This window comes from Streptomyces sp. NPDC047049 (assembly GCF_040643995.1).
Taxonomy (GTDB): Bacteria; Actinomycetota; Actinomycetes; order Streptomycetales; family Streptomycetaceae; genus Streptomyces; species Streptomyces mooreae.
This window is the reverse complement of record NZ_JBEYVM010000004.1, coordinates 339,152-568,170: the sequence shown is the minus strand read 5'-3', so window position 1 is coordinate 568,170 and position 229,019 is coordinate 339,152. Positions and strand designations below refer to the sequence as shown.

Below are 229,019 nucleotides of genomic sequence, written 5' to 3'. Positions count from 1 at the left end.
GCCCGCGGTGACGCCGGATACCGGGGAGATGCTGGACTTGAACGGTGCGCCTACGTAGAAGAACGACAGCGGGTTGCTGGTTCCGCCGGGGGTGGTCACGGTCACGGGAACCGTACCGCTGCCCGACGGGCTGATGACGGTGACCGAGGTCGGGGTGTTGGCGGTGATGGTGGCTGTCTTGGAGCCGAAGTGCACGGCGGTGGCGCCGCCGAGGTTGGTGCCGGTGATGGTGACGATCGTCCCGCCTCCGGTCGAACCCTGATTGGGAGAAATGGGCATGACGATGCTCCTTCGGTGGAGTGTGTGAGTGGGAGTGAGCAGCCGAAACCGGGCGGGTGCCTGTGCCGCCGGTGTCGGGTGGGCCGCTCGGTGTGGGTGGCCGGTACGCCGGCCGGCCGTCAGGTGCAGCCGATGACGCTGCCTGACGGAGCACAGTTGTCCGGGGTGTTGCCGCTGACGCTGGTGCCCAGCAGGGTCACGCCCCCGGAGTTGACATAGATGCCGCCGCCGGTGGAGGTGGCGGTGTTGCCGGTGACGGAGCTGGCGGTCAGCAACACGGCACCGTTGTCGTTGTAGATTCCACCCCCGGCGACGGCGGTGTTGCCGATGACGGCACTGGTGAGCAGGGAGACCGTGCCCCCCAGGTTCGAGATACCGCCCCCCGGCCAAGGGGACACGGCACTGCCTCCGTGCACGGTGACGCCCACGAGGCTCAACTGGCCTTTGGTGCCGGGCACGTTGGCGGCTCCCTGGACCTGGAGGACCCGGAAGGCCGGTGCGCTCGGGTCACGGACGATGCTGGCGCCCACTCCCAGCAGGGTGATCGACGTGGTGATGGGCGGCAGCCCCACCGGACCGGTGGGTCCGGTGGCGTGCGCGCTGGTGAGTTGGTAGGTGCAGAACGGGACCAGCGCCAGAGTGCCCCCGTCGGCCGCGTTGGCCGCCGTGATCGCGTTGACCAGCGAGGTTTCACTGCACAGCACCGGCGTCTGGGCGTGTGCCTCGTTCGGGACCGCGACCAGCCCGGCGGTCAGCGCCACGGTCAGGGCGCAGACACCGAGGATGGAGCGCAATGTACGGACAGTTCGCATGACGTCCCCAGAAAGAGGTGATGTGAGCCGCCGCACCAGCCGGTGCCGACGAACGGCACCCGCCCGGTGTCTTCACGCCTCTGCGGGGGAGGGCATCCGTCACGGTGCCGGTGCTGCACCGCCGCCTGCCCTCACATGGGTGTGCAGTCGAGGTAGGCCAGCTGCCACTCGCCCGAGAGGGTAGGCGGCCCACCGGATTGGATGGCCTCCAGTAATCCACCCGAGTGAGCACGCCTGCAACGCTCTTGACGCTCCGTCACCCGGATGGCAGAGCGCGTATCGACTGTGCCGCACAACGCCGGAGGCGGCACCTCACGTGTGACCCCGCGGCCCCTTGTCAGCGGGGCTCCGGACAGCGGAACGATGGCGCGACGACGCGGCCGGGGCAGTCGCTCATCCGGGTCCGGTTCGGCCCGGTCCGGCTCGGCCCGGCCTGATCTGCCTCGCTCGGGTCCGGCTCGCCCGGGTCGGCTCACGTCTTCTCCCCCAGCAGCCCCGCATCACGTATGGCAATCACCTCGACACCCTCCGTGCGCGGTTCGGTCCTGGCCCGGCACGTACCGGTTCGCTTGGCCGGCCGGCCCACCAGGGACGGGCCGCCGGGCCGGTACGAAGCAGCGGATTCCCGCCCGGTACCGAGCGCGTCACGCGAGGGCCACGCCGGTTCAACACCGCGGTCATGGCCGACCTCCCAGGCTGGCTATCGACGGCCCGTCCACTCAAGAGGAGGCATCATGGCGACGAACATCCGGAAGCGCATTCCCCACGTGATCGGTGCGTCTTTCCTGGCCCTGACACTCACCGGAACGGTGGGCGCTATCACCGCGATGAGCAGTGAAGCGCCGCAGACAGCGAAGGCCTGGACCCCGACCAGCACCGAACAAACCACAGGAGCCACCACCACCGGCGCCACCATCGGCGGAGCCGTGGGCGGCACCACAGGAGCCACCACCACCGGCGCCACCATCGGCGGCGGCGTGGGCGGCACGACCGGCGCCACGACCACCGGCGCGACCATCGGCGGCGGCGTGGGCGGCACGACCGGCGCCACCACCACCGGCGCCACCATCGGCGGCGGCCTGGGTGGCACGACCGGCGCCACCACCACGGGCGCCACCATCGGCGGCGTTGTGGGCGGCACCACAGGAGCCACCACCACCGGCGCCACCATCGGCGGCGTTGTGGGCGGCACCACAGGAGCCACCACCACCGGCGCCACCATCGGCGGCGGCGGAGGCGTGCTCTGCAAGGTCCGTATCGTCCAGGGCAGGGTCGTCCTGCTCCCGGTGGGCTGCAGGCTCGGCGGCGGCACGACCGGTGCCACGACGACCGGCGCGACCATCGGCGGCGGCGTGGGCGGCACGACCGGTGCCACGACCACCGGCGCGACCATCGGCGGCGGCGTGGGCGGCACGACCGGTGCCACGACCACCGGCGCGACCATCGGCGGCGGCGTGGGCGGCACCACCGGTGCCACGACCACCGGCGCCACCATCGGCGGCGGCGTGGGCGGCACCACCGGTGCCACGACCACCGGCGCCACCATCGGCGGCGGCGTGGGCGGCACCACCGGCGCCACGACCACCGGCGCCACCATCGGCGGCGGCGTGGGCGGCACCACCGGTGCCACCAGCACCGGCGCCACCATCGGCTGAGACGAGCCACGCGCTGCGCGGAGCTCTCGGCGGCGGGGACGGCCTGATGCCCGCAGCGGGCACCTCGGACGAGGTCCCGCTCAGGGCCCCTCCAGAGGGGGCGCGGGCGACGGTCTCCTCCGCCGGCGAGGCGGGTTGGTAGCCATTCCTCCCCAGACCGTCCGAGTCCCCCGTCGGGACGGTGGTACCGACGGGGGCGCGGTCCGGCCCGCTGCTTTACCGTGCACCACGGCACGAGCTCATCCCGCATCGCCGCGTCTGGGGGCGGCGAGGCGACCCCCCTTGTCTCCGGCTCCCCCGGCGAACGGGTCCACCCGCACCGGGGGACCGTGGGAACCGGACGCCTCCCCAGCAACCGAAAGCAACCGCGGACCGCATCCCCCACCGCCACGAATTCACCCTGGACCCCGCTCGTTCGCGCGGGTGACAGGATGCGGGCATGACATCGCAACTTCCCTTCGGAGACGGATTACGGGCCGAGCTGGGGACACCCGTGCGGCACCGCAGGCTGGACAGCAGCCCGCGCTCGCGCGTCTGGCGGGTCGAGCTGAACGGGATACCGGCAGTCGTCAAACAGATCGTCGGCGCCCCCGACGCCGCTCAGCGGTATGCACGCGAGATGACGGCCCTGCGGCTCGCCTCCCGGGCCGAACCGGCCCTCGTACCGGACCTGCTGGGCACCGACGACGAGGAACGCGTGCTGGTTCTGGAACACCTCGAGCCCCGCCGGCCGTCCCGTGCATGGATCGTCGACTACACCACCGCACTCGCCCGGCTGCACGCCACCGGCACCCCCGAGGACACCGGACTCCTGCCGGCCTGGTCCGGCCCGGCGCAGGACGACATCAGCGCCTTCCTCCACCTCGCCGAGGCACTTCATGTGTCCGTGCCGTCCGGCGCGCCCGCCGAACTCGACGCACTCGTGGACCGGCTCGGCCGGGCACCGGGGCACGCCCTGCTCCACGGCGACCCGTGCCCCGGAAATGACCTGCACACCGCACAGGGCGTCCGGTTCATCGACTTCGAACAGGCCACCTTCGGCAACGGAATCGTGGAACTCGCCTACCTGCACATCGGCTTTCCCACCTGCTGGTGCTCCACCGCGGCAGCCGCGCCGCTCCTGGACCGCGCCGAGCGTGCCTACCGCACCGCATGGACCACCGCGACCGGCACCGCGCCCCACGGAGATCTGACCGACGCCTGTGCCGGCTGGCTGCTGCGCGGCGACGCCCTGGTGCAGCGGGCCCACCGCGGCGCGGTCGACCACCTGGCCCGCATCCCGCACCGCGACTGGAAATGGGGCACCGCCACAGCCCGGCAGCGACTGGCCCACCGCCTCGGCGTCGTCGCGGGGATGACGGCCGAGCGGGCCGACCTGCGCGGTCTGCACCGGCTCTGCTCGGACCTGCGCCGGCGCATGCTGGAGCGGTGGCCGACGCTCAAGCCGCTGCCGGCGCTGCGCCCGTAGAGCGGCCCACCCGGACCGGCCCACCCGGACCGGCCCGTCCGCTCAGGCCCGGCCGGCAGATCAGCCGAGGTGAGATCCCGTCTTCTCCAGGGCCTCGCGTACGGGCTGGTAGAAGGACTCGCCGCCCAGCAGGCAGTTGCCCCGGCCGCCCGAGGTCAGACCCAGCGCGGTGTCCCCGTCGAAGAGCGCGCCGCCGCTGTCGCCGGACTCCGCACAGATGCCGGCCTGGACCAGATCGTCGACCGGCCCTTCCTGGTAGTTGGCCGTCACCTCGACGGCGGTGACGTCCCCGGTCCGGACGTGCGTGCTGCTGCCGCTGCGCCGCACCCGCTCGCCCACAATGGCGTCGCCCACCTTGCCGATCGGCTGCAGGGTGCCGTTGTAGAGGTCCACCCCGCTGGGGTGGGCGATACCGGCGTCGGTGTACTTCGCGATCCCGAAGTCGTCACCGGGGAAGGAGCCGCTCTCCGTCACCGCGGTCTCCGGACCTCCTTGCGAGGCGGACCAGTTGCGCACCGCATTGGCGCAGTGGCCGGCGGTCAGGAAGTACGGCCGGCCGTCCCGGATGACGTTGAAGCCGAGCGAGCAGCGCGCGCCGTTGCCCCAGACGGCGTTGCCGCCGGCGATCAGCGGGCGGAGCGTGCCCGCCGACTGTCTGAGGACGACCCGGTCGCCGAGCGAAGCGGTGACCTTTTTGAGCCGCACCAGGCGGTCGCCCTTGACCGTACGGTCGGCGACGACGACCACCTGGTTGGTCCTGGGATCCATCGCCCATGACGTCCCGGGGATGGTGGCCTTCTGCTTGAGGGTCGCACGAGCCGCATTCAGCGAGGTGAGGGAGTGCTTGACGATCTTGGCTTCGGCGCCGGCGCCACGGACCTTGGCCACGGCGGCCGTGGTGGTCACATTCACGATGAGCTTGTTGCGCGGCGCGTCGTAGTAGAAGCCCGCCGCGCTGGTTCCGAGGGCGGAGCTGATGGTCCTGGCACGCTGAGCGGCAGCGGTCGCTGACGGGGGCTCAGGGGTCGTGGCAGGGGCGGCCTGGGCGCACTGCAGGGTGAGTGCGGCGGCGATCAGGACCACGGCCCCCGCACTGCCGAGGACGGTACGGGACTCAGGTGCGCTGGTGTGCTTCAACTCAAGACCTCTGGTGTGGGAGTGGGGACTGCGGTGGATATCCGGGCCCGCCGGAGGCAGGCGTTTCCCTCCCCCTCGACCCAGCCGTGTCCGCGCCGCCCGGCCCTTCGCGCAAACCTTTCCCGCACCCGGGCGGCGACGCATCAGTTCGCTCCTCTGTCGCGGTACCGCTGTTACCGAGCACCCTGCGCACCGGAATGCGTTGCCTCGTCATATGGCCCTGCCTTGAGGATGACCGGCGCCCAGGCAGCCGGTGTGCATGGCACGGCGGAATGCCGTCATTCTTTCCCGCGGGCGCTTCGTGCTCCACCCGCCCGGCCACGGGTCCGCAGGAATCACCTGTACGGCCGGGGCGCAGCCAAGGGACGGCACGTGGGCCACCGCCGGATACGGGCATCGCCGCGAGCGGGACTTACGGCGTACCAGGGGTATGCCCCTGGGCCGTATGAGTGAAATCGGGTCACCTCCCTAGGCACGGGCGTGGAGCGGATGGGTCAATCGAGGTATCCGCGCGACGGGCCGCCCATTCCTCCGCACGGGCCGGATCAGTCCTTTCCGTCGATCCCCCGGCGACCCCCTCCGCGCGCCCCTGTGCGTCCGCGTGGTGGTCATGGGCCCGGTCGTTCCCGCAGGAGGCCACTCGTGCACGATCTCCCCGGACCGTCGTCCCCCTCCACCGGGACGGTCGGCCGCGTCGTCGGCCGCATCGGCACACCGGAGCCGTCGGCGCAGGGCGGTACACGAGCGGGCCGGCCCCGGCAGTTGCCGTCTCTGACCGGTCTGCGGTTCGCCGCTGCGGGCGGCGTCGTGTTCACGCACGGTTCGCTGATGATCAACCCTCACCTCGCCCGGACCCTGGGGCCCGAGGTATGGGTCGGGGCGAGTTCGGTTTCGCTTTTCTTCATTCTGAGCGGCTATGTGCTGACGCATTCCGCCCGCCCGACCGACACCGCACGCGCCTTCTGGCGGCGCCGGGCCGCCAAGATCCTGCCCAATCACGTACTGACCTGGTGTGTGATCATGGCCGCGCTCGTCTGCGCCGGAGGGACGGCAACGCACGGTTCCGGATGGCCGGCGAACCTGTCCAGCCTCTTCCTGGTGCACACCTGGGTTCCCAGCCAGCGCTTCGTCTCCGCGGGTAACCCGGTTTCCTGGTCACTGGCCGCCGAAGGGTTCTTCTACCTTCTCTTCCCCCTGCTGTTGCCCTGTGTCGAACGGCTGTCACGCCGGGGACTGCTGATCGGTGCGGGAGGGGCCGTCGCGGTCGTCTGGACCTGCCCGGTGCTCTACGAGTTCGTCCTCCACCCGGGCGGACCGTCATTTCCCGGATACTGGTCCTTGTACATGCTGCCGATCACACGGCTGCCCGAATTCGTCCTCGGCATGATGCTGGCCCGTATTTCCATTACGGGAATGCGGATTCCGCGCATTGGTGTTGTCCCGGCCGCCCTGGGCGTCATCAGCACGATCGTGGTGAACGCCGCGTATCTCCCGCACAGCTTCCTGTACGCGGCCTCGACGGTGATCCCGCTCGCCACGCTCGTTCACGCGACCGCCGAGCTGGACCTGCGCGGCAGAAAGTCGCTGCTGCGCACGCCTGTTCTGGTGTTCCTCGGTGAGATCTCCTACGCCATGTATCTCGTCCACTTCATGGTGCTGGGGCTGCTGTACCTGTCGTTGACGGGTCATGGGTGGAGCAACCTCGCCGTGGTCCTGGCCGGCCTGCCCGTCGTGCTGCTGACCTCGTGGCTGCTGTATGCGGGGGTGGAGCGGCCGTGTGTGCGCCGCTTCTCCGTGTCCCGCCGTGCCCGCCCCCGTGCCGCCACTGCGTAGTGCACCCGGGCGTTCCGGCGTCCGTGCGGTGCGTGCCCGGTCCCGGAGCGGCCCGGCGTGCCCCGCCCGCCCTCCGTACCGGTGGCAGCGCTCCCCCTCAGGACCACCTCGGAAAGAAGCCCCCCATGAGTATGCGAAGCGAGCAGATCGCCGCCCACCGGCCCCGTTACCAGGACGAGCTGGCACACGGGCTGGAGCGGTTCTTCGAACCACGGCGCACCACCTGCCCGTGGTGCACCTCCTCCCGGCTGCACGGGCGCCTGCGCACCACCGACCATCCTCAGCACAAGCCCGGGACGTTCGTACTCGACCAGTGCCGCAGTTGCGGGCACGTGTTCCAGAATCCCCGGCTGAGCGCGGACGGCCTGGATTTCTACTACCGGGACTGCTACGACGGCCTGGGCGAGGCGACGATGGCCCGGCTGGCCCGCTCGCCCCTCGCGGTGCGGCTCTACCGGGCCCGCGCCCGGGCGCTGCTCCCGTTCGGCCGCCCGTCACGGTGGCTGGACGTGGGTACCGGTCACGGCCACTTCTGCGCCGAGGCCCGGAAGATCCATCCGGGCACCCGGTTCCACGGGCTCGACTGGGGCGAGGGCGTCGAGATCGCCGCACGCAAGGGCCGCATCTCCCGGGCCTACCGGGGTTCCTTCGTCGGGCTGGCCGGTCAACTCGCCTGCCGGTACGACGTGGTGAGCATGCATCACTATCTGGAACACACCCTGGCACCACGGCAGGAACTGGCCGCCGCCCACACCGCGCTCCGGCCCGGCGGTCACCTGCTGGTGGAAGTGCCCGACCCGGAATCGGCCTCCGCCCGGTTGCTCGGCCAGTGGTGGGGACCGTGGCTCCAGCCGCAGCATCTGCACTTCGTCCCCCTGGACAACCTGTGCAGTGCACTGGCCGAGCAGGGATTCACCGTCGTGGCCACCGACCGGCACGAGCCCCATGTCCCCACCGATCTGACGTCCGCGGCGGTGAACCTGCTCAAATCCGTCCTGCCGAGCGAGGATCTGCCCTGGCTGCCCCGCAGGCCGGGGCGGGCCAGCCGCTGGATCCGCGGGCTCTCCCTGCTGGCCGTCGCACCCGTGCTGCTCGTCCTCATCGGGCTCGACCTGCTGCTGGCGCCCTTCACCCGGCGCACCCGGCTGTCCAACGCCTACCGGGTGATCGCACGCCGCGACTGACCACCGCGCCGGGGTGCCGCGAAAACGCCCGCGGGGCGGCCACCCGGCTCTCGTCCACCACACCACTGCGCGGGGTTCCCACGCGTTCGGCTCCACACGGAAATGCGGCGGTTACACCGCCGGAGTGAAGCCGGTCGCAGTCGGAATCATCGCAGCCGACGAAACGGGACACTGCCGACCATGCACATCCTGATCGCTACCGCGGGTTCGCACGGGGACGTCGCTCCTTACACCGGCCTGGGCGCCCGGCTGCATCGCGCCGGACACCGGGTGGTGATGGCCACCCATACGCGCTCGGCCGAGCTCGTACGCCGCAGCGGCCTGGGCTTCCACCCCCTTCCGCTCGACCGGTACGCCACGTCCGGCGCGGAGGAATCGCGGGGGCACGGGCCGAGGAAGGGCGCCGGCCTCACCAAGGCCGAACAGCTGCGGCTGGCACGGGAATTGGCGCCGGAGATGGCCGACGCGGTGACCGAGGCCTGTGCCTCGGGTGCCGAGGTCCTGTTGTTCTCCAGCAGTCTGGCCCCCCTGGGACTCGTGGCGGCGGAAGGGCTGCAACTGCCCTGCGCCGGGGTGTTCCTGCAACCCCTGGAGCCCACCCGGGAGTTCCCGCCGGTCATCTTCGACGTGCCGTCGTGGGGACCACTCGCCAACCGGGCACTGGGACAGTGCGCGCAGTCATTGCTGGCCCGGGCCTTTGCTCCCGGGGTGCGCCATCTGCAGCGCCGGCTGGGCGTGACACGGGAGGCACTGGAGCGGCGCCGGGCCACCTGGCCCGTCCACCACGGATTCAGCCCGGCGGTGGTTCCCCGGCCCGCCGACTGGCGGCCGGGAATGGAGGTAGCGGGGTACTGGTGGCCGTCGGAAGTCCCCGGCTGGGCACCGGAATCCAGGCTGGCGGATTTCCTCCAGGCCGGTCCGCCACCGGTCTTCGTGGGCTTCGGCAGCATGACGCCCAGCGACCCGGAGCGACTGGGACGCCTCCTGGCACGTGCCTTGCGGCTCGCCGGGGTACGCGGTGTCGTCCAGTCGACCCGGGCGGGCCTGTCGGTCGAGGGGGACGACGTCCTGACGGTGGGCGAGGCCCCGCACGCCCAGCTGTTTCCGCAGATGGCCGCCGTCGTCCACCACGCGGGTGCCGGGACCACGGCGGCCGGCCTGCGCGCGGGCGTGCCGGCCGTGCCCGTCCCCATGATGCTGGACCAGCCCTTCTGGGCGTCACGTCTGACATCGCTCGGTGTCAGCCCCGGGAAGATTCCCTTCCAGCGACTGACCGCGGAGAACCTCGCGGCAGCCGTGGGGAAGGCCGTGCGCGACCCCCGGTACCGTCATCGCGCCCGCCAGGTGGCGGCGTTGCTCCGTACGGAGGACGGCGCCGGCCGGGTGCTGGCGGCGGTCGAGCGCGGGGCGGGAGGAGACCGCAGGGGCGATCAGGAGCCGGGCCGCTGAGGCCGCCCCGGTGAGTCCACCGAGTCCAGGAAGCTCACCATCCGGCCGTTGACCGACTCCGCGTGGTCGATCTGCGGCCCATGGCCGGTATCGGCGACGATCTCGACTCGGGCGCCGGGCACCAGGCGCGGGACACGCTCCCGCTGCCGTTGCGGGTGCACCAGCAGGCTGCGCTTCCCGAGCAGCAGGTAGAGCGGGGTGCGGATACTGCGCAGTTCGGCCTCGGTGAGGGGGAGCGGTGCGGGGCGGCGGATGCGGTGGGCGCGCACGCCGAGCCGCACCATCGCGCGCAGTTCCGGCACCACCAGGACCGGCTGGTCGAGCCAGGCGGCGAGACGGGGACGCAGTGCCTTCGGGGCGCAGGTCGCGAAGAGGCTGACGAAGATCCAGGCGAAGAACCGCAGGCCCACCTTCTCCAGGCCGCCCGGGTCCAGCAGGGTGACCGAGGCCAGTCGGCCGGGCCGGTGCAGCGCCTGGTTCAACGTGAGCCATCCGCCGTAGGAGGACCCGATGAGGTGAACCCGGTCGAGTCCGAGTGCTTCCAGCGCCTCGTCGAGCCACTGTGCGGCACGTTCGGGCTGATGTATCGGTTCGCGCTGCACGCTGCGGCCGGGGTCGCCGGGGGTGTCGATCGCATAGACCGTGCGCTGCGCGCTGAGAGCGGCGACGTTCGGGTACCACTGCGACGAGTTGCCGCCGGCCCCGTGCACCAGGACCACCGGAGTGCGGGAGGCGGCCCCGGGCTCCGTCGGTCCGTACCGGTAGACGTGGGTGGTCCCGAAGCGGGTCTCCACGTCGCACTCCCCGTCGGGGGCCGGACCCAGCGCGTAGACGGCGTCGCACGCGGCGAAGTACCGGTCGCGCACCGCCTCGTTCACATAGCGGCCGACGGCGGGGTTGTGGTCGTGCGTCTTGGTGCCGGGCACGGCAGGCCACCTCCTGACAGCGGTTTTTGGTGATACCACCGTATCATCAAAGTGGTACAGCGGTACCATGTAGCCGATCCCGCAGGCCGGAACGGAACGAACGAGGCGGAGGGCACGGGCTGATGCCGAAGCGCGTGGACCACGAAGAGCGGCGCACCCAGATCGCCGAGGCACTGGTCCGGGTCGCCGGACGGCGCGGTTTGCACGCCATCGGGATGCGCGACGTGGCGGCCGAAGCAGGCGTGTCCCTGCGGCTGGTGCAGTACTACTTCGAGACCAAGGAAAAGCTGCTGCTCCACGGACTGCAGCAGCTGACGGCCGGGCTCGGTGCCCGTATCGCCGACCGGGTCCGGGCCGCCGGGGACGCCCCGGGACCACGCGGGACGATCGAGGCCATCCTGCTCGAAGCGCTCCCCCGCGACGAGGAGAGCCGGACTTTCCACCTCGTCTACACCGCCTACGCCGTGCTCTCCGTGACGGACGAGGCACTGGCCGCCCAGCCGTTCATCGACGGCCCCCATGCCGCCGAGGACGTGGTGGCCGACCAGTTGGAGCAGGCGCGCGAGGCCGGCCTGACCCCGCCCGGCACGGACGTACGCACGGAGGCAATCAGCCTCCTCGCCCTGTCGGCGGGCCTCGGCACCAGCGTCCTGGTGGGCCAGCGCACCCCGGAGGCCGCAGCAGCGATTCTCCGCCACCACCTGGACCGGCTCTTCCCGGGCGGTGAATGAACCGGCCCGGCAACCGGAGCCGGAGCCGCCGCTGCCGCTGCCGCTGCCGCTGCCGGGATAATTACCTCGACTCCCCTGGCATCCGCCGTTAGCCTCGGCCTCCGCGACCACCACCCTGCAGACCCTCGGTGACCTTCCGTTCCGGCTCGTCGGCCTCGGTGCCGTCTCCCGCCGCACGACGGCCGGTTCGGCGCCGCGGAACGTCCTCCCCGAGTGCAGCCGCGGGCGGCAGACGTGGTGCCTCGCCGTTGCCGGAGAACTGCGGAAACGGTGACCGAAGGGCCGGGGCCGGCCCCGATGGCGCCCCCGAGGAAGGAAGCCGCATGACCAAGTCGTTGACCCGACGACTCATCACCGCCCTCGAGAGGGGGCAGGTGCACCGGGTGGACGCGCTCTTGCGGCAGGGCGCTTCTCCGTCCGCCGCGAGTGCCGACGGAGAGACGCCGCTGTACCTTGCCTCCGTGAACGGTCACACGGACCTGGTGCGACTGCTCCTGGAAGCGGGCGCCCCACCCGATGCGGAGAGCCGCGGAGAGCCGGGCAGTTCAGGTCTGCCGCTGTGTGCGGCGGCGTGCTGGGACCACTTCGAAGCGGCGCGCGAACTGCTCGCTCACGGCGCCGACCCCGACCGGCGGGAGGATGACGGCACCGGCTACTCCCCCCTGATGTGGGCGGCCGCCGGCGGGCACCATCGGACCGCCCGGCTCCTGCTCGGGGCGGAGGCCGATCCGGACGCGCGCCATCGCGGTCGGACCCCGTTGATGGCGGCGGCCGAACGGGGATCGATCGCGGTGGTGCGGGCTCTGCTGTGCCACGGCGCCGACCCCCGTCTCACCGATACGTGGGGCCGGACGGCACGGGATCTGGCGCGCGAACGGTGCGGCAAGGACATCGAGAGCGAACTGCGGGAGAGGGCGCGCGCCGCCCGGGACAGCAGGTGCGAGGTCCGGCGCAGCCCCCGCTCCGAGGGCACGGAGCTGGTCGAGGTGACCGTCAGCGCACCGGGCGGAAGGGGCGCGGCCCAGTGGCAGGGGGAAACGGGGCATGCCCTGATCGCCACGCTGCTGCGGGACGCGCTGCGGGGCTGAGACGCGTCGGCCGGCAGGGCGTGCGGAAGGAACGGACCCTCCGCGGCCCCTCCGCGGGTCCTCCGCGGCCGGCCCCTGGGTCTCAAGGCCAACCTGCCAGCTCTGTAGAGTCATTGGCCTGGTGAGTACGACCAATCCTGGGAGAGTGGCATGGCCGACCGGCATCGGTTCCCGCATTCGGACCGGGCGGACCGCGCCGGCCGGACCCTGGGGAGCCGACAGCTCGCCGCGATGCTGCCCGACCCCGCGGAGGCACGGCCGGCCTACCGCCATCTGGCCAGGACGATCGGTGCGCTGATCCGGGACGGACGCATCGCGCTGCACGTCAGGCTCCCCGCCGAACGGGAGCTGGCCACGGCCCTGCACACCAGCAGGGCCACCGTCACCGCCGTGTACGACCTGCTGCGCGAGAGCGGCTACGCGCACAGCCGTCAGGGTTCCGGCACCTGGACGGCCCTTCCGGAGGGCCGGACCCCCAGCGGCATCGCACGGCTCCTCGACCCCGAGGACACCGCGATCGACCTGGCCAGCGCCGCCCCCGGACTCCCGGAGCAGGCGCTCCTCGATGCCCTCACCCAGGTCACCCCGCGGCTGGCCGAACACGCGCACACCCCTGGCTACCATCCCTACGGCCTTCCGGAGTTGCGCGCCGCCGTCGCCGAACGCTTCACCCGGCGCGGAGTGGCCACCATGCCCGAACAGATCCTGGTGACCGCCGGCGCCCAGCACGCGCTCACGCTCGTCCTGGGGCTGCTGTGCCGGCCCGGCGACCGGGTCATGGTCGAGAACCCGTCCTACCCGAACGCCCTGGAGGCCATGCGCCGCGCCCGGCTGCGCACCCTGTCGGTCCCGGTGACCGACACCGGCTGGGACATCGAGATCACCGAATCGACCTTCCGCCAGGCGATTCCCCAACTCGCCTACCTGCTGCCCGACTTCCACAATCCGACCGGCTGCCTCATGCCCGATGAGGAACGCGTCCGCATGCTGCGCGCCGCCGAGCGCTCCGGCGCCTGGCTGGTCGTCGACGAGACCCTGGCCGACCTCGCCCTCGATGTCCCCGCCCCGCCGCCGTTCGCCTCCCGCGCCACCCCCGGCGGGGCCGGCCAGGTCATCACCATCGGCTCGATGAGCAAGACTCACTGGGGCGGCCTGCGCATGGGCTGGGTGCGCGCCCCCGCCCGGCTCGTCACCGAACTCGCCGGCCAGCGGGTCGCCACCGACATGGGCGGCTCGGTGCTGGACCAGTTGCTGGCCGTCCCGCTCCTGTCCCGTGCCGGGGAACTGCTGCCGGCCCGTCTGGAACAGCTGCGCCGGCAGCGCGCCGCTCTGGCCGCGGCCCTGGCCGAGCACCTGCCGCAGTGGACCTGGCAACTGCCGCCCGGTGGACTGTCGCTGTGGGTCGACCTCGGCGCGCCCCTCGCCTCGGCGCTGGCCGAACGGGCCCTGGATTACGGGGTGCGGATCGAGGGCGGTGCGTACTTCGGTGCCGATCCGGGCCTGTTCGAACAGCGCCTGCGCATCCCTTACACCACCTCGCCGGAGACCCTGCGCGAGGCCGTGCACCGCATGGCCGCCGCCCTCGCGGGAGGGCTTTCACCGTCGTCCGCCACCCGCCGAGCGCACTGGGTTGCCTGACTCGGGCACCGCCTTCCCTCCATGGGCAGCGGCCTTCGACCGGGCACGGCTATCGGTCGGGCACAGCTTTCGGTCGAGTCCCTGGGGTGTCGGCTCTTCCAATCGGCGTGCGCCGCACCGGAGTTGGCGCGGCCCCGAGCGACCGTACGTCCGCCCGCCGCCGCCAGGGCCACCACGCCACAACTACTCCCCCGCACCACCCATTAGCCTGATAATTACTTTATTTCACACTCCGTCTGCATTGCGTAAAGCCTTTGGTGTTAGCCGCACGGGGAGGGCGTCAGGGGTGCATGGTCAGTGATGCCCGGCCATCGGCAGGGCATCTCGCACCATGGCTTCGCACCATGGCAATGCAGAAAGGCACGATCGATGACTGACGGATTCAAGCGCGCCCTGGCTCTCGGCGCCGCCACCGTTGCTCTCGCCGGAGGCACCCTCCTCTCCTTGGTGGGCGTCGCCTCGGCCACGCCGTCACACCACGGAGACCACACGACCGTCCGGCACGTCGACAGGGGGCGGTGCCACATGGTCCACGGACACTGGACCCGCACCTGGCACCCGGCCTGGCGTGACCGGCACGGCGTCCGCCACCCCGGCTACTGGACCCGGACCTGGCACCGGGAGCACCTGGCCTGCCACCACCACTGACCACTCCGGCAGTAGTTGCCCGCAGCAGTTGAAGGGCCCCCGAGCCGACGCGTACTCGGGGGCCCACCCGCGTCCGGCTTCAGCGCACGCCGTGGGGCCGGAACTGGATGCTGATCCGCGGCCCCGCCGCACGGCTGGTCTTGGGGATCGCATGCTCCCAGGTCCGCTGGCAGGAGCCGCCCATCACGATCAGGTCGCCGTGTCCCAGCGGCCGCCGTACGGTGCCGCCGCCGCGCCGCGGCCGGAGCAGCAGATCGCGCGGCGCGCCCACGGACAGGATGGCGACCATCGTGTCCGCGCGCCGGCCGCGGCCGATCCGGTCGCCGTGCCAGGCCACACTGTCGCGGCCGTCGCGGTAGTAGCAGAGCCCGGCCGTGGTGAACGGTTCGCCGAGCTCGGCGGCGTAGTGGGCGGACAGCGCATCCCTCGCCTCGGCCAGCACGGGGTGCGGCAGGGCATCGCCGGCCTCATAGAAGGCGAGCAGCCGCGGCACGTCCACCACCCGCTCGTACATCCGCCGGCGCTCGGCCTGCCAGGGCACCTCGGCGGCGAGCTGCGTGAACAGGGCGTCGGCCCCGCTCAGCCACCCGGGCAGCAGATCGAGCCAGGCCCCGTCACCGAGCTCGGTCCTGCGCACGCCGCGCAGCGGGCCGAGGCGGACCTCGTCGGCCTGGTCGAAGAGCGAGCCTTGAAGGTGCGTGGCCATGCTTCCAGAGTACCCATTATTCGAATGCGTGTTCTGTAGCGCGATCGTCACGGGCAGGCACTCCCTTCGCCAGGGATTGCGCTCCGGTAACGCTCCGCACACCCCGGCACCCCGGCCCCCGCCACACCCCGGCACCCCCGCCACACTCCGGCACGCTCCGTCCGCGAGGCACGGCAGCCACCACGATCCGGCCTTGCCTCCCCGGGGCCACCGGGAGCAGGCTGAAGACATGGGCAACGGAGAAGGCCCTACGCTCATCACTTCGGTCCAGCGCGCCTTCCGCTTGATGGAGGCCGTGGGTGCCCACGAGGGCGGCGCACCGGCGAAACAGCTGGCACGGGAGACAGAGCTGCCACTGGCCACCGCGTACCACCTCCTGCGCACGCTGGCGCACGACGGGTACATCCGGAAGCTGGAGGACGGCGGCTTCGTCCTGGGCGACAAGCTGGACACCCTGCACGCCGGAGGACGGGGGCAGGCGCTGCTCAACCGGGTCCGGCCCGCCCTCACAGCGCTACGGGACGATCTCTCGGCCGCCGCCTACCTGACCTTCTTCGAGGAAGGCGAGATCCGGGTGGCCGAGATCGTCGACGGGCCCCGGGCACCCCGGGTCGACCTCTGGGTGGGCTTCGAGGACGCCGGGCACGCCACGGCCCTGGGCAAGTGCGTACTGCGCGAGCTGGACGACGAGACCCGCGACGACTACCTCTCCCGGCACCCCCTGGCCGACCTCACGCCCCGCACCATCACCGGACGGGCCGAACTGCTGCGCAAGCTCGACACCCTGCCCATGGCGCCGCTCATGACGGACATGGAGGAGTACGCGCTCGGCACGTTCTGCGTCGCGGTGCCGGTCTACAGCGGCGAAACCCTCGGCTCCCTCGGCGTATCACTGCGGGCGGACCGCATCTCGCGCATCGAGGAGATCCGCAGCCGGCTGCTTCCGACAGCGAGCCGCGTGACCCGGGGACTGTCACTCACTATGTGAAATCCCGGCCCTTGCCGCCCCCTCGCAGATGCCGCTTTCCTTGATGAAACGGACATTTTCAGGCGCCGGCGCCCTCAGTGCAGGCCCTGAGCAGGGAAGCGAGCCGCGGAACCGTACATGCGCCAAGCCCGGACCCATCACCACGACCGCCTGCCGCGGTGGCAGGCCCCCAAGCCGCTCTCCACGCTGCGGACAGCGGTCCGCCGGGCCGCCCCGCCCGGGGGTGACACACCGGCCCGGGCGGCAGACACCCGCCGCCACTACACCTCCTGCCTGCCGGTTCTGATCATCGCGGCCGTGACGATCCTCGCCTTTTCCGGCGGAACCGGTATGAGCTGGCTGCCGCTGCTCGCCGTGGGGCCGGCGCTGGCCGCCGCCACCAACGGGCCGTGGGGAGTGCTCCGCGTCGGTGTCCTGGCCGTGGCGCTGGGTGCGGCCCTCGGCCTGCATGACGGTGCGCCGGGCAGCGACCAGGCGATCGTGCTGTCCACGCTGTCCGCCGTGACGCTGGCCAGCAGTCTGGCCGGTGCCCTGCGCAGGCGTCGCGAGCAGGTACTGGCCGCGGTCCGCTCGGTCGCCGAGGCCGCTCAGCACGCCTTCCTCAAGCCCGTGCCGGCAACGGTCGGGCCCTTCCAGACGGCGGTCCACTACAGCGCCGCCGCTGCGGAGGCCCGGATCGGCGGGGACCTCTACGCCCTGGTGCCGACGCCGTACGGGGTCCGGCTGATCGTGGGCGACGTACGCGGTAAGGGGCTGCCTGCGGTGGGTATCGCCGCGCTGGTCCTGGGCGTGTTCCGGGAAGCCGCCTACGACGAGCCGGATCTGCTCGGCGTCGTCCACAGGATCGAACGCAGCCTGGCGCGCAACCTCGGTCCGGACGACTTCGTCACCGCGGTGCTGGCCGGATACCCCGAGGCCGGCCGTATGGAGCTGGTCAACTGCGGGCATGCCGCTCCGCTCCTGGTCCACGACTCGGGTGTGCTGCCCGTCGAGCCCGCCCGTCCGGCCCCGCCGCTCGGTTTGCGTGCCCTGGCCGACGAAACCCCCGGCCTCCAGGAAATCGCCCTGCACGAAGGGAATCAGCTGCTCTTCTACACCGATGGCGTGACCGAGGCCCGGGATCACAAGCGGCGGTTCTACCCGCTCGTGGAGCGGCTGTCGCAGCACATGTCGCCGGAGCCTTCGCGCACTCTCGCCGCGCTCCACGAGGACCTGCTCGCGCATGTGGGCGGCGAGCTGCACGACGACGCCGCCATGCTCCTCCTCCGGAAGACGGCCGACGCCCCCTCCGCGGTCCCAAACGCACCGGACCCGTCGGCCGGACGGCAGCCCTGCCCGCCGGTGGCAGCCGAATAGGAGCACCCCGGGGCGTGCGGTGTGGCGGCGCCCCGGGAGGCGGGAACCGGTGCGAGCTGAGTACGGTCGATCGTGTTGGTGTGTCTGATCACCCCGGACGGCGAAGGGCACCGTCGTCACCTCCCGACCCGAACGGAACCGTCTTCACCTGCCCCGACCCGAACGGCCCGCAGCACCGTACGCACGTACTGAGGAGCGCTTCGTATGTCGAAACCACCGCTTCCCGATGAGGCGGCCACCCTGTTGAGCAAGCCGAATCCGGCCGTCATCACGACGCTGCGGCCGGATGGGCAGCCGGTGTCCACGGCCACCTGGTACCTCTGGGACGACGGCCGGGTCCTGGTCAACATGGATGAGGGCCGCAAGCGGCTGGAGCACGTCCGCAACGACCCCCGCGTCACGCTGACCGTGCTGGACGAGGGCAACTGGTACACGCACCTCAGCATCATCGGCCGTGTCGCCGCGCTCCGTGACGACGAAGGACTCGTCGATATCGACCGGCTGGCGCAGCAGTACCTCGGCAAGCCGTACCCGCAGCGGGACCGCCGCCGGGTCAGCGCGTGGATCGAGATCGACCGCTGGCACGGCTGGGGCAGCATGAAGGACAGCGGCCAACCGGGCTGACGACGCCGCCGGGCCGCGCACCGCAGGCGAGGTACGCCCCGGCCGACGTCCCGGCAGCGACAGGTGCCTTCACGTCCCGGCCAGGAGTCGCTTGCGCAGGGTGGTGCACACGCGGGTCAGCAGGCGCGAGACATGCATCTGGGAGAGGCCGAGCTCCGCACCGATCTCGGACTGGGTCATTTCCTCCCCGAAGCGCAGCTGGAGAAGGGTGCGTTCGCGGTCGTCGAGCTCGGCCAGATGCGGCTTGAGGGCCTGGATGTCTTCCGCCAGGGCGAGGGCGGGATCGTCGGTGCCCATGAGGTCGGCGACGAGGCCGGTGGTCTGCTGCTTGCCGCCGCCTGCTTGGACGGGGCGGTCTATGGAGTCGCTGTCGTAGCCGTTGCTGGCCACGAGCCCTTCCGCCACCTCGTCCTCCGCCAGACCGAGGCGGGCGGCGAGTTCGGCGACGGACGGCTCGTGGCTGCCCTCGCTCTCCAGCTCTTCCCTGGCACGGGCGATGTCGATACGGAGTTCCTGCAGGCGCCGCGGCACGCGCACGGACCAGGTGGTGTCGCGGAAGAACCGCTTGATCTCGCCCTGGATGTAGGGGACGGCCAGCGTGGTGAACTCCACGTCACGGGAAGGGTCATAGCGGTCGATCGCCTTGATCAGACCGATCGTGCCCACCTGCAGGACGTCCTCCATGGACTCCTTGCGGCTGGAGAAGCGCCGGGCGACATAGCGCACCAGGGAGAGATTCATCTCGATGAGGGTGTTGCGCACGTACTGGTACTCGGCGGTCCCCTCGTCCAGTTCCCGCAGCCGCAGCAGGAACTGCTTGGACAACTCCCGTGCGTCGGACGGCGCGACGCGCAGCGGAGCCTGGATCTGCGGCAGCACCGACGGGGCCGGTGCGGCACACTCCTGCGGGGTGGTCTCCAACTCCGTTCCCACGTTCATGGTGCTGTTGCTGCTCATGCTGCCGGCTCCCGCCTGTTGCTGAGCCCCCGTCACCCGCTCCCCTACCCGCCGCGACCACAGGCATGTCAGGTCGTCCTGTCTTGTCCGGCCCGGCCGTCGGCGCCGGCCTGCCCCGGCCCCGCGCAGCCGGCCACCACGCGCGGCAGACCGCCCCGGAATCCCGTTGCGTGAGCGGCGACGCCATGCCATCCTCTTCTTAACGCAACACTCGTAGCAATAAGTGCCACTGGGGGAAGAGCCGCCGATGTCCCGCCGCGCCGTTTCGTTCGAGGAGATTCCGGTCTCCGACGCCAGCTCAGGTCCCTACGCCCTCACTCTGGGCCCCGACGACGCACTGTGGTGCACCCTGGTCCACGCCGGGCAGATCGCCCGGCTGGCACCGGACGGCCGGCTCGATCGGCATCCGCTCGACTCCGCCGCCTGCGGCCCTTCCCTCATCACCTCGGGGCCCGACGGGGCGCTGTGGTTCACGCGTAGCCAGGACCATCGGATCGGACGGATCACCGTGGACGGGAAGGCCACCTCGTTCCCCCTCCCGAGTCCCGGCAGCGGCCCCTTCGGGATCGTGGCCGCCGGCGACGGCGCTCTGTGGTTCACCCAGCTGCACACCGACCGCATCGGGCGTATCGACACGGACGGCCGGGTGACGGAGTTCCCGCTGCACCTGCCCGGCGCCTTCCCCTCAGCCATCACGACCGGCCCCGATGACGCCCTGTGGTTCACCCTCAACCAGGCAGACGCGATCGGTCGCCTCAGTTTCGAGGGCGACCTCACGCTCCACTCGCTACCGACCGCGAACGCCGCACCGGTCGGCATCACCCGCGGAGCGGACGGCGCGCTCTGGTTCGTCGAGATAGGCGCCGGACGGATCGGCCGTATCACCACGCAGGGCCGGATCGACGAGTTCCCGCTGCCGGACCCGGCGTCCCGGCCCCATGCCATCGTCGCCGGCCCGGCCGGTGACTGCTGGTTCACCGAGTGGGGCGCGGGCCGCATCGGATCCATCACTCCCGACGGCCATATCGAGGAGTACGACCTCCCGAGCCCCGCTTCGGAACCGCACGGCCTGGCCTTCGGAGCCGATGGCGCCCTCTACGTGGCGCTGGAAACCGGAGCGATTGCCCGCATGGTCCTGTAGGCACACCGCGGTGTCGTGCTCGGCATGCCCCCTCTCGGTGTCACCATCGAGAGACAAGCATCGCCGCCGGCAGCAGGGGCAACCGACGGCGCCACGACATGGACAGCCCACGGGGCGAAGGCTCGGTGAGCCGCAACCCGAGGAGAGGTGCCTGAATGAGCAGTGCAGCCGCCCGGGCCCGGATGCTGGGTGACCTGATCACCGCCAGTCACGTGATCACGCTGGAGCAGGTGCCGGACCTGGTCGTCAAGCACGCGGCCCGGGTCGGGTGGCCGGGGGTGCTGATCTACCTGGCCGATCTGCAGCAGGAAGTGCTGTGCCTGCTTGCCGGTGAGGGGCCCGGTGCCGGCGGCGGCCCGGAGGCGCCGCCGGACGTGGTGCGCATGGAAGGCACCCTCGCCGGGCGGGCGTTTCAGACCGGGGGCATCGTCGCGAGCCCCACCCCCGGGGCCGAGCAGTGGTGGGTTCCGTTGCTCGACGGCACCGAGCGACTGGGCGTGCTGCGCGCCTCCGGCCCCCCGGGCACGGAGATGGACTCCCAGGCGGCCCTGGACCTGCGCAACCTTGCCGGGCTGATCGCGCTGATGATCGTCAGCAAACGGGGGGCGAGCGACACCTATGCCCGGCTGGTGCGGCGCCGGAGGATGAATGTGGCCGCGGAGATGGAGTGGCGCATCATGCCGCCGAGGACCTTCGCCACCGACCGGGTGCTGGTCAGTGCGGTGATGGAGCCCGCCTATGAGGTCAGTGGCGATGTCTTCGACTACGCCATCGCCGGGGAGACCGTGCATCTGGCACTCTTCGACGCCATGGGCCACGACACGGCCGCCGGGCTGACAGCGAGCCTCGCGGTCGCCGCCAGCCGCAACCGGCGCCGGCAGAGCCCAGGAATCCTGCAGATCGCCGAAGCCGTGGAAAACGCACTGGTGGAACAGTTCGGCTGCAGCCGCTACGCCACGGGCATTCTGGCCGAGCTGAACACCGGGACCGGGCTGCTCACCTGGACCAGCGTCGGACACCCCCCACCGGTCATCATCCGCAAGGGCCGCACCGCACTGATCCTGACCTGCCCGCCCGCCCCTCCCATGGGCACCGATCTGGGCCTGCCGCCCACCGTGGTCCGCGAACAGCTGGAGCCCGGCGACCGCCTGCTGCTTTACACCGACGGCATCACCGAAGCTCGTAACCACGAAGGCCGGGAATTCGGCCTGGCGGGCTTCACGGACTTCCTCATCCAGCACCACGCCGACGGGCTGCCCGTCCCGGAGACCCTGCGGCGCCTGATCAGGCGTCATCTGGCGTACCACGGCGGCCGGCTCAACGACGATGCCACGGTCCTGCTGCTGGAGTGGAACGGCCCCACCCCCTACCGCCCCGCCCGGGTCGAAGCCCTCGCCGGGCTCCCGGAGCACACCACCGAGGACCCGCCCCTGGCCACCCCCTGGAGCACGCCCACCAGAGACGCGTTGTGAAACGCCGGAGCCGCCACGCGCCAGGGGTCTCCTCGCTCGCGGCAGCCGGAGTGTGTCGCCGATGGCGGGGCAGAAGTATCCCGCTCTCGTCGGTCCTGGAGACCGGCCGGATGCGCCCCGACGGCGGGGCAGAAGTCCTCTGGAGGTCACACATGCCATCGACTCTTGCGGTACCGCACATCGGACGACGCACCGCCCGTCGTGCCGCGCGCAGCTCGGCGGTCCGGGCCGCGGCACGCGGTGGGTTCGCGGCCCGCGGCGTGATCTATTTCCTCGTAGGGGTACTGGCGCTGCGGATCGCGTTCGGCGACCCCGGTGAGCAGGCCGACCGGGGCGGAGCGCTGGCGGAGATCGCCGCCCGGCCGTTCGGCGGCGTGCTGATATGGGCGCTCGGCCTGGGCCTGGCCGGGATGGCGCTGTGGCGCCTGTCCGAGGCGGCGTTCGGTGCGGCAGGGCCCGACGGGCACAAGGCCGGAACGCGACTGCTGTCGCTCTTCCGTTGCGTCTTCTACGCCGTGGTGGCCTTCTCCGTGCTGTCCTTCGCGACGGGGACGAAGGGCAGCGGAAGCGGGTCGAGCGATCAGCAGTCCCGGGACGCCACGGCCATGGCACTGGAGCTGCCCGGCGGCCCCTGGCTGGTGGCCGCCGCGGGGGTGGGCATTGCCGTGGGCGGAGTCTGGATAGCGGTGCGGGCCGTCCTGCGCACGTTCCACAAGCACCTCAACAGGAGCGGCATGTCACGGTCCGCCCGGCGCGGTGTCGATGTGCTCGGCGTCTCGGGCGGCATCGCCCGCGGTGGGGTGTTCACGCTCGCCGGCGTCTACGTCGTCAGGGCCGCGGTCACCTACGACCCCGGCCGCGCCAAAGGCATGGACGATACGCTCCGTTCCTTCGCCCACACCCCGGCCGGTCCCTGGCTGCTGGCCGCGATCGCCGCGGGTCTGGCGCTGTTCGGCGCCTTCTCCTGCGCGATGGCCCGCTGGCGGGACGTCTGAACCTGCAAGGCTGCCCCCACGTCCCCGGAATCCTCGCCGCAAGTCCCGCACCCCTACCCCACGACCACCACCGCTCCACGAGCCCCCCCCACCCACGACACACTCCGCCCCGCGGCATATCCCACTGCACGTCAGGAGCTCTCTTCGGATGACCGAGACCCATCAGAATGCCCCGGCCGCACGGGCCGTCTACCGTGCGGAGGCCTTTGTGCGCAACGGCCGCTGGCACCTCGAGGTCGCCAGCCTCGACAGCGAACCCGATACCGGCGACACCGAAGCCCTGCTCGTCACGCTGTGGCCTGTCGAAGAGGCGCCGAACGGCAGCGGCTTCCCCGCCACCTCCCTCAGCGCACAACTGCGCGACAGCGGCTTCGATCTCGCCGACCCCGGCCGGGACACCGGCGGCTGGACGCCCACCGGCGACCGGGACCGATACACCGCCTCCTGCTACGCGACGGACGAGACGAGCGCTTGACGTGCCGGGCGCCCCGCGGCGGAGCCAAGGGCGTCGCCCCGTTGCGCCGGAGGTCTGTTCGCCGGCCGGAGGGAAACGGCGCCGTATGTGAGTGGCGCCGGACTGACGTGGCGCCGGAGTAAGTGGCACCGGAGGGGCGAGCCGGATTCCGCCCCGCCCCTCCGGGCCGTCGGTCAGCCGGTCTGCAGGGTCGCGTCGTCGACGACGAAGCTGCTCTGCAGGCTGGAGTCCTCGGTGGCGGTGAAGGTCAGGGTGATCCGCTGTCCGAGGTAGGGGGTCAGGTCCAGGGTCCGCTGGGTGTAGCCGCTCGATGCCGCGGTGTTGGAGAGGGTCGCCAAGGTGGTGCTGCCCACCTTGACCTTGAAGGTGTCGTAGGCGACCCGGTCGGTCTCATCGGTGTCGATGTGCAGCCAGTAGGTCAAGGTCGCCTTGCCGCATCCGGCGGGCACGGTCACCGACTGGTTGAGAGTGTCGGTGGCGGCGGAGCCGTAGCCGCCGAGCCAGGCGAACCTGCTGCCGCTGTGGGCGGACTGGCCCGAGTGGGCGCCGATCGCCCCGGTGTCGCCCGTCCAGGGAGAGGTGCCGTTCTCGAATCCGCCGTTGGCGAGGAGTTGTTGGGCGGTGCAGCCTCCGGCGCCCTTGATCGTCAGGGTGTACGGCGTGCTGTGGGTGACGGACCCGGTGCCGGTGACGGTGAGGGTGTAGGTGCCGGGCGGCGCGCTCGATGTCGTGGCGAGGGTCATGGTGGAGCTGCCGCCGGAGGTCACCGAGGCGGGGCTGAAGGAGACGGTCACACCGGCCGGAGCGCCCGCGGCCGACAGGGCCACGGTCTGCGGAGACCCGCTGGTGGTGGCCGTGGAGAGGGTGCTGGTGGCCGAGCCGCCGGGGTCCACGCTGCCGGTGGCGGGGGCGGCGGTCAGGGAGAAGTCGTTCGCCGGGGTGGTGTCGGCGACGGCGAGCTTCCACAGGGTGGCGGCAATGCCGTCGACGCTGTGGTTCAGTCCGGTGGTGTTGATGTTGCTGGTGGTGTCGCAGGACTGGTGGTAGCAGGAGTCGTAGGCGCGGTTTGCGGTGCCGCCCCACTTGGCCGCCTGCGCGGAGGTCTTCCGGGCACCGGCCCCCATCGCATATCCGGAGGTGGGGATGCCCGCCTGCTCGAAGGAGTAGTCGTCGGAGCGGCCCGCGCCCTCGGTGTTCTCCTCGGGCTGGAGGCCCAGGGAGTCCCAGTACGCCTTCATCGGCTGGGCGGCCGCCGAGGTCAGGTGGTTGATGAAGTAGCCGCCGTTGAGCGAGGCGATCATGTCGAAGTTGTAGTACGCCTTGATCTTCGACCGCTCGGTGGAGGAGAGGGAGTTGACGTAGAAGTCGGAGCCGTTGAGGCCCTGTTCCTCGTCGGTCCACCAGGCGAACCGGGCACGGGCCGCCATGGCGGGGTGCAGCTGGGCCAGGGTGAGTGCCGTCTCCAGCAGCGCGGCCGAGCCGGAGCCGTTGTCGTTGATGCCCGGCCCCGCCCCGACGCTGTCGAGGTGGGAGCCGAACATGTACACCTTGGTGGCGTCGCCCTGCGGCCATTCGGCGATCAGGTTGGGCCCGGCCCCGGTGGCGCAGCCGGAGGTGCAGGGCTGCTCGGTGACGGTGTAACCGGCCGCCTGGAGCTTGGCCTTGGCGTAGGCGACCGAGTCGCGGTAACCCTGGCCGCTGGATTTTCGGGTGCCGCCGTTGCGGGTGGCGATGGCGTTCAGTTCGGTCAGGTGCGCCTGGACCTTGGCCACATCGATGTCGGGGGCGTCGGCGGCCCCGGTGCGGGCGGAGGCCGGGCCGTGGTGCGCGGCCCGGTCGCCGGCCGATATCGCCGTGACGGGCGGATGGAGCGGCTTGCCGGCCTGCGAGGCGGCCGCGGCGGTGGGGGCGAGGGGCAGCACGGCGGCTTGGAGGGTGGCGGCGAGGGAGACGCCGGCCACCGCGAGTCTTCGTAACACCATGGCTCCTTGAGGGGGTAGGGAGTGCTACCGACGGAGGTTCTGGTGGAGCGCCGGGCCGTGGCGGCGTCTCGTCCGGCCGGCCTCGGCCCCGTGGGGCGGCGTCAGCACGGGGCGAGAACGGCATGTCCATGACCCAGGCCGCCGTACCATCACACCGCGGCACCCACCGCGTCAACGGATGTTCCGGCGCAGCGCCGTGTTTGTCGAAAAACGGCAGGTGACGCCCGATAACCGGGCACTTGGCCGGGTCCGCGGCCGGTTTCGGACGCTCCGGGCACGCCCCTGGCACGTCCCGGGCACGACGAACCCCCGCCCTGCGCGGGGCAGAACGGGGGCGGTCGACGGCGTGCGGCACGGGCACGGGGCCGTCCGGTGCCTACAGGAAGCTGACGTTCTGGGCGAGGGCGAGCCGGCTGGAGTAGTTGATGGTGTTGGTGGCGGAGCGCATGTAGGCGCGCCAGGCGTCGGAACCGGACTCCCGGCCGCCGCCGGTCTCCTTCTCCCCGCCGAAGGCCCCGCCGATCTCGGCGCCGGAGGTGCCGATGTTGACATTGGCGATGCCGCAGTCGGAGCCCTCCGCGGACAGGAAGAGCTCGGCCTCCTGCTGATCGCGGGTGAAGATGCTGGACGACAGGCCCTGCGGGACGTCGTTGTGCAGCGCGATGGCCTCCTCCAGGGTGTCGTAGGTCTGCACGTACAGGATGGGGGCGAAGGTCTCCTCGCGGACGACGTCGGTCTGAGCGTCGACGCGGACGAGGACCGGCTCGGCGTAACCGGCCCGGGGCGCGGCGTCGGCGAGGCGCCGGTTGCCGCCCGCGAGGATCTTGCCGCCCTCGGCCTGGGCCCGGGTGAGGGCGTCCTGCATGGTCTCCAGGGCGGTGGTGGAGATCAGCGGTCCGACGAGGGTGGTCTCGTCGAACGGGTCGCCGATGGGGAGCTTCCGGTAGGCGGCGGTCAGCCGGGCGATGAGGGTGTCGGCGATGTCCCGGTGGACGATCAGACGGCGCAGGGTGGTGCAGCGCTGGCCCGCGGTGCCGGCGGCGGCGAAGACGATGCCCTGCACGGCGAGGTCGAGGTCGGCGGAGGGCGCGACCACGGCCGCGTTGTTGCCGCCGAGTTCGAGCAGGCTGCGCCCGAAGCGGGCGGCGACGCGCGGGCCGACCTCGCGGCCCATACGGGTCGAGCCGGTGGCGCTGATCAGCGCGATACGGGGGTCGTCGACGAGCTTTTCGCCGGTGGTGCGGTCGCCCAGCAGCAGGCGGTGCACGTCGCGCGGGGCGCCGACCTCCTCGGCGGCCTGTGTCAGCAGCCGGTCGCAGGCCAGGGAGATCAGCGGGGTGAGCTCCGAGGGCTTCCAGATCACGGTGTCACCGCAGGCCAGCGCGACGGCGGTGTTCCATGACCACACCGCGGCGGGGAAGTTGAACGCGGAGATGACGCCGACCACGCCCAGGGGGTGCCAGGTCTCGGCGAGCCGGTGGCCGGGGCGCTCGGAGGCGATGGTGCGTCCGTAGAGCTGGCGGGACAGGCCGACGGCGAAGTCGCAGATGTCGATCATTTCCTGGACCTCGCCGAGCGCCTCGGAGCGGATCTTGCCCGCCTCGATGGTGATCAGGTCGGCCAGCTCGCCCTTGTGGTCGCGCAGCAACTCGCCCAGGCGGCGGACGAGTTCACCGCGGCGGGGCGCGGGGGTGGTGCGCCAGGTGAGGAACGCCTCGCGGGTGGCGGCGATGGCCTCCTCGGTGTCGGCGGCGGTGGCCGCGCGCAGGCCGAAGAGGTCGTCACCGGTGATGGGGCTGCGGGCCGAGAAGTCGTCGCCCTCCGGGACGGTGACGCCGAGGGCGGCGAGGCTGTCGCGGGCACGGGTGCGCAGGTCCTCGGTGGTGGGGAGGATGGTGCTGGTCATGATGCTCCTCTGGGGTGTTGAGGGGTGTCGAAGGGGGCTGAGCGCCGCGGGCGGCGGGCCGGGGGTCAGACGGGCGTGCCGTCGAGTCCGAGTTCCCGGGCGGCCCGCGCGAGGGAGCGGTTCTGCTGCTCCTCGTAGAGGTCGAACGGGTCCAGGACGTCGCGGCCGAGGACGCCGGAGAGCCAGGCGCTGTCGTAGGCGGCACCCTGCTGGTCGCTGTTCCTGGAGCCCTCGTCGCTGAGGTTGGACTGGAAGATGCCGGCCGCCGAGCGCGGCAGGAAGTCCTCGTAGACCAGCGGTTCGGCCCGGAGCCAGCCCTGTTCCAGCAGGTCACCGAGCCCGGCGGGCGGGCGGCTGCCGTCACGCGGCCGGTCCGGCGCGAGGTGGTAGGTGAAGTGCGCCAGGCCCCCCGCGGCCAGCCCCTGCTCGGTGCCGGGCAGTTCCTCCGCCCACAGGCGGCGGGCGAGTTCGGCCCGGTCGGCAGGGGGCAGACCGGCGGCCCGGTCGTCGACGCGGGCGAGCAGCCGGTCGTAGCGGGCCCGGCCCTCGCGGCTGAGGGCGATACCGCGGGCTTCGACCTCACCGAAGCGCACCCGCAGGGATCCGCTGATCACGCTGCCGTCCGGGGTGCGCATCGCGCGGGGCTCGGCGAGGGCCCGGAAGGAGGTCTGGCGCAGCAGGACGTCGGGGCCCTGCCAGCGGGGTGGCCCCTGGATGGTGTCGATCATCTCGATGCCGCGCTCGGTCATCCGCCGGTAGAGCTCGTCGATGTCCAGGACGCGGGGGGTGAGGTGGTTGATGTGGGTGCTGCCCACGCCGCCGATGTCCGCGGCGACGGCGGAGATCCGTTCCAGGGTGGCGTACCACGCCTGGTCGACGGGCTCGGGGGACAGTTCGAAGGCCTGGACGGCGAGGTGCAGGAACCGTTCGGCGTCCGCTTCGGGCAACTCCCCGGCGCTTTCGGCGCGGTCGGCGAGGGCGAGCAGTTCCGGGGGGAAGAGCCGGCGGGCGGCGAGGAAGTTCTCCAGGCGGGCGCGCAGGTCGGGGTCGAAGAACCGGGGGTCGGCGGGGGTGAGCAGGGAGGTGAAGACGCGGAAGGGATTACGGGCCAGTTCCCCGGCGTCGACGGGGCGGAACGCGGTCGACACGACGGGGATCGCGCTGGCGGCGGCCTCCCGCAGATCGTAGAAACCGACCGGGTACATCCCCAGGGCGCCGAAAATGCGGGCGACCTGGCGCATTTCCTCCGGCGAGCCGACGCGGATGGCGCCGTGCCGCTCCGCGGTCACCCGGCCGATGGACCCCAGGCGCTCGGCGTCGGCGCCCCGTGCCCGCAGCACGTCCTCGTTGACCTCGCGGGAGACGTCCACGAGCGTGGTGTAGGCGGGCACCTCCCGCCCGTACATGTCCGAGAGCCGCTGGGCGAACGCGGCGCGCAGTTGCCACTGGCTGATCATCGGCAGGTCGTCCTTCCGTCGGGGCGATTCACACCACGTGGATTTCGGGGCGGATCTCGGCACCGGCCGTGAAGCGGTCGGCGCTGAAGGGGGTGACGTCGACGAACGGTGTGCGCTCCAGGCAGAGGTCGCGCACGATCTCGCCGACGGCGGGGGCCTGCAGGAAGCCGTGGCCGGAGAACCCGGTGGCGTACAGGAAGTTGTGCGGCGCGCCGGCCCGTCCGATCAGGGCGTTGTGGTCCGGGGTGACCTCGTACAGTCCGGCCCAGCCGCCGGTGGTCTCCATCCCGGCGAGGGCGGGGGCCCTGCGCCGTGCGGCGGCACGGAAGAGGTCGAGCCAGTCCGGGGTCCAGGTGGTGTCGAAGCCCTGGTCCTGTCCGGGGTCGGCGAGGCCGAACAGCAGGCCGTCGTCGCTGTTGTGGAAGTAGGCGGTCGAGGCGAAGTCGATGGTGAAGGGGATACGCGGGGCGGGCGGCGCGAGCGGCGCGGTGAAGGCGAGCTGGCGGCGCACCGGGCGTACCGGGAGGTGGACGCCCGCCATCTCACCGAGCCGTGCGGACCAGGCGCCCGCGGTGCAGATGACCGTGGAGCAGGAGATCCGGCCGTGATCGGTGTGGACGGCCGTGACCCGGTCACCGGCGGTGTCGAGGCCGGTGACGGTGGTGTGCGTGGCGAACGTGACGCCCGCGCCCGCGGCGGCGCGCGCATAGCCCCGGACGGCGAGTCGGGGACGGGCGTGGCCGTCGGTCGGGGAGTAGGCGGCGGCCACCAGCCCGTCGGTGCTGACGTAGGGACACAGCCGCTGTGCCTCGTGGGGGCCGATCATGCGGCTGGGGACGCCGAGGCCGTTCTGGAGGCGGACGGCGGTCTCGAAGTCCGCGGCCTGCTGGTCGCTGGTGAGCAGGAAGAGATAGCCGACGCTGTCCAGCCGGATGTCCGCGCCGGGACGCTGTCCGAAGTCCTGCCAGGCGCGCAGACTCCTGCTGCCCAGGGCGATGTTGAGCGGGTCGGAGAACTGCGCCCGCACTCCGCCGATCGGCTTGCCCGAGCTGCCGCCGGCCAGCTCGCCGCGCTCGATGACGACGATGTCGGACACCCCGGCCTCGGCCAGGTGGAACGCGATGCTGGTGCCTATCACACCGCCGCCGACGATCACGACGTCGGCGGTCGGCGGCACGGTGCGGGAGGTGGATGACATGGACAAGAGGCCGATCCCTTCCGGAGGCCGGCGCCTGCGCCGGGGGCGTCCGTCCGGCGCAGGCGGGGCTGTCAGTGCATGGCGAGAAGAGCTGATCAGCTAGCTGCCCGTCATCGTGCAGCACTCCAACCTTTGACGTCTACGAACAGTTAGTACGTCCGATCTATTAGGATCTCTATATGGACTGGACGAGTGCCCAGCTGCGGTCCCTGGTGGAGTTGACCAGGCGTGGAACGATCACCGCGGCGGCCCAGGCCCTTGGATACACGCCCGGCGGCGTCTCCCAGCAGATCGCCGCGCTGGAGAAGGCCGCGGGCACGGAGCTGCTGCGGCGGGTCGGGCGGCGGGTGGAGCTGACCGATGCCGGCCGCACGCTGGCGTGTCACGCCGAGCGGATCCTGTCGACGGAGGCGGAAGCCGTCGAGGCTCTGGAGCGCACCCGGCACGAGGTCTCCGGGGTGCTGCACGTCGGGCTGTTCGCCACGGCAGCCGCCGAGATCCTGCCGCCGGCACTGCAGGAGGTGCGCCAGGTCCATCCCCGGCTCGCGGTGCACAGCCGCGACATGGAGGTGGACGAGGTGCACGACGCGGTCGCCTCCGGAGCGGTGGACCTGGCGCTCGGTCTCGATTACCCGGATGTGCCCCTTCCGCGGGAGCCCGCCCTGCAGGTGCGGCAGCTGTACCGCGAGCGGTTCTCGCTGGCGGTACCTGCCGGGTCGATGGACGGCCGGGAGGTGATCGGCCTGGCCGATACGCAGGACCTGGGGTGGATCCTGCCGTCGGCCGACAGCTACTACGGCCGCGCGGTGCGCACGGCTTGCCGGCGCGCAGGCGTCGAACCCCGGGTCCAGCACGAGGTCACCGACACCGCGGCCACGCTGGCGCTGGTCGAGGCGGGGATCGGGGTGAGCACGGTGACGGATCTGATGCTCGGCCTGCGCGCCTCCCGCCTCGATGTCGTACGGCTGCGGGAGAAGGTCGAGCGGCACATCGTGGTGCTGTTCCGCTCCTCCGTCGAGCACCGGCCCACGGTGGCGGCGCTGGTCGACGTCCTGCGGTCGGTGTCCGGTGCCCGGCACGGCACCCCGGCCCGCCGCGCCTCGTAACAGCGCCCCGTAGGACAGCGCCTCGTAGGACAGCGCCCCGGCCGCCGTCGCACCGCGACGCCGCACCGTCAACAGGCGTGCTCCGGGGTCGGGTTGGCGCGTACCGCAACAAGGTGCCCGGGGCACGAGAATCCGGGCCGCTCGCCCTGCGGAGCGCCTTCCCCAGTTCCGCTTGCCCTCAGCCACGCAAGTTGTCGCGCTGGGGTCCCTGTTGCCGGGGCGGATCCTGGGTGAAGGTTTCAGGCCAGTGGTGACCCCCGCCATGACGGCGGCCCGTCGTGCCGCCGTTGCCTGACAGGGAGCGAGCGATGTCCCCCCATCACACCCCGAAATCTCCCCTTCGCGCCTTGCTGGGCCAAGGCCCCCAGGGAATCTTCCGGCGAACTCTTCCCCATGAACAGCCCAGCGGTGAGCGCATGGTGCGCACGCTCGGCCTCACCCAGCTGACGATGATCGGCATCGGCGCCATCATCGGGGCCGGGATCTTCAGCCTGGCCGCGGCCGTCGCCCGGGACGTCGCCGGCCCCGCCGTCCTGATCTCGTTCCTGGTGGCCGGGGCCGCCTCGCTCTGTGCGGCCTTCGCCTATGCCGAGTTCGCCGGGATGGTGCCAAAGGCAGGCTCGTCCTACACCTACTGCGCCGCGGTCCTGGGGGAGATCGTCGGCTGGATCGTGGGCTGGGACCTGCTCCTGGAGTACACCGCCATCGTCGCCGTCGTGGCGATCGGGATGTCGGGCTACCTGGGATTTCTGCTGCAGGCGGTCGGTATCCATCTGCCGGTCTGGGCCCTGGGCGCCCCCGGCACCGGCGCCGGCCACCGGGTGGACCTGCTCGCGATGGCGATCTGCCTCGGCGTGGCCTGGCTGCTGACCCGCGGCACCCGCACCTCGGCCCGGGTGGAGACGGTGCTGACCCTCATCAAGATCGGCATCGTGCTGCTGGTGATCGTGGTGGGCTTCACCAAGGTCAAGACCGGCAACCTGCATCCCTTCGCGCCGTTCGGCTTCGGCGGGGCCTTCACCGGGGCCGCCACGGTCTTCTTCGCCGTGTTCGGCTATGACGCGCTGAGTACGGCCGCGGAGGAGTCGGTGGAGGCGCGGCGCAAGCTGCCGAAGGCGATGATGCTGTCGTTGGCGGTATCCATGGTGCTGTACGTGCTGGTCTGCATCGTGCTCACCGGGATGCAGCGCTACAGCGACCTCAATCCGAACAGCGGGATTTCCAGTGCGTTCCAGAGCGTGGGGCTGAGCGGGCTGGCCAATGTGATCGCCGTCGGCGCGGTCATCGGCATCGTCACCGTGACCTTCTCCTTCATGATGGGTGCCTCCCGCCTGTGGTACGCGCTCAGCCGTGACGGGCTGATGCCCGCCTGGTTCGGTGCCATCCACCCCCGGCGCAAGGTGCCGCACCGCGCCACCTGGCTGATCGGTGGGGTGTCCGCGGTGCTGGCGGGGCTGCTGCCCATCAACGCGGTCGCGGAACTCACCAATATCGGGGTGCTGCTGGCCTTCGTGGTGGTCTCCGCTTCCGTGCTGGTCCTGCGCTACCGCAAGCCGCACCTCAAGCGCGGTTTCCGCTGTCCGGGCATGCCGGTGGTGCCCGTCCTGGGGATGGTCTTCTCCATCTGGCTGATGTCGTTCCTGCAGTGGGAGACCTGGGTGCGGCTCGGCGGCTGGCTGGTCGTCGGCCTGGTCATCTACGCCACGTACGGCTACCGCCGCACCCGCAGGGTCATGCCGGGAGGCTCGGTGGATCTCGACGCCCTCGACCGGATGTCCGACTCCGACGCATCCGAGCCCGCACCCCTCCGGTGACGGCCGGCCGTGCACGCGGGTGCTCCACCGCTCCCCCGCCCCCGGAGCGGCGGAGCCGGCCCGCGTGCCGGCCGGTCACTCCTCGCACGCGGGGTGCACATACGGCTCGCCCTCGGGCACCGCACGGCGCAGACAGCTGATCACCGCGGGGAGCAGCGGGTTGCTGTTCTCGCCGCGGTGCAGCGCCATCACCGTGCGGTGTGCGGAGCGCTGGGTGACCCGGGTCGCTTCGATCCCGTCGCCGGGAAGGTGGCCGAGCGCCGGGACCACGGCCACGCCGAGTCCCGCGGACACCAGCTCCCGCACCACGGCGTAGTTGTTGCTGCGGAAGGCGACGGCGGCCTCGAACCCCGCGGCCGCACAGAGACGGACGAAGGACCGGGCCCCGGCGGTGTCCTCCCGGCTGGTGATCCAGCGGGCCCCGGCCAGCTGGGACAGCTGGCCGCCCAGGCCGCTGTCACGGGCCCTGAGCAGCACCAGGTCCTCGCGCAGCAGTTGATGGCGGGTCAGGCCGTCGGGCCACTGGCGGGGGCTGAGCCCGTACTCGTAGACGAGCGCGACATCGAGATCGCCGTGGCTCAGCGCGGTGACGAGCTCTTCGGGCTCGCCCTCCTCCAGCTGGATCCGGGCCCGCGGATGGCTTTCGACGAGCGCGGACAGGGCGGCGGGCACCAGCCGCACATCGGCCGTGGGAAAGCTGCCCAGCCGCAGCCGGCCGGTGGCGCCGGTGGCGAGCTCCTGGACGTGGTGGTCCAGGTCCTCCATGGCCGCCAGCACATGGGTACTGAGATCGACCAGGCGGTGGGCCGCGGCCGTGGGACGGATCCCGTGCGCCTCCCGCTCGAAGAGCACCAGGCCGGTCTCCTTCTCCAGCGCGGAGATCTGCTGCGAGATGGCGGAGGCGGTGTAACCGAGGTCGCGGGCCGCGAGGGCGAACGAGGCGCTGCGGACGACGGCCTTGAGGGTGAGCAGATGCAGTGGCTTCAGCAACGCGGGCTCCCAACGACGCGGGAGGCGAGCATAAGCATCCACCGCCCTCGAACGCGAGCCTCAGCATTCCTTACCCTCAAGCATGGATTCTTTCGTCCTCCTGGCCCTTGTTCCCGGGCCCGGGCGCCCCACATCGTGGACGGGACCAGGCGGAGCACGACCGGTGAGCACGAAGGAGCGAGCAGGGTGACCTCGACAGCCCAGGGCGTCGGCAGCCTCGACGCGGCAGCGGTGGCCGAAGCCCTCGACCACGGGGACTGCGGCAAGGTCGCCGGCGATGCCGGTCACCGGGCACAGTACGCGTCCGACGCCTCGAACTACCGCCAGATCCCGCTCGCCGTGGTCTTCCCCCGCGAGCGGCAGCACGTCCTCAACGCCCTGCGGGTGTGCCGTCGCCTGGGGGTGCCGGTCACCGCACGCGGCGCGGGCACCAGCACCTCCGGGCAGGCCGTCGGGCCCGGGGTGGTGCTCGACTTCTCCCGCTACTTCAACCGGCTGACGGCGCTGGATCCGCACGCCCTGACCGCGACCGTGCAGCCCGGCATCGTCCTGGACGACCTGCAGAGCGCCGCCGCCGAGCACGGCCTGGTGTTCGGCGCCGATCCCTCCACCCACAGCCGCTGCACCCTGGGCGGCATGATCGGCAACAACGCGTGCGGCTCGCACTCGCTCGCCTGGGGACGCACCGCGGACAACATCATCGAACTCGAAGTGGTCACCTACCGCGGCACGGTGGTCCGGCTCGGCGAGATGACCCGGGAGGAGATCGACGCGGCGGTGGCCGCGGGAGACGACCGCGGAGAGCTGATCGCCGCCCTGCACCGGCTCGCCCAGGGCAACCTGGCGACGCTCCGCACCGAACTGGGGCAGTTCCCCCGGCAGGTGTCGGGCTATGCGCTGGAACAGTTGCTGCCCGAGCGGCGCTGCCACCTCGCCAGGGCCCTGGTCGGCAGCGAGGGCACCCTCGCCGTCGTCCTCTCGGCGACCGTCCGCCTCATCTCGCCTCCCCCCGCACGGGCCCTGGTCGTCCTCGGTTTCTCGGACGCCGGCGCCGCGGCCGATGCGGTCCCCGCACTGCTCCGGCACCAGCCGCTGGCCCTGGAAGGACTCGACCGCGGGCTGACCGACATCGTCACCCGGCCCGCGACCAGAACCACCATCGACACCCTGCCCACCGCCCGGGCCTGGCTGTTCGCGGAACTCGGCGGCACCGCGGACACCCTGTCCCGGCAGGCCCAAGCGCTGGCCGGGACCGCGCACGGGGCCGCCGGCTTCACCGGCAGTGAGATCGTCACCGATCCCGCCCGCGCCCGCAGCCTGTGGCGCATCCGCGAGGACGGTGCGGGCCTGGCCACCCGGCTGCCCCCGGCGGCCGGGACCGAAGGCGGGGCCGAGGCCTGGCCCGGATGGGAGGACGCGGCCGTCCCGCCCGAGCAACTGGGCTCCTACCTGCGCGAGTTCACCGCCCTGCTGCAGCGCCACGAGCTCCAGGGCGCCGTCTACGGCCACTTCGGCGAGGGCTGTCTGCACGTCCGCATCAACTTCGACTTCACCACCGAGCAGGGCACCGCCGTCTTCCGCGCCTTCCTCGCCGACGCCGCCCACCTGGTCGCCGCACACGGTGGCTCGCTGTCCGGGGAACACGGCGACGGCCAGGCTCGCTCGGCGCTCCTGCCCCTGATGTACGGCCCCGAGGTCATCGCCCTGTTCGAGGAGTTCAAGAACATCTGGGACCCGGACAACGGCCTCAACCCCGGCATGATCGTGCGGCCGCTGCCCGTCGACGGCAACCTGCGCGTCAGCCCGCACCGCACTCCCCTGCCCCTGGCCACGGTCTTCCCCTTCCACTCCGACGACGGCGACTTCACCAAGGCCACCCGCCGCTGCGTCGGCGTCGGCAAGTGCCGCTCCACCGCCCACCGCGGCGACGTGATGTGTCCCAGTTACCGGGTCACGCGGGACGAGAAGGACTCCACCCGCGGCCGCGCCAGGCTCCTGTACGAGATGACCCAGGGTGAAGTGATCACCGACGGCTGGCGTTCCACCGAGGTCCGCGACGCCCTGGATCTGTGCCTGTCGTGCAAGGGGTGCAGCGCCGACTGCCCCGTCGGCGTCGACATGGCCACCTACAAGTCGGAATTCCTCCACCACCACTACAAGGGCCGCCTGCGACCCGCCTCGCACTACACCATGGGCTGGCTGCCCCTGCTCGCCCGGGCCGCCGCCCGGATCCCCGGCCCGGTCAACGCGCTCACCTCCTCCCGACTGGCCCCGGCCCTCAAACGGCTGGGCGGCATCGCCCCGCAGCGGGACCTCCCCCGCTTCGCCGCGCAGACCTTCCTGACGTGGTTTTGCCACCGCACCCCCGGAGGCGACGGCCGGCGCGGCCCCGTGCTGCTGTGGGTCGACTCCTTCAACAACCACTTCAGCCCCGAAGTCCTCCGAGCCGGCGTGGCCGTGCTCGAAGACGCGGGCTACCGGGTGCAGGTCCCTGAGGGCACCCAGTGCTGCGGGCTCACCTGGATCACCACCGGGCAGCTCGGCACCGCCCGCCGAATCGCCCGGCGGACGGTCGCCGCGCTGGCTCCCGCGGTCCGCGCCGGCATACCCGTCGTCGGACTGGAGCCGAGCTGCACCGCGGCCCTCAAGAGCGACCTTCCCGAACTCCTCGACGGCGACGAAGGAGCCCGCGCACTCTCCCGGGCCACCCGCACCCTCGCCGAACTCCTCGTCCACCACACGCCCGGCTGGCAGCCCCCGCGGATCGAGGCCCGCTCACTCAGCCAGACCCACTGCCACCAGCACGCCACCTCCGGCTTCGGCGCCGACAGCACGCTGCTGGCCCGTATGGGCATCGACAACACCACACTCGATTCCGGCTGTTGCGGTCTCGCCGGCAACTTCGGTTTCGAGCGCGGCCACTACGACGTCTCGGTCGCCGCGGGCGAACAGGTGCTGCTCCCCGCGGTGCGCTCGGCCGCTGCCGGCACCCGGATCCTGGCCGACGGCTTCAGCTGCCGCACCCAGATCGCCCAGCAGACCCCCCGCAGCGGCACCCATCTCGCCGAACTGATCGCCCAGGCCCTGTCCCCGTCCGACACCTCCTCCTGACGCACACTCCCCCGCATCCCCCTTCCGTCCTTCCGTCCTTCCGTCCTGCCTACCGACAAGGAACACACCGTGACTGACGCACTCTCCCTCGTCGACGAGTGGGGCCCCGAGAAGATCGTCGTCGTCTCGCACCGGCGCACCGGTATGAAGGGCGTCCTGGTGATCGACAACACGGCTCGCGGCATCGGCAAGGGCGGCACCCGGATGAGCCCCGGCGTGACCGTCGACGAGGTGTCCCGGCTGGCCCGCGTCATGACATGGAAGTGGGCCGCTGTCGACCTCTTCTACGGCGGAGCCAAGGCCGGCATCGTCGCCGATCCGGCCTCCCGCGACAAGGAGGCGGTGCTGCGTGCCTTCGCCCGCGCGCTGTCCAACGAGGTGCCCCGCGAGTATGTAATGGGACTCGACATGGGCCTGACCGAGGACGACGCCGCCATCATCCAGGACGAACTGGGCGACCGCGGCGCCGCCGTCGGCACCCCCGCGCACCTCGGTGGCGTGGCCTACGACAAGCTCGGCGTCACCGGCTACGGCGTTGCCGAGGCGGCCGACGCCGCGGCAGGGCACCAGGGACTGGAGATGGCCGGTTCCCGGGTGGCCCTGCAGGGCTTCGGTGCGGTCGGCAGCGCGGCCGCCCGCCGCTTCGCCGCCCTCGGTGCCACCGTCGTGGCGGTGTCCACCGCCCACGGGGCGCTGCACGACCCCAGCGGTCTCGACGTGGACGCGCTGCTGGCAGCGCGCGAGGAGCACGGCGACCACTTCGTCACCCGCCACTCCGCCGGTAGCGTGCTCGCTCCGGGCCGTGAACTCACCGTGGACTGCGACATCCTGGTGCCCGCCGCCCTGCAGGACGTCATCGACCGCACCACCGCGCGCGACATCAAGGCGGAGCTCGTGGTGGAGGGCGCCAACCTGCCCACGTCGGCCGAGGCCCGGAGCGTCCTCGCGGAGCGCGGCATCACCGTGCTCCCCGACTTCGTGGCGAACGCCGGCGGTGTCGTCGCGGCCGCCTTCGCGATGGACGCCCGCTACTCCGGGTTCCGGCCCGACACCTCCACCATCGTCGAGACGGTCTCCTCGCGGCTGCGCGCCAACACCATGACCGTCCTCGACGAGGCCCGGCTGCAGCACATCACCCCGCACACGGCCGGCCGCCGCCTGGCCGAGGACCGGGTCCGCACCGCCATGCACAGCAAGGGGCGCATCCCCCGCGCCTGATCCGGCCGATGGAGCCCGCGCCGCCCGCCTACCGGCACGACTCCGTGCGCCTGACCACGGTGAGCGTGACCCGCCGGCCCCGCAGGTCCGTGCCCGCCGCCGGATCCTGAGCACAGACCTTCCAGCCCGCCGGCCACAGCACATGACGGCCGGCGCCACGCCCGTCCTTCAGCCGAACGGAGGTGTCGTAACGGAGCGCCGCGTAGGCGGAGACCAGCCCGCGCCCCGCCACCTGCGGCATCGTTCGGGGCCCGTCGGCATGCGCCGGAACGGCCGGAACCAGGCAACAGACGGCAAGGACCGAGGCAGTAACGATTCTCTTCACCACCGGTGAACGATCCCCACGCACAACGGTCACCGCGCACAGCGGTCACCCTGGGCAACGGTCACCGCCGGAGCTCACTCTCCCGGACCGAGAATCATCAGATGCTGCGGATGCGGGAAAGGAACGAACCCTGGCGCCCCAGCGCCCAGAACGCATCGGTCGACAGCCAGTGGTGAATCCGGTCGATGTCAAGACGTTCCGGGTCCATGGAGATCTCGTACCCGTCTTCTTTGCGCGCGATCATGGTCGCGATCCTAGTTCTGCGCGGCCGGGTGCCTTTTAGTGCCCACCGGTGTGGAGCTGAGCCTTGAGGAAGGAGGCGACGGTCTGCCAGGACGGGTGGGATGCACGAACGGTTTCAGGACTTCGTGAAAAAATATGGCGGCAATTATGACTACCTACGTGACGAAAGGCCGAAGAGGCCCCTCGAGATTGCTCCCGAGGGGCCTCTGGGGGCTTGGCGGCAATGGCTGACGATTACGCCGGAGGAAAAGGGCGCGCCTTCTCAGCGGAACCGCGGAGGGTGCAAGTTCCTGGATGCCGCCGTGTGTTCCGGCGAGTGGCCGGCGCAGGCTGAGGGGTTTGCGCGTGCCGGGAGGTGCGTGAGTCCGCTCCGCCCAGTCCTCATGACCCGACGGGTTGTTCCGCGGCGCTGTCGTCCTGGGCGGCGGCAGCGATCCGGCGCGGCAGTTTCGCGGCAATGATGATCGTCACCACGCTGAGAGCGGCGGCGACACCGAAGGCCAGCTTCATCCCGCTCAGCTCGGCGGGCGCGGCGGCGACGCCGTCGGCGAGCAGGTCGCCGGTGCGCGCGGACATCACGGTCACCACGAGTGCGGTCCCGAACGCGGCGGCGACTTGCTGCAACGTCCCGAGCATCGAGCTGCCGTGGGAGTACAGATGCGGGGGAAGCGCGCCCATGCCGAGCGTGAAGACGGGGGTGAACGTCGCCGCCAGGCTCACCATCAGCAGCGCGTGCAGTCCGAGCACCTGCCAGTACGGCATCGTCATCGAGACCTGGGTGAAACCGCAGAGGGCGAGCACCAATCCGATCGAGCCGGGGAGCACCAGCGGCCGGCTGCCGAACCGGTCGAACAGCTTTCCCACGGTCGGTCCGAGCAGTCCCATGGCCAGACCGCCCGGCATCACCAGCAAGCCGGTCTCCAGCGGACTGAGCCCGCGCACGTTCTGCAGGTACAGCGGCAGAAGGATCATCGACCCGAGCATCGCCAGGAAACCGACGGAGATGAGGGCCAGGGAAAGGCCATAGGTGCGGTGTCCGAGGGTTCGCAGGTCCATCAGGGGCGTGCCGGTGCGTTGCAGCTTGAGCTGGCGGATCACGAAAACCGCGATGGCCGCGACCCCGGCGATGACGATGCCGATGCCGAGCCCGAACCTGCTGTCCGACTCGCCGAGGAGGCTCAGGCCGTACACCAGGCCGCCGAAGCCGAGCGCCGCCACGGAGACACTGAGCCAGTCGATGGCGCTCACCTGCGGCTCGCTGATGTTGTCCACCTTGCGCAGTCCGAGCAGGGTCACCAGAGCCGCGATCGGCAGGACGACCACGAACAGCATCCGCCAGGAACCGGCCTGCAGGATCAGCCCGGACACGGCAGGTCCGAGCGCGGGCGCCACCGAGATCGCCAGGGTGACGTTGCCCATCACCCGGCCGCGGTCCTGCTCGGGCACCACGATCATCAACGTGGTCATCAGCAGGGGCATCATCACGGCCGTGCCCGCGGCCTGCACGACCCGCCCCAGCAGCAGCACCTCGAAGGAGGGCGCGACGGCCGACAGAGCGGTACCCGCGAGGAACACGCCCATCGCGATGGCGTAGGCCTGGCGGGTGGTGACCCGCTGCAGGAACCAGCCGGTGACCGGAATCACGGCGGCCATGGTCAGCATGAACGCCGTGGAGACCCACTGCGCCGACTGCTGGGTGATGTGCAACGACTCCATCAACCGCGGGATGGCATTGATCAAGATCGTCTCGTTGAGGATCACCACGAAGGTGGCCAGCACCAGCAGCCGCACCACGGTCGGTATGCGGCCCGCCTGCACGGCCGGTCGTTCTTGGATCGCAGCTGTCATGGCAGCACCTCGCTGGGGTTCCTGGGCTCAGTCGCCTCGCAGCCAGGGGCTGTCGGCACGAACGTGGGTGTGATTGTAAGAAGAGACCGGCAGGCCCGGTAAGACTCATCGGCCGGCGCGAGTGTTTCGCATCTTCGCGCCGATCTCACCCGAATTTCCGCCCACCCCGCCGGCCCCGGCCCCGCCGTGACGAGGCCACCGAGCACAAACACAGCCCCGCTCTTCGGGCTCACGGCCCGAGGCGGACGGGCGGGTGCCGCGGTTGGCCGAGGACGTGGGCGGCCTCGGTCACCCGCGGTCCCGTCGGGCCTGGTGCCGCTGTGTGGTGCCCCTGTGCGCTCGGTCCGGCCGGACCTGTCCGGAACCGGAACCTGTTCCCGAGCGCATTGCACGTGGCCCGCAACACCGTCACCTACCGCGTCAAACGCGCCGAAGAACTCCTGCCCACGGCCGCCACCGCAGACAACTCACGGGAACTGCGGGTCGCCCTGGAAATCGCCCGCACCCTGCTCGGCTGACGTCACCGCCACGACGTCGGCCGGCGGCGGCCGGGATCGGCGTGGGCGACCGCGTGGGGGGGGCGGTTGCCGTCCGGCATCAATGACCTCTACGAGGCAGGTTCCGGAAACCCGTTGGCGCCGCAGTCACCGGGACGGCCCCCTGCGGTGACCCGTTCGGAGCGCGTGACCGCGCCCGCCGGTGCGGAGAGGTGAACACTCAGGTGCCGTAAGCCTCACGGAAGGCGTGAACACCATGGCAGCACTGCCGGTTCCCGGCTCACGGCGCCGCATACGCCGTATACGTCGCATACGTCGCCCACATGCCCTCGCGGCCGGGTGCGCCCTGGCCCTGTGCGCGACCGTGGCGGCCCCCGCCACCGCGGACGGGGGCACGGCCACGGCCAGGCCCACCATCGTGCTGGTGCACGGGGCGTTCGCGGACGCTTCCAGCTGGAACGGGGTCGCCGAACGGCTCCAAGGGCGTGGGTACGCCGTCATTGCCCCCGCCAATCCGCTCCGGGGGCTGTACAACGACTCCGCCTACATCGCCTCCGTACTGGACAGCATCAAGGGTCCGCTCGTCCTCGTGGGCCACTCCTACGGCGGCGCCCTGATCAGCTCGGCCGCCGCGGGCAATCCCCGGGTGAAGTCCCTGGTGTACGTGGCGGCGCTGATGCCCGACGTGGGTGAGAGCGGGATGTCCCTGGCCGCAGGGTTCCCCAGCGAACGCGGCACCGCCACGAGGTCCGTGCCCTACCGGACCGACGGCGTCAGCGGCACCGACCTCTACCTCAAGCCCGACAGGCTCCATCAAGTATTCGCCGCCGACCTGCCGGAGCGCACAACCAGGCTCATGGCGGTGACCCAACGGCCCGTGGCCACCACCGCGTTCTCCCAGAAGGCCAAGGCGGCGGCCTGGAGACACCTGCCGTCGTGGGCCCTCGTCGCGAAGCAGGACAAGACCATCAACCCCGACCAGGAACGCTTCGAGGCGAAGCGTGCGGGTTCCCACACGGTGGAGATCGACTCCTCCCACGTGGCCATGGTCTCCCACCCCGAAGCGGTCACCGACCTCGTCCTCCAAGCCGCCACCGCGGCCGATGGCGCCCGTCCCGCGCTGCCCGCCACGGGGGCTGCCCATGACGCCCGCGCCACGACCGCACGCATCGCCGGCATCGCCGCCGCGCTGATCACGGGCACGGGAGCCCTCCTCCTGGGGCGCCGGCTGAGACGCCCCGCGCCTGACGCCGCCGCGCCGCCGCGCGGCGGGAGCGTCCCGGCAGCTCTGGAGCGTCCCCGGCTTCACCACCAAACCGGTGAGTGAGGGTACCGGTGTCGGACTGGACATTTCCTGGCGGATCGTCGTCGACAAGCACAACGGAGACCTGCGGTTCCACTCCGCCCCCGGCGACACCCGCTTCCAGTACGCCTCCCGCCGGCCCCCGGCGACCCCGCTCCCCCACAGGAACCGACCTGAATTCCCCGGACCGCCTCGCCCCCTCGGTTCCGTCCGACTCCGACTCCGCCTCCGCCCCCTGCCGGCCCGGTCCTGAAACACGCGTACGGTCCGGATACCGTCCTGCCATGACCGACGAAGACCCTGATGACATCGCCTTTCACGTCGCCGCATGCCCCTTCACCCCGCGTCTGGTGGAACAGATCGCCGGCCTGGCGGAACTGCCGTGGGGCGACTGGGCGGTCGCCGACGCTGCACTGCGGCATCTGGGCTGGTGCGAAGCAGGCGACGACTTGCCGTGGGAAGACTCGTTCGTCACCACCGAGGGGCACCTCGCCCATCTCGGGGACGGCCTTGCCGTGTCATTCGCCCACTTCTACTGGGTCGACGACGATGACTGGAGCGAAGATCTGTGGGGCTCGTTGCCCGGCTGGTCCAGCCAGGCACACGCCGAACGTGCGGTGTTCGACGCGCACATCGACGCGGCTGTCGCCGCGTTCACCCAACGGCTCGGTCCACCGGAGCAAGACCTCACGATCGAAGGCGGCACGCTGGCGATGGGAGAAGGCAACTGGCGCCACGCCGCCTGGCGCTGCGGGGACAACCTGCTCGTCATTGGCCCCCGCCATGAAGGACTCTCCTCCTTCCAGTTCGAGGAAGCCATCGTCTGTATAGGCTCGATCGAGGCTGCCGCTCCACTGCCCGCCCTCGGCGACTTCGTCTCCTGACCGCCGCCGCCGGCGGCCCGGCCCGGAGAGCCGACACCCCGCCACGATCGCCGAGGCGGGGTGTCCCCGCGGTGTCAGGAGAGCGGCCGGCAGAGCAGGGCGTCGGGGCTGCCCCGGTGTCCGAGGCGGTGGGTGTAGGCGATGCCTGCCGCGTAGGTGTCGGAGGGGCACTGGCCCTTGTAGTGGCCGTAGGCGAAGTCGCCGCCGGGGGCGCCGGGCGGTCGGTGGTCGCCGCGGTCGAACCACAGGGTTTGGTCCGTGGTGCCCAGGGAGGTGCGGGCGGTGGTGCACAGTGCGGCGGAGACGGACTCCCCGCGCAGGCTGTATCCGGTGAGGAAGTGACCCGCGGGGCACTGCAGTTTGCTGTAGCCGGGTGCCCAGTCGCCACCGGCCGGGACGTAGCGCTCGTCGCGTACGACCTCGGGGGTGCTTCTTCCGGGCGTGCGCAGGTCCTGGGCCGCGGGGGCGTCGGTGCACAGACCGCGGCCCTGGGTGTGGCTGAGGCCGATCAGCCGCTCTCCGTCGGGGCACGCCGCTTTGCGGGCGCCGCCGTCCCAGTCGCCCAGGGCTCGGGCGCTCAGTGACTGCACGAAGTCCCGGTGGTCGAGGGTGAGTTGGTGCCAGGACCGGGTCGGTGGCACAGGGCCGGTCCGCTGTGGTGCCGTCTGCAGCCGGTGCCACGCCGTGGTACGCCAGTCGTTGCCGTCCAGGATCCCGCTGCGGTGCCCGGCGCGGTCGTAACGCAGCAGGGCCCAGCTGTCCCCGGCAGGGCGGCCCTGGGCGTCGGTGCTCCAGCCGACGAGCGGCCAGTAGGCGAAATCCGTGTCGTTGTCGGCGAGGACATCCGTCAGGTTGGCGAACCAGGCACGGGCCGCGGCACCCGGCTCATCGGCGCCGATGCCGAATTCGCTGATCCACAGGGGCGCGGTGAAGTGCTGTCCGGACTCGGCGGAGACGAAGAACGCCTGATCGTGCAGTACGGCGCGCAGCTGGTCGCGGGTCAGGTCCTGATAGCGGGGGTCGCTGGTCTCCCCCACCCCGGTGGCGCCGCTGTGGTGCGGGCCGGTGTAGCCGTAGAAGTGGGCCGAGTAGACGAGCTTCCCGGAGCGGACGAGGGTGTGTGAGAGCGTACGGACCGGGGTGAGGGTGGGGCGGCCGTGCGGCAGGCCGTCCACCGGCAGTCCGGTCCAGTTGATGCCTTCGATGATGAGGAGCAGCCGGGGGTTGGCCTCGGTCTGGATCCGGTCCGCCGCTTCCTGGGCGGCGGCCTGCCAGTCGTGGTTGTCCCCCAGGCCCCAGTTGGGGTCGTCCCAGACGTCACGGCGCACTTCGTTGTAGAGGTCCGCCCCCACGACACGGCTGTTGTCCTGGTATCGGCGGGCCAGGAAGACCCAGTCGTCGGCCCATTGACGCGTGCTCTGGCGGCTGTTCCACCGCTCGTTGCCGTCGAGGCCGCAGCACCACCGGGTGGTGTTCGTGTGGTTGTTGAGGATGACGGCGAAACCGTCCGCGGTCAGGGCTGCGACCACGGCGTCGAAGACCTGCAACGGTGTTCTGCCGCGTAGCTGCGGGTTGGCGGCGACCGCGGCATCCGGCACCGGGGCGTCGGAGTGGATCATCTCGTTGGAGAACGGCAGCCGGATGCTGTTGAGGCCCAGGGCGCGGAAGTCGTGCAGCAGCGAGGCGATGCCCACGCGGTCGAGACCGAGCGGTACGCCGTGGGAGTTCTGACCGCTGTGGTGTGCGGCGGCGTCGTTGATGTCGCCCGAACCGTTCCACGAGCCCTGCGCGCCATCCCAGTTGCCCGACTTCAACCGGAACCGCTTGCCGTCGGCGTCGACGATATAGCGGCCTCTGGTGGACAGCGGTGCCGTCCATGCGGCGGCGGGGGCGCGGGCGGCCGACGCCGCGACGGATGTGCGTAGGGCCGACGTACCGGCAGCGGGGGCGTCCGGCCTGGCAACGGCAGCGGCCGCGCCCGGGGCCGGGCCGCCCGTGAGGACGAGGGCGAGGCACAGCGCCGCGGCACCGCACGCCGAGCGTAAGAGAGGCTTCACGTCATCCGCCTGCTTCGTCGGGTGTGCCCGTCGGGTCCGCCCGGCGGGCAGCCCCGCGACGGGCGCACCGCCGGCGGGGCACCGACAAGTTACCGATGAGTGGCAGGCGGGGCCATACCGCTGCGGGCGATTCCGGCCCGTACGGCTGCCCGGTCGTACGGCTAACCGGCCGCTGTCGACGGCCGGGGCACACCCGCCCGCCAGACCCCGGCACCACGACTCTGGGCTCACGGGCTCAGATGCGCCTGCGCCGACGCAGGCGCAGGTGTATGCGCAGCCGCAGGCGTCGTCCAGGACCGGAGCGCGGCGGCCACCTCCTCGATGCCGGGGGCGGTCCAGGCGCGGGCGATATAGCCGTCCGGGCGGACCAGCGCGGCGGACAGCCCCGACCACGGCAGGGCCCGGGCCACCTCGACGCGGGCCGAGCGAAGCGGCGCGAAGACGGCATCCGGAGTGAAGTCGGCGAGCAGGAGCCGGTTGACCGCCAGCCGGCGGTGCAGGGTGCCGTCCGACAGCTCGAGGTCGGGGGCGCGGCAGCCGTCCAGGGGGTGCCCCGGGACAGGAGGGGGGTAGGACAGGCCGAGGCCGGACAGCCAGGCGGTCAGGTCGTCCGCGGTGTCGCCGCCCTTGGCGATCAGCGTGCTCATCAGGTCGCGCAGCGCGGCACCCGCCGGGGTGAACGTGGTCATCAGGGCTGCCTGGGCCAGCGTGTTGTCGGCCAGTCCGGCGGCGACGGGGGCGCGCTCGCTTTCGTAGCCGGCCGCTCCACCGGTGACCATGGGTGGAGCCCAGCCGTGGATCTCGGCGGCCAGTTTCCACGCCAGATTCGCGGCGTCCTGCAGGCCGACGTTCAGCCCCTGGCCGCCTGCGGGCAGATGCACATGTGCCGCGTCACCGGCCAGAAAGACGCGGTTCGCGCGGTACTTCACGGCGTGCCGTGTCGTGTCGTTGGCCGTGGACACCCACAGCGCGTCACGCAGTCCGTGGTCGCTGCCGGTCATCCGGCGCAGGATGGCGCGCAGTTCGTCGAGGGTCAGGGAGCGCGCCTGGCGTGCGCGTACCTGGTCGGAGGTGAGTCGGGTGTCCGCGGCTTCGGTGCCGAACACGCGGTACGTACCGTCGGGGAGGCCGTACGCCCCCTCGGGGAGGGGGAGGAAGCTGAGCTGACCGTGCCGGTGGTCCCAGTAGTGCGCCGCCCCGTCCGGAGGGTCGGTCAGGGTGACGTCGGCGACGAAGCCCACCATGGAGGGCAAGGTCCCCGGGAAGCCGATGCCTGCGTGCCGTCGTACGAGGCTGTGCGCGCCGTCGGCGCCCACCAGATAACCGGCCCTGCGCACACCGCCGTTGACGGTCACCTCGACCCCGTCGGCATCCTGGGTGAACCCGGTGACGTCGTGGCCGTAGTGCACAGCTATGCCGCGCCGGCGAAGGTGAGCCGCCAGCACGCGCTCGGTGGTCGTCTGCGGGACCATCAGCACGAAGGGATAGGGCGTGTCGAGCTGCGCGTAGTCGAGCAGGTCGGGAAGTACGGCGAAGTGGGCCCTGGGTTCGGGGCGCCCCAGCGAGACCAGGACGTCGGAGAGCCGCCGGTCGTCTCCGGTGCGCAGCAGGGTGAGGATTTCCAGGGTCCGGGGGTGCATCGTGGTGGCCCTGGCTTGCTCACTCCGGCCGGTCCTGCGCTCCAGCACCTCCACGGTGACCCCGGCGGCGTCCAGCAGGGCGGCGGTCAGCAGCCCGACCGGCCCGCCGCCCGCCACGATCACCTCGACGCTCATCGGCTCCCCCGCTCGGGGCGCAGCAGCCAGATCCCCGTGGCGAGACCGGTGGTGGAGGCGATGTGCACCGCGAGTGCCTTCTCGTTGGGCGCCCAGACACCTGCCGTGGGCCCTCCGGACCACATCGCCGCCGCGAATCCGGCACCGGCGGCCGCCATCGCGCCCCACAGCGGCCGGCCACGCCGTGGCCCGGCGAGCACGCCGATCCCGATGGCCGCCAGGCCGCCCGCAGTAACCAGGGCCTCGCGGGCCATGTGGTACTGCACATGGCCCGCGCCGTCCCGCACCTCGGGCGCCCGGTAGGTGTCATCCGTGATGTGGGTGACGGTCTGCCAGACCGACGGCAGCGCGGCCGCCATACCCGCGGCGGTGACGACTTGGCCGAGCCTTTCACGCCTGGTGGGTGCCATGACTTCTCCCTTTCGCTGCGCGGTACGCCCTACGCGATACGCCGTAGGCGGCACTCGATACGCGGCAGGCGTCAGACGACACGATTAACTTAACATGAAGATAATTAACGCTCGCCTTTTCACGACGCGCTGATAGGATCCAGCGCGTGACCGAAAGCTCCCCCCGCGACCGCGTCGACGGCATGATCGACGTCATCTCCAGCGCGCACGACCTGCCGGACCTGGAATCCAAGGCGCTGGTGTACCGCCTGCGGAGGGTGGCTCACCACATGGAGATCGAGCTCAAGCGCGAACTGGCGCAACACGGGATCGAGTTGTGGGAGCTGGAGCTGCTGGCCTGTCTGCGCCGGGCACCACACCATCGCCTCAGCGCCAAAGACCTGCTGGAACAGATGCAGCTCACCACCGGAGCCGTCACCAACCGCGTCTCACGACTCGAAGCCAAAGGGTGGGTCAGCAGAGAGCTCGACCCCACCGACCGCCGAAGCGTTCTCGTCACGCTCACCGAGAGCGGCCTCGACCGCGCGCTGCAGGTTTTCGCCACCAAGACCAAGGCCGAACGCACCCTGCTCTCCGCGTTCACACCCGAGCAACAGCGCGAGCTCAACGGCACGCTGCGCACGTTGCTGATCAGCCTGGAGGGCCGTCACCCCTGAGACCGGCGCACCCCGCTGCTTCACCGGTGGCACATCGCCGCCGCACACCCGTATCGACGCCGCACTCGACCCGTCCGTCAACCTCGGCACCGCCCTCAACCTGGGGCCGACGCGCCGAGATCGGCCGGCCTTGGAGCGGTGCGCGGGCGGCCGGCCTGCCGGCGTCGCACCAAGAGGCACGCGAGGGCGCCGGCCGCGATCACGATGATGGGCAGTGCCAGGGTCGGCCGCATCGCGTGCACGACCCCCTGTTGGAACGTGTCGGTCGCCACCTGCTCAAGGTGGTGGACCAGGCCCGTCGGCGTTCCGCGCGGCGGGTGGACCACCGCGCCGCTCCGCCCGACGCCGACTTCCCGACCGCTCGCGGCAGCGTTACGGAAACCCTCCAGGAACTGGCCGCGGACACCGGCCGGGAGGCCCGCGGCCCGCTTTGCCGCTTCGTCCTGCAGCGAGGCAGCCAGGCGGTTCTGCAGTACGGCGCCGACTGCGGCACTGCCGATCACGGTGCCGATCTGCCGGATCGTGTTCAGCACCCCGGACGCCGCCCCGGCCATCGTGGGCTCCACGTGGTACATGGCGACCGTGACCATCGGGCCGAATACGCAGCCGATGCCCACCCCGGCCGTGATCAAGGCGGGCTGGAACTCCCACCACGCGCGGCCGACATCGGTGACCCGGGTGAGCCAGCCCAGGCCCGCCGCGAACAGGGTCAGGCCGGTCATCAGGACGTACTTGCCGCCGATCCGGTCCGCCGTCCGGCCCGCGACGGGTGACAGCACCGCAGACACCACCATGGCCGGCGCCATCACGAGTCCGGCCGCGAGGGCGCTGAAGCGCAGCACCGACTGCAGATAGATCATCACCGGCAGGAACAGGCCGAGCATCCCTACCTGGACGGTCGCGGACACGAAGCTCATGACCGTGTAGTTGCGGTCGCGGAAGAGCACGAAGGGCAGCAGTGGTGCGCGGTGCTGCCGGGCGCCCTGGTGCAGCAGGAACAGCACGAGCAGCAGGGCGGAAACGCCCAGCAGAGCCCAGATCCCGGCGTTCCAGTCGTACCGCTGGCCCTCGGTGAGGGCGAAGGTCAGGCAGACCAGCGTTGCCGCGGCGAGCAGGACCCCCACCACGTCCAGCTTCCGGCGGCTGCCGTGCCGGATGCCGGGCACGAGCATGACGGCCATCGCGAGGACGAGCGCGCCGATCGGAACGTTGACGAAGAAGATCCACCGCCAGCCCGACGTGCTGACCAGGAGCCCGCCGAGAGTGGGCCCGGCGATCGTGGCCACGCCCGCGACACCGCCCCAGACGCCGAGCGCGGCTCCCCGGCGCTCGGCCGGAAAGGTGCCGATGATGATCGTCATCGTCTGCGGCATCAGCGCTGCCGCACCCAGCCCCTGCACCGCCCGGGTGGCGATCAGCTGGGCCGGATCCTGCGACAGGCCGCACAGCACGGAGGCCACGGTGAACAGCGCGACACCCCCGATGAACATGGTGCGCGGCCCGCGCACATCGCCCAGCCGCCCGAATGTGATCAGCAGCGCGGCGAGAACGAGGATGTAGATATTGATCACCCATAACACCTCGTCCAGCGACGCGTGCAGGTCGCCGATCATGCTGGGGATGGCCACGTTGACGGCCGTCAGGTCCAGCAGTGTCATAAAGAATCCCAGGCTGAGCGTCAGCAGCACCGCCCAGGGATTGCCGCGCCATCTACTGCTCATGCGTATCTCGTCCTTTACTCCTGGCGTCCCCGGAAGGTTGCGCGGCGGGTCGGCGGCCGGTCGACCGGTCGGCCGTCGGCTTCGATATCCGCCGTGGGATGACCGGTGCACCGCCGGTGCCTTTCCCCGGAGTTCGCCTCGGCCGGTTCGGTCAATCCGCGCTCACGGGCAGGAGAGACAGCGGCGTGCTGCTGCCTCTCCTGCCCTGCGCCATGCCACTGCTGAGCGGCGCGAAAATCGTCACTGCCGCAGGGCCGGCCGGAGAGGGCGCGGCACCGCCGGCCGAGGCGAATCAGCCCGCCCGGGCGGGAGGCGGAGGTCAGCTCTTGGCAGGGGCCTGCAGGCTCCACAGCCGCCCGTCGGGATCCCGGACGGTCATCTCCCGGGTCCCGTAGTGCGTGTCCTCGAACGCGGTGGCGACCTCCACGGCGGGGCCGGGGCGGAACAGATCCGCATCGGGCACCTTCAGCGCCACCTGCACACCGGGCTCCCGTTCCGCGGGGATCTCGACCACGACGAAATAGGGGCCCTCCCCGTTGCGGAACACGCCGGAACCGTCGCCTGCGGAGGTCTCCAACTCGTAACCGAGTTCCTGGAAGAACCCTGCGGTCTTTCCCCAGTTGCGGGTCTCCACGAAGACCGCCTCGATACCTTCCGTTGCCATGTCATGACTCCTTTCCGGAAGAGTGCTCCCGCTGTCCATGGGTGTCGTCGAGGTAGGCGCGCAACGCGTCGGCGACCAGCGCCGACAGCGACATGCCCCGCTCGATCGCGTGATGCTTGACCTGCCTGATCAGCCCCAGCGGCAGATACACATTGAACTGTTTGACTTCCTGGTCACCCATACACAGATACTAGCTCGCTAGATTGCTAGCATGCTAGCCCACGAGCCTCCTCCTGTCTGCTCTTGCGGTTCACCCGCACGTCCCGGGTACCGTCCGCACCTCACCGAGGCCGAGCAACTACGGGCAGAACCGGGGCGGATCGGTCCACGCGTGGCCTCTTCCGCCATGGGTGCTTGCCGCAGCCCCCAGCGCGTCACCGGGGAGCCACCGGGACGCTACGGGGGCGCCACTGAGGGGGCGGACCCTACCGACGGGCAATGGGTGTGCCCAGTTCCGGGCCCGTTCAAGTTCTGGTCACGCTCGCCGCCCAGGATCCGGAATGAGACATTCCGCTTGGTGACACCGCTGTGGTCAGGCCCAACGGCCACGGCACGGAGGGCCTTATGGCCGGCAGAGAAACCCACATCCCCACCAACCGTCGTCGATTCCTCCTCAGCTCCGGTGCCGCCGTCGCCGGAGCCGGTGCCGCATGGGCACTGCCCAGCCGGCGCAGCAGCAGCGGGGCCCCGGGCACCGCACACGCACAGCCCCTCACCCGTACGTCGCCGGACCGCCCCGGTGGGCGGCGCGCGGCCCCGTTCGGGACCACCACCCTCGACACCACGGCCCGCCTCGTCGGCAGCGGCGGTTACCGCCGGATCACCTCCGGTCCCGGATGGCCCCTGGTCGTCCGGGGTGAGCTCGCCTCCGCCTCGTCCGGACGCCAGGACCGGCGGACCGCCCTGGCGTGCTTCGTCCAGTTCACCGACCTTCATGTGGCCGACGTCCAGAGCCCCTTGCGCACCGAGTACCTGCGCGTCGGATCGCCGGGATCGTGGCGGGCGCAGGAGGCGCTGTCGGTGGCCGGTGCGGTGTCGCTGGTGGAACAGGCCAACGCGGTCCGCAAGGGACCGCACACCGGCCGGCCGCCGGCCTTCGTCATGTCCACGGGCGACAACATCGACAACCACTCCATGGTGGAACTGGAGTGGTTCCTGACCCTCATGAGCGGTGGCCGCATCACGCCCAACACCGGTGACCCCACCTCGTACGAGGGGGTACAGAACTCCGGCCTCGGGCTGTACTGGCATCCGGACAGCGGCCTGCGCGACCAGGACAAGAGACGCGGCGTGCCGGCGATCCCCGGCTACCTCGAGGCCGCGATGCGCCCGGTCGTCAGCCCCGGCCTGCGCCTTCCCTGGTACTCGACGCCCGGCAACCACGACGATCTGCCGGGGGGTTGTCTGGCCCCGCAGGACCCCGTGCTGACGGAGTACATCACCGGGGCGCGCAAGCTGTTCTCCGTACCGGATGCCGATGTGGCCGCCTTCCGCAAGGTGCTGGACAGCGGCGACGACCCCAAGAGCACCGTGCTCAAGGACATCCTCCGCCGTAACGCCTCCCGTGCCCGCACCGTGACCGCCGACGAGCGCCGCCGGATGTTCACACCCCACGAGTACCTGCGGGCGCATCTGAACCCGGACTTCGCCGGAGCGGGGCCGGTCGGCCACGGCTACACCGACAACCACCTCGACGGTGACCGGATGTACTACTCCTTCACCATCGCCGAGGGTGTCATCGGCATCAGCATCGACACCACCTACCGCAGCGGCCACTACGAAGGGTCTCTGGGATCCGAGCAACTGCGATGGCTGGAACGGACGTTGACCGCGCACAGTGCCCGTCATTACGACGAGGACGGACGGCTGGTGCGCAACACGGGTGCCGATGACGCGCACATCCTGGTGTTCAGCCATCACCACAGTCCGAGCATGACCCGGCGCCCCGACGCGGCCCGCTCGGAGGAGAAGCGGCACGACGGCGAAGAGGTCATCGCCTTGCTGAGCCGGTTCCCGAACGTGGTGGCGTGGATCAACGGCCACAGCCACATCAACCACATCACGCCGCACGCCCACCCGACGGCCGCCCGCTCCTTCTGGGAGGTCAACACCGCCTCGCACGTGGACTATCCCCAGCACGCGCGGATCATCGAACTCGTGGACAACCACGACGGGACGCTGTCCCTGTTCACCACCCTCATCGAATCCGCCGCCCCGCACCACACCGGCTTCGACGACCTCTCATCGGTCGGCCTCGCCTCGCTCTACCGCGAGCTGTCCTACAACGCTCCCGGCCTCGCCGCGGGCCTGACCGACGGCGTCCACGAAAAAATGGCGGGCACCGCGGCGGACCGCAACACCGAACTCCTCGTCCGCCGGGCGTGAGAGGGAGCCACCCTTCCGCCGGGCACGGGCAGCGGGTCCGCCGCGCAGGTCACGTCATGGTCCGGAGCGGTTTTGCCGAGGAGATAGGCGTTCACGATGCCGTCCACGCACGCATTGCCGTTCTGGTACTGGCCGTGGTCGCCGCCGCCCGTCACCGTGACCAGCCGCGAACCGCGCAGCGCACGGTGTGCCGCACGTGCGCCCTCGTAGTAAGTGGCAGGGTCATGAACCGAGTTGAGCATCAGCGTGGTGGGCAGGCCCCGGCCGGTGACGCGGACGTGCGGCGCGTCGGAGACCGGCCAGGCCGCGCAGGTCGCCGCGTAGGCCAGCTCGCGCGCCCCGACGAGCGGATAGGCCGCGGCGTCCTTCGCGCTGCGGTCGAGCCAGTAGTCGAGGTCGCCGTGCCACGGGGTGTCGTTGCAGGTCACCGAGGCGTACACGGCGGCGAATCCCGGTGACAGGTAGCTCGCGAAGAGCTGGGCGACCCGGGTGCGTCCGGCCGGTGGGGTGGACGGCCAGTGGTCGAGGGCCCTGAGTGCGGCCGCCAGCTGCGGGAACTGCCGCGCGTTGTACATGCTCAAGATCGTGGCGTTGTCGAGCTGATTGGGTCCTATCGTCAGCGTGCCGACGGTGAGCGGGTGCTCGTGCAGGGCGTGCCGGCGTGCCTCCCACCTCGCCTTGGCCGCGGCCGCCGTGCGTCCGTAGTGGTAGGTCGTGTCGTAGCGTGCGATCCAGGGCAGGAAGTCCTGCTCGAAGCGCCGCTGGAAGCTTTTCGGCAGACCGCCTTGGGCGTGCTGCCATGTGCCGCTGAAGTCCTCGTTGCTGTCCAGTACCGCGCGCTCGATACGCTCCGGGAATTTTGTCGCGTAGTAGGCACCGAGCCAGGTGGCGTACGAGGGGCCGTAATAGGAGATCTTGCGCACGCCCAGCAGTGCGCGGAACAAGTCCATGTCGCGCACGGCCTGGTCGGTGGTCAGCCGGCGGACCAGATCGCCGCTGTGCCGCAGGCAGCCGGCGACGAGCTGCCGCGAGCGGGCCAGGACACCGCGGAGGGCCGCGGGTGAGCGATCGCGGAAGTCATGGGCGTAGAAGGTCCGGAACTCGGCGTCGGTCTGGCATTGCGCGGGCGTGCTGCTGCCGACGCCGCGCTGGTCAAAGCCGACCACGTCGTACGCGGCCCCGACGGAGGGCGAGCGCGCGACGAAGTCAGCGGGCCGGGTGAGTCCCGAAGCCCCTGGCCCGCCCGCCGCCATCATCAGCACCCCGCGCCGGCGGGCGGGGCCGGCCGCACGGTGCCGGGACACCTCGATGGTGAGGTCGGCCCCGGTTCCCGGATGGTGCCAGTCGCGCGGCACGGTCATGCGCGCGCACTCCAGTGAGGGTTTCGCCGCGCATGGCTGCCAGTGCAGCCGCTGGTGGGCGTAGCGCGCCGGTACCGGCGCGGTGGTCCGGTCCGCCGCCCGGTCGGGCGGCGCGGTGGGCGGTACCGCCGAGACCAGCACGGCGGCCACCGCTCCGGACAGGGCGGCCACCGGCCACCACGGTTTTCTCCACGCGGACATCGAATCCTCCCGTCGGCGCGCACGGTGCGCTGCCATGAAAGGGATCCTCGGGGGTCAGTGGCCCGGCTTCGATCACACTGGTGCCCGTTTCCGGGGTGGCACCAGGACCACCCCCGAGGGGCCGGTGTGCTGGAGCGTCCGGGGGACCGCGGGGTCCCCGGGCCGACGCCTGCGGCCCCGTGAGGGCGGCGAGCAGTACCTTCAGGGGGACATAGCGGTAGATATACGACAGATCAACACCATCGGTGGAGTCTGCATGTCCCCCTCCGTCACCCCTCGGATCTCCCGCGGGCGCCGCGCCAGACTCCTGGGCGTTCTGCTGGCCGTCGGTGTCGTCCTCACCGGACTCGTCCAGGTCGCGCCCTCCCCCACGCCCCAGACGCTCGATCCGCGGATCACTTCGCTCATGCGGAAGCCGGATTACCGGTATGCCCGGTGGGGGCTGCTCCAGCGGAACCCGGAGACCGGCAGAGTGACGCAGTCCCGCAACGCCGACCAGTTCTTCATCCCCGGGTCAACGGCCAAACTGTTCAGCGTCAGCGGCACCTGGCACACCCTTGGCGGCGACCACCGCTTCATCACGCCGATCCACGCCGTCGGGCAGCGCCGCCACACCACGCTCAAGGGCAACCTGGACCTGGTCGCGCAGGGCGACCTCACCCTCGGTGGCCGGACGCGCAAGAACGGCACCGTCGCCTTCACCACCGTCGACCACACCTACGCCAACGCTGTCCCGGGGGCCACCCTCACCCCGCAGAATCCGCTGGCCGGCATCGACCAGCTGGCCCGGCAGGTACGCCACTCGGGGATCCGGCGGGTCGACGGCGACGTGGTCATCGACGCGCGCCTGTTCCGGCCGGATCCGGTCCTCGCCCCGACCCCCACACCACTGATCATCAACGACAACGTCATCGATCTGCTGACCTCCCCCGGCGCCAAGGCGGGCGCCCCGGCCGGCCTGGACTGGCGCCCGAAGGTCGCGCCGTACCACGTCACGTCCTCCGTCCGCACCGTCGCGGCAGGCAAACCGGCCGACATCAGCGTGAGCAGTTCCGCCGACGGCACCCGGATCCGCCTGTCCGGCACCATCGCCGCGGGTTCGGCTCCCGTCCTGCGGGTGTCCGCCGTCAAGGACCCGAACGCCTTCGGCCGGACCGCGCTGATCGAGGCACTGAAACGGGCCGGGGTCGAGGTCCGCGCAAAGGCGATCGGCCCCAACCCGGTCCGGCAGTTGCCGAAGTCCTACCGGGGCGTGCCCACGGTGGCCCGGTACACCTCCCCTCTCTACGCCGAGTACGCCAAGCTCATTCTCAAGGTGAGCCACAACCTCGGGGCGAACCTGGGGATCTGCCTGATGGCCACCAGTACGGGAAGCACCAACTGCGAGGACGGCTTCCCCGTGCTGGCCGGCTTCCTGGACCACGCACGGGTGGAACGCAAGGCCGTGCAGCTCGCCGACGGCCGCGGCGGCAACCCGGCCGACCGGGCCACACCACGCGCCCTGGCCCAGATCCTGACGTACTGGCAGCACACCTCCGAGGCGCAGCGCTTCCGCATCTCGCTGCCGGTCCTGGGCGTCGACGGGACCCTGGCGGATTCCTGCCGCAACTGCCCGTCACGCGGCAAGATCTTCGCCAAGACCGGCACCGCGGCCGGCGGCGACGCCCTCAATGACCGGCTGGCCGTGGGCGCGGAGACCACGGCCGGCTATCTGGAGACGCGCCGGGGCCACTTCGATGTGTTCTTCGCCGGAGTGAACGGCGCCTCGACCCCCGGCGCCGCCATCAACGGCGTCCTGGCCATCGGCAACGATGTGGCCGATGTCGCCGCCTACCTCCAGCGACAGGCCGCCGGCCACCACTGAACGACGGGACCGCACACCGACGGAGCGCGGTGCTGTACGCCTCCCGGGGGGGGCGGACCAGGATCCGCTCGCGCGGGGAACATGAATGGCGCCAGCCTGCCAGCCGACCGATCGACCAACCGACCCGCCGACCGGCCGACCGGCCGACCGGCCGACCGGGATCAGAAGACCAGCCTGGCCCTGGTGTCGATCAGCTGCGGTTCCCGGCCCTCCGCCACACAGCACAGCGCTTCTCGCACCGCGAGGGCTCCGAGGCGGAGGAACACCAGCTCGCAGGTGTCGACATAGTGCCAGGACATGGCGCGCACGACGACCCGGGCGTGCACCGGGGCTCCTCGGCGGGCTTCGGGATCCTCGGTGTCCGTGCCGGACAGTTCCCGCAGCACGCCCCGGCCGAGGAAGTCTTCGAACTCCGGCGCCGGTTCGGGCACGACGGCGCAGGCGAACTCGAGCGACGAGGCGCCCCCTGCGGGCACGGGTTCGAAGTCGAGCTCGATCCGCCCGTACGTCGGCGCACAGCCGCCGAGCGTCTGCCGGGAGTGCACCTTCACTCCCCGTACGGGACGGGCAAGTCCGAGGGCCCCGACGGCCGGTGTGGAGGTCATGGCAGGCACAGTAGGGGCGGGGAGGTCCACGGGAGAAGGGCATCCGCTGGGGTGGACGCCCTCTCCCGGCAGCAGCCTGCCCTGTCCGAAGGGTTTGTCGCTACGGTGCTGGTCCTCGGCAACGAGTCATGGAGCTTGTCCGGGCCGTCGCCGTTGGCTGGCACGACGCCGATGGTGGTGCCTGCAGCCGCCGGCTCAACTGCCGCTGCCGGCCCCGCGCGGCGCCGATCTCACGGCTTGACCTCAACTTCGGTTGAGGTCGGATGATCGGTCCCGACCCTGGGAGGCGCGACACATGGTTTCTCGATCATTGCCCGACATCCCCCGGCCCGATGCCGGCACAATCCTGGTCAGTGAATGGATCGTGGACACACCGGAGCGGCAACATGCCGCGGCGGAAGCGCTGCTCGGTGAGTGGCGCGAGTTGTGCACGAGGTTTCAGCCCGAGGCATTTCACCAGCTCAGCTGTTACGGGAGCTTGGACGGACGACTGCTTCTGAGTCTTGCGCGCTGGGCGAGCGACGAGGCCCATCTCCACTTCATGCGTGAGCACCGAGCAGCCATGGTGGGCCGCATTGACCAAGAGGTGCCGGGAATTCAACGACCGGGACTGATGCGCTACCGGTTGCTGCACAGCATTCCTCCCGATGCTGCTCTGAAGTCTGCGGATGTCCTCGTCGTGCTGCGTGCCGAGGCCCGCGCGGCGGAACTGGTCAGGAGTTGGGCGGACCGGACAGGGGTCAAGCTACGTGAAGCGACCGCGGCCGCGTCGGGGCCCGCGCACGTCCTGGTGAGCGCGGATGGCCTGCATGCTCTTCTCACTGTGCGGAAGGCACCCGATGACAGCTGGGACCACGGCGGGCCGGCTACCGGAGGGGGCGTTCATGTGCACGATCCGCAGCGCTATCGCCTGCTCGGAAGCGTCCATGGGCCGCGTCACCGTGTCGTCGACCGGGCCTGACCCGGCCCCGGCCCCTGTGAGGTCGGGTGAGGTTCGGGGCGTAGCAGCTCGTCGCCGATGGGCCACCGCCGCCCGCGAGGCCGGGCCGCAGTGAAGCGTCCGGCTCTGCGGGCGGCCCCCTACGCGTCGTCTGCGAAGCGCAGGACGAAGCGTCGTTGCCATGGGGTTTCCACGGCGCGCGGGTGGTAGTGCTCACGGACGTAGGCAACGGCCCGGTCCGGCGGCACCCCGTCGAGAACGGCCATACACGCCAGTGCTGTTCCCGTTCGGCCGCGGCCGCCGCCGCAGGCCACCTCGACGCGTTCATCCGCTGCCCGGGTCAGCGCCTCCTTGAACAGCAGACGAGCCTGGCGGGGATCCTTGGGAAGCCGGAAATCGGGCCAGCGCACCCACCGGGCGTCCCACTCGGTCCGTGGGGGCTGTTTGCCGAGGAGGTAGAGGGCGAAGGTGGGCACGGGTGCGGATGTGGGGCCTGAGGGGAGGGGGTGGCGCAGGCCCCGGCCGCGGACCAGGGCGCCCGAGGGGAAGCGTAGGACTCCTGGGTCTGATGCGCTCCAGTGCTCGGTCATACGCGCACTTTATCGATCGATCGGCCACCGTGCGGGTCGTTGGGACGCCAAATCATCCTGTGGGAGGCCGGGTTGGCATGGTCCGTGCCATGGGCCGTGCGGGGCCGGCGTTGCCTGCGGCCTGGTGTCGGCAGCATGATGCGGAGAATGACCACGAACCCGTCTTCAGTGTCGCCTGCCGTGATCCGGCTCGCGCGGTATGCGGCTGCGGAGCTGAGGGAGATCGTCGGGGACGACGATGACCCTTTCGGCGTTGCCGAGACCGGTCTGACCTGGCTGCCCAAGCAGGAGCACTTCGCCGTCCGACGGGACGGCCGCCTCGTGGCGCACACGGGTCTGGTGACGCTTCCCCTTTCGGCCGGCCCGGTCGAGACACAGGTGGTGGGGTTCGGCGGGGTGGTCGTCGCTCCTGGTCTGCGGGGGCACGGGCTGGCACGGCTCGTGGTCACCTCCGCTCTGCAACACGCCCGCACGATGGGGCCGCAGTACGGACTCCTCTTCTGCCGGCCGCACCTTGTCCCCCTCTATCAACGCCTCGGCTGGCGGACACTGCGGGAGGACGTCGAGGTCGAGCAGCCGGACGGGCCCGTGGTCATGCCGCTGCGGTCCATGTGGGTGCCACTGCGCGACGGGGCACAGTGGCCCGCGGGGCCGGTACGTCTGCGGTCCCTCCCGATGTGAGCGGTTCCTCCCGATGGGACCGGCGCACCGATGTGAGCGGCCCCCGATGCGGGCGGTTCCTTCCCGCCTCGGGGGGCCCGCCGTGATGCTTCGTGGCCGCCGGTCGTGAGCCCGGCGGCCACCTGTCACCTCCGGCACGCCCGCGGGCTCACCGGCCCGGAGCGGGCAACGGGACGGCCTGCCCCGTGACCCGCACCTGCGGGTTTCCGGGGTCGAGGTCGACGTAGAGATCGCTGGGCCGGCCCATGTCCTCGCCCTGCCGGATGTGCACCCGCAGCGGCTCCGTGACCAGCCCAAGGGCGCGCAGATAACCGCCGAAGGCCGCGGCGGCGGCGCCGGTTGCCGGATCTTCCACGACGCCGCCGACCGGGAAGGGGTCGCGGGCGTGGAAGTCGAGGCGCCCGGGGGCCGCGCGGTGGACGAGGTGCACGGTCGTCCAGCCATGCTGCCGCATGAGGTCGTGCAGCGCGTCGAAGTCGTAGTCGAGGGCGGCCAGTTGTGCCCGGCTCCGTACTCCGAGGACGAGGTGGTCGTTGCCCGCGAAGGCGATGTGCGGCGGGAGGTCGTCGTCCAGATCGTCCCTGGTCCAGCGCAGGGCCCGCAGCACCGGCGCCACCTGAGTGGCGTCCTCGGCCGGGTGGGAGTGCGCCGGCACGCTGGTGAGCGTGGCCTGTGTCAGCCCGTCGACGAGGCCGGTCCCCACCCGGATCTCCCCCGCGGGCGTGTCGAACAGCAGCTCGCCGGTTCCGTAGCGGGAGGCGAGGGCCACGGCCGTGGCGATCGTGGCATGTCCGCAGAAGGCGACTTCGGCGCGAGGGCTGAAGTACCGCAGGCGGTAGCGGCGGGCGGCAGTGTCATGGGCCGTGACGAATGCGGTCTCCGAGTACCCGACGTCCGCGGCGATGGCGAGCATTCGCGCATCGTCGAGGGATGCGGCGTCGAGCACCACACCGGCCGGGTTGCCACCCGCCGGGTCGGTGGTGAAGGCGGAGTAGCGCAGGACTTCGATGCTGTCGGAACTCTGGAGGGTGTCCGGGTGCGAGTCCCGGCCGACGGGGGACGCATGAGGCGACGTACGGGGCGACGTGTGGGGCGGCATGGGAGAAGTCATGGCTTCACGATGGCAGCGAGGCCCGATCGCGTCCAACGATGGTTTTCGCTCGGCCCCATCGGATATCGCGATAACGTACCTCCGGTGGACACCAGACTTCTGCGTACCTTCGTGACGCTCGCCAGGGCGGGAAGCTTCACCGCCACGGCTCGCGCACTCCATCTCGCCCAGTCCACGGTCACCGTCCAGATCCGCACGCTGGAAAAGGAGTTGGGGACCCCGCTGTTCGACCGGATGCCGTCGGGGACGGTCCCGACCCGGACCGGACTGCGGCTGCTGGAAGAGGCCGAAGAAGTGCTCGACGCGGTGGCCCGGCTCCGTGCGACGGCCGCGGCCGGGCAGCGTGATGCGACGGGCGGGGCAGTCGAGGGCCAGGTTGCCGTCGGCGCGGGTGATTCGCTGTGCTCCTCCCGGCTGCCCGGGGTGATCGCTTCCTTGCGGCACGCGCACCCTCGCCTGGACATCCAGCTGCACGCCGCCGGCACGGCCACGGCCGTGGACGGACTGCGCACCGGCCGGCTGGACATCGCACTGCTGCTGGAACCGGAGGTCGGCGAGAGCGATCTGCTGGCCCGCAGGATCGCGGACGAATCGCTGGCGTACGTGGCGGCGCCGGGTCATCCGCTGGCCGGACGGGCAGCCGGCTGGGAGGAGTTGGCGGGCGAAAGCTTCTTCGTGCACGAGGAGGGGTGCTCGTACAGCGACCGGCTCGTCCGCACACTGCTGGGCCTGCCCGGGGCGCCTCCCCGGATCACCCGGTTCGGCAGCATCGATGCCGCCCGGTCGTGTGTCGCGGCGGGTCTCGGTCTGACGCTGCTCCCCCGTGTGACCGTCGAACGCCACCTTCAGGACGGCCAGTTGGCGGTGGTGGACGGCCCGAGGGCGCAGCCGGTGCCCGTCCAGCTCGTCCGGCACCGCAGACGGTGGTTCGCGCCGGGCGCGCAGATCGTGGCCGAGGAGTTGACGCGCGCCTTCGCGGAGGCGTGAAGCCGTGGCAGAGGTGACCGGCAGCGCCGCTCCTCGCCGCCACCGCTTCACGGTCAGCTCAGGAGCCCTACGAGAGTTCGGTTTTGTCCTTCGTCCGCGTGGACGCCCGGCGCGTCGTTTGGACAGGCCCCGGCCCTCCGACACCGTGAAGACGTGCGCCCTCTACTCCTTCGCCTCGCCGCAGCGGCAGCCGTACTCCTGGCCACCAGCAGCTGCGTATCCCTTCCGGCCGACGGCCCGTTGCACGGTCCCGGTCGCGCGCCGGGCGGACGCACGGTCGCTCCGGCCCGGCCGTCCCCGTTGCTGCTGCCCACACGGGGGGCGTCGCACGAGCGGGTGGTGGATGTGGCGTCCGTGCGGCGGAAGGCGAAACGGCACCCGAAGATACACAAGCGAGATGAGGCCGCACCCCGGCATGCGGCGCCGGGAAACCAACGGCCGCGGGGCAGGGGACGGGCACTGCCGCGCCCCGTTCACGCAGCGCCGCCGAGGTCACGTCCGGAGCCGGGACGGGCGGCGCCCCGGCATCGGCGCCACACGGCCCGGGGCCGGGCCCAGTCCCCGGCCCCGGCTTCGCGAGAGCTCCCGCGGGCCTCGCGGCCCCGGCCCGGCATGGACTCCGGCGTGGTGTGCCGGATGGCGTCCGGCCACGTCCGTTCGGACCTTCTGCGGTTGTGCCGCCGGACGTACGGACGCTGAGGCGGTCCGTTCGCCTCTGCGCCGTACGCCCGGTGAGGCCGATGAGTGTGGATCAGTCCAGCCGGATGTCCGTCCCCGCCGACTGCTGACGGGCCGCGGCGACGACGAGGGCTGCGGCCGCCGCGTCCTGCACTGCCACTCCGACGGATTTGTAGAGGGTGATCTGGTCCGGCGAGGAGCGGCCCGGTTTGCTGCCCGCGAGGAGTTCGCCCAGCTCGGCGTGCACTTGCGCCTCGGTGATGACGCCGTCGCGCAGAGGGATCAGCAGGTCGTTGCTGCCCGCGGGGAAGGGCGCCAGCGCCGCCTGCCGTGACTCGACGCATACCAGTGCTTCGGCCACCGTGGCATCGTCGATCTCCCGGCCCTCCGGGTTGAACCCCACCGAGGTCACATGCACGCCCGGGGTCAGCCAGGAGCGGCGGATCACGGGGGCGACGGAGTGGGTGGTCGCGGCGGCGATCTCCGCACCGTCAAGGGCCTCGGCATAGGTGGTGCTCGCCTCAGCGGGGATGTCGAGTGCGGAGGAGAGGTGGCCGGCCAGGGCGGCCGCCTTCGCCTGGTCGCGGCCCGCCACACGGATGTGCCGGATCGGGCGGACCCGGCACATCGCCTCGGCATGCGACCGGGCCTGCGCTCCGGTGCCCAGGACCGCCAGCACCGAGGCGTCCTCGCGGGCCAGCAGGCGTGCCGAGAGCGCCGAACCGGCGGCGGTCCGCGCCGCGGTGATGGCCGTGCCGTCCAGCAGCGCTGCCGGTTCTCCGGTATGCGGATCGAAGACGACGATCAGTGCCTGGTGGGTCGGCACGGGGGTGTCCGCGTTGTGCGGGAAGACGGAGACCAGCTTGCTCATGAGCACCCCGGCCGACGGTACGTAGCCCGGCATGGCTGCCAGGAACCCGTCCCGTTCCGGCACCAGGGCGGCGACGCGGTCCGGCGAGGAGGCGCGGCCGGCGCTCAGGTCCGTCATCGCCGACGCCAGGGCGTCGATCAGCGAATCCATGTCGAGCAGCGCCTCGACCTGCGCACGCCCCAGTACCAGCATCCGTCTCAACCTCCTGATCACAGCGGTACGGCCGACGTTACGCCCAGCCGTGGCAGCGACCGTAGTCCCCTGCGTGTTTCGTTCGGCGGACGATCGGCGGGTGGACCTGACGAGCGCCATCGGGCGACGCGGTGCACGGCGATCACGCCACCCGGCGCGGTGGAGGTGTGCCACGGCGAGGCGCGGGTAGGCGCCGCGACAGCCCTGGGCAATGGGGCCCCGCCGTGCCGGACCGCAATACCGGCTGAGGATGCCATGGCGAGGGGCGACGACGCGGACGGCAATGACAGCGATGACGGCGCATTGTGGTCTCAGGAGCGGGCACACGAGGACAGCGAGCACAGCGAGTAAGACGAGTCAACACGGCGTCTGGACAAGGCAGTTGAGGACGTGCACGAACACAGAGCCCCCGGCGCCTCGAAGTGAGGGAACCGACCGCGCTCGGTCGCGGAGAACGGAGGTAACCATGGACTGGCGTCACGACGCGGTGTGCCGCGAAGTGGACCCGGAGATTTTCTTTCCCGTCGGTAACACCGGCCCCGCGCTCCTGCAGATCGAGGAGGCCAAGGCCGTCTGCCGCCGCTGCCCGGTGATGGGGCAGTGCCTGCAGTGGGCGCTCGAATCGCGCCAGGATTCCGGCGTCTGGGGCGGGATGAGCGAGGACGAGCGGCGCGCCATGCGGCGCCGGGCCGCCCGGAACCGGGCGCGCAGCGCTTCCGTGTAGCCGCAGCGCAGGTCAGGACATGGCGTGGTGGGTACCGGGTGTGCCGCCGGTGCGCCTGTACGCTTTCGTCGCCCCCAGGCGGTGGCCGTGTGTGCGGCAACGACACACGCTCTCCTGTGCCCGAAGGACGTCACCATGCCCACCGACGCACACCCCGGACCCCTGCGCGTCCTTGTTATCGGCGCCGCGCTGCGGGCAGGGTCGACCAATGCCCGGCTGGCTTCCCTCGTCGGACGCATGATGACCGAGGCCGGCGCCGTGGTGGACCTGGCCGCGATGCGGGAATTCGACATGCCGCTGTACGACGGTGATGTCGAGGCCGAGGGAGGCGTTCCGGACGGTGCTCTGGCGCTGCGTGACCGGCTGGAGCGCTGCGATGCCTTTGTGATCGCCTCCCCGGAGTACAACGCTTCCGTGCCGGGGGTCGTGAAGAACGCGATCGACTGGGTCTCGCGGATCCGGCCGCAGCCGTTCAAGACCAAGCATGCGCTGCTGGTGTCCGCGTCCCCCTCCCTGGTCGGCGGCAACCGGGGGCTGTGGGCGCTGAGGGTTCCGCTGGAGCATCTGGGCACCCGGGTCTACCCCGATATGTTCAGTCTTGCCGCGGCGCATCAGGGGTTCACCGAGGACGGGCAGCTGACCGATCCCGCACTGCAGGAACGCCTGCGGGAGACCGTGACGGCCTTCCTCCATCTGGTCGAGGCCGATGCACGCTATGTCTGTCTGCAACGCCGTTGGTACGAGTTCCCGGGCGACCGCACCGAGGCTCCCGTCACCCAGCGGGCGGAGGACTGAGCCGTTCCCTCCGCGGACGCGCGGCCCGGCGCAGCGCTCGGTCCGGGCCGTTGCGCGCCGGGGACGCGGCGGGTGAGGCCGTATCGGGAGGGAGCGCTGTGCCGTCCCGGGGGCGGGGCCTCAGCCGAGGGCGTCGACCAGGTCGGGGACGCGGTGCGCCAGGAGACAGTGCGCCGGATGACAGCGCGCCGGGAGCGGTGCGTGCCTACAGCAGGTGTTCGATCCTGATCGGCAGTTCGCGAGCGCGGTAGCCGGTCGCGTGGAAGACGGCGTTGGCGATGGCTGCCGCGGCGCCGACCATGCCGACTTCTCCGAGGCCCTTGACGCCCAGCGGGTTCACGACCGTGTCCGGTACCTCCACGAACTCGATGTCGACATCGGGGGCGTCGGCGTTGACCGGTACCAGGTACTCCCCCAGGCTCGCGTTCGCCCAGCGGCCGTCGCGGGGGTCGACCACCGTGCCCTCCAGCAGCGCTTGGCCGATGCCCCAGAGCATGCCGCCCATGACCTGGCTGCGCGCGGTGGCGGCGTTGAGGATGCGGCCCGGGGCGAAGGCGCCGACCATCCGGCGTACGCGGACCACACCGAGGTCCGGGTCGACGGCGACCTCGGCGAACTGCGCGCCGAAGGTGGCGAGCCCGTACGGCACGTCCGGGGGCGGCGGGCTCCAGCTGCCGAGGGCGTCCATGTCGGTCATGAAGTGGCGCTGCATCAGGTCGCGGTAGGACTCGACACCACCGGGCCGGTCCGGCAGCTCCATCCGTCCGTCGCGGACGACGACGGCGGCCGGGTCCGCCTGGTGCAGGGGGGAGGCGGGGTCGGCGATCGCCTGCTCGATCATCTGGTCGCGGAGCGTGGTGGCCGCGGTGTGCACCGCGGCGCTGATCATGCCGGCGCCTGCCGAGCCGACCGTCGCCGCGACGTTCGGCAGGTCGGTGTCGCCGTACTCGAAGCGGACGTTCTCGACGGGGATCCCCAGGCCGTCGGCGGCGACCTGGGTCATCGCGGTGGCCGATCCGGTCCCGAACTCCTGCGTGCCAGCCTGCACCACGGCGAAGCCGTCGGCATAGAGACGGGCCCTGGCACGTTGCGGCTGCATGGGGAAGAACACCGGGTATCCGGCGGTGGCCATGCCTTTGCCGATCAGCCAGTTGCCGTCCCGCTGGGAGCGGGGTTCGGGGTTGCGGGAGTGCCAGTCGAAGCGGGCCGCGCCGCGGCGGTAGCACTCCTCCGCGCCGTCGCTCGACCACGGATGACCGGTCCGGGGATCGGACTGTGCGTGGTTGCGCAGCCGGAGTTGTACCGGGTCGACGCCGATGCGGTGGGCGAGCTCGTCCATCAGGCATTCCATGGCGTACATGCCGGTGGTCTCGCCGGGCCCGCGGGTGAAGGTGGGTGTCATGGTGTTGCCGCGGATCAGCCGGTAGACGCCCTCGTAGTTGGGGCAGGCGTACGCTTGCGAGGCGATGCTGAGCGAGGGTTCGGCCCAGTCGTCGAAGGGCGAGGTCAGCGAGAGCTTGTGGTGGCGCAGGGCGGTGAGCCGGCCCTCGTCCGTGGCGCCGAGCTCGATGCGCTGCTCCTGCTCCTCGCGGTGCCCGCAGGAGGTGAACATCTGCTCGCGGGTGAGCGCCAGTTTGACGGGGCGCCGCACATGGCGTGCGGCCATGGCGGCCAGGGTGACATGCGGCCAGATCATGGCCTTGCAGCCGAATCCCCCGCCGACGTACGGAGCACGGACCCGCACCTTCGACGGAGGGATGCCCAGCAGTGCCGCCACGGTGCTCTGGCTCGCCACGATTCCCTGGGTGGCGTCGTAGAGGGTGAGCCGGTCGCCGTCCCAGACCGCTGTGGTGGCCGACGGCTCGATGGGATTGTGGTGGTTCGCCGCGAAGTGGTAGGTCACGTCGAGGCGTTGGGTCGCCGCCCGGAAACCGGCCTCGACATCTCCGCGCACGCTGCGTGCGGGAAGGAATCCCGCGAAGATCGCCTCGGGTTCGTAGGCCTGGTCCCGGCCCTCTTCGAGCGTGGTGACGGAGGGGCTGCGCTCGTAGTCGACACGGACCTGCCGGGCCGCGAACTGGGCGCGTTCGCAGGAGTCGGCGATCACCATGGCCACCGGCTGTCCGAAGTAGTGCACGGCTTCGTCCTGCATCGGGAAGAAGCTCTCCCCGGGGGCGGCGTGACCGGCCAGCGACGGCAGCAGATGGGGCGGGGCGGCGACTCTCGGCAGGTTCCGGTGGGTCAGTACGGCCAGCACACCCCCGGCGTTCTCCGCGGCGCGGGTGTCGATGCCGGTGACCCGGCCGCAGGCGGTGCGGGCGCCGACGAGAGCGGCGTACACGGTGCCGGGCAGGGTGTACTCCGCTGCGTAGCGGCCGCTTCCGGTGACTTTGGCCCGGCCGTCGACGCGCGGGAGAGGCCGGCCGACGGCCGTGAGGGTGGCGCCCGTGGTCATACCGGCCCGCCTCCTTGCGCGGCAGCGGTCTGCAGGGCACGGACGATGGTCCGCCGGGCGAGTTCCGCCTTGAACGCGTTCATCGGGCGGGTGACGGCGGGGGCCAGCTCCGCGCCCGCGGCCCGTGCGAACGCGTCCGCCTCGGCGCGCCGCCCCACGAGCAGGTCCTCGGCCCGGTGTGCGCGCCACGGCTTGGTCGCCACGCCGCCGAGGGCGAGCCGGACCTCACGGATCACTCCGTCCTCCAGCGCCAGCGCCGCGGCTGCCGACGCGAGGGCGAACTCGTAGGACTCGCGGTCGCGCACCTTGAGGTAGAGCGAGCTGCGCGCCACGGGGGCCGGGGGCACCTCGATCGCGGTGATCAGTTCACCGGGTGTGAGGGGGTGCTCCCGCTCGGGCGTGTCCTCGGGGAGCAGGAAGAAGTCGTCAACCGGGATGCCGCGGGAGCCATGGGCGCCCTCCACGTGCACGACGGCATCCAGGGCGACGAGCGCGACCGCCATGTCCGAGGGGTGGGTGGCGATGCAGTGGTCGCTGGTGCCGAGGATCGCGTGGCCGCGGTGGGCTCCCTCCAGTGCGGAACAGCCGCTGCCCGGAACGCGCTTGTTGCATGCGGATTCGGGATCCCGGTAGTAGGCGCACCGCACACGCTGCATCAGGTTTCCGCCCATGGAGGCCATGTTCCGCAGCTGGGCGGAGGCCCCGAGCAGCAGTGCCTGGGAAAGCATCGGAAAGCGCTGCACCACGGCCGGCGCCTCGGCCACCTCGCTCATCCGGGCCAGCGCGCCGATGAGCAGTCCCCCGTCGGGATAGTCCTCGATTCCGGCCAGGGGCAGTCGGTTGATGTCCACGAGGCGGTGGGGCCGCAGCACATCGAGGCGGAGCAGGTCAACTTCCGTCGTGCCGCCCGCCAGGTAGGAGCTTCCGGGGTCGCTGGTCACCGCCCGGACGGCAGTGGTCACATCCGTCGGACGGGTGTAGCTGATGGCACGCACGTCACTGTCCTGTCCTGTGGCCGTACACCTCGCGGATGGCGGAGCGGATGTGCGGATAGGCCGCGCAGCGGCAGATGTTGCCGCTCATCCACTCGGCGATCTCGCTGTCGGATCCGGCATGTCCTTCGTTCAGCACGGCGACGGCCGACATGATCTGCCCGGGGGTGCAGTACCCGCACTGGAAGGCGTCGTGCTCGAGGAAGGCACGCTGCATCGGGTGCAGTTCCCCGCCCTCGGCGAGGCCTTCGATGGTGGTCACTTCCCGGCCTTCGCAGGTGACGGCCAGCGTCAGACAGGCCAGCACTCTGCGCCCGTCGACCCAGACCGTGCACGCCCCACAGGTTCCCTGGTCACAGCCCTTTTTGGAACCGGTGAGAGCCATGTGCTCACGCAACGCGTCCAGCAGGCTGACCCGGGGTTCCAGGTCCAGGACGCAGGAGACGCCGTTGACGACCAGGTCCATTTCCACGCTGTCGGGCCCTCGCGTGCGCATGGCCGCGGACTCGGCCACGGACATTGACGCGCCTTTGTCTGCCACGACACTCACCTCGGAGTCGGTGCCTACGTCGAGCCTCCGTCCGGTCGTACGGGCTCGCAACCGGACGAAGGGCGTGGCGGCGGGCGTGGCAGAGGCGACAGAAGGCGTGACGCAGGTGTTCCGGGCGGGCGGGCGCGGCTGCACCCGGAGAGCCCGGACCGGGATACCCGGAGGCCCCGGACAGGTCCCCCTACGGGATAATGCGCAGCATGCGGATCTCAGCCAGAGCGGACTATGCCGTGCGGGCGGCGCTGCAACTCGCCGCTACCCGGGATGCGGGGCCGCTCAAGGCGGAGGCCATTGCCCAAGCGCAGGACATTCCGCATAAATTCCTCGAAGGCATCTTGAACGACATGCGCCGGGGCGGGCTCGTGCACAGCCAGCGCGGCGGCAACGGCGGCTACCGGCTGGCCAAGCCCGCGGAGGCGATCAGCATCGCGGATGTCATCCGCGTCGTGGACGGCCCGCTGGTGTCGGTACGCGGAGTCCGCCCGCCGGAGTTGTCCTACACGGGGCCCGCCGAGTCACTGCTGCCGCTGTGGATCGCGCTGCGGGCCAATGTCCGCCAGATCCTCGACGGCGTCTCCCTGGCCGATGTCGCCTCGGCCGAGTTGCCGGACCCGGTGTCCGCGCTGACCGAGGACCCGGCGTCCTGGTCCAACCCGTAGGGCTTCGTCCAGGCCCCTCATCGGGCCCCTCAGGGCTCCTTCAGGGCTCCCTCGGGATTCCGGGGTGCCCCTCCGTGTGTGGTCCGGATGCCAAGACCGGGCTGTCCATCCCTTGAACGCCCCTTGATCCGCCCGCAGTCCGGAAGCATTCTCTTTCCTATCAATCCAGTGGGAAAACTAGGGAATCAGGGGTGGGAGAAATGGGCGTGCGGACACCGGTACGTACCGATTCACCGGCAGGCCGGCCGGTCTCCCCGGCAGGCGGTCCGGCCTTCCCGGCCGCGCCGGAGACGCCCGACGGGACGGGGAACGGCGCCGTGCCGAAGGAATCCGCCGCTCGCCCCGCCTTCACGGAGCCCCGCCCCCCTGCCGAGGAAGGGATCCGGCTCCGCATCACCCGGGAGATCGCGGATGATCTCGCCGTCGACGCGCTCAGCCGCGACCGTGCGGGCAAGCCTCCGTTCGACGAGGCCGCACGGCTGCGCGAAGCGGGTCTGCCCGGCCTGCTGACACCGCCCGGACCTGCCAGGCGCGGCACCGACTGGCGTACCGCCTGCGCGGTCATCCGGGAGATCGCGGCTGCCGACAGCTCCATCGGTGAACTGCTGGCCCGGCACTATGTGTTGTCGTGGAGTGCCCGTTTCTTCAGCACCCCGGAAAAGGCCGACGGGCTCGAACTCCGGTCGGTGGCGGAGCAGTGGCTCTGGGGCGGCAGCACCGATCTCCCGGACCTGGAACCGACGGCGGGCCCCGATCTGACGCTCACCCCGGCCGGCGGCGGGTACGTCCTGCACGGGTGCAAGGCGCTCGCCGCGGGCGTCCAGGTCGCCGACCGGCTGATGCTCGGCGCGGTGTGCGCCGAGAGCGGTGAATCAGTGATCGTCTGCGTCGATCCGACCCACCCGGGGGTGGTGGCCGATGCCGAGCACGACCGTCTCGGCCAGCGGCTCACGGGCGCCGGGCGCCTGAGCTTCGATGGTGTCCCCGTCCCCGCCGACCAGGTCCTCGGTGCCGTCCCCCACGATGAGCACGCCGTCTCCCCCTTCGCCACGCTCGCCCCGCTGGCGCTCCGGCTCGCCCTTGTCCACGTCAGCCTGGGGACCGCCGAAGGAGCGCTTGCCGAGGCCCGGGACATCGACCGGGCCGCCTCGCGCGGCCGACCGGCCACGAGGTCGGACGACGGTGCGCACCCGCATGCGTACTCGGAGGCGTACTCGGATGTGTACTCGGACCGGACGGGTGGGGACCCCTACCAGCTGCTCGCCTACGGGGAGTTGGTGACGGCCGCCCACACCGCCGCGGCGGTGGTCGAATCGGCGACCGAGGCCTTGGCGCGCGGCTTGCTCGCGGGGCAGGAACTCGGTGTGGACGAGCGCGCGGACATCGCGGTCCTGGTCGCCGCGGCCGAGGCGGTCACCGGCAGGTCGGCGATGGACATCACGACCCGTGTCCTGGAACTCACCCAGGGCGCGGACTCCCCGGCCGGGGCCCTGGGGTTCGACAGGTTCTGGCGCAACGCACGTCTGCTGACGGCGCAGGCCTCCCCCGCCCACGCGCTCCGCGACATCGGCGACCACTATCTGAACGGTACGCACCCCGCCCTGACCCTGCGCGCCTGACGAGCTGCCGCCGACCGGGCGGAGTCCTCGGTTCCGCGGACACCGGGCGGAGTCCTCGGCCCCGCGCGCCACCGCGGGGTCACCCCGCCGCGCCACGGGGGTCATTCGCCCGGCACGGTCGGCGTAGCTTCGGAAGGATCCGTGCCGGGGGCTGCTACATCTCATGAGGGCGCCCCGAGCGGGGGCAGCCCCCGTAGGTCCTGGGAGGTGGCGCCGTGTCCGTATTGCGCAACGATTCCCTGCCGCCTCCCAGACGGGGGGAGCCCCTGCAGCGGCTGCTGTTCGGCGGGGTGTACGGCTCGGTGCTCGCCAGTGCGCTGGCGGCCGCGCTGGGCCATGAGGGGAACCCGGCGGACCCCGGGTACGACGCATTGTGGGTGGCGCTGTCGGCGGTGGCGTCGGCCGCCGCGCACGGCTACGCCCATTCCATCGCGCACCGCACGGACGAGGACTCCCAGGTCACCGCCAGCGCGGTGCGTTCCATGCTGACCGAATGGCCGCTGGTGGCCGCGATGGTGCCGACGATCGCGGTGCTGCTCGGCGCCCAGGCGAAGTGGTGGGGTGAGGCGAGCGCCATCGACGTCGCCCTGGGCTTCAACATGGTGGCGCTGTTCGGCTGGGGGGTGTGGGCGGCCCGGGTGGCGGGCCGGCGCTGGGCGGCGTCCTTCCGGGTCGGTGGGGTGGATGTGCTGATCGGGCTGTTCATCGTGGTGGCGAACGTCTTGAGCAAATAGGGGGCGGCGGCCGCCCGGCGCGCGCCGCACCCGGACGTCGGTGCGCCGGGCCACGAGGGTGACGAGCACGGCACCACAACACTTGCCCTCGCGGGGCCGCGGCGCCGCACCACCGCGGCACCGCGGCCGTCCGCCGCCGAGGAATCAGGTGAGGGGTTCCACGGCCAGCCAGGCGGCGATGGCCTGGGCAATGGGCTGGTCGGTCTCCAACTGGACGAAGCCGAACTGGCCGCCCTGGTTGCACTCGAGGAACCACCATGTCCCGTCCGGGTCTTCGGCGAAGTCAAAAGCGCCATAGGCGAGCCGGGCGGTGGACATATAGGTGGTCACCGCCCGGTGGACGGAGTCCGGCACCTCGGCAGGCTCCCAGGTTCCGTGCTGGCTGAAACGGCTGTCCACCTCGTCGGGATCGGCTTTCTTGCGGGCGGCGAACAGCTGCTCGCCGACGCAGGTCAGCCGGATATCGGCCTCCTTGTGGATGTGCTGCTGGAGCAGGGTGGGGCCGGCCGCGACGCCGCTGAAGTCCGCGTCCGGGCTGATGCGCGTGGTAGGCAGCACGAGCGGCGGGTCGCCGGGGTGCTTTCCGCTGACCGACTTCACCACGAGGTCCTGGTGGGCGGCGGCGAACTGCCGGGCGACCGCCGGGAACGTGGTGATCAACGTGGGGGGCACGAGGAAACCGCTGCGATGGGCGAGACGGAGCTGCCAGGGCTTGTTGCGTGCCTGCACGGACGCGACAGGGTGGTTCATCCAGCGCGCCGGGGTGCAGGAGAGCATGCCGTACAGCGCCTGCTCGGATTCCGCCGTGATCCAGGCGGACTGCTCCGGGGCGCGCGCCCCGGGAGCGCCGGGGCGGCGGACCCATACCGAACGCAGACTGCTGAGGCTCACCATGCGGGTGCCCGCTTTGAGGTATCCGTGGAAGTCGTCCCCGGCGTACTCCGCCGACAGGGCAACCCTTCCGGGCAGGTCGGCGGGGTCGAGGCGGACGAGCGGGACACCGAGGTCCTGCAGCGTGGACACCACGATGTCCGCCGTCAAGTCTTCCTCGCAGGTGAGGACCAGGACGGTCATGGGGGCGCTCAGTCGTCGAAGTGGGTCTTGGAACCGGCGGTGGAGGCGGTGGTGCCGGTCGCCAGCAGCACCGCCCGGCTACAGGTGGCCGGGCGCCCGTCCGGAAGGACGTTGAGTTGCCGCGTGGCGTCATAGCTGTAGGGGGTGGTCGTCGGCGATTTCACCGCCGGACGGGCGTAGCTCAACGCAAACGGTCGCATACCTTCTCCTTCGAAGCCCGGTTTCCGAGCCCTTGCCGCGGGGCACACTTGAAGGCCCCGTTTGATGACTCTGCACGGAAGACGCGACAATCTGGTCAGTAAGTTGCCTCATTTGCTCGTTTTCGGCGATCCTCTTGACTCAAATGCGGCGATCACGTACTCACCGGTCGTGCCAAGTACCGTCGTCGAGGCACGCCCTGACGGCCCGTTCAGGAAAGAGCGCACACCGATTGCCCACCCTGAAGGAGACTTCCCCGCACGCGACTTGAGCACGCGGAAGGGCCCCGGCACGGCGATCCGGGGCGGGGCGGAACCGCACGCCGGATCGTGCACACCGCTCGCTCCGCGCCCGCCGCGTGCACGACGGACGGGACGTGGGCATCAAGGTGTGCCATGTGGGGCTGGTGTGCGGGATTCGGTCCGCTATCCGGGCGACGGCCTCTCTTCGGCCGGCACCGGCAACGGCTCATCGGCCAGGATGGCAGTGACGAGCTTCACAGTCAGCCGGTGCCATGCGCGGGCGCCGCGGAGCATGGTGTGGCCGCCGCGCGGCATGGCGACCGTGTGGGCCCGGGCCCCCGACTGCCGGGCGCGGTCGGCGAAGAGCCGGGATCCTTCGGCCTCGGTGATCCGGTCACGGTTGTCGTGCAGCAGTACGACGGTCCGGTCGCGCAGCTGGGAGACGGGCTCCCCGGGCGGGCACCACGGGGCGAGCGCGACGATGCCGCGGACCGCCGGATGCCCGCCGGCGTGCAGGGCGGCCCTGCCGCCCATGGAGTGGCCGACGAGCACGACCGGCACGTCGGCGGCGAGCGCGGCCAGCTCGTCGAGCGCCCGGCGGGCGTCCTGGGCGGCGTCCGCCTGCGGGCCGTTCCAGCCGCGGCAGCGGTAGCGCACGGACGCGAGCAGCAGTTGCCGCCCGCCCGGTGCCCGGGTCATCGCGGAACCGAAGGGACGCATCCGCAGCGCGGGGAGGTTGAGCCGCGGAGGCGGAGTGCGGCCGTCCGCCCGGCCGCCGTGCAGGAGCAGCACCGCAGCCCGTGGCGGGTCCGGGTGGCGGTGGACGAGCAGCGGCCGGTGCGGGTTCCGGCGTCCGCCGCCGAAGCCGGGGTCCGTGGGCCGTTCCGGGCCGGTGGTCATGGGCGGGGGTCCTCCGGGTGGGGGTGTCGGCGCGGTGGCAGGGGAAAGAAACCGCTGGTGCGGGCCGTGTAGGCAGCGTAGCCGGGGCGGTCGGCCAGGTGGTTCTCCAGCAGTCGCTTACCGCTGCCGTGGAGGAGCAGGTACGACATCACCAGTGGCGAGACCACGGCGACCGCGGCGCTCTGCGGGGTGCCGCGGGCCGACAGGAACAGCCCCCACCAGACGAGGAAGTCGCCGGAGTAGTTGGGGTGGCGGGTCCAGGCCCACAAGCCGCGGTCCATGATGCGGCCCCGGTCGGCGGGGTTGGCCGTGAACCGGACAAGCTGGAAATCGCCGACGCTCTCGAAGACGAAGCCGGTCGCCCACACCACCCCGCCGGCGACGGCACCCGTCCCCAGCGGCACCGCAACGTACTGCGTCACCCGCACCGGGAGCGAGATCAGCCGCACCAACCCGCCCTGCAACAGGTACACCGTGCGCAGGGCGTAAGCGTCGCGGCTGCCGGGGGCCTTGTGCCTCCTCAGGCCGGGGCGGGGCCGCGTCCGGGGTGCGGCGGCCCGCTCACCGAGGATTCGGTGCCGGGGGCGGGGCGGATTGGTCTCGACGTTCCGGCCACCGCGACGCCTCGACGGACACCGGCGGCCGGCCCTGGAACGGCCGGCCGCCGGTGACCCGTCGTGAAACGTCAGCTCATACCCGCAGGATGCCCAGCGGCGGGCTGGTGGGACTGCTGGAGCCGCCCGCGGGTTCGGCCGTGATGCCGACTCCGTCCGCGCCCTGCGGTCCGCCGGTCAGCAGCATCGTGCCCGAGGATCGGCCGGGCTCGACGAGTCCGGCGGGCACCATCGTGCCGTTGCGGCTGTACCAGAGTTCGTACACCCGCTGATCCGGCAGTGCCGGCAGGCCGTGGTAGAGGAAGGCGGTCCGTCCCATCCGCCGGGAGGCCACCACGGTCCCGCTGCCCCCGCCCTTGAAGGCCGTGGTGTGGAAGGTGGCGTCCGGCGCGGTCATCAGGGCACTGACCTCGGCCGCCTGTGCCTCGGCGCGGGCGGTACGGTCGCGCTGCTGGTCGGCGTCGTAGCGGGCGTTGACGGCCAGTCCGCCGGCGACCGCGGCGACGGCCAGGCAGGCGGCGGCCGCGAAGTAGGGCAGGCGGCGGCGTGCGCGACGGCGCAGCGGGACCACCGTGGCCTCGCGCGGTACGGGCGGAAGCTGCCGGACTTCGGGAAGGGCCGCCATCACCCGCATCCGGAGATCCGCCGGGGGCACCTCGGCGACCGCCAGGGCGAGCCGGGCGGCGGTCTCCTGCAGCTCCCGCACTTCCCTGGCGCAGGCCTCGCACTGGGCGAGGTGGCGGTCGAACTCCGCCGCCTCGCGCCCGGACAGCGCCCCCAGGGCGTAGGCACCGGTGAGCGTGTGCAGATCGACGGTGTTCATGCCGACACCCCCAGGCAGTCGCGGAGCCGGATCAGCCCGTCGCGCAGCCGTGTCTTGACCGTGCCCAGCGCCGTGCCCAGCAGGTCGGCGGTCTCCCGGTAGGTGTACCCGCGGTAGTAGGCGAGCGTCACCGACTCCCGCTGCAGTTCGGTCAGCTGCCCCAGGCAGCGGCGCACCTGCTCACGCTCCAGCCGCCGTTCGACCTGTTCGCTGACCTCGTCGAAGGCCGCGGTGTAGGCGTGCACTCCGGCCCGGTGGTCACGGTCGGCCGCCGCCTGGGCCGAGCGCACCCGGTCCACCGCGCGCCGGTGGGTCAAGGTCATGATCCAGGCCATGGCGCTGCCCTGCCGCGCGTCATAGCGGGCCGCGGACCGCCACACCTCGATCAGCACCTCCTGTGCCACCTCCTCGGACTGGGCGGGGTCCCGTACCACCCGGCGCACCAGACCCAGCACGGAACCGGCAACTGCTGTGTAAAGACTCTCGAATGCTTGCTGGTCACCGCGGGAGACGCGGTCGAGCAGTGCTTCCAGCGCGCCGGAATGCGGCGCTGAGGATCGGTCGCCGCGGGCTGCGACGGGCATGGACACCTCCGGACGGTGACAGGGTCACCGGTGATTCGGCGCCGGGCGGCACCCGGATTGGTCGGAAGGGATTCTGGCCTACGCCGCGGCGGGCACCGCGGGCGGGCCCTCCGGTTTTCCCGCGCGTCGGACCCCGCCTCCCGGCCCCTTGCTGCGGAAGGATCACCGTCGGGCTCATCGAGGCACAGGGAGGTCCGGGCGTGCGGGACGCGGAGGTCGTCATCGTCGGCGCGGGTGCGGCCGGGCTGTCGCTCGCCTACCGGTTGTGCGCACCGGCGGCGGGCCACCGGGAGCCGAGGGTGCTGCTCGTCGACGCCCCGCACGGGCCGCTCACCCCGCAGGAACGGACCTGGTGTTACTGGGAAGCGCCGGGCGGCGCCTTCGACTCCGTGCTGACCGCTTCGTGGGAGCGGCTTCGGGTGCACGGCCCCGACGGGGCGGCGACGGAAGGACGGCCCGCGCCCTTGCGGTACAAGATGCTGCGCTCGCGTGACTTCGAGGCCTTCGTCGGCGCCCGTCTCGCCGGCCGGAGCCATGTCGTCCGGGCCACCGCGACGGTGGAGTCCGTACGGGACGCCGCCGGCGGCGCGGAGGTACGGGGGCGCGACGAGGCCGGACGTCCGGTGGTCTTCCGGGCGCGCTGGGCCTTCGACTCCCGGCCCGGCGGCCGGCTCCCGCCGGCCCGCACCACCCTCCAGCAGCACTTCCGGGGCTGGTTCGTCCGCACCGGGCGGCCGGCGTTCGATCCCGCGACCGCGGATCTGATGGATTTCCGCACCCCGCAGCCCGCTCACGGCCTGTCCTTCGGGTACGTCCTGCCGCTGAGCGAGCGCACGGCGCTGGTGGAGTACACCGAGTTCTCCCGCCGCGTCCTGCACACCGCCGCCTACGAGCGGGCGTTGCGCCGGTACACCGCGCAGGTGCTGCGGCTGGACGGGTTCCGGGTGACCGCTGTCGAGCAGGGCGTGATCCCGATGACCGACGGCCGGTTTCCGCGGCGGGCGGGCCGCTCGGTGTTCCGCATCGGGACCGCGGGCGGCGCCACCCGTGCGTCGACCGGGTACACCTTCTCCGCCGTACAACAGCAGTCCGCGCACCTCGCGGCCGCCCTCCTGGCGGGCCGGCCGCCGCTCCCGCCGCCCGCGCACACGGCCTGGCACCGGGCGATGGACGCCGTGCTGCTGCGTGCACTTGACCGCGGCCGGGTGGACGGCGCCGAGTTCTTCACCGGGCTGTTCCGCACGGTGCCGACGGAGCGGCTGCTGCGGTTTCTCGACGGCCGCTCCCGCCTGTGGGAGGACTTCACCATCGGCCTGCACACCCCGGTGCTGCCCATGCTCCGTACCGCCGCCGAACTTCCGCTGCTGCGCCGTACGGGCCACGGTGCGGTGCGCCGGCCCGTCGCACGTCCCCGACGACCGGAGGAGAGCCGGCCATGACACCGCCGCACGAGGGCAAGCCCGGCCACGGGATGCGCCCTTCGGAAGAGAGCGTGATCCGCGGACGTGCGCGGGGCGGGGCCGCGCGGCACGGACGCGACCGCCGGGCGCAACGGGTGCCGGGGCCGCCGGGGCGGGAGCGGGCCGCGGCCGACGGCCCCGGTGTGGCGGTGGTCGGCGGCGGGATCGCGGGCCTCGCCGCCGCGACCGCGCTGGCCGAGCGGGACGTGCGGGTGACGCTGTACGAACGCGAACCGGACCTGGGCGGCCGGCTGGCGGGCCGGCCCGTGCGGCTCGCCGACGGCTCCACGGCGACCATGAGCCGGGGGTTCCACGCCTTCTTCCCGCAGTACTACAACCTGCGGGGGCTGCTGCGCCGGGCCGACCCGGGACTGGACATGCTCCGACGGCTGCCCGACTACCCGCTGCGCCACCGCGCGGGCCTGCGGGACAGCTTCGCGCGCGTGCCCCGGACACCGCCGTGGAGCGCCCTGGGATTTGTGGCGCTCAGTCCCACCTTCACCTGGCGGGACCTGGCGCGGATGCGCCCGGGTGCGGCCCTGCCGCTGCTCGACGTGAGGGTGCCGCAGGTCTACGAGCGGCTGGACGGCATCAGCGCCCAGGACTTCCTTTCCCGCATCCGCTTCCCCGAGGCCGCGCGGCATCTCGCGTTCGAGGTGTTCTCCCGGAGTTTCTTCGCCGACCCACGGGAACTGTCCGCCGCGGAACTGGTGTTGATGTTCCACATCTACTTCCTCGGCTCCAGCGAAGGGCTGCTCTTCGACGTCCCCGCCGAGCCCTTCCCGCAGGCGTTGTGGCACCCCCTCGGCCGGTATCTGACGGGGCACGGGGTGCGGCTGCGCACGGACACGGCGGTGACCCGGGTCGAGCCGGCCGCGGGCGGCGGGCTGCGGGTCGTCGCGCGGGGCGAGGCGCGCCGGTTCGACGCGGTGGTGCTGGCGCTGGACCCCGGCGGGCTGCGGCAACTCGTCGCCGCCTCGGACGGTTTGGGGGACGCCGCGTGGCGGGCGCGGATCGGCCGGCTGCGGACCGCGCCGCCGTTCCTGGTGTCGCGGCTGTGGCTGGAGCGGCGGGTGCGCGCCGACCGGCCCGGTTTCCTGGGCACCAGCGGCTACGGGTCCCTGGACAACGTCAGCGTGCTGGAGCGCTGGGAAGGGGAGGCGGCCCGCTGGTCGGCCCGTACCGGCGGCTCGGTGCTCGAACTGCATGCCTACGCCGTGGCCCCGGGAGCAGACCGGGCGGACGAACAGCGTCGCCTGGTGGAACAGTTGCACGCCGTCTACCCGGAGACGCGCGGTGTCCGGATCGTCGACCGGCGGCACGAGTGGCGCGCGGACTGCCCGCTGTTCCCGGTGGGCGGCTTCGGCGACCGGCCGACCGTGCACACGCCCGACCCCCGGGTGGTGGTCGCGGGCGATGCGGTGCGCACCCCGTTCCCGGTGGCGCTGATGGAGCGCGCGGCGACGACCGGGTTCCTCGCGGCCAATGCGCTGCTGAGGCGCTGGGGTGTACGCGGCCAGACCCTGTGGACCGTGCCGGACAGGGGGCGCTCCGCGGTATTGCGGTGGGCGGCACGGTGGGGGGAGCGGTGAACGGGGGCGCTCCCGGCCCGTCGAGGTGGCGGGCCGGGTCCTGTCTTCGAAGTCCCTTGCAGCAGGCGGAACTTCGAAGACAGGCAGGGCCCAAGGACGCCGGCCGGTGTCAGCCCGGGAAACGTCCGCTGCTGCGCAGTTCCCAGCGGCGCTCGGCATAGGCCAGGTCGTCCCGCCACAGCCGTCGCGAGCCGGCGCGCAGCAGCGGGCGCAGGGCGGGCGCGGCCGCGCGCGCGAGGGCGAAGCCGGGACGCCGGGAGGTGGCGACGACCGCCTCGGTGACCGCGGTGCGCGGCCGCCCCCGGTCGTCCGGGCCCAGCGGGGTGGCGTGGGTCTCCACCACGGAGCCCCGGCCCTCCCCGGCCACGATCCGCATCACCACCGTGCGCGGCTCGGGGGCGGTGAAGTGGGCCGTGACCGGCACCACGGCGCGCCCGGCGACCTTGAAGGAGACCTCGACCGCGATGCCGTCCGCCGCCTCCCCGCCACTGTCCGAGGGGGTGCCGGCCACGGTGAGGTCGACGAAGGAGTACGGGTGGAGCCAGGCGCCGTGCCACGGGTCGAGACGGTTGGCCATCACGTCCTCGGGATCGCAGCGGCCGGTGACGGTGTGCACCGCGGTGACGGCACCCGCCGTCCGCGGCCGGGCGGGCAGGACCGGCTCGGGCAGCGGCTGCTCCCCGCCGGCCCCGTCGAGGCGTACCCAGGCCAGCAGCCCGTCGTCGTAGGCGGGGAACGGCTCCCAGCCCGCGAACGGGGCACCGTCCAGGGCGAGTCCGTGCCAGCGGCAGCGGAGGATGCCACAGTGCACGGGGCTTCGGTCCAGCGGCGCGCCTAGATGCGGACAGGCCCCTGGCCCCGCCATCAGCCGGCCGGCCGGGTCGCGCCAGGCGACGACCTCGATACCGGCGACGGTGCGGCCGAATGCCCGGTGGACGCCGATGCCGCCGCTCGCGCCGAGGACGAACCAGTTGCCGGACGGGCGGGCGAGGGCGGCCTTGACGGCGTCGGCGATGCGCGCGGGTTGCGCGTCGCGCCAGGTGGGACGCTGCGCTTCCCACGGCACGGGCCTCGGCCGCAGCCGGAGCGGGAGCCGCGGAGGCCGGCGGGCCTGTCGGGTCATGAGGTCTCCTCCTGCGGGCGGTGTGGCACCCCGGCATGTCGCACGGCGGGGCGGCGGGCGGCGATCCGGGCGGCGGCGACCCGGGCCAGGCCGCCGGACGCGGTGGCCGCACGGCGTCTGCGGGAGACCACCGCGCGGCGGTGCAGCACGGCGTACCCGTCGTCGCGTACGGCATCGAGGATGGCGCGGTAGAGGACGAACGCGGTGCGGATACACGGGCGCGACACCGGATCGAGCAGGGCGAGGCCGGGCTCCGCCTCGCGGTAGACGCCGCGGGTGAGCTCGGCGGCCGCCGTCATGGCCGCGGTGATCCGCGGGTCGCGGTGGCCGGTGTCCCGGCTCCACCGCAGCAGTGCGCGGTCGACGCCGTGCGCCGCCAGCAGGTCGGCGGGCAGGTAGATCCGGCCCCGGTCGAGGTCTTCGCCGACATCGCGCAGGAAGTTGGTGAGCTGGAAGGCGATGCCCAGGGCGGCGGCGTGCGGTGCGGCTTCCTCCTGCGGCACGACCGTGCCGAGCACCGGCAGCATCTCCAGCCCCATCACCGCGGCCGAGCCGTGCACATAGCGCCGCAGGTCCTCGTACGTCGGGTAGTCCGTCACGGTCAGATCGCTGCGCATCGACGCCATGAAGTCCGTGAAGTGCCGGTGGTCGATGCCGTACACGGCCGTGGTGTGCGCCACCGCACGCACCACCGGTTCCGCGGTCTCTCCCCCGCGCAGGGCCTCCTCCAGGCAGCGCTGGAGGGAATCGAGCGCCCGTGCACAGTCAGCGGTGGAGCGGCCCGCTCCGGGTTCGTCGACGAGGTCGTCGGCCCAACGGGCGAAGCCGTACAGGGCGTGGACGGCCGGCCGTCGTTCCACGGGCAGCAGCCGGGTGGCGAGGAAGTAGGTCTTGCCGTGCCGGGCGTTGAGCCGGCGACAGTGGGCGTAGGCGTCGCGCAGAAGGGGGTCGGTGATACCTGCGGCGTCCAGTTCGCGAGCGGTCATGCCGGGATGCCTCTCGGGGTGGTGCGGGGCTGGCCTGCGGGGGAACGGGCGGGCCGCGGGCCGGTGATGCGGGCCGCGGCGAGCTTGCCGGAGATCAGGACGGTGGGGACGCCGACGCCAGGGGTCGTGCCGCAGCCCGCCAGCACGGCGTTCTCGGCGCCGCGCACGAGGTTGCGGGGGCGGAAGGGGCCGGTCTGCGCCAGGGTGTGGGCGGCGGAGAACGGTGTTCCGGCGGCGAGCCCCTGCGCGGCCCAGTCGGCGGGGGTGACCAGGTGGTGCACCTCGGTGGCGGCACCGATGCCGGTGAGTCCCCGGCGCTCCAGTACGGAGAGCAGGCTGTCGCGGTACCGGGGGGCCAGGTCGTGCCAGTCCCCGGCGCCCGGGCCGGTCTCGGTGTTGGGACAGGGCGCCAGGATGTAGTGCAAGTGGCGCCCTGGCGGGGCGAGTTGGGGGTCGGTGGCGGTGGGACGGGTGAGGAGCAGCGAGGGATCGCTCATCAGCCGGCCGGTGCGGGTGAGTTCGTCGAAGGTCCGCTCCCACGCGGTGCCGAAGGAGAGCGTGTGGTGCGCCAGCCGCGGCCAGGTCCGGTCGGTACCGGCATGCAGGACCACCGCGGAAGGCGCGTGACGGAGGCGGAGCGGGCGGCGGGGGCGCCGGCCGAGCAGCCGGTGGACGACCGGGAGGTCGGGGGTGAGGACCACCGCGTCGCAGGGGATGCGCTCGTGCGCGGTCACCACGGCGGTGATCCGGTCACCGCTGCGTTCCAGCCGGGTGACCGGGTGGCCGTAGCGGAAGACGGCACCGGCGTCGGCGGCCGCGTCCGCCATCGCCCGGGGCAGGGCGTGCATCCCGCCGCGGGGGAAGTACACGCCGTTGACCGTGTCCATATAGGCGATGACGGCATAGGCGGCCAGGGCACGCGCGGGCGGCACACCGGCGTACAGCGCCTGGAAGGAGAAGACCCGGCGCAGCCGCGGGTCCGGCAGGAAGCGGCCGATGCGGTCGTCGAGCCGGCCGAAGCCGCCGAGCGCGGCGAGGCGGACCAGGTCCGGGTGGAGCAGCTGCAGCGGTGAGTCGAAGTTGGCGTCGATGAAGCGGTGCCGCTGGACCGCGTACAGCTGCTGGAGCCAGTGCCGCAGCCGCCGGTAGCCGTGGGCCGCCGCGGGGCCGGCGAACCGTTCGACCTCGGCCTCCATCGCCTGGGCGTCGGTGTGCACGTCCAGCTCGCTGCCGTCGGCGAACCGGGCGCGGTACGCCGGGTGCAGGGCCCGCAGTTCCATCCGGTCGGTGAGGCGTTCGCCGACCGCGGCGAACGCCTCGTCGATGAGGTCCGGCATGGTCAGTACGGTCGGCCCGGTGTCGATGCGGTAGCCGTGGCTCTCGATCCGGCCGGCCCGGCCGCCGGGCAGCGCCTCGCGCTCGACGACCGTCACCCGCCGGCCGGCGCCGAGCAGATGCAGCGTGGCGGCCAGTCCGGAGAGGCCGGCGCCGACCACCACGATGTGGTCGGTGGGGCCCTTGACGGTTCTCATGCGCTGTCCCCTTCGGCTGAACTGCCCCCCTCGGCAAAACCGCTGTCTTCAGGCGGACCGGAAGACCAGCGCGGCGTTCTGCCCGCCGAAGCCCATGGAGAGGCTGGCGGCGGCGGACTGGGCCGTGGTGCGGGGCACTTTGGCCACGATGTCCAGGTCGATGGCGAGGTCGGTGTCCTCGTGGTTGGCGGTGGGAGGGATGGTGTCCCGTTGCAGGCTCAGGACGGTGACGGCCGCTTCGATGGCGCCGGCCGCTCCGATGGCGTGTCCGAGCGCGCCCTTGAGGGAGGTGACGGCGGGGGGCTCGGGGAAGACGCTGCGCAGCGCCTTGGCTTCGGCCAGGTCGTTGCGCCGGGTGCCGGTGCCGTGCGCGTTGATGTGGTCGATGTCCCCGGGCGCCGCACCGGCGTCCGCCAGCGCTGCGGTGAGGGCCGCCGCGGCTCCCCGGCCGTCCGGGTCGGGGGCGGCGTAGTGGTAGGCGTCGCAGCTCGCCCCGTAGCCGGCCAGCTGTGCGCGCGGGCGGGCGCCGCGGGCCTGCGCGTGGGCCGGGCGCTCCAGTACCAGGACGGCTGCGCCTTCGGAGAGGACGAAGCCGTCGCGTCGGGCGTCGAAGGGGCGGCAGGCGCCCGCGGGGTCCTCGCTCCGCCGGGAGAGGGCTCCCATGCGGTGGAAACAGGCCGCGGGGATGGCGTGGCACGCGGATTCCGCCCCGCCGGCCAGGACGATGTCGCAGGTCCCGGCGCGCAGCAGATCACGGGCGATGCCCAGGGCGCTGCTCCCGGAGGCGCAGGCGGTGGAGACCGCGAAGTTGGGTCCCGTGACCGCCAGGTCGAGCGCGATTTCGGCGGCTGCCATGTTGGGCACGCTGCGGGTGATGGCGAGCGGCGAGATGTCGAGCGGGCGGCCGGCCGCGAGCTTGGCGAACTCGCCAGCATAGCGCTCCATGCTGCCCGTACCCGTCCCCATGACCACCCCGATGCGTGCGGGGTCCCGGTCGGCCGGGCTGCCGAGCCCGGCGTCGGCGACGGCGTGCCGGGCGGCGAGGACCGCCATGGCAACGAAGCGGTCCAGCCGCCAGGCGGTTTTACGGCCGACCAGGGCGGCGGTGTCGAAGTCCGGCACCCGGCAGGAGATGTCCACCGGCAGACCCGCGAGTTCCGGGTCCCGGGCGGCGGTGGACCGGCCGGTGAGCAGGCCGTCCCAGGTGGCCCGGGCGCCGATGCCGGCCGGGGTGATGACGCCGAGGCCGGTGACGGCGGCCTCCCGGCACTGACCGGGCATCAGACCCCGCTGTTCGGCGCCGCGGTCAGAGCCGTGTCGGGGTCCCGGGCGTCCATGAGGGCCGCCAGTTCCTCGATGGTCGTCTGCAGGGGAACGTCGTCGAGCGAGATCCCGGTGCGTTCCTGCAGCATCAGCCCCATCTCGACCAGCGCGAGCGAGTCCAGCCCCAGGTCCTCGAAGGTGCGCTCGGGGGTGACCTGGGCCGGGTCGAGGTCGAAGGTTTCGGTGAGGGTGCTGGTGATCAGCTCGGTACGGGTGAGCACGGGTGACTCCTTCGGTGGGTGAGGCGGTGCCGGCGACGGCCACGGGCGCGGTGCGGTCCGGCGCGTACGCCGGTGCGGACCGGCACCGCGCGTCCGTTCAGCGGCAGCCCTGAACGCCCCCGAAGGTGCCGGTGCGGGCAGGGCTGTTCATCGCGGCTCCAGGCGGGCGGGCGGCGGCAGGCACACCGGAGGCCGGTGTACGGGGGCGGTCTCGCGCTCCCTACCTTCTCCGACCCGGTGCTCGGGCAACGGGCTTGAAGGCACCTCCGAACGAGTGACTTGTCGCTCTATCGGGCCGGGTGCGCCTCGTCCCCGGGCCCGGCCCCGGCCGCGGCCGGTACTGCGACACGGCCGTCCCCGGGGGCGCGGGTGTCGTGCGCACCGGCCGGCCGGCCGAGCCAGCGCGCGGCCGCGGCGGCGGTGACCAGCGTGACGGCTCCGGCGACCACGGCGGTGAGCGTCATCGCGTCCGTGAAGGCCCGGCGCGCGGCGGCCAGCACACCGGCGCGCAGCGGGCCGGGCAGGCGCATCGCCTGTACGGGGACGGAGAGCATGCTGTGTCCGGCCGCCTCCGTCACGAGTGCGGGAGCGTGCAGATCGGTGAGGGAGGTGGTGAGCCGGGAGGTGAAGACGGCCGCGAGCAGGGAGCCCTGGACGGCCACCCCGAGGGCGGAGCCGACCTGGCGGGTGGCGTCGTTGATGGCCGAGCCGAGTCCGGCTCGTTCGGTGGCGACCGAGCCCATCACCGATTCGGTGGCCGCGGCCGCCACCAGCCCGGCGCCGGCGCCCGCGACCAGTTGGAACGCCGCACAGTGCGGGTAGCCGGAGCCGGGCGTGGTGGTCGCCAGGACGGCGAAGCCGGCCGTCACCAGCATCAGGCCACCGACGACGGGGACCCTGCCGCCCAGCCGTGCCCGTACCGGCACGGCGCACACCGCCCCGAGCGCGAGTCCGGCCGGCAGCGGCAGCGTCCGCACCCCGGCCTGCCAGGGGCTGAAGCCGAGCACTCCCTGGAGGTAGAGGGTCAGGACGAACAGCGCCCCGAACATGGCGAAGGACATCAGGGCGAGGGCCGCGGCGGCCACTCCGATGTCCGGCACCCGCAGCAGGTGCAACGGGAGCATGGGGGCGGGGGCGCGCAGTTGGCGGCCGACGAAGGCGGCCAGCAGCAGTGCGGCGACGGTGAATCCGGTGAGTGCGGCCGGGCTGGTCCAGCCGCGGTGCGGACTCTCGGTGATGGACCACACCAGGACCAGCAGCCCCGCGGCCGACAGTGCGGCACCGGGCACGTCGAAGCCGGCGGGCCGCCGTGCACGGGACTCGGGCACCAGCGCAAGCGCCAGGACGATGATGACGACGGCCGGCGGCAGATTGATCCAGAACGCGGCGCGCCAGGAGGAGTGTTCCACCAGCCAGCCGCCGATGACCGGACCGCACAGGCCGCCCATACCGCCGACCGCGGCCCATGCGGCGATCGCCCGGCTGCGCAGCCGGGCTTCGGGGAACAGCTGGTGGAGGACCGCCAGCGTCGCGGGCATCAGCAGGGCCGCCCCGGCACCCATGCAGCAGCGCGCGGCGATCACCTGCCACGGGTGGCCGGCCAGCGCGCCGCCGAGCGAGGCGCCCCCGCAGACCGCCACTCCGCACACGAAAGAACGCCGCCGGCCCCAGGCATCGGTGAAGGCCCCCACGGCCAGCACCGTTCCGCCCAGCACCAGGGCGTAGCCGTCCACGATCCACTGCACCTGCGCGGTGGAGGTGTCCAGGTCGCCCTGCAGGTCGGGGACGGCGACATTGAGGACCGTCAGGTCCAGGCCGAGCATGAACAGGCCGAGGCACACCACGGCGGCCGCTGCCAGGCGCCGCGCGGATCCGGCCGCTCTGCCGGCCGGTGCTGCGGCCGTCATGCCGTCGCCACGGGGTGGTTGACGACGGTGCCGAGCGCACCGGTGAGGTGGTCCACCAACGCCTTCGTCCCGGTCTGCGGGTAGGTGTGCCCGCCGGGGAAGAGCCGGGGGCGTGCGGGTGTGGTGACCAGGTCGTTCCAGGCCCGGAGGTCCTGCACGGGGGTGACCGGGTCCTGCTCGCCGCCGTAGAGGGCCAGCGGTACGTCGAGCGGCGGCCCGGGGCGGTGCCGGTAGTGCAGGAGCAGCAGGCAGTCGGCCAGCAGCGGGGTGCAGGCCGCGGCCATCAGCCGGGCGTCGGCGAGCAGTTGCTCGGGGATCGGGCCGACGAGTTCGCAAAGGCCCGCCAGGCCGGCCGTCAGGCGCGGCGGCAGCCCGGCGCTGTAGGCGTCGAGATGCGGCGCCGCCAGCGAGGACACCGCCAGCAGCGAGGGCAGGCGGCCGTGGGTGCGCCGCAGATGCCGGATCGCCTCGTAGGCCAGCAGTGCGCCCGCGCTGTGTCCGAAGACCGCGAACGGGCGGGGGTCGGCCCAGTCGTCCAGCACCGCGGCCAGGCGGGCGCTGAGGTACGCGGGGTCGGTGAGCGACGGTTCGGCGGAGCGGGCCCCCCGGCCGGGCAGCGCCACGGAACACGGCTCGATCCAGGACGGCAGCAACGGCACCCACCGCAGATAGCAGTCCGGGCCGGCCCCGGCGGGCGGCACACCGTACAGACGCAGCGCCGCCTGCGGCCGGGCGTCGAGCACCACGCGCTGCGGCACCGCCGATGCCGCGACCGGGACCGAGGCCGACTCCTCCGTGAAACCGACGCCCATGACATCCGCCCTTCGCCTCGCGCTCCGCTGGTCCGGGTTCCCGCCCGTGCCGCGCAAAGCGCCCCGAACGGGGCGGCGTTCCACCGTGGCGCCGGGGCCGGCCCGGCACCACGGCCGACCGGCCGGCGGACCCGGGAGCCGTCCGGCCGGGCACACGGCCGATGCCCACGCCGACCCTGCACTCCCCCGCCCCCGCACTCCACACACCACGCACGAGGCCGCTCCCCTCTGACACCAACGGCGGCAGCCACCGGTGCCGCCACGCGAGTCCGCCGCGCGCCGTGGCCCCGCACTGATCCGTGCCGCTCGGCGGCCGGCCGGGGTGCGCGCCCGCGCCATCGCAGAGACTGACCCCCCCTCCATTGCGATGCTACATCACGAGAGTTATAGTCTCTAACGGAAGCGAGAGAGCGGAACGAAACAGCGGGACGCGACTCCTCTCGCCTCCCAGCTCCTGGCTCCACGGTCATCAGCCCCTCATCCACCGGCCACCGGCCACCGGCCCGTAAAGAAGGAATCGCCATGTCTGCCGCAGAACACTCCCTCCATGCAGTGCTGGGCGCCGGGCCCGCCGGTACCGCGCTCGCCGGCAAACTCGTCCGCCGCGGTCACGCCGTACGCCTGGTCAGCCGCTCGGCGCCGGACAACGCTGCCGAGGGCATCGAGCGGTACGCCGCCGATGTGAGCACGCCCGAGGGGGCGCTGGCCGCGATCGAGGGCGCCGCCGTCGTGTACCACTGCGTGAACGTCGACTATCACCGCCAGACCGAGGTGATGCCGCAGGTCCAGCGCGCGGTGCTGGCCGCCGTCGAGGCCACCGGCGCCCGCCTGGTCGTCCTGGACACGCTGTACCCCTACGGCCCGACGCACGGCGAGGTGATGACGGAGGACACTCCGTGGCGCGCGACCAGCCGCAAGGGGCGGATGCGGGCCGAGCTGGACGAGCGCTATCTCGCCGCCCACCGGGCGGGCCGCGCCCGGGTCGTCCTCGGGCGGTCGGCGGACTTCGTCGGCCCCGGCGTACTCAACTCCACGCTCGGCGGAGCGGTCTTCCCCGGCGCGCTGACCGGAGGGGAAGTCCTCGGCATGGGCGATATCGACCTGCCGCACAGCTACACGGACATCCGCGATGTGGCGGCCGGCCTCGCCACCCTCGGCGAGCACCCGGAAGGCGACGGCAGGGTCTGGCACCTGCCCACCGCGCCTGCCGCCACCACCCGCGAGATCCACGCGATGATCGAGGAGCAGGTGGGCCGCCCGCTGCGGCGCGTGGTCCTTCCCGAGCCGCGCCCCTTCGGGCCGTTCGATGCGGCCTTCATGGACGAGTACGCGGAGATGTTCTACCAGCACACCGAGCCGCAGGTCATGGACTCCGCGGCCTTCACGCGGACCTTCGGCGTCCACCCGACACCCCTGGGTGCCACCCTCGACGCCACCGTCGACTGGTACCGCGCGCTGCTGGCCGGCGCCCGGAGCTGACCCGGCCGCGGCGTGCCGGAGGCCCGACGCGCGGTGCGTCGGGCCTCCGGGCTGCCACCAGCGGTCAGGAAGCGCTGGGCGGCGTCGCCGACCAGGCCGTCACGGACAGCTTCCCGCCGTCGACGGCCTTGTCGAACGCCACCACGCCGTGCGAGTTGCTGCCGGTCGGGGACACCTGCAGGTACTTGGCCTGCACGGACGGGCCGGCGTGCGTCCAGACCAGGTCGGCGAAGGCGCTCTTGCCCGGCTTCAGGGTGACCCCGTGCGCGCCCGGGTCCTTGGCGAAGTAGGTGTCACCGTGGTGCGCGGTGGTCTTCAGGGCCGTGTGACCGGCCCCTTCCAGCGCCAGCCCCGGGTAGCCGCCTATCGCGCACGCGCTCGTGCCGGTGTTGGTCACCTTGAGGTAGGTGCCCTCGTGATTCATTCCGGCCTGGCTGGAACCCGCGCTGGTGGTCGTGACCTTCAGCGTCCCCGGCCGGCACGCGCCGGCCGCGCCGGATCCTGCCGCACCGGCCGCGGAAGCCATACCGGCGCCCGCTCCCACAGCAAGGGCGACAGCGGCGGTGACGGTGGCGGCGGTACGCAGACCACGGATGATCATCAGTCATCAACTCCCTTTTCTCCGGCACCCGGAGAAACCTCGGTGTGTCACACCCGCCGTCCGGCCCGCACGGCCCTCACCGGCCCCCACGACGACTCGCACGGGAGATCCGGCCACCGGACCGGCCGGCGGGTGCTGGTTCGTTCGTGACCCACCCTCGGTGCCGCCACTGGTGAACGGCTAACGCCTGGCTAACACCCGGAAAACCGAAGGACAGCCCCGGAAGAGCGGAGGAATGCCCTGAGCGGGGGAGGAAGTTCATGAGGGGGAAGCGCGCGAAGCACGGCAGGACAGTCCGCAGACCCGCACATGCCACACAGCGGCGCCCGAAAACGATCCGGATGAAGGCCTTCCGATCAGACGTGCGATGCTGGAGCACCCCTGATCATGGCAAGAAGTGGGAGTGTACGGCACCGTGAGGGCAGCGATACGGCGGGCTGGGACGAGCACCTGGGACCGCTTCGCGGCGTCCGACCCAGGGCTGCTGCGGCTGAAGGCGGGACTGCGGACGGTCGGGGCGATCGTGCTCACCCTCGTCGTCCTCGCCCTGCTCGGCACCGGAGTCACCCTGATGGTCGCGGGTGCCATGGCGGCCATGGTCGCCACCTTCGCGATCAGGGAGAAGGAGGTGCGCGGCCAGGCGATCACGCTGGCGCTGGGCCTGCCCGTCGCGCTGGCCGCCATGTCGCTGGCGGCGCTGCTGCACACCCAGGTCATCGCCGGTGATGTGTTCTTCGTCCTCCTGATCTTCGGCGCCGTCTACTCCCGGCGTTTCGGCGACCGTGGCACCGCGCTGGGCCTGATCGGCTTTCAGGTCTACTTCGTCTCGCTGTTCGTGCACGCCACCGTCCCCGCCCTCCCCGAGCTGTATCTGACCCTGGCCATTGCCCTCGCGTGCAGCGCGGTCGTGCGGTTCGCCGTGGTCCCGGAGACACCGCAGCGCACCCTGGGCCGGCTGCGCGAGGCCTTCCGGGCGCGTTTCGCCCAGCTGCTGGCCACCCAGCTGGAGCTGCTGGACGCCGGCCCCGAGGAACTGGACAAGGTCCTCGACGACCTGCGGCGGCACACCGCCCGGCTGCACGAAGCGGCCTTGATGATCCAGGGCCTCCTGGAGGAGGGCACACAGAGCGCCGCCGCGGCGGGACTGGTGCAACGCCGCGTCGCGGACGCCGAGATCGCCGCCGAACGGCTGGGCATGCTGATACTCAACGCCCGCAGCGCCGAGCGGGCGGACACCCTCACCATGCATCTGCCGCACGCCCCCGTGCCGGCCACGGCGACCCCTGCCCCGGCCGAGGACGCGGCGACCGTCACCCTGCGCCGGGACCTGAACTCCCTGCTCCTGCTGGTCGCCCGGCGCGCGTCCGACGACCGCGGCACCGCGCTCGCCCATGTACGCAACCGGCTGCTCGGCTACCGCGACGAGGACAACCTGCCGCGCGCCTCGCCCGTCGTCCAGGACGTCTTCCGCGGGGTCGGTGAGAGCGCGCGGGCCGTGCTGGGTCTGCGGCTGGCGCTGGACGGGCCGCAGGACGAGTCGGACGACACCCCGGCCACCACGCGCTCACGTGAAGAGTTCGACGCCGAGGACCTGGCGATCGTCGCGGCCGAGGAAGCCGAAGAGGCGGAGGAGGACCGCACCGGGCTCCAGCGTCCGACCACGCGTGCCGCGTGCCAGGTCGCGGTGGGCTCCACGCTGGCCATCATCGGCGGTGAGTTCCTGTCCAGCCAGCGCTGGTACTGGGCGGTGCTGACCTGCTGGGTCGTCTTCCTCAATACCGCGTCCACGGGCGAGATCCTGGTCAAGGGCTACCGCCGGCTGGTGGGCACGGTCCTCGGCGTGGTCGCCGGTGTCGCGCTTGCCGGGCTGGTCGGCGACCACACCTGGCCCGCGTTCGCCCTCGTGCTGCTCTGCATCTTCGGGATGTACTTCACCGCACCGCTGTCGTACGCGCTGATGTCCTTCTTCGTCACCGCGATGCTCGGGCTGCTCTACACCCTGCTCAACACCTACAGCCTGAGCGTGCTGGTGCTGCGCATCGAGGAGACGGCGCTGGGCGCGGCGTGCGGGATCATCGCCGCCGTACTGGTGCTGCCGGTCCACACCGACCGCCGCACGGACGAACAGCTGGGCACGGTGCTGGTCCGGCTGCGGGATGTCGTCTCCGCCGCGGTGGAACAGCTCAGCGGCGGGCCGGCCGTCGACCTGCTGGGCAAGGCCCGCGATCTGGACACGGCGCTGGACGACCTCCGTGCCTCCACCCAGCCGCTGACCCATCCGATCACCCCGCTGCGCGTGCGGCGGCGGACCGCCCGGTATCTGGTCGCGCTGCTGGAGACCGCCGCCTACCACGCCCGTTCCCTGGCGGCGACGGCGGAACTCGTGCCGTACAGCAAGACCATCGCGGCCGACCCGCGCCTGGAGCGGGCCGGCCGCCGCATCGGGCAGAACATCGACCTCATCGTCGCCCGCGTAGTGGAGGAGAGCACCGAGGGCGAGGTGGAGTCCGGCGTCAGCATCGCGGCGATGCTGGATGCCGCCGGTTCCGAGGCACTGCGTTCGGGCACGGTCACCTTCCGCGTGCTGCGCCACCTCCAGCGCCTCGACGAGGGCGTGGTGGGCATCGCCCGCCCGCTCGGCGTACCGGTGGCGAGCCCCAAAGGCGGCGGCAAGGCCGGCTCAGGGCCCCAGGCCAGTGGCGCAGCCGATGCCGCAGCGGCTCGTGGGTGACGCGGATCGCCGGGCCCTCGCGTGCTCGCACCGGTGGGCCCGAGCTGCAGCGCAGCCCCAGCCGCTCAGCTCGGTCCCCCGCTGATCACCGCGTCGACCTCCACTTCGACGAGCCAATCGGGATCGATGAACCGGGAGACCTCCACGAAGGTGCAGGCCGGCCGGACGGAGGAAAAGCGCTCGCCGTGGGCCCGTGCCGCATCCTTCCACCGCGACACGTCGGTCAGCATGATGCGGGTCCGCACCACGTCCTCGCTCGACGCCCCGGCCTCTTGCAAGGCCCGCTCGGCGATGTCCAGCGTCTCTTCCCCTCTTCCCGGGAAGCCCATGCCGCGGGTTCCGGCGGATGCCGGTGTTGCGCGGCCGAGGACTTTCAGTCGCCGCTGCCGGCGTCCGAGCGGCACGCGGGGTGGCCCCAGCCGTCCGGGTTCTTGGAGATGGGCTCGCCTGCCGCGTAGGAGCGGCCGCAGCGGCAGCGGCCGGGGAACTTGGCGTTGAGGGTCCGCGTCGTGTTGCCCGTTCGCCGCTTGGACGAGGACGTCGTCTTCGCCGCCGCGGCGGAGGCGCCCCGGCGCGCGCCGGCGGGCCGGGCGGGCGGGGAGGACGGCGGTGGCTGCGGGGAGCCGAGCTCGCTGCCGGCGGTCTCCTGGACGACCGCGGCCTGGCTGGCGGCCCGGTCGGCGAAGTCGTTGAGCGGATCGCCGTCCACTTGGTGCGCCGGTACGTACCGGAACTCCACGGAGCGGTCGGCGAGCAGCCCGTCGATGCGCATCACGAGTTCCTGGTTGGCGACGGGCTTGCCCGCGGCGGTCTTCCAGCCCTTGCGCTTCCAGCCGGGCAGCCAGGTGGTGACGGCCTTCATGGCGTACTGGGAGTCCATCCGGACCTCCAGGGGAACGCCCGGTTCGATGGCCGCCAGCAGGCGTTCCAGGGCCGTGAGTTCGGCGACGTTGTTCGTCGCGGTGCCCAGCGGCCCGGCCTCCCACCGCACGACGGCTCCCGCACCGTCGGCGATGACCCAGGCCCAGCCCGCGGGCCCGGGGTTTCCTTTCGACGCGCCGTCACAGGCGGCGATCACGCGTTCAGCCATGGGCGCGATCATGCCAGCCGGTGCCCCGCCGGGCGAAGTCGCCTCTGCCGCCGCCCGGTGCCGGTCAGTTGCCGGCCGTCTTCTCCGGGCGCAGTTCACTGGGCCGTACGATCACGAAACCCTCCCCGTCGAGACGGAGTTGGACGGCCTCGCCGGAGCCGCCGCGGAGCATCGAGCCGAGGCTCTGCGAGCGGTGGAGCGTGGTCTGCAGGCTGCTGCTCCAGCCGACCACGGCGTCGGTGTCGACGAAGACCGGGGACTGCGGGGACACGGGTATGACCAGGGGATTGCCCTCGCACATCACCGCCAGTTTGCCCTGCCCGCTGAAGACGGAGTTGAAGAGCCCGCCACCGACCAGGCCGGCGCCCTTGACGACCTTGATCTCGTAGGAGAGGGACGGGTCGAAGCACAGCACGTTGCGGCCGTTGACGGTGAGGCCGTCGCCGGGGGCGAGGTCGATGACGAAGCAGTTGGCGGCCTCGTGCGCGAACCACACCTCGCCGCGGCCCCGTACGGCCATCAGCGCCAGCCCCTCGCCGGTGACCGCCCGCTTGAGGAACTTGCCGACACCCTGCCCCTGCTTCTCGAATTGCAGATCACCGCGGTAGGCGACCATCGAGCCCTGCCGCGCATAACACTCGCCGTCCAGGGCGTACTTGATGGACTTGGCGTTCTGCTGGATCATGCCGGGCGCGGTGGCGGGCGTGGCCATGTTCTCGGCGGAGAAGAGATCGCTGTTCATGGCCTGCATGCTAAGCCGGGTACGGACGGCGCACCCCGGAAGGTCCGGCGGCCGCGCACGAGCGGTGCGGCCCGCCCGGTGCGGGCGCCGGAACAACGGCTGAAATCGGATCACGCGACCGTTGGCTTGTAAACAATCGGACACAAGAACACTCAAAATAGGTAAACCACAGCAGTCGGGCGCACCGTGCTCTAGCGTCACGTCCGACACGGAGGCGGTTGTATGGCCGGGGGGCTCCAGCCGCGCCGGAATGAGGGGACGACCAAGTGGGGGGCCATGGGGTTGTTCGAAGCTGCCGGGTCTCGGGTGATGGAATCACCTGCCGGAACAGCCAAGATGGATCGCGCGCCGCAGCGTAGCGAGTCGGGCAGGCACAAACCGATGGAACGCTGGCTGGTGCGGCTGGCGTGGGCCGTGGACGCCTTGGGCGCCCTGGTGCCGGTCGGCATGCTCTGTGCCGTGACACGGCAGCCGCAGCCGTGGCTCACGGCGGTGCTGGCCGGCCTGTCGTGGCTGGCCGTCGGCACAGCGAAGAATCGTTACACCAGACAGGAGCTGAGCAGCGGCAACACGGTACTGCCGGTCGTGCGGGACTGGCTGACCATGCTGGGCGTGCTCGCGGTCATCTGTGTCGCGGTGCGGATCGAGGTCGACCTCGGGGTCTGTGTGCTCGCCCTGCTGCCCTGCCTGGGACTGGGCATGCTCCGGCGCCGGCTCGTCCACCGGTATCTGCTGGCCATGCGCCGTCGTGCGCAGGCGCTGCGCCGCGTCCTGGTGGTCGGGGAGGCGGGCGCCGTCGATGTGGTGCTCGCGGAGCTGGCACACCGTACCGACCACGAGTATGTCGTCGTCGGCAGCTGTCTCGTGGGAGAGGAAGCCACCGACTCGGCGCTGCCCGTCCCCGCCCGGCTCGCCTGCGACGGGGAGGCACCCGAGGGGGCGCCGGACGGGGAGACCGTCCTCAGGTGCGCCGCGCAGCTCGACGCCGATCTCGTCTTCGTGGCGCCGGGGCGTCAGCTCTCCGCGGCGCGGGTGCGCCGACTGGCCTGGGCGCTGCACGACGGGGGTCGGAATCTGGCCATACTTCCGGGCCTCATCGATGTGTCACAGCACCGGGTCCGGCTCGCCAAGGCGGCGGGCCTGACGGTGATGCACATCGACCCGGCGGGCCAACGGGGTCTTCCGGTGATACTGAAGCAGGTCACCGACCGTTTGGGTGCCCTGCTGCTGCTCGTGCTGCTCTCCCCCGTCTTCGCCGCCGTGGCCGCGGCCATAAGGCTCACCACGGCAGGACCGGTGTTCTACTGGCAGATCCGGATCGGCCGGGATCTGATGCCGTTCCGGATGTGGAAGTTCCGCACGATGGTGGTCGCCGCCGACCGGATGCGGGGCGCGCTGGAGCGGGCGAACGAGCACGACGGGGCGATGTTCAAGATCCGGCGGGACCCCCGGGTGACCCGGGTGGGCCGTCTGCTGCGGCGCTTCTCGCTGGACGAACTGCCCCAGCTGTTCAACGTCCTGGCCGGCCATATGTCCCTGGTCGGGCCGCGGCCGCCGCTTCCCGAGGAGGTCGAGCGGTACGACGGGACCGAGATCCGCCGGTTATCCGTCAAGCCGGGGCTCACCGGTCTGTGGCAGGTCAGCGGGCGGTCCGACCTCTCCTGGGACGAGACCGTCGCGCTCGATCTGAGCTATGTGGACAACTGGTCCTACGGCAGGGACATCGGTGTGCTGGTCCGGACCGTGCGCGCCGTGGTGGACGGGCGCGGTGCCTACTAGCCACACACAGCTCCGGTGTGCGGCCGGCGCCTCGCCGTGGGGCGGGCGCCGGACGTACACCGGGGGACGGGCCCGCTCACACCCGGGCCGTCTCCTCCTGCCACGCCCGGTAGGTCCGTGCGATGCCCTCGGCCAGCGGGATGGTGGGCGACCAGCCCAGCGCACGCATCCTGCTGATGTCGAGCAGCTTGCGCGGGGTGCCGTCGGGGCGGGACGGGTCGAAGGCGATCCGTCCCTCGTACCCGACCGCGGAGGCGACGCAGGAGGCGAGGTCGGCGATGGTCAGGTCCTCGCCGCAGCCGACGTTGACGGTGTCGTCGCCGTCATAGCGGCGCAGCAGCACCTCGCAGGCCGCGGCCAGGTCGTCGACGTGCAGGAACTCGCGCAGGGGGGTGCCGGTGCCCCAGAGCGTGAGCTCCGCCAGCCCCTTCTCCTTCGCCTCGTGGAAGCGGCGGATGAGCGCGGGCAGGACGTGCGAGGTCTCCAGGTCGAAGTTGTCGCCGGGGCCGTAGAGGTTCGTCGGCATGGCGGAGATGAAGGAGGCTCCGTACTGCCGGCGGTAGGAGCGGATCTGGACCAGTCCGGCGATCTTGGCTATCGCGTACGCCTCATTGGTGGGCTCCAACGGCCCGCTCAGCAGGGCGTCTTCGGTGATGGGCTGCGCGGCGTGCTTGGGGTAAATGCAGCTCGACCCGAGGAACAGCAGCCGGCGGACCCCGGCCTGGTGCGCACCGGAGATGACACTGAGCTGGATGCTCAGGTTGTCCTCCAGGAACTGCACGGGGTAGGTGCTGTTGGCCATGATTCCGCCGACTTTGGCGGCCGCCAGGACGACGGCATCGGGCCGGGCCGCGCGCAGGAACTCCGCGGTGGCACCGGCGTCACGCAGGTCGAGTTCCGCGTGCGTACGGGTCACCACGTCATAGCCCTGGGCGGTCAGCCGCCGGGCGACGGCGGATCCCACCAGGCCTCGGTGGCCCGCGACGAAGACGCGGGCGGGTGTGGGCAGCAAGTCATCCATGGGGCGGATTGTGTCAGTCATCCCGATACGTCCACCGGCTATTTCAGGAAATATCTTCCGCACTCCGCTCTCGACCACCGGTCACGGAGCGGGTAGCGTCCACGACCCGCGGTCCGCCGGCGCGTGGGAATTTGACCGACCGATCCCGATGTACATCACTTCTCGTGGGGGGAAGCCATGCCGAAAACCGCGGTTATCACCGGTATTACCGGACAGGACGGTTCTTATCTCGCCGAATTGCTGCTCGGTAAGGGCTATGAGGTGCACGGGCTGATGAGGCGCTCGTCGAGCTTCAACACCGAGCGCATCGACCACATCTACCAGGACCCGCACACCCCGGACCGCAGACTGGTGCTGCACCACTGCGACCTCTCGGACGGGGTCGCCCTGGTGAACCTGCTGCGTGATGTGCAGCCCGACGAGGTCTACAACCTCGGGGCCCAGTCCCATGTCCGGGTGTCCTTCGACGCTCCGCTGTACACCGGCGATGTGACCGGGCTGGGCGCCGTACGGCTGCTGGAGGCCATCCGTGCCAGCGGGGTGCGGACCCGGCTCTACCAGGCCTCGTCCTCGGAGATGTTCGGCTCCACCCCGCCGCCGCAGAACGAGGCGACGCCCTTCCACCCGCGCAGCCCGTACGGCTGCGCCAAGGTGATGGCCTACTGGTCCACGGTCAACTACCGTGAGGCGTACGGCCTGTTCGGCGTGAACGGCATTCTCTTCAATCACGAGAGCCCGCGGCGGGGCGAAACCTTCGTCACCCGCAAGATAACCCGCGCGGTGGCCCGCATCCAGGCAGGACTGCAGGAACACCTCTACCTGGGCAACCTCGACGCCGTCCGCGACTGGGGCTACGCCCCGGAGTACGTGGAGGCCATGTGGCTGATGCTGCAGCGGGACGAACCCGACGACTATGTGGTGGCGACCGGTGTGGCCGCGACCGTGCGCGACTTCCTGCAGGCCGCCTTCGCCACCGTGGAGCTGGACTGGGAGCGCTATGTGCGCTTCGACCCGAAGTACGAGCGTCCCTCCGAGGTGGATGCGCTCATCGGCGACGCGTCCAAGGCCAAGAGCCTGCTGGACTGGTCGGCGAAGGTGCAGTTCGACGAACTCGCCCGGATCATGGTCGAGTCGGACGTACGGCAGCTGGCGGACGAGCTCTCCGGCCACCGGGTGCGGGTGGACCGATGACCTCTGCTTCCACCTCTACCAGCACCTCCGCCGCTACCTCGGCCTCCGCCGCCACCGGCCGCCGGCTGCGCGGTTTCACCGGCGCCTGTTACGACAAGGGCCGGGGGCTGCTGACCCAGGCCGCCTGGTTCGCCGTACTGAACCTGGTGTTCATGAAGTGGTGGTGTCCGCCGCGGCTGCGGCCCCCGCTGCTGCGGGCGTTCGGCGCCCGCGTCGGCGAACGGGTGCTGATCCGGCACCGGGTGCGGGTGCAGTGGCCGTGGAAACTGACGGTCGGCGACGACGTCTGGCTCGGTGAGGACTCCTGGCTGATCAACCTGGAGCCGATCAGCATTGCCAGTGATGTCTGTGTCTCCCAGGGCGCCGTGCTGTGCACCGGAAGCCACCAACGGCGCTCGCCCACCTTCGAGTTCGACAATGCGCCGATCCACCTGGCGGAGGGGTCCTGGGTGGCCGCCCGCGCCATGGTGCTGCGCGGTGTCACCGTCGGGGCGGGTGCGGTGGTCGGCGCCGGCGCGGTGGCCCACCGCGATGTGCCGCCGGGGGCCGTGCACACCACCGGGGGTGCGGTATGAGGGTCACCCATGTCGTGACCCTGGTCAGCGATGACGGGGCCTACGGCGGTCCGGTGAGCGTGGCCACCGGGCAGCTGGGCGAACTGGCCTCCCGTGGCCACGTGGTGGAGCTGGTCTCGCTGTGGCGGGGGCGGGGCGCGCCCCCGCGGTCCGTGGACGGCGTCCCGCTCCGGGCCCGGCCGGCGCGCACCCTGGTGCCGGGGCAGGGGTTCCTCGGCCTGTTCCACCCGGGGCTGCTGCCGTTGCTCTGGCGCAGTGCCGGACGGGCGGAGGCGCTGCATCTGCACGCCGGGCGCGATCTGGTCTCGCTGGCCGCGCTCGCGGTGGCCGTGGTGCGCCGCCGCCCCTTCGTGGTGCAGACACACGGCATGGTCCAGCCGCGCCGCTCGGCGGTGGCCCGGCTCTTCGACCGGGCGTATGTCCCGCTGCTGCGCCGGGCGGCGGCGGCACTGGTGCTCACCGACGAGGAGGAGGCCGGGCTGCGGCAGGTGCTGGGGCCGCGTGGCCCGCGCCTGGTCCGGCTCCCCAACGGAGTCCGTACCCGGCCCGGCGACGCGGACCGGAGCGCGGCCGATGTGCTGTTCCTCGCCCGCCTGCAGAGCCGCAAACGGCCCGAGGCCTTCGTCCGGATGGCGGCGCTGGTGCACCGCAAGCGGCCCGAGGTGTCCTTCACTCTGCACGGTTCGGACGAGGGGCGGCTCGCGGAGGTCCGGCGGCTGATCGCCGAGGAAGGGCTCGGCGAGGTGGTGACGTACGGCGGGGCCCTCGATCACGACGCCGCCGTGCGGCGGACCGCGCGGGCCACCGTGTACGTCCTGCCCAGCGTCGACGAACCGTTCCCGATGAGCGTGCTGGAGTCCCTGGCGGTGGGCACGCCGGTGGTCTGCACCGACAGCTGCGGTATCGCCCCGGCTCTTCAGCGGCGCGAGGCCGCTGTGGTGACCGACGGTTCGCCGGAAGCGCTGGCCGATGCGGTGCTGCAACTCCTGGAGGACCACCCGCTGCGGGAGCGCGTCGTCCGGGCGGGCCGGCAGGCCGTCGAGGAGGAGTTCTCGCTGGCGGCCGTGGCCGACCGGCTGGCGGAGCTGTACGGCTCGCTCGCCCGGCCCGGCACCGGGTGATCCGGGGCGGCGGGGACGGACACCGCCCCCGCCGCCCGCGGCTACCGCCCGGCCTTCGCGGTCTGCAGCAGCGCCATGACCCGCTCCAGACCGGCCCGGCTGCTCAGCCGCTGCTCGACGTACTGCGGGCCCCGGGCTCCCAGCCGGGCCGCCCGCGCGGGGTCGTCGGCGAGCGCCCGGACCTCCGCCAGCAGCGCCTTCGGGTCCTCCGGTGCGATCACCGACCCGGCGCCGGCGCGCAGCACCTCCTGGGCGGTCCCCCCTTCGGCGGCCACCGAGGCGATCACCGGCCGGCCCGTCATGAAGTACGAGGTGAGCTTGGACGGCAGGCTCATGTCCAGCACGGAGGCCTTCTGGGTCACCGCGAGCACATCGGCGGCGGCAAGCACCTCGGGGAACTCCGCGGCGTCGGCGGGCGGCAGGAAGGACAGCGAGGAGACGCCCGCGGCGAGCCGTTGCAGGTGTGCGCGCTGGTTGCCGTCGCCCATCAGCACGATCCGTACCGGCGCGGCCTCCTGATCGGCGAGCCGGGCGGCCTCGACCAGTACCTCCAGTCCCTGCTTGAGGCCCATGTTGCCGGCGTGCAGCACCACGGTCTCCTTCTCGGACCAGCCCAGCCGTGCCCGGGTCCGTTCCCGGTCGCCGCTCGGGCCTTCCACATGCGTCCAGTTGGGCACCACCTGCACCCGGGCGCGCGGCACACCCATCGCCGTGACCCGGTCCACGAACGATTCGTGCACCACCCCGACGACGGCCGCCCCCCGCAGGACCCTCGCCTCCACCGCTCCGGCGAGGACGGCGGCCCGGCCACCGCCCTGGATACCGCTCTGTTCGGCGGCGGCGCCCATCAGGTCCTGGACCACGACGACATGCGGCACCCCCGCCTGGCGCGCGAGGCGCGCGCCCAGCACTCCGCCGGCCAGACTGGGCATCTGGGTGAGCACCACGTCCGGGCGGATACGCGGTGGTCCCACGACGCCGTGCACCAGGATGCTGGCCTCGAACAGCGCGCGGCGCAGGGCGGTCTGACGCGGCGGCACGGTGTGGCGCCGCCGGTGCACCGTGACCCCGCCGCGGCGCTCGCGTACCCTCCACCGGCCGCGGTACCCCTCCGCCACCCGCCAGGCCGGGTAGTGCGGCATGCCCGCGAGGACATGAGTGTCGGCGCCGGATGCGGCCAAGTGCTCGGCTATCTGTGTCGAGTACGGCCCTATGCCGGTGTGTTCGGGCGCGTAGTTGGTCGAGACCACCAGCACGCACCGGCCCGCGAACGAGTCTTCCAAGACTGGCCCCCCTCAGGATGTGCGGTCATCGTAGGAGCCCGCCGGGGCCCGCGGGCTGTGAATTGGGTTGCGATTGTGTCCCGAAGGTGACCTTGTTTTCCCGATGTCCCTTAGATTGTGATCGCTGGTGGGGAGTTGGGGGGAGGTGAACCGATGAGGCAGGGGAAGCAGCCGGGCGCCGCGGCGCCGGTGCGCGGCATCGCCGCACTGGCCTGCTGGGCGCTGCTGCTGGTGGTGCTGCTGCCGGTGCTGATCCTGCGGTCGCTGGACGCCCGCCTCGGTGCCGCGCTCGTCGTGCAGTGCGTGGTGGTGCTGCACACCGGTGGGGCGCTGGCCCGGGTGCTGACGGATGTCCGGGCCCGGGTGATCGCCTTCGGCTTCTGGCTCTTCGCGTATGTCTGGCTGGGTCTCGCACCGCTGGCCATGCTCGCGACGGATGCGTATCCGCGGGGGTTCATGGTCGACGCGAACACCGCGTTCCTGACAACGGCCGTGGTGGAGACGGGACTTCTGGCCTACAGCGCGGGCTCGGCGCTGGCGTCCTGGCGGTCGTCGCGCTCCTCCGCGGTCCTCGAACCGCTCCTGGCCCGCCGGCTGTCGCCGGTGCGCGTGCTGCTGCTGGGCGGCCTGGCGCTGCTGCTGGCCGTCGTGCTCATTCCCGGCCAGGGCGGGGTATCGGCGTTCTTCCTGAGCCGGCAGGCGGCCAACGAGGCGGCGGCAGCGGCGCAGCCGGCCGCATCCGCGGACCGCGCCATGGCGGCCTGGGCGCTGTCGGTACCGGCGTTCTGGGCGCTGGTGGCGCTGGTGCACGTACCACGGTTCTCCGAGGGCGACCGGACGCTGCGCGGATTACGGTGGCTGCTGCTGCCGCTGCTGATCGCGGTGAACGTCGTGGTCAACAACCCCATCAGCCAGCCGCGTTTCTGGGCCGGGACGGTCCTGCTGGCGCTGGTCTTCAGCGCGTCCTGGCTGCGGGGGCCGCGCGCCTTCCGCTTCGGTGCGGCGGCCGTGGCGGCGGTGGTGCTGGTGGTCTTCCCGTACAGCGACTACTTCCGCTACGACAAGCGGGAACCGGTCCATGTGGTCTCGCTCGCCGAGCAGTTCACCGGCAACGGCGACTATGACGCGTTCCAGCAGATCGAGACGGGTGTGGACTACGTCCGTACCCACGGCTTCACCCCGACGGCGGCGCTGGGCCCGCCGCTCTTCTTCGTGCCGCGCGCCGTATGGTCCGGCAAGCCCGACGACGCAGGTATCCTGCTCGCCCGGCACGCGGGCTACACCTTCACCAATCTGTCCGCGCCACTGTGGGTCGAGACCTATATGTGGGCCGGTTTCCCGTCGGTCATCGCGGTCTTCGGCCTGGTCGGTGCGGTGGGGCGGCGCATCGACCTCCTCCGGCACCGGCTGCGGCGGCGCCGGGGCACCCTCGCGGCGCTAGTGGTGCCCGCCTTCGGCTTCTACCAGCTGGTGCTGCTGCGCGGCAGTCTGATGGCCATCGTGGGCCCGCTGGCGCTGCTGGTGTGCATCCCCCTACTGATCACCCGTAAGGCGGGACGGCGGGCCCTGCCGCCGGCCGCGCAGGAGACCGCGGGCGCACCGGCGTCCCCGGCACACCGCGTCACCTCACCTCAACCCACAGGAGGAGCACGTACGTGAGCGTCTTCGACGAGCCCGCGGAGGAGCCGGACCAGATCCGCGACCAGCTGCGCCAGCTCCTCCGCTATCGCGCTTTGCTGGTGCTCGGGCTGGTGCTGGGCATGCTCGGCGGCGCCGCCGTGTCCCTGCTGGGCGGCTCGACGTACACCGCGACGGGTGAGGTGGTGGTGCATGCGATCAGCACGGCGCCCTTCGAGGCCGGCGGTGTCTCGGTGGACAAGCAGATCAGCATGGGCACCGAGCGGCAGATCGCCCAGAGCGCGTCGGTCGCGGCCGGTGCGGCCAAGGCCCTCAAGCTGGATGCCGACCCGGCCACGCTCCAGCGCGATCTGCGGGTGAGCAATCCGCCCGAGACCCAGACCCTGATGTTCGAGTACAGCGCGGACTCCGCCGACCGGGCGTCCGCGCGGGTCAACGCCTTTGTGCATGCGTACCTCGACTACCGTCAGGACGCCGCGACCCAGCGGATCGACAAGACCGTCAGCAAGCTCGGTGAGGAACTGAAGCCGCTCCAGGAGCAGCGCAAGGTGCTGGACCGGCGGATCGCGGGGGCGAGCGGTTCGGGCCGGGCCACCGACGAGTCCGAGCGCAGCAACCTGGTGTCGGAGATAGCGGATCTGCAGGGCCGGATCTCCAGTCTGAAGTCCCTCGACACCACGCCCGGCGACATCGTCCGCAAGGGTGACCCGCCCGCCTTCCCGTCCAGCCCCGGTCTCGTCGTGCTGCTGCTGGCGGGCGCCGTGATCGGGCTGGTGCTGGGCATCCTGGCGGCCTGGGTCCGCTCGGTGCTGGAACCGCGGGTCCGGTCGGTGGCGGATGTGCAGGACAACCTGCGGGCGCCGGTGCTCGGCATCCTGCCGCGCCGGCAAGGGGGAACGGAGCTGCTGGAGGTCGGCCGGAGCGGGCGCGGCAACCGCGCGGAGGCCTACCGCACGATCGCCTTCCGGCTGGTGCACGACCAGCGGTTCGCCGGGCGGGGCAGTCTGCTGATCGTCGCCCCCCGGGAGAACGCGGACGCCGTGTCGGTCGCCGTCAACCTGGCCGGTGCGTTCGCCGAGATCGGCAACGACATCCTGCTGGTCGAGGCCGATCTGCGCACCCCCCGGCTCGCCCAGCGGCTGCCGGTGCACCCCGGCCACGGCCGTCCGGTGCCGGGCAGCTGGGCGGACGGCGAACGGCTCGCCGTGGACGCGGGCGTCGACGGGCGGTTCGATCTGCTGCCCGGCCGGGAGGTCCCCAACCCGGCGCGCACGCTGTCCTCTCCGCAGTTCGCCCGGCTGCTCAACACGCCGTCGGGGCCGAACGAGAACGTCGTGGTCATCACGGGACCGCTGCTGTCGCATGCGGACGGGCTGGCCGTCGCCAAGCAGGCCGCGGGCGTCGTGGTGGTCTGCGATATGAACGAGGTCCGCCGGGACGACCTGGACCGGGTGTGGGAGCTGATCACCACGGCCGGCGGGCACATCCTGGGCGCCGTCCTGGACAAGGGCGGCCACGGGCCGTCGCTGCGCCGGCTGGCGGACGGCGGGCCCACGCACCGCAAGCGCGGCCGCAGCCGCGGCCGCGCCGCCGTGGTGGCACCGCCGCCTCCGCTGCCCGGCCCGCCGCCGGCCGCCGCCGGCCCCGCGCCGGTGGGCAGCGGGCCCCTGGACGCCGACACCACCTCGCTGCGCAGGTGACGGCCATCCTCCCGGCGGACTCCGGCCGGCCCGCGCCGACGGCTCCCGGACCGGCCGCGGGCGGCGGGCGCGGGGTCGCCACGACCGCCCGCGGCAGTCTCTTCGGCCTGGCGGGCTCGGCGGCGAACGCGCTGTTCGGGTTCGTCCTCGTCGCCGTCGTCACCCACGGGCTCGGGGCCCGCGGGGCCGGCGCGGTCTTCACCGGCGTCGCGGCCTTCACCATCCTGAGCAATACGCTCAAGCTGGGGGCCGACACCGCCCTGGTGCGCTTCGTCTCCCGGGACCTCGAACTCAGCGGCGGGGGCGGGGTGCCGGGGCTGCTGCGCCTCTCGGTGCTGCCGACGCTGCTGGCGAGCACCGCGGGGGCGGCGGCGCTGCTGTTCTCGCCGGGGACGGCCGGCCTGCTGCTGCCCGATCTGCCACCGGGAGAGGCCGCCTCGCTGATCCGGCTGTTCGCGGTGTTCCTGCCGGTGACGACGGTGGCGTTGGTACTGCTCGGGGCCACCCGCGGGTACGGCTCGGTGGTCCCGTTCGTGGGCGTCGAGCAGATCGGCAAGCCGGCGCTGCGGGTCCTCCTCGCGGTGCCGCTGGTCCTCCTCGCGCCGAGTGTGACCGCGCTCTCGGCGGCCTGGCTGGTGCCGGGGGTGCTGGGACTGGTGGCCGCCTGCGTCTCGCTGCGCAGGTCCCGGCGTACGCATCCGGGCACCGGCCGGCCACCGCCGCGGGCACGGGAGTTCTGGGCCTTCGCCGGTCCGCGGGCCGTCTCGTCGGTGTTCGACATCACCGCGGCGTGGACCGGGGTGATCCTGCTGTCGGCGCTGGGCACCGCCGCCGAGGCCGGCGTGTACACCGCGATCGGGCGGCTGGTCACCGCGGGGACGCTGCTCCAACTGGCGATCCGGCTGGCGGTGGCCCCGCAGATCAGCCGGCTGCTCGCGGGCGGCGACGCGCCCGGCGCGCACCATCTGCACCGGCTGTCGACGCGCTGGATCGCGCTCTTCTCCTGGCCCGTGTTCCTGGTCCTCGCCGCCTACCCGCGGACCGTGCTGTCGCTCTTCGGACCCGGCTTCTCCGGTGGCGCGCCGGGCCTGGTGGTGCTGGCGGCCGCCTGTCTGGTGAACGTCGGCGTGGGCAACGCGCAGACGGTCATCCTGATGGCCGGGAGGAGTGTCTGGAATCTGGCTGTTGCCGGCGGCGCGTTCGTAGTGCAACTGGGCAGTGCCGTATGGCTGGTTCCGCGGTACGGGGTGCTGGGGGCGGCGGTCTCCTGGGGCCTGGCGATCGTGGTGGACAACGGCGCCTCGGCGCTGCTGGCCCGCTACCGGCTGGGCTTTCGCACCGTCGACCGCGGCTATGCGGGTGCCGCGCTGGTCGGCGTCGTTGCGGTGGCGCTCCCGGTGTTCGCCATGCGGACAATTCTCGGGGACAGCGTCCCTGGCGCGTTCTTGGGAATTGTTTTGTCCATTGGGGCTTTCGGGGCAGCCGTCTGGCGCTATCGTTTGCCGCTGGGGGTAGGGGAGTTCTTCGGTGCGCTGCGCAAGCGTGGTTCGGAAAACTCGCGGTGAACACCGGGCTCATTTCCGCACAGAAATCGTCTCGTTCCCGCTTCCTCCCCCGACAATTCCCATCGCGCCATGCTTCCAGGGGGGACCTGTGCGCCAAAGAAACAGAACCATCCATCTCGTGCTCGCGGCCGCGGTACTGGGTACCGCGTCCACGGCACTGACCGCCGGTCCCGCTCAGGCCACCGGTGAATCCACACTGACCGCCGATCCGCTGAGCACCTGGCAGACCGACGGCATCGTGTGGGCCATGGCCTACGCCAAGGGCATCGTGTACGTAGGAGGCACTTTCAGCCACATTCGGCCGCCGGGTGCGGCCCAGGGCACCGATGAGGTCGCCCGGACGAACTTCGCGGCCTTCGACGCGAAGACCGGCCGGCCGCTGCCGTGCGCCCCGGCGTTCACCGGCGGCACGGGCACCATCCGGGCCATGAAGGCCTCGCCGGACGGCTCGAAGATCTACATCGGCGGCTCCTTCGGCAAGGCCGGCCCGGTGGGGCGGTCCAACACGGCCGCCCTCAACACCGCCGACTGCACCATCGGGGCGGACTGGAAGCCCACGGTCAGCTCGACCGTACGGGCCATCGACGTCACCGACGACACCGTCTACCTCGGCGGTGGCTTCGGCACCGTCCAGGGGCAGACCCGCGAGCGGGTCGCCGCCCTGCGGCCCGACAGCACCCTGCTGCCGTTCAAGGCGACGATCCGGGGTTCCTCGGTCGGCAACGACCCCACCCCGGCGGTCAACGCCCTCACGGTCGCCCCCGCGCTCAACAAGATCATCATCGGCGGCCGGTTCACCTCGGTGAACGGGAGCCTGTTCGGCGTGCACGCGCTGGCCGGACTGGACGCGACCACCGGCAAGGTCGTCGACTCCTTCACCGGCTGGATCCCCAGCCGGTCGGCAGTCAAGTCGCTCGTCAACGACGGCACCAACTTCTACCTGGGTGCCGAGGGCACCGGCGGCGGGGTCTTCGACGGGCGGGCGGCCGGACGGCTGTCCGACGGCTCGCAGCTGTGGAAGGACACCTGCCTGGGCGCCACCCAGGCGGTGCTGCCGTACAAGGGCGTGCTCTACAGCGGGTCGCACGCGCACGACTGCTCCAACACCCCGGGCGGCTTCACGGACATCAACAACCGCCAGCACTTCCTGGCGCAGTCGATCTCCGACAAGACGATCCTGCCGTGGTTCCCGGACACCAACGACGGGATCGGCGAGCAGATCGGCCCGCGGGCGCTGACCATGGCGGACGGGATCCTGTGGGCGGGCGGCGAGTTCACCACCGTCAACGACGCACCGCAGCAGGGCCTGACCCGGTTCGCGGCGGCGCCGGACACCGGGGCGCCGCAGGTGCCGCTGCTCAGCGGTTCCAGCGGCTCGCGCGGAAAGATCACGCTGAACTGGAAGGCATCCTGGGACCGGGACAACGGCGTCCTGACCTACAAGATCTACCGTGACGGCACGTACCTGACCTCGCTCAACCAGGACTCGCGCTACTGGAACCGGCCCAACATGAGCTTCACGGACACCGTGGAGCCCGGGTCCCAGCACCGTTACTCGATCGAGGTCACCGACGGCACCAACGTCTCGGGACGCAATGGCCCGGTCTATGTGACCGCCAGGAACTGACCGCAGGTCACGTGGGGGTAATCAAGTGGGGGGTAAATGACGCACCGAGTAGGTTACGCACCCGGGGTCTACGACCTTTTCCACGTCGGACACCTGAATATTCTCCGGCATGCCAAGAGCCAGTGCGACTATCTGGTGGCCGGAGTGGTGTCGGACGAAATGGCGACGCAGGCCAAGGGGAAGGCACCGGTCATTCCGCTCACCGAGCGGCTGGAGATCGTGCGCAGTGTCCGGTTCGTGGACGCGGCGTTCGTCGAGACGGTGCCCGACAAATTGGAGACCTGGCAGCAGGTGCGGTTCGACGTCCTCTTCAAGGGCGACGACTGGCGGGGGACTCCCAAGGGCGACAAGCTCGAGCGGGATTTCGCGACGGTCGGGGTCGATGTGATCTATTTCCCCTACACCGTGCACACGTCGAGTTCCTTGTTGCGCAAGGTGCTCGACGGGCTTGCGCATCCGGCCTGAACCCGCCTGGTTGACCCCCGCCGCACCCGGGCAGCCCGCCCGGGTGCGCTGTCCGTCCCCGGCCGTCAGCGGCCGGGGACGGACAACTCGCGGTACCACTTGACCAGGAACGCCACCATGAAGAGCACATGGGCAACGAGCAGGCAGCAGTACAGCGCCGTGAACAGGTCCCGGCTGCCGAACAGCAGGAACATCGCGCAGAAGACCCCGTAGTCGACCGGGAGCAGGGCGACGGAGCGCAGCGTGGAGGCCGGTGCGGGTGCGGGTCCGTTCCCGTCGCTCTTCTGCCGTGCGGCGCGCCGGAGTTGTTCGGTGAGGATGCCGCCGAAGAAGACCACCACCGCGGCGAACTGGAAGACGACGGGAAGGAGCAGAGCGCGAGGGTCGGAGAATCCGAAGTAGCGGTAGAACGAGACCAGCACGGCCATGTGGACCGCCAGCATCTTCGCGCAGTCGACCACATGGTCCAGCCACTCCCCCGCGGCGCTGCCGGTCCGGGTCAGCCGGGCGAGCTGTCCGTCGGCGGAGTCGAGGGCGAAGCCGATGACCAGGGCCGCGAATATACCGGCCGCCACGGCGAAAGAGGGCCGCAGCGTCGCAATCATGACCACGCCGGCAAAGGTGAACACCGCACTGATCAAGGTGATTTGATTGGGTGTCAATTTCAGGGTGTAGCCCGCGGCAGCTAACACCCGGCCGGCCGGCCGGTTCACATAACGCGAGTACAGGGACACTCCCTTCGAGGATTTCTGGGCGGCCGACAGCTGTCTGATCGCATATCCGAACTGGCTCATGTCCCCCACCTGATGAATGGACCCCCGAAGGAGCAACATCATGGCAGGCAGAACCTCCCCGTCAACCGGTGGTGCCACCCGCCGGTCCGTGCTGGCGGGATCGGCCGCCGCGCTGGCAGCGGCCCTCACCGGGTGTGACGACTCCTCGCCGCCCCCTGCCACCCGGCAGTCGACCGACGATGCCAAGGTGCCCCCGGTCACCGGTCACAAGCCCAAGGGCAAGGACGTCATCGACGTGGTGGCGGATTGCGGCGCGAAGGGCGACGGGCGCACCGACGACAGCCGGGCGTTCGCCCGCGCCTACGCGTACGCGGCGGGCCGGGTGTGGGACCACATAGGCCGGACCGTGATCGATGTGCCGGCCGGGACCTATCTGATCCGCTCCCCCAACGCCCTGCTCAACGCCCAGGGGGGAAAGCTCAAGGCCAACGGCTTGCGGTTCCGCGGGGCCGGCAAGCGCATGACCCAGCTGCTCTTCGCGCCGCGGCAGGCCGAGAACTCCTATCTGTGCCGCAACGAGGACAGCTGGGCGAATGTGATGTTCGAGCAGATCGGCTTCGCCGCCGTCACCCCCGGTGCCTCGTTCTTCTACTCCTACTCGACCGGGCAGGCGCAGGACTACCGCTTCACCGAGTGCGAGTGGACCGGCGAATGGACCTACGGCGTCGCCCTCGACGGCAGCAACACCAACTCGGAGATGCGCTGGGACGCCTGCCGGGTGGGCGGCGCCTACCGCAAGGCGTTCCTGTACTCCGGACTGTCCCAGAAGTCGCTGAGCCGGCCGCAGCAGGACCAGTTCCTGAACTACTGGTTCAACGACATGAAGGTCGAGTACGCCTGGGGCAACTTCCTGGAGTTCCCCTACGGCGGCTCCATCACCTGCCGCGGCGGCTCCTACATCGTCACCGGCCGCCGTCCCGACGACTCCGGCGAATACGGGCACACCAGCACCTTCTTCCGCTTTCCGCGCGGTCCGCACCACGACTCCGTACAGCGCTTCCACGCCGAGGACATCCGCTTCGAGGTGCGCGACCCGGACACCGTCGTGATCGACTGCGCCTGGGACAGCGGGACGGTGCACTTCAACGACTGCGACGACACCGCCCAGGCGTTCAAGTCCTTTGCCCAGGAAAGCAGTCCGCACCGCTATCGCATCGGCGCCCAGGGCCCGCTGGTGCGCTACGACTCCTGCCAGCTGTCCGGGCAGCACGCCTACGAGGCGGAGAGCGGCGGGCCCGGCGCCCGGGCCCGCTACGACATGTGCCGCCTGCGCAACCACTCCCAGCAGGACTTCATCAAGGGCGCCGGCGACCGGGTGTCGTTCGTCGACTGCCTGGGGTCCTGAGCGGGCCGGCGGCGGTGGCGGGCGGCGGGCGCGGCGCGGGGCCCGTGCGGCAGGCGCCCCGGCTGCCGACGGTGATCAACGGCACACGTACTGGCCAGTAGCATTCTCCCGGCGCGGGCCTAGAGTGAGGGCCGAATGGCGCCGCCGGGCACCCGGCGGCGGCCCCGCCCTCCGAGCCGACCAGGGAGACTGCATGCGCTCTCCGAAGGACTTCTTCCGCCCGCTGGCCGTCGGGGCGCCGACCCCGGTACGCGAGGTACCGTTCCGGCCGTCCCGGATGATCCATTTCTTCGATCCGGGCAACGAGAAGATGGCCGCGAAGGTGCCGGCCATCGCGCCCACCGTGGACGTCCTGCTCGGCAACCTGGAGGACGCGGTCGCCGCCGACCGCAAGGAAGCCGCCAGGTCCGGTCTGGTGAAAATCGCCAAGGCCACGGAGTTCGGCGACACCCAGCTGTGGACGCGCGTCAACAGCCTGGACTCGCCCTGGGCGCTGGACGATCTGCTGACCCTGGTCACCGAGATCGGCGACAAGCTGGACGTGATCATGGTGCCCAAGGTCGAGGGCGCCGAGGACATCCACTACGTCGACCGGCTGCTGGCGCAGCTGGAGGCGAAGGCACAGGTCCGGCGGCCGATCCTGGTGCACGCCATCCTGGAGACCGCCACCGGCGTCGCCAACGTCGAGGAGATCGCCGGCGCCAGCCCCCGGATGCAGGGCATCTCGCTCGGCCCCGCCGACCTCGCCGCCAGCCGCCGGATGAAGACCACCCGGGTCGGCGGCGGCCACCCCGGATACCTGGTGCGGGAGGACCCGCACGGCACGGACGGTGCCGCGCCGCGGGCCACCTTCCAGCAGGACCTGTGGCACTACACCCTCGCGCGGATGGTCGACGCCTGTGCGGCGCACGGCATCCTGCCGTACTACGGCCCGTTCGGCGACATCAAGGACACCACCGCCTGCGAGGACCAGTTCCGCAACGCTTTCCTGCTCGGCTGCGTCGGCGCGTGGAGCCTGCACCCGGTGCAGATCGGCATCGCCAAGAAGGTCTTCTCGCCCGCTCCCGCCGATGTGGCCTGGGCCCGCCGGGTCATCGAGGCGATGGGCGACGGCACCGGTGCGGTGATGATCGACGGCAAGATGCAGGACGACGCCACGTACAAGCAGTGCCAGGTGGTCGCCGAGCTCGCCGACGCCCTCGCCGCCCGTGACCCCGAGCTGCGCGACGCCTACGCCGCGGCCGAAAAGGAGTAAGACCCGTGTCCGACGCGATCCTGCGGCCGCGCCGCTCCGTGCTCTACATGCCCGGCGCCAACGAACGCGCGCTGGAGAAGGCCAAGTCCCTGCCCGCCGACGCGCTGATCCTCGATCTGGAGGACGCCGTCGCCCCCGATGCCAAGGCCGACGCCCGGATGCGGGTCGCGGCGGCCGCGGCCTCCGGCGAGTACGGCTACCGCGAGGTGACCATCCGGGTCAACGCGCCCGGCACCGCCTGGCACGCCGACGACCTGCGGGCCGCCGCCGAGGCCGGTCCGGACGCGGTGGTGGTGCCCAAGGTGGAGTCCGCCGAGACCGTGCGGGAGGTCGAGCGCGCCCTGGAGGCCGCCGGCGCTCCGGACCACACCGCCCTGTGGGCCATGGTCGAGACGCCGCGCGCCATGCTCGACGCCCGTGCGGTGGCCGCGGCCGGCGAGCGGCTGACCGTGCTGGTGATGGGCACCAACGACCTGGCCAAGGAGCTGCACGCCGAACACGTCCCCGGCCGCGCGCCACTGCTGACCGGCCTGTCGCTGGCGCTGCTGGCGGCCCGTGAGAGCGGCAAGGTGATCCTGGACGGCGTGTACAACGACGTGAAGAACCCCGAGGGGTTCGAGGCGGAGTGCGTCCAGGGGCGGCAGTTCGGCTTCGACGGGAAGACGCTCATCCATCCGTCCCAGCTCGAGCCCTGCAACCGGGTGTTCGCCCCGTCGGCGGAACAGATCGCCCGCTCCCGGAAGATCATCGACGCGTTCGACGAGGCCACCCGCGAGGGACGCGGGGTCGTCACCGTCGACGGCCGGCTGATCGAGAACCTGCACGTCGAGGACGCCCGCCGGATCCTCGCCCTCGCCGAAGCGCTCGACGGGCGCGGGTAGGTCCGTGCCGTCCGCGGCCGTCCAGGGCCGTATCGGTGAATCCCATAATCGGACAGGGTGAACATGTGAGGCGGGCCGTTGCTCCTGCTAGGTGGATGCGGGGATCCGGGTTACCAACGTCCGGGGACCATCAATGAGGTGCAGGAGCACACTGTGAAGAACATGGCACGCGTCAATTTCGTGATGGCAGGAGCCTGCGGCCTGCTCCTGTCCGCAGGCGGATTCGCGCCCACCCTGGCGTGGGCCGGATCCGGCGGCGACGGGGTCTCGAACAGCAACACCATCGCCCGCTTCGACGCCAGGTTCAACTGCGGGCACCGGGCCAGGCTCTGCATCAACGGGCCGGTGCTCAGCGGAAACCCCGGGCGTTCGCAGAACGTCTATGTCTCCGGCTCCAACAGCAACAGCGGCAGCCCGAAGAACTCCCAGGGAAACACCAACGACGACAGCGGCGGCACCACCGGCGCAGCGAAGAAGTCCAGCAACAACATGCAGCACGTCGGCCACCACGGCACCCAGAAGCTGTGACGGCACTCTGATTCCCGCCCCGCCGGCCCCGGCGCTCTTGGGCCGGCGAGGTGCCGGAAGCGGAAGCGACGATCGCCCGGCGGATGTCCGCCGGGCGATCGTGTGACGCTCCGGGGCGTGACGGGTCGCGCCGGGTCGTGCCGGGCCCGTCAGCGCCTTCTTGTCCCGGTCAGTGGACCAGGAGTTTGAGGATCCGCTGCACGTTGTTGCCGCTCCCCGAGGAAGCACCGGCGACGGAGTTGGCGCCGTTGGTGGTTCCGTTGGTGTTGGAGAGATTGCCGCTGTTGTTCGGGTTTCCGTGGTTGATGAAGTTGCCGCTGTTGAGGCTGTTGCCGCTGTTCACCGGCCCGTTGATACAGGCGTGGGGCGAGGCGAGCACCGGCGACTTGTAGTGGACCTGGCCGAGACGGTTGTTGCAGACCACGCCTTGGACCGTGCCGGTCACGGTGCCGACATCGGCGTCCGCCACCGCCGAGAGCAGGGAGTCCGGGATGCTCACCGCCTGGGCGACTCCGGTGCCGAGCAGCACCAGCCCGCACGCCCCGACCATGCTTCCCGCCCGCATCATTCTTCTCACGTCGCTCCTCGCCGCTTCGTCCTTCTGCTGCCAGACGTATCGTGCTGCCGTTGCCGTCCCGCGGCCCCCTTCAACCCGCGGGGAGTCAAACGCCCGTCGGCCACAATCAGCCGGGTGGCCCAACCGTGCGCGGCCGGCCGCCCGGGGAAGGCGGCCCCGTCCGGCGCCCGGTCCGCGGAGCGGCGGCGCGGCCGGGCCGCCCTTCAGGTGGTGCTGTGCGGGTGGCAGGCCGTGGCCGAGCGGGGCGGCCACGTCTGGGGGTCGAGGATGCCCAGGACATAGGCGCGGGCGACGAGGGCGGGGCGGGTCGGGGCATCCAGGAGGTCGCGCAGACGGCTGAGGTGGTAGTCGACGGTCTGCCGGGAGAGGTGCAGCGAGGTGGCGATCTCCGCGTTGCTGCAGCCGGCGGCCAGCAGGGACAGGATGCGGACCTGACTGGCCGTCAGCTGAGGGTGTGCTTCATGGGCGAGCCCCTGGTGGGTGACGACCGCCCAGACGCTGGTGGCACGGTGCGCGTTCCGGCCGACCGTCGTCAGGTGCAGCCGGGCGCGACGCTGCCGGCCGCGGGCGTCCTGGAACACGGCAGAGGTCTGGATCCGCCGGCTGCGGCGGGCTATCAGATCGTGCCAGCTGCGCCGCAGCGCGCCTAACTCCGGGGCGGGCGCCAGCACGGTGTGCGCACGGCGGCCGACGAGATCCGACAGCCGGGTCTGCAGCAGCTCGGCGGCCGCGGCGCTCGCCTGCTGGATCCGCCCGCCCGCGGAGATCAGGGCGCAGGCCAGGCCGCTGTGATCGCGCAGTGCGTGCAGGTTCTCCTCGGCCTCCCGTCGCTGACGCAGGGCGCGGGTGTAGTCGCTGATGTCGACGTAGATGCCCGCGACACAGGTCTGGCCCCCTTCCCTGACGGGGAAGCGGTGGCCGACCGCCTGCCCGCTGGTGCCGTCGGAGCGGTGGTAGGTGAGGGTGTGCCGCACGGGCTTGCCGCGGGCGAGTACTTCCCGGTCCAGGGCGAGGACCTGCGGGGAGTCGGCGGGGCCGTCGATGTCCGCGACGGACGCGCCGATGACGTGCTCCGGTGTGGTCCCGTACAGATGGGCATAGGCGTGGTTGGCCCAGAGGTAGCGGCCTTCCGCGTTCCGGATGAAGGCCGCGGCGGGGGCGAGGTCCGCGAAGGCGTCGTAGCGGCGGACGCCGGGGGTCCGCGGGGCCACCTCCACCGCCAGCCCGCGGGAGCGGCCCTGCCGGGGCACGCCGAGGGGCCAGTTCACATCGAAGACACGACCGTCGAACTGGGCCTGCCAATGGCTGGATTCGGGTGCCGCGGCGGGCTCGGGGAGCTCTCTTCGCACCGTGTCGAGGAAGCGCTGGGCCGTCACCGTGTCGTCGAAGGCGCCACCGCCGCTGTCGATCACGCGCAGCTCACGATCGGCCTCCCACCAGGACACCGGAAGGTGTTCGAGCAGCGACTTCAAACTGGTCTCGTCCACGACGGGCCCCTTTTGTGGTGAAGAGTTCAACGGTTTTGGACGGCGCGCCACCGGCATGCGTATCCCTCAGCGCTGCGCGGCATGCCCGGTTCTCGGCCGATCTGGCGGCGTCCGCGCACCTCCAGGGCGCTGCGCACGCCATACGGCATCACGGAACCTTCACCGATGATCAACGGTATCCACAACTCTGGCATTTGCCTGAGCGGTTGCGGCCCGATGCGGGGAACGGTGTGCCGCATGGCTGCTTCGCTTGAAGCATGGCGTCCGGATGTGAGAGTCGGGCGTCCCCGGCCGTTTCGAAGGCCCCTACCACCCGTATGAAGAGGAGTCGGATTCCAGTGAGCAAGGTGCTGTTCGTGTATGCCAAGGGCGGTCCGCCCTTGGGGTACGCCCTGTCACGGGTCGCCGCACGGTCGGCAGTGCACCTGCTGGCACTCAGCGCGCTCCCGCCCACCGTGGCCGCGTCCGCTGACCGGCTGTGCGCCTCGGTGCTGAGCCCTTCCGAACCCGAACGGCAAGACCTGGTGTCGCTGATCGTCTCCCGGGCCCAGGCGGTCGGTGCGGACGCGGTCGTCACCTTCTCCGAGTACGCGGTCGTCGCGGTCGCCGAGGCCTGCGAGAAGCTCGGCCTCGCCGGTGCGGGCAACTCCTGCGCCCTCGCCCGCGACAAGCGCATGATGCGGCGCACCTGGCAGGACCAGGGCATATCCCAGCCCCGGTTCCGTCCCGTCGCCACCGAGCAGGATCTGCACGACGCGGCTGCCGCGCTCCGTTTCCCCCTGCTGCTCAAGGCCGCCTGGAGCGCCGGCTCCACCGCCCACCGGATCATCCGCCACGCCGACGAGGTACCGGCGGCCTGGGAGCGGGCCCGGGAGGTGATGGCCGAATCCGCGCAACTGGGGTACGCCGAACTCCATGTGGCCGGTGCCGGGGCGGACTTCCTCGTGGAGGAGATCGTCCAGGGCACCGCGTCGGAGTGGTTCGACCAGGAGGGCTGGGGCGACTACGTCAGCGTCGAAGGCGTCGTGGTGGACGGCGACTTCCGCCCGGTGTGCCTGAGCGGCCGGATGCCGACGGTGGAGCCGTTCACCGAGCGGGCCGGGATCACTCCCGCCGCGCTGCCGCACGACGCCCAGCGGCGCATCGTGGCCCTCGCGCGCGACGCCGTCGACGCGCTGGGGCTGCGCAACTGCGGTACGCACACCGAGATCAAGCTCGGTGCCGACGGGCGGATGTGGGTGATCGAGACCGCCGCCCGGTTCGGCGGGGCGATGACCGTCCCGCAGATCGAGGAGGTCTTCGGCCTGGACCTGATCGGCATGCTCACCGACCACCTGCTGGGGCGTCCGGTCACCTGGCCCGACGGGGCCCGTACCCCGCAGGAGGCGCAGGGCGCGGCCGGCTCGCTGGTTGTCCTGGCCGTCGACGGCGAGGGGGAGGCCTGGCCGGACCGGCGTATCTGGGACTTCCCGACCGTGCGCGAGGCGGTGCCGGTCAGCGCGGGCAGCCGGCTGTCCGTGGTGGCCGAGAACTCGCTGCCGGACGGGACGCTGGTACCGGTGTACGACCCGGCCGCGGGCGCCAACACCATGGCGGCGCTGTGCCTGCTGTCCGCCGCCGACCCGGAGACCGTGATCCGCGACTTCCGGACCCTGGTGGACGCCCTCCCCCACGTCCTCCCCCACGGCCCCGCGGAGGCGCAGTCATGACCACCACCGTCCTGCCTTCCGGCGCGCCGGGCCCGGTCACCGATCGCACCGTCATCGGCGAGAACCTGTCCCTGCCGCTCTTCCGCACCCTCTCCGGCGTCCTCGCCGGCCACCCCTACCTCAAGGTCGTGGTGGACCGCATCGAGAACACCTGGCACCTGCTCGACACCGCGGCCCACCCGTTCCACGTCAACTACATCGCCACCCGGGTGCTCGGCATGGAGCTGGCCGACCTGGACTCCTGCCTGGACGCGTTCAACGCCTCGGTCTACATGGATCCCGAGCGCCGCTTCCTGCTGGGTGTGCTCTCGCTGCACACCGACGAGGACACCGAGGGCCGGGAGCGGCCCTTCCTCGTCCTGGAGACGACCGAGGCCGACACCATGAACGGCCAGCTGCTGGAGGAGTTCTACACGTTCGTCCGCCACCGGGTCGACGGCCGGCTGCCGCTGCTGCTCAAGCCCGCGAACCACGGGCAGGAGCACGAACTCGCCGCCATCAGCGATGTCCATGTGCCCCGGATCCTGGGCCATGAGCTCTTCGGCAACCGCACCCGTACCCCGCTCAACCCCGGCGAGGCGGTCGGGCGGCTGCGCTACTTCCGGACCCAGGAGGAGTACGCGGCCGCCGCCGGCGGGCTCGGCTGGTCCGACATCGTGGCCATGGCGTCCCTGCCGGACGATGTGCCGCGGGTGGCGGGCTTCCTCAACACCGCGCCCGGTACACCGCTCTCCCACACCAATGTCCTCGCCTCCGGCTGGGGCATCCCCAACGCGATCGTCCGCGACCTGGACCGCCTCGTCGAGGCGGACGACCTGGACGGCGCCTGGATCCGCTACCGGGTGCAGGACGACGAGATCAGCCTCGTCCCGCTGGGCCATGCCCCGGCGCTGGAGGCCCCGGCCTGGCACCAGCAGCGGATCCGGATGGAACCGCCCCTGCTGGAGGACGTGCCCGCGCTGTTCCTGCACCGGCTGCGCCGCGCCGACCAGGACCGGTACGGCACCAAGGCGGCCAGCCTCGGGGAGCTCCATCACGTCCTCGACAGCCGCTCCGCCGACCTCACCGCCTTCTACGGGCAGCCGAGGCCGCCCCGTGCCGACCTCTACGGCCACCTCGCGGCCCGCCTGGGCGCCCCGGACGCGACGCCCGCCGAACTGCGGGACCTGGCCGCGGACTTCGTGGCCGGTACCGTCGCGGCGCCCGACGGCATCGCCCTTCCCTTCGCCCTGCAGCACCGCTTCCTGACGTCCTCGCCGGCCGTCCAGCAGGGCCTGGGCAAGCTGAAGATGGCCCTCGAACTCGACGCCGTCGACGTCCTGGACGCGCTCTGTCTGCATCTGCAGCAGCTCATCCGCAACACCCCCATGCCCGACGAGGTGACCCGGCAGATCACCCAGGCGCTGCCCGACGGCCCCGACGCCGGGGGCCGTCTCGTGGTGCGCTCCTCGTCCAATGCCGAGGACCTGCCCGGGTTCTCCGCGGCCGGGGTCTACGACTCGGTCAGCACCGTCCACGGCGCGGACGAACTCCTCGACGCGGTACGCCAGGTGTGGGCCTCCCTGCTGTCGCCGCGCAGTGTCCGGCTGCGCCACCAGGCGGGCATCTCCCTCGACGACACCTACATGGGCGTGATCATCCAGCGGTATGTGCCGGCGGAGCTCGGCGGGGTGCTGGTGACCTGCAACCCGACCCGGCGCACGGACTTCCGCAATGTCTACGTCAACTGCTCCCCCGGTTCGCCCGAGACGGTCGTCGACGGCACGACGCTGCCGCTGCAGTACCTGTACAACACGGTCGAGGGCGGCGGCCGCACCGTCGCGCTCGGTTCGACCGGCAAGGACCTGCCCGTCGGCACCCGGGAGAAGCTGGCCCGGCTGGCCCTGACCGGGCGGCTGCTCCAGTCGCACTTCAGCGACGGTGACGTGGACCATCCGCTCGACATCGAGTGGCTGATGACCGATCAGGGGGACTTCCGCCTGGTCCAGATCCGCCCCTACGCGCTGTGATCCGCCCGTTCGCCGGCCTGCGGGCGGCCCGTGGTCCCCGGGCCTCCGGGGCGTCCCTGACGCCCCGGGCCCGCCGGATCATCCGGCTCAACAACGGCTTCCAGCTGCTGTTCAACCTGTTGTGGTGGATGCCCGTCTTCTACGCCTACCAGCGGGAGGCGGGGCTCTCCGACGGGCAGATCTTCGGCATCCAGAGCATCTACTACATCGCGTTCTGCCTCTTCGAGATCCCGACCGGGATCGTGGCCGACCGGATCGGTGCCCGCAACTGTCTGCGGGCCGGTGCCGTCGTGATGACCGCGGCGAACCTGGCCACGGTCCTCGCCCCCAGCTACACCGGCTTCCTGGTGCACTTCCTGGCCATCGCCGCGGGCCGCTCGCTGACCTCGGGCGCCGCCAGCGCCTATCTCTACGACGGCCTGGCGGCCGAGGGCGCGGGAGAGCACTATCTGAAGGCCGAGGGGCAGGCGCGGGCGCTGGGGCTGGCCGCGAAGGTGCTGTGCTGGCCGCTGGTCGGTCCGTTGATGGCCCTCGCGCATCCCACGCCGTACGTGCTGAGCGCCGCGAGCGCGGCGGGCTCGCTGGTGTGCGCTGTGGTGCTGCCGCGGCAGGCGGCGCCGGCCGGCCGAGCCGAGGCGAAGGCGGCGTCGCGCGGCGGGCTCGTGTTTCTGCGCGATGCCGCCACGGCGCTGCGCTGTGTGTGGGCCACGCCCTGGCTCGCGCTGCTGATGGTGCAGGGCGTGGCGGTCTTCACGCTCTCGCGGATCTGCCAGGTGAACCTCTTCCAGCCGGTGCTGATGGATCACGGCATCCCGGAGGGGTCGCACGGCGGGGTGCTGGCCGCCATGACCGTCGCGGAGGCGGTGGCCTCGGCCCGTCCGCAGTGGCTGGGCTCGCGGCTGTCGCCGGTGGCGTGGGTCTCGCTGCTCAGCCTCGCGATGGCGGCCGCGCTGGCGGGCAGCACCCTCGGCGGGCCCTGGACCGTGGTCGCCCTGCTGTGCGTGTTCGCCGCGGTCACCGGGTTCGCCTATCCGCTCCAGCGCAAGCTGGTGAACGACGCGATTCCGGCGGGTGCGCCACGGGCCACCCTGCTGTCCGTCGAGAGCATCGTGGACCGGGCGGTGTGCGCGCTGGCGGCCGTGGCGGCGGGCGCCTATCTCTCCGCGGGCCGGCTGGACGCCCTGCTGTGGCACAGCGCGGTGGTGACCGGCGTGGTGATGCTGGTGCTGCAGCTGGTGCTGCGGCGTGCCCCGGGACGGCCGCGGAAGCAGCCGGCGCCGGACCCGGTTCCGGAGCTGGTCACCACAGCAGGAAACCCCTGAGCCGCACCGTCATACTGGGGACGTGCGGGGTACGGATACCGGGCGCTACGGCGAAGGTCTGTTCCGCCCGGAGGAGACCGGCGAGGCCGGTCGTATCGACCTGGGAGCGCTCGCCTACGACGAGGTGAGCGCCGCCCGGCTGACGGCGTTGGGGGCCGGTCCCGGCTGGAACTGCCTGGACGTGGGCGCGGGAACCGGCACCCTCGCACGGTGGCTGCTGGAGTCGGCCGGCGTCACGACGGTCCTCGCGGTGGACCGTGACACCCGGTTCCTCACCGCGGCCGGGATACCGGGCCTGACGACGCTGGACGCCGACATCACCGCCCCGGACTTCGGTCCCGGCCGGTTCCGGCTGGTGCACGCGCGGTTCGTGCTGATGCATCTGCGCTCGTGGCGCCGCATGATCGCCAAGCTGGTCTCGCTGGTCGCGCCCGACGGCGTACTGGTGCTCAGCGACGCCGTGGACCTGACGAGCGCCACCGCGCCGGGCACGCCGTACACCACGGTGATGCGGGCGATGTGGCAGGCGCTGCGGGAGAGCATCGGTACGGACATCTCCTGGGTGCCGGACTACCCGCAGCTCCTGCACGAGGAGGGGCTGTTCCACGTGGCCGCCGAGATCCACGTTCCCCCGTTGGTGCCGGACAGCGCGATCAGCCGCTTCTGGGCCGATACGTGGGGCCGTTCACGGGACGCCATGCTGGCGACGGGCCGGGTGGACGAGGCGCAGATCGAGCGGGCGGTGCAGGATTTGTCCTCGCCACGGTGCGCCGGCCTCTCGCCCGGAATGCTCACGGCTTGGGGGTGGAAGACCGAGGAGGCCGCCCGGGGCCGTCCCTGCTGACCGGGCGCGGCGCCCCTGATCGCTGCCGCGCCCGGCCCCGGGAAAGGGTGGTGCACCGCCGTCCCGGGCGGTGACGTTCAGCGCGCCTTGGGGAGTTGCTGGGTGGAGCAGTGGATGCCGCCGCCGCCCTCGCCGAGGTTGTCGACGGGCACGGGCACCACCTTCCGCCCCGGGTAGAGCTCCCTCAGGGTGGCCGCGGCAGCGCCGTCGGCCTTCCGGTCGCCGAAGCGGGGCATGATGACCGCTCCGTTGGCCACGTAGTAGTTCGCGTAGCAGGCCAAGAAGTCCTTCCCCCGGCGCCCGGTATCGGCCGGCTCGAAGAGTTCGACGACTTCGAGCCGCCTGCCCCGGGCGTCGACGGCGTGCTCCAGGATACTGCGGGCCTGTTCGTAGGCGCCGGTGAAGTCGTCGCGGGGGGCCTGGGGCGCCGGGGTGCTCAGGACCACGACGCCCGGTTCACAGAACCGGGCCAGCGCATCGATGTGATAGTCCGTGATGTCCTTGCCCTTGACGCCCTTCACCCAGATCACCGTGGTGGCGCCGAACAGGTCCTTGAGCGCCCGCTCGATGTCGTTGCGGGACTTGCCGGGGTTTCGGTTGTCGTTGACCAGCGAGCTCTCGGTCACCATCAGAGTCCCGTGCCCGTCACCCTCCACGGCCCCGCCCTCGGCGGTGATCGGTGCCGCGATCCGCGTGATCCGCTCGTCGTCCAGGACCGCGCGGGCCACCCGGCTGTCACGGCCGTGGGCCTGCTTGCGGCCCCAGCCGTTGAAGTGGAGGTCGACGCCGGCGATGCCGTCGGGCCCGAGGACGAAGACCGGTCCGCTGTCCCGCATCCACAGGTCGTCCACCGGGACCGGGACGACCTCCACCCCGGACCCGCACGCCCGCCGGGCCGCCGGCACCTCCCGCTCGTTGGCCAGGAGCCACACCGGCTCGAACTCGGCGATGGTCCGGGCGATACGGGCGATGTCGTCGCGTACGCCGCTGACGTCCGGCCCCCAGATGGAGCGGGTGGGCCACGCCATGTAGGTCGACTCGTGCGGATGGGCCTCGTCGGGCAGCCGCCATCCGCCGGCCGGCCCGGCGCCCGCGGGCACAGCCCGCTCACCGCGCGGCGCCGGCCCGCCGCCGTCCTGGCCACCACAGGCGCCCAGGGCCCCGCTCACGGCGGCGACGACCGCCGCTTGCAGTGTCTGACGTCGGGATATGTCCATGCCCAGCCCCCTGACTGAAATTTTGGTCAGGACGATCGTAGGGCATGATCGGAGCCGAGCCACCTCGATTCCTCGGACCGCGGGAGCATGCGATGCCGGACAGGCCCACCCAGATCCTCGAAGCCGCCGCCCGGCTGATCGCCCGGCGCGGCGTCCGCGGGCTGCGCGTCGAGGAGGTGTCCGCGGAGGCCGGCGTCTCGACCGCATTGATCTACTACCACTTCAAGGACCGCGGCGGACTGCTGCGCCGCACCCTGGAGTTCATCAACCAGCGCGCGGTCCGCTACACCGACGCCGCCCTCGACCTCTCCGACGATCCCCGTACCCAGCTCACCGAGATCCTGCTGCGGGAACTGCAGGACGTGCCCCACGTCAGGGAGAACAGCGCGGCGTGGGGCGAACTGCGCGCCACCGCCGTCTTCGACCCGGACCTGCGGGAACTGCTGGCCACCGCGACCTGCGAGTGGAACGACGACCTCGCCGAACTGATACTCCGGGCCCAGGCCGCCGACCCGGCGCTCGCCCGCACCGATCCGCACGCGGCGGCCGAACGGCTCACCGCCCTGGTCGAGGGCGTGAGCGAGCGCTGGCTGAGCGGTACCACCTCGCTCCGGCGGGCGCACGAGCTGATCCGTGGCGCCGTCGAGGCGGAGCTCCGGGTGGGCTAGGGCGGTCGGGCCCGCGCTCTGTGAACTCCGGCGGACCGGAGGCGGTTCCGTTCGCCCCGCCCGGCCCCGCGGCCCCCACGGCCTGCGGGGCCGGGCTCTTCTTCATGGTGGGGCGCCATAGCGGAGGAAATAAGCGCTTCGGTCAATAAGAGGACATCGACGACTGTTTTCGGTCGGATTCCGCTACGTGACGCTCTGTACACGACCGTCCGGCCGCCCCGCGCAGCCGTCACAGAATCCCACGGAATCCCCTTCTCACACCCAGGGGCGCCATGTGGCAGTCATACGGTGATTGCCTGGATCTGGCGAAGATTTTTCTGTCATGGTGAGTAAATGGTGAAGAAATCCGACCGAAAGTGTGCATCGGGTTTTGACCCCTGAGCGACCGTTCGGCGATCGTCCCTCATATGCCCGACATACCCCGACCCGCGACCGGCGGCCCGCTGCGCCTGCGCGACTTCCGTCTTCTGCTCGCCGGTGCCGCGGCCGGACAACTCGGCGCCCAGGTCACCCTGGTCGCCCTGCCGCTCGTCGCGGTGCTCGAACTCGACGCCCCCGCCTTCCAGGTGGGGTTGCTCACCGCCGCGGAGACCGCCGCGTTCCTGCTGGTCGGGCTGCCGGCCGGGGCCTGGGTCGACCGGATGCGCAAGCTGCCGCTGATGATCCGCGCCGATGTGGTGCGGGCCCTGACGATGGCGAGCATCCCGCTGGCCGCCGTCACCGGTGTGCTGACGATGGCGCAGCTGTACGTCGTCGCCCTGGTCACCGGGGTGGCGACGGTCTTCTTCGACATCGCCCACCAGAGCTTCCTGCCCCAGCTGCTGCCCAAGGACCAGCTGGTCTCGGGCAACGGGGCGCTGGAGACAATCCGTTCCTCGGCACAGGTCGCGGGTCCGGGCATCGGCGGCGGTCTCGTCCAGTTGCTGGGGGCCGCCCTGGCCATCGTCACCGACGCGGCCGGCTATGCGCTCTCCGCGCTGTTCCTGTGGCGCATCAAGCGGCCCGAGAGCCTTCCCGAACGCCGTCCGGACGCCTCGCTGCGCCGGGACATCGGTGAGGGGCTGCGCTTTGTGTGCGGGCACCGCCTGCTGCGCGTGATCGCCGTGACGACGGGGCTGGGCAACTTCTTCGCCGCGGTGCTGATGGCCACGCAGTCCGTCTTCCTGGTCCGGGTGCTGGGCCTGGTGCCCGGAGTGGTCGGCCTTGTGCTGGCCGCCTCGGCTCTGGGCGGCCTGGCCGGCGCGCTGTGCTCGGGCCGGCTCGCCGCCCGGTTCGGACAGGCCCGGCTCATCTGGCTGTCCCCGCTGGTCACCGGCCCGTTCGCGGTGCTGTGGCCGCTTGCCGGGCGCGGGACCGGGGCGGCGCTGTTCGCCCTCGGCTCCGGGGTGGTCTTCTTCGGCGTCGTGGTCTACAACGTGGCGCAGGTGAGCTTCCGTCAGACCGTCTGCCCGCCCCGGCTGCTCGGCCGGATGAACGCCACGCTGCGGTTCCTGATGTGGGGCACCCTGCCGCTCGGTGCCCTGGCCGGCGGTGCGCTGGCCGACGCGTTCGGGGCGCGGGTGGCGCTGGTGTGGTGTGCGGCCGGATTCCTGGCCGTACCGCTGCCGCTGCTGCTCTCCCCGCTGCGACGGATGCGTGACCTGCCCGCCACGGGGCCTGCCGAGGCCCCGGACGCCGACCCTTCGGACTCCGCCGGCGCGGCCGAACCCGCCGCCCTCGGCTGACGGCCGGCCACCGCGTCCGGCCTCACCCCTGCCACTCGCCCCTGCTGCCTGCCCCCGCGCACGGCCTTCCCGTCCGCCTCGTCCCGGACGAGGCAGCTTTGTCACGTCAGAGAGGATCACGTGCTCAGCATCACGAGCCAGTACCTGGCCCGCTACCGGCGACTCGACACCGGCGACGGGGCCCCGGTCCTGCTGCCCGTCACGGGCGCCCAGCGTCGCTTCGCACTGGTACGTGCCATGGACCCCGCCGGGCGGCCGGACCTCGTGCCGATGTTCTTCGCCTTTCCGCGCGGCACGGTGGATCCCGTACGCCTCACGGCGGCCGCGAACCGGCTCGCCGCCCTGCACCCCGTGCTGCGCTCCCGCCTCACCGTGCTGCGCGGTACGCCCGCGCTGCGCCCGGAGGAGCCACAGGTACCCGTGACCCGTCTGGCCTGCCGGTCCGGCGAGGACGCGGCCACCGTGCTGCGCCGCGCCCTGGGCAGTTGGGCCCCGCAGGGTGCGCCGCTGCGGCTGTTCCTGGTGCAGGACGGGCCGCAGGGGGCGGACGACGTGCTCGCCGTGGTCCTGGACCACGCCGCGTGCGACGGCCAGTCGCTGGCCCGGATCGTCGGAGAACTCGGCGCGGCCTACGACGAGGACGCCGGCGCCGAGCGGCCCTCCGCCTCCGAGATCGCGGCCGAGCTGGCCGCCTACCGGGACGCCGTGCTGCTCCAGCTCGACGCGGAGGAGCGCGCGGGCGCACCGGCGGCGATGGCGTACTGGGGCGAACGGCTGCGTGAGGTGCGCGAACAGGCCCCCGCGCCACGGCACCGGCCGCTCTCCGCCGGGACCGCGCCGAGCGGTGCGGCCGCGCTGCGGATACCCGCACCGCAGGCGGGGGTGCCCTTCCCCGAACTGCTGGGAGCCTGCCGGGCGGCCGCGGCGGTGCTGTTCGGAGCGGGCCATGTGGTGCCGCTCGGCTACCCGTGGGGCGGCCGGCCGCCCGCCGCCGCTCCGGTGCTCGGCTGCTTCCTCAACACCGTGGTCTTCCCGACCGTCACCGGGGACGCTCCCGCGGCGTCCGCCACGGCCGAAGCCTGGTGGGACGACCTGGACCATGCCGCCACCCCGTTCGACGCCGTGGTCCACGCCGCCCGCGCGGCCGGCTCCGGCTGGACCGGCCGGCTCGACGGCATGCTGACCGTCGACGACGCCCGGCGGCACCCGCCGCTGCGGCTGGCCGGGGTGACGGGCCGTGAGATCCATATCGACGGCAGGGCCGTGCGCAGCCCTTTCGCGGTCTCCGTCACCCAGGGCCCCGAACTGCGGCTGCGCATGGTGTGGGACCGCACGGTCCTCACCGACGACACCGCCGAGAGCGCCTTCAGCGCGCTCGCCGACGCACTGCGCACCCCGGCACCGACGGCCGGCTGACCCTCCCCGGGGCCCCGCCCCGCCTTTGCTCACCGACACCGACACCGCCGGACCGGCCGCGCGATCCGCGGCCGGCCTGCGCCCCAGGCCGGGCCCGACCACGCCCCGGCCGGAAAAACCCGCCCCGACGACCTCAGGGATCGCCCATGCTTCCGCTCTCCTCCTCGCAGGAGATCGTCTGGCTGCACGAACAGGTGCAACCGGGCAGCCGCGCCTACAACTTCACCGCCGCACTCGACCTGTGGGGCACCCTCGACACCGAGGCGCTGCGCCGCGGCCTCGCCGCCACACTCGACCGGCACCCCGGGCTGCGGCTGGAACTCGTCGCCGTCGACGGGGCGATGCCGGGGCAGCGGGTCGCCGAGGCCTGTGTGCCGCGGCTGCACACGGTGGACCTGAGCGGCGAGGCGGACCCGGAGGCCGCGTTCCAGGAGCTGCTGCGCACCGAGGCGGAGACCCCGCTCGACACCTTCGAGGCGCCGCTGCTGCGCTGGACGCTGGTCCGGCTCGCCAAGGAACGTCACCGGCTCATCCATGTCGAGCACCATCTGATCCACGACGGCCACTCGTTCGCGATCCTGCTGCGCGATGTGTTCAGCGTCTACCGGGGCCACGTCCTGGGCGAGCCGGTGGAACTGCCGCCCGCGCCCTCGTACGCCGACCACGTCCGGGCGAGCACCCGGGACGAGAAGAGCGGCGAGCGGCGGGACGGCCTGGAGTTCTGGGCCGGTGAACTGCGCGAGATGTCCTACGACATGCCGCTGCCCGGCCTGACCCGGCCCGGCTCCCGGCGCCGGCACCACGGCGGCCAGCTGCGGCAGTCGATCGGCGCGGATCTGGCGGAGGCGCTGCGCGCCCATGCCCGGGAGCGCGGGCTGACGCCGTTCGCCACGCTGCTGGGGCTCTTCGCCGAACTGCTGCGCCGGCACAGCGGCCGCTCGCAGATGGTGATCGGGACCGCGGTCGGCAACCGCCCGCGCGGTTTCGAGGGTGCGGTGGGCATGTTCGTCAACACCATCCCGCTCGCGCTCCGGCTGGACCCGGCCGCCCCGGCCGAGGAGTCCATGGACGAGGTGACCGACACCCTCATCCGTGCGCTGCCGCACCAGGAGGTGCCGATCCAGGAGCTGACCCGCACGCTCGGCCTGCACACCTCGGGCGCCGACAACCCGCTGTTCAGCGTCATGTTCAGCGCCCACGACGCCGAGCTGCCCGAGATCGACGTCCCCGGGCTGGACATCACCCTGTTCGAGGGCTTCAACACCGGCACCACCCGCTTCGACCTGGACGTGGTGCTGCTGCCGGACGACCGGCGCGGGGTCAGCCTCCGGCACGGCGCGGCGGGAATGACCCTGGTCTGGGACTACGACGCCGATATGTTCGGCGAGGACGTGGCGAAGCTGCTCGCCGGGCGGTTCCTGGACCTGCTGCGGGCCTACCTCGACACTCCCGGCGCCGCCCTGGCGGACCTGGCACCCCCGGCCCCGCCGCAGGCCCTCCCGGCCGCCGCCCCGCCGGCCCCGGCGCACGATCCGCTGGACCCGGCCGCCGCGCACGACCCGTCCCTGCCCGCGCTGCTCGTCGGCGCCCGCCGGATCACCTACGGCGACCTGGAGGAGCGGGTCAGCTCGCTGGCGCAGCGGATGCGGGCCGCGGGGGTGAGCGCCGGGCAGCCGGTGGCCGCCGTGCTGCCCCGTGGCGCCGATTCGGTCGTGACTTTGCTCGCGTGTCTGCGGACCCGTGCGGTGTACTGCCCGCTCTCGCCGAACGACCCGGCGGCCCGCCTGGAGATGCTGCTGGGCCGGCTGGGGCCGGCGCTGGTGCTGACCTCGGCGGACGCGCCCGTCACCCTTCCCGGCGGGCTGCCGACGGCCACCGTCGACGCCCCGGTGCTGCCCCAGGCGCGGGCGGCCGGGACCGTCCCCGGTGCCGCCTACATCATTCACACCTCCGGCTCGACGGGCATCCCCAAGCCCGTCGCCGTCGGCCGTGCGGCACTGGAGAACCATCTGACGGGCGCCGCCGACCGGTTCGGCCTGGGCCCGGGTGACCGGGTGCTGCTGTTCGCGCAGCCGACGTTCGACGTGGCCCTCGAAGAGGTGCTGCCGTCGCTGTACGCCGGGGCGTGCCTGGTCGCCCCCGAGCGCGAGGTGCTGACCGGCACCGAGCTGGCCGCGCTGCTGGTCGCCGCCCGGGTGACCGTGGCCAACCTGCCGACCAGTTACTTCCTCGCCACCCGCGCGGAGATGCGCCCCGTGCTGCGCGACGGGCACTGGGCGCCGCGGCTGCTGGTGCTCGGTGGTGAACGCCTCCCGGCGGACGTGATGCGTGCCTATCTGGCCGACACCGACAGCACCGTGCTCAACGTCTACGGCGTCACGGAGGCCGCCATCAGCTCCACCGTCCACGAACTCACCCTGGACGGCCTCACCGACGGTGCGGAGATCCCGCTCGGCACCGAGCTGCCCGGCGAACGGATCCATGTCCTGGACGCCCACCACCGGCCGCTGCCGGACGGCGCGGTCGGCGAACTGGCCATCGCCGGGGCCGGCCTGGCCGAGGGCTACGTCGGCAACCCGGAGACCACCGCCGCCCGGTTCATCGACGTCGAGGCCCTGGGCGGCGAGCGGGTCTACCTCACCGGTGACCTCGGCTACCGCGGCCGCGACGGGCTGCTGTACTTCCTGGGACGGCGCGACCACCAGATCAAACTGCGCGGCTACCGCATCGAACTGGAAGAGGTGGAGGCCGCCGCCTCGGCCGCGCTCGGCGGCCAGTCCTGCGCCGTCGTCCTGGACCGTGCGGCCCCGGGCGGGCCCCGGCTGGTCGGCTTCCTGGAGGGCACGGACGACGGCGCGCCGTGGGACGAACAGGCGTTGCACACCGAGCTGAGCCGACGGCTGCCGAGTGCCCTGGTGCCTGGGCGCTGGGCGCGGCTCGACGCCATGCCGCGGCTGGCCGGCGGCAAACCGGACCGCACCGCGCTGACCCGCCGGGCCGCCGCACTGGAGCCGGCCGCCCCCGTCGAGGAGAACGCCGACGCACCGGCGCAGCTGCCGTCCGATCCGGCGCTGCCCTCCGATCCGATGACGGAACTGCTCGCCGAGGGCTGGCGGGAGACCCTGGGCCACGGCCGCTTCGACACCTCCTCGGACTTCTTCCGGGCCGGCGGCCACTCGCTGCTCGCCGCGCAACTGGCGGCCTGGCTCGAACCGCGGCTGGGACAGCGCCCGCCGCTGCGGCTGCTCTTCCAGAACCCGGTGCTGGCCGACCAGGCCACCGCGCTCGCCGCCGTCGGCGCCCCCGCCGTGCCCGCTCCCGCCGCTTCGACCACCGTGACGGAGTCCCGATGACCCAGCCGATGACCGCCCGGACGCCGGCCCCGACGACCGCCTCCGGCAGCCGACTGCCCGCACCGCAGGGCTCGCTCAGCATCGCCCGCGGCCCGGCCCCGGCCACGGAGGGGACCCGTGGGGTGCTCTCCCGCTTCGAGGAGTGGGCCCGGCGCTCCCCCGAGGCCCCCGCGGTGATCGACGGTGCGCACCGCTGGACGTACCGGGACATCGACGCCGCCGCCGACGAGGCCGCACGGGCGCTGCGGGACCGGGTACGCCCGGGAGACCTGGTCGGCGTCTGCCTCGACCGTTCGGCCGCCCTCGTGGTGACCGCCGTCGCGCTCGCCAGGATCGGCGCCGTCTATCTGCCGCTGGGGCCGCGCCCCGGTGAGCGCCGTACCGAGGCCGTCACCGAGGACCTGAACGTCGTCTGTCTGATCGGCGATCCCGAGGTGCTGCCGCCCCGGCACCGGGGCGCCGAGCACCTGCCGCTGGCGCTGCCGGACGAGGGCACCAACGCCACCGCCACGGTGGTGGCGGCGTTCGCCGACCCCGGCGCCACGGCCCGTTCCGCACCCCCCGGGGCGTTCTACGCCGTGCTGACCTCGGGCTCCACCGGCCGTCCCAAGGCGGTGGCCGTCGGCGAGCCCGCGCTCGGCGGCGTGCTGGACTGGTACCGCGCGACGAGCGGGCTGGCCCCCGGCGACCGGCAGTCCCTGCTGATCGGTGTGGCGTTCGACCCGCATCTGATGGAGCTGTGGGCCGGGCTGACGTCCGGGGCGGCTCTGGTGCCCGCGCCGGACGAGGTCCGCTGGGACCAGGCGGTGCTGGCCGACTGGTGGCGGGAGTCCGCGGTGACGGCGGTGGTCGCGGCCACGCCGATGGTGGAGCCGCTGCTGGAGCGTCCCTGGCCACAAGACCTGACGATGCGTCACCTGTTCGTGGGCGGTGACCGGATGCGGCGCCGGCCCGGCAAGGACGTGACCTGCACCGTCCACAACTCCTACGGTCCGGCCGAGGCCACCGTGGTCTCCACCGTGTACGCCATGCACGGCACGGACGGCGCGGCGGGCACGGAGTCCGCGCCGCCGATCGGCCACCCCCTCCCGGGCGTGACCGTGGTCGTCGCCGACACGGACGGCCGGCCCGTCGCACGGGGAGCGGAGGGCGAACTCCTCATCGGCGGAAGCGGCCTGGCGCTCGGCTACCTCGATCCCGACCTGACCGCACGCCGCTTCCTGGCCGTGCCCGAGGGCGTCGATCTGCCGGGCGTGGAGCGCCTGTACCGCACCGGGGACCGGGTGCGGATGCCGGACGACGGTGCGCTGGAGTTTCTCGGCCGCCTCGACGACCAGGTCAAGATCAGCGGGGTACGCATCGAACCGGCCGAGGTGGAGGCCGCGTTCGAGCAGGACCCGGCGGTCCTCGGCGCCGTCGTCACCGCGCCGCGCAGCGCCGACGGTCACACCCGGCTGGTGGCGTACGTACGCCCGGCGGCCGGCGCCGCGCTCACCGCGGACGCACTGCTGCCGGCCGTACGCGCCTGGCTCCCGGAGCAGGCGGTGCCCTCGGACGTACGGATCGTGGACTCCTTCCCCCTGGACGCCAACGGCAAGGTGGACCGGGCCGAACTGGCCCGGCAGGCAGCCGCCGGAGCGCCCCGTCCCGGCGACGCCCCCGCGGACGGCGACGGGCCGGCCGGCACCACCCCCGGCGAGCGGCTGGTGCTGAGCGCCGTAGGCGATCTGCTCGGCCGGTCCGAGATCTCGCTGGGCGAGAGCTTCACCGGTGCCGGCGGCACCTCGCTGCTCGCCGCCCGGCTGCTGACCGTCATCGAGAAGGAGAGCGGTGTCCGGCTGCGCGCCCCCGAGCTGCTGCGCCAGCCGGACCTGCGCGCCGTCGCGCTGCTCGTCGACACCCGCCTCGCCGCCCGGCAACCGGCAGGAGCCTGAGATGACCACCCGCACCCCGTACTTGCCCGACCCCCGGAAGGAAGAGCCCGTGCCCACCGAAGGCGCCCCGCAGGACGAGCGCACCCCGGCCGGTGACCGCCCCGTGACCGTCCCGGAGGCCGGGCGGCCCACGCCCGCGGCCGGGCTGCCGGCCCTGGTGGCCCGGCATGCCGCACGGACCCCGCAGGCCCTGGCCGTGGCGGACGGCGACACCACGCTCACCTACGCCCAGCTCGTCTCCTCGGCCCGTGCGCTCGCCGCCCATCTGCGCGAGCACGGCGTGCGCACGGGTGACGCCGTGGCGCTGCTGATGCCGCGCTCCGCCCGCACGGTCGTCGCCCAGCTCGCGCTGTGGTGGGCGGGCGCCGTGTGCGTACCGCTCGATCCGGCGCATCCGCGCTCGCGTTCCGAGGCGCTGGCCGCCGACGCGGGCGCCACGCTGACCGTCGGCGACGGCAAGCTCCTCGAATCGGCGGCGCTCTCCGGTGCCACGCTGGCGCTGCCCGGTGAGCCGCTGGTGGACGGTGCGGACCTGCCCGGGGCCGAACTCGCGCCGGATGCCGCCGCGTTCATCATGTTCACCTCGGGCTCGACGGGCCGGCCCAAGGGCGTGGCCGTGCCGCACCGGGCGATCGCCGAGCTGGTCTGCGACCCGGCGTACCTCACCCTCACCTCCCGCGACCGGGTGCTCTTCCACTCGCCGATGACCTTCGACGCCTCGACGTTCGAGGTGTGGGGAGCCCTGGCCAACGGGGCCGCCGTGGTGGTGTGCACCACCGAACGGCCCTCGTTCGAGGACCTGGCCCGGCAGGTGGAACGCCACGGCGTGTCCGTCGCCTTCTTCACCACCGCGCTCTTCCACCAGCTGGCCGGCCGCCGCTCGCGGATCTTCGCACAGCTGCGCACGGTGATCGTGGGCGGTGAAGCGCTGTCCGCGCACCACGCCCGCGAGGTGCTCCAGGCCTTCCCCTGGCTGGAGCTGGTCAACGCCTACGGGCCGACGGAGGCGACGACCTTCACCACGACCCACCGCGTCACCCTCGCCGACTGCGACGGCCAGGTGCCCATCGGCCGGCCGATCGCGGGGGCGACCGTGCACCTGCTGGACGGCGACGGCCTGCCGGTCCCGTACGGGGAGCTGGGCGAACTGTGGATCGGCGGCAGCCGGCTGGCGCACGGCTACACCGGGCAGCCGGAGCTGACCGCCGAGCGCTTTTGCGACCACCCCGAACTGGGGCGTCTCTACCGCTCCGGTGACCTCGTCTCCCGGCGTCCCGACGGCTCCCTCGATTTCCACGGGCGGACGGACGACCAGGTGAAGATCCGTGGCTTCCGGATCGAACCGGCGGAGATCGAACACGCCCTGCGGGAGCAGCCCGAGGTGGCGGACGCGGCCGTGACCGTGCACCGCCCCTCCCCCGACGACGCCCGCCTGGCCGCCTTCGTGGTGGCCTCGCCGGGACCGGTGCCGCGCCCCGCCGCGCTGCGCGACCGGCTCGCCGCCGTCCTGCCCGCCCACCTGGCCCCCGACGAGGTGCAGGTGGTCGACGCGCTGCCGCTCACCGCCTCGGGGAAGGTCGACCGCCGCGCGCTGACCGACCTCGTCACCGCGGACCGGCCCGACGCGGCGGCCGGGCCGCTGGGTCCGCTGGAGCAGGCCGTCGCCGAGATCTGGGGCCGGTCACTGGGCCGTGCGGTCACGCGTCCGGATGCCGACTTCCTCGCGCTGGGCGGTCATTCGCTGCTGGCGCTGGCGGTCACCGACGACCTGCGCGAGGAGCTGGGCGTGGAGCTGACGCTCGCCGACTTCTTCGCCACCCCCACGGTGGCGGGGCACGCCGCGCTGGTCGAGCGCGCGCTCCTCGCCGCGCACAGCGATCTGCACCCCGGCGCCCCGGAGGACACCGATGGCCACTGACACCCCTGCCGCCGCGGCGCTCCAGGAGGAGCTGCTGCGCCGGGCCCGTTCCCGCGCCGCCCGTCCCGCCGCCGCGCCCGCAACCGTCAGCCAAGGACCCGCGCCGCTCTCGCATGCCCAGCGCCGTATGTGGCTGATGGACCGGCTGGGGCACGGCGATGCCTCGTACAGCGTGCCCTTCGCCACCCGGCTGCGCGGTCCGCTCGACCTGGACGCGCTGGCCGCCGCACTGACCTCGCTGGTACGCCGTCACGAGATTCTGCGTACCCGCTACGGGCAGCGGGACGGTGAGCCGTACCAGGAGGTGCTGCCGGCTCCGGAGGCGATCGCGCTGCGCGTCGTGGAGACGGACGCGGACGGCTCCGGCGCGCTGCTGGCCGAGGAGGCGCACCGCCCCTTCGACCTCGCCGCCGGTCCCCTTCCGCGGGCCCTGGTCCTGCGGCACGGGGAGCAGGACCACACGGTTTTGCTGACTTTCCATCACATCGCCATCGACGGCGCCTCGTTGGAGACCGTGGCCGGAGAACTGGCCCGGACCTACGCGGCCGTCGCCGGGGGCACCGCCGCCGAGGCGGAGCCGGCACCGGCTCAGTACGCGGACTTCGCACGCCGCGAGCAGGCGGCCACCGGCCGTCTGGAAGCGGGCCTGGACCACTGGGCCGAACGGCTCGACGGCGTCCGCCCGCTGCGTCTGCCCCGCCCCGCGCACCCGCCCGCCGACACCGGCGTCCGCCCGGCCGGTGTCCACACCGCGCCGCTCGCCCCCCGGGTGCCGGCCGCCCTGCGCGAACTCGGCCGCCGGCACCGGGCCACCCTGTTCACCGTGGCGCTCACCGCGTCCTTCGCCGCGCTGCACCGCTTCACCGGCCAGGACGACCTGGTGATCGGGGTCGCCGGCACCCACCGGCAGGGCCCCGAGATGCGCGGCCTGGTCGGACTGTGCGTCAACACCCTCCCGGTCCGCGTGAACACCGCCGGCGACCCGTCCTTCACTGTCCTTCTGGAGCGGGTACGGGAGGCACTGCTGGAGGCCCAGCAGCGCCGCGAGGTCCCGTTCGACCTGATCCTCGACCGCCTCGGCGCCGGCGCCCGCAACGCCGACGGGACGGCGCTGATCCGGGTGACCGCGGACGTCCTGGGCGCACCCACGACGCTGCGGCTGCCCGGCCTGGCGGACACCTACGTCGAGGTCGGCGCCGGAGAAGCCAAGTTCGACCTCTCCTTCGGCATGGTGGACACCGACGCCCCCGCCGGAATCATCCAGTACAGCCGGAGTGCGCTGGACGAGGAGGCGGCGGCCACACTCGGCACGCACTACGCGGCCCTGCTCACCGCGGTTGCCGACGACCCGGGGCTCCCTCTGTCCCACCTGCCCGGAGGGCCGCCGGCGCCCGGGGGCGAAACCGGCGGACACCCGGCCGAGGTGCTGCTGCGCTCGCACCCCGAGGTGGCCGAGGCCGCCGTGGTCGAACCGGCCGGCGGCCCGCTGCTGGCCTATGCCGTACTGCGCGGCATCGGCGGCCCCACCCCCGCCGAGCTCCGCTCCCGTCTGCGCTCGGCGCTGGCCCCTGACCTGGTGCCCGCCGCGGTGACCCTGCTGGACGCCCTGCCGCGCACGGCCGACGGCACGCCGGATCCGGCCCGCCTCCCGGGGTTCCCGACGGCCCCCGCGCCGGAGGGGGCGCATGCGGACGCCGTGACGGAGGGGTTCACCGCCCTCCTGGGCCACGCGCCCGGACCGGACGACGACTTCTTCCTCCTCGGCGGCCACTCGCTGATCGCCGTCCAGCTCGCCGAGCGGCTGCGCCAGTCGCTGAAACTGCCGCTGACCGGCCTGGACATCATGCAGGCCCGCACCCCGCGCGCGGTCACCGCGCTGCTGGCCGCACGTGAGGCGGAGCGGGCCGCCGCGCCCTCGGCCGTGTCCGTGCGCCCGCGGCGCACCCGCGAGGGCACGGTGCTGGTCACCGGCGGCACCGGCGGGGTCGGCGCTTTCGTGCTGCGCGAACTGGCCGCCCGGGGACGTCCGGTCCTGGCCCTGGCCCGCCCCGAATCGGCCCACCTCGTGGCCGGGGACGGTGTGGACGTGATCGAGGGCGACCTCACCGACCTCGACGGCCTGCGCAAGGCCGTGGAGGGCGCCGATGCGGTGATCCACGCGGCCTGCACCTTCACCCGTCCCGAGGTCGATGTGACGGCGATGGCCGCGATGGTCGGCGCCTGGTCGCGCGGCCCGTTCGTCTTCGTCAGCAGTGTGGACGCCTACGGGCACCCGGCCGGCGAGTGGGTCGCTGAGGAGTCCGCCTCGCGGCAGCCGCTGAGCGGGTACGGGCAGGCGAAGACCGACTGCGAAGGGCTGCTGCTGCGGGCGGCCGGCACCCAGGGCCGGGGAGGCGCGAGCGCCGTCCGCTCCCCGCTCGTCTGGGGAGACCACCAGCGGCTGCGGGACCAGTTGCGCTGGGGGGCGACCGGGGTGCTCTACCAGGCGGCGCGGGAGGGCCGGCCGATCGTCCTGCCGCGGCCGGGGACGCACGGCCATGCGTGGTACGGCGCGGCCTGGGTGCACGCCGCGGCCCTGGCCCGGGCCGTCGTCTCCTGTCTGGACTCGCCCCTACACGGCGTCGCCAATGCCGTCAGCGGCCACCTCGCCTGGCGGGAGCTCGCCACCGGGCTGACCGAACTGCTCGGCAGCGACAGCGAGATCCGGGAGGCGGACGAGGTCCACCCGGACCTCGACCACCGCTGGCACTACCAGGCCGACCGGCTGGCCCCGTCCCTGCGCGCCCGGCCGGGCGAGGACTGGCGCTCCGTGCTGGCCGCCATGACCGGACCTGCCGGGCCCTGAGGGCCGGCAGGTCGGCACGAGACGCCCGGTGACCCGTGGGGGGCCACCGGGCGTCTCCCGTTGCCGGCCCTCGGCGCCGGCGCGCGATCGAGTTCCCCGATCCGGGAAAATTCCGCCTCTCGGCCTGCCCCGCACCGATTCCCGGGGCCGGCTTGCGACCATGGGCGGGCTGCCGGGGCCGACGCCCTCCGGGCGCCTGACCGCCACCGGAGCGCAACACCCCGGTCCACCGGTACCGGTATCCGCGGACCTTCCGCGCGAGGACCCCACCGTCGCAAAGGAGCCCTGAATGAACGCCAGCACGGATCTGCTCGTCGACGCCTTCGGACGCATCCGTGAGGTCGTCGAAGACGTGGTCTCCGGGCTCGACCCCGACGAGCTCAGTACCCGCCCCGACGACGCCAATTCGATCGCCTGGCTGGTCTGGCACCTCACCAGGATCCAGGACGATCACCTCGCCGGGGTGGCGGGCACCGAGCAGATCTGGACCGTGGACGGCTGGTACGACCGCTTCGGCCTCCCCTTCGCGGCCGAGGACACCGGCTACGGCCACTCCGGCAAGGACGTGGCGGCCGTAGCGGACCTGAGCGCACAGCTCCTGACGGGCTATCACGGCGCGGTCCACGACAACACCGTGCAGTACCTCGCCGGGATCGACGACAAGGACATGAAGCGCGTCGTCGACCGCGGCTGGACACCGCCCGTCACCCTGGGAGTCCGCCTGGTCAGTGTGATCGCGGACGGTCTGCAGCACGCCGGCCAGGCCGCCTACGTCCGCGGCCTGCTCGGCCTGTGAGCGGTGCGCAGGCCGGCCGGTGAGGAGGGTGCGGGCCGGCTGCTGACGAGTGCGCGGGCCGGGCGGCGGTCACCGCAGCCTCATCCGCCGCGGGGCAGACGGTGCAGCTCCACACCGGTGAGCCGGCCCTGCGCCAGCTCCACCGTCATATAGGTGCAGTACGGCTGCCGGCGCCGGTCGGTCGGCGACCCCGGGTTCAGCAGGCGCAGCCGGTCGTCCGCCGTGGAGTCCCAGGGAATGTGGCTGTGGCCGAACACCAGCACATCGACCTCGGGGAACCGTGCGGCGCAACGGCGCTCCCGCCCCTGCGCGGGGCCCGTCTCGTGCACCACGGCGAACCGGACGCCCGCCAGTTCCGCGTACGCCACCTCGGGCAGCCGGGCCCGCAGCTCCGGGCCGTCGTTGTTGCCGTACACCCCGATCAGCCGCCGGGCGCGGGCCTGCAGCAGGTCCAGGGTGGCGGTGTCGACCCAGTCGCCGGCATGCACCACGACATCGGCGCGGGGTACTTCGTCGAGCAGCTGTGACGGCAGCACCTTGGCGCGCTTGGGCAGATGGGTGTCGGCGATGAGCAGGAGTCGCACGGGGCCTCTCCTCGGCGGTGCCACCAACGCGGGGCGCGCGGCGGTCAGTGTTCCTGGGCGGTCGGCCGCACGACGATCTCGTTGACCGCCATATGCGGCGGCTGGGTGACCATGAAGGTGATGACGCGGGCGATGTCCTCGGCGTGCAGCCAGCTTTCCTGCGGCATCCCGTGGGCCGAGGCGGCCTGGCTGCCGCCCCGTGTCATCTCCGTCGAGGTCATGCCCGGTTCGACGAGTCCGACCCGGACCTGCCGTCCGGTCACCTCCTGGCGCAGCGCCTCGCTGAAGGAGCACACCGCGTGCTTGGTGGCCGAGTAGACGCTGTTGTCCCTGCGGGGCACCCGGCCCGCGACCGAACTGACGGTCACCAGGTCGGCGACGCCCCGGGGCCCCTCGTGTGCCGCGCGCAGCAGATGCGGGAGTGCCGCGTGCGACATCCGCAGCACCGCCGTGAAGTTCAGGCCGACCATCCGGTCCCAGTCCTCCGGGTCGCTGTCCTCCACCGCGCCGCGCGCGCCAAAGCCCGCGTTGTTCAGCAGGACGTCCAGCCGCCCGAAGTGGCCGACGGTCTCCTCGACCACCCGCCGTGCCTGCCCCGCGTCACCGAGATCGGCCGTCAGGGCGAGGGATGCCCCTCCCCGCTCGCCGATGGTCCGCGTGAGGTGTTCCAGTCGCTCGCGACGGCGGGCGACCAGGGCGAGGGAAGCGCCCTCCCGGGCCAGCGCCAGGGCGGCGGCCGCGCCGATACCGCTGGAAGCCCCGGTCACCAGCGCCACGCTGCCCGACAGCGCCGCCCCGCCACCACCCGCCCCACCCTTTTCCTGACGCACCGTCACCGAATCCCCGGACGCTGAACCGCTCATCACCTTCCCACTCCTCCCGCCCGCTCTCTTCGGCCCGCTCTCTCAGACCGCAGCGGACGAACCCGGTCCGCACACCCGTACCCCGCCGAGCGCCCGCCGTCCCTCCCCCTCCGCCATCTGCCCCTTGCCCTCCACCGCCCTCCCCCGGCCGGCCCCCACCCGCATCCGCCACCAAGTCCCACCACGGACGGTGCGCACGCCATGACAGCGGGTATTACCCCCGGGAACCCCCCTTTGGCTCTGGGAGCTGCTCATGAAGCACACCCATCCCCTGCCGGGCGACATCGGACTCACCCGGATTTCCGGCGTCACCGGCCAGCTGATCCGCTTCGGACAGTGGATCAACGGCGACGGTTTCTCCGACTACGAACACGCCTTCCTGGTCCTGCCCGGCAACCGTCTGCTGGAGGCCGAGCCGGGCGGCGCCCGCATCCTGTCCCTCAGCGCCTACGCCGACGCGGACGTGGTCTACGTCTGCCCGGAACGGCTCACCGAGCGGCAGCGCACCGGCATCTGCGCCGCCGCCACCCGCTACGTCGGGGTCCCCTACAGCTTCCTCGACTACCTGGCGATCGCCACGCACCGCTTCCATCTGCCCGTTCCGGGGCTGCGCCGCTATGTCGCCAGCACCCGGCACATGATCTGCTCCCAACTCGTCGACCAGTGCTATCTGGACGCCGGTGTGCATCTCTTCGCCGACGGCCGCTGGCCCGGCTACGTCACGCCGATGGCCCTGTACCACCTGCTGGCCGCCTGACCCGGCCAGCCGCGCACCCGGCCCCGGCCACCGGCACGGTCCATATACGGCCGGGGCACGGGTGCACCGTTCCTCGGACCCTCGCGGTGGCGGGCCCCTATCATGGTGATCGCCAGGCCACCGGTGCGAAGGGGACGGGAAGATGCGACGGCAACCCGTACTTGTCTATGACGGCGACTGCGCCTTCTGCACGTCCTCGGTCCGGTTCGCAAAGCGGCGTCTGCGGCCGCGCTGTGACGCCACCCCTTGGCAGTTCGCCGACCTCGCACGGCTCGGCATCGCACAACGGCGAGCCGAACACGAAGTGTTGTGGGTGACCCCGGCCGGTTCCGTGCACGGTGGCGCCCAGGCCGTCGCCAAGCTGCTGATGAGCGCGGGTGGCGGATGGCCGGTCGTCGGAGCGCTGCTCACGCTCCCGCTCGTGCGGTGGGTCGCCCAGGGCGTGTACCGGATCATCGCGAGGAACCGCCGGCGGATGCCGGGCGGTACGGCGGCCTGTGCGCTGCCGCCTTCTCGCGGCGGACGCGGCAGGCAGTGAGCGTACGGCCCCTCTGAGCGGTGCCGGTCCGGCGCGCCTACGGCACGGCGTACGGACGAGACGGCGCCCGGTGGCGTTCCGCCATCGGGCGCGCTCTCCCCTCCGCAGCCGGGCCCGGCCCGCCCGGTCAGGGCTCAGGTGCCGGACTTACGGCCGTAGACGTAGACGTCGTCACCGTTCTTGAGCAGGGACCAGTACTTCTTGGCGTCGTTGCTGCGCATATTGACGCAGCCGTGCGAGCCGGGGGCCGACCAGACGCTGCCGCTGATGGAGTGGAACGCCTGACCGCCGTCGAAGAACTGGCTGTACGGCATGGCCACGTGGTAGATCGTCGACACATGGTGCAGGTGGCGCCAGTAGATCTTCTTGGCGCCGGTGCGGGTCTCGTACCCGTCGCGTCCGGTGCGGACCGGGACCGGCCCGAACACCAGCTTCGCTCCGTCCTGGATCCAGCTGAGCTGGCGAGTGAGGTCGACGCAGGCGATCCGGCCCTTGTTCGTGGGGCACTCATGGGCCTTGTTCGGGTTGCTGCCGGCCGCCTTCTGCTGCGCCACGAGGCTCATCACGCCCCAGGTGACGGGACCGGCGTAGCCGATGTTCGGGGTGATGCCGTGGCTGGTCTGGAAGGCACGGATCGCCCGGCAGTCGGCCGCCGACTGCCGGCCGTCCACGGTCAGCCCGAGGAACTTCTCGGCCTGCTTCTGATAGGGGCCGCGGCTCGCGGTGCAGGACGACGCGGTGGCGGCCTGGGCCGTGGAGCCGAAGGCCACCGACAGCGGGAGGGCCAGCGCCGTGAGGGCGAGCGTCGCGCCCGCGCGGCGTGCGGCGCCGGACCTCCGTATCCGCAGGTTCAGTTGTCTTTTCATGCCCCGTAGGACCGTTTGCCCGACCTGTCGGTTGCAGGCGTGACCGACCCGAAATATCTGATAGGCCGTGCCACGGTCCGACCGTCGTGAGCACACCCCGGTGGACCGGGGTCCGAACACGCCCTCCGTCATAACCTTCTGCGATCACGCGGGCACTTAATGTGCTCATGATGGCGGGTGGGCGCGGTACCCCGCGCGCACGGCCGGCCGCCTCTCCCGGCTCCGCCGGGAGTCCACCTCCGGAAGGGATGACGCATGATCTCCGATGCCCTGCGTGCCGAGTACGAGCACCGCTTCTCCACCTACGACACCGATGGCGACGGCTACCTGACCGCGCAGGACTTCACCGAGCGGGCACGCGTACTGACGGAAGCGGTGGGGGAACCGGCGGACTCCGCCAAGGCGCAAGCCCTCCATGAGGGGATGCGCAACACCTTCGACGAGCTCGCCGCCCTGGCGGACGTGGACAGCACGGGGCGCCTGGACCGGGAGCAGTTCGTCGCGGCGTTCGCCCGGGCCGGCGCGTCGGGGATGATCGGCAAGGTCGTGGGGCCGTCGGTCGCCGCGACCGTCGCCCTGGCCGATTCCGACGGGGACGGTGTGGTCAGCCTGGCGGACTTCACGGCCGTGCACCAGGCGGCCGGGTACTCGGCCGCCCAGGCGAAGGCGGCTTTCACGGCGCTGGACGAAGACGGCGACGGGCGGCTGATGGTCGCCGCGTGGCAGGCGCCCTGAGGAGCGGCGGCCGCCTCGCCCGGCGCCGCCGACGGGTGCGGCGCGCGCAGCCTGTCGATCACCCGGCAGCGCACGCCACGGCGCCGCAGCTCGGAGGCCGCCGTCAGCCCTACCGGCCCCGCCCCACGACCAGCACATCCACATCGGCCACGGCTGCCTCCCGGCGGGAATGCTCTCCTCTCCAATGCAACACGCGCCAGGGGTCTGTCCATCGCGCGCGGCCCCTTGCGCACGTCCCGTGGCGCGCGAGCGCACGCGGCCTCGCGGGGCTGCCGCGCCGCGCTATGTCCAGCGGGGCAACGTCACACCGTGCAGATTGCGGTAGGCGGCCGGCTGCGGGGAGGCCCAGCCCTCGAGGAGGGCGTCATCGACCTCGTACACCTCGATGCCGATCGGGTGGCACACCTCCAGTGGGTCCCCCGCGTCCGGTCCCCACAGCGGCACGGACAGATCGCCGCCCGGGCAGGTGGACAGCGCGCACAGCAGGTCGAGTTCGGCGAAGAACTCGAAGTGGTCGCCGGGCCGGGCCGGACAGGCCTTCATGAAGTACTGGTCGTCCTCGTTGAGTCCGGTGCACTGGAAAATGTTGAGGACGTCGTGCACGTCGAACTCCGTGAGCCCGTACGGCAGGACGGCGCGGACCAGGTTCGAGTGGCAGTGGAAGTCGAAGTCCTCGCCGGTGAGCATGCGGTTGACGTACGGGTCGCAGCGGGTGCCCAGCAGGTCGTGCACCCTGCCGCCCGTGTCGTCGGTGCCGTAGTCGGCGAGCGTGTCACCGGTGACGGTCAGCAGCGGGCGCAGGAAGGGGAGGGTGGACCACAGGCGGTCGTAGGTGCTGACGTGGGCGCGCTGCAGCTGACGGGTGCGGGACGCCCAGAGGCGTTCGCGCGGGTCGTGGCGGTTCCATACGTTGAAGTCACCGACCTGCGGCCCGTCCACGGTGACGATGCGGCACAGATGGCCTGCGGGTACCTCCCAGGCGCGGCCGGAGCGTATCGGGATGGTGAAGCTGTCGACCAGGCGGCGGCCGCCGGAGCTGCCGGAGTTGTCGCTGCCGGAGCGGCCCGAGACCCGGTCGTAGAAGGCCTTGTCGACATCGAGGGGGCCGCCCTTGGTGGCCTGGTAGGCGGCTTCGTTGGTGACCATCGGTGTGCTCGCTTTCCTGGGAGGCCCGCCGGGGTGGCAGGCGGGCGGGCGGTCGAAAGGGCGGACCGGGTGGGGTCATCGGGTCGGAGTCATCGGACGGGGACCATCGGGTGGGTGGGTCCGGGCTCGTTCAGGTGCAGCGGGCCGCGCGCACGATGTCGACGACCTGGCACTCCGAGTCGTCGAGGTAGCGGGCGAGCGCGGCGGCCGCTTCGGTGCGCCGCCCGGCGCGGAGCAGATCGCACAGCTCACGGTCGCGTGGCACCCATTGGCGCTGAAAACCCGGTTCATGCGGCACCTCGGCGAAGGCCAGGCGCAGTTGGGCGACGGTCGTACGGAAGAAGCGGCTGAGCCGTGCGCTGCCGAGCAGGTGCACCACGTCCCGGTGGAAGTCCAGCGAATGCGTGGCCGTGCGATCCCACCGGCCGGCCGCCGCGGCCTCTTCTGCGGCTGACACATACCGGTCGAGTCCGTCGAGCGCCGCCTGTGGGGCGGTGAAGCTCTGCTCCACGGCCCGGAGTTCCAGGGCCCGGCGAGTGGCGTAGATGTCATGGACGTCCTCGACATCGAGGCATTTGACCGCGGCGCCCTTGTAGAGCTGGTGGACGGCGAGACCTTCGTGCACCAGCAGCCGTACGGCCTCGCGCAGGGTGTTGCGCGAGACGCCGCACTCACCGGCGAGAGCCGCATCGCGCAGGGGGTGACCCGGCGTGAGCACACCGGTCGCGATCCGGTCGCGCAACCGGTCGGCGACCGCCTCGGCGGCGAGGTGTGGGGGTGCCACACCCGTCTCGTTCGTTTCATCAGCCACAGAACGAAGCTAACTCAGGATTGTTCAGCAATGTGCGGCAATCAAGAGATCCACATGGGTCACTGCACACCCGCGACGGCGCGTATGCGCAGCTCATCACCGTCTTACGTCACACTGGGCGCCACGCAAACACTCCACCCTCTGACGAGATCGTTCCATCATTTTCGGCCACATCGCCGTCGCCACCCCCCTTCCTTCGCCGCCCCCTTCCTTCGGCGCCCCCTTCCTTTGGCGTCCGCCCCCGCCGGTCTCCGCTTCCCCTGCCCGCACCCGTCCGCGGCGCCGGACCCCGGTAGGGTCGGTCCACCTCGCCGCACCCGTGTGCAATGCGCCGTTGCACCAGGGCAGAACGGACCGTTGCACCGCCACAAGCCCGTGCGCGGTGCATGCGGACCCGCGCAGCGCGTGCATCGAGTGCGCCGGTTGCGCTCGGCGGACACCCCCCGGGCCGGGCAGGTGATCACCGGCCGCGGGGGTGTGATGCGCCCATGGTCAGCCGGGTGCGCCCCAGCCCGTCTGAACAGGTGCGCACGGTCCAAGCACGGCCGCGCCACGGCGGCAAGGGTGCAGGCCGGGCCGTGGCGGCGCTACCGCGCGCTCTGCCGGGGCGAACTCGGGCCGTGATTGTCTCTTCCCCGTCAAATTCATGGCGCCGCACGGAAATCGCGTTTCGAGCAGCATTCGAACGCGTACGCCGCATACGCGCCAGGATTCCTGAATGACCGCCAGGCAACTGCGCGGCGAGCGACGGGAGTAAGGGCATGGAATTTCCGCAGGCAGCAAAAGCGCCTGCCCGGAGTGAATTCCGGGGCTATGGTGTCCGGGGCATCACGGCGGCAGCGGTCCTGCTCGCGGCCGGCGCGCTGAACCTGGCGTCCGGGCAGCCCGCCGAGGCCCGCGCCCGCGGGACCTGGGACCGCCTGGCCGGGTGCGAGAGCGGAGGCAACTGGCGTATCGACACGGGCAACGGGTTCTCCGGAGGGCTGCAGCTCGCCCACTCCACCTGGCACTCCTTCGGCGGCGGCGCCTACGCGACCCGGGCGGCGCGGGCGACCCGGTCCCAGCAGATCCAGGTGGCCCAGAGGGTGCTGGCCCGTCAGGGCTGGGGCGCCTGGCCGGCCTGCTCGGCCTCGCTGGGACTCAACTCGGCCGGCGCACACCGCACTGCGCGAAGTACCCCGGTGCGCCCCGCACCACCACAGCAGGCAGACCCCTCGGCCCGGGCGCGGGCCCGCCATCCCCAGCCCCGTCATCCGCAGTCCCGCCATGCACAGTCCCGCCCCGCCCAGTCCCATGAGAAGCGCTATAAAGTGGGCCGCCATCGGAGTACCGGCGGCTCGGTCGTCGTCAACCCCGGCGACACGCTGAGCGGTATCGCGTACGCACACGGCCTGGGATGGCGGGAATTCTACCGCCTGAACCGACAGGTCATCGGGGCGAACCCGCATCTGATTTTCCCCGGCACACGGCTCGCCGTACCACACTCCGGCGCCCACTGAGCGGGTAACGGCATATTCGGAATTCCCCTGGCCCGCGGGCCGGGGGAATTCCGCCAATTCCCCGTTCTTTCACGCCACGGCGGTGCGGGCGGAGCGGTCAGCCCGCGGTCGCGTACACGCGGTTGGCGAACTCCGCGATCTCCGCGTCGCTGAGGTTCTTGGCGAGGTTCGCCTCGGTGATCATTCCCACCAGTTGGTGGCCGCCTTTGACATCGATCACCGGCAGGCGCTTGATGTGGTGGTCCTCCATGGTCCGCAGGACCTCGGAGGCGTCCGCATCGGCGTCGATCCAGTGCAGCTCGCCGCTCATGGAACCGGCCTGCACCGTCGCCGGGTCGACACCTTCGGCACAACAGGTGATGACGATGTCGCGATCGGTGATCATGCCCGTGAGCCTGTTGTTGTCACCGCAGATGGGCAGGCAGCCGACCTTCAGATCCCGCATCATCTTCGCCGCATCCATCAACGATTCATGTGCACCCACACAACGCGCTCCGCCGGACATGATGTCGCGCGCTCGCAGCTTGCTGGCCATGATTCCTCCTGACTCAGGAGTGTTGGTTGCCCCGCTTCGATCACACCACGGATGGCCCCACGACGCTTCCCGGGACGGGACCCGGCCGCCGGGCGGCCGGCCCACACGTTCGGGGTGGCAACTACCCGCGCACGCAAGCGCCGTCATGGGACGACTGCGGGACCGGACGTCACCCGCGGGCGTAGTGTCAGCCTCTGTGACGACGTCGAATCCTTTCTTCGAGCCGAGTGATCTGCCCTACGCGCTACCGCCTTTCGCGCGGATCCGGAACGATCACTTTCTTCCCGCCTTTGACCGCGGCATAGCCGAGCAGCTGGACGAGATCGCGGCGATCGGTTCCTGCGCCGAACCGGCGACCTTCGAGAACACCGTGGAGGCGCTGGAGCGCAGCGGCGCCCTGCTGGGCCGGGTGTGCAGGGTGTTCTTCAACAAGGCGGCGACGGATACCGACGAGGAGATCCAGGCGCTCGAGGTCGAGATCGCTCCCCGGCTGGCCGCCCATGACGATGCGCTGCTGCTCGACTCCGCGCTGTTCGCCCGGCTGGACGCGCTGCATGGGCGACGCGAGCGGTCCGGATGGGACACCGAGCAGTTGCGGCTGCTGGAGCGGCACCACACGAACCGGGTCCGGGCCGGCGCCCGCCTCGCCCCGGAGCAGCAACAGCGCCTGCGCGAGCTGAACGCCGAGATCGCTGCCCGGAGCACCGAGTTCGGGCAGAACCTCCGGGCGGCCACTGCGGACGCCGCGCTCGTAGTGGACCGTGCCGAGGAGCTGGCCGGCCTGCCCGCGGACCAGATCGCGGCCGCCGCCGAGAACGCCCGCGCGCTGGGGCACGAGGGCAAGTACGTGCTCAGCCTGAAGAACTTCTCCCAGCAGACCGAGCTCGCCGCGCTGGACGATCCTGCGCTGCGCGAGCGGCTGCTCGCCGCGTCCCTCGGTCGCGGTGCCGGCACCAACGGCCCGGTCGCGGTCGCGCTGGCCGCCCTGCGTGCCGAGCGCGCCGCCCTGCTCGGCTACCCCAGCCATGCCGCCTGGGAGGTCGCGGACGGGACCGCCGGCAGCACGGACGCCGTCGAGGAATTGCTCGGCCGGCTGGTCACCCCCGCCACCGCCAATGCCGAGCGGGAGGGCGCCGCCCTGGCCGAGGCGGCCGGCGTGGCCACGATCCGCGCGGCGGACTGGCAGTACTTCTCGGAGCGGGTGCGCAGGGAGCGGTTCGCGCTCGACGCGTCGGTGCTGCGGCCCTATCTGGAGCTGGAGACCGTGCTGCACGACGGTGTCTTTCATGCCGCCGAGCTGGTCTACGGGATCACCTTCACCCCGCGCCCCGACCTGGTGTCGTACCACCCGGACGCCCGTATCTACGAGGTGCACGACACCGACGGCAGCCCGCTCGGGCTGTACATCGGCGACTTCCACGCCCGCGAGTCGAAGCGGGGCGGCGCCTGGATGGACGCCCTCGTCCCGCAGTCCCGGCTGCTCGGCCACCAGCCGGTCGTGGTCAACAACCTGAATGTCGCCAAGCCTCCGGCGGGCGAGCCGGTGCTGCTGACCTGGAGCGAGGTCAACACGCTGTTCCACGAGTTCGGGCATGCGCTGCACGGCCTGTTCTCCGATGTCCGCTACCCGCTGCTGTCCGGCACCCAGGTGCCGCGTGACTTCGTCGAGTTCCCCTCCCAGGTCAACGAAGTGTGGGCGGACTGGCCGGAGATCTTGTCCCACTACGCCCGGCACCACGTCACCGGCGAACCGATGCCGGCCGAACTGCCGGCCCGGCTGCGCGAGGCGGAGAACTTCGGCGCGGGCTTCCGGATGGTGGAGCACCAGGCCGCCGCGGTGCTGGACTGGGCCTGGCACTCCCTCTCCCCCGGCGAGGCACCGGCCGCCGACGAGGCCGAGGCCTTCGAGGCGGCCGCGCTGGAGCGCTACGGGCTGTCGGTGTCCGCGATCCCGCCGCGCTATCGCACCGGCTACTTCGCCCACATCTTCAGCGGCGGCTACGCGGCCGGGTACTACGGCTACCGCTGGGCGGAAGTGCTGGACGCCGACACCGTGCGCTGGTTCCGCGAGAACGGGAGGACGATCCGCGAGAGCGGTGAGATCTTCCGCCGGAAACTGCTCGGCAAGGGCGGCAGCGTCGACCCGCTGGGGGCGTTCCGTGCGGTGGTCGGCCGGGACCCGGACCTCGCGCCGCTGCTGGCGCGCCACGGGCTGGAGGGCTGATCCCGGCAGTGCCGCGCGGGCGCCGGGGGCCGGTGCGGCGAGACCGGCGGTTGCCGTGTGGCGGCAAGGGCCCGAAGACAGGTCCTGGAGCCGCCGCCGGGCCGTCGGCCGGTCTCAGCCGGCGGCGTACCGGTGCTGCCGCTCCCCGTGGAGGCGGCCCGGCGGGAGCTTGCGGCCGAACGCGACCAGCAGCAGGTCCTGGGCGGCGCCGGTCAGCGGTGTGCCGGTCCCGAAGGACCAGTCGAGGTCGTCGGCGCGAAGCTCGACACCGCTGAGGTCGGCTCCGAAGAACCTGGCGGACCTGGGGGTGACCTTCTCCAGGAGGAGGCGTACCCGGTCCTCGGGAACGCGGCGGCCGAGGCCGAGGGCGACCGTGATGTCCAGGCCGTGGACCACGTCGTGCCCCAGCGCCGACGCGAGGCCGCCGACGGGCGGTGTCCAGGGGTGATGTGCGTGGTCCCGCAGGAAGCCGGCGAGTTCACCCGTGGTGGCGGCCGCCGCGTCCCTGCGGGCGCACCGGTCGGCCATCCGGTGGATGCTGCCGCGGGCTCGGACGAGTTCGGCGGCCACCTTGGGGAGCGAGTAGCGGAACCCCATTGACATATGGGCCGCGACCTCGCGTACCCGCCACCCCGCGCACAGTGTCGGCGCCGCCCACTGCTCGGCCGTCAGGCCGTCCAACAGGTCGGCCAGTTCCCGGCGTTCGGCCGCGATCGCCGCTTCGATGTTCATCCGGCTGCTCCTCCCCCATGAGGGTTCCTCTCGTGAACTGCCTCCGGCTTCCAGGATCTTGTGCGCTCGTCCATAAGTCCAAGAGCTGGCTCTTCTCCTCTCTAGAATTAGCAGTTATGGAACTTCGGCAGCTGCAGTACTTCGTCGCGGTGGTGGAGGAGGCCGGCTTCACCCGTGCGGCTGCCCGGCTGCATCTGGCGCAGCCCGGGGTGAGCGCCCAGATCCGGCAGCTCGAACGGGAGTTGGGGCAGCCGCTCCTGGACCGCTCCGGCCGTACGGTGACCACGACGGAGGTGGGCCGGGCCGTCCTCGCCCATGCGCGGGCGGCGCTCGCCGCCGTGGACGAGATACGGCAGACCGTGGACGAGTTCAGCGGGCTGCTGCGCGGTCGGGTCCGGGTCGGCCTGGTCTCCGGCGCCGGTACCCGCAGATTCGATCTGGCGTCGCTGCTGGCCGATTTCCACGATGCGCATCCGCAGGTCGAGATCTCCCTCACCGAAGAGACGGCGGAGCGGATGCTCGCGGCACTGCTCGGCGGCGCACTCGACATCGCCGTGACCGGGCTGGCGGACGAGCGGCCACCGGCCGGCCTCTCCTACCAACTCGTGATCGACGACCCCCTGGTCGCCGCCGTGGCGCCGGGCGACCCCCTCCTGGCGGCGCACGCCGGCCGTACGAGCGTGCCGCTGGCCGCGCTCCGCGAGCGCCCGCTGATCAGCCTGCCGCGCGGCACCGGTCTGCGCGGGGTGCTCGAACGCGCCTGTGCACAGGCCGGGTTCCGGCCCCGCATCGCCTTCGAGGCGTCCGTCCTGCCGGTGCTGGCACGGCTCGCGGCCCGTGGCCTCGGCGTGGCCGTCCTCCCGGCGCTGCCGGCGCACGAGGCGTCAGCCGCCGGGCTGCGGACGCTGGAGATCACCGGGCCGCGGCTGCGCGGCCGGGTCGCCCTGGTCTGGCGGACGGAGGGGCCCGCCGGTCCTGCGGCCAGAGCCCTGCTGGGCCGGCTGCGTACCGCCCTTCCCGAACCGGGAAGCCGCAGGGAGCCGCCGGCCACGCCGCTCACCGGTGACGCCCGGTCCGCGGCGGACGGCGGCCCGGATCACCAGGCCGCGGGCGCGTAGTCCTTCAGGAAGCAGCCGAACAGATCCTCGCCCGCCTCACCGCGGACGATCGGGTCGTACACCCGGGCCGCGCCGTCGACCAGGTCGAGGGGGGCGTGGAAGCCTTCTTCGGCCAGGCGCATCTTGTCGGGGTGCGGGCGCTCATCGGTGATCCAGCCGGTGTCCACGGCCGTCATGAGGATGCCGTCGGTCTCCAGCATCTCCCGGGCGCTGGTGCGGGTGAGCATGTTCAGCGCCGCCTTGGCCATATTGGTGTGCGGATGGCCGGCGCCCTTGTAGCCGCGGCTGAACTGGCCTTCCATCGCCGAGACGTTCACCACGTACTTACGGCGTGCGGGGGCCGCCGCCATCGCCGGGCGCAGCTTGCTCACCAGCAGGAAGGGCGCGGTCATATTGCACAGCTGGACTTCCAGCAGCTCGATGGGGTCGACCTCGTCCACCTTCTGGATCCAGGTGTTGGTCGGGTGCAGATCCGGTACGAGGCCGCCGGCGTCGATCGCGGTGCCCGCCTCGATGCGGGCGGGGGTGGCGGAGCCCGTGGTCAGGGCGAGGGCGGTGATGTCCTCGGCACTCAGCGCGCCGGCGGTGGCGGAGGCGGCGGTGAGGGCGGCGGGCGCGCCGCTGCCGAAGTGGCCGAGGACGACGGAGGCGGGCAGCTCCCCGGCGGGCAGCGGGGCGGACTCGGCGGTGATCAGCTGTCCGTACGCCTCGGGAGAGCGGCGTACGGTCTGGGCGGCGTTATTGATCAGAATGTCGAGGGGGCCCTCGGCGCTCACCGTGTCGGCGAGCGCGATGACCTGGGCCGGGTCGCGCAGATCGATGCCGACGATCTTCAGCCGGTGCAGCCACTCCGCACTGTCCGGCATCGCCTTGAAGCGGCGGATGGCGTCGTTCGGGAAGCGGGTGGTGACGGTGGTGTGGGCGCCGTCGCGCAGCAGGCGGAGGGCGATGTACATGCCGATCTTGGCCCGGCCGCCGGTGAGCAGTGCGCGCCGGCCGGTGAGGTCCGTGCGGGCATCGCGGCGGGACCGGTTCTCCGTGGCGCACGGCGGGCACAGCTGGTGGTAGAACGCGTCGACCTCGACGTAGCGCGACTTGCAGGTGTAGCAGGACCTGGGGCGCTGCAGGATGCCGGCGATCTGAGTGGTCACGGAGCTGGTGAGGGCCAGTCCCTGGGTCTCGTCGTCGATCCGGTCGGGCGCACCGGTGGCCGTGGCCGCGGTCACCGCACGGTCGTTGGCGGTCTTGGCCGCCCGGCGTTCCTGCCGGCGGCGCTGCTTGACCTTGCGGTAGATCCCGGCAGTGGCGCGCCGTATCGCGATCGCGTCAGGGTGGTCGACGGGCAGCGCGTCGAGCTCCTCCAGCACGCTCAGGCAGACCGCCATCCGCTCCGAGTCGATACCCGTGCCATCGGCCCGGCCTGTTTCGGTCACCGTCATCGCCGCTGCCGCTTCCCTGGGATCGTGTGTTCTATTCACGCTTCGGCGGAACTTTACGTAGCGGGGGGCCGCGGCGCCAAACCCGGCGGGGGCGCTCGCGCTGGTGAGCGCCCCTGCCGAGGGGCAGCAGCGGCTGGGGGGGGCGCCGCGGCCGGTGAGCACCGCCCCGCCGCTCCGGGCCGGTCCACCAACACGGCCAAGGGGCCCGGCGCTCCCCGCACCGGGCCCCTCACCCTTGCCGACTCCCCCGCATCGACCGACGTCCACCCCTACCGACGGCCTTCTCTGTCGAGGTCCGTCCCTACCGACGTCCGTCAGCTCGCCGGGTCGTGGTTCAGCTCGATGTCGAACGCGCTGTTCCCGTCCGCCCCCAGGTGCAGCGGGGTGGCGACCGGCGGATAGCCGGCGGCGATCAGGGTGTACTCGCCGCTGTCGAGGTCGGTGAAGACGTACTCACCGTCCTGACCGCTGGTGGCGCTGGCCACCACGTTGCCCGCCGGGTCCAGCAGGGTCACCCGGGCGTCGTCCACCGGGCCGCCGCGCGCCGTACGGACGGTGCCGCGGACCTGGGCGCCGGGCGTCAGCCGGACCTCGTACCAGTTGCGGCTGCCCGAGGTGACCTCCACCTGGAGGGCGGACGGGCGGTGCTGCTCGGCGCTGACGGCCAGGGTGTAGCTGCCCGGGGTCAGCTCACCGAACGCGAAGCCGCCGTCCTGGCCGGCCACGCCCGAGGCCACGACCTCGCCGCGTACGTCGGTGGCCACGACGAGTGCGCCGGGCACCGGTTCGTCGCCCTTCTCCTCGCGGACCTCGCCGCAGAGACCGGCCGCGCCGCTGAGGGTCAGGTCGAACGCGACGGGCTCTCCGCCCACCACCACGGTCACGGCCTGCGGCCGGCGTGCCCCGGCGGAGCCGATCAGTACGTAGGTGCCGGCGCCCGTCGTGGGCAGGGCGTAGCCGCCGTCGGCCGCGGTCGACGTCCGGCCGAGCTGGCGGCCGCCGACGCTGATCAGGGTGACCGCGGCCTGCGCCACCGGCCTGCCGTCGCCGTCCCGGACGGTTCCCCGGATCACCGGGCCGCTGGTGCCGGTCGCGCGGTCCGCGGAGGCCGAGGGGGCCGCGGCGAGGACCGGTACGGCGTCGGCGGCCGGGGCATCGGCCGGCGCCTGCGGATCGGCAGCGCCGGTGTGTCCGGCCGCGTCCTCGGCTCCGTTCGCCGCGCCGTCGACGGCGTCCCCCGCGCCCTTGGCGGACTCCGCCTCGGCATCGGCCTGCGCACGTGCCTGCAGACCGGAGATCTGCCGCAGCGGCATCTCCTTGATGAACCACATCAGCACGAAGGCCAGGGCGACGACGACCGCACCCATCAGGAACACGGTGTGCATCGAGTCGGCGAAGCCGCGCTTGAACGGCTCGGCCAGCCGCGGATCGAGGTGCTGGATGAACGACGAATCGCTGAGCACGCCCGAGGAGTTGCCGTTGCCCGGGTGCTTGAGCATGTCCAGCACGGGCTTGTTGGCCGGGTCGCGCAGTACCGCGGGATCGTGCAGTGCGGCCTGGAAACGCTCGGTGGACGCGGCGTCCTTGAACGCCGAGGAGATCTTGTCGCCGACCGTGCTGAACAGCACGGACAGGAAGATCGCGGTACCTGCCGTGGCGCCCATCTGCCGGAAGAAGGTGGACGAGGCGGTCGCCACGCCCATGTCCCGCGGCGGCACCGCGTTCTGCACGGCCAGCACCAGGGTCTGCATACAGCCGCCCAGGCCCAGGCCGAAGACCAGCATGTAGACCATGGTCTCCCACAGCGGGGTGTCCCACTGGACCCGGAAGTGGAAGAGCAGCATCGCCGCGATCATCAGCGCGGTGCCGATGATCGGGAAGATCTTGTAGCGGCCGGTCTTGGCGGTGATCTGGCCCGACGCGATGGAGGCGATGAACATGCCCGCCATCAGCGGCAGCATTTCCAGGCCGGACTTGGTGGGGCTGGCGCCCTTCACGATCTGGAGGTACTGCGGGATCATCAGCATCCCGCCGAACATGCCCATACCGATCAGCACGGACAGCAGACTGGTCTTGCTGAAGGTCCCGTTGCGGAACAGCCGCATCGGGATCAGCGCGTCGTCGCCGATCCGGCGCTCGACGAAGATCCAGGCGATGATGCCGACGACCCCGATGGCGTAACAGGCGAGCGACCGGGACGAGTCCCAGCCCCACTCCCGGCCCTGCTCCGCAACGAGCAGCAGCGGTACGACGCCGACGGAGATGGTGAGCGCCCCCCACCAGTCGATGCGGTGATCGCGCCGGGTGTGCGGGATGTTGAGCACCTTCGCGACCACGAACAGCGCGATGATGCCGATCGGTACGTTGACCAGGAAGACCCAGCGCCAGCCGGTGATGCCCAGCAGTTGGTCCTGTCCGGCGAGCGCCCCGCCGATCAGCGGGCCGGCCACGCTGGAAGTGGCGAAGGTGCCCAGCATGTAGCCCTGGTACCGGGCGCGTTCGCGGGGCGGGACGATGTCACCGATGATCGCCAGCGCCAGCGACATCAGACCGCCGGCGCCCAGGCCCTGCACCGCCCGGAAGGCGGCGAGTTCGGTCATCGAGGTGGAGAACGTGCACAGCACCGAACCCGCGACGAAGATGCTGATCGCGGCCAGGTAGTACGGCTTGCGGCCGTACAGGTCGGACAGCTTGCCGTACAGCGGGGTGGCGATCGTCGAGGTGATCAGGTAGGCGGTGGTCGCCCAGGCCTGCTCGCTGAGGCCGTGCAGATCGTCGGCGATGGTCCGGATCGACGTGCTGACGATGGTCTGGTCGAGCGCGGCCAGGAACATCCCCAGCATCAGGCCGCTGAGGATGGTGAGGATCTGACGGTGACTCAGGATTCCGGGTTCGGGTATCGCCTCGGCTCCCGCGGCGGGTGGGGAGGTGGCTGTGCTCATGTACGTATGTCTCCCTGCTCCACGGCGCCGCCCTGGTCTCCCCCGGGGCCCAGCCGTGTGTGTTGTCGTTCTGCCATGTCTTCGTTGAGACGGCCCAGCAGCCGGATCAGGTCGGCCCGGTCCTCGGGCGACCACGGTTCGAGCAGCGCGGCCAGTTCGGCATCCCGCTGACGGCGGTAGTGCGCGAAGGCCGCGCGCCCCGCGTCGGTCGCCGCCAGCAAGGACCCGCGGCGGTCCTCCGGGTCGGGGCGACGGGTCACCAGCCCTCGCTCGACCAGCGAGCGCACCTGGCGGCTGACGGTCGACAGATCGAGGAACGCGTCGGCGGCCAGATCGGTCGCCCGCTGGTCCCCGCCGACGACCAGCCTGGCCAGCAGCACCCGGTCGGCGGCGCCACCGTCGGTCTTGGCGCGCTGTTTCCACGCGGCGATCAGGCGCGAGAATCGGACGATCTCCGTTCCCAGTCCGGCGGCCGCCTCGTCCAGCCCCGACGAGGCGGTGACCTGCACAGCAGCCCGGTCGCAGGCGTGGACCGTGCCCTTACTCATCGTCGTGATCCTTCGCGGTGCAGCGGTCGGTCCGCTGAATACATTGCTTGTATCCAGCAAGCATAGCGGCTGGAAGTGAGTGCTGCGCACCCCCGGCACCGGGCCATGGGAGAGGGGGCGGGCGGCAGAGAGGAAGAGGCGGGGGTGAGAAGGTACGTCCGGCGGACCGGCAGACCAAAGAGCCCTCCGCCCCCTCGACCGGCCGGGAGACCGCTGTGCACCTTTCCCCTGAACTACTCGCGCTGCTCCGCCGGCCGAGCACCTGCTTTCTGGCCACCTCGATGCCGGACGGCTCCCCGCAGGTGACCCAGACCTGGGTCGACACCGACGGCACCCATGTGCTGATCAACAGCGTCCGGAGCCATGTGAAGACCAAGAACATCGCCCGCGACCCCCGCGTGGCCGTCGCCGTCAGCGACCCGGACCACCCCGCGCGCTACTTCCAGGTACGGGGCCGGGTCGTCGAGACCACGACCGAAGGCGCGGTCGAGCACATCGAACAGCTCGCCCAGAAGTACCTCAACGCGCCCTACCCCTGGTACGGCGGCCGCGACGAGGAGCGGGTCCTCTTCGTCATCGCGCCGGAGAGCGTCAGCGGGACGGGCTGAGGCGCCTGTGGGATCAGCCCCGGACGAGGTTCGCGGGCCTGATGGAACGACGCCGGGGCGGGCGGCGGCGGGACGGCCGCCGGCTGAGCGGGGGCCGGCTGAGCGGGGTCCCGCGCCGGCTACGGCATGGCACCCTGGCCGGCGGACCGGTACCGCAGGACAGACGGAAGGGCATGACGATGAGTGCGGAGCACGGCACCCCCCGGCGGGCAGCGCTCGCGACCTGGCCGACGCCGCTGGAGCCGGCGCCGCGGCTGGCCCGTGCGCTCGGGCTCGGGGCGGACGACCTCTGGGTCAAGCGCGACGACCTCACCGGTCTCGGTGGCGGCGGGAACAAGGTCCGCAAACTGGAGTGGATCTGCGGTGCGGCGCTCGCCGAGGGCGTCACGACCCTGGTGACGACCGGCGCCGCCCAGAGCAACCACGCCCGGCTGACCGCGGCCGCCGGCGCGCGGCTCGGGCTCGATGTGGTGCTGGTGCTGGCCGGTGCGGCCGGCTCCACGGCCTCCGGGAATCTGGTCCTCGACGGCCTCTTCGGCGCCACCGCCGTCTGGGCCGGGGAAGTAGGGGGCGCACAGCTCACGGCCGCGGCGGAGGAGGTGGCCGCGCGGCTCCGGGAGCGGGGAGCCGTCCCGGCGCTGATTCCGCTGGGCGGTTCCAGCCCGGTGGGCGCGTACGGCTACGCCGAGTGCGGGCGCGAACTCCTCGGGCAGGCCCCCGACCTGGACACCGTCGTCGTCGCCCTGGGGTCCGGGGGCACGATGGCCGGCCTGGTGGACACCCTCGGCCCCGGCAAGGTGCTGGGCGTCGACTGCGGCGCGGTGCGCGACCCGGCGGGCACCGTCACCGGCCTGGTCAGCGCGCTGTCCGGCACCGTCCACGCGCCGGAGAGCCTGCGTCTGCGGCAGGACCAAGTCGGCGCCGGTTACGGCACGTTGACCGAGGAGTCGATGGACGCCCTGACACTGGCGGGCCGTACGGAGGGCATCGCGCTCGACCCCGTCTACACCGGGCGGGCGCTGGCCGGGCTGCGGGCGGCGGTGCGGGACGGAAGCGTGGTACCCGGGCGGCGCACCGTCCTGCTGCACTCCGGTGGCCTGCCCGGCCTGTTCGGCCACGGCGATGCCGTCGCCCGGTGCCAGGAAGCGCTCACGGTCCTTCCCGTCCACGGGTGAGCTGTCGGTCGGCGCTTGGCTGCGCGGCAAAGGCGTGAGACCGGCCGTCGTACGGCTCTGGGAGACCGGCCAACTCGCCCTGGCCGGCGGCTCCTACGAGCGCACCTCGCTGCTCGCCGCGCTGCGCAGGACGCCGAGGTCCACGGTGGCGACCCCTACGCCTACGAGGACTGGGAGGGGCTGCGGGTGGCCGAGGGCTCCGCGACGGTGGCGCTGCGCACGGCCGCGGAACTCGGCCGCCGGATCCGGAAGCACGTCATGCCGTGACATTCACGCGGCGCTCAGGTGTCCGCGCGTCCGGGCTCCGTACCGGCGTCGCGGGCGGCGGCCGGTGTCGTGTCCTGGGCGCCTGTCAGGTCCTGGGTCAGAGCGACGCGGGAGAGCAGCACCGCGCCCCACAGGACCAGTCCGACGCCCAGCGCCTCGGGCAGCAGCCACCAGCCGGCCCGTACCCGTTCGTCGAACAGGGTGACGCCCAGCGACAGGCTCACCAGCGCGTCGCCGAGCGTGAGGACCGGCTGCGAGGCGGTCAGCGGGCCGGACTGCATGGCGTTCTCCAGGAGGAAGATGGCCAGTACGCCGGTGGCCGCGAAGCCGTAGGTCTGCCAGGTGCTGAAGAACGCGGCGGGGCCGCCGGTCTGCCAGGCGTGGGTGGCGTCCTTCAGCATGGCCGCGGTGAGGGCGTACCCGACCGCTGTCGCCGCGGCGAAGCAGGCGGCCCGTACGCCGCCCGCCCCGCGGCGGAGCGCGGCACCGACCGCCGTGGCGATCACCGCGGCGCAGACCACCAGGGCGGGCACCCAGCGGTCGAACGGGGCGTGGGTGGTGCCGAGGGTGGGCGCGGCGGCGGCGAGGGCGGATCCGAGCCCGACGACGAGCAGCCCCACACCGATCCAGCCGGTGCGGGGGATCCGGCCGCCCAGCAGGACCCGTCCGATGAGCAGGGCGAGGGGCAGTTCGAGGACGAAGAGGGGCTGCACCACCGACAGTGCGCCCTGCGACAGCGCCAGCGCCTGGAAGCAGGCCGCGGCGACGACCGCGAGCATCCCGCCGAGCCAGACGGCCCGGTGCAGCAGATCTACGAGCAGGCCGAGGCGCAGTCCACCGGACAGCGGGACCGTTCGGGCGGCGCGCCGCTGCAGGACCGTGGCCAGCGCATTGCTGGCCGCCGCGAGCACGGCGAACACCACGGCCGGCCACGTGGTCACGGCCCACCTCCTCGTCGGCCGCCCGGACACCCGGCGGGGTCCGCGCCGCGGTGGTCGGGCGGCGGCGGGGCGGCGCTGCACTGGGCCCCGACGCTATCCGGCGGCCGGCCGGGACCGCCCGGCGACACGGGCGCCGGGGCCGCATTCGCCGGTCCGGACGGATGGTTCCCGGCTGCCGGGCGGCCGCACCCCCAGGGGCCGGGATCCGCATCCCCGGGTGCCGGGCGGCCGTCCCCAGGGGCGCCGTGCGGCCGTCCCCGGGGTGGCAGGCTGCGGGCGCAGGGGCGCAGGCCGGGCGAGCCCGGGCCTCGCCCGACCACCGGGGCACGCTGCATAAATCTCCCCAAACCAGGCATATTCCTGCTACCCGACATGGACGGCTGGTCAGGAATCCCTATGTCCTCTTTCTCTCCGCGATGGCCCCGATACGTCCAGTTCGCTCCGAGCGTCCTGGTCGCCGGAGGGCTCACCTGGGATGCGTTCTCACCGGCGGACTACTGGGGTGACCCGATGCTGACGGCCGCCGGCGTCACGGCCGGCGCGCTGCTCTCCCTGCGGCACACCCTGGCGATCGGCGCCGCCATCGTCGTGGGCGTCTTCGCGCTGACGGTCAAGGACGGCACCGCCGATAACCTCGAAGGCCATCTGGAGCTCGTCAACACCCTCTTCGCCGCGCTCATGGGCGTGGGGGTCAATCGGGTGATCGCCCGTTACGGACGCCATCTGGACGTCGTCCGTTCGGTGGCGGAGGCGGCCCAGCGTGCCGTGCTGCCCGCCCCGCCGGAACGCATCGGCCGGCTGGCCATCGCCGCCCGTTACCAGGCCGCGCAGAGCGAGGCCCGGATCGGCGGCGACGCCTACGCCGTCCAGCGCACCCCGTTCGGCGTACGGCTGATGATCGCCGATGTGCGGGGCAAGGGGCTCGGGGCGGTGAGCGCGGTATCGGTGCTGCTGGGTGCGTTCCGTGAGGCCGCCGAGCAGGAGCTGGATCTGAGGGCGCTGGCCGGCCGGATGGAGCACGCACTGCTGCGGGAGAGCGAGCACACCTCGGAGGAGAACCGGCTCGAAGGCTTCATCACGGCCCTGATCTGCGAAGTCCTCCCGGGGGCGGCAGGGCTGCGGCTGCTGAACTGCGGCCACCCCGCGCCCTACCTCTGCCACGACGACCAGGTGCGCGCACTGGAGGTCGACGATCCCGGCCTTCCCCTGGGGATGGGCGCCCTGGGCGCGGCACGGACCGGCCCCACCGACTGGCCGTTCCCGGCGGGCAGCACACTGCTGCTGATCACCGACGGCGTGACGGAGGCCAGGGACCACGCCGGAACGTTCTACGACCCCGCGACGCAGCTGTCGGACCACGGCCCGTTCCGGGGCCCCCGGGAATTGATCGACCGCTTGGCGGCGGATGTCGAGCACTGGACCGGCGGGCCGCGCGACGACGACATGGCGGTCCTCGCGATCACCCGCCAGGTACCGGGCCGCGGGAGACCCGCCCCGGAGGGAAGCGGCACCGAACACTGAGACGCGTTCGCAGACGCGACCGGTGCAAGGAAACCCCGGATCACCGCCGCCCGGCCCATCAGCCCAGGCAGCTCACCCTTGGGCCGGCGGACCACACCACAAGGCCCGCCGTCCAGCGGGAGTTCGGCGACCGCCCGGCCTCCGCGTCCGCCCCCCGCCCGCAGGCTCCCCTTGATTCATTCCGCGGCTCTTCCCGTGACCCGTTCCGTGACTCTTTGCGAATTTTCTCGTGTGCTGCCGAAAATCCGGTGAGTGGGATGAGAAGATCAGTCAGAGCATCAGCATCCGCACCGAGCGATCCGTCGCTCCCGCGCAGATCGGAGTTGATGTGTCCGACAACAGATCAACCCTGCTGAGTCAGCGCTCCGCCGTCATCTTCCTGCTCGGCGCCCTCACCGCTATCGGCGCCGGTGTGCTCACCTTCTTCAACGGCGGCACCCCGGCTTCCGCCACTCTCGTCGGCGGCGCCGCCTTCGGGGCCGCCGTCACCTTCTTCCATACGGTCATCGACTGAGCTTCCGCCGCGGCATCGGCACTCCCCGGCCCGGCGGCGCCCGGCGCCCTGGGTGCCCGCGCGTACGACTCACCGGAAGCGGGGTCCGCCGGGCCCACGCGCCGCTAGCGGAATCCGTGCCGCCGCATGCGGTGCGCTCCCGCACCTCAAGTGCCAAACTTGAGTCACCGCGCCCGGCCGCCGGCCGGGGCCCTTGTCGCCGAGGGGACCATCATGACCTGGGCATCTTGGACCACTGTCGGGATCCACGCCCTACCCGGCGCGGTGCACACCGCGGAGATCGGCGTGATCAACGGCGACCTGACCATCCATACGACCTGGTCGGACGACCTGGCTCATGTAGCTGTGCAATACACCGGAGCCGCGGACTGGTACACCATGGCCGGCAGCCCCGTCCCGTGCCATTCCGAAGAAGCCAGCCGCGCCTTCCACCAGGCCGTCGTCGAAGCCGCCCGCGGCGGAGAACGAGCCGAGGCCTCCCTGGAGGAACTTTTCCACCGGTAGCCCGCCACGGCCCGGACGGTCAGCACGGCACTGGACGGTCCGCACGGCCCGAACGATCAACGCGGCCCCCACGGGTCGGCGCGGCCGCTCCGGCCGGCGCGGCCCCACCGGTGAGCGCGGGGGCACTCTGATCACCGGTACCCGCAGGGTGTCGGGCGGCCGACGCCCTACGGCCCCCGGCACTACCTCGACGGCCGCCGCGTCGCCCACATAACCGGCCGACGGCCTTCAGCTCGCCGCCCCGGGGCTCCCCGCGTCTCTCTCTCCCCCCCCCGCGCCTCCCCCGCACCTCCACCTCCTCAGCGCCCGGCCCCGGCCCCACGCTGCCGCGCATCGACGCGCCTTCACGCGAAGGCCGTCCCGGACAGGGCGGGCAGGGCAGGCCGGACAGGGCAGTCGGCGTCGAATCGCCCGCGATTCACAGTTCGGCGCGGTTCCCGAGCAACCAAGTGGCGCCGCTCCATGTCTCTCCCCATGGAGCACTGTTGGTCATCTTCTGGCCACCTAAAGTTCGCCATTTGTTAAATCTCGCACATAAATCTCGCATTCTGATCATTTTGCTTTACATGCTCATGCCAGACATACCAGGGTTTGCGCGGGGCCCCACGGCCCCCGTGGTGCACAACAGCACCGCGCGTACGGGCGGTTGGCCAGCCGACCGCCCCCGCAGCGCTAAGGACCCACAGCAGTGCGTAGACCCCACATACGCGGGCACCGTCTGGCCATCGCCGTCGCCGTGACGACGGCCGCCACCCTCACCGCGGGGGCGGCGGGCAGCGCCTTCGCCGGCCCTGCGGCCTCGCCGGCCGCTTCCCCCTCCGCCTCAACTCCCGCTCCCCAGAAGGCCGTGGCAGCGGCCCGCGCCGCCGCGTACGCCCACGCCTCGGCCACCGGAGTCGGCAAGAAGGACACCCTCAAGGTCACGGACACGCTCATCGATCCGGACGGGCGAGCGCATGTCCGCTTCGTCCGCACGCACCGCGGGCTGCCGGTGCTCGGTGGTGACCTCGTCATCCACCTGACCGCCAAGTCGGCGTACGAGAGCGTGACCCGGGCCTACCGTCACCAGGTCGATGTGCCCGACGCGCACCCGAAGCTGTCGGCCGGTCAGGCCAAAGCCAAGGCCGCCGCCGTGGCGAAGGGCCGCGCCGGCGAGCCCGAACTGGTCGTGGACGCCCGCGCGAACCGGACCACGCTGGCCTACCGGGTACAGGTGGCCGACAGCCGCACCTCCGAGGCCGGCGGCGCCCGTACGCTCGTCCTCGACGCGGCATCCGGTGCGGTGCTCAGCAACACCGCGGCCGACGACTCCTTCCTGTCCCCCGCCGTCCAGGCCAAGTTGCGTGCGCGGGGCGAACGGCTCAGCCCCGCCACCGGGCTGGGTTCCACCGCCCCGGCCGCCCCGTCCGCCACGGAAAAGGCGGCCGGGAGCGCCGGCTTCCCGTCCGCGGCCACCGGCTCCGGTGCCTCCCTCTTCGTCGGCAAGGTGCCGCTGTCCACCACCCGGACCGCGCAGAAGTCCTTCACCCTCAAGGACCCCACCCGCGGGAACACCGAGACCCGGGACGCCGGTAATAAGGAGGCGAAGAAGGTCACCGACGGCAAGGCGTTCACCAGCACCACCAACCGCTGGGGCAACGGCACCACGAACGACCGGACCACCGCCGCCGTTGACGCCCAGTACGGCGTCACCAGCACCCTGGACTTCTACAAGAAGACCTTCGGCCGCAACGGCATCAAGAACGACGGCCGCGGGGCGCACGCCCTGGTGCACTTCGGCCAGAAGGTGGGCAACGCCTACTGGAACCCGGACTGCGGCTGCATGCTCTACGGCGACGGCGACGGCAAGACGTTCACCAAGCCCTTGGTCGTCCTGGACGTCACCGGCCATGAGCTCACCCACGGTGTCGTCGAGGCAACGGCCAACCTGCAGCCCACCCGCACCGACGAGGAGGGGAACGCGTTCGGCGAGCCCGGCGCCCTCAACGAGTCGCTGGCGGACATCTTCGGCAGCGCGGTCGAGTTCTCGGCCAACAACCCGAAGAACCCGCCGAACTACCTGCTGGGCGAGAAGCTGGGCCTCGACCAGAAGTTCCTGCGCCGCCTGGACAAGCCGTCCCTCGACAAGCTCGAGAGCACGGTCGACTACTGGTCGAAGGCGTCCTACGACACAGAGGTGCACGGCGGTTCCGGTGTCTCCTCGCACGCCTACTACCTTCTCGCCGAGGGCAGCGGCAAGAAGACGATCGGTGGCGTCGCTTACGACTCCGCCACCTACAAGGGCTCGAAGGTGACCGGCATCGGCCGGAACAAGGCGACGGCGATCTTCTACCGGGCGCTCACCCGGTACATGGTCTCCACGACCGACTTCCACGACGCCCGGGCCGCGACGCTGCACGCGGCCAAGGACCTGTACGGCGCCGGGAGCACCGAGTACAAGACGGTGGACAAGGCCTGGGCCGCCGTCAACGTCACGGCGGCCAACGCGCCCACCGCCCAGCACTGACCGTCCGGTTCAGGCGCACTGAAGGTGCCCCCGCCGCGCGCGGGGGCACCATGTGCGTGCCGTCCACGGCCCGGCCCGCGGGTCCTTGCCGCGGTTCTCGACGCCACGGCGAACGGGCGCCTACGTTGGGGACCATGATCAGCGATGCCACGGGCGGCCCCCGGCGGCTCGGCTATCCGGTAGCGGCGGGCGTGTTCGCGATCGGCATGGCCGGGACGACGCTTCCCACCCCGCTGTACGGGCTCTACCGCGAGCAGCTGGGATTCTCCGAGCTGATGGTGACCGTGGTCTTCGCGGTGTACGCCCTCGGCGTGATCACGGTGCTCCTCCTCGCGGGCCATCTCTCCGACGAGGTGGGCCGGCGCCCGGTGTTGTTCTGTGCCCTGGGGCTGTCGGCGGCGAGCGCCCTGTGCTTCATCTTCGAGGGCGGGCTGCCGATGCTGCTGCTGGGGCGGGTGCTGTCCGGGTTCGCCGCGGGGCTGTTCAGCGGCGCCGCCACGGCGTGTGTGCTGGAACTCGCGAGGCCGGGCCAGGAGGCGCGGGCGGGATTCGCCGCCACCGCGGCGAACATGGGCGGTCTCGGCTGCGGCCCGTTGCTGTCGGGCCTGCTGGCCCAGTACGCACCGTGGCCGCTGACCCTGCCCTTTCTGGCGCACCTGACGCTGGTGGCCGTGGCCGCCGCGGCGACCTGGCTCCTGCCGGAGACCGTCGGGCCTCCGCACCGCCCGCGGAGACTGCGGCCCCAGGGCCTTCGGCTGCCGCCCGAAGTGCGGGGCGTCTTCACCCCGTCGGCCGTCGCCGCCTTCGCCGGTTTCTCCCTCCTGGGGCTGTTCACCGCGGTCGCACCGAGCTTCGTCGGCCAGACCCTGGGCGTCCACAATCTGGCCGTCGCCGGCCTCATCGTCTTCACGGTGTTCCTGGGATCGACGGCCGGCCAGTCCCTCACGGAACGGATCGGTGTGCGCAGGGCCCTGCCGGGCGGCTGCCTGGTGCTGGTGGCGGGTCTCGTGCTCGTGGCCACCTCGCTGGCCGTGACCTCACTGCCGCTGCTGGTCATCGGTGCGGTGTGCGGCGGTACGGGCCAGGGCCTGGCGTTCCGCGCCGGCCTGACCGCCGTGGGCCGCGCGGCACCGCCCGAGCACCGCGGCGGCACCATCTCGGCCTTCTTCCTCGTGGCCTACCTCGGAATCTCCCTGCCGGTCGTCGGCGTCGGAGCGCTCACGCTGGCGCTCGGCCTGCGCGGCGCGGGCCTGGCCTTCTCCGCCTGCGACATCGCGCTCGCCGTCACCGTCGGCCTCTACGTCCTGCGCCGGCCACTGACGCCCGCCGGCTGACCTGTCCCCCTCTGCTCCGGGGGCGTTGAGGAAACCGTGGGGGATTCGTGGGACACGTGCGCCTCGGGCAGTGCCCTCAGGCAGTACCCGCAGACCGTGCCGTGCCCTCGCCCGGCCGGAGCCGCACCCCAGCAGGTTACGGAACAGGGCGGCGAGGACCTTGTCCGTGGTTTCGCCGCCGGCAGCCAGCAGCAGGCTCTCGGGCCCGTCCAGAGCGCTTCGTTGGGCGAACGGGCGGGTCGCCGGGATGCACCGCGGGGGCGGTCACCACTCGGATGGGCGGTCGCCTTCACTCTTCTGCCTTCCACGGCACGCTCTTCCGGCCGCAGCCGGAAACGCTGGGATCCGGCACATCCTCGATCCAGCAGCCTCCCTGCCGAGGCGGACAAGTGAGCATCGCATGACCGCACCACCCGCCCCCGGCCCGCTGGGCCGTCTTTGCCGTGGGCATCTCCCCGTCGCTCTCCTCGCCGCTCTGCTCGTCGCGGTGTGCGCCGCCTTCGGGTCGGCCTCGGCCTCGGCCGTGGACCGTGCCGCCAGGCCGGCCGCGAAGCCCGCCGAGGGGGGGACGGGGACCAAGCCCCTGGTGTTCATGGGCTTCGGCACGATGGCAGGTCTGACCCTGCTGGCCGGCGCGGGGCTGGTCGCGAGCGTCCGCAGACGGCGGGCAACAGCCCCCGGGCCGACCGCTGTTGAGGGGCCCGAGAGCAGCCGTCTCCCGGCCCCCGCGGCCATGTCTCGCGCACCGGTGAACGGCAGGAAGGGACCGACCCTCAAACGGTTCGACGTCCCCGGCTGACACAGACTCCGGGCCGGCGAGCAGCCCGGACATACAGCCGGTGCCGGCCGAAGAGGACCCCTGGTCCTCTCGGCCGGCACCGGCTGGACAGCGCTCTGGATTACCGCTTGTCGCCGCCGCCCCAGCCGCCCTTCTCGCAGCCCTCGCTGAAGACCGGGCCGACGTGGTGGAGGACGGCCGCGGAGAGCCAGCAGGAAGCGTAGTGACCGTGGTGGTTGTGGTGGTGGCGGTCCTTGCCGTGAGCCAGGGCGGCGCTCGCACCGCCCATGACGATAGTGGTGGCCAGGGCGCTGGCTGCGATCGCGGCGCGGATGCGCATGTGTGCTCCTCAGGAGGATCAAAGGGGTATATCGACGTTTTCAGGAATCACCTTCACAGAACCTCCCAAAACCTGACTCATCATTAATTGCGCAGGTCGGAGTAACCATTTCCCGACCCGCACAAAGGGCGCACCCGGTCAGGCCGACGCCGAACGGACCTCTTCCGCGGGGCTCGCACACTCCCAACGCCCTGGCGGGATGGGCCCGTTCACCCTCAGTGGGGTAGTTCTGCCACGAGGACGGGCGAACGCTCCTGACGTGGTCCAGTACGCCGGGAATTGCCTTACAGGTGTCGCCCGTTCGAGGTGACGAAGAACGGCGGAGAAAGTCACATCAATCATTTTTTTGAATTCGGCTGACCGTCGAAATGCGTGCGGCACATCGACAAACAACGACACCGAAGGTATGCCGGGTATTCAGTATTCAGCCGGCCCGGAAAGCGCGTCCGCCAGGCCTCAGGCTCCTTCCGGTGCCTCCCTGGCCGGCTGCCGTACGGGGTGTACGGCCGGTCGCAGGCCCAGGGTCACCAGTGCCACGGCCGCGGCGAGGAAGGCGGACAGCACCGCGAAGCCGGTCACGCTGGATCCGGTGGCGTCGGTCAGCCGGCCGACCAGGTAGGGACCGGCGAAGCCGCCGAGGTTTCCGAGGGCGTTGATCAGCCCCATCGCGACGACCACCACCTCGAAACGCAGCAGCTCGCCGGGGATCGCCCAGAACGGTCCGTACGGTGCGTAGACCGCGGCGGCCGTCACACACAGCAGCAGCATCCTGGGCAGGGCGCCGTCCACGGCCTGTCCCAGCAGCAGTGCGGCGATGCCCACGAGGAGCGGGACGGCCACCGCCTGGCGTCGTCTGCCCGTGCGGTCGGACCAGGCGGCGTTGGCGATCATCACGGCCAGTGCCACGGTGAACGGGATCGCGGTGAGCAGTCCGACCTCGGTGGACGAGCCGTCGTGCGTCAGCTCTTTGATGACCGCCGGCAGCCACAGGTTGAAGCCGTAGAAGCCGGTGATCCAGAAGAAGTAGACACCGATGAGGACGAGCACCGGCTTCTGTTTGACCGTGTCGAGGTACGAGCCGCCGCCCGCCGGCGGTTTGGCTGCTTCGTCGGCGGCGATCGCCCGCTCCACGTGGTCGGCTTCGGCGCGGGAGATCCACCGGGCCCGGGCCGGCCGGTCGGCGACCGTGAACCACCAGACCACCGCCCACACCAGGGGCGGGACACCCTGCAGCACCAGCACCCAGCGCCAGCTGCCCTGGTCGAGCATCCACCCCGACAACGGCGCCATCAGTACCGAGGAGAGCGGCAGGCAGGCCATCCACAGGGCGTTGGCCCGGGCCCGCTCCCGCAGCGGGAACCACGAGGCGAGCAGGATGAGTACGGCGGGCCAGACGCCGCCCTCGAAGAGGCCCAGCACGAAACGGGCCACGTAGAACTGCGACGTGGTCCGGACGAGGCCGGAGAGCGACGCGGCCACGCCCCACGCCACCATGAGGAGCAGCACGGTCTTCCGGGCGCTCCAGCGCTGGGCGAGGATCGCGGCCGGGATCTGCAGGAAGACATAGCCGAGGAAGAAGACGCCGCCGACCAGCCCCTTGTCGGCGTTGGACAGCCGCAGATCGCCGTGCATGTAGGGGAGGATGACGGAGACGTTGTTCCGGTCGAGGTACGCCAGCATGTACATGATGGCGGCGACCGGGATGACGTAGGCCCAGCGCTTGGCGGGCGGCGCAGGCGTCGCGCGTGCCGCGGGCGGTGACTGCGGGATCGGCTGCGGGCCGGTGTCCGTCACGGGGCGACCACCGTTCCGTAGGCGGCGCGGATCCGGTCGGTGAAGCGGCTGAAGCCGGCGGCGGCACGGAAGGCGGCGGCCATGGTGCCGTACGAGGCGCGGCCGCTCCCGGCGATGTCGAACGCGGTGCCGTGATCGACGGAGGTGCGCAGGACCGGCAGGCCCACGGTGACGGACACGGTGCCGTCGAAGTCGACGGTCTTGGCGGGGATATGGCCCTGGTCGTGGAAGTGGGACAGCACTCCGTCGAAGCGGCCTTCGAGGCCCTGGTGGAAGACCGAGTCAGCGGGGATCGGGCCCACGGCGCCCAGCCCCTCGGCGGCCGCCTTCTCCACCGCCGGGCGCAGGACGGTGATCTCCTCGTCGCCGAAGTGGCCGCCCTCGCCGCCGTGCGGATTGATCGCGGCCACGGCGAGCCGCGGGGCGTCATGGCCGAAGACGCGCAGTGCGGTGACGGCGTGACGGATGCTCGCGGCGACCCGCTCCTCGGTGATCTGGTCGAGCGCCTTGCGCAGCGAGACATGGCGGGTGGTGAAGAAAATCTTGAGGCCGCGGACCACGAACATGGTGTCGAAGTGTGCGGCGCCGGTGAGTTCACCGAGCATTTCGGTGTGGCCGAGGTGCCGTGAACCGGCGGCCCAGATCGCCTCCTTGTTGATCGGTGAGGTGACGATGCCGTCGACCTCGCCGGCCAGCGCGGCGCTGGTGGCGGCCTCGATCGCCGCCACGGCGGAACGGCCCGCCACCGCGTCGACCGTGCCCCAGGGGAGATCGCCGGGGGCGATCCCGAGGTCGAGCACGTCGATGGTGCCGGGCTCGAAGCGTGCCTCACCGGGGGTGCCGACCGCGTTGACCTCGACGTCCAGTCCGCAGACGGCGTGGCGAAGAGCAGACCGTCGTGGGGGCCGCCCACCAGATGCCCCGCGATGGCGAGCGGCAGCACCTCGGTCTCGATGGCGAAGCCGTCGGCGCCGAGTGCCGAGGTGACCGCGGCGGCGACATCGCCGCCCGAGGCGTACAGGCCGCCGGGGCACAGCTCGGTGACCGCGCGACGGGCGATCTCGGCGAGGGCGCGCAGGATGCGGGCGGCGGCGCACGGGGCGGATCCGGCAGCGGCCCCGGTGGCGGATCCGGTGGCGGTGGCAGGCGGGACGGGGGCCACCCGGACGCCCAGCACCGTGGCGCCCTCCGCTGCCGCCGCGCGCAACCGGGCCAGTACGGCGCCGGGGTCCGGGGCGGCGGGGTCCAGGTCGGCCCAGCGGGCGTCGAGCGCGGTTTCCGTGCGGGTGAGCTGGGTGCGGGTGCGGTCGGTGACACTGCCGACGACCGCCAGGATGCGGGCGGGCGGGCCGCCTGTGGGGCGCAGGCCCAGCTCACCGGCGAGGGCGGCGCCGAACGGGCCGGAGTCCAGCGCCACCCAGCGGAGCTGTTCCTCGGCGGCGAGGCGGGCGGCGGCCCTCGCGACCGTGTGCAGATGTGCGTTCTCGGTGGCGTCGCAGACCACGGTCTCGGCCGGGCTCTCCCGCAGCGCCGCGGCGACCGCGTCGGGCCCCCGCTCCACCACGTCCAGGGCGAGTTCGCCCGTGCTGCGCCTGCTCTGCGCGCCGAGCACGTCCGCGACCCGGGAGTGCCGGACGGGATCGAACGGGTCGCGGGCCACTGCCGTACGGGTCAGCGGGACGCCGTCGACCAGCTGCAGTCCGCCGACCGTGGTCCGGCCCGCGTCGGGGAAGGCGGGTACGGCCAGTGTCCGGATCCTGGCCGCGGGCTCGCGGACGGCCAGGACGTCCACCAGCGCGTCGAGTTCGCTGCCGGGGTTGCCCCGCAGCGTGGTGTCGACGCGCTTGACCACCAGGGGTGCCGTGTCCGCCGTCCCGGCGGCGGCCCGGACGGCCGCGGCGGCGCGGTCCGGGGGCAGGTGCCGCGATGCGGTGTTGACGACGAGGACGTCCACCCGGGCGGCGTAGCGCTCCACTTGGGCGAGGGCGCCGACGGTGACCGCCCGCAGGCCCAGTCGCGCATAGAGCGCGCCGGTGGCATTGCTGCCGGTGAGGTCGTCCGCGATGACGAGCACCTGGGCCACGAGGTCTCCTCCTGTCGGCTCCGGGGTCGTCTGCACACCCTGAAGTGACCGGACCACGCATTATTGATTGCGCGGTTCACGCAATTCAGGGTGGCGACTGGCCGAACGGACTGTCAAGAGGTGTGCGGCCGGGCGCTCCGGGCGGGCGCCGGACCACCGTCCACGGCGGCGCACACCGGCCATCCCTCGTCCGTGAAGGCGGCCAGCTCCCGCTCGCCGGCCCCGGAGACCAGGCCCGTGCCGCCCGGCATCGCCGCCCAGTAGGGGAAGCCCGCTCCCCCGCTCCCTCCCCCGCGGAGCTTGGAGTGGTCGGCGAGCACCCAGGCGGCGCGGGCGCACCCGGCCATCGTCTCCTTCAGCGCGGCCTGTTCGGGATCGGGGCAGTTGATGCCGAGGCGGGGATCGAGACCGTCGACGCCGAGGAAGGCGATGTCCGGGGTGAGCCGGCGCAGCGCCTGATCGGTCCGGGTGCCCAGCAGCGACTCGTTGGGGCGCCGCAGCCGGCCGCCGAGCACCACCACCTCCACCTCCGCGTCCGCCAGCTCGACGAGCGTGGAAAGGCCGTTGGTGACGATCGTGAGGTCGCCGCGGTCCCGCAGCTCGTGGGCCAGCCGGGCGACGGTGGTGCCCGCGTCGAGGAGGACGACATCGCCGGGGCGGACCAGCGCCGCGGCGGTGCGGGCGATGGCGTCCTTCTCGCCCCGCTGTTCGCCTTCCTTGTCGTGCCAGGAGCGCTCCACCGCCCGGTGGTCGACCGCGCCGCCGTAGGTCCGGGTGATCCGGCCGAGCGCGGCGAGGGTGGCGAGGTCCCGGCGGACGGTGGACAGCGAGACGTCGAACTCGGCGGCGAGATCGTGCACGCTGATGTCGCCGGCACCGAGGAGTTCCACCATCCGCTCGCGTCGGTGCCGGGTGGCCGAGCGTTCCCCACTGGTCACTTCGCTGCCCGCCTCCGCCTGCGTCGCCTGCCGGGCGCCCTGCGCGGGACACCCCCTGAAGTTGCGTGTTTCGCGCAATTCGAGGTTAGCAGTCGAGAAGCCGGCCGAGGAGTCCCCGGCGGGCGCCACCCGCCGGGGCGGGTCCGTGGTCAGGCGAGGATCTTCGCTTTGGCCTTCTGGAACTCCTCCTCCGTGATGTCACCGTGGTTCTTCAGGTCGGCGAGCTTCGCCAGGGCGTCCGCATGCCCGCCCGCCTCGTCACCGGTCGCGGCGGTGTCCCGGATATAGGCCCGCAGTTGCTTCTGCTGCCGTTCGGCCTGCGCGACCTCCCGTTCACTCATGCCGTGGCCCCGCGCGATGACATAGATGAAGACGCCCAGGAAGGGCAGCACGATCACCAGGACCAGCCACCCCGTCTTGCCCCAGTTGCCGAGGTCATGGCTGCGGAAGATGTCACCGATGATCCTGAAGAGCAGGATCAGCCACAGGACCCACAGGAAGATCAGGCACATGGTCCAGAAGGCGTTGAGCAGCGGGTAATCCATCACGGCCTCCTCAGGCACTCACTCGGCCCCCGGACTCGTCCGTCCCTTTGCTCAAGCATCCCCGCCGCCGGCCCGCTCCGCGACCAGATCGAGGCCGGTGAGCGCCTGTTCCGTCCAGATGACCTTGCCACCGCTCGTGTAGCGGGTCCCCCAGCGTTCCGCCAGCTGGGCGACCAGGAAGAGGCCGCGGCCGCCCTCGTCCATCGAGGCGGCCTGCCGCAGATGCGGAGAGGTGCTGCTGCGGTCGGAGACCTCGCAGATCAGGGAGGTGTCACGGATCAGCCGTACGCGGATGGGCCCCGCGGCGTACCGGATGGAGTTGGTGACCAGCTCGCTGAGGATCAGCTCGGCGGTGAACGCCCCCTCCGCCAGGCCCCATTCGATCAGCTTCCGTACCGCGGCGGCCCGTATCTGGGCCACGGCCGAGGGGTCGGGCGGCACGTCCCAGTCGGCGACGTGCTCGGTGTCCAGCACCCGCGTGCGGGCCACCAGCAGCGCGATGTCATCGCTGGGGCGCTCCGGCAGCAGAGCGCCGAGCACCGCCTCGCAGGTTTCTTCCGGTGTCCGGCCGGCCGGGACGGAGAGCGTACGGCTCAGCAGCGCCATGCCCTCGTCGAGGTCCCGGTCCCGGTCCTCGACGAGCCCGTCGGTGAAGAGCACCAGACGGCTCTCCTCGGGCAGTTGCCGCTGCCAGGTCTCGAACGGCAGACCACCCAGCCCCAGGGGCGGGCCGCCGGGCACATCGGCGACCTCCACGGTGCCGTCCGGCAGCACGAACACGGGCTGGACGTGCCCGGCGCGCGCCATGGTGCAGTTCCCGGACGCCGGGTCGTAGATCGCATAGAGGCAGGTGGCTCCGGTGACCGAGCCCTCGGCCTCCTCGGCGCTCTCGTCCTGGTCGATACGGGTGACGAGTTCGTCGAGGTGCCAGAGGATCTCGTCGGGCGGCAGGTCCAGGTTGGCGAAGTTGTGCACGGCGGTGCGCAGCCGGCCCATCGTGGCGGCGGCGTGCAGCCCGTGTCCCACGACATCGCCGACGACGAGCGCCACCCGGGCACCGGGCAGCGGGATGATGTCGAACCAGTCGCCGCCGACGCCGCCGAGCCCGCCGAGACCGGCCTGGGCGGGCAGATAGCGGTAGGCGGCCTCCACGGCGTTCTGCTCGGGCAGCCCACGCGGCAGCAGACTGCGCTGCAGGGTGACGGCCATGGTGTGCTCGCGGGTGTAGCGGCGGGCGTTGTCGATGCTGACCGCGGCGCGGGCGACCAGTTCCTCGGCGAGCGAGAGTTCTTCGTCCTCGAAGGGTTCCGGTTTGTGCGAGCGCCAGAAGATCGCCACACCGAGGATCACGCCGCGGGCCCGCAGCGGGACCGCGATCCGCGAATGGATGCCGTGCGCGACGATCTTCCTGGCCCGGCCGGGACTTTGCAGATGCCAGCCGGAGAACGCCGCCAGATCCGCTTCGAGGGCCGCCTTCCCGCTGGTGAGGCTGGCGCCGAGGGTGGTGGCCGGCTCGAACCGGATCAGCTTGCCGACGGGGTAGAGGCCGCTGTCCGCCGGGGCGCCGCTGGTGGCCGTCCGCCGCATCTCGATGGCCGCGCCGATGGGGGCCGTGGGCTCCTCGCCGATCAGCACGTCCTCGGCCAGGTCGACGGTGACGATATCGGCGAAACGGGACGCCCCGAATTCCGCCAGCTCCTCGCAGGTGCGCACCACGTCGAGCGTGGTGCCGATCTCCGTGCCGGCGTCGTAGAGCAGCTTCAGACGGCCGCGGGCCACATCCGCCCGGCCGGTGAGCGCCCGCAGCTCCGTGGTGTCCCGCAGCGTCGTCACGCTGCCGGGTGGTCCGCCCGCCTGGTCCGTGGAACGCTGGTTGATCGCCAGCAGCCGCTCGCCGACCGGGTGGACCTCGTCGGTGACGGCCCGGCCGGAGGCCAGCAGGCGGGCGGTGGCGGGGTCGAGCCCGAGGTCGCCGACCTGGCGTCCTTCGACGTCCGGCGGCAGGTCGAGCAGGCGGCGCGCCTCGTCGTTGACGAGCAGCAGACTGCCGTCGCCGGCCACGATGATCACGCCTTCGCGTACGGCGTGCAGCACCGCGTCGTGATGCTCGTACATCCGGGTCATCTCGGCGGGGCCCAGGCCATGGGTCTGGCGCCGCAGGCGGCGGGTCACCAGCGCCGTGCCGCCGGTGGTGAGGAGGAGAACGCCGGCGGCGGCACCGAACAGCAGGGGGAACTGGTCGTCGACGACACCGCTCACCCGCTTGACGGTGATCCCGGCGGAGACCAGGCCGACGACCTTTCCTTTGTCCTTGCCGCTGTGGCCGAAGACCGGCACCACGGCCTGGACGAGGGGCCCGATGGTCCCGGTGATCCGCTCGGTGACCACCCCGCCGGACAGCGCCGGCTTCAGCGTTCCGACGAACTTCTTGCCGATCCGGTTGGGGATCGGGTGGGTGTAGCGGATGCCCTGGGTGTTCATCACGACGATGAAGTCGACCTCGGAGCGCTTGCGGGCGGCCTCGGTCCGCGGCTGCAGCACCAGCGTCGGATTGGCGCTTTTCAGTGCTTCCTCGATGCCTGGCGCATTCGCGAAGGCCTCGGCCACGGCGACGGACCTGTTGCGGGCTTCGCGGTCCCCGTCGGCCCTGGACTGCAGCACGAGCGCCGCGATGGCGGCGGCGACGAGCAACACCACGATCGCCACCTGCAGGAGAAAGACCTGACCTGCGACAGTTCGCATCCTGAGAACCGAACGCGGGCGGCCGTAGCGTCCGGCCATGTCCTCTTTCTACACCTCCCGCATACGGTGGGCGAGCCGCGCGATGCGGAGCGCAGCAGCGGTCAGGGCCCGCGCTGCGCCGGGCGGCCTCACGGGCTGTTCGAGGATGGTCCCGTGATCCGGGGCCGGGCGCCAGAGGGCGGGAAGACCCCCGGGTAGGTTTTCCCGCTGCGCATATGCGAACCTCTTCGACGAAGGGGACATACGCGACGCCCCTTTCGCGCCACTCCACACGGAACAAATCGCCCAGAGCGTGCATGGTTCATGTAACTCTTCCCACAGGCCCGGCCGCTTGTCCGACGGGCGTCTGCCGGTCGGGTGAGCCGGGCGCGGGCACAACGTGCCTGGTCAGCCGCGCTCACCGGGGAAAGGGAGCCGGCCGGCCGGCGGCCGCGGGACCGCCGCGACGCCATCCGGCCCGCCGAGGCGGTATGAGACGTTCGTGGGCATGCATGTTCCCGAGGAGATCCGAGCCGAGGCGGCCGCGCTCATCGACCACCACGCGCTCGGACTGTGGAAGCCGAACGACGCCGACCGGCGAGCCGCCGTGGCGTTGTACCGCTTCCTCGAAACCGGTCAGCCGCTCACGGGCGAGCAGATCCGGTCCGCCCTGGCGCACGCGGAAACGGCGGCCGACGCGGACGAGCGGCTGCTGAAGCTGCTGCGGGAGACCGCGGGGCTGCTCGACGAGGGACCGGCCGCCGAGGGCCCGGCCGGGCGGGACGCCGTCGACCATGTATGCCTCCTGCTGGACGCGCTCGCGCTCTCCCGGCCCGCGGGGCAGTAGGAACCCGCCGGCCGGCGGAGAAGCGCCGGCAGAGAAGCGAAAGCCCGCCCGGGTGCCGACCCGGGCGGGCATCTGTGGTGCTCGGTGCCCTACGCGGACAGCGGGGCCGCGGACGGCTCCGGTGCGGGGGCCTGCTCGTCCTCGGGGACCGCGATCACCCAGTGCGTCTCCTGGCGCGGGCGCAGGTAGCACAGCCAGTACAGCGCGGCGACGGCCACGACGATGCCGGTGATGACCAGGCTCGTGGTGCTCTGCTGACAGAGCACCCAGGCCAGCACCACGATCAGCAGCGCCGGGACCGCGGGCCACAGCGGCATCCGCCAGGCCGGCCGGTGCTTGTGCTCCCCGCGGCGCGAGACCAGGGCGCCCAGCGCGACGAAGACGTACATCGCGGCCACGGCCACGCCGGTGACCTCGCTCAGGGTGTCGAGGTTGACGAAGCACAGGGCCGCACCGGGGACACCCACCGCGAGGGTGGCCGCCCAGGGGGAGCCGAAGCGCCGGCCGACGTGCGAGAAGACGCGGTTGACGCCCGTCGGCCAGGCCGCGTCACGCGCCGAGGAGAACACCACACGGGAGTTCTGGATCACCATCACGATCGCCGCGTTGATGATCGCCAGGGCGATGCAGAGGCTGACGAACGTACCGACGCCCGAGTTGCTCCACTCCTGCACCATCCCGGCGACGTCACCGGCGCCGAGGGTCTTCAGGTCGGGGGCGCCGAGAGTGATCGCGACCACCGGGACCAGCACCACGGCCGCGCCGATGCCCAGGGTCCACAGCACCGTACGGGAGACGTTGCGACGGGGGTTCTCCATCTCCTCGGCGAGGTACACGGCGGTGGAGAAGCCCTGCAGGATGAAGAGCGCGGTGGCCAGCCCGGCCACGATGAGGCCCGCGGTGACGGCGGTGCTGTGACCGTGTCCGGCGTCGATCACGGGGTGCACGAGCACGGAAGCGGAGCGCTGGGTGTGGGTGAAGCCGAGGAAGGCGACCACCGCACAGGCGACGACCTCCAGCACCAGGAAGATGCCGGTGATCCAGGCGTTGGCGCGCAGATCGAGCAGGCCCATGGCGGTGGCCAGCAGCATCACGGCGGCGGCGGTGTACTGCGGATCCAGTTGGATGATCGGTGCCAGATAGTCGGCGGTGCCCAGGGCGATGATGGGCGGCACGATCATGACGACGATCAGCGAAAGCACGAAAACCAGCCATCCGGCGAGGCGGCCCATGAGCGTGCCCACCATCGCGTACTCGCCACCGGAGCTCGGTATCAGCGTGCCGAGCTCGGAGTAGGTGAAGGCCACCCCGATACACAGCAGTGCCGCGACGGCGATGGTCAGTGCGGTGCCCGTGCCCAGGGTGGCGAACGAGTCCGGCACGATCACGAAGAGCGAGGATGCCGGGGTCAGACAGGACAGCGTGAGCAGGGTGCCGCCGACCACACCGATCGACCGGGTGAGCTGGGGGGCGCCGGAGGCGTCTTTCACCGTCGCACTGCGGGTGTCCCGCTCAGGAGCTGCGGAGGCAACGGGCGTGTAGGGCATATCGGTATCCGTATCCCATCGGTGCTGGCGGCAGGAGGGGGTGGCGTCTTGGCGGAAGAACACCGCAAAGCGATGCGAACCCGGACATCCTCAGGTCTCGCTTCGGTGACCGAATACAACCCCTGCCGACGACTCACGTCAAGGTCTTGTTAAGGCCTTTGGACAACGAAATCCGAAGCTCATCAAGGCCATCGGGGTGCTTATCCACGATGTATCCGCGGTAGACAAGCGGATTCCGCGTCGGAAAGAGCGGCATGACATCGCGCGGCTCACCGCCGAATCCGTAGCGGTCCCACCGAAACCCGCTGCCGTGCGGTCAGCCTCCGAGCGCGTGCACCCGGGCGATGAGCAGCGCGACATCATCGTGGTCGTGTTCGTCGCGCAGCGCGGCGAGGAGCCGGTCGCACAGGCCCTCCAGATCCCGCTCGGGCTCCGCCAGCAGCTCCAGGAGGGTGTCCAGACGTGTGTCTATGGGCTGGGCCCGGGTTTCGATCAGCCCGTCGGTGTAGAGCACCAGCAGGTCGCCGTCGCGGAGCGGAACCGTGGTCTGCTCGAAGGGGACGCCCCCGACGCCGAGCGGCGCACCGGTGGGCAGGTCCAGCAGCTCGGGCGGCCGGTCCGGGCGCACCACGATGGGGGGCAGGTGCCCGGCGACGGCGATCCGGCACAGGGCGCGGTGCGGGTCGTAGACGGCGTACAGACAGGTGGCGAAGGCCGGGTCGAGACCGCCGGCGATGTGGTCGAGGTGGCGGAGCACCTCGGCCGGGTCTAGGTCGAGATCGGCCAGCGCGCGGGTGGTGGTGCGCAACTGGCCCATGGTGGCGGCGGCGTTGATGCCACTGCCCATCACGTCGCCGACCACCAGCGCGGTCTTGTCGCCGGTCACGGGGATGGCGTCGAACCAGTCACCGCCGACCTCGCTGGCCGCCTGGGCGGGCTGGTAGCGGTAGGCGATCTCCATGGCCGTGGGCTGCGGCGGCCGGTGGTTCATCAGGTGGCGCTGGAGCGTGAGCGCGGTGCGGCGTTCGCTCTGGTACGAGCGGGCGTTGTCGATGCAGACCGCGGCGCGGGCGGCCAGCTCCACCGCGAGCACCGCGTCGTCCTCGTCGAAGGGCTCCGGGTTCCGGACGCGGTAGAGCGACAGCGCACCCAGGACCTCGCCGCGGGCGATGAGCGGTACGGCGAGGTAGGAGTGCAGCCCGGCCTTTCCCAGAAGGGCGGCGCCCCGCTCGTCCGGGGCGATGCGCGGCAGATCGTCCGGGCCGACGTGCGGGATGCGCACCGGACGGGCTTCGGTCACACAGCGGGTGATCAGCCGGTCAGCCTCGTAGGAGGCGATCTGGCCGGTGGGGTCGGCGGCGCGGACCGCCTCGGTGGAGTACGCCGTGGCCACGGCCAGCGCCCGGAAGCGGGCCGGACCGCCACGGGAGAGCGAGGTCGGGCGCCGGCCGTCGAGGACGGCGTCGAGGACATCGACCGCGGCCAGGTCCGCCAGCTCGGGCACGATGACGTCGGCCAGTTCGTGGGCGGTCTGGTCGACGTCGAGGGTGGTACCGACGGTGGCGGAGGCGTCGGCGATGACGGCCAGCCGCCTGCGGGCGCGGGCGGCCTCGGTGGCGGCGCGGTGCTGCTCGGTGACGTCCACGACCGACGTGGCCAGCCCCAGCACGCGGCCGTGCGGGTCCTCCAGCCGGTAGTACGACACCGACCAGGCGCGGTCGGCGTGGGGGTCGGCGGCGGTGCGGCCGACGGTGAACTGGTCGAGCAACGGGGTCCCGGTGTCGAGCACCTCGCGCATCCGGGCCACGATGGTGCCGGTGTCCAGAAAGGACAGGGCTTCTCGGACATCGCGGCCGAGGTGCTGGTCGGCGGGCAGGTCGTTGATGCGCTCCAGCGCCGGATTGACCATGACGAAGCGCAGCGAGGTGTCCAGGACCGCCAGGCCGATCGGTGACTGGGCGACGAGGCGTACGGACAGCGCCAGATCCCGTTCGACCCGCCGCAGCACGGCCTGGTCGGTGGCGATGCCCAGGGCGTAGGTCTCACCGCGCTCGTCCAGCAACCGCATATTGCGGAACTCGACGAGCCGGGTGGTGCCGTCCTTGTGCTGGACCGGGAAGACCCCTGCCCAGCTTTCGCCGCCCGCCATGACCTGGGAGAAGAGGCCCAGGACCAGATCGAAGTGCTCAGGGCCGACCAGCAGCTGCGCCGCGGGCCGGCCGAGTGCTTCCTTCGCGCTCCAGCCGAAAAGCTGCTCGGCCTGGGGGCTCCACAGGGTGATCCGCCCGTCCGCGTCCAGCATCACGGCGGCCACGCCCAGCACATCCAGCAGGCCGCCGGGCTGCCCCGGTGTGGCCCCGACCGGGGCGGCACCTTCGGGGAACGCGTCGGTCGCACCCATCCAGGCACTCCTTCCGCCGGTCATCGCGGACCGACAGCCGTGGCGCTCTCCGTACATCGGCCGGTTCTCGCTGCGCTTCCGTTGGTCTCCATCATCTCTCGACACGGGACGGACCCGCAGGGAGAGCGAGTTCCGCAGGGCATGGGCGACCCGTGCGCGAGCGAGCATTATCCGTCGCTGTTTCCAGGCGGGCGACCGTGTTGACGATATTCAGTGCGATGATTTCGGACGCGCTTTCGGGGCGGGTCCGTGGAGCGGCGGCGGACAGCGGACGGCGGGCATCCCGGTGCGCCCGCCAGGGGCTCTCCTCGTGTAACCGTCCGGCGTGGAGACCGACTTGGAGCCCGGCCCGGCGGCCGACTTGGAGATGTTGATCCGCGGCGACTATCCTGACATTTGGTTGCCTGTAGCAACCAAATCAATGTACATCACATCCGGCGTAGCCGACTGCGCCCGCCGGCGTCAGGAGGAAGCCTCACATCATGCCCAACGCCGCCCGGACATTCCGCACCTATGCAGAGGAGAACCTCGATGTACTTAGCGCCGACCCGGGGCGCGAAGTCCTGGTACACCAAGGCCGCCGCGTCACGGCAGGCGAGTTCCGCTCACTGGTCCACCGCATGGCACGGGCACTGTGCGCCCGGGGCGTCGGCCGCGAAGCGACCGTCACGCTCCTGAGCGGCAACCTCCCGGAGATCATCGCAGCCCGTTACGCGGCCAACCTGCTCGGCGCCCGGGTCAACTACCTCTACAACAAGCTGTCCGCCGAGTCCCAGGCCGCCATCGTCCGCGATGTCGAGACCCACGCCCTGATCGTCGACCCGCGCTATGCCGAACGGGCCGCCGAGGTCACCGCGTTGGCGCCGGTTCCGGAAGTGCTCGTCCTCGGCCCCGCCAAGGTGGGCACGGACCTGCTGGAGCTGGCGGCCGGTCAGTCCGACGAGCCGTTCGCGAGCCGGGCCCGGCCCGACGACGTCTGCACCATCCGCCACACCGGCGGCACCACCGGCCACCCGAAGGGCATCTGCACCACCTTCGAGCAGACACGCTGGTTCCACGGGGTGCTCCAGCAGCCGGAGTACCAGCGACGCCAGCTGGTGTGCACCACCCTCGCGCACGCCGCGGGGCTGATGGCCGACAGCACGCTGCACGCGGGCGGCACGGTCGTACTGCTCGACGACTTCGACCCGAGCACCGCGCTCGCCGCCATCGCACGCGAGCACATCACCGATGTCTTCCTGCTGCCGCCGCTGCTCTACCAGCTGATGGACCACCCGGACGCCCGGCACACCGACACCTCCAGCCTGCGGATGCTGACCTACGGCGGCTGCCAGGCGTCCCCGGCCCGGATAGCCGACGCGGTAAGGACGTTCGGCCCGGTACTGATGCAGGGCTACGGCCAGAACGAGGCCGGCGGCATCAGCGTGCTCACCCAGGAGGACCACGACCCGCAGCGCCCCGAGCGGCTGCGGTCGGCGGGGAAGGTGCTGCCCGAGGTCGAGGTGGCGGTCCGCGACGAATCGGGCCGCGATCTGCCGGCCGGTGAACACGGCGAGATCTGTGTCCGCTCCGACATGGTCATGAAGGGGTACTGGAAGCAGCCCGAGCTGACCGCCGAGGTCCTGCGGGACGGCTGGCTGCACACCGGGGACATCGGATTCCTCGACGACGAGGGGTACTTGACGATCGTCGACCGGATCAAGGACATGATCGTCGTGGTTGGCGGCCATGTGTACACGACGGAACTGGAGGACCTGCTGAACTCGCACCCGCAGGTACTGCAGAGCGCCGTGTTCGGGGTCCGCGACGCCGACCGCATGGAGCGGGTGCACGCGGCGGTGGTGCGGGCGCCCGGCAGCAGCGTCGACGGGCAGCAGCTGCGCGAGATGGTCTGCGCGGAGCGCGGGGCGATGTACGAACCGGCGCACGTCACCTTCGTCGAGGCGCTGCCGCTGACCGATGCCGGTAAGCCCGACAAGAAGGAGCTGCGACGGCGGGCCGAGCAGGAGGCCGGCACCGCGGGCTGACAGCGACGAGCCGCCGCAGCCGGGGGCTGCGGCGGCCTGTCAGTGCTACTGCCGGTCAGAGGATGCCCAGCAGGCCGAAGGGGAAGCCCCCGAAGCCGTAGCCGTAGTTGTCGTAGCCGCAGTGGCCGTAGCCGCCGAAGCCGTTGTAGCCGCCGAAGCCGTTGTAGCCACCCAGGCCGCCGAAGCCACCCAGGCCGCCGAAACCGCCCAGGCCGCCGAAGCCGCCGTAGCCGAAGTTGCCGTAGCCGTGGTGGTGGTGGCAGTGGTGCCTGTGGTGGTGACGACCCTGGTGGTGACGACCGTGGTGGTCGCTCTTGGAGGATGCGGCCGGCGCCTGCGGGGTGGCCGAAGCTATGCCGGCGAGCGGGACGACGGTAGCGGCGGCAAGGGCCGCGGCGGCCACGGAGCGGCCTATGAACTTGCGCATTGCGTTCTCCTGTTTGGCAGGAAATCTGACATTTGATGAGTACCGCGCCCCGCCGTAAACCCCGCAGACACGACGGACAGCCACTCCAACGGCCCCAAGAATTGCTCCGATAGCGGTAATAGACCGGTAAAGCGGTCTGGTGAAAGCCCTGGTCGGAGACCGATGACGCCGAGCGCCGCACCGTAGGTGCCGCCGCCGTCAATCGCCCCCGTGCGGCCGACGGTTCCGGCCGCGCGGCACGCGGCCTGCGTCGGCCCGCACGGCGCACGGAGTCAGCTTTCGCGGCGCACGGCGTCAGTTCTTGCGGGAGCGGCTCGGCTGGACCCGGGACGGCTCCCCCGGCATCTTCGGGTGGTCGGGGGGATACGGCATGTCCCCCAGTCCTTCGTCCGCCGCCTGACGGTCCGCGAGTTCCAGGACGGATTCCAGGCCGAAAGCGTGGTCCATCATGTCCGCGTGCACATCGCCGAGCTCGGCGAACCGCGGGGGGACCGTCCGCAGATCGAAATCCTCGGGCGCGGCGTCGGAGAGCTCGTCCCAGTGCAGCGGGGTGGAGACGGTCGCCCGGGGCCGGGCGCGCAGCGAGTAGGCGGAGGCGATGGTCCGGTCCCGGGCCATCTGGTTGTAGTCGACGAAGACCTTCGCGCCGCGCTCCTCCTTCCACCATGCCGAGGTCACCAGATCCGGCATCCGGCGCTCCAGCGCCCGGGCCAGAGTGATCGCGGCCCGCCTGACCTCGGTGAAGGTCCAGTGGGGCCGGATCGGGACGTAGACGTGCACTCCGCGGCCGCCGGACGTCTTGGGCCAGCCGCGCAGTCCGTGCTCCGCCAGCAGCTCGCGCAGGAGGTGGGCCACCCTGACGGCGTCCGCGAAGTCGGTGCCGGGCTGCGGGTCGAGGTCGATGCGCAGTTCGTCGGGGTGCTCGGTGTCACCGCGCCGGACGGGCCACGGATGGAACGTCAGACACCCCAGATTGGCCGCCCAGAGGACCGCCGCGGGCTCGGTGGGGCACATCTCGTCGGCGAAGCGGCCGCTGGGGAAGGCGATACGGGCGGTGGGCAGCCAGTCCGGCATCCCCTTGGGCGCCCGCTTCTGGTAGAAGAACTCGCCCTCGACGCCGTCGGGGAAGCGCTGCATGGTGGTGGGCCGGTCGCGCAGCCCCCGCAGCACCCCGTCGGCAACGGCGAGGTAGTACTGCGCCACGTCCAGCTTGGTGAATCCGCGCTCCGGGTAATACGTCTTGTCGGGGTGGGACACGCGCACGGTGCGCCCCGCGACGTCGAGTTCGACAGCTCCGGCTCCGGCCATGACTCCACGCTAGGTTCCGGGCGCCGCCGCCGCGCGCCGGGCGGGGCGGCGGCCGGCTTCCCGCACAGCGGCCGTCCCGGCGCGCGGGATACGGCGCCGGGCCTCAGGATCGGGACCATGGATCTGCCCGTCATGCCCCCGGTCTCCCCCATGCTCGCGAAGCCGGTGACCGCCATCCCCGCCGGCATGCTGTACGAGGCCAAGTGGGACGGCTTCCGCGTCATCGTCTTCCGGGACGGCGAGGACGTCGAGATCGCCAGCCGTACGACGAAATCGCTGACCCGCTACTTCCCCGAAGTGGTCACCGCGGCACGGGCCGAGCTGCCGCCGCGCTGCGTCGTCGACGGCGAGATCGTCATCGCCCATGACGGCCGGCTGCACTTCGAGGAGCTGCTGGAGCGCATCCACCCGGCGGACTCCCGGGTCCGCACGCTCGCCGAGCGGACGCCCGCCTCGCTGGTCGCCTTCGACCTGCTGGCGCTCGGCTCCGACGCGCTGCTGCACGAGCCGCAGTCGGCGCGCCGGGAAGCCCTGGTCGAGGCGCTGCGCCCGGCCGGGGCGCCGGTGTACACCGCGCCCGCGACGGAGGATCAGGAGCTGGCGCGCCGCTGGTTCACCCAGTTCGAGGGGGCGGGTCTGGACGGGGTGGTCGCCAAGCCGCTCGGTCTGCCGTACCGGCCCGGCGACCGCACCATGTTCAAGATCAAGCATGCCCGGACCGCCGACTGTGTGGTCGCCGGCTACCGGCTGCACAAGAGCGGGCCGGTGGTCGGTTCCCTGCTGCTGGGCCTGTACGACGGCGAGGGAGTGCTGCAGCACGTCGGGGTGTGCGCCTCGTTCCCGATGGCCAGGCGGCGTGCGCTGGTCGAGGAGCTGGCGCCGCTGCTGATGGACGAGGTCTCGGCGCACCCCTGGGGCGCGTGGACCGACGAGGCGGCGCACGCCTCCCGGCGGATGCCCGGCGGGCCCAGCCGCTGGAGCGGCGGCAAGGATCTGTCGTGGGTGCCGCTGCGCCCGGAGCGGGTGTGCGAGGTCGCCTACGACCACATGGAAGGCAGCAGATTCCGTCATACCGCCCAGTTCCGGCACTGGCGTCCCGACCGTACGCCGCAGAGCTGCACCTACGCCCAGCTGGAGGAGCCGGTGGGGTACGACCTGGGGCAGCTGCTGCCGGGCTGACCTCGCGGGTGGCTGCCGGGCTGACCGGGCGCGGCGCGGCGCGCCGGTGGCCACCGGAACCGGGTCAGGTGGGGTCACCGTCCGGCGGCCAGCGGCGCCGGCTCTCCCCCGGCGCCAGCCGGTCCACCACGTCGGCCAGTTCGCCGCAGGCCTGCTCGATCTTGCGGCGGATGGTGTTCTGCTCGGTGACGATCGCCGACAGCAGCAGTGCGGTGAGCGCCGCGGACGCGTTGAGGGCCTGCAGATTGACCATCGCCTCCAACAGGCTCTGGCCCTCGAACGGTCCGGTGCGTGCCGTCGCCGCCCTGATGACCAGCACGGACACCAGCAGCACACAGGGCGCGGCACCCGCCAGCTGGAAGCGCAACGCGGCCCAGACGATCACCGGGAAGACCAGGAAGAGCAACGACAGCTCGCTGCGGACCGCGATGACCGTCACCGCGACCGTGGCGACCAGCAACGCCGCCGCCTCCGCCCACCGGTATCCGGGGACACCGCGGGGCCACCGCATCGTGCGGCAGACGAGGACGAGCGGGGTGATGACGAGGATGCCCATCGCGTCGCCCGCCCACCAGGCCACCCAGGTCCGCCAGAAGCCGCCGCCCGGCAGGGCGCCTTTGAGGTAGAGCGTCCCGGTGCCCAGCGTCGCGCTGATCAGCATTCCGGCGAAGGCGCCGAGCGCGACCAGCGCCACCCCGTCGCGCAGCCGGTCGAGTGCGGTGCAAAAGCCCACCCGGCGGAGCATCCAGAAGGCGCAGACCGGGGCCAGGGTGTTGCCCGCCATGATCCCGAAGACCGAGACATCGAGCGGGTTGATCGTGGCGACGACCGCGAGGGTGCCGAGGGCGATGCCCGGCCAGGTCCGCAGGCCCAGGAGGAGCAGACAGCTCAGGGAGATGCCCGTCGGCGGCCACAGCGGCGTGACCACGGCACCCGAGATGACCACCTGTTCCAGCAGGCCGATCCGGGCGGACGCGTAGTAGACGCCGGCGAGGCCGAGGATCATCAGGGCGGCTGGTGCAAGACGGCGGAGTTCCTCGGTGCGCACCACATCAGCCATCAGACAACGCCCGGGGCCGGGCGCAGGCTGCGACACGCACTCCCGGCCCGCGCTTCACCCGGCTCCGGGCGGGGCCGCGTCGAAGCGCAGGACGAGCACCGCCGAGTCATCGGTGTGCCCGGTGAACTCGGCCACGCTGATCGCCACATCGGCCACGGTGGCCGGGTTGCCGTCGGCATTGGCGCTGACCAGGCGGGTCACCTGGGTCAGTCCCGCCTCTATCGGGAAGGAAGGGCCCTCGACCACGCCGTCGGTGAGCAGCACGAACGCCCCCGCGGTGGCGAACCGGCGGCGGGACACCGGGTAGCGCTCGCCCGGCAGGATGCCCAGCGGCAGGCCCCCGGGGTCGTCGGCGAGGCCGGAGCGGCCGTCGGTGGTGGCCCAGACAGCCGGTACATGACCGGCCCGGGCACTGCACAGCTCCCAGGCTGCCGGGTCGAAGCGTACGAAGGTGCAGGTCGCGAAGAGCCCGCAGTCGACCGAGACCAGCAGGTCGTTGGCCCGGCTCAGCACCTCGCCCGGGTCGGCGGCATGGCCGGCGACGGCCCGCAGCCCGAAGCGGATCTGTCCCATGAAGGCGGCCGCCTCGACGTCGTGCCCCTGCACATCACCGATGCAGAAGGCGAGCGACCCGTCGGACAGGCGGAAACCGTCGTACCAGTCGCCCCCGATGTCCAGTCCGTGCCGGGCGGGCACGTAGGTCGCGGCGGCGCGCAGCCCCGGTACCCCCGGCAGCGCCGCCGGCAGCATCTCGCGCTGCAGCGCCTCGGCCAGCTCCACGCGCGCCCGCTGCTTCTCGGCGCCCTCCCGCGCCTGGGCGGTCAGCCGTCCGAGCGTGGTCAGCAGATCGTCGGCGCTCGCCGACCGCGGGGGACGACGCCGCAGCATGGGCCGCTCCCAGGTGCATCGGTGTGCCCGCCAGGGAGCGTGCTCCGTACGGCAGTCCGCGGTGGCCGCCTGACCTGGCCTGATGGGCTCCGGTGGAGCCCGCCTCTCCCGGTTCATCTTATTTCTGCGGGGGGACTTCCGCTTGACGGCCGGGGGCGGGGCCGGGGGCGGGGCCGGGGGCCGGGCCCGGGGGCCGGGTGGCCAGGACGGGCGGCGGGCAGCGGGCGGCGGGCAGCGGGCAGCGGGCAGCGGGCAGCGGGCAGCCACCCGGACGATCAGGGCTTGGGGGTCGTCCCGCCCGCCGCCGCGCCGCCCGGCCGGCTCAGGCGTCCGCCGGGCGGGCAGCCACCAGATGCCGGACGCCGGACCGTACGGCCCAGAAGAAGACCGCCAGCGCCAGGACGGCCACGGTGATCGAGTCGTACGGCGCCGGCAGCCGGCCGGCCCCCCCGAACGTGCCCAGCCCGGAGAGCACTGTCAGGGCGACGAGGTAGACCACCAGCCAGGCACCGGTGCGGAGTTCGGCGCCGAGCGGGCGGCTCGGACCGGCGCCGTCGTCCTCGACGCGGACACCGGGGCGGCGCATGGCCAGGAAGATCAGCAGGCCGCCGAGGACCAGGGGCAGCGCGAGGCGCAGGTCGTCCCAGCCCGACCAGTAGACGAACTCGCTGGCCACCACGAAGCTGAGCGGGGCGATCCAGCGCAGCCCGGGGACCCAGCCGGCGGTGTGGCCGCCCGGCTCGGCGCGGAAGACCGCGACCGCGACCGCGGAGGCGGCATAGATCAGCAGGTACATATCACCCATGACGCTCACGATGTCCTGCCAGCCGCCGAACGGCAGCAGGAAGATCACGATGACCAGGAGGTTGATGGCCAGGGCCCGGCGCGGGATGCCGAACCGCTCGTTGACCTTCATGAAGTACCGGGGGATGGTGCCGTTCTTGGCGAGCGCGTAGGTGTGCCGCGCGTCGATCGCCACGCCGACGTAGGCCGACCCGCCGGGCGAGACCACCGCGTCCGCGTAGAGCAGGCTGGCGAGCCAGTGCAGGTTGAGGATCAGCGCGAGCTGGCCGAACGGCGAGTCGAAGGAAACCCCCTGCCAGCCGTGGCCGAGCAGATGCTCGGGGACGGTGAAGAGGAACGCCAGCTGCAGCGCCAGGTACATGGCGACGGCGAGGCCGATGCCGGTGAGGACCGCGGCGGGGATGGTCCGGCGGGGGTTGCGGGTCTCGCCTGAGAAGTCCAGCGGCGCCTGGAAGCCGTTGACGGAGTAGACGATGCCGCCGCCGGCCAGCGCGGTCAGGCAGGCGACGTAGCCGTACGGCGCGAAGCCGCCGTGGTCCGTGAGCCGGCCGGAGTGCCAGCCGGAGGCGATCAGCGCCACCACGGTGATCACCGGGACGACGATCTTGAACACCGAGATCAGGTTGTTGAGTTGGGCGAACATCCGCACCGCGAACCAGTTCAGCACCGTCAGCACCACGCTGAGTCCGGTGGCCAGGGCCAGGCCGGAGAGGGTGAGGGTCTGGCCGTTGTAGATGCCCGGGAGGTAGTGCGCGGCGTACTGCATGATCGCGCTGATCTCGGCGGCGGTGCCGCCCACCGACAGCATCGTCGACCAGCCGATGAGGGTGCCGACGAGCCGGCCGCTGGCGAACAGCGGCCAGCGGACCGTGCCGCCGCCCTCCGGACGGCTGGCGCCGAGTTCGATCATGACCAGGGCCACCAGGCCGCACAACAGCCCGGCCCCGACCCAGGACAGCAGCGCCGCGGGGCCGGCCGTCTGTGCCGCGTACATGGCGGCGAACAGCCAGCCGGAACCGACGATATTGGAGAAACCGATGCCCGTCAGCCCCCAGAAGCCCAGGTCACGGCGCAATCGGCGCTCCTGCGCCAGCACTTGTGGGGCGCCGGCCCCGTCGCCCTCACCTGATACCTGACGCTCCGTCACGAAAGCGGCCTCCTTGATTCGCTGTTCCGGCTCGCCGGACCCTACTCGACGATCGCCGAAGAGGAATCTCCCGCTCCACCAGCGGACACTTCCTGCACACAGCGCATCGGTCGAGCACGCAGCGCAGTCAGGGAATACCGGAGGGTGCGCCCCGTTCCGTCACGGACGGCCCGCGGCCGGCGGCCTCACCCGATTCATCCGACCCGGTCGACCGGGACGCCGAAGGTCGTCGCCAGGCCGTCCCGCCCGGCGTCGGTGAGATGCACGACGCGGCGGTACGTCCCGTGGCGGAGCCATTCCAGGGCGAACAGCCGGGCGGTGAGCGCGGCACCGAGCGCGCCGGCCAGGTGGTGGCGCCGCTCGGCCCAGTCGACGCAGTAGCGGACGGCCGCCCGGCGCCGGGGGAGGCGGTCCGTCTCGACGCCGAAGGCGGTCAGCTCCTGGCGGCCGTGCGGAGTGAGGACGTAGACGACGTCCGTGGCGGCGGCACCCGCTTCCGGGGCCGTGGCACCCGCGCTCGGATGGGAGTCCGCGCTCGGGTCCGTCGCACCCCCGCTCCGCACCGTCCGCTCGGCGGCGAGGATGTCCCGCTCCTGGAGGGCGCTCATCACCGCGACGCCGAGCCGCCCCGCCAGGTGGTCGTAGCAGAGGCGGGCGCGCCACAGCGCCTTGGCGCGGGTGTCGGCGTTCAGGGACCGCACCGGCAGGGGACGGGCGATCGCGGCGAGCTGTTCGAGGGCGCGGGCGACATCCGTGGTGGCGAGCCGGTAGTAGCGGTGGCGGCCGTCGAGCTCGACGGTCAGCAGCCGGGCGTCGAGGAGCTTGGCCAGATGACCGCTGAGGGTGGAGTTGCTGACCCCGGCCTCGGCGGCGAGGGCGCTGGCCGGCAGCGCGCCACCCCCGGCGAGGGCCAGCAGCACCTTGGCGCGGGAGGGGTCACCGATCGCCGCCGCGACATGGGCCACGTCGGTCTCGGTCGGGGCATCCATGTCCCCGACGGTACGCCGCGCACGCTTCGGCAGAGGGCGAAACGTCCTCCCGCTCCGGCCGGCCCCGCGGGTGCCCCCCTGGCGCGAGAACGTTTCGGCGCCTGCCGTACGGATCCGGCAGAACACTGGCCGTATGCCCACGCTCTGCGCACCCACCACGGCACCACGGACCGCGGACCGGCTCACGCCGCTGCCGCTCGTCGCCGTGTGCCTGGGGTACTTCATGGTCATCCTGGACGTCACCGTCGTCACGGTCGCTCTCCCGGCGGTCGGCACCGCCCTGCACACCGGAGTGACCGGCCTCCAGTGGGTGGTGGACGGCTACACCCTGGTGTTCGCCGGGCTGCTGCTCTTCTGCGGCGGACTCGGCGACCGGCTGGGCGGCAAGGCGGTGTTCCTGAGCGGCCTGGTGGTGTTCACCCTCGCCTCCGCCGGGTGCGCACTGGCGCCCACCACCACCGTGCTGGTCCTGGCCCGGCTGGTGCAGGGGCTGGGCGCGGCGCTGATGGTGCCGGCCTCGCTGGCACTGCTGCGGACCGCGTACCCCGGCCGGGCGGCGCGGGCCCGCGCGTTCGGCATCTGGGGAACCGTCGCGGGCCTCGCCGCCGGGGCCGGTCCCGTCCTGGGCGGCATCCTGGTCGCGGGGCTCGGCTGGCGGGCGGTGTTCTTCCTCAATCTCCCCGTCGGCCTCGCCGCACTGTTCCTCACCTCCCGTCACGTCCCCCGCTCCCCCGGCGGCCGCGGCCACCGGGGCCTGGACCTCCCGGCCCAGACCGCGGCGGCGGTGTGCCTGGCCGGCCTGGTCACCGGATGCATCGAGGCCGGGGCGCTGGGCTGGACACATCCGGCCGTCCTCGGCGCCTTCGCCGGGTGCCTCGTGGGACTCCTCGCGTTCCTGGTACTGGAGCGGCGCTCCCCCGCGCCGATGCTGCCGCTCACGCTCTTCCGCGCCCGCGCCTTCTCGGCCTCGGCGGTCATCGGCGTGCTGCTCAACACCGGCTTCTACGGGCTGCTGTTCCTCGCCCCGCTGTACTTCCAGGGGGTGCACCACTACAGCGCCCTGCGCACCGGATGCGCGCTGCTGCCCGCGGTCGGTGTGGTGGCCGCCGGCTCCGCGCCGGCCGGACGGATCACGTCCCGCACCGGGCCGCGGCTGCCCATGGTGGCGGGCCTGGTGGTGGGCGCGGCCGGGCTGGCCGGCTGGCTGGTGGCCGGCCCCGGCACACCGTATCCGGCGCTGGTGGCGCCCATGGCCTGCGCCGGCTTCGGCACCGCGCTGACCATGCCGGCCTCCACGGCGGCCGTAATGGAGGCCGCGCCGGGCGAGCGCAGCGGTGCCGCGGCCGCCGTGTTCAACGCCGCACGGCAGATCGGCAGTGCCCTCGGCGTCGCGCTCTTCGGCACGCTGGTGGCCACCGGTCTCGTGCCGGGCCTGCACACCGCGGTGGGCATCGGCGCCGCGGGCTTCCTCCTTGCGGCGGTCCTCTCCGCCTGCTGCATCCCGGGCGCCGGCCGGGCCGGCCGCCGGACGCGGGAGCGGCGGACGTGAAGGGGCGAGGCCGACGGCCGGGCGGGAGTCGAGAACCGGAGTGCGCCAATCGGAGGTGCGCCGGCCGGAGGTGCGCCCGCCCGAGGTTCAGCCGCAGCTCCAGCAGCCCGACCAGCATGCGGTGTGCCGGGCGTGGTGCCGCCGGGCGGCGGACCGCTCCTCGGCGTGGCCGGGCTCGGCGAGGGCGCGCAGACCGGCGAGTTGCGCGCACAGCACGACGCTGATCGCCGCGATCTCCTCGGGCTCGGCATGGCCCCGCTCGATCCGCAGCCAGGATGCGGGCGGGCCATCGAGCGGCACCGCCTCCTCGACCGGCGCGGCGTCATCGACGGCCGGGCCCTCGCCCGCGGCCGAAGCGTCCCCGGCCGCCGTGCTCTCCTCGGTGGTCCCGCGCTCCTCGGTGGCTCCGCTCTCCTCGGCGCGGGTGCCGGCTGCGACGGGTGCGGGCTCGCCGGTGGCCGGGTCCGCGCCGACGGCCGTGCCCTCGTCGGTGACGGCCGCTGCGCCGAGGGCTTCACTCGCCTCGGTGGAGGTGCCGTCACCGGCGGGTCTGGCCTCGTCGATGACTGTGCTCGCGTCGGTGGATGTACTCATGTGGGGTCCGTCGGATCGGTGGTGGAGCGCGGTAGGCGACCGGCGGCCCGGCGTTGCGCTGTGCCGTGTCCGGGCAGGTCACAGGGCCGACGCTAGAAGCGCTCCGGGGCCCTGTCGCGCGGGGAGCGCGTCTGCTGCGCCATTCGGACGACCGGCCCGTGGCCAGGGCGTGATATCCGGCACCGGAGCCGTGTTGCTCCCGGCCGTCGCCCCGTGGGCGACGAGCATCGCGCACAGGTTGGTGCCAGGCACGCGGCTTCCGGACGACTCAGCAGTCAGGATGGGCGGGACCATGAGATGTGATCAGGCCGGGGACGAACGTGCCCCTGTGAGCGACGACGGACGCCGGGGCTTTCTCAAGTGCGCGGCGGGGCTCGCGGGTGTGGCGGCCGCGACGGGGCTCGGCGGCCAGGCGGCCGCCGCTGCCGCGGACCGTTCCGCGAACGGGCTCCGCGAGAACGGGGGACTGCCCGACAAGGTGCCCTTCCACGGCCGGCACCAGGCCGGCATCGTGACTCCCCAGCAGCTCTTCGCCGGATTCGTCGGCTTCGATGTGATGGCCGAGAGCCGCGAAGCCCTGACCGGTCTGTTCCAGAAACTCACCACGCGCTGCCGGGTGCTGACGGACGGGGTGAAGCCGCTGGACGAGCAGGTCGCCGCGGAGCGGCCCACCCCCGACTCACTCACCATCACGCTCGGCGTCGGCGCCTCCCTGTTCGACGACCGGTTCGGGCTCTCCGGCCACAAGCCCCGCCACCTCAAGGCCATGCCGGCGTTCCCCGACGACCGGCTGGAGCCGGCGCGCTGCCACGGCGACCTGTCGCTGCAGATCTGCGCCCAGCATCCGGACGCCATCGTCCATGTACTGCGCGATCTGGCGCGGGAGACGCACGGCCTGCTGCGGCCCCGCTGGCGCGCGGACGCCTTCCTCAACCCGTCGCGGCCCTCGGGCTCGCCGCGTACCTTCGTCGGTTTCAAGGACGGGATCGTCAATCCGGACACCGGCTCGTCCCGGGAGATGAACCGGCTGATGTGGGTGACCCCGCCCTGCGGGGAGCCGGACTGGGCGCTGGGCGGCAGCTATCAGGTGCTGCGTCTGATCCGCTTCCACATCGAGAAGTGGGACAAGGTGCCGGTGGCCCGGCAGGAGCAGATCTTCGGACGGCGCAAGGCGAGCGGTGCGCCCCTGGACGGCAAGGAGGAGAACGACCCGCCGAGGTACCGCGACGACCCGCACGGCCAGAAGATCCCGCTCGACTCGCACATCCGGCTGGCCAACCCGCGCACCGAGAAGACCGACAGGTCCCGCTTCCTGCGCCGGAGCTACAACTACGACCAGGGCTTCGACCAGTCCGGACGGATGGACCTGGGGCTGGTCTTCTGCGGCTACCAGCAGAACCCGGAGCGGCAGTTCGCGACCGTCCAGCGGCGGCTGCGGCACGAGCCGCTGGCCAAGTTCATCACCCCGCTCGGCGGCGGCTACTTCTTCATCCTGCCCGGGGTACGGGACGCCGACGACTGGTTCGGCTCCGGGCTGCTGAAGAAGACCTGAGCAGGAGGGACACCCACGCCGAGGGCGGCACCGGTTCCGGTGCCGCCCTCGCCCGTACGCCGGGGACCCGCTCAGCAGATCCGCGGCAGCTGCTCCCCCAGCGGCAGGTCGACCACCCGGGTGCCGCCCAGCGGGGTACTGGCCACCACCATGCCGGGGTGGGTGGCGACGGCCTCGCCGATGATCGCGGCGCCGGCCCCCAGCGGATGGGCGCGCATGGCGTCCAGCACGGCGTCGGCGTGCTCACGGGGCACGAAGGCCACCAGCTTGCCCTCGTTGGCGACGTACATCGGGTCCAGGCCGAGGATCGCGCAGGCGTTGGCGACGGCCGGCGGGACCGGGATGGCGCGCTCCTGGATGACGATGCCGGTGCAGGAGGCGGTGGCGATCTCACACAGCGCGGCGGCCAGCCCGCCGCGGGTGGGGTCGCGCAGCACATGCAGATCGGGGGTGACGGCGAGCATGGTCTCGACGAGGCCGCCGAGGGCCGCGCAGTCGCTCTCGATCTCGACGCCGAACTCCAGGCCCTCGCGGACGCTCATGATCGCCACGCCGTGCAGGCCGATGTCGCCGCTGACGATCACCACATCGCCGGGGGTGACGCGTTGCGGCCGCAGGTCGACGCCCGCCGGGATCAGCCCGATACCTGCGGTGTTGAGGTAGACGCCGTCACCATGCCCCGCCTCGACGACCTTGGTGTCGCCGGTGGCCACCTCGACACCGGCGGCCCGCGCGGCCGCCCCCATGGCGTCGGCGACCCCGGCCACCACAGGCATCTCCACGCCCTCCTCCAGGATGAAGCCGCAGGAGAGGTAGGCGGCCCGGGCGCCGCTCATGGCGAGGTCGTTGACGGTGCCGTTGACGGCGAGGTCGCCGATGCAGCCACCGGGGAAGAAGAGCGGCCGCACGACATAGGAGTCGGTGGAGAACGCGAGGCGCACGCCGCCGAGGGACACGGCGGCGGAGTCACCGAGCTGGGCGAGGATTTCGCCGCCGAAGGCGGGGGCGAAGATCTGCTGGACGAGTTCCGCGGACAGGGCGCCGCCCCCGCCGTGCCCCATGACGACACGGGGCTGGTCGCGGAGCGGGGCGGGACAGGTCCAGCCGGAGATGTCGACGGTGGGCAGGCCGCGGTCGGCCGGGGTGGGACCGCCGCCGGGGGTGGGGTGGAGGGTGTCAGACAACGGGGCTCGCCTCCTGGGGGGTGGGCGTGGTGCCGAGTCGGCGGTAGAGGTAGTAGGCGGCGCAGGCGCCCTCGCTGGAGACCATGGTGGCGCCGAGCGGGGTGCGCGGGGTGCACAGCGTCCCGAAGGCCTCGCACTCGTGCGGCTTGATGAACCCCTGGAGGACTTCCCCGCTGCGGCAGGCGGCGGGTTCCCTGGTGGCGATGCCGTCGACGGAGAAGCGGTACTCGGCGTCGTAGTCGCGGTAGCGCTCCGACAGCCGCCAGCCGCTGGCGGGGATGGTGCCGATGCCGCGCCAGGAACGGTCGGTGACCTCGAAGACATCCGCGAGCATGGCCCGGGCCGCCGGGTTGCCCTCGCTGCGTACGGCGCGGGGGTAGGCGTTGTCCACGGTGTGTTCGCCGCGCTCCAGCTGGCGCACGGTGCGGCGGATGCCCTCCAGGATGTCCAGGGGCTCGAAGCCGGTCACCACGATCGGCACCCGGTGGCGTGCGGCCAGTTCGGGGTACTCCCCCATCCCCATCACACTGCACACGTGCCCTGCGGCGAGGAACGCCTGGACCCGGCAGTCCGGCGAGGTCATGATGGCCTCGATCGCGGGCGGTACCCGGACGTGCGAGACCAGCAGACTGAAGTTGGGGATGCCGAGCTTACGGGCCTGATACACCGTCATGGCGTTGGGTGGTGCGGTGGTTTCGAAGCCGATACCGAAGAAGACCACCTCGCGGCGCGGGTTCTGCTGGGCGATCTTCAGCGCGTCGAGGGGGGAGTAGACGACCCGTACGTCGCCGCCCCGGCTGCGCACCTGGAACAGGTCCCGGTCGCTGCCGGGGACGCGGAGCATGTCACCGAAGGAGCAGAAGATCACGTCGGGCCGGGCGGCGATCTCCAGGGCCTTGTCGATGACCTCCAGGGGTGTCACACAGACCGGACAGCCCGGTCCGTGGATCAACTCGACCTGTTCGGGCAGCAGTTGGTCGATTCCGTGGCGGATGATGGTGTGGGTCTGCCCGCCGCAGATCTCCATCAGGGCCCAGGGCCGGGTCACCGTGGACCGGATGTCGTCGAGCAGCCGGCGGGCGAGCTCGGGATTCTGGAACTCGTCCAGGTACTTCACCGGCCCGCCTCCTGCGCTCCGTCGCCGACCGCTGCCGCGGGTGCACCGCGCACTCCGGCGCCCGCCCCGGTGGCGGCCCCGGCGCCCCTCTCCTCCCCTTCCGGGGGCGCGGCCGCCGCCTCCCAGGGATCGCCGAACTCCTCCTGCAGCAGGCCCAGTTCCTCGAACAGGGCCAGGGTCTTGCGGGCGGACTCCTCGTCCAGCCGCTGCAGCGCGAAGCCGACGTGGACGATGGCGTACTCGCCGACCTCCAGGTCGGGGACGTACTCCAGGCACACCTCCTTGACCACACCGCCGAAGTCGACGGTGGCCATCCGGGTGCCCTCCCGTTCCTCGATGTCCAATACCTTGCCGGGTACCGCCAGGCACATGGGCCTCTCCTCGTCGTGAGTACGTTGCGTCTGTCGCGCCGTGACGCCGCTCAGCGCGCGGCGGCTCCTGCGGTGCGCGCCGCCACGACGATCTGGCCGAGCGCCAGTCCGCCGTCGTTGGGCGGGACGCGGCGGTGGCGCAGGACGGTGAAGCCGTCCTGTCGCAGGAGGCGGGCGGCGGCCTCGGCCAGCAGGGTGTTGGCGAAGACGCCGCCGGTCAGTGCCACGGTCGTCAGGCCCGTGCGCTCCCGGGCCAGCGCGCAGCCCCGGCGGACGAGGTCGGCGACCGCGGTGTGGAAGCGGGCCGCGATCAGCGCCGGGCCGGTGCCGGCGCGCAGGTCCGCGACGACGGCGGCGAGCACCGGCGCCGGGTCGGCGACGGTGTCGGCACCCGTCGTGCCCAACGGTGCGGCGCGCAGCGCGAACGCATAGCCGGGCCCGTGGTCCTCGCCCGCGGTCAGGGCCGCGGCTTCCAGGGCGACCGCTGCCTGGGCCTCGAAGCCGGCGTGGTGGCAGATCCCGGCCAGTGAGGAGACGGCGTCGAAGAGACGGCCCATGCTGGAGGTGGGCACACAGTTGAGGTGGCGCTCCAGCTGACGGGACAGCAACTGCCGCTCCTGCGGCGGGCAGGCGGCCACCGGCGGCAGGTCCGCGGCCCAGTCGAGGCCGGCGGCGCGCAGATGGGCCAGGGCCATCCGGTAGGGGCGCCGTACGGTGGTGTCGCCGCCGGGCAGCGGGACGTAGGCGAGCTGGCCGAAGCGCCGGTAGCCGTCGTAGTCGGCGAGCAGGATCTCGCCGCCCCAGATGGCGTGGTCGTCGCCGTAGCCGGTGCCGTCGAACGCGACGCCGATGACGGGGTGGCCGTCGGGGAGGCCGTGTTCGGCCATGGCGGCGGCGATATGGGCGTGGTGGTGCTGGACGCGGACCAGCGGCCGTCCGTCGGTGTGGCGCCGGGCCCACTGCCCGGAGCGGTAGCCGGGGTGCCGGTCGGCGGCGAGCACCTGCGGGCGCACCCCGGTGACCGTCTCCAGGTGCGCCTCGGCCTCCTCGAACGCCAGCTGGGTGGCCAGGTCGTCCATGTCGCCGATGTGCGCGGACAGCCAGGCGCGGTCTCCCTCGGCGACGCAGAGCACGTTCTTGAGGTCGCCGCCGGTGGCGAGCGCGGGCCGGACCGGAACCGGGAGGCGTACGGGCAGCGGGGCATACCCGCGCGAGCGGCGGAGGAACAGCGGCTCCCCGTCGCTGACGCGGACCACGGAGTCGTCGCACGGGATGCGGATCGGCCGGTCGTGGGTGAGCCAGGCGTCGGCCAGATGCACAAGGCGCCGTACGGCTTCGTCGTCGTCGGTGACGATCGGTTCGCCGGCGACATTGCCGCTGGTCATGACGAGCAGCCGGGGCCCGTGGGGGTCCCCCCGCCGGAGCGGCGCCGAGAGTGGGGGAGGGTCGCCGGGCAGGCCGAGCAACAGATGGTGCAGCGGGGTGTACGGCAGCATGACGCCCAGGTCGGGGCTGCCGGGGGCGACGGCGTCGGACAGCACCGGAGCATCCGGGGCCGGTACGGGGTCCCGGCGGCGGCGCAGCAGGACGATGGGCCGTACCGGCCCGGTGAGCAGGGCGCGCTCCTCGGCCCCTGCGCGGACCAGGTGTGCGATGTCGTCGACATGGCGGGCCATCAGGGCGAAGGGCTTGTCGCCCCGGGCCTTTCGGCGGCGCAGCAGGGTGACGGCGGTGTCGTTCGAGGCGTCGCAGACGAGGTGGTAGCCGCCCAGGCCCTTGACCGCCACGATCGCGCCGTCGGCGAGCAGCCGGCGGGCACCGGCGACCGGGTCGGGACCGGGCTCCGGGACGGGCGGGCGGGTGCGGTCGGCCGGGTCCGTGGTCAGCAGGCGCAGCCGGGGGCCGCAGTCGTGGCAGGAGATGGGCTGGGCGTGGAAGCGCCGGTCCGCGGGGTCCGCGTACTCCCGTGCGCAGCGGGGGCACATCGGGAAGCGGTCCATGGTCGTCAGCGCACGGTCGTAGGGGACCCCGGTGACGATGGTGAAGCGGGGCCCGCAATGGGTGCAGGTGAGGAAGGGGTGCCGGTGGCGGCGGTCGGCCGGGTCGGCCAGCTCGGCGAGGCAGGCCTCGCAGGTGGCGGCGTCCGGGGAGACCAGGGTGCGGGAGAGGCCGTCGGCGCGGGAGGGGAGGATGTGGAATCCGGTGTCGCCGGTCACCGCGACGTCCTCGGCGTCGACGGTCTCCACCACGGCCAGCGGTGGCGCATCGGTACGGATCCGCCGGCCGAACGCGGCGAGCGCGGCGGCGGCCCCCTCGACCTCGGTGACGACGCCCTCGCCGGTGTTGGTCACATGGCCCGTCAGGCCCAGTTCCGTGGCGAGGGTGTGGACGAACGGGCGGAAGCCGACGCCCTGGACGACGCCGCGCACGGTGATCCGGCGGCGTTCGGCGGCTGTCGCGGGGGCCGCCACGGCGCCCGCCTCGGCCTGCCCGGTGGTCATGAGCGGCCTGAGGCCACGGTGTCGGGGTCGGGGTCGGTGGTGTGCGGGCGGCCGCCGTCCTGGGCCCGCGGGGCGTGGGCGTGCTCGCGGTGGTGGCCGTGGTCCGTGCCGTGGGTGTGGTCCCCGTTGTGGCTGTGGTCCCCGTGGTGGGTGTGGACCGCGCCGTGGAGGTGGGCCCCGTCAGGGAGGTGGCCCTCGTCGCGCGGCTGGCCGTCCCCGGCGTCATGGACGTGATGGGACTTACGGGTCATGACCGGGATGTGCACCGGCGCCCCGTCGCGCGCGGCCAGCGCCCGGTCGACCAGGACGCCGTCCCCTTCGCCCCGGCGCGCCGAGGTGAGGACGACCTCGACGCCGGGGTTGATGCGTTCGACGTTGGCGCGGAACTCCGCCTCGTCGAAGGAGACCGCCTCGGCGATATCGGTCTTGGTGACCACCACCAGATGGGCGAGCCCGAAGGCGGTGGGGTACTTCAGCGGCTTGTCCTCGCCCTCGGTCACCGACGCCAGCACGATGCGCAGCGTCTCCCCCAGGTCGTAGGAGGCCGGGCAGACCAGGTTGCCGACGTTCTCGATGAACAGCAGCCGGGTGTCGGCGGGCAGCCAGCCGTGCAGGTGGCCGCCCAGCATCTCGGCCTCGAGGTGGCAGAGCCCGTCGGTCAGCACCTGTTTGACGGGCACGCCGGAGCGGGCGAGCCGTACGGCGTCGTTCTCGGTGGCGAGGTCGGCGGTGAGCGCCGCGACCGGGATGCCCCGGCTGTGGGCGAGGGTGAGTTCCCGCTCCAGCAGGGCGGTCTTGCCGCTGCCGGGGCTGGAGAGCAGGTTGACGACCGCGGTGCCACGGGCGGCCAGGTCCTCGCGCAGGGTGTGGGCGCAGGCGTCGTTCTTGGCAAGGACCGCCTGTTGCAGGTCGACGACACGGCACATGGTTCAGCGCTCCTCAGCGATCGGGGCGGGTGCCGGGGCGTCGTTCCAGCACACACGGATGATCTGCAGTTCCCGGCCGGACAGCAGCTCGGTCGTCGCCCCGCCGCATCCGGGACAGCTGAGCCGGGGTGGCATGCCCACCGGCCAGGTGTCCGCGCAGGCGCCGCAGCGGGCGCGGGCCGGGACGGGTTCGGTGATGAGCTCGGCGCCCTCCAGCACCGTTCCGGCGCAGGCGAGTTCGAAGGAGAAGGCCAGCGCGTCCGGGACCACCCCGGCCAGTTCGCCGACCTGCAGCCGGACGCTGTTGACGGTGGTGGCCCCGGTGGGCCGATCAGCGTTCTCGACCTGGTCCACGACCGCGAGCGCGATGGACATCTCGTGCATCGGTCCCTCTCTGGTGCGGGCACGACCGGGTGCCGCCCGGCTTCATTAGACGGCGGGCCCCAAGGGCGGCTGCGGTGCCTCGCCGGGGTGGCGCGGTGGCGTACACCGTTCGGTGCAGCGCCACCCGTCACATGGACCGGATGCGCAAATAACGCCTGACGTCGGGCAGTACGGCCTTGAGGACAACGGCGAGCGTGGCGGCGAGTGCCCCGCCCAGGGCGAGCTTCAGCATGGTGTCGTGTTCCTCTCATCGCTGGTGTGCGGTGCGTCGGCGTCCGGTGCGGGCGCCGTGCCGACCAGCCGCAGGATCAGCCCCACGGCCTCGTCGACCGCGGCGTCGACCGGTTCGCTGAGCCCGATGCCCTCGGTGACATCGGCGGGTTCACAGCCGACGACCAGGACGCGCTCCGGGCGCCGGCCGTCGGTGCCCGCGCTGAGCGTGTCGAGCAGCGCGAGCACGGTGTCGGGGGTCATGTGGTGACCGTCGAGCGCGGTCTCGTGGGGAGGGGCGCCGGCCGGAGCGGTGGCGTCGAGGAGGTGGACGGTGCCGGGTTCGGCGCCGCGTGCGGAGGCGTCCACCAGCAGCACCGTGTGGTAGCCGTCCAGCATCTGGTAGGCCAGGTGCACGCCGCGGACGCCGATGTCGACGACCTCGGCCCCGTCCCGCAGCCGGTGCTCGCCCAGCCGTCGTACGACCTCGACACCGAATCCGTCGTCGCCGAGGAAGATGTTGCCGACGCCGGCGATCAGGATCTTGGCGGGCGGCCCGGCGACCGGCGCTTCGGCGTTCACGCGTCCTCCAGGGGGGCGATTTCGTCGGGTTGGAAGTACAGGAACCGGCCCTGCTCGCGCCGGATGTCGACGCCCGGATCGCCCTCCACGGTCACCGCGAGGTGCACTCCGCCGTCGACGTCGTGCAACACGGCCTCGACATGGGCGGTGCGGCCCTGGAGGAAGAGGTCCTGAGCGTCGGTGCGACGGAGTCCGGGCCGCAGCAGCACCCGGCTGCCCGCGCCGACCGAGTGCCCGTCGACCGTGATCCGGTCGCGTACGGGGTCGACGCTGCGGTCGCTCTCCGGGTCCCACCAGGGGGTGTCCGGGCGCAGGCCCGGCACGTCGGGCGTCAGGTCGTCGGGGGCGGCCGGGCCAGGACCGGTGACCTCGCGCAGTGCCCGTACGGCGCCGTGCAGACGCTCCAGCACCTCGGGCGGCATGGTGTCGGCGAGCTCGATGACCTCGGCGGCGCGGGGGTCGGTGCCGCGGGCCTCTCGCTTCTCCTGGTCGGTCAGGGCCGCGGTGCGCAGGGCGAGGATTTCGTCGATCTCCAGAGCGTCGTAGAGCGCGCCGGGGCTCTCGGGGGCGATGGCCGGGTGGTCCTCCAGGATGATCGGGGAGGACAGGACCACATCGGCGCGGCCCGCGTCTCCGGCCAGCACGGGCCAGGCGTGCTCGTTGCGGCAGGCCGCGATGGCGCCCGTGGCCCACTCCGGCGGGTCGGTCATGGACACGAACGAGCCCGCGCTCAGGCCGAGGAAGAGATGGGCGCCGACCAGCGAGTGCGGCAGCGCCGCGTCCCGGTCGGCGCCGGTGTCCTCCGGTTGCCAGCCGCTGGTGTTCTCGACGGTCGCGGTCAGCCGCAGCGCCGCGTAGGGGCCGTCGAGTTCGCTCGCGGTCAGCCGCACCCGTCCGTGGAGCTCCGCGCGGCGGCGCACCAGCCTGCCGACGAGGCGGCCGTCCGCGTCGTGCACCGGCTCGGTCTCCTCCCCCGCGGGCCGGGTGAACGGCACGGTGACGCCTTCGCCGGTCAACTGGGAGATGGCGGCCGCGAGCGGGACGCGCTCCTCGACGCCCTCGTCCCAGGGGACCAGTACCCGGTCGGGCAGTTCGAGTTCCGCGACGGTCTCGAACTCGCCGTCCGGGCACAGGCGTTGGACGGTGCGCCGCTGGGCGTGCAGAAAGCGCAGCTCGGCCGAGAGCCGGGCCCCCGACCTGGGCTCCATGAGGCATTCGGTGCGCTGGAAGGAGTGCTCCGCGCTCCGGGCGCCCCAGTGCGGCGGTACGAGGACGCCGAACTGCCAGCGGAGTTTGTTCTTGGCGGCGGAGGCGCGGTACGGGTAGAGCACATAGCCCTCGAACAGCACGGCGTCCGCCACCTGGCGGGCGGTGGCGAAGCGGTCCGCCGTCTCGTCGGGCAGGACGCTGGTCGTCACGGCGCGGTCCTTTCGATGGCGGGGTGGACGGCGGCGGTGCGCGCGGCGGCGGTTCCGGGGAACAGCCTGGCGCGCGGTGCGGGCGGTTCGGCGTCCTCCGCGGTCGCCAGCAGCGACTCGACGGCCGTCTGCCAGGAGGGCAGAGCGTGCCGCGAGCGGTAGGCGAGCAGCGCGTCGAGGGTTTCGCGCGGCAGCCGGAGCCAGCCGCAGCCGGGGAAGTGCGCCTCGGTCATCTCCTGCCAGACGTCCACGGGCATCCGCACGGACGCTTCCTTGTTCCAGGGCACCGGCTCGACGTGGAAGCCGCCGCTGCCGGCGAACACCGTGCCGGAGAACAGCAGCAGCAGCGGGACCTCGCCGTCGCGCAGCGCACGGAAGTAGCGGCCGGCCGCCACCTCCAGGTCGTAGCTGCACGGGACCGGGAGGTCCAGCTCGGTCTCACCGGTGAAGCCGGGGACGACCAGGGAGACCTGGGCGAGCTGCAGGGGCTGCAGGGTGCTGCCCCAGCGGGAGCGTGCGCCGAAGAGATCGCTGAGCGCTTCGGCCTCGTCGGGGTGGTAGCCGCGCCGGGCCGGTTCGATGCGGAGCTGGCAGCGCAGCGCGACGGCGTGCACCCGGGCCTCTTCGGCGGCGGTGATCCGCAGCCGGAAGAGCAGGGTGGGGGCGGCGGCGTAGCGGTCGGCGCGGACACCGGTGCACTCGAAGGACAGATCGGTCACGGCCGGTCGTCCTCCTTCAGCTCTCTGGCCCTGCGGGCGACCTTGGCGAAGAAGTCACCGAGCGCGGTGCGGGCTTCGGCCCCGCCGTCGAAGCCCTGCCACAACAGGCGCATCCGGCCGACGAGTTCGTAGCAGACGTCGACGGGCACCAGATAGCAGTCGATCCGGCCCTCGGAGCGGCGCAGCAGCAGCGCCTCCACATCGGGCCGGAGGAGGCCGGTCAGCCGGCTGGCGGCGAGCACGCTCTGCCAGGTCGAGGCGTCGAGTTCGCTCTCGGTGGCGCCGGCCGGGCTGGGGTAGAGCGCGACCAGCCGGTCGGGGTCGGCCTGGCGCAGGAAGAAGACGACGCCGACGGGGATCTGGAGGAGGTTCCAGGCCGCGTCGTCGAGGGTGTGGCCGGGGTCGACGAGATAGCGGTCGGGGACGGTCTGGAACTGTCCGCCGCCGGCACCGGGCCGGTCGAAGAGCAGTGCGCAGGGGGTGCAGGCACAGGCCAGCGCACGGCGTTCGGTGTTCACCAGGTGGCGGTGGTTGTGCTCGGCCAGCACGACACCGCACAGTTCGCAGCGATCGGGGGCGGGCGGTACCGGGGCGCGGAAGCGGCGCAGGCCGCGGTGGGCGGCCGCCGGTCCGAGCCGCGGGGACGCCGCCTGCCGGCCGCTCACGGGGCGGTGGCGGCGGTCGGCGGACGACGGGAGATCTGCAGCAGCGCCGGTTCGGTCCGGTCCCCCGCGGCCTCCCACCGCACCGAGGTCACCTCGGGCGCGAAGCAGGACACGGCGGCCTCGACGGCCTGCTGGGCCTGCCGGTTCGTGCTCGGACAGCCGCAGCCTCCGCCGTCACCGGCGCGCAGTCGCAGCTCCCCGCTCTCCGCGTCGAACTCCGCGACATCGGCGGGGTGTTGACGGCGGACGCTGTCGAGCGCGCGGCCGATGCGTGCCGCGGTGTCCTCGGGGTGCAGGTCGTGCAGCACGAGCAGGCTGGTCACCAGGTCATCGCTCAGCAGCGCCGCCCGGGGGCCGCCGCCGTCCGTCCCGCCGCCCACCAGGTGCATGATCCGGGCGAGTCCCGCGCCGTAGAAGTCCATCAGGAGCCGGACCAGTTCCTCGGCGGCGGCGCTCGCCTCGCGGTCGCGCCCGGCGAGGTGGTCCAGCACTTCTTCGACGCGCCGTCCGGTCGTCTCGGCGTTCGGCACGGCACTTGGGGGCGCGGCGCCCTGGGGAACGCCCGCTTCGGGGGCGGCGGCCGGCGCCGCGGTGGCCCGGGCGCTCATCCCGACAATCCGCTCAGGCCGGTGGGCACATGCATCTTCTGTACGGACTTGCCGTCCCCGACGTACATGTGGACGCCGCAGGGCAGACACGGGTCGAAGCTGCGCACCGTGCGCATGATGTCGATGCCCTTGAAGTTCTCCGGGGAGTTCTCCTCGAAGATCGGGGTGTTCTGCACCGCGTCCTCGTACGGGCCCGGGGTGCCGTAGGTGTCGCGGGTGCTGGCGTTCCACGGGGTGGGCGGGTACGGGTGGTAGTTGGCGATCTTGCCGTCCCGGATGACCATGTGGTGCGAGAGCACGCCCCGCACCGCCTCGGTGAAGCCGCAGCCGATGGACTCGTCGGGCACCTCGAACTTCTCCCAGGTCTGGGTGCGTCCGGCCCGGACCTCTTCGAGTCCCTGCTCGGCGAAGTGCAGTGCCATGGCCGCCGTGTAGGCCTGGAAGTAGGTGCGGGCGCGGTTACGCTCCAGCGCGTTGCTCCACTTGGGGATCTTCCATTCGAAGCGGGCCTCGGGCCTGGTCATGCTGCGCGGCAGGTCGATGGTGACGCTGTGGCCGGTGGCCTTGACGTAGGGGGTGTCGACGAGCCCGGACAGCGCGGTGGACCACAGCCGGGCGATCGGGCCGCCGCCGGTGTCCAGCGCCAGATGCTCCTTGCCGTCGAACCAGCGCGGGGACATCACCCAGCTGTACTTGTCGTTGAAGTCCCGCTTCTGCGGCGCGGGGATGGTGTGCTGGTTCCACGGGTGGCGCGGGTCGACGGGGTTGCCGAGCGGGTCGTGGGTGACGAACAGCTCCTGGCCTGCCCAGTCCTGGTAGTAGGAGCTGCCCAGCAGGATCCGGATGCCGAGGTTGATCTCGGTGAGGTCGTTGGTGACCAGCTTGCCGTCGACGATGATGCCGGGGGTGACGAACATCTTCCGCCCCCAGTCCGTCATGTTGCGATAGGTGAAGTCGCAGTGGTCGGGGTCGTTGAGCGCTCCCCAGCAGCCCAGCAGCACCCGCCGCCGGCCGACTTCCTCGTATCCGGGCAGCGCCTCGTAGAAGAAGTCGAACAGGTCGTCGTGGAGCGGGACGACCCGCTTCATGAACTCGACGTAGCGCATCAGCCGGCTGAGGTAGTCGGTGAAGAGCTGGACGCTGGCGAGGGTGCCGACACCGCCCGGGTAGAGCGTGGAGGGGTGCACATGGCGGCCCTCCATGAGGCAGAACATCTCCCGGGTGTAGCGGCTGACCTGCAGCGCCTCGCGGTAGAACTCGCCCTCCAGGGGGTTGAGGGAGCTCATGATGTCGGCGATGGTGCGGTAGCCGTGCTCGGCCGCGTGCGGGGCCTCGGTGCGCTGGGCGAGTTCCCAGACGCCGGGGTTGGTCTCGCGGACCATCTTTTCGCAGTAGTCGACCCCGACCAGGTTCTCCTGGAAGATGTTGTGGTCGAACATGTACTCGGCGGACTCGCCGAGGTTGATGATCCACTCCCCCAGGTGCGGGGGCTTCACCCCGTAGGCCATGTTCTGCGTGTAGACGGAGCACGTGGCGTGGTTGTCGCCGCAGATACCGCAGATCCGGCTGGTGATGAAGTGCGCGTCCCGTGGGTCCTTGCCCCGCATGAAGACGCTGTAGCCACGGAAGACGGAGGAGGTGCTGTAGCACTCCGCCACCCGCTTCTGCTTGAAGTCGATCTTCGTGTGGATGCCGAGGCTGCCCACGATCCGGGTGATCGGATCCCAGGACATCTCCGTCAGACCGCTGCCGTCACCGGCCGCCTTTGTCTTCGGTGCCATCGTGAGTGCCGTGCCCTTTCGTTGCGCGCGGAAGTGAGGTCGGACGGAGGCCCGGAAGGAGCCGGACGGCTACGGGCGGGGTGCGTTCACCACGGTTTGCGGTAGCCGGTGGTCAGTTGGTCGCCGCGATGCCGCCACTTGGGCTCGTGGTCGACGGTCTTGGCCGTGATGCCGCGCAGCCGGCGGACGACGCTGCCGTACGCGGCGCTCGCGGTGCTGGAAACCTTGCCGCCGGGCGGCTCGTCCATGAACGGCATGAACTTGTCGGGGAAGCCGGGCATCGTGCAGGCGATGCAGATACCGCCGACGTTCGGACAGCCGCCGATGCCGTCCATCCAGCCCCGCTTGGGCACGTTGCATTTGACCACGGGACCCCAGCATCCGAGCTTCACCGAGCACTTGGGCGAGTCGTAGGTGGTCGCGAACTGGCCCTGCTCGTAGAAACCGGCCCGGTCGCAGCCCTCGTGCACGGTCGCGCCGAAGAGCCAGGTGGGGCGCAGCTGGTCGTCCAGCGGGATCATCGGGGCCGAGCCCACCGCCTGGTAGAGCAGGTAGGTCAGCGTCTCGGAGAAGTTGTCCGGCTGGATCGGGCAGCCTGGCACACAGACGATCGGGATCCCGGCCTTGGAGGTCCAGTCCCAGCCCAGGTAGTCGGGCACGCCCATGGCTCCGGTCGGGTTGCCCGCCATCGCGTGGATACCGCCGTACGTGGCGCAGGTGCCGATGGCGACCACGGCGAGCGCCTTGGGGGCGAGCCGGTCGATCCACTCACTGGTGGTGATCGGCTGACCGGTCTCGGGGTCGTCACCGAAACCGCACCAGTAGCCTTCCGGCTTGATGGATTCGTTGGGGATGGACCCCTCGATGACCAGCACGAACGGGTCGATCTCGCCGCGTTCACCCTTGAAGAACCACTCGATGAAAGTGTCCGCGCCCTGGACCGGGCCGCATTCGAAGTCGATCAGTGGCCAGTGGACGGCGATCTTGGGAAGCCCCGGCAGCACACTGAGCGCGATCTCCTCAATGCTCGGCTGGGTCGCCGCGGTCAGCGACACGGAGTCGCCGTCGCAACTCAGGCCGGCGTTGATCCAGAGAATGTGGATCGGGGACTCGTCCTCGGCGGACGGCTTTCCGTTCGCAGCGGCCTGGGCGGCCACGCTCGAAGCTGCAGACATGGGGATGGCTCCTCGGCAGATATGCAACGAAAGCACTCATTCAAGGCTTCCATCCACCTTGGTAACACCGATCCGGAGCGCCGGGGCGGTCACCAGGGGCCATTGCGGTGACGCTCCCCGGACCCCCTTCCGCGGCTACCCGAGCCCCCTCCCCGCCGCGGAACGCCGGGAGCCAGGTGACCGCGCTCGCGGCCGCCCGGCTCCCGTGTCCCCGTACAGCGGGTCAGCCCAGTCCCCCGGCCTCCACCGCGGTCACCTCGAATCGTCCGCCGCAGACCCGCAGACCGGCACTGCCCGTGGTCATCGGCTCCTTGGATCCGGGCGGGTAGACGAAGACGAGCTGCGAGCGGTCCCAGCACGGGGTGTCCGAGACGCCCTCGTTGAGGGTGTGCAGCAGGACGTGTGCGCTCTGACCCGGCTGGAGCCGCACGGCGCCGCCGGAGCCGCCCCCGCGGGTGGCGGGCTTGCCGACGGCCGAACCGTCCCGCTTGATCAGCGAGACCCCGGGGTAGCCGCGCAGCGAACAGGCCTTCTTGCCCTTGTTCGTGAAGACGAGCGGGTAGCGGATGTTGCCCGCGCCGATGTCGGAGGCGCCCAGGCGCAGCGACATCTGGTCGGCGGTGCAACGGTCCGACGCCGTCATGGCGGAGGCCTGGGACTGTGCGGCGCTCGGGGCCTTGCCCGTCGGCTTGCCGCCGGGGGAGGTCTCCTTCGCCGAGGAGGCCGAGGGCCCCTGACCGTTTGACTGCGGCCCTGCCCCGGTCGGCTTGCTGCCGCCGGCCGACTGCGAGCCGTCACCGCTCTGCTGGTCGTGGGACGTGACGGGCGCGGCGTTCGACGAGGGGCGCGAGGTGGCGTCGGGCCCACTCTGGCAGGCGGTGAGCCCCAGCGCCGCGACGGCGATCAGCGATCCCGCGGCGACACGCCGGCCGCGGCCGAGTGTCTTGAAGGTGAGCGACATAAGTGTCCCCCTCGTCTGGTAGGTGCGAGCTCTCGTCGTAGGTGCGTACGGTCCGGCCCATGCTCCTGCCAGCGTGGCCTCGGGCACTGCCGGTCCGCTAACGAGGCACTAACACACCACTAACGAGCCGGGGCGCTCGGCACGCCGGTCCCCCCGGGAATCGGTGTGACCAGCCGGTATCCGGGGCGTGTCGCACAGAATCGCAGAGAATTCCCGACTTGCGGATACGCCACCGCCAGGTTCGGCCGTTCCTTCGATCGAGATCACCGGCCCCATGGGCCCCGGCAGGCTCAGCGGCCCCATGCCAATGTCTACGAGGTCCGCGCCATGGCCCGGCCACCCGGCCTTCGTGGACGCGGACATCGCGCTGCACGCGGCGGCGGTCGAGGCCGCTGGACCGGTGACCTGCGCCGCGCGGCCCGCGAACGGCGCCTGCCGATTACCGCCGAGCCCCCGGCATTGGACAGGATGGGCGGCATGACCGAGATCCGCACCCCCCGCCTCATCCTCCGCCGCTGGACCGACGACGACCTCGCCCCCATGGCGGACATCAACACGGACCCGTTGGTCATGCGCTGGATCGGCGACGGCTCCGTCCTGAGCCTGGAGCAGACCGCCGAGGAGATCGAACGGTGGGAGGAGGAGTGGGACGACGAGGGCTTCGGCCTCTTCGCCGTCGAATTGCTCGCCTCGGGCGAACTCGCCGGATGCGTCGGTCTGTCCGTGCCCGGATTCCTTCCGGAGGCGGCGCACGAGGTGGCGATCAGCTGGCGCTTCGGACGGCAGTACTGGGGCCAGGGCTATGCCTCCGAAGCCGCCCAGGCGGTGCTGGAGTTCGCCCTCCAGGACCGCGGCCTGGACCGTGTCATCGCCGTCAACCGGCTCGGCCACGAGGCCTCGGACAACGTCCTGCGCAAGCTCGGTATGTCCTTCGAGCGGGAGGCGACACATCCGGAGTACGGCCATGCGCTGACGGTGTACAGCATTGATCTCACGGAGTACCAGGCCTGAGCGGGGCCTGGCGCGGGGCGGCCCAAGAGTCGGGCGGGGCCGCCCACGCTCCGTGCACCGTACGCCTGGGTCAGCGGGTGGCCGCCGACGGCTGGGCGAGGTCCAGGTCGAGGATCTCGTGGGCGCCGCCGGCGAGGGATATCGGGACGGCGTGCGGCGGGAAACCGGCTGCCGTGAGGGTGTAGTGAGCGCCGCTCAGCTCGGAGAAGGCAAAGGCGCCGTCCGGTCCGGTGACGGTGTGCCCCGCGACGGCGCCGTCCTCGACGAGGGTCACGGCGGCATCGGCGAGCGGCCGGCCGTTCGGGCCCCGTACCGTGCCACGGACGGTGGCGGTCGGCTGCAGGCGGGCGTCCTGCCGTTCCGGCTCGCCACCGGAGAGTTCGACGGCACGGGCCTGCGGCTGGTGGCCGGGGGCGCTCAGCACCAGGGTGTACGGGCCGGGCGGCACAGGGGCGAGGTCCCAGCTCCCGTCGGTGCCGGAGGTCGTACGGGTCACCACGTCGCCACCGGCATCGGTGAGGACGATGCCTCCGCCCGCCAGCGGGGCACCATCGGGGCCAGGCCCCCCGAGCAGCACACCGCCCAGCCGGCCGGTGCCCGCGAGGATCAGATCGACCCGGGCGGACACGTCCCCGCCTTGGTACATGGCCGAGGCGGCATACGGGGTGTGGCCGGGCGCGGCACCCGTGAGGACGTAGGTGCCCACCGCGGGTGCCGCGAGCGCATAGCGCCCGTCGGCGCCGGCCGTGGTGACACCGGCCTGCCGCCCCTGGCGGTCGATCAGGGTGATGCTCGCACCCGGTATCGAGGTACCGGAGGTGTCCAGGACCCGGCCGGAGAAGCCGGAGGGGGACCCGGTCGTCCCGTTCGCGGTCGTCCCGTTCGTGGTCGTCCCGGTTGCGGTCGGCACGGCCGCCCCGTCCCGTGCGTCCGGTACGGCCGCATCGGCGATCTCGGCGCCGGCACCGGCCACGCCCGCGGCACCACTGTCACCGCTGTCACCGCTGATGCCGCTGATGCCGTTGTCACTGCCGATGCCACCGTCACCGCCGTCCGTGCTCTGCGCGACCAGGGTCGGCCGGGACGCCTGGCGCGCCGAGGGCAGGAAGGCGGCCAGGACGGCACCGACGATCACGGCGGCCGTGGCGATCAGGAAGGAGACCCGGAACCCGGCCATCGTCGGCACCGTGGCCGGCCCCATCCGCTGGGACATATGGGCCAGCACCATGCCGATCACGGCGCTGGACACCGAGGTGCCGATCGAGCGCATCAGGGTGTTCAGACCGTTGGCCGCGCCGGTCTCGGAGGGGTCGACGGCGCCGATGATCAGTGCGGGCAGCGAGGAGTACGCCAGGCCGATGCCGGCGCCGAGGACCACCGCGATGATGACGGTCTGCCAGGGGGCCGTCATCAGGCCGAGACCCGCGCCGTAGCCGATCGCGATGACCAGCATGCCGATCAGCAGCGAGACCTTGGGGCCGCGCCGGGCGGCGATCCGCGCGTACAGCGGGGCGACGAGCATCATCGTCAGGCCCAGCGGCGCCATGCACAGGCCGGCCACCACCATGGACTGGCCGAGGCCGTAGCCGGTCGACTCGGGCAGCTGCAGCAACTGCGGGAGCACCAGGGAGACCGCGTAGAAGGCCACCCCGACGGTGATCGAGGCGAGGTTGGTCAGCAGGACCTCGCGGCGGGCGGTGGTCCGCAGATCGACCAGGGGGTCGGCGATGCGCAGCTCCATCACGCCCCACAGCACCAGGATCAGGGCCGCGATGCCGAACAGACCGAGGGTGGTGGGCGAACCCCAGCCCCAGTCGCTGCCCTTGGTGATGGGCAGCAGCAGGGCGACCAGACCGGCCGACAGCCCGAGGGCGCCGGCCACGTCGAAGCGTCCCGGGGCACGCACCGCGCTCTCCGGGACGGTCAGGAAAGTGAGCAGCATCGACAGCGCACCGAGACCGGCGGCGCCGAAGAACAGGGCGTGCCAGTCGGCGTGTTGGGCCACCAGGGCCGCGACCGGCAGTGCGAGCCCGCCGCCCACACCGATCGACGAGCTCATCAGGCCCATGGCCGAGCCGAGCCGTTCGCGCGGCAGCTCGTCGCGCATGATGCCGATGCCGAGCGGAATGGCGCCCATCGCGAAGCCCTGCAGCGCCCGGCCCACGATCATGACGAGCGGATCACTGGTGAATCCGCAGATCAATGAGCCGACGACCATGACGGCGAGACTGGTCAGCAGCATCCGCCGCTTGCCGTAGAGGTCACCGAGGCGCCCCATGATGGGCGTCGAGACAGCACCCGCGAGGAGAGTGGCCGTCATCACCCATGTGGCGTTGCTGGGAGCCGTGTTGAGCAACACCGGCAGGTCCTTGATGACCGGCACCAGCAGCGTCTGCATGACCGCGACCACGATGCCGGAGAAGGCCAGGACCGGGACGATGGCACCGCGGGCTCTGCGGTGCCCGGTCGTGGCCGCGTCGGGCACCGGGGGCTCGGCAGCGCTGCCCGCCGCCCTTCCGGGGAGCTGGTCCGTCGTCATCTGGGTCATGCGGGCGGCCTCCAGGGCGGCAGAGGTGAGCTTCGGTGGAAGTGGGGTGGGCACGGGTCGTGAGAGCGGCGGAGCAGGGGTGAGCCGCAGCGTTCGAGGTGTGGGGCGCCCCCGGACATCGGCACGATCAGGCCACGGATACGTGCATGCCGAACGTTTTATTGCGGCGGTCTATTCCGCGACAGTGGCCGCCTTCGCTCCCCGGCGGCCGTGATCTGCCTCACTCCGCCCCGCTCCAGACTCCCCCTCGCCCCGTTCATCGGGCCTCCCCCGGACTCGTTCTCGACGCGCGGACTCCGCTGAACCCGCCGAGCCCCAGTGAACAGCACACCACTGACAATCCCGTCCGGCGGAAACCTCCGAAGGCCGCCGCCCGGCCGCCCGCCCACCGCTCCCCGCACACTCGTCCGCCTGTGACGAGAGGCGCCGTGGGAGCCCCCACGACGCCTCTGACCTGCACCGTTTATGCACGACACGCACACAGCTCAGCACTCAACACCGCATACGCGGTATGTTTTCGCCCCCGCCCGCGCCGGGCACTCCACGCCGCCCGGCCGCCGCGAGCCGCCCGGCCCGAGGCAGCGGAGTCAGCTCACCGCGGCATCGATCCCGGCATCCGCCGGCGCCTTCCCCTGCAGGGCGGCATCGAGTTGTGCACCGCGCTCAGAATCCAGCTTGAGTTTGGTGAGGACGGCCGGAACCGCGACGCTCGGGAGGGTGTGCTCGAAGAAGACGGTCAGCCGCTGGCTGAGATCGGCCCGGTTGGTGAAGGCCTGGGACATCATCTGCAGCCCGGCGAAGGCGCCGACGTACAGCTCCGCGGTCTCCCGCACGACGATGCTCTCCATCACTTCACCGCGGTCCTTCGCCTCGTTCAGCAGCCCCTCCACGAACACGCTCCACGAGAGCATCGACTGCTTGCGGTCGAGGTGGTTGGAGCCCTGTTCGACCGCCAGCCGCGCCGCCCCGCGCTGGATCGGGTCACTGCGCAGCCGGTACGCCAGCACCTGGCCCGCGTCGACGAACTCCTGCAACTTGATCTTCTGCGGCTCGACGGCGATGTCCAGTACGTGCTCATCGAGAACCGCGAGCGCCAACTGCTCCTTGGAGGCGAAGTGGAAGTACAAGGCGCCTTTGGTGACGCCTGCACGGTCGAGGACTGCGGCGATGGTCGCGCGGTCGTAGCCGAGGTCGTCAAAGACCGCGGCGGCCGCCTCCAAAATCAGTCGCCGGGTCCGGATCGCGCGGTCCTGTTGCGCCACAGGACGCCTCCTGTCTCTCGTGTTTTCCATGTTCGCATCAGTTAGCTACCGCTCAATTCCCCCCTGGGTCAGCCGCTTGCCGCAATTCGACACCCGGCGTTGAAAACAAAACCGGATGGTACGTATCTTATCAGCGATGCACCTCTTCCCGTAGAGACGCCTGGGGGCACTCATGAGCGACACGATGCACGTCAGCGGCACGGTTCAGCCCAGGGCTCCACATCAGACGCACGCGAAGGGGAATCACCGCGCGGCCGCCGGAGACCGCCACGACCCTTGCGTCCCCCGGGAGTTCGTTCACCGGCCCATTGTCGACGACATTCTGGTCACCTCATGGCGCCGACTGGACGACTCCCACTTCGCGCTGACCGCCCGATGGCCGCACGACCACGGGTACTTCACTCCGGTGCACGGCCGCCACCACCTCATCCTCACCGGCGAGACCATCCGCCAGGCGGGGCTGCTCCTGTGCCACACCGAACTCGGCGTACCGGTCGGCCACCACTTCATCCTCGGCAACCTGGTCTACACAACCCACCCCGAACACCTGGCCGTTGGCGGCGGACCCACCCGGCTGACGATCGATGTCACCTGCAGCCGGATGCGCCTGCGGGGCGGCACGCTGTCCAGCGGCCACTTCACCATGACCATCCGCAAGGCGGGCCGGATCGTCGCGACGGGCTATTCCGATGTCGCCGTCGCCTCCCCTGCCGTCTACCGCCGGATCCGCGGCGAACGCGTGGCCGCACGCCGCACCCTGGGCCCGCCGCCCGCCCCCGTCCCGCACCAGCTCACGGGCAGCGCCATGGACAGCGATGTCCTGCTGTCCCCGGCCGACAGGTCCAGCGGATGGGAACTGCGCATCGCGCCCGGCCATGGCGCGATGGTGAATCCGGCGAATGACCACATCCCGGGAATGCTCCTGCTCGACGCCGCACAGCAGGCCGCCCGGGCGCTGACCGCACCTCAGGTCTTCGTGCCGTACGCCTTCGGCACCGAATTCCACCGCTACGCCGAGCACGGCATCCCCTGCAGCATCGTGGCCCGGCACGTCCCCTCCGCGCTCCCCTCCACCACGACGGTCCAGGTCACCGGCTCCCAGGAGGGCAAGCCGGTCTTCGTCTCCACCCTGACCGCGCTGGACGCCCAGCGTTGAGCGCACACCGCACGAGGCACAGCACTCTCGGCAGGGTCTCCCCACCTCATGAACCACTGGACCGCGCGACCTGGGATGCCGTCCGCCGCGAGTGGTAACGGCTCTTGAGGCACGGACATCGGACTCCCCTGCTGTCCCACCAGCAAGTAATCGGCGGCAGCGTGCCACCACACGTGAACGGAAGGCCAAGAACGATCATGGGTGACCTCAAGGGGAAGACCGCACTGGTGACGGGCTCCAGCCGCGGCATCGGCCGGGGCATCGCCCAGCGCCTCGCGGAGGACGGTGCGCTGATCGCCGTCCACTACGGCAGCAATGACATCGCGGCCGAGGAAACGGTCGACCACATCACGCGGGCGGGCGGCCGGGCATTCATGGTCGGCGCGGAACTGGGAGTTCCCGGGGACGCCGAAGCCCTCTTCGCCGCCTTCGACGCCGAACTCGCCGCCTCCGGTACGGAGCCCGGCCTCGACATTCTCGTCAACAACGCAGCTCAGAACTTCCCCGGGCGCCTGGACGCGGTCACCCACGAGGAGTTCGACCGCACCCTCGCAGTCAACGTCAGGGCCCCGTTCTTCCTCATCCAGCACGGTCTGCGACGGATGCGGGACGGCGGACGCATCATCAACATCTCGTCGGCGGTGACCAGCACGGCCCACCCGACACAGATCGCCTACAGCATCTCCAAGGGCGCCCTGGAAACGCTCACCCGCACCCTCGCCAAGGACGTCGGCGCGCGCGGGATCACGGTGAACACCATCGCACCCGGCTGGGTCGAGACCGATGTGACGGCGGAGCGGCGGGCGACGCCGGAGGGGCGGGCCGCAATGGCGGCCTACTCCGTGTTCAACCGCATCGGCCGCCCCTCCGACATCGCGGACGTCGCCGCGTTCCTGGCGTCGGACGCGTCCCGCTGGATCACCGGCCAGCGCTTCGACGTCACGGGCGGCTCGATGCTCTGACCCTCGTCCGTGCGTCCCTGCCGCTGCTCGACGAGGATGCGATTGCGGTGCGGCCCGCCTCCGGTACGGCGGACTCAGCCGGCGTCCGGCCCGGCCCCCTCGATGCCGAGGAGCTGCCGCTTGCGTACGGGCCCGCCCGCGTATCCCGACAGCGAGCCGTCGGCGGCGATCACTCGGTGGCAGGGCCGGACGACGAGCAGCGGATTCGCGCCGATCGCCGTACCGACGGCGCGCACCGCTCCCCGCGCCGCACCGATCCCGGCCGCGATGGCCCCGTACGTGGTCGTGGTCCCGTACGGGACGGCCTCCAGGGCCCGCCACACGCGCCGCTGGAAGTCCGTGCCCCGGGTGTCGGCGAAGGTGAGGGCGAAGCGGGTCAGCTCCCCGTCGAAGTAGGCGCGGAGCTGACGGGCGATCTCGGCGAAAGCGTCCGGGGCATGCGTCCAGCCGTCCTGGAGGGTCGCGCCGCCCTTCTGGCCGGGCACGCTGAGCGAGGCGAGCGCGGTGCCGCCGGGTGCGGCGGCTGATTCCTCGCCGGCCAGCAGGAGTTCACCCAGTGGGCTGTCGAGGGTGGTGTAGAGCGTCATGGTCCGGTGCTTTCCGTGGTGGAGGGGCGGGGGTGCGCCGGTCCGGCGACCGGCACGTTCCAGAAGTGGTGCAGGGCGTACGAGCGCCAGGGGCGCCAGGCGTCCGACCGGGCGGCCAGGCCGTCCGTGGGGGCCCCGGCCCGGCGCATTCCGGCCACTACGGCCGTATCGCCGGTGAGCAGCACATCGGGGTCCCCGAGGGCGCGCATCCGGATGTAGCCCGCGGTCCACGGGCCGATGCCGCGCAGGCCGAGCAGCGCCCGTTCGGCTTCGTCCCGGTCGGCCCCGGCGTCCAGTGTGACGGTGCCGTCGGCGAGCGCGGCCCCGAGGGTGCGCAGGGCCGTCCGACGCGACCCGGGCATGCCGATCTCGGCGAGCGATGCCTCCGCCAGATCGGCGGCGCGGGGGAAGAGGTGGGTGAGTGCACCGGACGGCTCCGGCAGCGGTTCGCCGTACGCGGCGACCAGCGCGCCGCCGAGAGCCCGCCCGGCCGCGACCGAGACCTGCTGGCCGAGCACGGCGCGGACCGCCAGCTCGTCCGGGGCGGCGGCCCCCGGGGAGCGCAGCCCGGGATGGCGGTCCACCAGCCCGGCCAGGACGGGGTCTTCACCCAGCCGCTCGGCGACCGCGTACGGATCCGCGTCCAGGTCGAAGAGGCGGCGCACCCGCTGCCCCGCGGTGGTGAGATCGCGCAGTTCGGTGAGGCGCAGCCGGCAGTCCAGCCAGCCGTCTCCGGTCGCCTCGTCGACCTCGGCGATACCGGTGCCGTGCGGCAGCCGCAGGGTGCGCCGGTAGGTGCGGGCCCCGGGCTCGCCGCTGACCTCCTCGATACCGGCGATCGCGCGCCGCTGGAGGTGGTCGAAGACCTGCCGCGTCGCGTACGGGCCCCGGAAGGCCAGCCGCAGCGGCAGCACCCCGGGCGTACCGTACGACCCCGGCGGGGCGCCGCGGACCGCTTTCCCGGCGCGGCCGGCCCGCAGCTCGCCCGGTGTGAGCGCGTAGATCTCCTTGATGGTGTCGTTGAACTGGCGCACGCTGGCGAACCCGGCGGCGAACGCGATCTCGGCGGCCCGCAGGCCGGTGGTCTGCAGCAGGACCCGCGCGGTGTGGGCGCGCTGTGCCCGCGCGAGCGCCACGGGGCCGGCGCCGAGCTCGGCGTTCAGCTGCCGCTGCACCTGCCGGGCGCTGTACCCGAGCCGGGCCGCCAGCCCGGTGACCCCTTCCCGGTCCACCACACCGTCGCCGATCAGCCGCATCGCCCGCCCGACGACATCGGCGCGGGCATCCCACTCGGCGGAGCCGGGCACCGCATCGGGGCGGCAGCGGCGGCACGCCCGGAAGCCCGAGCCCTGGGCGGCCGCGGCGGTGGGGAAGAAGGCGACGTTGCGCCGTCGGGGCGTGGTGGCGGGACAGCTCGGGCGGCAGTAGATCCCGGTCGTGGACACCGCGAAGAAGAAGGCGCCGTCGAATCTGGCGTCCCGGCTGCGCACCGCCTCGTACCTGCTGTCCTCGCTCATCACAGGTCCACTGTGCCGCAGGCCGGGCGGTGGTGCTGGCGGAAATCGGACGGCGTGCTCGATCCCGGCGAAGGCGTCTCGCGCCGGTCCTTCCCCGGTCTTCCCCCACTCTTCGCCCCGGTCAGGCCGGTGGCATCGGCCAGTCGTCCAGCGAGCCGCCGCGCCATTCGACGAGCCGGGGGTCGTCCAGCGCAATGTCCTCGGCCGGACCGGCGACACCCGCGCGGCGCAGGAATTCGGCGACATCGCCGCGGCCGTGGGCCAGGCCCACGATCTGCCCACGTACGGTCACCCGTCGGCCGCCCGAGGGGGTCGGCGGGTGCACGATGACAGGCGGATGCTCGGACATGCATCCAGCGTGCGCCGGGCTCTGTGGTCGCGCACTTCGGCAGCCGCCATGAGCAGCAATCCTTGTCCCTGCAAGCACTCACCAGCCGGCCGGTGGCCGGGGCCGCGCGGAGACCGCTCCCAGCGCCCCGCAACCGGCCTCCGCGACGGAATCATGAGGCCGACCGTGAACAACCCCCTGGACTCAGCCGAGTTCTCCCGGGACCCGTATCCGCTGCTCGCCGCCCTGCGGGCGCGCGGCCCGGTACAGCGGGTACGTACGGACAGCGGCCGTACGACCTGGGTCGTCACCGGCTGGGCGGAGGCCAGGGCGGCGCTGGCGGACGCCCGGCTGTCGAAGGACACCGCCCGCTATTTCGCCGACCGGCCCGGCAGCCGCCGGCTGGCCCCCGCCGTCAGCCGCACCATGCTCGCCACGGACCCGCCGGACCACGGCCGGCTGCGGAGGCTGGCGATGAAGGCGTTCACTCCGGCGGCCGTGGCACGGCTGGAGCCCCGTATCCGTGCGATCGCGGAGGAGCTGGCCGACGCACTGGCCGCGCGCGGGCCGGCGGACCTCGTCGAGGGGTTCGCCGAGCCACTGCCGATCACGGTGATCAGCGAGCTGCTGGGGGTGCCGGGGCCGGACCGCGCGGCGGTCCGGCGCTGGTCCCACGACCTGTTCGCCGCGGCGGACCCGGGCGCCGTGGACCGCGCCTCGCACGCCCTCAGCGACTACATGACGCGGCTGATCGCGGCCCGGCGCGAACACCTGGGGGACGACGTCCTCAGCGGCCTGATCGCCGCCCGGGACGAGGCCGACCGGCTGTCCGAAGCCGAACTCGTCTCCCTGGCCGTGCTGTTGGTGGTCGCGGGGCACGAGACCACCACCCATCTCATCGGCAACGGCATGGTGGCGTTGCTCCAGGACGACGCGCTCCGCTCCCGTCTCCGGGCCGATCCGGGTCTGCTCCCCGCCGCGGTCGAGGAATTCCTGCGCCACGACTCCCCGATCACGCTCGCGACCTTCCGCTTCGCCACCGAAACCTTCGACCTCGGCGGCGCCCGGATCAGCGCGGGAGAGGTGGTGCTGGTCTCCCCCGGAGCCGCCAATCGCGATCCCGCACGGTTCGTCGCGCCGGACGAGGTACGCCTCGACCGTCACCGCCGTACGGAGCGAACGGAGCGAACGGAGCCGGCGGAGGCAGCGGAGTCAACGGAGTCAACGGACGGACGGGACACGGACGCTCCCGCCCCTCCGGACCGTCCCCGGCGCCCCCGCTCCCCGGAGGGAGTCCCGGGCCCCGACCGCCCCGGCGGTCATCTCTCGTTCGGACACGGCCCGCACCACTGCCTCGGTGCGCCGCTGGCCCGCCTCGAGGCCCGCATCGCCTTCGAGGTGCTGCTGACGCGTTTCCCGGGAATCCGGCCGGCGGTGGAGAGTTGGGACGCGCTGGAGTGGCGTCACACCCGCCTGATGCACGGGCCGGCCGGCCTCCCGGTGGTCCTCGGCCCGTGACGGCGGACCGGCGCCGTGACCGCCCTGCGGCAGTCACGGCGCCGCCGGTCATGACACCGGTGCGCGGCGGGCGGTGTCAGACCTTGAGCTGCTTGCGTCGTACCTTGTGCTGCTTGCGTCAGACCTTGAGCGGCTTGATCGCGGTGGGCGCATGGCCCGGCTCGGTGGCGATGTCCTCCCACTCCTGGACACTGGCGATGTCGCTGCCGCTCATCGAGATGTTGGTGATCCGCTCGAGGATCGCCTCGACCACGACCGGGACGCGGTGCTCGGCGGCCAGCTTCTTGGCCTCCTCGAAGGCGGTGCCCAACTCGCTCGGGTCGGTGACGCGGAGGGCCTTGCAGCCCAGGCCCTCGACGACCTTGACGTGGTCCACGCCGTAGACGCCCAGCTCGGGGGCGTTGATGTTCTCGAACTCCAGGTTGACCTGGAAGTTGATGTCGAGGTTGCGCTGGGCCTGGCGGATCAGGCCCAGGTACGCGTTGTTCACCAGGACATGCACGTAGGGGATCCGGTGCTGGGCGCCGACGGCCAGCTCTTCGAGCATGAACTGGAAGTCGTAGTCGCCGGAGAGGGCGACGACCGGCGTCTCGGGGTCGGCGGTGGCCACGCCCAGCGCGGCCGGGATGGTCCAGCCGAGCGGGCCAGCCTGGCCGCAGTTGATCCAGTGGCGCGGCTTGTAGACGTGCAGCATCTGCGCACCGGCGATCTGGGAGAGGCCGATGGTGGTGACGTAGCGGGTCTCCGGGCCGAAGGCCTTGTTCATCTCCTCGTAGACGCGCTGCGGCTTCATCGGGATGTCGTCGAAGTGCGTACGGCGCTGCAACCGGGCCTTGCGCACCTGGGTGGCGGCGGCCCAGTCGGAGCGGTCGGGCAGCGCGCCCGCTTCCTTGAGTTCGCGCGCGACCTCGACGAACAGCTCCAGCGCGGCCTTGGCGTCCGAGGCGATGCCGTAGTCCGGGGCGAAGATCTTGCCGATCTGGGTCGGCTCGATGTCGACGTGGACGAACGTCCGGCCCTGGGTGTAGACGTCGAGCTTGCCGGTGTGGCGGTTGGCCCAGCGATTGCCGATCCCCAGGACGAAGTCGGACTCCAGGAAGTTCGCGTTGCCGTAGCGGTGCGAGGTCTGCAGGCCGACCATCCCGGCGTTGAGCTCGTGGTCGTCGGCGAGGATTCCCCAGCCCATCAGGGTGGGGACGACCGGGATGCCGGTCAGTTCGGCGAACTCGACCAGCAGCTCGGAGGCGTCGGCGTTGATGATGCCGCCACCGGCGACGATCAGCGGCCGCTGCGACTCGCCCAGGAGCGCGAGGGCCTTCTCGACCTGGGCGCGGGTCGCGGCCGGCTTGAAGGGCGGCAGCGGCTCGTACGTCTCGGGGTCGAAGTCGATCTCCGTCAGCTGCACATCGATCGGCAGGTCGATCAGGACCGGGCCGGGCCGCCCGGAGCGCATCAGGTGGAAGGCCTGCTGGAAGACACCCGGGACCTGCGCGGCCTCCATGACCGTGGTGGCGGCCTTGGTGACCGGGGCGGCGATCGCGGCGATGTCGACGGCCTGGAAGTCCTCCTTCTGGATCACCGCGGTCGGCGCCTGGCCGGTGATGCACAGGATCGGGATCGAGTCACCGGTCGCGGAGTAGAGGCCGGTGATCATGTCCGTGCCGGCCGGGCCGGAGGTGCCGATGCAGACGCCGATGTTGCCCGGGTGGGTGCGGGTGTACCCCTCGGCCATGTGCGAGGCGCCCTCGACATGGCGGGCCAGCGTGTGGTCGATCCCGCCGGCGCCCTTGAGCGCCGCGTAGAAGGGGTTGATCGCGGCACCCGGCACTCCGAAGGCGTGGCTCACGCCCTCCCGCTTGAGGATCTCCACCGCGGCACGAGCGGCTGTCATTCGAGGCATCGAGTACTCCTGCGTCGACCTGTCACGGGCAAGCTCCAGCGAAGAGCCGGAGGAACGTAATTCCGCATCATGGAATCAATGTTTTGCTTTATGGAAGGAAAGTAGAGCGCGGCGACCCACCCGTCAAGAGGAGGCCGGGCCTCCGGCGCGGGGGCCGGCAGCAGGCTCAGGCGGGGCGGGTGCACGGTGACGCACCACGGAGGCACGGGCAGCCACCACGGGCGGCGGACGGGAGGCAAGGGGCAGCCCATACGGCCGGCGGCCGTACGACGCGACACGGCGGAGCCCCACCACAACTCCCTTGCGGTGGGGCTCCCTTACCGGAGGCAGTGATTACCACTTACGGCAACCAGCCCATTGTTCGCGTCCTCAGGCGCCGTCATTCGGCGAGGGGAACGGCCGCGGCACCGGGAAGCAATGCGCCGTTACCCGCCGAGAGCTGCGGCGAGGTTATGGGTTTCGCCAACTCAAGACATGACACTCGCCCGCCGCCGGCTACGACGCCGACATCCGCACCGACGATGACAAACCGCCCCTCACCCGCTGGTTGAAGGTTGCATGAGCACTTTTCGGCGCCCCGCGGCAGGCCCTCCGCAAACATCGGCCCCCGGTCATGCGCGCCGCATGCCGCCTGGGCGCACCCGGGCTCCTGCCGCACCCCGGCGCCCCCTCGGCGCACCGCCGACGCATCCCCGCTTGCCCCCGGCCACCCCGAGCGGTCCCCCGGCATCTCCCGTAACCGCATTTTGACGCCCGGAAGAAACGGCACGCGAAAAGCCCCGCCCGAAACCGGACGGGGCCCGCACACAAAACAACTCCGCGCGCGGCATGGCACGCACACCTCAGCGGATCGGCATTCCCGAAACCGTCCGGGCGATCACCAGCCGCTGGATTTCACTGGTGCCCTCGAAAATCGTGTAAATGGCTGCGTCGCGATGCATCCGCTCGACCGGGTATTCGCGGGTGAAACCGTTGCCGCCGAGGATCTGTACGGCCTGGGCGGTGACCTTTTTGGCGACCTCGCTGGCAAAGAGCTTGGACATGGAACCCTCGGCGGAGGTGAACGGCTTACCGGTCACCGCCATCCAGGAGGCGCGCCAGACCAGCAGGCGGGCGGCGTCGATCTGGGTGCGCATATCGGCGAGCTGGAAGGCCACGCCCTGGTTGTCGATGATCGGGCGGCCGAACTGGGAGCGGGTCTTGGCGTACTCCAGCGCCTCTTCGTAGGCCGCACGGGCGGTACCGACCGCCATCGCGCCGACGGCCGGGCGGGAGGCCTCGAAGGTGGCCATGGCGGCGTTCTTCAGGCGCTCGCCACCACTCCTGGCCTTCTCCCGGGCACGGGCGAGACGTTCGTCCAGCTTCTCCTTGCCGCCGAGCAGGCAGTGGCCGGGGACCCGGACGTCCTCCAGGACGACCTCGGCGGTGTGCGAGGCGCGGATGCCGTGCTTCTTGAACTTCTGCCCCTGGGAGAGGCCGGGGGTGGCCGGGGGAACGATGAAGGACGCATGCCCCTTGGAGCCGAGGCCGGGGTCGACGGCCGCGACGACGACATGGACGTTGGCGATGCCTCCGTTGGTGGCCCACGTCTTGGTGCCGTTGAGCACCCACTCGTCCTTGGCCTCGTCGTAGACCGCGCGGGTGCGCATCGCGGCGACGTCCGAGCCGGCATCCGGTTCCGACGAGCAGAAGGCCGCGACCTTCACGTCGTCGACGTCGCCGTACATCTGCGGGATCCAGGTGCCGATCTGCTCCTCGGTGCCGTTCGCGAGCACCCCGACGGCAGCGAGTCCGGTGCCCACGATCGACAGGCCGATGCCGGCGTCCCCCCAGAACAGCTCCTCCATGGACATGGGGATACCGAGACCGGTGGGGTCGAAGAATTGCTGGGCGTAGAAGTCCAGCGAGTACAGACCGATCTTGGCGGCTTCCTGGATGACCGGCCAGGGGGTCTCCTCGCGCTCGTCCCATTCGGCGGCGGCGGGGCGCATGACGTCCGCGGCGAAGCCGTGAACCCAGTCACGGACTTCCTTCTGCTCGTCGTTGAGCTCCATGGTGAACTCGGCCATGTCCCCTCCACTGCTGCCTGGCATTACTGTTGTTACTAGCGGTAACCCGCAGTGTGTTACTCGCCAGTAGGAGATGTCAACTCCCCTGAGAACGAATTCGCCGTGGAGATCGGGTGTTACGTTGCGCGAGCGCCACGGATTCACAAGGGTGGGGAGCACGACCATGGAAAGCACCGAGCACAGCGGCCGCCAGCAGACGGCGACCGAGCGCAGACGGCGGGAGCTGCTGGAGGCCGCCGAGCGCATTGTGCTGCGCGACGGCCCGGACGCGTCGATGAACGCCATCGCCGCCGAGGCCGGCATCACCAAGCCGATCCTCTACCGGCACTTCGGCGACAAGGGCGGTCTGTACCGCGCCCTCGCCGTACGGCACACCGACGCCTTGCTGGCCAATCTGGCGACCGCGCTGGACGCACCCGTCCTGCGCCGGGACCGGGTCGAGGCCACCCTCGACGCCTACCTGCTCGCGATCGAGGCCCGGCCGCAGGTGTACCGCTTCCTGATGCACCCGTCGGACGAGGACAACGCGTCGGAGTCCGGCTTCGACGTCGGACGGCACTCCGCACCACTGCTGCGCCGGCTCGGCGAGGAGCTGGCCAAGGTGATCACCGACCGGCTCGACCTGGGACCGGGCGGCGAGCTGCGGGCACGCGTGTGGGGCCACGGCATCGTCGGCATGATGCACGGGGCGGGCGACTGGTGGCTGCGCGAACGCCCTTGTTCACGCGAGCAGTTGGTCACCCAGCTGGCCGATCTGCTCTGGGGCCGGCTGGCCGCGGTCGAGGACCGCGAGGGCGGCCCCGGCTTCTGAGCCCGGCTTGTGCGCCCCGGCTCTTGAGCGCCGGAGGGTGAGACGAGGGAGGCGCCCGGCCGTTCAGCGGCCGGGCGCCGCCGTCGCGGCCCACGGGGCCCTGGCCGCCGCGCGCAGCGCCCGGCGGCGGCGCAGCCCGGTGAGGTGGTCGACGTACAGCCTGCCGTCGAGGTGGTCGCACTCGTGCTGGAGGCAGCGGGCGAAGAAGCCGGTGCCGGTCACGGTCCTGGGCTCACCGGTGACGTCGAACCCGGTCACCACGGTGTGGTCGTGGCGCGGGGTGCCGGCCTCGATGCCGGGCACCGAGAGACAGCCCTCGGGCCCGCGGATGACCGGGCCGTCGGTCTCGACGAGCCGGGGGTTGACGAGGTGCCCGAGATGGCGGCGGTCCTCGTCGTCGGGGCAGTCGTAGACGAAGACCCGCAGCGGGACGCCGATCTGATTGGCGGCGAGGCCCACACCGTGTGCGGCGTACATCGTCGCGTACATGTCCTCGACCAGCCGGGCCAGCTCGCCGTCGAAGGCGGTGACCTCCCGGCAGGGTGCGGTCAGGGCCGGATCGCCGAGCAGGCGCAGGGGGCGGATCCGGCCGGAGGAGCCGGGGATGGTGCGGTCGGGCATGGGGTAAGCGTACGGTCCGGCGCGCCCGGGATGTCGCCGGACGGGTGGCGGGGTTCGGGCCCGGGGCCGGATCTCGATAGGCTGATCCCCGACCGAAGCCTCGGCCGGTCATCGGCTGCGGAGGAAGCGTTCCACCGGCAGCCTCAGGGCAGGCGGGCGCCGGATGCAAGGAGGATCAAGGACGATGGCAGGCAACACGGAGCCGCTGTCGCCGCGGGCCAAGCTGGCCGTGACGGCGGGCAAGGCCGCGGCGGCGGTGTCGCGCGCGGCGGGCCGCGGCAGCGGATCGGTGATCGGTGGCCGGGTGGCGCTCAAGCTCGACCCCGACCTGCTGGCGCGGCTGGCACGGCACTTGGACGTCATCCTGGTGTCGGCGACCAACGGCAAGACGACCACGACGCGACTGATCGCGGAGGCTCTGCGGGCCAGTGGGCCGGTGGTCTCCAACGCGCTCGGCGCCAACATGCCGGCGGGTATCACCTCCGCGCTGGCCGGTGGATCGGACGCCAAGTACGGCGTCATCGAGGTGGACGAGAAGTACCTCGCCGGTGTGGCACGCGATGTGACGCCGAAGGCCATAGCGCTGCTGAACCTCTCGCGCGACCAGCTCGACCGCGCCGCGGAGACCCGGATGCTGGCCGAGCACTGGCGGGAGGGCCTGGCCGGCTCCAAGGCCCTGATCATCGCCAACGCGGATGACCCGCTGATCGTCTGGGCGGCCTCGTCGTCCGCGAACGTGGTGTGGGTCGCGGCCGGGCAGGAGTGGAAGGACGACGCCTGGTCGTGCCCGTCCTGCGGTGGTGTGATGCAGCGGCCGAGCGATGACTGGTTCTGCGCGGAGTGCGGCTTCCGCCGTCCCACGCCCAGCTGGGCGCTCTCCGGCGATCATGTTCTGGACCCGCACGGCAGCGCCTGGCCGATCAAGCTGCAGCTGCCGGGGCGCGCCAACAAGGCGAACGCCACCACGTCCGCCGCAGTCGCCGCCGCCTTCGGGGTGCCGCCGCAGGTGGCCCTGGAGCGGATGTTCTCGGTGCAGGCGGTGGCCGGGCGCTATGACGTGGTCACGTTCATGGAGCGGGAGCTGCGGCTGCTGCTGGCGAAGAACCCGGCCGGCTGGCTGGAGACGTTCTCGCTGATCGACCCGCCGCCGACCCCGGTGATCATGTCGGTGAACGCCCGCGGTGCGGACGGCACGGACACCTCCTGGCTGTGGGACGTCGACTACACCCGGCTCGCCGGGCACCCGATCTTCGTACTCGGCGACCGCAAGCTGGACCTGGCGGTGCGCCTGGAGGTCGCGGGGCTGGACTTCCACGTGTGCGAAAGCCTCGACGAGGCGGTGGGGATGGCGCCGCCCGGACGGATCGAGGTCATCGCCAACTACACCGCCTTCCAGGACCTGCGCCGGCGCGTGGGCAACTGAATGCGGTGCACCGACGTGAGGGACAAGGACGAGCGAGCATGAGTGACAACAGCCTGCGCCTGGTGTGGATCTACCCGGACCTGCTGAGCACGTACGGCGACCAGGGCAACGCCCTGGTGGTGGAGCGGCGGGCGCGCCAGCGCGGCCTGGACGTCCAGCGCCTGGACGTACGGTCCGACCAGCAGATTCCCACCTCCGGCGACATCTACCTGATCGGCGGCGGCGAGGACCGGCCGCAGCGGCTGGCGTCCGAGCGGCTGATCCGCGACGGCGGGCTGAGCCGCGCGGTCTCCAACGGCGCGATCGTCTTCTCGGTCTGTGCCGGGTATCAGATCCTGGGCCATGAGTTCATCAACGACCTCGGGGAGCGCCAGGAGGGCCTGGGGCTGCTGGACGTGGTCAGCACCCGCGGCGAGGCCGAGCGCTGCGTCGGCGACGTACTCGCCGACATCGACCCGCAGTTGGGGCTGCCGCCGCTGACCGGCTTCGAGAACCACCAGGGCGTGACGCACCTGGGCAAGACCGCCCGGCCGTTCGCCAAGGTGCGGTTCGGCAAGGGCAACGGCGTCGGCGACGGCTACGAGGGCGCGTGGAACGACACCGTCTTCGGGACGTACATGCACGGCCCGGTGATGGCGCGCAATCCGCACATCGCCGACCTGCTGATCAAGCTGGCGCTGGACGTCAATGCGCTGCCGCCGGTCGAGGACCGCTGGTACGAGGCGCTGCGTCAGGAGCGGATCGCCGCGGCGACCCAGCCTGCCTGATACCGCTTCGTCCCCGTTCGGACGGTTCGCCGATATGTGACGCGTGCCGGAATTGAACCCTTTTCATGCGCCCGCAGTCCCGCACTGCGGGCGCACGTGTGCCCGGTGGCCCCGCGCTTGTAGGGTGAGCGGAATCCAACCGGACGACGGGGTCCGGGCCCCCGGTTGAGTTGCAGAGGGTTTTTCGAGCAATGCGTATTGGTGTACTCACCTCCGGCGGCGACTGCCCCGGTCTGAACGCCGTCATCCGCTCCGTCGTCCACCGCGCCACCGCCGATCACGGCGATGAGGTGATCGGCTTCCGTGACGGCTGGAAGGGCCTGCTGGAGGGCGATTACCGCAAGCTCGACCTCGACGCCGTCGGCGGCATCCTGGCGCGCGGCGGCACCATCCTGGGGTCCTCGCGAGTACAGCCCGCCCATCTGCGCGACGGCGTCGAGCGCGCCCGTGGCCACGTCGCCGACCTGGGCCTGGACGCGATCATCCCGATCGGCGGCGAGGGCACGCTGAAGGCGGCGCGTCTGCTGTCGGACGCCGGGCTGCCGATCGTCGGCGTACCGAAGACCATCGACAACGACATCGCCGTCACGGATGTCACGTTCGGCTTCGACACCGCGGTGGGGGTCGCCACCGAGGCGCTGGACCGGCTCAAGACCACCGCCGAGTCGCATCAGCGGGTGATGATCGTCGAGGTGATGGGGCGGCACACCGGCTGGATCGCGCTGCACTCCGGTATGGCGGCCGGTGCGCACGCGATCGTGGTGCCGGAGCGGCCGTTCGACATCGACGAGCTGACCGCGCGGGTCGCCGAGCGGTTCGAGGCCGGCAAGAAGTTCGCGATCGTGGTCGTCGCCGAGGGCGCCAAGCCGCGCGAGGGCACCATGTCCTTCGACATCGGCGGCAAGGACATCTACGGCCACGAGCGGTTCGCCGGTGTCGCCCGGCAGCTCTCCGTGGAGCTGGAGGACCGCCTCGGCAAGGAGGCCCGCCCGGTGATCCTCGGGCACGTCCAGCGCGGCGGCACTCCGACCGCGTACGACCGGGTGCTCGCCACCCGCTTCGGCTGGCACGCCGTCGAGGCCGCGCACCGTGGCGACTTCGGGATGATGACGGCGCTGCGCGGCACCGACATCACGCTGGTGCCGCTGGCCGAGGCCGTGGAGACGCTCAAGACGGTGCCCTCGGAGCGCTACGACGAGGCCGAGTGCGTGCTGTGACTGCGCTGATCTCAGCGCGATAGCTCCGTGCGGCACGAACCGCCCCCGGCCACGGGCACCGATATGCGGCCCTGCCGCGTGGTGTGGCCGGGGGCGGTTCTAGTCTTGTCGCCGGAGCATTGGTACGAATCAGGAGCGAGCGGATGGATCACAGCGGGCACGGCATGGACGGCATGAACATGGATCTGCCGCCGTTCACGCTGTCGCGGGGCCTGGAGTTCGGTGGTGATCCGTTCTTCCTCGTCGGCTGTCTGCTGGGACTCGGCCTGTACGGCTGGGCGGTGCTCCGGCTGCGGCGGCGGGGGGATGCCTGGCCGGTGGGCCGGACCGTCGCCTGGGCGCTGGGCGTGGTGACGGTGGCCCTGGTGATGTGCACCAAGCTCAACGACTACGGCATGGCGATGTTCAGCGTGCACATGGTCCAGCACATGGTCATCAGCATGCTCTCCCCCATCCTGCTGCTGCTCGGGGCGCCGGTGACGCTGACCCTGCGCGCGCTGCCGACCGCCGGGCGCGGCCGCAAGGGACCGCGCGAGCTGTTGGTGGCGCTGCTGCAGAGCCGCTACCTGCGGATCATCACGCACCCGGCGTTCACCATCCCGCTGTTCATCGCGAGTCTCTACGCGCTCTACTTCTCGCCGCTGTTCGACTTCCTGATGGAGTCCCGGGCCGGGCACATCGGGATGATGGTGCACTTCCTCGCGGTCGGCCTGGTGTTCTTCTGGCCGATCATGGGCGTCGACCCGGGGCCGCACCGGCCGGGCCATGTGATGCGGATTCTGGAGCTGTTCGCGGGCATGCCGTTCCATGCCTTCTTCGGTATCGCCCTGATGATGGCCAGCGAGCCGATGGTCGACACCTTCCTGCACCCGCCGTCCTCGCTGGGGATCGAAGCGCTGGCCGACCAGTCGGCGGCCGGCGGTATCGCCTGGGCCTTCAGCGAGATCCCGTCCGTGGTGGTGCTGATCGCCCTGGTCTTCCAGTGGCACAAGTCCGAGGAGCGTCAGTCGCAGCGCGCGGACCGGGCCGCCGACCGCAACGGCGACAAGGATCTGGCCGAGTACAACGCCTACCTCGCCTCGCTCCACGCACGGAGCCGATGACGCGCACCGCTCTGGCGGTACGGGCCGCGGCCGGGGACGATGGTCCCATGGCCGCGGCCCGCGGCATGAGTGCCCGGGGCCGCCGTGAGGAGGTTGCGGGTATGCCCGGATCTGCTAGGACGATGGCCGTGTGCACGGTGGGCGGGCTGGTGGTGGCGTCCGCCTACACCGTGGCGATGGGTGCCAATGGCTGGCTCTGGTTCTGCTGGGTGGTGCTGGCTCTGGTGACGATCGGTGTGGCGGCGGCGCGGCCGGTCTGACGGGTGTGGTGCGGCGCGGCCGGCCGACCGGCGTGATGGCGGCGCGGACGGTGCGACCGGCGTGGTGGCGCACGGGGCGCCGGTTCGAACCGGTCGGTGCGGCGGGGAGGCGCGGGCGCAGCACCTCGGAAGCGTCAGAAGCGGAACAGCGGCCCGGTCGCGGCGTCCATCGTGCAGGCGTTGGCGAAATCCTTGTGCCAGTTCACCGGGACGCCGCGCCAGGTGCCGATCGCGGTGGCGGTCATCGGGTCGTACTCCCTGGTGCAGGCCTGCGGGTGGCCGGGCAGTGCGTCCAGGTTCCCGCGCGCCCAGGTCAGCGCGTCGCAGGCGGCGGCCGCGTGCGGATGTCTGCCGTGGATGTCCGGGCAGTTGAGCCGTACCCCCCGGCTCCAGGTGTTGCCGGCCCCGGACACCGTCAGCAGCAGGCCCTGATCGCCGGCCGGCAGTTCATCGGCGTGCGCCGGACCTGCGGAGAGCGTGCCGAGCAGGGCGGAAGACAGGGCGGCGAGCGCGGACACGCCCACGGTCAGGGTGGTCCGGAGGGATCGGCGTCTTGGGCTCACGGGCATCGATGTCTCCTGGGAAGCTCGGTGGGATCGCTGCGGGAGCCTGACGGCGAGGCGACGACGCGTGGCGCCCGGCGGCTCCAGGCCACCTCGCCGGACACCAGCCGGCAAGCGGCCACGCCGCGGGGTCGCCCGTACGGACCTTCGATTGCCGCCCCTGGAGACAAGGGCGGCCGGCAGCGGAGGAGGCGGCTCCGCTGCCGGCCGCCCGGACCGGGGTTACCCCACACGCTCGATCCGTGCGTTGCGGATCAGGAACTTCCCCTCCTCACGCACCTGCTCGAAGGCTGCGTTATTGAGCAGGGCACAGCTGCCCGAGGCCGACGTCACGGAGACCGTCGTCGACTTGTCGTTGTCCAGGTTGGTCACCTTCAGTTTGGTCCCGACGGGGAACTGGTCACTGGATGCCGCCGGGGCGCCGCTCTCGCCGGAGAGGGTCACCGTCGAGCCCTTGCAGACCACATCACCGTCGGCGGGCGGCGGGGCGGCGGAAGCGGAGGCGTCACCCGAGGCTGACGGGTCCGCCGAACCCTGAGGTGCCTCGGAGGCGGGCGGGGCGTTGGAGGCGGGCGGCTCATTGCCCGTCGGCGGAGCGCCCGCGGCGTCGTCCCCGCCCTGCCCGGCCGAGCAGCCGGCGGCTTTCTGCTTGACCTGGATCTCCTTGATCACGGCCTCGCGGTTGGCGATTCTTGCCGCCGACTGGGCGTCCGGGTTCGCCTTCTGGTCGGCGATGAACTTCTCGTTGTTGCTCAGGGCGGTGGCCAGTCCGTCGCACGCCACGGAGGCCTGGCTGGTGCCGGCGGTGGCGATGGCGATGCCGCCGACCAGCGCGGCGGCACTGACGCCGATGATGATCTTCTGACGCGTGCCGACTCTCTTCTTCCGGGACATCTCTGACTCCTGTCCTCGGCCTGGACCCTGGGTTCAGGCTCGGTCTCTGGGCAATACGGCGAGTCAACCCCGGTGCATTCAAGGCGAGTTCAAAGTTGTCCGCGGATGCCAAAGCGGGTACCGAAGTGACCTGCGGGCCTGCGAGGATGTCCCGGTGCGCGTGCTGATGCCGGTCCCCGACCGCGATTTCGATGTCACCGAGGTGGCGGTGCCCTGGCGACTGCTCACCGATGCCGGCCACCGGGTCGTCTTCGCCACCGAACAGGCCGGTACCCGGCCCGCATGCGATCCGCGGCTGCTGACCGGCGTCCTGTTCGGACAGCTCGGCGCCGCGGAACAGCCCCGGCGCTTCTACGAAGAGCTCACCCGGAGCGAGGAGTTCACCGCGACCGTCGGCTGGGCGGAGCTGGCCCCGGAGGAGTACGACGGGCTGATCCTGCCGGGCGGGCACGCACCGGGCATGCGGCAGTACCTGGGCTCGGAGGTGCTGCGGCGGCAGATCGGCAGGTTCTGGGCGCTGGACCGGCCGGTCGGGGCGATCTGCCACGGTGTCCTGGTACTGGCCCGGACACCGGAGGCGTCCACCGGCCGCAGCCTGCTGGCGGACCGGCGGACGACCTGTCTGCCCAAGTACATGGAGCGGTCGGCATACCTGGCCACCGCATGGCGGCTGGGCCGCTATTACCGCACCTATCCGGCCTATGTGGAGGACGAGGTCAGGGCCGCACTGACCGGCCCGGACGCCCGCTTCGAGCGGGGGCCCAGGGTCCTTGCCGCGCGGGGCACCGCGACCGACGACTCCGCTGCGTTCGTCGTCCAGGACGGGCGCTACCTCTCGGCGCGCTGGCCGGGGGACGCCTACCTCTTCGGACGCCGGTTCTGTGCGCTCCTGGAAGCCGGTGAGCGCTGAGGCGCCGGCTGCGACGGACCGGCCTCGCTCCATCAGTGAGCGTGCACATCGGTCCGCATCCCCTTCAGCTTCTTGCCGGGCCGTGGCGTATCACCGGGGCGGGGCCACAGGGCACCAGGCACCGGCCACCAGTCACCAGTCACCAGTCACCAGTCACCGGTCACCGGTCACCGGTCACCGGAAAGGAGACAGCATCGATCCGGCCGAAGGTGGTTACCGGCGACGACACTTGTCCATAAACTCACTGGTCGTCCCCGGGCGCCCCGCGTGGCCTGGAACGATGTAGCCGCCCGGGTAAGCCGACCAAAGGGGAGCTGTCCTGTGCTCTACCAGGTGCTGAAGTACCTGCTTCTGGGGCCGTTGCTGCGGCTGGTGTTCCGGCCGAGGATCGAGGGGCTGGCTCATGTGCCGGAGGAGGGCGCG

The 229,019-nt window shown here is 72.0% G+C and carries 194 protein-coding genes and 5 pseudogenes (2 of these 199 running past the window's edge); 96 read left to right on the top strand and 103 right to left on the bottom strand.

The window, feature by feature from the left end:
• Both ABZ851_RS13995 and ABZ851_RS13990 read right to left on the bottom strand, forming a co-directional pair.
• Positions 1-279, bottom strand: the 5' end (the start) of a protein-coding gene (locus tag ABZ851_RS13995) for an IPT/TIG domain-containing protein (protein WP_361125994.1). The gene continues 474 nt to the left of window position 1, outside the view; 279 of the gene's 753 nt are visible here — the first part of the coding sequence; the start codon lies at positions 277-279; its stop codon lies beyond the left edge, outside the window.
• 119 nt (positions 280-398) lie between these two features.
• Positions 399-1,091 carry a hypothetical protein gene (locus ABZ851_RS13990; RefSeq protein WP_361125991.1) on the bottom strand — a complete coding sequence of 231 codons (693 nt, stop codon included), beginning with the start codon at positions 1,089-1,091 and terminating at the stop codon, positions 399-401.
• A 734-nt stretch (positions 1,092-1,825) separates the two neighbouring features.
• Between ABZ851_RS13990 and ABZ851_RS13985 the strand changes: the two genes are divergently transcribed.
• Together ABZ851_RS13985 and ABZ851_RS13980 are read left to right on the top strand one after the other, a co-directional pair.
• Positions 1,826-2,746 (top strand): hypothetical protein, encoded by a 921-nt coding sequence (locus ABZ851_RS13985; RefSeq protein ID WP_361125988.1) that lies wholly within the window; start codon positions 1,826-1,828, stop codon positions 2,744-2,746.
• A 439-nt stretch (positions 2,747-3,185) separates the two neighbouring features.
• Positions 3,186-4,214 carry an aminoglycoside phosphotransferase family protein gene (locus ABZ851_RS13980; protein ID WP_361125985.1) on the top strand — a complete coding sequence of 343 codons (1,029 nt, stop codon included), beginning with the start codon at positions 3,186-3,188 and terminating at the stop codon, positions 4,212-4,214.
• A gap of 60 nt (positions 4,215-4,274) precedes the next feature.
• On the opposite strand, the gene ABZ851_RS13975 is transcribed toward ABZ851_RS13980, so the two are convergent.
• On the bottom strand, positions 4,275-5,351 hold the full coding sequence (locus ABZ851_RS13975; RefSeq protein WP_361125982.1) for a S1 family peptidase: 1,077 nt from the start codon (positions 5,349-5,351) through the stop codon (positions 4,275-4,277).
• 642 nt (positions 5,352-5,993) lie between these two features.
• Here ABZ851_RS13975 and ABZ851_RS13970 point away from each other — a divergent pair.
• The 3 genes from ABZ851_RS13970 to ABZ851_RS13960 all read left to right on the top strand — a co-directional run bounded on the left by ABZ851_RS13970 (position 5,994) and on the right by ABZ851_RS13960 (position 9,817).
• Positions 5,994-7,184, top strand: coding sequence for an acyltransferase (locus ABZ851_RS13970; RefSeq protein WP_361125979.1), 1,191 nt, complete (start codon positions 5,994-5,996; stop codon positions 7,182-7,184).
• 125 nt (positions 7,185-7,309) lie between these two features.
• The gene (locus ABZ851_RS13965) at positions 7,310-8,368 is read left to right on the top strand and encodes a class I SAM-dependent methyltransferase (RefSeq protein WP_361125976.1); all 1,059 of its coding nucleotides are present in this window, start codon (positions 7,310-7,312) and stop codon (positions 8,366-8,368) included.
• 180 nt (positions 8,369-8,548) lie between these two features.
• Positions 8,549-9,817, top strand: a complete 1,269-nt coding sequence (locus ABZ851_RS13960) for a glycosyltransferase (protein ID WP_361125973.1) — start codon at positions 8,549-8,551, stop codon at positions 9,815-9,817.
• On the opposite strand, the gene ABZ851_RS13955 is transcribed toward ABZ851_RS13960, so the two are convergent.
• Positions 9,799-10,743, bottom strand: a complete 945-nt coding sequence (locus ABZ851_RS13955; RefSeq protein ID WP_361125970.1) for an alpha/beta fold hydrolase — start codon at positions 10,741-10,743, stop codon at positions 9,799-9,801. The two genes, ABZ851_RS13960 and ABZ851_RS13955, sit on opposite strands and share 19 nt — an antisense overlap.
• Before the next feature lie 122 nt (positions 10,744-10,865).
• On the opposite strand from ABZ851_RS13955, the gene ABZ851_RS13950 reads away from it, so the two are divergent.
• The 4 genes from ABZ851_RS13950 (at position 10,866) to ABZ851_RS13935 (ending at position 14,848) form a co-directional block, all read left to right on the top strand.
• The gene (locus tag ABZ851_RS13950) at positions 10,866-11,474 is read left to right on the top strand and encodes a TetR/AcrR family transcriptional regulator (protein ID WP_361125967.1); all 609 of its coding nucleotides are present in this window, start codon (positions 10,866-10,868) and stop codon (positions 11,472-11,474) included.
• Positions 11,475-11,797: 323 nt separating this feature from the next.
• Positions 11,798-12,562 carry an ankyrin repeat domain-containing protein gene (locus tag ABZ851_RS13945; protein ID WP_361125964.1) on the top strand — a complete coding sequence of 255 codons (765 nt, stop codon included), beginning with the start codon at positions 11,798-11,800 and terminating at the stop codon, positions 12,560-12,562.
• 150 nt (positions 12,563-12,712) lie between these two features.
• The gene (locus ABZ851_RS13940) at positions 12,713-14,200 is read left to right on the top strand and encodes a PLP-dependent aminotransferase family protein (RefSeq protein ID WP_361125961.1); all 1,488 of its coding nucleotides are present in this window, start codon (positions 12,713-12,715) and stop codon (positions 14,198-14,200) included.
• 369 nt (positions 14,201-14,569) lie between these two features.
• On the top strand, positions 14,570-14,848 hold the full coding sequence (locus ABZ851_RS13935) for a hypothetical protein (protein WP_361125958.1): 279 nt from the start codon (positions 14,570-14,572) through the stop codon (positions 14,846-14,848).
• A 79-nt stretch (positions 14,849-14,927) separates the two neighbouring features.
• On the opposite strand, the gene ABZ851_RS13930 is transcribed toward ABZ851_RS13935, so the two are convergent.
• On the bottom strand, positions 14,928-15,554 hold the full coding sequence (locus tag ABZ851_RS13930; protein ID WP_361125955.1) for an alpha-ketoglutarate-dependent dioxygenase AlkB: 627 nt from the start codon (positions 15,552-15,554) through the stop codon (positions 14,928-14,930).
• A 229-nt stretch (positions 15,555-15,783) separates the two neighbouring features.
• Here ABZ851_RS13930 and ABZ851_RS13925 point away from each other — a divergent pair, with 229 nt between their 5' ends.
• From ABZ851_RS13925 to ABZ851_RS13915, 3 genes are all read left to right on the top strand, one after another.
• Positions 15,784-16,542: an IclR family transcriptional regulator C-terminal domain-containing protein gene (locus ABZ851_RS13925; RefSeq protein ID WP_361125952.1), complete on the top strand. Its 759-nt coding sequence runs from the start codon at positions 15,784-15,786 to the stop codon at positions 16,540-16,542.
• A 330-nt stretch (positions 16,543-16,872) separates the two neighbouring features.
• Complete coding sequence (locus ABZ851_RS13920; protein ID WP_361126259.1) at positions 16,873-17,898, top strand: PP2C family protein-serine/threonine phosphatase; 1,026 nt, start codon at positions 16,873-16,875, stop codon at positions 17,896-17,898.
• Between the two features lie 204 nt (positions 17,899-18,102).
• Positions 18,103-18,522 carry a PPOX class F420-dependent oxidoreductase gene (locus tag ABZ851_RS13915; protein ID WP_361125949.1) on the top strand — a complete coding sequence of 140 codons (420 nt, stop codon included), beginning with the start codon at positions 18,103-18,105 and terminating at the stop codon, positions 18,520-18,522.
• A 69-nt stretch (positions 18,523-18,591) separates the two neighbouring features.
• On the opposite strand, the gene ABZ851_RS13910 is transcribed toward ABZ851_RS13915, so the two are convergent.
• The gene (locus ABZ851_RS13910) at positions 18,592-19,479 is read right to left on the bottom strand and encodes a SigB/SigF/SigG family RNA polymerase sigma factor (protein WP_361125946.1); all 888 of its coding nucleotides are present in this window, start codon (positions 19,477-19,479) and stop codon (positions 18,592-18,594) included.
• A gap of 247 nt (positions 19,480-19,726) precedes the next feature.
• On the opposite strand from ABZ851_RS13910, the gene ABZ851_RS13905 reads away from it, so the two are divergent.
• The 4 genes from ABZ851_RS13905 (at position 19,727) to ABZ851_RS13890 (ending at position 23,562) form a co-directional block, all read left to right on the top strand.
• The gene (locus tag ABZ851_RS13905) at positions 19,727-20,620 is read left to right on the top strand and encodes a virginiamycin B lyase (RefSeq protein ID WP_361125943.1); all 894 of its coding nucleotides are present in this window, start codon (positions 19,727-19,729) and stop codon (positions 20,618-20,620) included.
• A gap of 182 nt (positions 20,621-20,802) precedes the next feature.
• Complete coding sequence (locus ABZ851_RS13900; RefSeq protein WP_361126256.1) at positions 20,803-22,092, top strand: PP2C family protein-serine/threonine phosphatase; 1,290 nt, start codon at positions 20,803-20,805, stop codon at positions 22,090-22,092.
• Between the two features lie 152 nt (positions 22,093-22,244).
• Positions 22,245-23,087, top strand: coding sequence for a DUF1206 domain-containing protein (locus tag ABZ851_RS13895; protein WP_361125940.1), 843 nt, complete (start codon positions 22,245-22,247; stop codon positions 23,085-23,087).
• A 148-nt stretch (positions 23,088-23,235) separates the two neighbouring features.
• A complete protein-coding gene (locus tag ABZ851_RS13890) occupies positions 23,236-23,562 on the top strand; it encodes a hypothetical protein (RefSeq protein ID WP_361125937.1) in 327 nt (108 codons plus the stop codon).
• A gap of 173 nt (positions 23,563-23,735) precedes the next feature.
• Here the strand turns inward: ABZ851_RS13890 and ABZ851_RS13885 are convergent, their stop codons facing one another.
• The 4 genes from ABZ851_RS13885 to ABZ851_RS13870 all read right to left on the bottom strand — a co-directional run bounded on the left by ABZ851_RS13885 (position 23,736) and on the right by ABZ851_RS13870 (position 30,105).
• Positions 23,736-25,544 (bottom strand): M28 family peptidase, encoded by a 1,809-nt coding sequence (locus ABZ851_RS13885; RefSeq protein WP_361125934.1) that lies wholly within the window; start codon positions 25,542-25,544, stop codon positions 23,736-23,738.
• 376 nt (positions 25,545-25,920) lie between these two features.
• Positions 25,921-27,450, bottom strand: coding sequence for an aldehyde dehydrogenase family protein (locus ABZ851_RS13880; protein WP_361125931.1), 1,530 nt, complete (start codon positions 27,448-27,450; stop codon positions 25,921-25,923).
• Positions 27,451-27,515: 65 nt separating this feature from the next.
• Positions 27,516-28,907, bottom strand: a complete 1,392-nt coding sequence (locus ABZ851_RS13875; RefSeq protein ID WP_361125928.1) for a VOC family protein — start codon at positions 28,905-28,907, stop codon at positions 27,516-27,518.
• Positions 28,908-28,935: 28 nt separating this feature from the next.
• Positions 28,936-30,105 (bottom strand): FAD-binding oxidoreductase, encoded by a 1,170-nt coding sequence (locus tag ABZ851_RS13870; protein WP_361125925.1) that lies wholly within the window; start codon positions 30,103-30,105, stop codon positions 28,936-28,938.
• Positions 30,106-30,284: 179 nt separating this feature from the next.
• Here ABZ851_RS13870 and ABZ851_RS13865 point away from each other — a divergent pair, with 179 nt between their 5' ends.
• Positions 30,285-31,211 carry a LysR substrate-binding domain-containing protein gene (locus ABZ851_RS13865; protein ID WP_361125923.1) on the top strand — a complete coding sequence of 309 codons (927 nt, stop codon included), beginning with the start codon at positions 30,285-30,287 and terminating at the stop codon, positions 31,209-31,211.
• Between the two features lie 416 nt (positions 31,212-31,627).
• Positions 31,628-33,025, top strand: coding sequence for an amino acid permease (locus tag ABZ851_RS13860; protein WP_361125920.1), 1,398 nt, complete (start codon positions 31,628-31,630; stop codon positions 33,023-33,025).
• 75 nt (positions 33,026-33,100) lie between these two features.
• Here ABZ851_RS13860 and ABZ851_RS13855 read toward each other — a convergent pair whose 3' ends face one another.
• A complete protein-coding gene (locus ABZ851_RS13855; protein ID WP_361125917.1) occupies positions 33,101-34,015 on the bottom strand; it encodes a LysR substrate-binding domain-containing protein in 915 nt (304 codons plus the stop codon).
• Positions 34,016-34,201: 186 nt separating this feature from the next.
• Between ABZ851_RS13855 and ABZ851_RS13850 the strand changes: the two genes are divergently transcribed.
• Together ABZ851_RS13850 and ABZ851_RS13845 are read left to right on the top strand one after the other, a co-directional pair.
• On the top strand, positions 34,202-37,126 hold the full coding sequence (locus tag ABZ851_RS13850) for an FAD-binding and (Fe-S)-binding domain-containing protein (protein WP_361125915.1): 2,925 nt from the start codon (positions 34,202-34,204) through the stop codon (positions 37,124-37,126).
• A 69-nt stretch (positions 37,127-37,195) separates the two neighbouring features.
• A complete protein-coding gene (locus tag ABZ851_RS13845) occupies positions 37,196-38,344 on the top strand; it encodes a Glu/Leu/Phe/Val dehydrogenase dimerization domain-containing protein (protein WP_361125912.1) in 1,149 nt (382 codons plus the stop codon).
• Positions 38,345-38,372: 28 nt separating this feature from the next.
• Here ABZ851_RS13845 and ABZ851_RS13840 read toward each other — a convergent pair whose 3' ends face one another.
• The 3 genes and pseudogenes from ABZ851_RS13840 to ABZ851_RS13830 form a co-directional block, all read right to left on the bottom strand.
• Complete coding sequence (locus tag ABZ851_RS13840; protein WP_361125909.1) at positions 38,373-38,576, bottom strand: PASTA domain-containing protein; 204 nt, start codon at positions 38,574-38,576, stop codon at positions 38,373-38,375.
• A 226-nt stretch (positions 38,577-38,802) separates the two neighbouring features.
• Positions 38,803-38,913, bottom strand: a pseudogene (locus ABZ851_RS13835) (GNAT family N-acetyltransferase); the annotation flags it as partial.
• A gap of 380 nt (positions 38,914-39,293) precedes the next feature.
• Positions 39,294-40,760 (bottom strand): MDR family MFS transporter, encoded by a 1,467-nt coding sequence (locus ABZ851_RS13830; RefSeq protein WP_361125907.1) that lies wholly within the window; start codon positions 40,758-40,760, stop codon positions 39,294-39,296.
• Positions 40,761-41,152: 392 nt separating this feature from the next.
• Here ABZ851_RS13830 and ABZ851_RS13825 point away from each other — a divergent pair, with 392 nt between their 5' ends.
• The 4 genes and pseudogenes from ABZ851_RS13825 to ABZ851_RS13810 all read left to right on the top strand — a co-directional run bounded on the left by ABZ851_RS13825 (position 41,153) and on the right by ABZ851_RS13810 (position 43,444).
• Positions 41,153-41,278, top strand: coding sequence for a hypothetical protein (locus tag ABZ851_RS13825; protein WP_361125904.1), 126 nt, complete (start codon positions 41,153-41,155; stop codon positions 41,276-41,278).
• A gap of 235 nt (positions 41,279-41,513) precedes the next feature.
• On the top strand, positions 41,514-42,584 hold the full coding sequence (locus ABZ851_RS13820; RefSeq protein WP_361125902.1) for an alpha/beta hydrolase: 1,071 nt from the start codon (positions 41,514-41,516) through the stop codon (positions 42,582-42,584).
• Positions 42,556-42,813, top strand: a pseudogene (locus ABZ851_RS13815) (hypothetical protein); the annotation flags it as partial. The gene ABZ851_RS13820 and the pseudogene ABZ851_RS13815, both read left to right, overlap by 29 nt.
• Before the next feature lie 31 nt (positions 42,814-42,844).
• Entirely contained in the window at positions 42,845-43,444 is a 600-nt protein-coding gene (locus ABZ851_RS13810; RefSeq protein WP_361125899.1) for a hypothetical protein, read from the top strand.
• A 74-nt stretch (positions 43,445-43,518) separates the two neighbouring features.
• On the opposite strand, the gene ABZ851_RS13805 is transcribed toward ABZ851_RS13810, so the two are convergent.
• From ABZ851_RS13805 to ABZ851_RS13795, 3 genes are all read right to left on the bottom strand, one after another.
• Positions 43,519-45,501: a cellulase family glycosylhydrolase gene (locus tag ABZ851_RS13805; protein ID WP_361125896.1), complete on the bottom strand. Its 1,983-nt coding sequence runs from the start codon at positions 45,499-45,501 to the stop codon at positions 43,519-43,521.
• Between the two features lie 227 nt (positions 45,502-45,728).
• Complete coding sequence (locus ABZ851_RS13800) at positions 45,729-47,276, bottom strand: FAD-dependent monooxygenase (protein WP_361125893.1); 1,548 nt, start codon at positions 47,274-47,276, stop codon at positions 45,729-45,731.
• Positions 47,273-47,686: a hypothetical protein gene (locus tag ABZ851_RS13795; RefSeq protein ID WP_361125890.1), complete on the bottom strand. Its 414-nt coding sequence runs from the start codon at positions 47,684-47,686 to the stop codon at positions 47,273-47,275. Before ABZ851_RS13795 ends, ABZ851_RS13800 begins: the two co-directional genes overlap by 4 nt.
• Positions 47,687-47,832: 146 nt before the next feature.
• Between ABZ851_RS13795 and ABZ851_RS13790 the strand changes: the two genes are divergently transcribed.
• A complete protein-coding gene (locus tag ABZ851_RS13790) occupies positions 47,833-48,342 on the top strand; it encodes a MarR family transcriptional regulator (RefSeq protein ID WP_361125887.1) in 510 nt (169 codons plus the stop codon).
• Positions 48,343-48,437: 95 nt separating this feature from the next.
• On the opposite strand, the gene ABZ851_RS13785 is transcribed toward ABZ851_RS13790, so the two are convergent.
• From ABZ851_RS13785 to ABZ851_RS13775, 3 genes are all read right to left on the bottom strand, one after another.
• Positions 48,438-50,063, bottom strand: coding sequence for a DHA2 family efflux MFS transporter permease subunit (locus tag ABZ851_RS13785; protein WP_361125884.1), 1,626 nt, complete (start codon positions 50,061-50,063; stop codon positions 48,438-48,440).
• A 319-nt stretch (positions 50,064-50,382) separates the two neighbouring features.
• A complete protein-coding gene (locus ABZ851_RS13780; protein WP_361125881.1) occupies positions 50,383-50,727 on the bottom strand; it encodes a VOC family protein in 345 nt (114 codons plus the stop codon).
• A gap of 1 nt (position 50,728) precedes the next feature.
• A complete protein-coding gene (locus ABZ851_RS13775; RefSeq protein ID WP_361125878.1) occupies positions 50,729-50,908 on the bottom strand; it encodes a CopG family transcriptional regulator in 180 nt (59 codons plus the stop codon).
• Between the two features lie 383 nt (positions 50,909-51,291).
• Between ABZ851_RS13775 and ABZ851_RS13770 the strand changes: the two genes are divergently transcribed.
• Positions 51,292-53,112 carry a TIGR03767 family metallophosphoesterase gene (locus ABZ851_RS13770; RefSeq protein WP_361125875.1) on the top strand — a complete coding sequence of 607 codons (1,821 nt, stop codon included), beginning with the start codon at positions 51,292-51,294 and terminating at the stop codon, positions 53,110-53,112.
• Here the strand turns inward: ABZ851_RS13770 and ABZ851_RS13765 are convergent.
• Positions 53,007-54,710 (bottom strand): alpha/beta hydrolase, encoded by a 1,704-nt coding sequence (locus tag ABZ851_RS13765; RefSeq protein WP_361125872.1) that lies wholly within the window; start codon positions 54,708-54,710, stop codon positions 53,007-53,009. The two genes, ABZ851_RS13770 and ABZ851_RS13765, sit on opposite strands and share 106 nt — an antisense overlap.
• 220 nt (positions 54,711-54,930) lie before the next feature.
• Between ABZ851_RS13765 and dacB the strand changes: the two genes are divergently transcribed.
• The gene (gene dacB, locus ABZ851_RS13760; protein WP_361125869.1) at positions 54,931-56,538 is read left to right on the top strand and encodes a D-alanyl-D-alanine carboxypeptidase/D-alanyl-D-alanine-endopeptidase; all 1,608 of its coding nucleotides are present in this window, start codon (positions 54,931-54,933) and stop codon (positions 56,536-56,538) included.
• 161 nt (positions 56,539-56,699) lie between these two features.
• Here the strand turns inward: dacB and ABZ851_RS13755 are convergent, their stop codons facing one another.
• On the bottom strand, positions 56,700-57,143 hold the full coding sequence (locus ABZ851_RS13755) for a hypothetical protein (protein ID WP_361125866.1): 444 nt from the start codon (positions 57,141-57,143) through the stop codon (positions 56,700-56,702).
• Positions 57,144-57,438: 295 nt separating this feature from the next.
• On the opposite strand from ABZ851_RS13755, the gene ABZ851_RS13750 reads away from it, so the two are divergent.
• Positions 57,439-58,104, top strand: coding sequence for an antibiotic biosynthesis monooxygenase (locus tag ABZ851_RS13750; RefSeq protein WP_361125863.1), 666 nt, complete (start codon positions 57,439-57,441; stop codon positions 58,102-58,104).
• A 119-nt stretch (positions 58,105-58,223) separates the two neighbouring features.
• On the opposite strand, the gene ABZ851_RS13745 is transcribed toward ABZ851_RS13750, so the two are convergent.
• Positions 58,224-58,673: a protein-tyrosine phosphatase family protein gene (locus tag ABZ851_RS13745; protein ID WP_361125860.1), complete on the bottom strand. Its 450-nt coding sequence runs from the start codon at positions 58,671-58,673 to the stop codon at positions 58,224-58,226.
• A gap of 147 nt (positions 58,674-58,820) precedes the next feature.
• Here ABZ851_RS13745 and ABZ851_RS13740 point away from each other — a divergent pair, with 147 nt between their 5' ends.
• Positions 58,821-59,354: a GNAT family N-acetyltransferase gene (locus ABZ851_RS13740; protein ID WP_361125857.1), complete on the top strand. Its 534-nt coding sequence runs from the start codon at positions 58,821-58,823 to the stop codon at positions 59,352-59,354.
• 148 nt (positions 59,355-59,502) lie between these two features.
• Here ABZ851_RS13740 and ABZ851_RS13735 read toward each other — a convergent pair whose 3' ends face one another.
• Positions 59,503-60,465 (bottom strand): PhzF family phenazine biosynthesis isomerase, encoded by a 963-nt coding sequence (locus ABZ851_RS13735; RefSeq protein ID WP_361125854.1) that lies wholly within the window; start codon positions 60,463-60,465, stop codon positions 59,503-59,505.
• Positions 60,466-60,549: 84 nt separating this feature from the next.
• Between ABZ851_RS13735 and ABZ851_RS13730 the strand changes: the two genes are divergently transcribed.
• A complete protein-coding gene (locus ABZ851_RS13730) occupies positions 60,550-61,452 on the top strand; it encodes a LysR family transcriptional regulator (RefSeq protein WP_361125851.1) in 903 nt (300 codons plus the stop codon).
• Between the two features lie 751 nt (positions 61,453-62,203).
• On the opposite strand, the gene ABZ851_RS13725 is transcribed toward ABZ851_RS13730, so the two are convergent.
• Complete coding sequence (locus ABZ851_RS13725) at positions 62,204-63,193, bottom strand: ornithine cyclodeaminase family protein (protein ID WP_361125848.1); 990 nt, start codon at positions 63,191-63,193, stop codon at positions 62,204-62,206.
• A gap of 466 nt (positions 63,194-63,659) precedes the next feature.
• Here ABZ851_RS13725 and ABZ851_RS13720 point away from each other — a divergent pair, with 466 nt between their 5' ends.
• The gene (locus ABZ851_RS13720) at positions 63,660-63,917 is read left to right on the top strand and encodes a WhiB family transcriptional regulator (protein ID WP_361125845.1); all 258 of its coding nucleotides are present in this window, start codon (positions 63,660-63,662) and stop codon (positions 63,915-63,917) included.
• A gap of 135 nt (positions 63,918-64,052) precedes the next feature.
• Positions 64,053-64,712 (top strand): NAD(P)H-dependent oxidoreductase, encoded by a 660-nt coding sequence (locus ABZ851_RS13715; RefSeq protein WP_361125842.1) that lies wholly within the window; start codon positions 64,053-64,055, stop codon positions 64,710-64,712.
• A gap of 205 nt (positions 64,713-64,917) precedes the next feature.
• On the opposite strand, the gene ABZ851_RS13710 is transcribed toward ABZ851_RS13715, so the two are convergent.
• From ABZ851_RS13710 to ABZ851_RS13700, 3 genes are read right to left on the bottom strand one after another with little or no spacing between them, the layout of a single operon-like run.
• Positions 64,918-67,167, bottom strand: coding sequence for a xanthine dehydrogenase family protein molybdopterin-binding subunit (locus tag ABZ851_RS13710; RefSeq protein WP_361125839.1), 2,250 nt, complete (start codon positions 67,165-67,167; stop codon positions 64,918-64,920).
• The gene (locus ABZ851_RS13705; RefSeq protein WP_361125836.1) at positions 67,164-68,162 is read right to left on the bottom strand and encodes a xanthine dehydrogenase family protein subunit M; all 999 of its coding nucleotides are present in this window, start codon (positions 68,160-68,162) and stop codon (positions 67,164-67,166) included. The genes ABZ851_RS13710 and ABZ851_RS13705 overlap by 4 nt, the downstream gene beginning before the upstream one ends.
• 1 nt (position 68,163) lies before the next feature.
• The gene (locus tag ABZ851_RS13700; RefSeq protein WP_361126253.1) at positions 68,164-68,625 is read right to left on the bottom strand and encodes a (2Fe-2S)-binding protein; all 462 of its coding nucleotides are present in this window, start codon (positions 68,623-68,625) and stop codon (positions 68,164-68,166) included.
• Positions 68,626-68,909: 284 nt separating this feature from the next.
• Here ABZ851_RS13700 and ABZ851_RS13695 point away from each other — a divergent pair, with 284 nt between their 5' ends.
• From ABZ851_RS13695 to ABZ851_RS13685, 3 genes are all read left to right on the top strand, one after another.
• Positions 68,910-69,368: an Rrf2 family transcriptional regulator gene (locus ABZ851_RS13695; RefSeq protein ID WP_361125833.1), complete on the top strand. Its 459-nt coding sequence runs from the start codon at positions 68,910-68,912 to the stop codon at positions 69,366-69,368.
• A gap of 317 nt (positions 69,369-69,685) precedes the next feature.
• The gene (locus ABZ851_RS13690) at positions 69,686-70,987 is read left to right on the top strand and encodes an acyl-CoA dehydrogenase (protein WP_361125830.1); all 1,302 of its coding nucleotides are present in this window, start codon (positions 69,686-69,688) and stop codon (positions 70,985-70,987) included.
• A 215-nt stretch (positions 70,988-71,202) separates the two neighbouring features.
• Entirely contained in the window at positions 71,203-71,721 is a 519-nt protein-coding gene (locus ABZ851_RS13685) for a hypothetical protein (protein ID WP_361125827.1), read from the top strand.
• 144 nt (positions 71,722-71,865) lie between these two features.
• Here the strand turns inward: ABZ851_RS13685 and tgmB are convergent, their stop codons facing one another.
• From tgmB to sigK, 6 genes and pseudogenes are all read right to left on the bottom strand, one after another.
• On the bottom strand, positions 71,866-72,795 hold the full coding sequence (gene tgmB / locus ABZ851_RS13680) for an ATP-grasp ribosomal peptide maturase (protein WP_361125824.1): 930 nt from the start codon (positions 72,793-72,795) through the stop codon (positions 71,866-71,868).
• Positions 72,796-72,803: 8 nt separating this feature from the next.
• The gene (gene tgmA / locus ABZ851_RS13675; protein ID WP_030079154.1) at positions 72,804-72,995 is read right to left on the bottom strand and encodes a putative ATP-grasp-modified RiPP; all 192 of its coding nucleotides are present in this window, start codon (positions 72,993-72,995) and stop codon (positions 72,804-72,806) included.
• Positions 72,996-73,418: 423 nt separating this feature from the next.
• The gene (locus ABZ851_RS13670) at positions 73,419-74,135 is read right to left on the bottom strand and encodes an alpha/beta fold hydrolase (RefSeq protein ID WP_361125821.1); all 717 of its coding nucleotides are present in this window, start codon (positions 74,133-74,135) and stop codon (positions 73,419-73,421) included.
• A pseudogene (locus tag ABZ851_RS13665) lies at positions 74,132-74,647 on the bottom strand (DUF1295 domain-containing protein); the annotation flags it as partial. The pseudogene ABZ851_RS13665 and the gene ABZ851_RS13670, both read right to left, overlap by 4 nt.
• Positions 74,648-74,825: 178 nt before the next feature.
• Positions 74,826-75,572 (bottom strand): anti-sigma factor, encoded by a 747-nt coding sequence (locus ABZ851_RS13660; RefSeq protein WP_361125818.1) that lies wholly within the window; start codon positions 75,570-75,572, stop codon positions 74,826-74,828.
• Positions 75,569-76,156: an ECF RNA polymerase sigma factor SigK gene (gene sigK, locus ABZ851_RS13655; RefSeq protein ID WP_311621997.1), complete on the bottom strand. Its 588-nt coding sequence runs from the start codon at positions 76,154-76,156 to the stop codon at positions 75,569-75,571. Before sigK ends, ABZ851_RS13660 begins: the two co-directional genes overlap by 4 nt.
• A 200-nt stretch (positions 76,157-76,356) precedes the next feature.
• Here sigK and ABZ851_RS13650 point away from each other — a divergent pair, with 200 nt between their 5' ends.
• Complete coding sequence (locus ABZ851_RS13650) at positions 76,357-77,595, top strand: lycopene cyclase family protein (protein ID WP_361125815.1); 1,239 nt, start codon at positions 76,357-76,359, stop codon at positions 77,593-77,595.
• A 32-nt stretch (positions 77,596-77,627) separates the two neighbouring features.
• A complete protein-coding gene (locus ABZ851_RS13645; protein WP_361126250.1) occupies positions 77,628-79,208 on the top strand; it encodes an FAD-dependent oxidoreductase in 1,581 nt (526 codons plus the stop codon).
• A gap of 109 nt (positions 79,209-79,317) precedes the next feature.
• On the opposite strand, the gene ABZ851_RS13640 is transcribed toward ABZ851_RS13645, so the two are convergent.
• From ABZ851_RS13640 to ABZ851_RS13610, 7 genes are all read right to left on the bottom strand, one after another.
• Positions 79,318-80,331, bottom strand: coding sequence for a DUF5914 domain-containing protein (locus ABZ851_RS13640; RefSeq protein WP_361125812.1), 1,014 nt, complete (start codon positions 80,329-80,331; stop codon positions 79,318-79,320).
• Complete coding sequence (locus tag ABZ851_RS13635) at positions 80,328-81,317, bottom strand: phytoene/squalene synthase family protein (RefSeq protein WP_361125808.1); 990 nt, start codon at positions 81,315-81,317, stop codon at positions 80,328-80,330. The genes ABZ851_RS13640 and ABZ851_RS13635 overlap by 4 nt, the downstream gene beginning before the upstream one ends.
• Positions 81,314-82,849, bottom strand: coding sequence for a phytoene desaturase family protein (gene crtI / locus ABZ851_RS13630; protein WP_361125805.1), 1,536 nt, complete (start codon positions 82,847-82,849; stop codon positions 81,314-81,316). Before crtI ends, ABZ851_RS13635 begins: the two co-directional genes overlap by 4 nt.
• Positions 82,850-82,897: 48 nt before the next feature.
• Entirely contained in the window at positions 82,898-84,130 is a 1,233-nt protein-coding gene (locus ABZ851_RS13625; protein WP_361125803.1) for a beta-ketoacyl-[acyl-carrier-protein] synthase family protein, read from the bottom strand.
• Positions 84,130-84,393, bottom strand: coding sequence for a phosphopantetheine-binding protein (locus ABZ851_RS13620; protein ID WP_361125800.1), 264 nt, complete (start codon positions 84,391-84,393; stop codon positions 84,130-84,132). The genes ABZ851_RS13625 and ABZ851_RS13620 overlap by 1 nt, the downstream gene beginning before the upstream one ends.
• 287 nt (positions 84,394-84,680) lie before the next feature.
• The gene (locus ABZ851_RS13615) at positions 84,681-86,300 is read right to left on the bottom strand and encodes an MFS transporter (protein ID WP_361125797.1); all 1,620 of its coding nucleotides are present in this window, start codon (positions 86,298-86,300) and stop codon (positions 84,681-84,683) included.
• Complete coding sequence (locus ABZ851_RS13610) at positions 86,297-87,112, bottom strand: alpha/beta fold hydrolase (protein WP_361125794.1); 816 nt, start codon at positions 87,110-87,112, stop codon at positions 86,297-86,299. The genes ABZ851_RS13615 and ABZ851_RS13610 overlap by 4 nt, the downstream gene beginning before the upstream one ends.
• Positions 87,113-87,634: 522 nt before the next feature.
• Between ABZ851_RS13610 and ABZ851_RS13605 the strand changes: the two genes are divergently transcribed.
• Positions 87,635-88,591, top strand: coding sequence for an NAD-dependent epimerase/dehydratase family protein (locus ABZ851_RS13605; protein WP_361125791.1), 957 nt, complete (start codon positions 87,635-87,637; stop codon positions 88,589-88,591).
• Positions 88,592-88,655: 64 nt separating this feature from the next.
• Here ABZ851_RS13605 and ABZ851_RS13600 read toward each other — a convergent pair whose 3' ends face one another.
• A complete protein-coding gene (locus ABZ851_RS13600; protein WP_361125788.1) occupies positions 88,656-89,192 on the bottom strand; it encodes a DUF4232 domain-containing protein in 537 nt (178 codons plus the stop codon).
• Between the two features lie 415 nt (positions 89,193-89,607).
• On the opposite strand from ABZ851_RS13600, the gene ABZ851_RS13595 reads away from it, so the two are divergent.
• Positions 89,608-91,923: an FUSC family protein gene (locus ABZ851_RS13595; protein WP_361125785.1), complete on the top strand. Its 2,316-nt coding sequence runs from the start codon at positions 89,608-89,610 to the stop codon at positions 91,921-91,923.
• A 65-nt stretch (positions 91,924-91,988) separates the two neighbouring features.
• Here ABZ851_RS13595 and ABZ851_RS13590 read toward each other — a convergent pair whose 3' ends face one another.
• The 3 genes from ABZ851_RS13590 to ABZ851_RS13580 are packed head-to-tail and all read right to left on the bottom strand — an operon-like array spanning position 91,989 to position 93,755.
• On the bottom strand, positions 91,989-92,252 hold the full coding sequence (locus tag ABZ851_RS13590; RefSeq protein ID WP_361125782.1) for a Rid family hydrolase: 264 nt from the start codon (positions 92,250-92,252) through the stop codon (positions 91,989-91,991).
• 44 nt (positions 92,253-92,296) lie between these two features.
• Positions 92,297-93,025, bottom strand: a complete 729-nt coding sequence (locus ABZ851_RS13585; protein WP_361125779.1) for a ribonuclease H — start codon at positions 93,023-93,025, stop codon at positions 92,297-92,299.
• A 52-nt stretch (positions 93,026-93,077) separates the two neighbouring features.
• Positions 93,078-93,755, bottom strand: coding sequence for an AIM24 family protein (locus ABZ851_RS13580; protein ID WP_361125776.1), 678 nt, complete (start codon positions 93,753-93,755; stop codon positions 93,078-93,080).
• Positions 93,756-94,136: 381 nt separating this feature from the next.
• Between ABZ851_RS13580 and ABZ851_RS13575 the strand changes: the two genes are divergently transcribed.
• Positions 94,137-95,534, top strand: a complete 1,398-nt coding sequence (locus ABZ851_RS13575; protein ID WP_361125773.1) for a sugar transferase — start codon at positions 94,137-94,139, stop codon at positions 95,532-95,534.
• A 76-nt stretch (positions 95,535-95,610) separates the two neighbouring features.
• On the opposite strand, the gene ABZ851_RS13570 is transcribed toward ABZ851_RS13575, so the two are convergent.
• On the bottom strand, positions 95,611-96,555 hold the full coding sequence (locus ABZ851_RS13570; protein WP_361125770.1) for a GDP-L-fucose synthase: 945 nt from the start codon (positions 96,553-96,555) through the stop codon (positions 95,611-95,613).
• A 177-nt stretch (positions 96,556-96,732) separates the two neighbouring features.
• Between ABZ851_RS13570 and gmd the strand changes: the two genes are divergently transcribed.
• Genes gmd through ABZ851_RS13555 form a run of 3 tightly spaced genes read left to right on the top strand, consistent with a single transcriptional unit; the run spans position 96,733 to position 99,442 of the window.
• Positions 96,733-97,746, top strand: coding sequence for a GDP-mannose 4,6-dehydratase (gene gmd, locus ABZ851_RS13565; RefSeq protein ID WP_311622017.1), 1,014 nt, complete (start codon positions 96,733-96,735; stop codon positions 97,744-97,746).
• Positions 97,743-98,321, top strand: a complete 579-nt coding sequence (locus tag ABZ851_RS13560; protein WP_361125767.1) for a putative colanic acid biosynthesis acetyltransferase — start codon at positions 97,743-97,745, stop codon at positions 98,319-98,321. Before gmd ends, ABZ851_RS13560 begins: the two co-directional genes overlap by 4 nt.
• On the top strand, positions 98,318-99,442 hold the full coding sequence (locus tag ABZ851_RS13555; protein ID WP_361125764.1) for a glycosyltransferase: 1,125 nt from the start codon (positions 98,318-98,320) through the stop codon (positions 99,440-99,442). Before ABZ851_RS13560 ends, ABZ851_RS13555 begins: the two co-directional genes overlap by 4 nt.
• A gap of 41 nt (positions 99,443-99,483) precedes the next feature.
• Here ABZ851_RS13555 and ABZ851_RS13550 read toward each other — a convergent pair whose 3' ends face one another.
• Positions 99,484-100,692: a glycosyltransferase gene (locus ABZ851_RS13550; RefSeq protein WP_361126246.1), complete on the bottom strand. Its 1,209-nt coding sequence runs from the start codon at positions 100,690-100,692 to the stop codon at positions 99,484-99,486.
• Positions 100,693-100,878: 186 nt separating this feature from the next.
• Between ABZ851_RS13550 and ABZ851_RS13545 the strand changes: the two genes are divergently transcribed.
• The 5 genes from ABZ851_RS13545 (at position 100,879) to ABZ851_RS13525 (ending at position 107,720) form a co-directional block, all read left to right on the top strand.
• Positions 100,879-102,384 (top strand): hypothetical protein, encoded by a 1,506-nt coding sequence (locus ABZ851_RS13545; protein ID WP_361125761.1) that lies wholly within the window; start codon positions 100,879-100,881, stop codon positions 102,382-102,384.
• Positions 102,381-104,063, top strand: a complete 1,683-nt coding sequence (locus ABZ851_RS13540) for a lipopolysaccharide biosynthesis protein (protein ID WP_361125759.1) — start codon at positions 102,381-102,383, stop codon at positions 104,061-104,063. Before ABZ851_RS13545 ends, ABZ851_RS13540 begins: the two co-directional genes overlap by 4 nt.
• Complete coding sequence (locus tag ABZ851_RS13535) at positions 104,060-105,628, top strand: oligosaccharide flippase family protein (RefSeq protein ID WP_361125756.1); 1,569 nt, start codon at positions 104,060-104,062, stop codon at positions 105,626-105,628. Before ABZ851_RS13540 ends, ABZ851_RS13535 begins: the two co-directional genes overlap by 4 nt.
• Before the next feature lie 118 nt (positions 105,629-105,746).
• Entirely contained in the window at positions 105,747-107,255 is a 1,509-nt protein-coding gene (locus ABZ851_RS13530; protein ID WP_361125753.1) for a fibronectin type III domain-containing protein, read from the top strand.
• Positions 107,256-107,291: 36 nt separating this feature from the next.
• Entirely contained in the window at positions 107,292-107,720 is a 429-nt protein-coding gene (locus ABZ851_RS13525) for an adenylyltransferase/cytidyltransferase family protein (RefSeq protein ID WP_088801562.1), read from the top strand.
• A gap of 65 nt (positions 107,721-107,785) precedes the next feature.
• Here ABZ851_RS13525 and ABZ851_RS13520 read toward each other — a convergent pair whose 3' ends face one another.
• Positions 107,786-108,514 (bottom strand): CDP-alcohol phosphatidyltransferase family protein, encoded by a 729-nt coding sequence (locus ABZ851_RS13520; protein WP_361125748.1) that lies wholly within the window; start codon positions 108,512-108,514, stop codon positions 107,786-107,788.
• A 40-nt stretch (positions 108,515-108,554) separates the two neighbouring features.
• On the opposite strand from ABZ851_RS13520, the gene ABZ851_RS13515 reads away from it, so the two are divergent.
• The 4 genes from ABZ851_RS13515 to ABZ851_RS13500 all read left to right on the top strand — a co-directional run bounded on the left by ABZ851_RS13515 (position 108,555) and on the right by ABZ851_RS13500 (position 112,523).
• Positions 108,555-109,859, top strand: coding sequence for a glycosyl hydrolase family 28-related protein (locus ABZ851_RS13515; RefSeq protein WP_361125745.1), 1,305 nt, complete (start codon positions 108,555-108,557; stop codon positions 109,857-109,859).
• Between the two features lie 193 nt (positions 109,860-110,052).
• Complete coding sequence (locus ABZ851_RS13510) at positions 110,053-111,114, top strand: CoA ester lyase (RefSeq protein WP_361125742.1); 1,062 nt, start codon at positions 110,053-110,055, stop codon at positions 111,112-111,114.
• Positions 111,115-111,119: 5 nt separating this feature from the next.
• Positions 111,120-111,995 (top strand): CoA ester lyase, encoded by an 876-nt coding sequence (locus ABZ851_RS13505; protein ID WP_361125739.1) that lies wholly within the window; start codon positions 111,120-111,122, stop codon positions 111,993-111,995.
• 162 nt (positions 111,996-112,157) lie between these two features.
• Positions 112,158-112,523: a hypothetical protein gene (locus tag ABZ851_RS13500; protein ID WP_361125736.1), complete on the top strand. Its 366-nt coding sequence runs from the start codon at positions 112,158-112,160 to the stop codon at positions 112,521-112,523.
• A 169-nt stretch (positions 112,524-112,692) separates the two neighbouring features.
• Here the strand turns inward: ABZ851_RS13500 and ABZ851_RS13495 are convergent, their stop codons facing one another.
• Positions 112,693-113,088, bottom strand: a complete 396-nt coding sequence (locus ABZ851_RS13495; protein ID WP_361126243.1) for a hypothetical protein — start codon at positions 113,086-113,088, stop codon at positions 112,693-112,695.
• A 215-nt stretch (positions 113,089-113,303) separates the two neighbouring features.
• Positions 113,304-114,587: a PAS domain S-box protein gene (locus tag ABZ851_RS13490; protein ID WP_361125733.1), complete on the bottom strand. Its 1,284-nt coding sequence runs from the start codon at positions 114,585-114,587 to the stop codon at positions 113,304-113,306.
• A 338-nt stretch (positions 114,588-114,925) separates the two neighbouring features.
• Here ABZ851_RS13490 and ABZ851_RS13485 point away from each other — a divergent pair, with 338 nt between their 5' ends.
• From ABZ851_RS13485 to ABZ851_RS13470, 4 genes are read left to right on the top strand one after another with little or no spacing between them, the layout of a single operon-like run.
• Positions 114,926-116,296, top strand: coding sequence for an ATP-grasp domain-containing protein (locus ABZ851_RS13485; protein WP_361125730.1), 1,371 nt, complete (start codon positions 114,926-114,928; stop codon positions 116,294-116,296).
• Positions 116,293-118,305 carry a PEP/pyruvate-binding domain-containing protein gene (locus tag ABZ851_RS13480; protein WP_361125727.1) on the top strand — a complete coding sequence of 671 codons (2,013 nt, stop codon included), beginning with the start codon at positions 116,293-116,295 and terminating at the stop codon, positions 118,303-118,305. Before ABZ851_RS13485 ends, ABZ851_RS13480 begins: the two co-directional genes overlap by 4 nt.
• On the top strand, positions 118,302-119,627 hold the full coding sequence (locus ABZ851_RS13475; protein ID WP_361125724.1) for an MFS transporter: 1,326 nt from the start codon (positions 118,302-118,304) through the stop codon (positions 119,625-119,627). Before ABZ851_RS13480 ends, ABZ851_RS13475 begins: the two co-directional genes overlap by 4 nt.
• 22 nt (positions 119,628-119,649) lie before the next feature.
• A complete protein-coding gene (locus ABZ851_RS13470) occupies positions 119,650-120,471 on the top strand; it encodes a class I SAM-dependent methyltransferase (RefSeq protein WP_361125721.1) in 822 nt (273 codons plus the stop codon).
• Between the two features lie 77 nt (positions 120,472-120,548).
• On the opposite strand, the gene ABZ851_RS13465 is transcribed toward ABZ851_RS13470, so the two are convergent.
• Positions 120,549-121,688, bottom strand: coding sequence for an agmatine deiminase family protein (locus ABZ851_RS13465; protein WP_361125718.1), 1,140 nt, complete (start codon positions 121,686-121,688; stop codon positions 120,549-120,551).
• Between the two features lie 92 nt (positions 121,689-121,780).
• Here ABZ851_RS13465 and ABZ851_RS13460 point away from each other — a divergent pair, with 92 nt between their 5' ends.
• The 8 genes from ABZ851_RS13460 (at position 121,781) to ABZ851_RS13425 (ending at position 136,342) form a co-directional block, all read left to right on the top strand.
• Positions 121,781-122,356: a TetR/AcrR family transcriptional regulator gene (locus tag ABZ851_RS13460; RefSeq protein ID WP_361125715.1), complete on the top strand. Its 576-nt coding sequence runs from the start codon at positions 121,781-121,783 to the stop codon at positions 122,354-122,356.
• Between the two features lie 407 nt (positions 122,357-122,763).
• On the top strand, positions 122,764-124,080 hold the full coding sequence (locus ABZ851_RS13455) for an MFS transporter (RefSeq protein WP_361125712.1): 1,317 nt from the start codon (positions 122,764-122,766) through the stop codon (positions 124,078-124,080).
• Positions 124,081-124,200: 120 nt separating this feature from the next.
• The gene (locus ABZ851_RS13450) at positions 124,201-125,496 is read left to right on the top strand and encodes a non-ribosomal peptide synthetase (protein WP_361125709.1); all 1,296 of its coding nucleotides are present in this window, start codon (positions 124,201-124,203) and stop codon (positions 125,494-125,496) included.
• 146 nt (positions 125,497-125,642) lie between these two features.
• Positions 125,643-128,849 (top strand): amino acid adenylation domain-containing protein, encoded by a 3,207-nt coding sequence (locus ABZ851_RS13445; RefSeq protein ID WP_361125702.1) that lies wholly within the window; start codon positions 125,643-125,645, stop codon positions 128,847-128,849.
• Positions 128,846-130,783: a non-ribosomal peptide synthetase gene (locus ABZ851_RS13440; protein WP_361125699.1), complete on the top strand. Its 1,938-nt coding sequence runs from the start codon at positions 128,846-128,848 to the stop codon at positions 130,781-130,783. The genes ABZ851_RS13445 and ABZ851_RS13440 overlap by 4 nt, the downstream gene beginning before the upstream one ends.
• Position 130,784: 1 nt before the next feature.
• Positions 130,785-132,701: a non-ribosomal peptide synthetase gene (locus ABZ851_RS13435; RefSeq protein WP_361125696.1), complete on the top strand. Its 1,917-nt coding sequence runs from the start codon at positions 130,785-130,787 to the stop codon at positions 132,699-132,701.
• Positions 132,691-135,546 (top strand): condensation domain-containing protein, encoded by a 2,856-nt coding sequence (locus tag ABZ851_RS13430; RefSeq protein ID WP_361125693.1) that lies wholly within the window; start codon positions 132,691-132,693, stop codon positions 135,544-135,546. Before ABZ851_RS13435 ends, ABZ851_RS13430 begins: the two co-directional genes overlap by 11 nt.
• Before the next feature lie 289 nt (positions 135,547-135,835).
• Positions 135,836-136,342, top strand: a complete 507-nt coding sequence (locus ABZ851_RS13425; protein WP_361125690.1) for a DUF664 domain-containing protein — start codon at positions 135,836-135,838, stop codon at positions 136,340-136,342.
• 80 nt (positions 136,343-136,422) lie between these two features.
• Here ABZ851_RS13425 and ABZ851_RS13420 read toward each other — a convergent pair whose 3' ends face one another.
• Both ABZ851_RS13420 and ABZ851_RS13415 read right to left on the bottom strand, forming a co-directional pair.
• On the bottom strand, positions 136,423-136,926 hold the full coding sequence (locus ABZ851_RS13420) for a metallophosphoesterase (protein WP_361125687.1): 504 nt from the start codon (positions 136,924-136,926) through the stop codon (positions 136,423-136,425).
• Between the two features lie 44 nt (positions 136,927-136,970).
• Positions 136,971-137,789: an SDR family NAD(P)-dependent oxidoreductase gene (locus ABZ851_RS13415; RefSeq protein ID WP_361125684.1), complete on the bottom strand. Its 819-nt coding sequence runs from the start codon at positions 137,787-137,789 to the stop codon at positions 136,971-136,973.
• A gap of 253 nt (positions 137,790-138,042) precedes the next feature.
• Between ABZ851_RS13415 and ABZ851_RS13410 the strand changes: the two genes are divergently transcribed.
• Positions 138,043-138,546 carry a hypothetical protein gene (locus ABZ851_RS13410; RefSeq protein WP_361125681.1) on the top strand — a complete coding sequence of 168 codons (504 nt, stop codon included), beginning with the start codon at positions 138,043-138,045 and terminating at the stop codon, positions 138,544-138,546.
• 142 nt (positions 138,547-138,688) lie between these two features.
• Entirely contained in the window at positions 138,689-139,084 is a 396-nt protein-coding gene (locus tag ABZ851_RS13405) for a DUF393 domain-containing protein (protein WP_361125678.1), read from the top strand.
• Positions 139,085-139,218: 134 nt separating this feature from the next.
• On the opposite strand, the gene ABZ851_RS13400 is transcribed toward ABZ851_RS13405, so the two are convergent.
• Positions 139,219-139,950 carry a L,D-transpeptidase family protein gene (locus tag ABZ851_RS13400; protein WP_361125675.1) on the bottom strand — a complete coding sequence of 244 codons (732 nt, stop codon included), beginning with the start codon at positions 139,948-139,950 and terminating at the stop codon, positions 139,219-139,221.
• A 255-nt stretch (positions 139,951-140,205) separates the two neighbouring features.
• Here ABZ851_RS13400 and ABZ851_RS13395 point away from each other — a divergent pair, with 255 nt between their 5' ends.
• Positions 140,206-140,685 carry an EF-hand domain-containing protein gene (locus tag ABZ851_RS13395; protein ID WP_361125672.1) on the top strand — a complete coding sequence of 160 codons (480 nt, stop codon included), beginning with the start codon at positions 140,206-140,208 and terminating at the stop codon, positions 140,683-140,685.
• A gap of 41 nt (positions 140,686-140,726) precedes the next feature.
• On the opposite strand, the pseudogene ABZ851_RS13390 reads toward ABZ851_RS13395, so the two are convergent.
• The 3 genes and pseudogenes from ABZ851_RS13390 to ABZ851_RS13380 form a co-directional block, all read right to left on the bottom strand.
• A pseudogene (locus ABZ851_RS13390) lies at positions 140,727-140,836 on the bottom strand (FAD-dependent monooxygenase); the annotation flags it as partial.
• A gap of 131 nt (positions 140,837-140,967) precedes the next feature.
• Positions 140,968-141,831, bottom strand: coding sequence for an urea carboxylase-associated family protein (locus ABZ851_RS13385; RefSeq protein ID WP_361125669.1), 864 nt, complete (start codon positions 141,829-141,831; stop codon positions 140,968-140,970).
• A gap of 130 nt (positions 141,832-141,961) precedes the next feature.
• Complete coding sequence (locus ABZ851_RS13380; protein WP_361125666.1) at positions 141,962-142,642, bottom strand: GntR family transcriptional regulator; 681 nt, start codon at positions 142,640-142,642, stop codon at positions 141,962-141,964.
• Between the two features lie 761 nt (positions 142,643-143,403).
• Here ABZ851_RS13380 and ABZ851_RS13375 point away from each other — a divergent pair.
• Entirely contained in the window at positions 143,404-144,141 is a 738-nt protein-coding gene (locus ABZ851_RS13375) for a transglycosylase family protein (protein WP_361125663.1), read from the top strand.
• 97 nt (positions 144,142-144,238) lie between these two features.
• On the opposite strand, the gene ABZ851_RS13370 is transcribed toward ABZ851_RS13375, so the two are convergent.
• Entirely contained in the window at positions 144,239-144,676 is a 438-nt protein-coding gene (locus tag ABZ851_RS13370; protein WP_361125660.1) for a CBS domain-containing protein, read from the bottom strand.
• Positions 144,677-144,821: 145 nt separating this feature from the next.
• Here ABZ851_RS13370 and ABZ851_RS13365 point away from each other — a divergent pair, with 145 nt between their 5' ends.
• Positions 144,822-146,900 (top strand): M3 family metallopeptidase, encoded by a 2,079-nt coding sequence (locus tag ABZ851_RS13365; protein ID WP_361125657.1) that lies wholly within the window; start codon positions 144,822-144,824, stop codon positions 146,898-146,900.
• 114 nt (positions 146,901-147,014) lie between these two features.
• Here the strand turns inward: ABZ851_RS13365 and ABZ851_RS13360 are convergent, their stop codons facing one another.
• Complete coding sequence (locus tag ABZ851_RS13360; protein ID WP_361125654.1) at positions 147,015-147,632, bottom strand: maleylpyruvate isomerase family mycothiol-dependent enzyme; 618 nt, start codon at positions 147,630-147,632, stop codon at positions 147,015-147,017.
• Positions 147,633-147,748: 116 nt separating this feature from the next.
• Here ABZ851_RS13360 and ABZ851_RS13355 point away from each other — a divergent pair, with 116 nt between their 5' ends.
• Positions 147,749-148,750 carry a LysR family transcriptional regulator gene (locus ABZ851_RS13355; RefSeq protein WP_361125651.1) on the top strand — a complete coding sequence of 334 codons (1,002 nt, stop codon included), beginning with the start codon at positions 147,749-147,751 and terminating at the stop codon, positions 148,748-148,750.
• Here the strand turns inward: ABZ851_RS13355 and ABZ851_RS13350 are convergent.
• The 3 genes from ABZ851_RS13350 to ABZ851_RS13340 form a co-directional block, all read right to left on the bottom strand.
• Positions 148,729-150,189, bottom strand: coding sequence for an SDR family NAD(P)-dependent oxidoreductase (locus tag ABZ851_RS13350; protein ID WP_361125648.1), 1,461 nt, complete (start codon positions 150,187-150,189; stop codon positions 148,729-148,731). The genes ABZ851_RS13355 and ABZ851_RS13350 overlap by 22 nt on opposite strands.
• 314 nt (positions 150,190-150,503) lie before the next feature.
• Positions 150,504-153,131: an MFS transporter gene (locus ABZ851_RS13345; protein WP_361125645.1), complete on the bottom strand. Its 2,628-nt coding sequence runs from the start codon at positions 153,129-153,131 to the stop codon at positions 150,504-150,506.
• Complete coding sequence (locus ABZ851_RS13340) at positions 153,128-153,679, bottom strand: MarR family winged helix-turn-helix transcriptional regulator (protein ID WP_336049745.1); 552 nt, start codon at positions 153,677-153,679, stop codon at positions 153,128-153,130. Before ABZ851_RS13340 ends, ABZ851_RS13345 begins: the two co-directional genes overlap by 4 nt.
• A gap of 215 nt (positions 153,680-153,894) precedes the next feature.
• Between ABZ851_RS13340 and ABZ851_RS13335 the strand changes: the two genes are divergently transcribed.
• The 3 genes from ABZ851_RS13335 to ABZ851_RS13325 all read left to right on the top strand — a co-directional run bounded on the left by ABZ851_RS13335 (position 153,895) and on the right by ABZ851_RS13325 (position 155,729).
• A complete protein-coding gene (locus tag ABZ851_RS13335) occupies positions 153,895-154,287 on the top strand; it encodes a PPOX class F420-dependent oxidoreductase (RefSeq protein ID WP_361125641.1) in 393 nt (130 codons plus the stop codon).
• Between the two features lie 173 nt (positions 154,288-154,460).
• Entirely contained in the window at positions 154,461-155,462 is a 1,002-nt protein-coding gene (locus ABZ851_RS13330; RefSeq protein WP_361125638.1) for a D-cysteine desulfhydrase family protein, read from the top strand.
• Between the two features lie 15 nt (positions 155,463-155,477).
• Positions 155,478-155,729 (top strand): hypothetical protein, encoded by a 252-nt coding sequence (locus ABZ851_RS13325; protein ID WP_361125635.1) that lies wholly within the window; start codon positions 155,478-155,480, stop codon positions 155,727-155,729.
• A 14-nt stretch (positions 155,730-155,743) separates the two neighbouring features.
• Here the strand turns inward: ABZ851_RS13325 and ABZ851_RS13320 are convergent, their stop codons facing one another.
• Complete coding sequence (locus ABZ851_RS13320) at positions 155,744-156,670, bottom strand: DMT family transporter (RefSeq protein WP_361125632.1); 927 nt, start codon at positions 156,668-156,670, stop codon at positions 155,744-155,746.
• Between the two features lie 396 nt (positions 156,671-157,066).
• On the opposite strand from ABZ851_RS13320, the gene ABZ851_RS13315 reads away from it, so the two are divergent.
• From ABZ851_RS13315 to ABZ851_RS13290, 6 genes are all read left to right on the top strand, one after another.
• A complete protein-coding gene (locus ABZ851_RS13315) occupies positions 157,067-158,191 on the top strand; it encodes a PP2C family protein-serine/threonine phosphatase (RefSeq protein WP_361125629.1) in 1,125 nt (374 codons plus the stop codon).
• Between the two features lie 328 nt (positions 158,192-158,519).
• On the top strand, positions 158,520-158,705 hold the full coding sequence (locus ABZ851_RS13310; RefSeq protein ID WP_256331136.1) for a hypothetical protein: 186 nt from the start codon (positions 158,520-158,522) through the stop codon (positions 158,703-158,705).
• Positions 158,706-158,918: 213 nt separating this feature from the next.
• Positions 158,919-159,209: a hypothetical protein gene (locus ABZ851_RS13305; RefSeq protein WP_361125626.1), complete on the top strand. Its 291-nt coding sequence runs from the start codon at positions 158,919-158,921 to the stop codon at positions 159,207-159,209.
• Between the two features lie 688 nt (positions 159,210-159,897).
• A complete protein-coding gene (locus ABZ851_RS13300; protein WP_361125624.1) occupies positions 159,898-161,715 on the top strand; it encodes a M4 family metallopeptidase in 1,818 nt (605 codons plus the stop codon).
• Between the two features lie 134 nt (positions 161,716-161,849).
• Entirely contained in the window at positions 161,850-163,049 is a 1,200-nt protein-coding gene (locus tag ABZ851_RS13295) for an MFS transporter (RefSeq protein WP_361125621.1), read from the top strand.
• A 400-nt stretch (positions 163,050-163,449) separates the two neighbouring features.
• Positions 163,450-163,848 carry a hypothetical protein gene (locus ABZ851_RS13290; protein ID WP_361125618.1) on the top strand — a complete coding sequence of 133 codons (399 nt, stop codon included), beginning with the start codon at positions 163,450-163,452 and terminating at the stop codon, positions 163,846-163,848.
• Between the two features lie 100 nt (positions 163,849-163,948).
• Here the strand turns inward: ABZ851_RS13290 and ABZ851_RS13285 are convergent, their stop codons facing one another.
• The 7 genes and pseudogenes from ABZ851_RS13285 to ABZ851_RS13255 all read right to left on the bottom strand — a co-directional run bounded on the left by ABZ851_RS13285 (position 163,949) and on the right by ABZ851_RS13255 (position 172,308).
• Positions 163,949-164,167, bottom strand: coding sequence for a hypothetical protein (locus ABZ851_RS13285; RefSeq protein ID WP_336049730.1), 219 nt, complete (start codon positions 164,165-164,167; stop codon positions 163,949-163,951).
• A gap of 456 nt (positions 164,168-164,623) precedes the next feature.
• The gene (locus ABZ851_RS13280) at positions 164,624-165,961 is read right to left on the bottom strand and encodes an MFS transporter (protein ID WP_361125614.1); all 1,338 of its coding nucleotides are present in this window, start codon (positions 165,959-165,961) and stop codon (positions 164,624-164,626) included.
• Positions 165,958-166,995 (bottom strand): 4-hydroxythreonine-4-phosphate dehydrogenase PdxA, encoded by a 1,038-nt coding sequence (locus ABZ851_RS13275; protein ID WP_361125611.1) that lies wholly within the window; start codon positions 166,993-166,995, stop codon positions 165,958-165,960. Before ABZ851_RS13275 ends, ABZ851_RS13280 begins: the two co-directional genes overlap by 4 nt.
• A pseudogene (locus ABZ851_RS13270) lies at positions 166,899-168,035 on the bottom strand (four-carbon acid sugar kinase family protein); the annotation flags it as partial. The pseudogene ABZ851_RS13270 and the gene ABZ851_RS13275, both read right to left, overlap by 97 nt.
• Before the next feature lie 122 nt (positions 168,036-168,157).
• Positions 168,158-168,982, bottom strand: coding sequence for a DeoR/GlpR family DNA-binding transcription regulator (locus ABZ851_RS13265; RefSeq protein WP_361125608.1), 825 nt, complete (start codon positions 168,980-168,982; stop codon positions 168,158-168,160).
• Positions 168,983-169,131: 149 nt separating this feature from the next.
• Complete coding sequence (locus ABZ851_RS13260) at positions 169,132-169,527, bottom strand: SHOCT domain-containing protein (protein ID WP_361125605.1); 396 nt, start codon at positions 169,525-169,527, stop codon at positions 169,132-169,134.
• Between the two features lie 51 nt (positions 169,528-169,578).
• Positions 169,579-172,308: a SpoIIE family protein phosphatase gene (locus tag ABZ851_RS13255; protein ID WP_361125602.1), complete on the bottom strand. Its 2,730-nt coding sequence runs from the start codon at positions 172,306-172,308 to the stop codon at positions 169,579-169,581.
• A 448-nt stretch (positions 172,309-172,756) separates the two neighbouring features.
• On the opposite strand from ABZ851_RS13255, the gene ABZ851_RS13250 reads away from it, so the two are divergent.
• Entirely contained in the window at positions 172,757-173,095 is a 339-nt protein-coding gene (locus ABZ851_RS13250) for a hypothetical protein (protein ID WP_361125599.1), read from the top strand.
• Between the two features lie 89 nt (positions 173,096-173,184).
• Here the strand turns inward: ABZ851_RS13250 and ABZ851_RS13245 are convergent, their stop codons facing one another.
• Together ABZ851_RS13245 and ABZ851_RS13240 are read right to left on the bottom strand one after the other, a co-directional pair.
• On the bottom strand, positions 173,185-174,642 hold the full coding sequence (locus tag ABZ851_RS13245) for an APC family permease (RefSeq protein ID WP_361125596.1): 1,458 nt from the start codon (positions 174,640-174,642) through the stop codon (positions 173,185-173,187).
• Between the two features lie 316 nt (positions 174,643-174,958).
• Positions 174,959-177,043 (bottom strand): SpoIIE family protein phosphatase, encoded by a 2,085-nt coding sequence (locus ABZ851_RS13240; protein ID WP_361125593.1) that lies wholly within the window; start codon positions 177,041-177,043, stop codon positions 174,959-174,961.
• A 482-nt stretch (positions 177,044-177,525) separates the two neighbouring features.
• Between ABZ851_RS13240 and ABZ851_RS13235 the strand changes: the two genes are divergently transcribed.
• Positions 177,526-179,070 carry an AMP-binding protein gene (locus tag ABZ851_RS13235; RefSeq protein WP_361125590.1) on the top strand — a complete coding sequence of 515 codons (1,545 nt, stop codon included), beginning with the start codon at positions 177,526-177,528 and terminating at the stop codon, positions 179,068-179,070.
• A 55-nt stretch (positions 179,071-179,125) separates the two neighbouring features.
• On the opposite strand, the gene ABZ851_RS13230 is transcribed toward ABZ851_RS13235, so the two are convergent.
• Both ABZ851_RS13230 and ligD read right to left on the bottom strand, forming a co-directional pair.
• Positions 179,126-179,497, bottom strand: a complete 372-nt coding sequence (locus tag ABZ851_RS13230) for a hypothetical protein (RefSeq protein WP_336049715.1) — start codon at positions 179,495-179,497, stop codon at positions 179,126-179,128.
• A 294-nt stretch (positions 179,498-179,791) separates the two neighbouring features.
• Positions 179,792-180,805, bottom strand: a complete 1,014-nt coding sequence (ligD, locus tag ABZ851_RS13225) for a non-homologous end-joining DNA ligase (protein ID WP_361125586.1) — start codon at positions 180,803-180,805, stop codon at positions 179,792-179,794.
• Positions 180,806-180,922: 117 nt separating this feature from the next.
• Here ligD and ABZ851_RS13220 point away from each other — a divergent pair, with 117 nt between their 5' ends.
• Entirely contained in the window at positions 180,923-181,984 is a 1,062-nt protein-coding gene (locus ABZ851_RS13220) for an ATP-dependent DNA ligase (RefSeq protein WP_361125583.1), read from the top strand.
• Positions 181,985-182,048: 64 nt separating this feature from the next.
• Here ABZ851_RS13220 and ABZ851_RS13215 read toward each other — a convergent pair whose 3' ends face one another.
• From ABZ851_RS13215 to ABZ851_RS13200, 4 genes are all read right to left on the bottom strand, one after another.
• Positions 182,049-183,035, bottom strand: a complete 987-nt coding sequence (locus ABZ851_RS13215; RefSeq protein ID WP_361126241.1) for an MASE1 domain-containing protein — start codon at positions 183,033-183,035, stop codon at positions 182,049-182,051.
• Between the two features lie 63 nt (positions 183,036-183,098).
• On the bottom strand, positions 183,099-183,932 hold the full coding sequence (locus ABZ851_RS13210; RefSeq protein ID WP_361125580.1) for a PP2C family protein-serine/threonine phosphatase: 834 nt from the start codon (positions 183,930-183,932) through the stop codon (positions 183,099-183,101).
• 322 nt (positions 183,933-184,254) lie between these two features.
• Positions 184,255-185,883, bottom strand: coding sequence for an APC family permease (locus ABZ851_RS13205; protein WP_361125577.1), 1,629 nt, complete (start codon positions 185,881-185,883; stop codon positions 184,255-184,257).
• A gap of 194 nt (positions 185,884-186,077) precedes the next feature.
• A complete protein-coding gene (locus tag ABZ851_RS13200) occupies positions 186,078-186,872 on the bottom strand; it encodes a helix-turn-helix domain-containing protein (protein WP_361125574.1) in 795 nt (264 codons plus the stop codon).
• A gap of 133 nt (positions 186,873-187,005) precedes the next feature.
• Here ABZ851_RS13200 and ABZ851_RS13195 point away from each other — a divergent pair, with 133 nt between their 5' ends.
• Complete coding sequence (locus tag ABZ851_RS13195) at positions 187,006-188,421, top strand: MFS transporter (RefSeq protein ID WP_361125571.1); 1,416 nt, start codon at positions 187,006-187,008, stop codon at positions 188,419-188,421.
• Between the two features lie 87 nt (positions 188,422-188,508).
• On the opposite strand, the gene ABZ851_RS13190 is transcribed toward ABZ851_RS13195, so the two are convergent.
• A complete protein-coding gene (locus tag ABZ851_RS13190; RefSeq protein WP_361125568.1) occupies positions 188,509-189,015 on the bottom strand; it encodes an acyl-CoA carboxylase epsilon subunit in 507 nt (168 codons plus the stop codon).
• Between the two features lie 328 nt (positions 189,016-189,343).
• Here ABZ851_RS13190 and efeB point away from each other — a divergent pair, with 328 nt between their 5' ends.
• Positions 189,344-190,567: an iron uptake transporter deferrochelatase/peroxidase subunit gene (gene efeB / locus ABZ851_RS13185; protein WP_361125565.1), complete on the top strand. Its 1,224-nt coding sequence runs from the start codon at positions 189,344-189,346 to the stop codon at positions 190,565-190,567.
• 71 nt (positions 190,568-190,638) lie between these two features.
• Here the strand turns inward: efeB and hypE are convergent, their stop codons facing one another.
• The 14 genes from hypE to ABZ851_RS13115 all read right to left on the bottom strand — a co-directional run bounded on the left by hypE (position 190,639) and on the right by ABZ851_RS13115 (position 205,169).
• Positions 190,639-191,694, bottom strand: coding sequence for a hydrogenase expression/formation protein HypE (gene hypE / locus ABZ851_RS13180; protein ID WP_336049772.1), 1,056 nt, complete (start codon positions 191,692-191,694; stop codon positions 190,639-190,641).
• A 49-nt stretch (positions 191,695-191,743) separates the two neighbouring features.
• Positions 191,744-192,868: a hydrogenase formation protein HypD gene (hypD, locus tag ABZ851_RS13175; RefSeq protein WP_361125562.1), complete on the bottom strand. Its 1,125-nt coding sequence runs from the start codon at positions 192,866-192,868 to the stop codon at positions 191,744-191,746.
• The gene (locus ABZ851_RS13170; RefSeq protein WP_361125559.1) at positions 192,865-193,239 is read right to left on the bottom strand and encodes a HypC/HybG/HupF family hydrogenase formation chaperone; all 375 of its coding nucleotides are present in this window, start codon (positions 193,237-193,239) and stop codon (positions 192,865-192,867) included. The genes hypD and ABZ851_RS13170 overlap by 4 nt, the downstream gene beginning before the upstream one ends.
• Before the next feature lie 50 nt (positions 193,240-193,289).
• Positions 193,290-195,740 carry a carbamoyltransferase HypF gene (hypF, locus tag ABZ851_RS13165; RefSeq protein WP_361125556.1) on the bottom strand — a complete coding sequence of 817 codons (2,451 nt, stop codon included), beginning with the start codon at positions 195,738-195,740 and terminating at the stop codon, positions 193,290-193,292.
• Positions 195,737-196,666 carry a hydrogenase nickel incorporation protein HypB gene (hypB, locus tag ABZ851_RS13160; protein ID WP_361125553.1) on the bottom strand — a complete coding sequence of 310 codons (930 nt, stop codon included), beginning with the start codon at positions 196,664-196,666 and terminating at the stop codon, positions 195,737-195,739. The genes hypF and hypB overlap by 4 nt, the downstream gene beginning before the upstream one ends.
• A 3-nt stretch (positions 196,667-196,669) precedes the next feature.
• Positions 196,670-197,050, bottom strand: coding sequence for a hydrogenase maturation nickel metallochaperone HypA (locus ABZ851_RS13155; protein WP_361125550.1), 381 nt, complete (start codon positions 197,048-197,050; stop codon positions 196,670-196,672).
• Between the two features lie 225 nt (positions 197,051-197,275).
• Positions 197,276-197,842, bottom strand: a complete 567-nt coding sequence (locus ABZ851_RS13150) for a hydrogenase maturation protease (protein WP_361125547.1) — start codon at positions 197,840-197,842, stop codon at positions 197,276-197,278.
• Entirely contained in the window at positions 197,839-199,260 is a 1,422-nt protein-coding gene (locus tag ABZ851_RS13145) for a hypothetical protein (protein ID WP_361125544.1), read from the bottom strand. The genes ABZ851_RS13150 and ABZ851_RS13145 overlap by 4 nt, the downstream gene beginning before the upstream one ends.
• Positions 199,257-199,979, bottom strand: coding sequence for a DUF6084 family protein (locus ABZ851_RS13140; RefSeq protein WP_361125541.1), 723 nt, complete (start codon positions 199,977-199,979; stop codon positions 199,257-199,259). Before ABZ851_RS13140 ends, ABZ851_RS13145 begins: the two co-directional genes overlap by 4 nt.
• Positions 199,976-200,587, bottom strand: a complete 612-nt coding sequence (locus ABZ851_RS13135) for a DUF5947 family protein (RefSeq protein WP_361126236.1) — start codon at positions 200,585-200,587, stop codon at positions 199,976-199,978. The genes ABZ851_RS13140 and ABZ851_RS13135 overlap by 4 nt, the downstream gene beginning before the upstream one ends.
• A gap of 53 nt (positions 200,588-200,640) precedes the next feature.
• Positions 200,641-201,252, bottom strand: coding sequence for a hypothetical protein (locus tag ABZ851_RS13130; RefSeq protein ID WP_361125538.1), 612 nt, complete (start codon positions 201,250-201,252; stop codon positions 200,641-200,643).
• Positions 201,249-203,033 carry a nickel-dependent hydrogenase large subunit gene (locus tag ABZ851_RS13125; RefSeq protein WP_361125535.1) on the bottom strand — a complete coding sequence of 595 codons (1,785 nt, stop codon included), beginning with the start codon at positions 203,031-203,033 and terminating at the stop codon, positions 201,249-201,251. Before ABZ851_RS13125 ends, ABZ851_RS13130 begins: the two co-directional genes overlap by 4 nt.
• An 86-nt stretch (positions 203,034-203,119) precedes the next feature.
• A complete protein-coding gene (locus ABZ851_RS13120; protein WP_361125533.1) occupies positions 203,120-204,208 on the bottom strand; it encodes a hydrogenase expression protein HypE in 1,089 nt (362 codons plus the stop codon).
• Between the two features lie 223 nt (positions 204,209-204,431).
• Positions 204,432-205,169: a DUF4232 domain-containing protein gene (locus tag ABZ851_RS13115; RefSeq protein WP_361125530.1), complete on the bottom strand. Its 738-nt coding sequence runs from the start codon at positions 205,167-205,169 to the stop codon at positions 204,432-204,434.
• 477 nt (positions 205,170-205,646) lie between these two features.
• On the opposite strand from ABZ851_RS13115, the gene ABZ851_RS13110 reads away from it, so the two are divergent.
• Positions 205,647-206,180 carry a GNAT family N-acetyltransferase gene (locus tag ABZ851_RS13110; protein ID WP_361125527.1) on the top strand — a complete coding sequence of 178 codons (534 nt, stop codon included), beginning with the start codon at positions 205,647-205,649 and terminating at the stop codon, positions 206,178-206,180.
• A 70-nt stretch (positions 206,181-206,250) separates the two neighbouring features.
• On the opposite strand, the gene ABZ851_RS13105 is transcribed toward ABZ851_RS13110, so the two are convergent.
• Entirely contained in the window at positions 206,251-208,728 is a 2,478-nt protein-coding gene (locus tag ABZ851_RS13105; RefSeq protein ID WP_361125524.1) for an MFS transporter, read from the bottom strand.
• A 587-nt stretch (positions 208,729-209,315) separates the two neighbouring features.
• Positions 209,316-209,990, bottom strand: a complete 675-nt coding sequence (locus tag ABZ851_RS13100; protein WP_361125521.1) for a ScbR family autoregulator-binding transcription factor — start codon at positions 209,988-209,990, stop codon at positions 209,316-209,318.
• 172 nt (positions 209,991-210,162) lie between these two features.
• On the opposite strand from ABZ851_RS13100, the gene ABZ851_RS13095 reads away from it, so the two are divergent.
• Positions 210,163-211,146 carry a ScbA/BarX family gamma-butyrolactone biosynthesis protein gene (locus ABZ851_RS13095; protein WP_361125518.1) on the top strand — a complete coding sequence of 328 codons (984 nt, stop codon included), beginning with the start codon at positions 210,163-210,165 and terminating at the stop codon, positions 211,144-211,146.
• A 197-nt stretch (positions 211,147-211,343) separates the two neighbouring features.
• Positions 211,344-212,108, top strand: a complete 765-nt coding sequence (locus ABZ851_RS13090; protein WP_361125515.1) for an SDR family oxidoreductase — start codon at positions 211,344-211,346, stop codon at positions 212,106-212,108.
• 74 nt (positions 212,109-212,182) lie between these two features.
• Here ABZ851_RS13090 and ABZ851_RS13085 read toward each other — a convergent pair whose 3' ends face one another.
• The 3 genes from ABZ851_RS13085 to ABZ851_RS13075 all read right to left on the bottom strand — a co-directional run bounded on the left by ABZ851_RS13085 (position 212,183) and on the right by ABZ851_RS13075 (position 214,561).
• Complete coding sequence (locus ABZ851_RS13085; RefSeq protein WP_361125512.1) at positions 212,183-212,695, bottom strand: methylated-DNA--[protein]-cysteine S-methyltransferase; 513 nt, start codon at positions 212,693-212,695, stop codon at positions 212,183-212,185.
• Entirely contained in the window at positions 212,692-214,212 is a 1,521-nt protein-coding gene (locus tag ABZ851_RS13080; protein WP_361125509.1) for an AlkA N-terminal domain-containing protein, read from the bottom strand. The genes ABZ851_RS13085 and ABZ851_RS13080 overlap by 4 nt, the downstream gene beginning before the upstream one ends.
• Before the next feature lie 121 nt (positions 214,213-214,333).
• Complete coding sequence (locus ABZ851_RS13075) at positions 214,334-214,561, bottom strand: hypothetical protein (RefSeq protein ID WP_086717821.1); 228 nt, start codon at positions 214,559-214,561, stop codon at positions 214,334-214,336.
• A 153-nt stretch (positions 214,562-214,714) separates the two neighbouring features.
• On the opposite strand from ABZ851_RS13075, the gene ABZ851_RS13070 reads away from it, so the two are divergent.
• Positions 214,715-216,058, top strand: coding sequence for a cytochrome P450 (locus tag ABZ851_RS13070; RefSeq protein WP_361125506.1), 1,344 nt, complete (start codon positions 214,715-214,717; stop codon positions 216,056-216,058).
• Positions 216,059-216,176: 118 nt separating this feature from the next.
• Here the strand turns inward: ABZ851_RS13070 and gcl are convergent, their stop codons facing one another.
• On the bottom strand, positions 216,177-217,958 hold the full coding sequence (gene gcl, locus ABZ851_RS13065; protein WP_361125503.1) for a glyoxylate carboligase: 1,782 nt from the start codon (positions 217,956-217,958) through the stop codon (positions 216,177-216,179).
• An 842-nt stretch (positions 217,959-218,800) separates the two neighbouring features.
• Positions 218,801-220,027: an acyl-CoA dehydrogenase family protein gene (locus ABZ851_RS13060; protein WP_336049679.1), complete on the bottom strand. Its 1,227-nt coding sequence runs from the start codon at positions 220,025-220,027 to the stop codon at positions 218,801-218,803.
• Between the two features lie 163 nt (positions 220,028-220,190).
• Between ABZ851_RS13060 and ABZ851_RS13055 the strand changes: the two genes are divergently transcribed.
• Positions 220,191-220,838, top strand: coding sequence for a TetR family transcriptional regulator (locus ABZ851_RS13055; protein ID WP_088801482.1), 648 nt, complete (start codon positions 220,191-220,193; stop codon positions 220,836-220,838).
• A 63-nt stretch (positions 220,839-220,901) separates the two neighbouring features.
• On the opposite strand, the gene def is transcribed toward ABZ851_RS13055, so the two are convergent.
• Positions 220,902-221,459, bottom strand: coding sequence for a peptide deformylase (gene def / locus ABZ851_RS13050; protein WP_361125498.1), 558 nt, complete (start codon positions 221,457-221,459; stop codon positions 220,902-220,904).
• Between the two features lie 184 nt (positions 221,460-221,643).
• Here def and ABZ851_RS13045 point away from each other — a divergent pair, with 184 nt between their 5' ends.
• From ABZ851_RS13045 to ABZ851_RS13025, 5 genes are all read left to right on the top strand, one after another.
• Positions 221,644-222,882 carry a MurT ligase domain-containing protein gene (locus ABZ851_RS13045; RefSeq protein ID WP_086716723.1) on the top strand — a complete coding sequence of 413 codons (1,239 nt, stop codon included), beginning with the start codon at positions 221,644-221,646 and terminating at the stop codon, positions 222,880-222,882.
• A 38-nt stretch (positions 222,883-222,920) separates the two neighbouring features.
• Positions 222,921-223,649 carry a glutamine amidotransferase gene (locus ABZ851_RS13040; RefSeq protein WP_086716724.1) on the top strand — a complete coding sequence of 243 codons (729 nt, stop codon included), beginning with the start codon at positions 222,921-222,923 and terminating at the stop codon, positions 223,647-223,649.
• A gap of 191 nt (positions 223,650-223,840) precedes the next feature.
• Complete coding sequence (locus tag ABZ851_RS13035) at positions 223,841-224,866, top strand: 6-phosphofructokinase (RefSeq protein WP_361125494.1); 1,026 nt, start codon at positions 223,841-223,843, stop codon at positions 224,864-224,866.
• Between the two features lie 143 nt (positions 224,867-225,009).
• A complete protein-coding gene (locus tag ABZ851_RS13030; protein ID WP_336049674.1) occupies positions 225,010-225,969 on the top strand; it encodes a cytochrome c oxidase assembly protein in 960 nt (319 codons plus the stop codon).
• Entirely contained in the window at positions 225,966-226,229 is a 264-nt protein-coding gene (locus tag ABZ851_RS13025) for a hypothetical protein (RefSeq protein ID WP_361126271.1), read from the top strand. The genes ABZ851_RS13030 and ABZ851_RS13025 overlap by 4 nt, the downstream gene beginning before the upstream one ends.
• Positions 226,230-226,363: 134 nt before the next feature.
• Here the strand turns inward: ABZ851_RS13025 and ABZ851_RS13020 are convergent, their stop codons facing one another.
• Together ABZ851_RS13020 and ABZ851_RS13015 are read right to left on the bottom strand one after the other, a co-directional pair.
• A complete protein-coding gene (locus ABZ851_RS13020; protein WP_336049673.1) occupies positions 226,364-226,798 on the bottom strand; it encodes an SSI family serine proteinase inhibitor in 435 nt (144 codons plus the stop codon).
• Positions 226,799-227,014: 216 nt separating this feature from the next.
• Positions 227,015-227,686 (bottom strand): hypothetical protein, encoded by a 672-nt coding sequence (locus tag ABZ851_RS13015; protein WP_361125490.1) that lies wholly within the window; start codon positions 227,684-227,686, stop codon positions 227,015-227,017.
• 154 nt (positions 227,687-227,840) lie between these two features.
• Here ABZ851_RS13015 and ABZ851_RS13010 point away from each other — a divergent pair, with 154 nt between their 5' ends.
• Both ABZ851_RS13010 and ABZ851_RS13005 read left to right on the top strand, forming a co-directional pair.
• The gene (locus ABZ851_RS13010; protein WP_361125487.1) at positions 227,841-228,596 is read left to right on the top strand and encodes a type 1 glutamine amidotransferase domain-containing protein; all 756 of its coding nucleotides are present in this window, start codon (positions 227,841-227,843) and stop codon (positions 228,594-228,596) included.
• A 321-nt stretch (positions 228,597-228,917) separates the two neighbouring features.
• A protein-coding gene (locus ABZ851_RS13005; RefSeq protein WP_361125484.1) for a lysophospholipid acyltransferase family protein crosses the window boundary here: on the top strand, positions 228,918-229,019 show its 5' end (the start). Its footprint extends 627 nt past the window's final position; 102 of the gene's 729 nt are visible here — the first part of the coding sequence; it begins with the start codon at positions 228,918-228,920; its stop codon lies off the right edge, out of view.

Bases quoted from the DNA above. Each gene is read 5' to 3' on its own strand.
- ABZ851_RS13990 (WP_361125991.1), bottom strand. From the start codon at position 1,091: ATGCGAACTGTCCGTACATTGCGCTCCATCCTCGGTGTCTGCGCCCTG.
- ABZ851_RS13985 (WP_361125988.1), top strand. From the start codon at position 1,826: ATGGCGACGAACATCCGGAAGCGCATTCCCCACGTGATCGGTGCGTCT.
- ABZ851_RS13980 (WP_361125985.1), top strand. From the start codon at position 3,186: ATGACATCGCAACTTCCCTTCGGAGACGGATTACGGGCCGAGCTGGGG.
- ABZ851_RS13965 (WP_361125976.1), top strand. From the start codon at position 7,310: ATGAGTATGCGAAGCGAGCAGATCGCCGCCCACCGGCCCCGTTACCAG.
- ABZ851_RS13960 (WP_361125973.1), top strand. From the start codon at position 8,549: ATGCACATCCTGATCGCTACCGCGGGTTCGCACGGGGACGTCGCTCCT.
- ABZ851_RS13950 (WP_361125967.1), top strand. From the start codon at position 10,866: ATGCCGAAGCGCGTGGACCACGAAGAGCGGCGCACCCAGATCGCCGAG.
- ABZ851_RS13945 (WP_361125964.1), top strand. From the start codon at position 11,798: ATGACCAAGTCGTTGACCCGACGACTCATCACCGCCCTCGAGAGGGGG.
- ABZ851_RS13940 (WP_361125961.1), top strand. From the start codon at position 12,713: ATGGCCGACCGGCATCGGTTCCCGCATTCGGACCGGGCGGACCGCGCC.
- ABZ851_RS13935 (WP_361125958.1), top strand. From the start codon at position 14,570: ATGACTGACGGATTCAAGCGCGCCCTGGCTCTCGGCGCCGCCACCGTT.
- ABZ851_RS13930 (WP_361125955.1), bottom strand. From the start codon at position 15,554: ATGGCCACGCACCTTCAAGGCTCGCTCTTCGACCAGGCCGACGAGGTC.
- ABZ851_RS13925 (WP_361125952.1), top strand. From the start codon at position 15,784: ATGGGCAACGGAGAAGGCCCTACGCTCATCACTTCGGTCCAGCGCGCC.
- ABZ851_RS13920 (WP_361126259.1), top strand. From the start codon at position 16,873: ATGAGCTGGCTGCCGCTGCTCGCCGTGGGGCCGGCGCTGGCCGCCGCC.
- ABZ851_RS13915 (WP_361125949.1), top strand. From the start codon at position 18,103: ATGTCGAAACCACCGCTTCCCGATGAGGCGGCCACCCTGTTGAGCAAG.
- ABZ851_RS13910 (WP_361125946.1), bottom strand. From the start codon at position 19,479: ATGAGCAGCAACAGCACCATGAACGTGGGAACGGAGTTGGAGACCACC.
- ABZ851_RS13905 (WP_361125943.1), top strand. From the start codon at position 19,727: ATGTCCCGCCGCGCCGTTTCGTTCGAGGAGATTCCGGTCTCCGACGCC.
- ABZ851_RS13900 (WP_361126256.1), top strand. From the start codon at position 20,803: ATGCTGGGTGACCTGATCACCGCCAGTCACGTGATCACGCTGGAGCAG.
- ABZ851_RS13895 (WP_361125940.1), top strand. From the start codon at position 22,245: ATGCCATCGACTCTTGCGGTACCGCACATCGGACGACGCACCGCCCGT.
- ABZ851_RS13890 (WP_361125937.1), top strand. From the start codon at position 23,236: ATGACCGAGACCCATCAGAATGCCCCGGCCGCACGGGCCGTCTACCGT.
- ABZ851_RS13885 (WP_361125934.1), bottom strand. From the start codon at position 25,544: ATGGTGTTACGAAGACTCGCGGTGGCCGGCGTCTCCCTCGCCGCCACC.
- ABZ851_RS13880 (WP_361125931.1), bottom strand. From the start codon at position 27,450: ATGACCAGCACCATCCTCCCCACCACCGAGGACCTGCGCACCCGTGCC.
- ABZ851_RS13875 (WP_361125928.1), bottom strand. From the start codon at position 28,907: ATGATCAGCCAGTGGCAACTGCGCGCCGCGTTCGCCCAGCGGCTCTCG.
- ABZ851_RS13870 (WP_361125925.1), bottom strand. From the start codon at position 30,105: ATGTCATCCACCTCCCGCACCGTGCCGCCGACCGCCGACGTCGTGATC.
- ABZ851_RS13865 (WP_361125923.1), top strand. From the start codon at position 30,285: ATGGACTGGACGAGTGCCCAGCTGCGGTCCCTGGTGGAGTTGACCAGG.
- ABZ851_RS13860 (WP_361125920.1), top strand. From the start codon at position 31,628: ATGGTGCGCACGCTCGGCCTCACCCAGCTGACGATGATCGGCATCGGC.
- ABZ851_RS13830 (WP_361125907.1), bottom strand. From the start codon at position 40,760: ATGACAGCTGCGATCCAAGAACGACCGGCCGTGCAGGCGGGCCGCATA.
- ABZ851_RS13820 (WP_361125902.1), top strand. From the start codon at position 41,514: ATGGCAGCACTGCCGGTTCCCGGCTCACGGCGCCGCATACGCCGTATA.
- ABZ851_RS13810 (WP_361125899.1), top strand. From the start codon at position 42,845: ATGACCGACGAAGACCCTGATGACATCGCCTTTCACGTCGCCGCATGC.
- ABZ851_RS13800 (WP_361125893.1), bottom strand. From the start codon at position 47,276: ATGAGCGTCGAGGTGATCGTGGCGGGCGGCGGGCCGGTCGGGCTGCTG.
- ABZ851_RS13795 (WP_361125890.1), bottom strand. From the start codon at position 47,686: ATGGCACCCACCAGGCGTGAAAGGCTCGGCCAAGTCGTCACCGCCGCG.
- ABZ851_RS13785 (WP_361125884.1), bottom strand. From the start codon at position 50,063: ATGAGCAGTAGATGGCGCGGCAATCCCTGGGCGGTGCTGCTGACGCTC.
- ABZ851_RS13780 (WP_361125881.1), bottom strand. From the start codon at position 50,727: ATGGCAACGGAAGGTATCGAGGCGGTCTTCGTGGAGACCCGCAACTGG.
- ABZ851_RS13775 (WP_361125878.1), bottom strand. From the start codon at position 50,908: ATGGGTGACCAGGAAGTCAAACAGTTCAATGTGTATCTGCCGCTGGGG.
- ABZ851_RS13770 (WP_361125875.1), top strand. From the start codon at position 51,292: ATGGCCGGCAGAGAAACCCACATCCCCACCAACCGTCGTCGATTCCTC.
- ABZ851_RS13765 (WP_361125872.1), bottom strand. From the start codon at position 54,710: ATGGCAGCGCACCGTGCGCGCCGACGGGAGGATTCGATGTCCGCGTGG.
- dacB (WP_361125869.1), top strand. From the start codon at position 54,931: ATGTCCCCCTCCGTCACCCCTCGGATCTCCCGCGGGCGCCGCGCCAGA.
- ABZ851_RS13755 (WP_361125866.1), bottom strand. From the start codon at position 57,143: ATGACCTCCACACCGGCCGTCGGGGCCCTCGGACTTGCCCGTCCCGTA.
- ABZ851_RS13750 (WP_361125863.1), top strand. From the start codon at position 57,439: ATGGTTTCTCGATCATTGCCCGACATCCCCCGGCCCGATGCCGGCACA.
- ABZ851_RS13745 (WP_361125860.1), bottom strand. From the start codon at position 58,673: ATGACCGAGCACTGGAGCGCATCAGACCCAGGAGTCCTACGCTTCCCC.
- ABZ851_RS13740 (WP_361125857.1), top strand. From the start codon at position 58,821: ATGACCACGAACCCGTCTTCAGTGTCGCCTGCCGTGATCCGGCTCGCG.
- ABZ851_RS13735 (WP_361125854.1), bottom strand. From the start codon at position 60,465: ATGACTTCTCCCATGCCGCCCCACACGTCGCCCCGTACGTCGCCTCAT.
- ABZ851_RS13725 (WP_361125848.1), bottom strand. From the start codon at position 63,193: ATGCTGGTACTGGGGCGTGCGCAGGTCGAGGCGCTGCTCGACATGGAT.
- ABZ851_RS13720 (WP_361125845.1), top strand. From the start codon at position 63,660: ATGGACTGGCGTCACGACGCGGTGTGCCGCGAAGTGGACCCGGAGATT.
- ABZ851_RS13715 (WP_361125842.1), top strand. From the start codon at position 64,053: ATGCCCACCGACGCACACCCCGGACCCCTGCGCGTCCTTGTTATCGGC.
- ABZ851_RS13710 (WP_361125839.1), bottom strand. From the start codon at position 67,167: ATGACCACGGGCGCCACCCTCACGGCCGTCGGCCGGCCTCTCCCGCGC.
- ABZ851_RS13700 (WP_361126253.1), bottom strand. From the start codon at position 68,625: ATGGACCTGGTCGTCAACGGCGTCTCCTGCGTCCTGGACCTGGAACCC.
- ABZ851_RS13695 (WP_361125833.1), top strand. From the start codon at position 68,910: ATGCGGATCTCAGCCAGAGCGGACTATGCCGTGCGGGCGGCGCTGCAA.
- tgmB (WP_361125824.1), bottom strand. From the start codon at position 72,795: ATGACCGTCCTGGTCCTCACCTGCGAGGAAGACTTGACGGCGGACATC.
- tgmA (WP_030079154.1), bottom strand. From the start codon at position 72,995: ATGCGACCGTTTGCGTTGAGCTACGCCCGTCCGGCGGTGAAATCGCCG.
- ABZ851_RS13670 (WP_361125821.1), bottom strand. From the start codon at position 74,135: ATGACCACCGGCCCGGAACGGCCCACGGACCCCGGCTTCGGCGGCGGA.
- ABZ851_RS13660 (WP_361125818.1), bottom strand. From the start codon at position 75,572: ATGAACACCGTCGATCTGCACACGCTCACCGGTGCCTACGCCCTGGGG.
- sigK (WP_311621997.1), bottom strand. From the start codon at position 76,156: ATGCCCGTCGCAGCCCGCGGCGACCGATCCTCAGCGCCGCATTCCGGC.
- ABZ851_RS13645 (WP_361126250.1), top strand. From the start codon at position 77,628: ATGCGCCCTTCGGAAGAGAGCGTGATCCGCGGACGTGCGCGGGGCGGG.
- ABZ851_RS13640 (WP_361125812.1), bottom strand. From the start codon at position 80,331: ATGACCCGACAGGCCCGCCGGCCTCCGCGGCTCCCGCTCCGGCTGCGG.
- ABZ851_RS13635 (WP_361125808.1), bottom strand. From the start codon at position 81,317: ATGACCGCTCGCGAACTGGACGCCGCAGGTATCACCGACCCCCTTCTG.
- crtI (WP_361125805.1), bottom strand. From the start codon at position 82,849: ATGAGAACCGTCAAGGGCCCCACCGACCACATCGTGGTGGTCGGCGCC.
- ABZ851_RS13625 (WP_361125803.1), bottom strand. From the start codon at position 84,130: ATGCCCGGTCAGTGCCGGGAGGCCGCCGTCACCGGCCTCGGCGTCATC.
- ABZ851_RS13615 (WP_361125797.1), bottom strand. From the start codon at position 86,300: ATGACGGCCGCAGCACCGGCCGGCAGAGCGGCCGGATCCGCGCGGCGC.
- ABZ851_RS13610 (WP_361125794.1), bottom strand. From the start codon at position 87,112: ATGGGCGTCGGTTTCACGGAGGAGTCGGCCTCGGTCCCGGTCGCGGCA.
- ABZ851_RS13605 (WP_361125791.1), top strand. From the start codon at position 87,635: ATGTCTGCCGCAGAACACTCCCTCCATGCAGTGCTGGGCGCCGGGCCC.
- ABZ851_RS13600 (WP_361125788.1), bottom strand. From the start codon at position 89,192: ATGATCATCCGTGGTCTGCGTACCGCCGCCACCGTCACCGCCGCTGTC.
- ABZ851_RS13590 (WP_361125782.1), bottom strand. From the start codon at position 92,252: ATGGGCTTCCCGGGAAGAGGGGAAGAGACGCTGGACATCGCCGAGCGG.
- ABZ851_RS13585 (WP_361125779.1), bottom strand. From the start codon at position 93,025: ATGATCGCGCCCATGGCTGAACGCGTGATCGCCGCCTGTGACGGCGCG.
- ABZ851_RS13580 (WP_361125776.1), bottom strand. From the start codon at position 93,755: ATGAACAGCGATCTCTTCTCCGCCGAGAACATGGCCACGCCCGCCACC.
- ABZ851_RS13575 (WP_361125773.1), top strand. From the start codon at position 94,137: ATGGAACGCTGGCTGGTGCGGCTGGCGTGGGCCGTGGACGCCTTGGGC.
- ABZ851_RS13570 (WP_361125770.1), bottom strand. From the start codon at position 96,555: ATGGATGACTTGCTGCCCACACCCGCCCGCGTCTTCGTCGCGGGCCAC.
- gmd (WP_311622017.1), top strand. From the start codon at position 96,733: ATGCCGAAAACCGCGGTTATCACCGGTATTACCGGACAGGACGGTTCT.
- ABZ851_RS13560 (WP_361125767.1), top strand. From the start codon at position 97,743: ATGACCTCTGCTTCCACCTCTACCAGCACCTCCGCCGCTACCTCGGCC.
- ABZ851_RS13555 (WP_361125764.1), top strand. From the start codon at position 98,318: ATGAGGGTCACCCATGTCGTGACCCTGGTCAGCGATGACGGGGCCTAC.
- ABZ851_RS13545 (WP_361125761.1), top strand. From the start codon at position 100,879: ATGAGGCAGGGGAAGCAGCCGGGCGCCGCGGCGCCGGTGCGCGGCATC.
- ABZ851_RS13525 (WP_088801562.1), top strand. From the start codon at position 107,292: ATGACGCACCGAGTAGGTTACGCACCCGGGGTCTACGACCTTTTCCAC.
- ABZ851_RS13520 (WP_361125748.1), bottom strand. From the start codon at position 108,514: ATGAGCCAGTTCGGATATGCGATCAGACAGCTGTCGGCCGCCCAGAAA.
- ABZ851_RS13515 (WP_361125745.1), top strand. From the start codon at position 108,555: ATGGCAGGCAGAACCTCCCCGTCAACCGGTGGTGCCACCCGCCGGTCC.
- ABZ851_RS13510 (WP_361125742.1), top strand. From the start codon at position 110,053: ATGCGCTCTCCGAAGGACTTCTTCCGCCCGCTGGCCGTCGGGGCGCCG.
- ABZ851_RS13500 (WP_361125736.1), top strand. From the start codon at position 112,158: ATGGCACGCGTCAATTTCGTGATGGCAGGAGCCTGCGGCCTGCTCCTG.
- ABZ851_RS13495 (WP_361126243.1), bottom strand. From the start codon at position 113,088: ATGCGGGCGGGAAGCATGGTCGGGGCGTGCGGGCTGGTGCTGCTCGGC.
- ABZ851_RS13480 (WP_361125727.1), top strand. From the start codon at position 116,293: ATGACCACCACCGTCCTGCCTTCCGGCGCGCCGGGCCCGGTCACCGAT.
- ABZ851_RS13465 (WP_361125718.1), bottom strand. From the start codon at position 121,688: ATGGACATATCCCGACGTCAGACACTGCAAGCGGCGGTCGTCGCCGCC.
- ABZ851_RS13460 (WP_361125715.1), top strand. From the start codon at position 121,781: ATGCCGGACAGGCCCACCCAGATCCTCGAAGCCGCCGCCCGGCTGATC.
- ABZ851_RS13455 (WP_361125712.1), top strand. From the start codon at position 122,764: ATGCCCGACATACCCCGACCCGCGACCGGCGGCCCGCTGCGCCTGCGC.
- ABZ851_RS13445 (WP_361125702.1), top strand. From the start codon at position 125,643: ATGCTTCCGCTCTCCTCCTCGCAGGAGATCGTCTGGCTGCACGAACAG.
- ABZ851_RS13440 (WP_361125699.1), top strand. From the start codon at position 128,846: ATGACCCAGCCGATGACCGCCCGGACGCCGGCCCCGACGACCGCCTCC.
- ABZ851_RS13435 (WP_361125696.1), top strand. From the start codon at position 130,785: ATGACCACCCGCACCCCGTACTTGCCCGACCCCCGGAAGGAAGAGCCC.
- ABZ851_RS13430 (WP_361125693.1), top strand. From the start codon at position 132,691: ATGGCCACTGACACCCCTGCCGCCGCGGCGCTCCAGGAGGAGCTGCTG.
- ABZ851_RS13425 (WP_361125690.1), top strand. From the start codon at position 135,836: ATGAACGCCAGCACGGATCTGCTCGTCGACGCCTTCGGACGCATCCGT.
- ABZ851_RS13415 (WP_361125684.1), bottom strand. From the start codon at position 137,789: ATGAGCGGTTCAGCGTCCGGGGATTCGGTGACGGTGCGTCAGGAAAAG.
- ABZ851_RS13410 (WP_361125681.1), top strand. From the start codon at position 138,043: ATGAAGCACACCCATCCCCTGCCGGGCGACATCGGACTCACCCGGATT.
- ABZ851_RS13405 (WP_361125678.1), top strand. From the start codon at position 138,689: ATGCGACGGCAACCCGTACTTGTCTATGACGGCGACTGCGCCTTCTGC.
- ABZ851_RS13400 (WP_361125675.1), bottom strand. From the start codon at position 139,950: ATGAAAAGACAACTGAACCTGCGGATACGGAGGTCCGGCGCCGCACGC.
- ABZ851_RS13395 (WP_361125672.1), top strand. From the start codon at position 140,206: ATGATCTCCGATGCCCTGCGTGCCGAGTACGAGCACCGCTTCTCCACC.
- ABZ851_RS13385 (WP_361125669.1), bottom strand. From the start codon at position 141,831: ATGGTCACCAACGAAGCCGCCTACCAGGCCACCAAGGGCGGCCCCCTC.
- ABZ851_RS13375 (WP_361125663.1), top strand. From the start codon at position 143,404: ATGGAATTTCCGCAGGCAGCAAAAGCGCCTGCCCGGAGTGAATTCCGG.
- ABZ851_RS13370 (WP_361125660.1), bottom strand. From the start codon at position 144,676: ATGGCCAGCAAGCTGCGAGCGCGCGACATCATGTCCGGCGGAGCGCGT.
- ABZ851_RS13365 (WP_361125657.1), top strand. From the start codon at position 144,822: ATGGGACGACTGCGGGACCGGACGTCACCCGCGGGCGTAGTGTCAGCC.
- ABZ851_RS13360 (WP_361125654.1), bottom strand. From the start codon at position 147,632: ATGAACATCGAAGCGGCGATCGCGGCCGAACGCCGGGAACTGGCCGAC.
- ABZ851_RS13355 (WP_361125651.1), top strand. From the start codon at position 147,749: ATGGAACTTCGGCAGCTGCAGTACTTCGTCGCGGTGGTGGAGGAGGCC.
- ABZ851_RS13350 (WP_361125648.1), bottom strand. From the start codon at position 150,189: ATGACGGTGACCGAAACAGGCCGGGCCGATGGCACGGGTATCGACTCG.
- ABZ851_RS13345 (WP_361125645.1), bottom strand. From the start codon at position 153,131: ATGAGCACAGCCACCTCCCCACCCGCCGCGGGAGCCGAGGCGATACCC.
- ABZ851_RS13340 (WP_336049745.1), bottom strand. From the start codon at position 153,679: ATGAGTAAGGGCACGGTCCACGCCTGCGACCGGGCTGCTGTGCAGGTC.
- ABZ851_RS13330 (WP_361125638.1), top strand. From the start codon at position 154,461: ATGACGATGAGTGCGGAGCACGGCACCCCCCGGCGGGCAGCGCTCGCG.
- ABZ851_RS13315 (WP_361125629.1), top strand. From the start codon at position 157,067: ATGTCCTCTTTCTCTCCGCGATGGCCCCGATACGTCCAGTTCGCTCCG.
- ABZ851_RS13305 (WP_361125626.1), top strand. From the start codon at position 158,919: ATGACCTGGGCATCTTGGACCACTGTCGGGATCCACGCCCTACCCGGC.
- ABZ851_RS13295 (WP_361125621.1), top strand. From the start codon at position 161,850: ATGATCAGCGATGCCACGGGCGGCCCCCGGCGGCTCGGCTATCCGGTA.
- ABZ851_RS13290 (WP_361125618.1), top strand. From the start codon at position 163,450: ATGACCGCACCACCCGCCCCCGGCCCGCTGGGCCGTCTTTGCCGTGGG.
- ABZ851_RS13285 (WP_336049730.1), bottom strand. From the start codon at position 164,167: ATGCGCATCCGCGCCGCGATCGCAGCCAGCGCCCTGGCCACCACTATC.
- ABZ851_RS13260 (WP_361125605.1), bottom strand. From the start codon at position 169,527: ATGGATTACCCGCTGCTCAACGCCTTCTGGACCATGTGCCTGATCTTC.
- ABZ851_RS13255 (WP_361125602.1), bottom strand. From the start codon at position 172,308: ATGGCCGGACGCTACGGCCGCCCGCGTTCGGTTCTCAGGATGCGAACT.
- ABZ851_RS13250 (WP_361125599.1), top strand. From the start codon at position 172,757: ATGCATGTTCCCGAGGAGATCCGAGCCGAGGCGGCCGCGCTCATCGAC.
- ABZ851_RS13245 (WP_361125596.1), bottom strand. From the start codon at position 174,642: ATGCCCTACACGCCCGTTGCCTCCGCAGCTCCTGAGCGGGACACCCGC.
- ABZ851_RS13240 (WP_361125593.1), bottom strand. From the start codon at position 177,043: ATGGGTGCGACCGACGCGTTCCCCGAAGGTGCCGCCCCGGTCGGGGCC.
- ABZ851_RS13235 (WP_361125590.1), top strand. From the start codon at position 177,526: ATGCCCAACGCCGCCCGGACATTCCGCACCTATGCAGAGGAGAACCTC.
- ABZ851_RS13230 (WP_336049715.1), bottom strand. From the start codon at position 179,497: ATGCGCAAGTTCATAGGCCGCTCCGTGGCCGCCGCGGCCCTTGCCGCC.
- ligD (WP_361125586.1), bottom strand. From the start codon at position 180,805: ATGGCCGGAGCCGGAGCTGTCGAACTCGACGTCGCGGGGCGCACCGTG.
- ABZ851_RS13220 (WP_361125583.1), top strand. From the start codon at position 180,923: ATGGATCTGCCCGTCATGCCCCCGGTCTCCCCCATGCTCGCGAAGCCG.
- ABZ851_RS13210 (WP_361125580.1), bottom strand. From the start codon at position 183,932: ATGCTGCGGCGTCGTCCCCCGCGGTCGGCGAGCGCCGACGATCTGCTG.
- ABZ851_RS13200 (WP_361125574.1), bottom strand. From the start codon at position 186,872: ATGGATGCCCCGACCGAGACCGACGTGGCCCATGTCGCGGCGGCGATC.
- ABZ851_RS13195 (WP_361125571.1), top strand. From the start codon at position 187,006: ATGCCCACGCTCTGCGCACCCACCACGGCACCACGGACCGCGGACCGG.
- ABZ851_RS13190 (WP_361125568.1), bottom strand. From the start codon at position 189,015: ATGAGTACATCCACCGACGCGAGCACAGTCATCGACGAGGCCAGACCC.
- ABZ851_RS13170 (WP_361125559.1), bottom strand. From the start codon at position 193,239: ATGTGCCTGGCGGTACCCGGCAAGGTATTGGACATCGAGGAACGGGAG.
- hypF (WP_361125556.1), bottom strand. From the start codon at position 195,740: ATGACCACCGGGCAGGCCGAGGCGGGCGCCGTGGCGGCCCCCGCGACA.
- hypB (WP_361125553.1), bottom strand. From the start codon at position 196,666: ATGTGCCGTGTCGTCGACCTGCAACAGGCGGTCCTTGCCAAGAACGAC.
- ABZ851_RS13155 (WP_361125550.1), bottom strand. From the start codon at position 197,050: ATGCACGAGATGTCCATCGCGCTCGCGGTCGTGGACCAGGTCGAGAAC.
- ABZ851_RS13130 (WP_361125538.1), bottom strand. From the start codon at position 201,252: ATGAGCGCCCGGGCCACCGCGGCGCCGGCCGCCGCCCCCGAAGCGGGC.
- ABZ851_RS13125 (WP_361125535.1), bottom strand. From the start codon at position 203,033: ATGGCACCGAAGACAAAGGCGGCCGGTGACGGCAGCGGTCTGACGGAG.
- ABZ851_RS13120 (WP_361125533.1), bottom strand. From the start codon at position 204,208: ATGTCTGCAGCTTCGAGCGTGGCCGCCCAGGCCGCTGCGAACGGAAAG.
- ABZ851_RS13115 (WP_361125530.1), bottom strand. From the start codon at position 205,169: ATGTCGCTCACCTTCAAGACACTCGGCCGCGGCCGGCGTGTCGCCGCG.
- ABZ851_RS13110 (WP_361125527.1), top strand. From the start codon at position 205,647: ATGACCGAGATCCGCACCCCCCGCCTCATCCTCCGCCGCTGGACCGAC.
- ABZ851_RS13105 (WP_361125524.1), bottom strand. From the start codon at position 208,728: ATGACCCAGATGACGACGGACCAGCTCCCCGGAAGGGCGGCGGGCAGC.
- ABZ851_RS13095 (WP_361125518.1), top strand. From the start codon at position 210,163: ATGAGCGACACGATGCACGTCAGCGGCACGGTTCAGCCCAGGGCTCCA.
- ABZ851_RS13090 (WP_361125515.1), top strand. From the start codon at position 211,344: ATGGGTGACCTCAAGGGGAAGACCGCACTGGTGACGGGCTCCAGCCGC.
- ABZ851_RS13085 (WP_361125512.1), bottom strand. From the start codon at position 212,695: ATGACGCTCTACACCACCCTCGACAGCCCACTGGGTGAACTCCTGCTG.
- ABZ851_RS13080 (WP_361125509.1), bottom strand. From the start codon at position 214,212: ATGAGCGAGGACAGCAGGTACGAGGCGGTGCGCAGCCGGGACGCCAGA.
- ABZ851_RS13075 (WP_086717821.1), bottom strand. From the start codon at position 214,561: ATGTCCGAGCATCCGCCTGTCATCGTGCACCCGCCGACCCCCTCGGGC.
- ABZ851_RS13070 (WP_361125506.1), top strand. From the start codon at position 214,715: ATGAGGCCGACCGTGAACAACCCCCTGGACTCAGCCGAGTTCTCCCGG.
- gcl (WP_361125503.1), bottom strand. From the start codon at position 217,958: ATGCCTCGAATGACAGCCGCTCGTGCCGCGGTGGAGATCCTCAAGCGG.
- ABZ851_RS13060 (WP_336049679.1), bottom strand. From the start codon at position 220,027: ATGGCCGAGTTCACCATGGAGCTCAACGACGAGCAGAAGGAAGTCCGT.
- ABZ851_RS13055 (WP_088801482.1), top strand. From the start codon at position 220,191: ATGGAAAGCACCGAGCACAGCGGCCGCCAGCAGACGGCGACCGAGCGC.
- def (WP_361125498.1), bottom strand. From the start codon at position 221,459: ATGCCCGACCGCACCATCCCCGGCTCCTCCGGCCGGATCCGCCCCCTG.
- ABZ851_RS13045 (WP_086716723.1), top strand. From the start codon at position 221,644: ATGGCAGGCAACACGGAGCCGCTGTCGCCGCGGGCCAAGCTGGCCGTG.
- ABZ851_RS13040 (WP_086716724.1), top strand. From the start codon at position 222,921: ATGAGTGACAACAGCCTGCGCCTGGTGTGGATCTACCCGGACCTGCTG.
- ABZ851_RS13035 (WP_361125494.1), top strand. From the start codon at position 223,841: ATGCGTATTGGTGTACTCACCTCCGGCGGCGACTGCCCCGGTCTGAAC.
- ABZ851_RS13030 (WP_336049674.1), top strand. From the start codon at position 225,010: ATGGATCACAGCGGGCACGGCATGGACGGCATGAACATGGATCTGCCG.
- ABZ851_RS13025 (WP_361126271.1), top strand. From the start codon at position 225,966: ATGACGCGCACCGCTCTGGCGGTACGGGCCGCGGCCGGGGACGATGGT.
- ABZ851_RS13020 (WP_336049673.1), bottom strand. From the start codon at position 226,798: ATGCCCGTGAGCCCAAGACGCCGATCCCTCCGGACCACCCTGACCGTG.
- ABZ851_RS13015 (WP_361125490.1), bottom strand. From the start codon at position 227,686: ATGTCCCGGAAGAAGAGAGTCGGCACGCGTCAGAAGATCATCATCGGC.